191 protein-coding genes, 3 tRNA genes and 4 pseudogenes (2 of these 198 only partly in view) are annotated in these 230,686 nt (G+C 43.7%); 110 read left to right on the top strand and 88 right to left on the bottom strand.

Annotated elements, in window-relative coordinates; translation table 11 throughout:
• Together nagZ and ycfP are read left to right on the top strand one after the other, a co-directional pair.
• Positions 1 to 170: the 3' portion of a beta-N-acetylhexosaminidase gene (gene nagZ, locus JEZ96_RS10560; RefSeq protein WP_025007833.1), read on the top strand. It extends 859 nt beyond the left edge of the window; 170 of the gene's 1,029 nt are visible here — the last part of the coding sequence; its start codon lies off the left edge, out of view; the stop codon is at positions 168 to 170.
• Between the two features lie 75 nt (positions 171 to 245).
• A complete protein-coding gene (gene ycfP / locus JEZ96_RS10555; RefSeq protein ID WP_014610477.1) occupies positions 246 to 785 on the top strand; it encodes an alpha/beta hydrolase YcfP in 540 nt (179 codons plus the stop codon).
• 646 nt (positions 786 to 1,431) lie between these two features.
• Here ycfP and JEZ96_RS10550 read toward each other — a convergent pair.
• Positions 1,432 to 1,980: a CbrC family protein gene (locus JEZ96_RS10550; protein ID WP_011789172.1), complete on the bottom strand. Its 549-nt coding sequence runs from the start codon at positions 1,978 to 1,980 to the stop codon at positions 1,432 to 1,434.
• 672 nt (positions 1,981 to 2,652) lie between these two features.
• Here JEZ96_RS10550 and ltrA point away from each other — a divergent pair.
• Positions 2,653 to 4,002 carry a group II intron reverse transcriptase/maturase gene (gene ltrA, locus JEZ96_RS10540; protein ID WP_059453123.1) on the top strand — a complete coding sequence of 450 codons (1,350 nt, stop codon included), beginning with the start codon at positions 2,653 to 2,655 and terminating at the stop codon, positions 4,000 to 4,002.
• An 81-nt stretch (positions 4,003 to 4,083) separates the two neighbouring features.
• On the opposite strand, the gene JEZ96_RS10535 is transcribed toward ltrA, so the two are convergent.
• From JEZ96_RS10535 to JEZ96_RS10525, 3 genes and pseudogenes are all read right to left on the bottom strand, one after another.
• Positions 4,084 to 4,983, bottom strand: a complete 900-nt coding sequence (locus JEZ96_RS10535) for a hypothetical protein (protein WP_025007834.1) — start codon at positions 4,981 to 4,983, stop codon at positions 4,084 to 4,086.
• A 364-nt stretch (positions 4,984 to 5,347) separates the two neighbouring features.
• Positions 5,348 to 6,464 (bottom strand): annotated as a pseudogene (locus tag JEZ96_RS10530) (IS91 family transposase).
• Complete coding sequence (locus tag JEZ96_RS10525; RefSeq protein WP_061783305.1) at positions 6,443 to 7,306, bottom strand: tyrosine-type recombinase/integrase; 864 nt, start codon at positions 7,304 to 7,306, stop codon at positions 6,443 to 6,445. The pseudogene JEZ96_RS10530 and the gene JEZ96_RS10525 overlap by 22 nt, the downstream one beginning before the upstream one ends.
• 952 nt (positions 7,307 to 8,258) lie before the next feature.
• On the opposite strand from JEZ96_RS10525, the gene JEZ96_RS10520 reads away from it, so the two are divergent.
• From JEZ96_RS10520 to JEZ96_RS10510, 3 genes are all read left to right on the top strand, one after another.
• Positions 8,259 to 10,499: a hypothetical protein gene (locus JEZ96_RS10520; protein WP_082785986.1), complete on the top strand. Its 2,241-nt coding sequence runs from the start codon at positions 8,259 to 8,261 to the stop codon at positions 10,497 to 10,499.
• 9 nt (positions 10,500 to 10,508) lie between these two features.
• Complete coding sequence (locus JEZ96_RS10515; RefSeq protein ID WP_061783303.1) at positions 10,509 to 12,209, top strand: toxin-antitoxin system YwqK family antitoxin; 1,701 nt, start codon at positions 10,509 to 10,511, stop codon at positions 12,207 to 12,209.
• A 635-nt stretch (positions 12,210 to 12,844) separates the two neighbouring features.
• The gene (locus tag JEZ96_RS10510; protein ID WP_025007717.1) at positions 12,845 to 13,120 is read left to right on the top strand and encodes an acylphosphatase; all 276 of its coding nucleotides are present in this window, start codon (positions 12,845 to 12,847) and stop codon (positions 13,118 to 13,120) included.
• Between the two features lie 85 nt (positions 13,121 to 13,205).
• Here JEZ96_RS10510 and JEZ96_RS10505 read toward each other — a convergent pair whose 3' ends face one another.
• From JEZ96_RS10505 to JEZ96_RS10495, 3 genes and pseudogenes are all read right to left on the bottom strand, one after another.
• Positions 13,206 to 14,216 carry a peptidoglycan binding protein CsiV gene (locus JEZ96_RS10505; RefSeq protein ID WP_011789180.1) on the bottom strand — a complete coding sequence of 337 codons (1,011 nt, stop codon included), beginning with the start codon at positions 14,214 to 14,216 and terminating at the stop codon, positions 13,206 to 13,208.
• Positions 14,216 to 17,704, bottom strand: a pseudogene (gene mfd, locus JEZ96_RS10500) (transcription-repair coupling factor). Before mfd ends, JEZ96_RS10505 begins: the two are co-directional and overlap by 1 nt.
• 87 nt (positions 17,705 to 17,791) lie before the next feature.
• Positions 17,792 to 18,397 (bottom strand): hypothetical protein, encoded by a 606-nt coding sequence (locus JEZ96_RS10495; RefSeq protein ID WP_128090075.1) that lies wholly within the window; start codon positions 18,395 to 18,397, stop codon positions 17,792 to 17,794.
• Between the two features lie 94 nt (positions 18,398 to 18,491).
• Between JEZ96_RS10495 and JEZ96_RS10490 the strand changes: the two genes are divergently transcribed.
• From JEZ96_RS10490 to lolE, 3 genes are all read left to right on the top strand, one after another.
• Positions 18,492 to 19,724: a lipoprotein-releasing ABC transporter permease subunit gene (locus JEZ96_RS10490; RefSeq protein ID WP_061783301.1), complete on the top strand. Its 1,233-nt coding sequence runs from the start codon at positions 18,492 to 18,494 to the stop codon at positions 19,722 to 19,724.
• A gap of 81 nt (positions 19,725 to 19,805) precedes the next feature.
• Entirely contained in the window at positions 19,806 to 20,501 is a 696-nt protein-coding gene (lolD, locus tag JEZ96_RS10485) for a lipoprotein-releasing ABC transporter ATP-binding protein LolD (protein ID WP_011919392.1), read from the top strand.
• A complete protein-coding gene (gene lolE, locus JEZ96_RS10480; RefSeq protein WP_061783300.1) occupies positions 20,498 to 21,748 on the top strand; it encodes a lipoprotein-releasing ABC transporter permease subunit LolE in 1,251 nt (416 codons plus the stop codon). The genes lolD and lolE overlap by 4 nt, the downstream gene beginning before the upstream one ends.
• Positions 21,749 to 21,851: 103 nt before the next feature.
• On the opposite strand, the gene suhB is transcribed toward lolE, so the two are convergent.
• A complete protein-coding gene (gene suhB, locus JEZ96_RS10475; protein WP_011789186.1) occupies positions 21,852 to 22,655 on the bottom strand; it encodes an inositol-1-monophosphatase in 804 nt (267 codons plus the stop codon).
• A gap of 153 nt (positions 22,656 to 22,808) precedes the next feature.
• Between suhB and trmJ the strand changes: the two genes are divergently transcribed.
• The 14 genes from trmJ (at position 22,809) to JEZ96_RS10405 (ending at position 33,117) form a co-directional block, all read left to right on the top strand.
• Positions 22,809 to 23,534, top strand: coding sequence for a tRNA (cytosine(32)/uridine(32)-2'-O)-methyltransferase TrmJ (gene trmJ, locus JEZ96_RS10470; protein ID WP_011789187.1), 726 nt, complete (start codon positions 22,809 to 22,811; stop codon positions 23,532 to 23,534).
• 41 nt (positions 23,535 to 23,575) lie between these two features.
• Positions 23,576 to 24,397, top strand: a complete 822-nt coding sequence (gene cysE / locus JEZ96_RS10465) for a serine O-acetyltransferase (RefSeq protein ID WP_011789188.1) — start codon at positions 23,576 to 23,578, stop codon at positions 24,395 to 24,397.
• A gap of 349 nt (positions 24,398 to 24,746) precedes the next feature.
• Positions 24,747 to 25,208, top strand: a complete 462-nt coding sequence (gene iscR / locus JEZ96_RS10460; protein ID WP_011072275.1) for a Fe-S cluster assembly transcriptional regulator IscR — start codon at positions 24,747 to 24,749, stop codon at positions 25,206 to 25,208.
• A gap of 76 nt (positions 25,209 to 25,284) precedes the next feature.
• Entirely contained in the window at positions 25,285 to 26,499 is a 1,215-nt protein-coding gene (locus JEZ96_RS10455) for an IscS subfamily cysteine desulfurase (RefSeq protein WP_011789189.1), read from the top strand.
• A 38-nt stretch (positions 26,500 to 26,537) separates the two neighbouring features.
• Positions 26,538 to 26,921 (top strand): Fe-S cluster assembly scaffold IscU, encoded by a 384-nt coding sequence (gene iscU / locus JEZ96_RS10450; protein WP_011789190.1) that lies wholly within the window; start codon positions 26,538 to 26,540, stop codon positions 26,919 to 26,921.
• A gap of 14 nt (positions 26,922 to 26,935) precedes the next feature.
• Positions 26,936 to 27,259: an iron-sulfur cluster assembly protein IscA gene (gene iscA / locus JEZ96_RS10445; protein WP_011789191.1), complete on the top strand. Its 324-nt coding sequence runs from the start codon at positions 26,936 to 26,938 to the stop codon at positions 27,257 to 27,259.
• Positions 27,260 to 27,275: 16 nt separating this feature from the next.
• Positions 27,276 to 27,800: a co-chaperone HscB gene (hscB, locus tag JEZ96_RS10440; protein ID WP_025007715.1), complete on the top strand. Its 525-nt coding sequence runs from the start codon at positions 27,276 to 27,278 to the stop codon at positions 27,798 to 27,800.
• A gap of 67 nt (positions 27,801 to 27,867) precedes the next feature.
• Positions 27,868 to 29,730 (top strand): Fe-S protein assembly chaperone HscA, encoded by a 1,863-nt coding sequence (gene hscA, locus JEZ96_RS10435; protein ID WP_061783299.1) that lies wholly within the window; start codon positions 27,868 to 27,870, stop codon positions 29,728 to 29,730.
• 8 nt (positions 29,731 to 29,738) lie between these two features.
• Positions 29,739 to 30,077 (top strand): ISC system 2Fe-2S type ferredoxin, encoded by a 339-nt coding sequence (gene fdx / locus JEZ96_RS10430; protein ID WP_011789194.1) that lies wholly within the window; start codon positions 29,739 to 29,741, stop codon positions 30,075 to 30,077.
• Between the two features lie 158 nt (positions 30,078 to 30,235).
• Positions 30,236 to 31,141 (top strand): 30S ribosomal protein S6--L-glutamate ligase, encoded by a 906-nt coding sequence (gene rimK / locus JEZ96_RS10425; protein ID WP_011789195.1) that lies wholly within the window; start codon positions 30,236 to 30,238, stop codon positions 31,139 to 31,141.
• 70 nt (positions 31,142 to 31,211) lie between these two features.
• A complete protein-coding gene (gene iscX / locus JEZ96_RS10420) occupies positions 31,212 to 31,409 on the top strand; it encodes a Fe-S cluster assembly protein IscX (RefSeq protein WP_011789196.1) in 198 nt (65 codons plus the stop codon).
• 230 nt (positions 31,410 to 31,639) lie between these two features.
• Complete coding sequence (locus JEZ96_RS10415; protein WP_014610490.1) at positions 31,640 to 31,807, top strand: hypothetical protein; 168 nt, start codon at positions 31,640 to 31,642, stop codon at positions 31,805 to 31,807.
• Positions 31,808 to 32,004: 197 nt separating this feature from the next.
• On the top strand, positions 32,005 to 32,436 hold the full coding sequence (ndk, locus tag JEZ96_RS10410) for a nucleoside-diphosphate kinase (RefSeq protein ID WP_011789197.1): 432 nt from the start codon (positions 32,005 to 32,007) through the stop codon (positions 32,434 to 32,436).
• Between the two features lie 237 nt (positions 32,437 to 32,673).
• A complete protein-coding gene (locus JEZ96_RS10405) occupies positions 32,674 to 33,117 on the top strand; it encodes an Hsp20 family protein (protein WP_011789198.1) in 444 nt (147 codons plus the stop codon).
• A gap of 70 nt (positions 33,118 to 33,187) precedes the next feature.
• On the opposite strand, the gene ilvN is transcribed toward JEZ96_RS10405, so the two are convergent.
• The 3 genes from ilvN to JEZ96_RS10390 form a co-directional block, all read right to left on the bottom strand.
• A complete protein-coding gene (gene ilvN, locus JEZ96_RS10400) occupies positions 33,188 to 33,682 on the bottom strand; it encodes an acetolactate synthase small subunit (protein WP_011789199.1) in 495 nt (164 codons plus the stop codon).
• On the bottom strand, positions 33,682 to 35,400 hold the full coding sequence (locus tag JEZ96_RS10395; RefSeq protein WP_011919388.1) for an acetolactate synthase 3 large subunit: 1,719 nt from the start codon (positions 35,398 to 35,400) through the stop codon (positions 33,682 to 33,684). Before JEZ96_RS10395 ends, ilvN begins: the two co-directional genes overlap by 1 nt.
• 414 nt (positions 35,401 to 35,814) lie before the next feature.
• The gene (locus JEZ96_RS10390; protein WP_128090077.1) at positions 35,815 to 37,035 is read right to left on the bottom strand and encodes a multidrug effflux MFS transporter; all 1,221 of its coding nucleotides are present in this window, start codon (positions 37,033 to 37,035) and stop codon (positions 35,815 to 35,817) included.
• 471 nt (positions 37,036 to 37,506) lie between these two features.
• Here JEZ96_RS10390 and JEZ96_RS10385 point away from each other — a divergent pair, with 471 nt between their 5' ends.
• On the top strand, positions 37,507 to 39,381 hold the full coding sequence (locus JEZ96_RS10385; RefSeq protein ID WP_025007714.1) for a choice-of-anchor I family protein: 1,875 nt from the start codon (positions 37,507 to 37,509) through the stop codon (positions 39,379 to 39,381).
• Between the two features lie 126 nt (positions 39,382 to 39,507).
• On the opposite strand, the gene JEZ96_RS10380 is transcribed toward JEZ96_RS10385, so the two are convergent.
• The gene (locus JEZ96_RS10380; RefSeq protein ID WP_025007713.1) at positions 39,508 to 40,872 is read right to left on the bottom strand and encodes an aminotransferase-like domain-containing protein; all 1,365 of its coding nucleotides are present in this window, start codon (positions 40,870 to 40,872) and stop codon (positions 39,508 to 39,510) included.
• A gap of 92 nt (positions 40,873 to 40,964) precedes the next feature.
• Here JEZ96_RS10380 and JEZ96_RS10375 point away from each other — a divergent pair, with 92 nt between their 5' ends.
• Together JEZ96_RS10375 and JEZ96_RS10370 are read left to right on the top strand one after the other, a co-directional pair.
• Positions 40,965 to 41,591 (top strand): LysE family translocator, encoded by a 627-nt coding sequence (locus JEZ96_RS10375; protein WP_011789205.1) that lies wholly within the window; start codon positions 40,965 to 40,967, stop codon positions 41,589 to 41,591.
• A 195-nt stretch (positions 41,592 to 41,786) separates the two neighbouring features.
• On the top strand, positions 41,787 to 43,544 hold the full coding sequence (locus JEZ96_RS10370; protein ID WP_041412333.1) for a SulP family inorganic anion transporter: 1,758 nt from the start codon (positions 41,787 to 41,789) through the stop codon (positions 43,542 to 43,544).
• Positions 43,545 to 43,609: 65 nt separating this feature from the next.
• Here JEZ96_RS10370 and JEZ96_RS10365 read toward each other — a convergent pair whose 3' ends face one another.
• Complete coding sequence (locus tag JEZ96_RS10365) at positions 43,610 to 43,807, bottom strand: hypothetical protein (RefSeq protein WP_041408380.1); 198 nt, start codon at positions 43,805 to 43,807, stop codon at positions 43,610 to 43,612.
• A 412-nt stretch (positions 43,808 to 44,219) separates the two neighbouring features.
• On the opposite strand from JEZ96_RS10365, the gene trhO reads away from it, so the two are divergent.
• Entirely contained in the window at positions 44,220 to 45,224 is a 1,005-nt protein-coding gene (gene trhO, locus JEZ96_RS10360) for an oxygen-dependent tRNA uridine(34) hydroxylase TrhO (protein WP_025007712.1), read from the top strand.
• A 199-nt stretch (positions 45,225 to 45,423) separates the two neighbouring features.
• Positions 45,424 to 45,894, top strand: coding sequence for a hypothetical protein (locus JEZ96_RS10355; protein WP_011919384.1), 471 nt, complete (start codon positions 45,424 to 45,426; stop codon positions 45,892 to 45,894).
• A 113-nt stretch (positions 45,895 to 46,007) separates the two neighbouring features.
• On the opposite strand, the gene JEZ96_RS10350 is transcribed toward JEZ96_RS10355, so the two are convergent.
• The 13 genes from JEZ96_RS10350 to JEZ96_RS10290 all read right to left on the bottom strand — a co-directional run bounded on the left by JEZ96_RS10350 (position 46,008) and on the right by JEZ96_RS10290 (position 58,178).
• On the bottom strand, positions 46,008 to 46,271 hold the full coding sequence (locus JEZ96_RS10350; protein ID WP_011789210.1) for a DUF2897 family protein: 264 nt from the start codon (positions 46,269 to 46,271) through the stop codon (positions 46,008 to 46,010).
• A gap of 35 nt (positions 46,272 to 46,306) precedes the next feature.
• Positions 46,307 to 47,044, bottom strand: a complete 738-nt coding sequence (gene kdsB / locus JEZ96_RS10345) for an 8-amino-3,8-dideoxy-manno-octulosonate cytidylyltransferase KdsB (protein ID WP_011789211.1) — start codon at positions 47,042 to 47,044, stop codon at positions 46,307 to 46,309.
• 232 nt (positions 47,045 to 47,276) lie between these two features.
• On the bottom strand, positions 47,277 to 47,894 hold the full coding sequence (can, locus tag JEZ96_RS10340) for a carbonate dehydratase (RefSeq protein ID WP_011789212.1): 618 nt from the start codon (positions 47,892 to 47,894) through the stop codon (positions 47,277 to 47,279).
• Between the two features lie 119 nt (positions 47,895 to 48,013).
• Positions 48,014 to 48,856, bottom strand: coding sequence for an alpha/beta fold hydrolase (locus JEZ96_RS10335; protein ID WP_025007711.1), 843 nt, complete (start codon positions 48,854 to 48,856; stop codon positions 48,014 to 48,016).
• Between the two features lie 54 nt (positions 48,857 to 48,910).
• On the bottom strand, positions 48,911 to 49,627 hold the full coding sequence (locus JEZ96_RS10330; RefSeq protein WP_061783297.1) for a M15 family metallopeptidase: 717 nt from the start codon (positions 49,625 to 49,627) through the stop codon (positions 48,911 to 48,913).
• Positions 49,621 to 50,760 carry a succinyl-diaminopimelate desuccinylase gene (gene dapE, locus JEZ96_RS10325; protein ID WP_011919380.1) on the bottom strand — a complete coding sequence of 380 codons (1,140 nt, stop codon included), beginning with the start codon at positions 50,758 to 50,760 and terminating at the stop codon, positions 49,621 to 49,623. The genes JEZ96_RS10330 and dapE overlap by 7 nt, the downstream gene beginning before the upstream one ends.
• Positions 50,760 to 51,167 (bottom strand): arsenate reductase, encoded by a 408-nt coding sequence (locus tag JEZ96_RS10320; RefSeq protein WP_011789216.1) that lies wholly within the window; start codon positions 51,165 to 51,167, stop codon positions 50,760 to 50,762. Before JEZ96_RS10320 ends, dapE begins: the two co-directional genes overlap by 1 nt.
• Before the next feature lie 50 nt (positions 51,168 to 51,217).
• A complete protein-coding gene (locus tag JEZ96_RS10315; RefSeq protein WP_011919378.1) occupies positions 51,218 to 53,086 on the bottom strand; it encodes a methyl-accepting chemotaxis protein in 1,869 nt (622 codons plus the stop codon).
• Between the two features lie 316 nt (positions 53,087 to 53,402).
• Positions 53,403 to 53,912, bottom strand: coding sequence for a PTS glucose transporter subunit IIA (crr, locus tag JEZ96_RS10310; protein ID WP_011789218.1), 510 nt, complete (start codon positions 53,910 to 53,912; stop codon positions 53,403 to 53,405).
• A 73-nt stretch (positions 53,913 to 53,985) separates the two neighbouring features.
• Positions 53,986 to 55,689 carry a phosphoenolpyruvate--protein phosphotransferase gene (ptsP, locus tag JEZ96_RS10305; protein ID WP_198779800.1) on the bottom strand — a complete coding sequence of 568 codons (1,704 nt, stop codon included), beginning with the start codon at positions 55,687 to 55,689 and terminating at the stop codon, positions 53,986 to 53,988.
• A 43-nt stretch (positions 55,690 to 55,732) separates the two neighbouring features.
• The gene (locus JEZ96_RS10300) at positions 55,733 to 55,990 is read right to left on the bottom strand and encodes an HPr family phosphocarrier protein (RefSeq protein WP_011789220.1); all 258 of its coding nucleotides are present in this window, start codon (positions 55,988 to 55,990) and stop codon (positions 55,733 to 55,735) included.
• Between the two features lie 22 nt (positions 55,991 to 56,012).
• Complete coding sequence (locus JEZ96_RS10295; RefSeq protein WP_011789221.1) at positions 56,013 to 56,408, bottom strand: ACT domain-containing protein; 396 nt, start codon at positions 56,406 to 56,408, stop codon at positions 56,013 to 56,015.
• A 132-nt stretch (positions 56,409 to 56,540) separates the two neighbouring features.
• Positions 56,541 to 58,178, bottom strand: coding sequence for a methyl-accepting chemotaxis protein (locus JEZ96_RS10290; RefSeq protein WP_014610503.1), 1,638 nt, complete (start codon positions 58,176 to 58,178; stop codon positions 56,541 to 56,543).
• A gap of 359 nt (positions 58,179 to 58,537) precedes the next feature.
• Between JEZ96_RS10290 and JEZ96_RS10285 the strand changes: the two genes are divergently transcribed.
• Positions 58,538 to 59,260 (top strand): DUF3334 family protein, encoded by a 723-nt coding sequence (locus JEZ96_RS10285; protein WP_011789223.1) that lies wholly within the window; start codon positions 58,538 to 58,540, stop codon positions 59,258 to 59,260.
• Positions 59,261 to 59,332: 72 nt separating this feature from the next.
• On the opposite strand, the gene JEZ96_RS10280 is transcribed toward JEZ96_RS10285, so the two are convergent.
• From JEZ96_RS10280 to rmuC, 11 genes are all read right to left on the bottom strand, one after another.
• Positions 59,333 to 59,971 carry a 3'-5' exonuclease gene (locus JEZ96_RS10280; protein ID WP_025007710.1) on the bottom strand — a complete coding sequence of 213 codons (639 nt, stop codon included), beginning with the start codon at positions 59,969 to 59,971 and terminating at the stop codon, positions 59,333 to 59,335.
• Positions 59,972 to 60,051: 80 nt separating this feature from the next.
• A complete protein-coding gene (locus JEZ96_RS10275; protein ID WP_025007709.1) occupies positions 60,052 to 60,444 on the bottom strand; it encodes a hypothetical protein in 393 nt (130 codons plus the stop codon).
• Positions 60,445 to 60,456: 12 nt separating this feature from the next.
• Complete coding sequence (gene recD / locus JEZ96_RS10270; protein WP_025007708.1) at positions 60,457 to 62,517, bottom strand: exodeoxyribonuclease V subunit alpha; 2,061 nt, start codon at positions 62,515 to 62,517, stop codon at positions 60,457 to 60,459.
• Positions 62,514 to 66,269, bottom strand: coding sequence for an exodeoxyribonuclease V subunit beta (gene recB, locus JEZ96_RS10265; protein ID WP_061783343.1), 3,756 nt, complete (start codon positions 66,267 to 66,269; stop codon positions 62,514 to 62,516). The genes recD and recB overlap by 4 nt, the downstream gene beginning before the upstream one ends.
• Before the next feature lie 17 nt (positions 66,270 to 66,286).
• On the bottom strand, positions 66,287 to 69,973 hold the full coding sequence (gene recC, locus JEZ96_RS10260) for an exodeoxyribonuclease V subunit gamma (RefSeq protein WP_188960011.1): 3,687 nt from the start codon (positions 69,971 to 69,973) through the stop codon (positions 66,287 to 66,289).
• A 151-nt stretch (positions 69,974 to 70,124) separates the two neighbouring features.
• On the bottom strand, positions 70,125 to 72,254 hold the full coding sequence (locus JEZ96_RS10255; protein ID WP_025007707.1) for a transglutaminase TgpA family protein: 2,130 nt from the start codon (positions 72,252 to 72,254) through the stop codon (positions 70,125 to 70,127).
• Positions 72,251 to 73,315 carry a DUF58 domain-containing protein gene (locus JEZ96_RS10250; RefSeq protein WP_128090313.1) on the bottom strand — a complete coding sequence of 355 codons (1,065 nt, stop codon included), beginning with the start codon at positions 73,313 to 73,315 and terminating at the stop codon, positions 72,251 to 72,253. Before JEZ96_RS10250 ends, JEZ96_RS10255 begins: the two co-directional genes overlap by 4 nt.
• 71 nt (positions 73,316 to 73,386) lie before the next feature.
• Positions 73,387 to 74,298: an AAA family ATPase gene (locus JEZ96_RS10245; RefSeq protein ID WP_025007705.1), complete on the bottom strand. Its 912-nt coding sequence runs from the start codon at positions 74,296 to 74,298 to the stop codon at positions 73,387 to 73,389.
• Between the two features lie 146 nt (positions 74,299 to 74,444).
• Positions 74,445 to 75,149: an EAL domain-containing protein gene (locus JEZ96_RS10240; protein ID WP_025007704.1), complete on the bottom strand. Its 705-nt coding sequence runs from the start codon at positions 75,147 to 75,149 to the stop codon at positions 74,445 to 74,447.
• 215 nt (positions 75,150 to 75,364) lie between these two features.
• On the bottom strand, positions 75,365 to 77,290 hold the full coding sequence (locus tag JEZ96_RS10235; RefSeq protein WP_061783340.1) for a transglycosylase SLT domain-containing protein: 1,926 nt from the start codon (positions 77,288 to 77,290) through the stop codon (positions 75,365 to 75,367).
• A gap of 77 nt (positions 77,291 to 77,367) precedes the next feature.
• Positions 77,368 to 78,924 (bottom strand): DNA recombination protein RmuC, encoded by a 1,557-nt coding sequence (gene rmuC / locus JEZ96_RS10230; RefSeq protein ID WP_011789234.1) that lies wholly within the window; start codon positions 78,922 to 78,924, stop codon positions 77,368 to 77,370.
• A gap of 242 nt (positions 78,925 to 79,166) precedes the next feature.
• On the opposite strand from rmuC, the gene msrP reads away from it, so the two are divergent.
• Together msrP and msrQ are read left to right on the top strand one after the other, a co-directional pair.
• Positions 79,167 to 80,201 (top strand): protein-methionine-sulfoxide reductase catalytic subunit MsrP, encoded by a 1,035-nt coding sequence (msrP, locus tag JEZ96_RS10225; protein WP_011789235.1) that lies wholly within the window; start codon positions 79,167 to 79,169, stop codon positions 80,199 to 80,201.
• Positions 80,202 to 80,223: 22 nt separating this feature from the next.
• The gene (gene msrQ, locus JEZ96_RS10220; protein WP_014610516.1) at positions 80,224 to 80,856 is read left to right on the top strand and encodes a protein-methionine-sulfoxide reductase heme-binding subunit MsrQ; all 633 of its coding nucleotides are present in this window, start codon (positions 80,224 to 80,226) and stop codon (positions 80,854 to 80,856) included.
• Positions 80,857 to 80,929: 73 nt separating this feature from the next.
• On the opposite strand, the gene gloA is transcribed toward msrQ, so the two are convergent.
• Complete coding sequence (gloA, locus tag JEZ96_RS10215) at positions 80,930 to 81,340, bottom strand: lactoylglutathione lyase (RefSeq protein WP_014610517.1); 411 nt, start codon at positions 81,338 to 81,340, stop codon at positions 80,930 to 80,932.
• 621 nt (positions 81,341 to 81,961) lie between these two features.
• On the opposite strand from gloA, the gene JEZ96_RS10210 reads away from it, so the two are divergent.
• The 5 genes from JEZ96_RS10210 (at position 81,962) to JEZ96_RS10190 (ending at position 88,974) form a co-directional block, all read left to right on the top strand.
• Positions 81,962 to 83,119 (top strand): cation diffusion facilitator family transporter, encoded by a 1,158-nt coding sequence (locus JEZ96_RS10210; RefSeq protein WP_025007702.1) that lies wholly within the window; start codon positions 81,962 to 81,964, stop codon positions 83,117 to 83,119.
• Positions 83,119 to 83,568 carry a MarR family winged helix-turn-helix transcriptional regulator gene (locus tag JEZ96_RS10205; protein ID WP_011789239.1) on the top strand — a complete coding sequence of 150 codons (450 nt, stop codon included), beginning with the start codon at positions 83,119 to 83,121 and terminating at the stop codon, positions 83,566 to 83,568. Before JEZ96_RS10210 ends, JEZ96_RS10205 begins: the two co-directional genes overlap by 1 nt.
• Positions 83,569 to 83,780: 212 nt before the next feature.
• The gene (locus JEZ96_RS10200; protein WP_025007701.1) at positions 83,781 to 85,886 is read left to right on the top strand and encodes a prolyl oligopeptidase family serine peptidase; all 2,106 of its coding nucleotides are present in this window, start codon (positions 83,781 to 83,783) and stop codon (positions 85,884 to 85,886) included.
• Between the two features lie 288 nt (positions 85,887 to 86,174).
• Positions 86,175 to 87,800, top strand: coding sequence for a phosphoethanolamine transferase (locus tag JEZ96_RS10195; protein WP_061783339.1), 1,626 nt, complete (start codon positions 86,175 to 86,177; stop codon positions 87,798 to 87,800).
• Positions 87,801 to 87,948: 148 nt separating this feature from the next.
• Positions 87,949 to 88,974, top strand: coding sequence for a GGDEF domain-containing protein (locus JEZ96_RS10190; protein WP_025007700.1), 1,026 nt, complete (start codon positions 87,949 to 87,951; stop codon positions 88,972 to 88,974).
• A 68-nt stretch (positions 88,975 to 89,042) separates the two neighbouring features.
• Here JEZ96_RS10190 and JEZ96_RS10185 read toward each other — a convergent pair whose 3' ends face one another.
• From JEZ96_RS10185 to hyaA, 8 genes are all read right to left on the bottom strand, one after another.
• Positions 89,043 to 90,005: a universal stress protein gene (locus JEZ96_RS10185; protein ID WP_061783338.1), complete on the bottom strand. Its 963-nt coding sequence runs from the start codon at positions 90,003 to 90,005 to the stop codon at positions 89,043 to 89,045.
• Positions 90,006 to 90,035: 30 nt separating this feature from the next.
• Positions 90,036 to 91,628 (bottom strand): cation:proton antiporter, encoded by a 1,593-nt coding sequence (locus JEZ96_RS10180; RefSeq protein ID WP_233058872.1) that lies wholly within the window; start codon positions 91,626 to 91,628, stop codon positions 90,036 to 90,038.
• 255 nt (positions 91,629 to 91,883) lie between these two features.
• Positions 91,884 to 94,289, bottom strand: a complete 2,406-nt coding sequence (gene hypF, locus JEZ96_RS10175) for a carbamoyltransferase HypF (RefSeq protein ID WP_025007698.1) — start codon at positions 94,287 to 94,289, stop codon at positions 91,884 to 91,886.
• Positions 94,290 to 94,319: 30 nt separating this feature from the next.
• On the bottom strand, positions 94,320 to 96,173 hold the full coding sequence (locus JEZ96_RS10170; RefSeq protein ID WP_014610524.1) for a hypothetical protein: 1,854 nt from the start codon (positions 96,171 to 96,173) through the stop codon (positions 94,320 to 94,322).
• Positions 96,154 to 96,717 (bottom strand): HyaD/HybD family hydrogenase maturation endopeptidase, encoded by a 564-nt coding sequence (locus tag JEZ96_RS10165; RefSeq protein ID WP_011789247.1) that lies wholly within the window; start codon positions 96,715 to 96,717, stop codon positions 96,154 to 96,156. The genes JEZ96_RS10170 and JEZ96_RS10165 overlap by 20 nt, the downstream gene beginning before the upstream one ends.
• Positions 96,718 to 96,724: 7 nt before the next feature.
• Positions 96,725 to 97,399: a Ni/Fe-hydrogenase, b-type cytochrome subunit gene (cybH, locus tag JEZ96_RS10160; protein ID WP_011789248.1), complete on the bottom strand. Its 675-nt coding sequence runs from the start codon at positions 97,397 to 97,399 to the stop codon at positions 96,725 to 96,727.
• 19 nt (positions 97,400 to 97,418) lie between these two features.
• Positions 97,419 to 99,122, bottom strand: coding sequence for a nickel-dependent hydrogenase large subunit (gene hyaB, locus JEZ96_RS10155; protein ID WP_011789249.1), 1,704 nt, complete (start codon positions 99,120 to 99,122; stop codon positions 97,419 to 97,421).
• A gap of 3 nt (positions 99,123 to 99,125) precedes the next feature.
• On the bottom strand, positions 99,126 to 100,262 hold the full coding sequence (gene hyaA, locus JEZ96_RS10150; protein ID WP_011789250.1) for a nickel-dependent hydrogenase small subunit: 1,137 nt from the start codon (positions 100,260 to 100,262) through the stop codon (positions 99,126 to 99,128).
• Between the two features lie 364 nt (positions 100,263 to 100,626).
• Here hyaA and JEZ96_RS10145 point away from each other — a divergent pair, with 364 nt between their 5' ends.
• The 8 genes and pseudogenes from JEZ96_RS10145 (at position 100,627) to mdoH (ending at position 110,207) form a co-directional block, all read left to right on the top strand.
• Entirely contained in the window at positions 100,627 to 101,094 is a 468-nt protein-coding gene (locus tag JEZ96_RS10145; protein WP_011789251.1) for a TlpA family protein disulfide reductase, read from the top strand.
• Between the two features lie 3 nt (positions 101,095 to 101,097).
• The gene (locus JEZ96_RS10140) at positions 101,098 to 101,316 is read left to right on the top strand and encodes a DUF4266 domain-containing protein (protein WP_011789252.1); all 219 of its coding nucleotides are present in this window, start codon (positions 101,098 to 101,100) and stop codon (positions 101,314 to 101,316) included.
• Positions 101,317 to 101,394: 78 nt separating this feature from the next.
• On the top strand, positions 101,395 to 102,714 hold the full coding sequence (locus JEZ96_RS10135) for a DUF3570 domain-containing protein (RefSeq protein ID WP_025007697.1): 1,320 nt from the start codon (positions 101,395 to 101,397) through the stop codon (positions 102,712 to 102,714).
• 238 nt (positions 102,715 to 102,952) lie between these two features.
• A pseudogene (locus JEZ96_RS10130) lies at positions 102,953 to 103,781 on the top strand (FAD:protein FMN transferase).
• Between the two features lie 10 nt (positions 103,782 to 103,791).
• A complete protein-coding gene (locus JEZ96_RS10125; RefSeq protein WP_011789255.1) occupies positions 103,792 to 104,451 on the top strand; it encodes a response regulator transcription factor in 660 nt (219 codons plus the stop codon).
• 71 nt (positions 104,452 to 104,522) lie between these two features.
• The gene (locus JEZ96_RS10120; RefSeq protein WP_025007695.1) at positions 104,523 to 105,917 is read left to right on the top strand and encodes an ATP-binding protein; all 1,395 of its coding nucleotides are present in this window, start codon (positions 104,523 to 104,525) and stop codon (positions 105,915 to 105,917) included.
• A 448-nt stretch (positions 105,918 to 106,365) separates the two neighbouring features.
• On the top strand, positions 106,366 to 108,000 hold the full coding sequence (locus JEZ96_RS10115) for a glucan biosynthesis protein G (RefSeq protein WP_011789257.1): 1,635 nt from the start codon (positions 106,366 to 106,368) through the stop codon (positions 107,998 to 108,000).
• 23 nt (positions 108,001 to 108,023) lie between these two features.
• Positions 108,024 to 110,207 (top strand): glucans biosynthesis glucosyltransferase MdoH, encoded by a 2,184-nt coding sequence (mdoH, locus tag JEZ96_RS10110; protein ID WP_011789258.1) that lies wholly within the window; start codon positions 108,024 to 108,026, stop codon positions 110,205 to 110,207.
• A 173-nt stretch (positions 110,208 to 110,380) separates the two neighbouring features.
• On the opposite strand, the gene ansA is transcribed toward mdoH, so the two are convergent.
• Together ansA and sppA are read right to left on the bottom strand one after the other, a co-directional pair.
• The gene (ansA, locus tag JEZ96_RS10105) at positions 110,381 to 111,394 is read right to left on the bottom strand and encodes an asparaginase (RefSeq protein WP_041412335.1); all 1,014 of its coding nucleotides are present in this window, start codon (positions 111,392 to 111,394) and stop codon (positions 110,381 to 110,383) included.
• A 139-nt stretch (positions 111,395 to 111,533) separates the two neighbouring features.
• The gene (sppA, locus tag JEZ96_RS10100) at positions 111,534 to 113,381 is read right to left on the bottom strand and encodes a signal peptide peptidase SppA (protein ID WP_011789260.1); all 1,848 of its coding nucleotides are present in this window, start codon (positions 113,379 to 113,381) and stop codon (positions 111,534 to 111,536) included.
• A gap of 165 nt (positions 113,382 to 113,546) precedes the next feature.
• Here sppA and JEZ96_RS10095 point away from each other — a divergent pair, with 165 nt between their 5' ends.
• Both JEZ96_RS10095 and JEZ96_RS10090 read left to right on the top strand, forming a co-directional pair.
• Complete coding sequence (locus JEZ96_RS10095; RefSeq protein WP_025007693.1) at positions 113,547 to 115,565, top strand: oxidoreductase; 2,019 nt, start codon at positions 113,547 to 113,549, stop codon at positions 115,563 to 115,565.
• Positions 115,566 to 115,719: 154 nt separating this feature from the next.
• Complete coding sequence (locus tag JEZ96_RS10090) at positions 115,720 to 116,202, top strand: YciI family protein (RefSeq protein WP_011919359.1); 483 nt, start codon at positions 115,720 to 115,722, stop codon at positions 116,200 to 116,202.
• Between the two features lie 31 nt (positions 116,203 to 116,233).
• Here JEZ96_RS10090 and yfaE read toward each other — a convergent pair whose 3' ends face one another.
• The 5 genes from yfaE to ubiG form a co-directional block, all read right to left on the bottom strand.
• Complete coding sequence (gene yfaE / locus JEZ96_RS10085; protein ID WP_025007692.1) at positions 116,234 to 116,689, bottom strand: class I ribonucleotide reductase maintenance protein YfaE; 456 nt, start codon at positions 116,687 to 116,689, stop codon at positions 116,234 to 116,236.
• Between the two features lie 11 nt (positions 116,690 to 116,700).
• Complete coding sequence (nrdB, locus tag JEZ96_RS10080) at positions 116,701 to 117,831, bottom strand: class Ia ribonucleoside-diphosphate reductase subunit beta (protein WP_011789264.1); 1,131 nt, start codon at positions 117,829 to 117,831, stop codon at positions 116,701 to 116,703.
• Positions 117,832 to 117,895: 64 nt separating this feature from the next.
• On the bottom strand, positions 117,896 to 120,184 hold the full coding sequence (nrdA, locus tag JEZ96_RS10075; RefSeq protein WP_011919357.1) for a class 1a ribonucleoside-diphosphate reductase subunit alpha: 2,289 nt from the start codon (positions 120,182 to 120,184) through the stop codon (positions 117,896 to 117,898).
• Positions 120,185 to 120,577: 393 nt separating this feature from the next.
• Positions 120,578 to 121,246, bottom strand: a complete 669-nt coding sequence (locus JEZ96_RS10070) for an HAD family hydrolase (protein ID WP_025007691.1) — start codon at positions 121,244 to 121,246, stop codon at positions 120,578 to 120,580.
• 1 nt (position 121,247) lies between these two features.
• Positions 121,248 to 121,958: a bifunctional 2-polyprenyl-6-hydroxyphenol methylase/3-demethylubiquinol 3-O-methyltransferase UbiG gene (gene ubiG, locus JEZ96_RS10065; protein WP_011919356.1), complete on the bottom strand. Its 711-nt coding sequence runs from the start codon at positions 121,956 to 121,958 to the stop codon at positions 121,248 to 121,250.
• A 384-nt stretch (positions 121,959 to 122,342) separates the two neighbouring features.
• Here ubiG and gyrA point away from each other — a divergent pair, with 384 nt between their 5' ends.
• The 7 genes from gyrA (at position 122,343) to JEZ96_RS10030 (ending at position 132,180) form a co-directional block, all read left to right on the top strand.
• Positions 122,343 to 125,096, top strand: a complete 2,754-nt coding sequence (gene gyrA / locus JEZ96_RS10060; RefSeq protein WP_198779799.1) for a DNA gyrase subunit A — start codon at positions 122,343 to 122,345, stop codon at positions 125,094 to 125,096.
• Between the two features lie 102 nt (positions 125,097 to 125,198).
• The gene (serC, locus tag JEZ96_RS10055; RefSeq protein WP_025007690.1) at positions 125,199 to 126,290 is read left to right on the top strand and encodes a 3-phosphoserine/phosphohydroxythreonine transaminase; all 1,092 of its coding nucleotides are present in this window, start codon (positions 125,199 to 125,201) and stop codon (positions 126,288 to 126,290) included.
• Between the two features lie 338 nt (positions 126,291 to 126,628).
• Entirely contained in the window at positions 126,629 to 128,302 is a 1,674-nt protein-coding gene (locus JEZ96_RS10050) for a ribulokinase (RefSeq protein ID WP_025007689.1), read from the top strand.
• Position 128,303: 1 nt separating this feature from the next.
• Positions 128,304 to 128,999, top strand: coding sequence for an L-ribulose-5-phosphate 4-epimerase (locus JEZ96_RS10045; RefSeq protein ID WP_011789271.1), 696 nt, complete (start codon positions 128,304 to 128,306; stop codon positions 128,997 to 128,999).
• A gap of 45 nt (positions 129,000 to 129,044) precedes the next feature.
• Positions 129,045 to 130,547, top strand: coding sequence for an L-arabinose isomerase (gene araA / locus JEZ96_RS10040; protein ID WP_198779798.1), 1,503 nt, complete (start codon positions 129,045 to 129,047; stop codon positions 130,545 to 130,547).
• 107 nt (positions 130,548 to 130,654) lie between these two features.
• A complete protein-coding gene (locus JEZ96_RS10035) occupies positions 130,655 to 131,260 on the top strand; it encodes a beta-phosphoglucomutase family hydrolase (protein ID WP_011919352.1) in 606 nt (201 codons plus the stop codon).
• A gap of 203 nt (positions 131,261 to 131,463) precedes the next feature.
• Positions 131,464 to 132,180, top strand: a complete 717-nt coding sequence (locus tag JEZ96_RS10030; protein ID WP_011789274.1) for a FadR/GntR family transcriptional regulator — start codon at positions 131,464 to 131,466, stop codon at positions 132,178 to 132,180.
• A 74-nt stretch (positions 132,181 to 132,254) separates the two neighbouring features.
• Here the strand turns inward: JEZ96_RS10030 and JEZ96_RS10025 are convergent, their stop codons facing one another.
• Positions 132,255 to 133,190, bottom strand: a complete 936-nt coding sequence (locus JEZ96_RS10025; RefSeq protein WP_025007687.1) for a glycoside hydrolase family 43 protein — start codon at positions 133,188 to 133,190, stop codon at positions 132,255 to 132,257.
• Positions 133,191 to 133,394: 204 nt separating this feature from the next.
• Between JEZ96_RS10025 and JEZ96_RS10020 the strand changes: the two genes are divergently transcribed.
• The 9 genes from JEZ96_RS10020 (at position 133,395) to JEZ96_RS09980 (ending at position 144,724) form a co-directional block, all read left to right on the top strand.
• Complete coding sequence (locus JEZ96_RS10020; protein WP_011919350.1) at positions 133,395 to 135,128, top strand: IlvD/Edd family dehydratase; 1,734 nt, start codon at positions 133,395 to 133,397, stop codon at positions 135,126 to 135,128.
• A gap of 59 nt (positions 135,129 to 135,187) precedes the next feature.
• Entirely contained in the window at positions 135,188 to 135,958 is a 771-nt protein-coding gene (locus JEZ96_RS10015) for an SDR family NAD(P)-dependent oxidoreductase (protein WP_011789277.1), read from the top strand.
• 102 nt (positions 135,959 to 136,060) lie between these two features.
• Positions 136,061 to 137,116: an aldose epimerase family protein gene (locus JEZ96_RS10010; RefSeq protein WP_011919349.1), complete on the top strand. Its 1,056-nt coding sequence runs from the start codon at positions 136,061 to 136,063 to the stop codon at positions 137,114 to 137,116.
• Between the two features lie 123 nt (positions 137,117 to 137,239).
• Positions 137,240 to 138,181, top strand: a complete 942-nt coding sequence (locus JEZ96_RS10005; protein WP_025007686.1) for an ABC transporter substrate-binding protein — start codon at positions 137,240 to 137,242, stop codon at positions 138,179 to 138,181.
• A gap of 33 nt (positions 138,182 to 138,214) precedes the next feature.
• A complete protein-coding gene (locus tag JEZ96_RS10000; protein WP_025007685.1) occupies positions 138,215 to 139,714 on the top strand; it encodes a sugar ABC transporter ATP-binding protein in 1,500 nt (499 codons plus the stop codon).
• Complete coding sequence (locus JEZ96_RS09995) at positions 139,715 to 140,833, top strand: ABC transporter permease (protein WP_061783144.1); 1,119 nt, start codon at positions 139,715 to 139,717, stop codon at positions 140,831 to 140,833.
• Complete coding sequence (gene yjfF, locus JEZ96_RS09990) at positions 140,830 to 141,792, top strand: galactofuranose ABC transporter, permease protein YjfF (protein ID WP_025007684.1); 963 nt, start codon at positions 140,830 to 140,832, stop codon at positions 141,790 to 141,792. Before JEZ96_RS09995 ends, yjfF begins: the two co-directional genes overlap by 4 nt.
• On the top strand, positions 141,767 to 142,876 hold the full coding sequence (locus tag JEZ96_RS09985) for a glycoside hydrolase family 43 protein (protein ID WP_025007683.1): 1,110 nt from the start codon (positions 141,767 to 141,769) through the stop codon (positions 142,874 to 142,876). The genes yjfF and JEZ96_RS09985 overlap by 26 nt, the downstream gene beginning before the upstream one ends.
• 228 nt (positions 142,877 to 143,104) lie before the next feature.
• On the top strand, positions 143,105 to 144,724 hold the full coding sequence (locus tag JEZ96_RS09980; RefSeq protein WP_025007682.1) for a methyl-accepting chemotaxis protein: 1,620 nt from the start codon (positions 143,105 to 143,107) through the stop codon (positions 144,722 to 144,724).
• Between the two features lie 58 nt (positions 144,725 to 144,782).
• Here the strand turns inward: JEZ96_RS09980 and JEZ96_RS09975 are convergent.
• Positions 144,783 to 145,731: pseudogene (locus JEZ96_RS09975) on the bottom strand (glycoside hydrolase family 43 protein).
• 27 nt (positions 145,732 to 145,758) lie between these two features.
• Positions 145,759 to 147,174 carry an MFS transporter gene (locus JEZ96_RS09970; RefSeq protein WP_025007681.1) on the bottom strand — a complete coding sequence of 472 codons (1,416 nt, stop codon included), beginning with the start codon at positions 147,172 to 147,174 and terminating at the stop codon, positions 145,759 to 145,761.
• A 213-nt stretch (positions 147,175 to 147,387) separates the two neighbouring features.
• Between JEZ96_RS09970 and JEZ96_RS09965 the strand changes: the two genes are divergently transcribed.
• A complete protein-coding gene (locus JEZ96_RS09965; protein WP_025007680.1) occupies positions 147,388 to 148,461 on the top strand; it encodes an arabinan endo-1,5-alpha-L-arabinosidase in 1,074 nt (357 codons plus the stop codon).
• A 2-nt stretch (positions 148,462 to 148,463) separates the two neighbouring features.
• Entirely contained in the window at positions 148,464 to 150,350 is a 1,887-nt protein-coding gene (locus tag JEZ96_RS09960) for a family 43 glycosylhydrolase (RefSeq protein ID WP_025007679.1), read from the top strand.
• Positions 150,351 to 150,574: 224 nt separating this feature from the next.
• Here the strand turns inward: JEZ96_RS09960 and JEZ96_RS09955 are convergent, their stop codons facing one another.
• Together JEZ96_RS09955 and JEZ96_RS09950 are read right to left on the bottom strand one after the other, a co-directional pair.
• Positions 150,575 to 151,339: a sulfite exporter TauE/SafE family protein gene (locus JEZ96_RS09955; RefSeq protein WP_011789289.1), complete on the bottom strand. Its 765-nt coding sequence runs from the start codon at positions 151,337 to 151,339 to the stop codon at positions 150,575 to 150,577.
• 254 nt (positions 151,340 to 151,593) lie between these two features.
• The gene (locus tag JEZ96_RS09950) at positions 151,594 to 154,428 is read right to left on the bottom strand and encodes a TonB-dependent receptor (protein WP_025007678.1); all 2,835 of its coding nucleotides are present in this window, start codon (positions 154,426 to 154,428) and stop codon (positions 151,594 to 151,596) included.
• A gap of 573 nt (positions 154,429 to 155,001) precedes the next feature.
• Between JEZ96_RS09950 and JEZ96_RS09945 the strand changes: the two genes are divergently transcribed.
• Together JEZ96_RS09945 and JEZ96_RS09940 are read left to right on the top strand one after the other, a co-directional pair.
• On the top strand, positions 155,002 to 158,340 hold the full coding sequence (locus JEZ96_RS09945; RefSeq protein WP_061783141.1) for a LamG-like jellyroll fold domain-containing protein: 3,339 nt from the start codon (positions 155,002 to 155,004) through the stop codon (positions 158,338 to 158,340).
• A gap of 161 nt (positions 158,341 to 158,501) precedes the next feature.
• A complete protein-coding gene (locus JEZ96_RS09940) occupies positions 158,502 to 159,410 on the top strand; it encodes an SMP-30/gluconolactonase/LRE family protein (protein WP_025007677.1) in 909 nt (302 codons plus the stop codon).
• Positions 159,411 to 159,457: 47 nt separating this feature from the next.
• Here JEZ96_RS09940 and JEZ96_RS09935 read toward each other — a convergent pair whose 3' ends face one another.
• Complete coding sequence (locus JEZ96_RS09935; RefSeq protein ID WP_025007676.1) at positions 159,458 to 160,648, bottom strand: amino acid aminotransferase; 1,191 nt, start codon at positions 160,646 to 160,648, stop codon at positions 159,458 to 159,460.
• Between the two features lie 435 nt (positions 160,649 to 161,083).
• Here JEZ96_RS09935 and aroA point away from each other — a divergent pair, with 435 nt between their 5' ends.
• The 10 genes from aroA (at position 161,084) to JEZ96_RS09885 (ending at position 171,135) form a co-directional block, all read left to right on the top strand.
• Entirely contained in the window at positions 161,084 to 162,364 is a 1,281-nt protein-coding gene (gene aroA, locus JEZ96_RS09930) for a 3-phosphoshikimate 1-carboxyvinyltransferase (RefSeq protein ID WP_025007675.1), read from the top strand.
• A gap of 185 nt (positions 162,365 to 162,549) precedes the next feature.
• Entirely contained in the window at positions 162,550 to 163,242 is a 693-nt protein-coding gene (gene cmk, locus JEZ96_RS09925; RefSeq protein ID WP_128090078.1) for a (d)CMP kinase, read from the top strand.
• A 103-nt stretch (positions 163,243 to 163,345) separates the two neighbouring features.
• Positions 163,346 to 165,013 (top strand): 30S ribosomal protein S1, encoded by a 1,668-nt coding sequence (gene rpsA / locus JEZ96_RS09920; RefSeq protein ID WP_011789296.1) that lies wholly within the window; start codon positions 163,346 to 163,348, stop codon positions 165,011 to 165,013.
• Positions 165,014 to 165,088: 75 nt separating this feature from the next.
• On the top strand, positions 165,089 to 165,376 hold the full coding sequence (gene ihfB / locus JEZ96_RS09915) for an integration host factor subunit beta (protein WP_007647758.1): 288 nt from the start codon (positions 165,089 to 165,091) through the stop codon (positions 165,374 to 165,376).
• Between the two features lie 122 nt (positions 165,377 to 165,498).
• Positions 165,499 to 165,774 carry a LapA family protein gene (locus JEZ96_RS09910; protein ID WP_011789297.1) on the top strand — a complete coding sequence of 92 codons (276 nt, stop codon included), beginning with the start codon at positions 165,499 to 165,501 and terminating at the stop codon, positions 165,772 to 165,774.
• A 1-nt stretch (position 165,775) separates the two neighbouring features.
• Entirely contained in the window at positions 165,776 to 166,936 is a 1,161-nt protein-coding gene (gene lapB / locus JEZ96_RS09905) for a lipopolysaccharide assembly protein LapB (protein WP_011789298.1), read from the top strand.
• A gap of 45 nt (positions 166,937 to 166,981) precedes the next feature.
• Positions 166,982 to 167,677: an orotidine-5'-phosphate decarboxylase gene (pyrF, locus tag JEZ96_RS09900; protein ID WP_011789299.1), complete on the top strand. Its 696-nt coding sequence runs from the start codon at positions 166,982 to 166,984 to the stop codon at positions 167,675 to 167,677.
• Positions 167,678 to 167,728: 51 nt separating this feature from the next.
• The gene (locus JEZ96_RS09895) at positions 167,729 to 168,550 is read left to right on the top strand and encodes an SDR family oxidoreductase (RefSeq protein ID WP_061783140.1); all 822 of its coding nucleotides are present in this window, start codon (positions 167,729 to 167,731) and stop codon (positions 168,548 to 168,550) included.
• 70 nt (positions 168,551 to 168,620) lie between these two features.
• Positions 168,621 to 169,163: a DUF2058 domain-containing protein gene (locus JEZ96_RS09890; protein WP_011789301.1), complete on the top strand. Its 543-nt coding sequence runs from the start codon at positions 168,621 to 168,623 to the stop codon at positions 169,161 to 169,163.
• Between the two features lie 214 nt (positions 169,164 to 169,377).
• Positions 169,378 to 171,135, top strand: a complete 1,758-nt coding sequence (locus tag JEZ96_RS09885) for an acyl-CoA dehydrogenase family protein (protein WP_128090079.1) — start codon at positions 169,378 to 169,380, stop codon at positions 171,133 to 171,135.
• Between the two features lie 64 nt (positions 171,136 to 171,199).
• Here the strand turns inward: JEZ96_RS09885 and dacB are convergent, their stop codons facing one another.
• Positions 171,200 to 172,714 carry a D-alanyl-D-alanine carboxypeptidase/D-alanyl-D-alanine endopeptidase gene (dacB, locus tag JEZ96_RS09880; protein ID WP_011789303.1) on the bottom strand — a complete coding sequence of 505 codons (1,515 nt, stop codon included), beginning with the start codon at positions 172,712 to 172,714 and terminating at the stop codon, positions 171,200 to 171,202.
• A gap of 25 nt (positions 172,715 to 172,739) precedes the next feature.
• Positions 172,740 to 172,916 (bottom strand): hypothetical protein, encoded by a 177-nt coding sequence (locus JEZ96_RS09875; RefSeq protein WP_011789304.1) that lies wholly within the window; start codon positions 172,914 to 172,916, stop codon positions 172,740 to 172,742.
• 299 nt (positions 172,917 to 173,215) lie between these two features.
• Between JEZ96_RS09875 and JEZ96_RS09870 the strand changes: the two genes are divergently transcribed.
• Positions 173,216 to 173,548 carry a DUF1904 domain-containing protein gene (locus tag JEZ96_RS09870; protein WP_011789305.1) on the top strand — a complete coding sequence of 111 codons (333 nt, stop codon included), beginning with the start codon at positions 173,216 to 173,218 and terminating at the stop codon, positions 173,546 to 173,548.
• An 11-nt stretch (positions 173,549 to 173,559) separates the two neighbouring features.
• Positions 173,560 to 174,873: a CDP-diacylglycerol--serine O-phosphatidyltransferase gene (gene pssA / locus JEZ96_RS09865; protein WP_011789306.1), complete on the top strand. Its 1,314-nt coding sequence runs from the start codon at positions 173,560 to 173,562 to the stop codon at positions 174,871 to 174,873.
• A 56-nt stretch (positions 174,874 to 174,929) separates the two neighbouring features.
• Here the strand turns inward: pssA and emrD are convergent, their stop codons facing one another.
• Entirely contained in the window at positions 174,930 to 176,159 is a 1,230-nt protein-coding gene (emrD, locus tag JEZ96_RS09860) for a multidrug efflux MFS transporter EmrD (RefSeq protein ID WP_041408382.1), read from the bottom strand.
• A 381-nt stretch (positions 176,160 to 176,540) separates the two neighbouring features.
• Positions 176,541 to 177,725: a class C beta-lactamase gene (gene ampC / locus JEZ96_RS09855; protein ID WP_011789308.1), complete on the bottom strand. Its 1,185-nt coding sequence runs from the start codon at positions 177,723 to 177,725 to the stop codon at positions 176,541 to 176,543.
• A 211-nt stretch (positions 177,726 to 177,936) separates the two neighbouring features.
• Here ampC and JEZ96_RS09850 point away from each other — a divergent pair, with 211 nt between their 5' ends.
• Positions 177,937 to 178,656: a tRNA-uridine aminocarboxypropyltransferase gene (locus JEZ96_RS09850; protein WP_128090080.1), complete on the top strand. Its 720-nt coding sequence runs from the start codon at positions 177,937 to 177,939 to the stop codon at positions 178,654 to 178,656.
• A gap of 94 nt (positions 178,657 to 178,750) precedes the next feature.
• On the opposite strand, the gene JEZ96_RS09845 is transcribed toward JEZ96_RS09850, so the two are convergent.
• Positions 178,751 to 180,808: a PhoX family protein gene (locus tag JEZ96_RS09845; protein WP_025007673.1), complete on the bottom strand. Its 2,058-nt coding sequence runs from the start codon at positions 180,806 to 180,808 to the stop codon at positions 178,751 to 178,753.
• Positions 180,809 to 181,062: 254 nt separating this feature from the next.
• On the opposite strand from JEZ96_RS09845, the gene JEZ96_RS09840 reads away from it, so the two are divergent.
• The 3 genes from JEZ96_RS09840 (at position 181,063) to JEZ96_RS09830 (ending at position 183,871) form a co-directional block, all read left to right on the top strand.
• Positions 181,063 to 181,386 carry a hypothetical protein gene (locus JEZ96_RS09840; RefSeq protein WP_011789311.1) on the top strand — a complete coding sequence of 108 codons (324 nt, stop codon included), beginning with the start codon at positions 181,063 to 181,065 and terminating at the stop codon, positions 181,384 to 181,386.
• 211 nt (positions 181,387 to 181,597) lie between these two features.
• Positions 181,598 to 183,577: a RecQ family ATP-dependent DNA helicase gene (locus JEZ96_RS09835; RefSeq protein WP_025007672.1), complete on the top strand. Its 1,980-nt coding sequence runs from the start codon at positions 181,598 to 181,600 to the stop codon at positions 183,575 to 183,577.
• A gap of 18 nt (positions 183,578 to 183,595) precedes the next feature.
• Complete coding sequence (locus tag JEZ96_RS09830) at positions 183,596 to 183,871, top strand: hypothetical protein (RefSeq protein ID WP_011789313.1); 276 nt, start codon at positions 183,596 to 183,598, stop codon at positions 183,869 to 183,871.
• Positions 183,872 to 183,951: 80 nt separating this feature from the next.
• Here the strand turns inward: JEZ96_RS09830 and eco are convergent, their stop codons facing one another.
• From eco to JEZ96_RS09810, 4 genes are all read right to left on the bottom strand, one after another.
• Positions 183,952 to 184,503 carry a serine protease inhibitor ecotin gene (gene eco / locus JEZ96_RS09825; protein WP_011789314.1) on the bottom strand — a complete coding sequence of 184 codons (552 nt, stop codon included), beginning with the start codon at positions 184,501 to 184,503 and terminating at the stop codon, positions 183,952 to 183,954.
• A 408-nt stretch (positions 184,504 to 184,911) separates the two neighbouring features.
• Positions 184,912 to 184,988: transfer RNA gene (locus JEZ96_RS09820), tRNA-Val, on the bottom strand.
• Between the two features lie 52 nt (positions 184,989 to 185,040).
• A tRNA-Val gene (locus tag JEZ96_RS09815) sits at positions 185,041 to 185,117 on the bottom strand.
• Positions 185,118 to 185,493: 376 nt separating this feature from the next.
• A complete protein-coding gene (locus JEZ96_RS09810; protein ID WP_011789315.1) occupies positions 185,494 to 186,873 on the bottom strand; it encodes an MATE family efflux transporter in 1,380 nt (459 codons plus the stop codon).
• Between the two features lie 34 nt (positions 186,874 to 186,907).
• Between JEZ96_RS09810 and JEZ96_RS09805 the strand changes: the two genes are divergently transcribed.
• Positions 186,908 to 187,537, top strand: coding sequence for a riboflavin synthase (locus JEZ96_RS09805; protein WP_014610563.1), 630 nt, complete (start codon positions 186,908 to 186,910; stop codon positions 187,535 to 187,537).
• Here JEZ96_RS09805 and JEZ96_RS09800 read toward each other — a convergent pair.
• Positions 187,534 to 187,734 carry a CPXCG motif-containing cysteine-rich protein gene (locus JEZ96_RS09800; RefSeq protein ID WP_011789317.1) on the bottom strand — a complete coding sequence of 67 codons (201 nt, stop codon included), beginning with the start codon at positions 187,732 to 187,734 and terminating at the stop codon, positions 187,534 to 187,536. The two genes, JEZ96_RS09805 and JEZ96_RS09800, sit on opposite strands and share 4 nt — an antisense overlap.
• A 400-nt stretch (positions 187,735 to 188,134) precedes the next feature.
• Between JEZ96_RS09800 and thrS the strand changes: the two genes are divergently transcribed.
• The 4 genes from thrS (at position 188,135) to rplT (ending at position 191,260) form a co-directional block, all read left to right on the top strand.
• Positions 188,135 to 190,063, top strand: a complete 1,929-nt coding sequence (gene thrS / locus JEZ96_RS09795; protein ID WP_128090082.1) for a threonine--tRNA ligase — start codon at positions 188,135 to 188,137, stop codon at positions 190,061 to 190,063.
• A gap of 3 nt (positions 190,064 to 190,066) precedes the next feature.
• On the top strand, positions 190,067 to 190,609 hold the full coding sequence (gene infC / locus JEZ96_RS09790; protein WP_082785965.1) for a translation initiation factor IF-3: 543 nt from the start codon (positions 190,067 to 190,069) through the stop codon (positions 190,607 to 190,609).
• Positions 190,610 to 190,692: 83 nt separating this feature from the next.
• Positions 190,693 to 190,887: a 50S ribosomal protein L35 gene (rpmI, locus tag JEZ96_RS09785; RefSeq protein WP_011919318.1), complete on the top strand. Its 195-nt coding sequence runs from the start codon at positions 190,693 to 190,695 to the stop codon at positions 190,885 to 190,887.
• 16 nt (positions 190,888 to 190,903) lie between these two features.
• Positions 190,904 to 191,260, top strand: coding sequence for a 50S ribosomal protein L20 (rplT, locus tag JEZ96_RS09780; protein WP_006081652.1), 357 nt, complete (start codon positions 190,904 to 190,906; stop codon positions 191,258 to 191,260).
• A 249-nt stretch (positions 191,261 to 191,509) separates the two neighbouring features.
• Here the strand turns inward: rplT and trxB are convergent, their stop codons facing one another.
• Together trxB and ald are read right to left on the bottom strand one after the other, a co-directional pair.
• The gene (gene trxB / locus JEZ96_RS09775) at positions 191,510 to 192,463 is read right to left on the bottom strand and encodes a thioredoxin-disulfide reductase (RefSeq protein ID WP_025007668.1); all 954 of its coding nucleotides are present in this window, start codon (positions 192,461 to 192,463) and stop codon (positions 191,510 to 191,512) included.
• Positions 192,464 to 192,716: 253 nt separating this feature from the next.
• On the bottom strand, positions 192,717 to 193,832 hold the full coding sequence (ald, locus tag JEZ96_RS09770) for an alanine dehydrogenase (RefSeq protein ID WP_128090083.1): 1,116 nt from the start codon (positions 193,830 to 193,832) through the stop codon (positions 192,717 to 192,719).
• A 179-nt stretch (positions 193,833 to 194,011) separates the two neighbouring features.
• Here ald and lrp point away from each other — a divergent pair, with 179 nt between their 5' ends.
• From lrp to JEZ96_RS19580, 7 genes are all read left to right on the top strand, one after another.
• The gene (gene lrp, locus JEZ96_RS09765) at positions 194,012 to 194,518 is read left to right on the top strand and encodes a leucine-responsive transcriptional regulator Lrp (RefSeq protein WP_007647640.1); all 507 of its coding nucleotides are present in this window, start codon (positions 194,012 to 194,014) and stop codon (positions 194,516 to 194,518) included.
• 329 nt (positions 194,519 to 194,847) lie between these two features.
• Positions 194,848 to 197,538 (top strand): DNA translocase FtsK, encoded by a 2,691-nt coding sequence (locus JEZ96_RS09760; RefSeq protein WP_025007667.1) that lies wholly within the window; start codon positions 194,848 to 194,850, stop codon positions 197,536 to 197,538.
• Between the two features lie 76 nt (positions 197,539 to 197,614).
• Complete coding sequence (lolA, locus tag JEZ96_RS09755; protein WP_025007666.1) at positions 197,615 to 198,241, top strand: outer membrane lipoprotein chaperone LolA; 627 nt, start codon at positions 197,615 to 197,617, stop codon at positions 198,239 to 198,241.
• Positions 198,242 to 198,249: 8 nt separating this feature from the next.
• Entirely contained in the window at positions 198,250 to 199,581 is a 1,332-nt protein-coding gene (locus JEZ96_RS09750) for a replication-associated recombination protein A (protein ID WP_061783134.1), read from the top strand.
• Positions 199,574 to 199,948 (top strand): fluoride efflux transporter CrcB, encoded by a 375-nt coding sequence (crcB, locus tag JEZ96_RS09745; protein WP_011789326.1) that lies wholly within the window; start codon positions 199,574 to 199,576, stop codon positions 199,946 to 199,948. The genes JEZ96_RS09750 and crcB overlap by 8 nt, the downstream gene beginning before the upstream one ends.
• A gap of 18 nt (positions 199,949 to 199,966) precedes the next feature.
• Positions 199,967 to 201,253 carry a serine--tRNA ligase gene (serS, locus tag JEZ96_RS09740; RefSeq protein WP_011919314.1) on the top strand — a complete coding sequence of 429 codons (1,287 nt, stop codon included), beginning with the start codon at positions 199,967 to 199,969 and terminating at the stop codon, positions 201,251 to 201,253.
• A gap of 17 nt (positions 201,254 to 201,270) precedes the next feature.
• Positions 201,271 to 201,393, top strand: coding sequence for a hypothetical protein (locus JEZ96_RS19580; protein ID WP_011789328.1), 123 nt, complete (start codon positions 201,271 to 201,273; stop codon positions 201,391 to 201,393).
• A 95-nt stretch (positions 201,394 to 201,488) separates the two neighbouring features.
• On the opposite strand, the gene JEZ96_RS09735 is transcribed toward JEZ96_RS19580, so the two are convergent.
• The 6 genes from JEZ96_RS09735 to punR all read right to left on the bottom strand — a co-directional run bounded on the left by JEZ96_RS09735 (position 201,489) and on the right by punR (position 204,717).
• On the bottom strand, positions 201,489 to 201,827 hold the full coding sequence (locus JEZ96_RS09735) for a TusE/DsrC/DsvC family sulfur relay protein (RefSeq protein WP_011789329.1): 339 nt from the start codon (positions 201,825 to 201,827) through the stop codon (positions 201,489 to 201,491).
• Positions 201,821 to 202,102, bottom strand: a complete 282-nt coding sequence (gene tusB / locus JEZ96_RS09730) for a sulfurtransferase complex subunit TusB (protein WP_128090084.1) — start codon at positions 202,100 to 202,102, stop codon at positions 201,821 to 201,823. Before tusB ends, JEZ96_RS09735 begins: the two co-directional genes overlap by 7 nt.
• On the bottom strand, positions 202,102 to 202,458 hold the full coding sequence (gene tusC, locus JEZ96_RS09725; RefSeq protein ID WP_011789331.1) for a sulfurtransferase complex subunit TusC: 357 nt from the start codon (positions 202,456 to 202,458) through the stop codon (positions 202,102 to 202,104). Before tusC ends, tusB begins: the two co-directional genes overlap by 1 nt.
• A gap of 14 nt (positions 202,459 to 202,472) precedes the next feature.
• On the bottom strand, positions 202,473 to 202,862 hold the full coding sequence (tusD, locus tag JEZ96_RS09720; RefSeq protein ID WP_011789332.1) for a sulfurtransferase complex subunit TusD: 390 nt from the start codon (positions 202,860 to 202,862) through the stop codon (positions 202,473 to 202,475).
• Between the two features lie 60 nt (positions 202,863 to 202,922).
• Entirely contained in the window at positions 202,923 to 203,582 is a 660-nt protein-coding gene (locus JEZ96_RS09715; protein WP_011789333.1) for a Bax inhibitor-1/YccA family protein, read from the bottom strand.
• A 232-nt stretch (positions 203,583 to 203,814) separates the two neighbouring features.
• Positions 203,815 to 204,717, bottom strand: coding sequence for a DNA-binding transcriptional activator PunR (gene punR / locus JEZ96_RS09710; protein WP_014610570.1), 903 nt, complete (start codon positions 204,715 to 204,717; stop codon positions 203,815 to 203,817).
• Positions 204,718 to 204,832: 115 nt separating this feature from the next.
• Between punR and punC the strand changes: the two genes are divergently transcribed.
• From punC to JEZ96_RS09695, 3 genes are all read left to right on the top strand, one after another.
• Positions 204,833 to 206,107: a purine nucleoside transporter PunC gene (gene punC / locus JEZ96_RS09705; RefSeq protein ID WP_025007664.1), complete on the top strand. Its 1,275-nt coding sequence runs from the start codon at positions 204,833 to 204,835 to the stop codon at positions 206,105 to 206,107.
• 80 nt (positions 206,108 to 206,187) lie between these two features.
• Positions 206,188 to 206,278, top strand: a tRNA-Ser gene (locus JEZ96_RS09700).
• Positions 206,279 to 206,519: 241 nt separating this feature from the next.
• A complete protein-coding gene (locus JEZ96_RS09695) occupies positions 206,520 to 206,696 on the top strand; it encodes a hypothetical protein (protein WP_233058916.1) in 177 nt (58 codons plus the stop codon).
• A gap of 216 nt (positions 206,697 to 206,912) precedes the next feature.
• Here the strand turns inward: JEZ96_RS09695 and JEZ96_RS19525 are convergent, their stop codons facing one another.
• Entirely contained in the window at positions 206,913 to 207,143 is a 231-nt protein-coding gene (locus JEZ96_RS19525; protein WP_061782859.1) for a hypothetical protein, read from the bottom strand.
• Between the two features lie 172 nt (positions 207,144 to 207,315).
• On the opposite strand from JEZ96_RS19525, the gene JEZ96_RS09690 reads away from it, so the two are divergent.
• On the top strand, positions 207,316 to 208,887 hold the full coding sequence (locus JEZ96_RS09690; RefSeq protein ID WP_025007663.1) for a DUF3369 domain-containing protein: 1,572 nt from the start codon (positions 207,316 to 207,318) through the stop codon (positions 208,885 to 208,887).
• A gap of 28 nt (positions 208,888 to 208,915) precedes the next feature.
• Here JEZ96_RS09690 and JEZ96_RS09685 read toward each other — a convergent pair whose 3' ends face one another.
• Positions 208,916 to 209,365, bottom strand: coding sequence for a hypothetical protein (locus tag JEZ96_RS09685; RefSeq protein ID WP_049766871.1), 450 nt, complete (start codon positions 209,363 to 209,365; stop codon positions 208,916 to 208,918).
• 262 nt (positions 209,366 to 209,627) lie between these two features.
• Here JEZ96_RS09685 and ccoN point away from each other — a divergent pair, with 262 nt between their 5' ends.
• The 11 genes from ccoN to ttcA all read left to right on the top strand — a co-directional run bounded on the left by ccoN (position 209,628) and on the right by ttcA (position 219,783).
• Complete coding sequence (ccoN, locus tag JEZ96_RS09680; RefSeq protein ID WP_011789347.1) at positions 209,628 to 211,064, top strand: cytochrome-c oxidase, cbb3-type subunit I; 1,437 nt, start codon at positions 209,628 to 209,630, stop codon at positions 211,062 to 211,064.
• 12 nt (positions 211,065 to 211,076) lie between these two features.
• On the top strand, positions 211,077 to 211,703 hold the full coding sequence (ccoO, locus tag JEZ96_RS09675; protein WP_011789348.1) for a cytochrome-c oxidase, cbb3-type subunit II: 627 nt from the start codon (positions 211,077 to 211,079) through the stop codon (positions 211,701 to 211,703).
• A gap of 11 nt (positions 211,704 to 211,714) precedes the next feature.
• Positions 211,715 to 211,891, top strand: a complete 177-nt coding sequence (locus JEZ96_RS09670) for a CcoQ/FixQ family Cbb3-type cytochrome c oxidase assembly chaperone (RefSeq protein ID WP_014610585.1) — start codon at positions 211,715 to 211,717, stop codon at positions 211,889 to 211,891.
• Positions 211,891 to 212,859, top strand: a complete 969-nt coding sequence (gene ccoP / locus JEZ96_RS09665; protein WP_011789350.1) for a cytochrome-c oxidase, cbb3-type subunit III — start codon at positions 211,891 to 211,893, stop codon at positions 212,857 to 212,859. Before JEZ96_RS09670 ends, ccoP begins: the two co-directional genes overlap by 1 nt.
• Before the next feature lie 108 nt (positions 212,860 to 212,967).
• The gene (locus tag JEZ96_RS09660) at positions 212,968 to 213,447 is read left to right on the top strand and encodes a FixH family protein (protein ID WP_011789351.1); all 480 of its coding nucleotides are present in this window, start codon (positions 212,968 to 212,970) and stop codon (positions 213,445 to 213,447) included.
• A gap of 22 nt (positions 213,448 to 213,469) precedes the next feature.
• Complete coding sequence (locus tag JEZ96_RS09655) at positions 213,470 to 215,869, top strand: heavy metal translocating P-type ATPase (RefSeq protein ID WP_198779878.1); 2,400 nt, start codon at positions 213,470 to 213,472, stop codon at positions 215,867 to 215,869.
• Between the two features lie 39 nt (positions 215,870 to 215,908).
• Positions 215,909 to 216,157 carry a cbb3-type cytochrome oxidase assembly protein CcoS gene (gene ccoS / locus JEZ96_RS09650; protein WP_011789353.1) on the top strand — a complete coding sequence of 83 codons (249 nt, stop codon included), beginning with the start codon at positions 215,909 to 215,911 and terminating at the stop codon, positions 216,155 to 216,157.
• Positions 216,154 to 216,846: a sulfite exporter TauE/SafE family protein gene (locus tag JEZ96_RS09645; protein ID WP_025007661.1), complete on the top strand. Its 693-nt coding sequence runs from the start codon at positions 216,154 to 216,156 to the stop codon at positions 216,844 to 216,846. Before ccoS ends, JEZ96_RS09645 begins: the two co-directional genes overlap by 4 nt.
• 55 nt (positions 216,847 to 216,901) lie before the next feature.
• Positions 216,902 to 217,654, top strand: a complete 753-nt coding sequence (etrA, locus tag JEZ96_RS09640) for an electron transport transcriptional regulator EtrA (RefSeq protein WP_011789355.1) — start codon at positions 216,902 to 216,904, stop codon at positions 217,652 to 217,654.
• Between the two features lie 175 nt (positions 217,655 to 217,829).
• Positions 217,830 to 218,762, top strand: a complete 933-nt coding sequence (gene uspE, locus JEZ96_RS09635; protein WP_011789356.1) for a universal stress protein UspE — start codon at positions 217,830 to 217,832, stop codon at positions 218,760 to 218,762.
• An 88-nt stretch (positions 218,763 to 218,850) separates the two neighbouring features.
• Entirely contained in the window at positions 218,851 to 219,783 is a 933-nt protein-coding gene (gene ttcA, locus JEZ96_RS09630; protein ID WP_014610589.1) for a tRNA 2-thiocytidine(32) synthetase TtcA, read from the top strand.
• An 86-nt stretch (positions 219,784 to 219,869) separates the two neighbouring features.
• Here ttcA and JEZ96_RS09625 read toward each other — a convergent pair whose 3' ends face one another.
• A complete protein-coding gene (locus JEZ96_RS09625) occupies positions 219,870 to 220,493 on the bottom strand; it encodes a DUF2987 domain-containing protein (protein ID WP_025007660.1) in 624 nt (207 codons plus the stop codon).
• Positions 220,486 to 221,298, bottom strand: coding sequence for a glucosaminidase domain-containing protein (locus JEZ96_RS09620; protein ID WP_025007659.1), 813 nt, complete (start codon positions 221,296 to 221,298; stop codon positions 220,486 to 220,488). Before JEZ96_RS09620 ends, JEZ96_RS09625 begins: the two co-directional genes overlap by 8 nt.
• Positions 221,299 to 221,629: 331 nt before the next feature.
• Here JEZ96_RS09620 and yvcK point away from each other — a divergent pair, with 331 nt between their 5' ends.
• Entirely contained in the window at positions 221,630 to 222,553 is a 924-nt protein-coding gene (gene yvcK / locus JEZ96_RS09615) for a uridine diphosphate-N-acetylglucosamine-binding protein YvcK (RefSeq protein ID WP_025007658.1), read from the top strand.
• Between the two features lie 59 nt (positions 222,554 to 222,612).
• On the opposite strand, the gene JEZ96_RS09610 is transcribed toward yvcK, so the two are convergent.
• The 7 genes from JEZ96_RS09610 to ruvB all read right to left on the bottom strand — a co-directional run.
• Positions 222,613 to 223,806, bottom strand: a complete 1,194-nt coding sequence (locus JEZ96_RS09610) for an amino acid aminotransferase (protein WP_011789361.1) — start codon at positions 223,804 to 223,806, stop codon at positions 222,613 to 222,615.
• Between the two features lie 281 nt (positions 223,807 to 224,087).
• On the bottom strand, positions 224,088 to 224,369 hold the full coding sequence (locus tag JEZ96_RS09605; protein WP_011789362.1) for a YeaC family protein: 282 nt from the start codon (positions 224,367 to 224,369) through the stop codon (positions 224,088 to 224,090).
• A complete protein-coding gene (locus JEZ96_RS09600) occupies positions 224,366 to 224,683 on the bottom strand; it encodes a hypothetical protein (protein WP_014610592.1) in 318 nt (105 codons plus the stop codon). The genes JEZ96_RS09605 and JEZ96_RS09600 overlap by 4 nt, the downstream gene beginning before the upstream one ends.
• An 11-nt stretch (positions 224,684 to 224,694) precedes the next feature.
• Complete coding sequence (locus JEZ96_RS09595; RefSeq protein WP_011789364.1) at positions 224,695 to 225,822, bottom strand: M14 family metallopeptidase; 1,128 nt, start codon at positions 225,820 to 225,822, stop codon at positions 224,695 to 224,697.
• Between the two features lie 195 nt (positions 225,823 to 226,017).
• A complete protein-coding gene (locus JEZ96_RS09590) occupies positions 226,018 to 226,698 on the bottom strand; it encodes a response regulator transcription factor (RefSeq protein ID WP_025007657.1) in 681 nt (226 codons plus the stop codon).
• A 199-nt stretch (positions 226,699 to 226,897) separates the two neighbouring features.
• A complete protein-coding gene (locus tag JEZ96_RS09585) occupies positions 226,898 to 229,414 on the bottom strand; it encodes a TonB-dependent receptor plug domain-containing protein (protein WP_011919286.1) in 2,517 nt (838 codons plus the stop codon).
• A gap of 921 nt (positions 229,415 to 230,335) precedes the next feature.
• Positions 230,336 to 230,686: the 3' end of a Holliday junction branch migration DNA helicase RuvB gene (ruvB, locus tag JEZ96_RS09580; protein ID WP_011919285.1), read on the bottom strand. Its footprint extends 654 nt past the window's final position; only the last 351 of its 1,005 coding nucleotides appear in the window; its start codon lies beyond the right edge, outside the window — the gene reads right to left on this strand; its stop codon occupies positions 230,336 to 230,338.

Raw genomic sequence — 230,686 nt, 5'->3', positions numbered from 1 at the left:
TGTCGTTGCTTGATGGCTTTAGTTGGCCTGAAAATGCACCGTTACATCCTGCAAGTTTGTTAAAACCCAATGTTAATCAAACTTCACTGGCACTAGAAAATCTGGCTCGTTGGGAAAATGCAAAACAATTGGCGGAACAAATTTGTTTGGCACAAAAGGCAAAAGCTTGATGTAGCGCAAAGTATGAGTTCACTCTTTTGCTAGGGTTAGTTAATTCACTGTTAAAAATGGTTAAAGGCCTTGATATGATTTTCTATCTGCATGGATTTGATGCGACTAGCCCAGGTAACCATGAAAAAATGCGGCAGTTACAATTTATTGACCCTGATGTGCGTTTGTTAAGTTATAGCACCTTGCACCCTAAGCATGACATGCAGCATTTGCTCAAGGAAGTCGCTAAGCAAATGCAGCATACCGACGACCCCGCGCCTTTGATGGTTGGCGTTGGGCTAGGCGCTTATTGGGCCGAACGGATTGGATTTTTAAATGGCTTAAAGTCTGTCTTGATTAATCCTAACTTACACCCCGAAAATAATATGCAGGGCAAGATTGACCGCCCAGAAGAATATGCCGATATTGCGAGTAAGTGTGTTTCTGAATTTAGATTGAAAAATACTCACAGAGCGATGTGTATTTTTTCGGTGAATGATGACGTTTTAGATTGTAAGGCAAACGCCCAAGAATTAAGTGAATATTATGCGATTGAATGGGATGACGTTCAGCCCCACAAATTTCCCCAACTCGCCGCACATCTCCCCAAAATAAAAGCCTTTAAGTTGGCTTGATTTATATCGATTATATAAAAGTATCACTCCTCTTTTTATATTGAAGAGGGGAGTGGATTTATCTTATCGGCTATTTAACCTTATGTTTCGGCTTTCATACTTCATGTGGCGCACATTGCGACTCTGAATATGAGTGTGGCTATGGGTATATATTTCAGTAGGGCATATTGAGGGCTCTAGATTATAAAATCGGCTGTATTGGTTTTGGACTCAAATGTGTAGGAAAGTAGTCTCGGATGGCTGTGACTTTTGTTTTTTGTTTTTTGTTTTTGGTTTTAGGGATTTAGTGTTGGCTGGTATCTACGTATATAGGCTTACCATGGCATTGACTCACCGACACGGTGAATAGAAATCTAGGGTTTCTAAGCTTATGAGCGAGAGCCATAGACGGTGAACTGGCAGTTAAACAAGGATGTTGTTCAAGTCCGTCCTGCTCGACCGCCCCATCTGATGTGAAAGGATTCACAAATGCCGCGATGGCATGGACGCCAATGAGCGGCCATGGGGCGGACGGTCGTCTCGCCAATCACCATGGCTCACCTTTTTAGCTTTAGCGTAACCTGTAGATTTAAAAACATACGTAACGCACTTTTGGGCAATTCCGAGTTAGACCATTAGCTCAAATTAGTAAGTTTCAAATTATATTCTAGTCTGGATCTACTTGAAGCATTATTTCGCCACATTTCAAACAAACAAATTTGAAAAAATAGTGAAGTTCCTCTTCAGGATTGCCGTTTTGACATGATCGTAATTCGCCTTCGTCCATCCAGGTGGTTTTATACAGGCGCTCCTCTTCCTCTTTTGAGATCTTCTGTATATCGCCGATAGTGGCGACTCCATGGAACACGCAAAAATCTTCGCAATGATTTGGCCATTCAATTTCTTGATAGCTAGAGAACCCAGGGGTACGATAAAGCAGTTCTTCAAAGGCGCTGTCCGGGCAATTAATAGATATCGGATTTTTAGGATCAATTACCGCTGGCATAATTGACGAAAATTCAATTTCAAACTTTTCCCGAGCTTCGCCGTTAGCAATACACCAAGGGCATATGTACTCGGGTCTATGCCTTGTATACATCGACCCCTTATATATAAACCCTCTTTTCTTGTTGCAGCATTCACAAACTTCTCCACTTTTGACAATGCTGCCTGTATTTATAGGATTTGGATGGTATTTAAACTTTGGAAGCTCCATAGTTCTCCTCGGGAATATCGCCCAATTAAGGTGTGAGGCACGCAACACCAAGGCTTCCGCATACCACCTTAACCACTAACATCAACGCATAGTAAAATGCCACGCGTGCCGAATCACTCTTAAATTGTTTGTGTACGCCCAGCATGGGCATGAACTAATGAGGTGAAAGTCCTCTGTAGGAAGGTCACCGTTCAATAACATACTGTTATTAAACGTTAACTACTAGCGAATGGCAAGGGCTTATCCGTGAGGATTGGTCTGGAGGAAGCCGCTAGCAAATTTGCGAGCTGATGAACAAGAACATCATATGAGGCGTAGGCTAGAGGTGAGTTGGCAGTGCCTCCCCCACGCAGTAAGGGGACAAGACGACGAAACCACGTGATCTAATGTCCACCGTAAATGATGCAGCAGTGCAAAGAAAGTTCATGCTCTTATCTGGGGAGATCTGCTTAACACGCGATCGGTCAATAACCAGTCAGGCTCTGGTTTATAAGTGCCTTGGCTTTTCAGTATCATCGACTGAAAAGAGCGAACCAGATGAAAACCGATAGCGCATGACGGGGCAACTCGGCATGTGATTAAGCAGAAGTCAGCAGACGGCATAGTAGCCCAACGCCCATCGTAATGGTTGGGATATGGTGAAGGCCTGAACATTTAGAAGAAGGAGGGGTCTTGTCAAACTTGTCGATACCCACTACGTCGCCAGACGATTACTATCAGCAGCGTATTGATCTGCAACCGGCCTTCAACAGCGATTTATTTCAACAACTACTCGAACCTGAGAATTTACACCGAGCGTGGCGTCAAGTTAAAGCCAATAAAGGCGCGGCAGGCATCGATGGCATGACCATCGAAGCCTTCCCGCTCTGGATGCAACAAGGCGGCTGGCAACAGTGTAAAACTCAACTTGAGCTAGGTGAGTATCAACCCTCAGCAGTCAGACGCGTAGAGATCGACAAACCCGATGGCGGTAAACGCAAACTAGGGATCCCTAACGTCATTGACCGTGTGATACAGCAAGCCATTGCTCAAATTCTCACGCCGTTGTTTGACCCTTTCTTCTCGGCTAATAGCTTCGGCTTTAGACCGAACAGGAATGCCAAACAAGCGGTACTGCAAGTAAGGGATATCATCAAACAGAAACGCAAATTTGCCGTCGATGTTGATCTATCCAAGTTCTTTGATCGAGTAAATCACGACCTGTTGATGACTCAATTGAGGATTAAGGTACAGGATAAGCGTCTGCTGGCGCTTATTGGTAAATACCTGCGTGCTGGCGTGATGATCAACGACCAATTTGAAGCAAGCTTCGAAGGCGTGCCTCAAGGCGGCCCACTCTCGCCATTACTCTCTAACATTATGCTGGATAGTCTGGATAAAGAGCTGGAAAGCCGAGGGCATAAATTCGCCCGCTACGCGGACGACTTTATCATTTTGGTAAGGTCTATTCGCGCGGGGGAACGGGTACTAAAGAGCATTACTCGCTACCTTGCCACTAAGCTAAAACTGGTTGTTAATGAACGGAAAAGCCAAGTGGTTAAGGTAGGTCAAAGCAAGTTCCTAGGGTTTACATTTAACCGCGGGAAGATCCAGTGGCATGCTAAAACATTGCACATTTTCAAACAAAAGATGAGGCGACTAACGAACCGAAATTGGGGCGTGAGTATGAGTTATCAGCTGTTTAAAATGCGTCAATACATGCAAGGTTGGATCAACTACTTTGGCATAGCCAATGCCTACCAAGGATGTGTCGATTTAGACCATTGGATCCGTCGTCGTGTTCGTATGTGCTACTGGCGTCAGTGGCGAAAACCACGGACTAAGGTACAAAACTTACTTAAACGTGGCGTTAGGATCCAAGCAGCTGTTGCTTGTGGTATTACAAGTAAAGGCCCTTGGCGTAGCTCTAAAACACCCGGGATACAGCAAGCGCTGAATAATGACTATCTTAAGAAAGCAGGTTTATGTTCACTGAGAGATGGATGGATTGCAGTTCATTATCCTAACCAGAAAGTGAGTTAGGCGTTCTAAATGAACCGCCCTGTGCGGAGCCGCATGCAGGGTGGTGTGGGGGCTGGAGGCTAGATACCTCCGGCTACCCGATTATGTGTTTATTATTTTGATACCCATTTCAAGTAAAACCTCTCTACGCACGTGTGAAAGATGCTCCTCATTGATTTGATGAGCAATGTCGGGATTTTTAGCCATTGTGGACAAGCTCATGTTAATTATCTGATCTTTTGAATAGACAAACCTGGGGTTCTTAGGAATACACTTTCTAAGTGCAATGATCTCAGCTAGCGCGAGCTTTTGTACTGGAAAATGAGGATCCAGCTTCTCTTCCTCTTCCATCCAAGAACGTAATTTTTTGAGCGGATGTCCATTCAAATAATTCTTGGTTAGAAAGCCGTCACATATACAGAGCACAAATGTTAACGAACCAATTTTAAGCAATAATGTACTAGGTTCTACTATTGTTACTAGATCGGTTTCAGTGTTCTTGGTTTTGAAAACATAAAGACTTGAAGGGAGTTGAAAACCATAGCCTTGTTTATACGAGCTCTGCACGAGTTTAAAATTATCACTTTGTATAATCGATGAACAAACATCTTTCCATTGAGGGTCTTTCGTAGAGATCAAGTCATAGTAGAAGAGTCCATAATAGATCTTCGATAGCCAAGTTGTAATCAATGCAGATACGGAGCTATCGGGGCTGTACATCATTAAGATACCAGCTTCTTCAAGTAACTGGTTATAAAGTTGTTCCGGATTTTCAAGTAAGCTTAATATTCTGTTTTCATAATCACTGCCAAACTGATTATTGCAGCTTTCATGAGCTGGAACTTTTACTCTGCTATATTGAATAGTGTTAAATTGACCAGTGACCGTTTTTTCTTTTATGCCTAATTTCCCGAGCAAACTATTTGGAATAATGTGCTCTAGTGTCTTTTTGCCATCAATTCTATCTTTACAGAAAAAACACTTCCTTCTTAAATCATCCATTTTGATTCCACGATACCTCTGTAAACACATAACGTCTTAGTATTTATGCGCTGCGCTGTTTGCAGGGCATAAATCGCTTGTTGGACTTGGCCGCTGCCACATCCGTGTAAATGGGTATGAATGATGCTATAGGAATTTGCTTTTTTGCGGTAGCGGTTTTTTATACAGTTTGATGGGTAATCACTTGATATCGTTTTAGCTTTCTCATTCTTGCAAGCTCACTTTCGACTGATTATTGACCTTGGTTGACAGCATTTGGCCTCACATTCAGGCTGACACTCACACCCTATCCCCTCATCGGCTTGCGCCCATAAGGCTGGCTGCTTTTCGCTGTCGGTCATTTCGCTACGTCTTGAGGGAGGGGTTATCCTGACAGGCATATTGGCTGACTTTGGTTGTTAATCATCACTAATCCCTGCTGTCTTATCAGCCCAATAAACTGTAAATGACCTAACTGGCATTGCGGACATGACCACAAACAGTCCTCCTTAACTAAAGGACTCACCAATACCACCTGCGGCTTACGTAATTGCGGCTGGATAAGCGCGAGCTTTTTACGGCGGCAAGCGTTGGCGAGAAAACCAAAATGTCTCACTCGCATCAGCCCTTTGGGCAATACATGCAATAAGTAACGGCGGATAAACTCATCACAACTTAGCCGCATTTGCTTATGCTGCTGACCGTCACGATAGTCCTTGTAGTAAAAACTGACATGCTCTGCGGTGACGTCGGCAATTCTTGATTCATGCAGCATGCCTTTACGGGTATAACGCCCGAGGTATTCCACCACGGTTTCGGCGCGGCTCAGACACGCTTTGCTGTAAACACCACGGTTTTGCCATTAAGGTGTCAGCCGCAGGGATAGCCAGCTCATGTTGTCGCAGCGCCCGTAATAACTTGGCCCGATATACGGTGGACAAGGCTCTAACCGGAAACAGATAATCCGTTTTCACGCCATGCCAATCTCCCGCTGACGTCAGCACCCCACCCGGGATTAAGCAATGCAAGTGAATATGCTGACTCAAGGTTTGCCCCCACGTGTGCAGCACCATAGTGCAACCCAATTGACCCTGAAGGTGTTTTCGCTTCATACCAAACTGCGCAAGCGTCTGCCACACCGACTCAAACAGGGCGCTGTATAGCGGCTTGGCAGCGTAGTGCGCCAAGATGTTCAACTCGTGGGGTAAGGTAAAGACCAAATGGAAATAGCGGCAAGGCAAGACTTGCGCCTGTTGCGCAGCAATCCATGCTTGTGTCTGCCTTCCCTGGCAACGAGGACAATGCCGGTCACCACAGGAGCAAAATACCTGCTGCTCATACTGGCAAGTATCACAACGCCAATGCTGTATGCCTAAGGTTTGCGTGCGACACTGCTGAATATGCTGGCAGACTAAGGCTTGCTGTTCGGTCAGTTTATGCTGCTGTTGGTAGTGGGCTAAGTGCTGATGAAGGATATCGCTTAAATGGTAGGTGGTTGCCATTGCATCCCCCCAAGACTTGCTAGCAAGTCACACCCTTGATGACCCAATTCCGGCGACCAATGCAAGTAGCGCTCGGTGGACTTAATACTGTGATGACCAAGTTGAGCTTGTAATTGATGAAGGGGCATACCCGCTTGTAATTGATGGGTCGCATAAGCATGCCTTAGGCTGTGTGGACTGCATGGCTTAGTGATACTCGCTAAGCGGGCCGCCTTCGCTAAGGCTTTACGAAAGGTCGACTCATGAAGCGGATAAACCACATCATGATAGGTCGAGGCAAACAACCATTCGACTGGATGATACGCTTGCCAATACTGACGCAACAGGGTGAGTAAAGTCGGTGAGAGTATCACCCAGCGGTCGCAGGCCCCCTTGCCTTGACACACTTTGAGCAACTGCCGCTGTCCGTCGATATCAGCGACCTTAATATGGGTTAACTCACTGACGCGTAAACCACAACCATAACACAGCGCCAACATGGCGCGTTGTTTCAGGTTTTGACAGTGGTACAGCAGTGCCGCGATATCTTGGCAACTCAGCAATTGCGGCAGCTTGTGCGGACGTTTCGGTAAACTTAGCTGAATCGTAAAGTCACGTTTTAGGACATGTTCATAGAAAAAATGAATGCCATTAAGCTGTAACTTTAAGGTGGCTCTGGAATGATGCCGCTCAAGATTTAAGTAACGGAAATAAGCCGTAAGCTGCTCATCCGTAATGTTATCGAGCGGTTGGTTGGCATACTGCTGCAGTTGGGTGATGGCATACAAATAAGCGTTACGCGTACGGGCCGAGTAACCACGTAAACTAATCTCATCATGGAATTGTTGCAGAAGTGATGACATGGTAGACCTCCTAGGTGAGGGATTATCCCTAGGAGTAAGTGTGGAACAGTGGATCGTTTTAGGCTCCGCGCAGCGGCTTAGTTCAACATTTTATTAGTGCGCATGCGCGTTTACCTCATTAGACCAGTGAAAACGCGCACAGTTAACTATCTGTATGCAAAGAACTTATCAGCTTTCTATCAAATACACCATCTGGAAAAACGCGCATGCGCGTTTTCCAAACCTATTAACTAATTTTGGAAAAGTATATATAAATGATTTTAAAGAGTTTTGTTAATTTTAGGCTGGAAAAACGCGCAAACTAATGAGTGTAAAAACACTCAAAAACATCTAAATTTAAATATGACTGTATACCCATCCAGTTCCGCTTATTCATGAAGACTCACTAAAAATAAGGTTCATCGATAAGAACTGTTAGGGCAAATAGTTCGTCAATTTTCGATTCACTAAATAAATGCTAGCAAACTTTGGGGCAAAGCTGTTTAGGGCTGATTTGTGTATTAATAACTTAGTTAAGATTGGCTTTGTTACAACAGTGACCGTTGGCGACATGACCGCTCTTTCACATCTGACCCATAGGGATATGGGAAATGTCACTATGATGTCGGGAACATCATTGATCATGTGAACGCGGCATTTACACTTGTGCTGCAGATGTCGCCGTTGAGCCTATAGGGATACTTCTTATTAAATAAAATAATCGGCGAGTTACTGGTAAACAATGACAATTAATGCCGCAGATCTAGCTTTGTGCATTAGTTCTTTATGCGGGAATTCGTCATTAAGAATTTGCCTAAGATTGGCATTGCAGTAGCTGTGACTATCTAAAAAGGATGTTTTAGTAGCGTACTCGTGTGTTGTGCTGAACAGGCATAAATAGCCAAAGCATTTTATTTACTGGGCACGAAAGGGCATAATGCGGCGCTTACTATTTGAGATACAAGGAATAACCATGAAGTACTTGGTTAGCGTAGTTGCATGCTGTTTATTATCGGCCTGTTCTTTTGGGGATGCTGATGTTGAGTTTACACCTGAAAAAGGGGAAGAACGCTCGTATCAGCTTTATAGCACCAGCAAGATCACAGTAGATAATGGTCGGCGTACCGAAACGGTTAACACCAGCTCACATCAATTGTTGCGTTATAAGGTCCTCGAAACAGGCAAAAACAGTCGGTTTCAAGTACATGTCGATTATATGAACATGCGCGATGGTCAAGGAAGCGGTGTCAGCAGTGGCCAACGAGCCGATCGTAATCCAGAAATGCACGCTATTTTCTCGCAAGGATTTGAATTTACGTTAAATCTAGACAATGGCAGCATTAAAGAATTTAGCGCACTAAACAAATCGGTATGGCAAGCTCAGTTGGCTGAGCGCGGTGCAGAGCTTGAGCAGGAACTGAAAAAGCTCTTTAGTTCATCGGCCTTTCTAAGTTCTATACCCGCTAAAACAGGTGCAGTTGTTGCGCTTCCTGCCTATCAAGGCCACGCCAATGCCAAGCTTACCGTACTACAAGTCACAGACTCGCATGTGTTAGCCAAAGTTGAAAGTGACAGTGAGCAAGCCAAAATATACGGTCAGTTGATGTTAGAGCGTGAGCGGGGTTGGTTAGCGCAGTTAGCCTTAGTCGCGGAAGCGCCGTTTGAGCGCTACGGCTATAAAGGCAGAGTGCGCAGCAATGTCATTATGTTGCCGCAACAGCGCCAGCTAGGTGATCTAACGCAGCGTTTAGGTTTTGATTATGATTTCCCTGCCTTTGAGTATCCAAAACAGCCTGACATTGTGCTGGATGACGTTAATAAAGCTTTAACCCAAGATGTCGTATTTGCCTATGATGCGGGTTACTTTTACCAGCAAGATGACTTGTTGAATCTAACTTATCAACATGATTTTTCAGGTTATAAACCCGAAGGTGGGTTTAACTTAACCGATATCACGGCACACAGTGCGGATGGCACAGTGCTACCGCTGCAACTGAGTAAGGTGGGCAGTTACAGTTATCCAGAGCAGGATGGTTTTTATCAATCCGTTCAGCAAAATCTGCTTATCGGCTGGAATGCGCCGAATGAACTCTTAACGCAGGTTACTGAGTTTCGCGCAAAAGCCCATTATCATGGCGCAAAACTGGTAAAACTTAACCTGACACCCGATCCCAGCAAAACCGTGACCTTGCAGTATGAAGACTTACAACTGGAACTCTCGCCGCTCCCCGACAAGCCATTCAGTTATTTATTGAAATCGCGAGGTTCTGACAAATCTTGGTTATATAGGCATTATGATGGTGCCGAAGGCGCTATGGTGCAGTATCTTTCACCGCCGCCCACTGGACCGGATTGGTTAACTTCAGCAGAGCAAAATATGTTGGCGCTGGTGTCATTTGACCAATATGAAACGACCACGCAGTTTACCTTTACCACTGTGCCGCCAACGCTGACACTCTATGTGAATACTGCGGCTGACAGCGGCGAACTGACTAAAAATATTCGTTTTATTCCGACCTTAGATTACGCGCAAAATGTGGCGTATCCACCAGTCCAGCAACAACTGCTTTACCGTGATGATATGTATGCGGCTTATGATAATCAGCCGCAAGCTATCACACCTGTCGATATCGCCTTACTTGAGCCGCAAATCGTGGCTAAGTACGGTGTCAGCTTGTTGTTAACCTCAGAGCAGGCAGCGGTGTGTACGCTCAGTGTTGTGGATGCACCTAAGGTAAACGGGCACACACTGCAATGGACAAATATAAGCTCTAACACTAATTCGGGTTTCGGTGGTGGGCTGGATAAGTCTGTACTGTACCAATTGAGTAGCGCCGATGGGATCCGCCGCAATTTTTACGATATCAATGTCAGCAGCACCTTGGCCTGTAAAGGTACGCCTCAATGGCAAGCGCTAGTGTATCACCCCGAGCAAAGCTGGTTGATTGATATCACGCAATTGCCGAATGTTGATACCCGTCAAACTGTGGCCGATTTTATGCGCCGTTATCGTTTTTTAAATGCGCAGAATGTACCGCTAGCTCCTGCTATTCAAGATGAGAGCGATGATTTTTATCAGCGTCCGTTGCAGCAAGTATTACGTGAGGAGCGCTGGTTTGTACTGGCGGGGCGTGCAGCCGCGATAGAGTATTTGACGATAAGCGGCGAACCCGTCAATAAACAGTGGGTTAACACTTTCCCACCGTTACCTTAAGGAGGTGATATGAGAGTTTTATTAGTATTATCAGTACTCTTGATGTCATTTAATCTGTCAGCGGAGCGGATCTTACTCGACGAACTATGGCGGGTTAGCGATGTGCCGGGCGAAGCTATCTATTATCAGGAGCAAGCGGCAACAGAGCAAAATGGCGTGTTGCCAGTGCAGCTATTTTATCTGGAGACGGATAAGCCGGTTTTTAAGGGTAGCGTTAAAGGACCTAATTTAGCCGAGAGTTATCTTGTCGGTGATTTCGAGTTCTTCTATCCCGACGGTCAACTGTCTCGCAAAGGCAGTGGCGATGCACAAGGGCGTTATCAGGGAGCACATTTGCATTACTGGGAAGATGGAACGCTCTCGGGAGAGTACCACTACCTGAATGGGCAGTTGCATGGTGAGCAGAAAAGTTACCATACCAATGGCCAATTACGAGATCATCAGCATCGCGTGAATGGGGCTGAATTAGGTTTATCGCAAAGTTATTTTGACAATGGCCAGTTGCAAACACGGGTAACCTATGGTGCTAACGGTATGGAAGGGCTTTATGAAAGCTTTCATTCCAATGGTCAGCCAGAACAAACCGTGAATATGGTGGCAGGAAAAAGAGAAGGTGAGCGACTGTATTGGACAAAGGAAGGCTGGTTATTCACCAAAGAGTTTTACATTAAGGGGAAATTACACGGTGAAGTGTTGATTTATCAGGCCGCAGATGTGCTACGAGAAATTAAACACTATCAGCATGATAAGCAGGTGGGAAACCAGCAGCGTTTTGATCAACTAGGGCAGTTAGCAGCGCAACAATTGTACGATAAGGATGGCCGTGAAATTCAAAATATTACCTACGATGATGCTGGTAAAGTAGTAAGCCAGAACGACACGCAATACCTCGCTAAAGGTCGGATGACTACTGAAAAACGCTTCGATGCAACAGGAGTATTAACCTATCAATATCAGTATGATACTGTCAAAGATTGGAGCCTACGTCAGCGTTTTACTGCAACCGGTGAATTGATTGGGCGCGAAGAACAACTCGAGGGGCACTACGAAGGTTTGTATATCGGTGATGGCTGGAATGGCTATATCAGACGAATAAACTACCGCAAAGGTAAAATGCACGGTGCATATCGCGAAGATAATGCCGTAGTTGGTGGATTTGTCACTGGGCAATATCACTTAGGCGTAAAGGTTGGTAAGTGGGTGACCAAAAACGCTGATACGACCCGTAATGAGCAGTTTAACCAACAAGGCCAGCTTAATGGTGAACAGAGCGAAATCGCCACAGACGGCACGGTAATGCATCAAGCGTTTTATAAAAACGAAAAGTTACATGGCGCGTATCTACAGCGTGGCTTTGATAAACAATTGCAGGCCCAAGGTCAATATGTTAATGGTCAGCGCGAAGGCCAATGGCTGCTGCAAGATGAAAGCAGCTACAGCATGGTTAAGCTATGGCATGGCAACTATAAGGCAGGACACGAAGTAGGGAACTGGCAGGCCTTTTCCGCTAACGGCCATTTATTAGGGCAGATGCAATATGATAAGAAAGGTCAATTGCAAGGTAAAAGCTACAGCTTTAACGAAGATGGTAGCCTACTGCAAAGTGATGAGTATCTTGATAATCAACTGCACGGCAGGTTGGTGTACTACGTTAATGGTGAACCGTCATCCGAATATCGCTATCAAAATGGTCAGATGATAAGCGAGTAGCATGTTATCGCTTAATCAGGTGAGTGCGTAATAAAGCAAAAACCGGCGGATGAGCCGGTTTTCTGCTTTTGCCATTTGCATATCCTTTGCTGGAATTACGTTAACTTTTTTGCTATGTACGCCGCTCGTGATTGAAGTGGAATAGCGACATTTCAATTACCAACCCCTTTGTTTCGTCATCATTAGCCTACCAGATAAACACTATCTCACCTTTAATACGATTGGTATAAGCATCAAAATAGTCTGATGCTTACTGTGATCACATGGGTGTTTTCAAATATGAACAATATAGACAGAAGCCTAAGATGATTTTCAACTAAAAGTATTATATTCCCTAAAGGTGGATAGTTTTATTTTTCAAACTCTTGAAAATAATTATTTATTGTGTAGAGTAGCGATTCTCGCTATTCTGTAACAAAATGATACAAAATCGCTGCTTTATTTGTCCATTTATTGGATATCCCTTTGCGTATGTCGCCCGACACAGCTAACTGCAGTTTTGTTAGCTGTTTTTTTGCGTAAATTCAAATATTGTTTGTTTTTTGCTCTATAGATCCATAGGTTAACACTTAGCCTTCGGATAATTGCGGCTATGCTTAATTCAATAACAGGCTTGTGTGCAAAAGGGGCGTGAGATGAAGCGTGTATTAATTAATTTGATGGGTAAAGTACAAGGTGTGGGTTGTCGTCATGCAACGCTGACTAAAGCCAGAGCCTTAGGTGTAACGGGATATGTAACGAATTGTCGTGATGGTAGTGTCGAAGTGTTAGCGCAGGGCAGTGATATTGCGGTGAATAATTTGATTGCTTGGTGCGAGGTGGGTGTACCTTGTACCGAGGGATTAACAGTGACTGTGGGAGAAGACGAGGGCGATGATATTTACCTCGACTTCTCCATTGTACAGTCTTAAATAACAGTGCAGTGTTAAGTCAAAAAATGAAGCATTAATTTTGGCGCACTGATTTGACTTTCGTTTTTGCAATGTACGAGCTTGCTTAATATTGTCCAACCGTTTGTATCGATTCGGCATTTTGGTTTTGTTGTTGGGCACTTGGTTGTGCCATCTTACGTATTTGGATCACCATACCCATTTCGGGATGATCTAAATAATGGATTTCTTCACTTTTGATTCGGCGATTTTGCTCAAGTGGAATTGCCATTAAATAAGGTGTCATTACCTTAGGGGCCGTAAGTGAAGCTGACGTACTGACATTCGCATCGTCCGTCGGCGCGGGTAACATTTTTCTACCTTCTTTACGTAAATTTAATGCCGTTTCAATATACAAATAGTGGTTAAGATAGATATTTAATGTGCCATCAAGTTCCCATACAGGGGAAATTGCCGGTGCTGACACTGTGCTGCCATTGGTATTCGATATGGACTCATTGAGAGCCTGTTGCACTATTTTTCGGCCGTCAAAATGGTAGGTTCCTGAAAAATCTTTGCCCGCAAATAAACGGATAGGCACTGAGCCATTCTTAGTACGCATCGGTTGCTGCCATGTCATATGTAATAGGCTGCGATTTCCCCGCTCCCTTGATAAGCTATTAATAATACTTGAAAACTTACCTTGGCTCGTCGAGAGTAATATAGGTTCTCCCTTTGCAGAGCCATATTGAGTTCCATTGCTACCAATTTGGGCGGGTATCACGGAGGGATAACGGTATTCTACTCTATCTGACATATTGGCTAAGGGATCGATGCTTGAGGTGCCATCTGTGTTGAGGTTTTCAGCACAGTGACTATTGGCCTCAGCATCAAATACTAAAGTACAAGGTGCTGACTCCGTGGCCATTGGTGTCACCGCTTGGCCGACAACGGGTGAGATTAAGTCAATGACTCGATTCGTCTTAGTGGCTATGGGAGTATCTGGCCATTGCTCGGTTGATTGGCTTTTGCGTTCGAAGATATAGACTTCCACTTCAAACCAAGCCTCAGCGCGGGCTAACTGGCTATGCGATAGTGCAATGAGGGTGGCGATAGAGACCGCGAGTTGACGTAACACTATTTATCTCCAAGACGATGTTGCGATAATTGTTCAAGCAAGAGTTTGACTACATCGAGTCTATCTTTGGCTGTTTCAGCAGTAAGACTGAACTTTAACTTATTCGGCCCTTCCATTCGATAGATTTGTGGCTGGCTTTGGAGTAATCCAATAATAAAACCCGGATCTATCACATGATCATGGCTAAATTCGATACTGCCGCCTTTGGCGTGTACTTCAATTTTAGTCGCCCCTAGGCGAGTTGCTTGATGTTTATAGAGCGTCATTTCCATGAGGTTTTTAGTTGCCTCTGGCAGTAAGCCAAAGCGATCAATTAATTCGACTTTTAATTCATCGAGTGCCTCTTGGGTTTCGCAGCCTGCAATGCGTTTATATAAGGATAGGCGAATATTTACGTCGCTCACATAGGCCTCAGGCAATAGCGCTGGGATCCTCAGTTCGATTTCACATTGCTGGTTGAGCATTTGCGCAAGCGATGGCTCTTTGCCTTGTTTAAGCGCTTTTACCGCCGACTCGAGCATTTCCATGTAAAGGCTAAAACCAATTTTGGAAATATGGCCGCTTTGCTCGTCCCCAAGGAGTTCTCCCGCACCGCGGATCTCTAAATCTTGGGTTGCGAGCATAAATCCAGCACCAAGATCTTCTAGTGCATCAATGGCTTCAAGGCGTTTACGGGCATCACTTGTCATGCGTTTGGGGTGTGGTGTCATCAAATAAGCATAGGCTTGATGATGTGAGCGGCCTACACGACCACGCAGTTGGTGTAATTGTGCCAGACCAAAGGTATCAGCGCGCTCGATGATAATGGTATTTGCGCTGGGGACGTCAATCCCAGTTTCGATAATAGTAGTGCAGACTAACACGTTGAATCTTTGATGATAAAAGTCTGACATTACACGCTCAAGATCCCGTTCACGCATTTGACCATGGGCGACGACAACGCGAGCTTCAGGCACTAAGTCGATAATCCCTTGGGCACATTTTTCAATGCTTTCGACATTGTTATGCAGATAATAGACTTGGCCACCACGCAGAATTTCCCGCAGAATGGCTTCGCGCACGGTTGCGGGATCGGATTCGCGTACAAAGGTTTTTACGGCTAAGCGTTTAGCGGGTGGGGTGGCGATAATAGATAAATCACGCATGCCCGACATGGCCATATTTAAGGTTCGCGGAATGGGGGTTGCTGTGAGGGTTAAAATATCCACATTGGCCCGCAGCGCCTTAATTTTTTCTTTTTGGCGTACACCGAATCTGTGTTCTTCATCAATGATCAGTAAGCCGAGATTTTCAAATTTAGCTTCAGATTGCAGTAACTTATGGGTGCCGATAACGATATCGACTTTACCTTCTTCCAGCTGCTTGAGCACTTGGGTTTGTTCTTTTGCCGTTCTAAATCGCGACATCACCTCTGTGACAACGGGTCAATCGGCGAATCTATCCTTAAAGTTTTCATAGTGTTGCTGGGCAAGCAGTGTGGTGGGCACCAGTACAACTACTTGTTTACCTGCGTTGACGGCCACAAAGGCCGCGCGCATTGCGACTTCCGTTTTACCAAAGCCCACGTCACCACATACAAGTCTGTCCATGGCAATTGGGGAACGCATGTCTGCTAATACGGCATGGATAGCACTTTCTTGATCGACGGTTTCTTCAAAGGGGAACCCTTGGGCAAATTGGGCATATTCCTCTTCGTCAATCTGGCAACTTTCGCCGGGACGCGCTTGGCGACGGGCGTAAACATCAAGCAGTTCGGCTGCCACATCGCGGATTTTCTCTATGGCTTTGTTCTTGGCTTTAGCCCACGTCTCGTTGCCAAGTTTATTGAGATGGGCGTCTTCATCTGCACCAACACTGTAACGGCTGATCAGGTGTAAGTTCGATACGGGTACATAGAGTTTATCGCCACCGGCGTATTCTAATTGCAGGTATTCGGCTACTAAACCGCCCGTGTCTAGGGTCACTAAGCCTTGGTATAGTGCCACGCCGTGTTCGAGGTGCACTATGGGTTGACCGACTTTTAGTTCGGCTAAGTTTTTAATCAGTGCATCATTGCTGATCTGGCGCTGTTTTTCCCGGCGCCGCTGCTGGGAGATACGGTGACCAAAAAGTTCTGTCTCACAAATAATGCTCACGGCATCTTTTGGACTGAGCTTAAGTAAACAGCCGCGTGACAGTGGCGAAACGATAAGCCCCAGTTTGGCATCACTTTGAATAAATTCATCAAAATGGCTGAATAATGCGGGTTTAAGTTGGATTTTACTTAAGAGTTCAAGCAGGGCTTCGCGCCGTCCTTCAGACTCGGCGCTAAATAGCATCCGCGGTGCATTTTGGGCGTAATCTTGTAATGCGAGTAATGGCTGCTTTAATTTGTGATTCGCACTGATATCGGGAAGTTGATTAGCATCGATAACTGTGGCTTTACCTGTCTCTGCCGACTCGGTAGTGGGCGAAATAAACTGATAGCGCGGCAGTGGTTTAAATGCCGCAAATAGCTCTTCAATCAGTAAATACAGTTCTTTAGGCGCGAGCAGTGGCCGCAGTGGATCGACACGTCTGTCTTGGTAGCGGGTTTCGACTTCCTGTAAATGGGCTCGGGCGGATTTTTCAATATCCCCAAGGGTGACAAGTTGAGTCTCCTTGGGTAAGTAATCAAATAGGGTGGCGACTTCATCAAAAAACAGTGGCAGGTAATTTTCAATCCCTGCGGGCATTTGATTACGACTCACCAATTGGTAAACCGATTCAGGCTCTTTGACTATCACTTCAAAACGGCGGCGGTATCTTTGTCTAAATCCTTCAATGGCGGCGCTGTCGGTCGGAAACTCCTTTGCCGGTAATAGTCGAATGGACTCAACAGGATGTAACGAACGCTGGGTTTCAGGGTCGAAATGGCGAATGGTCTCAACTTCATCATCGAATAGCTCGATGCGCAGCGGCATATTAACGCCCGTGGGGAAAATATCCAAAATCGAACCACGGATAGCAAACTCGCCATGTTCATACACTTGCTCCACCAAGTGGTAACCTGTATCAGTTAAATGTTGGCGTACATTGTGTAATTGATATCTATCGCCCTTTTTAAGTACAAAAACGTTGGCGCTTAAATAGGCTTTAGGTGGCAGGCGCATCATCAAAGTGGTGACGGGGACGATAACCACACTGTGTTCGGTTTGGGATATTTGTGACAGGGTTTCTAGGCGTTGAGAGATCAGATCCTGATGGGGCGAGAAACTGTCATAGGGCAAGGTCTCACGATCTGGGAATAGCCGAACCTTGATATCACATTTACCGAGTAAATAGGTGAGCTCTAACTCTAAGCTTAAGGCGCTAGGCGTGTCGCTGGTGACAAGCAGTGTTGTCCCTGGATGTTGGCGCACTAAGCTGGCGAGTGTGACCGCTTGGCAAACACCACCGAGTGCGGATAGGGTTTGCATTTGAGTACCATTTTTGACGACTGGTGGCGTTAGGGCTGAAAAGTGAGTCATTGGCGTGGAATATAAACTGATTCATTCACAAAGAGTTGCAGACATTGTAGAGACTTGCAGGCGCAGGTGCCAGTGAAAAGTCAGCCATTATTGGTTTCCATCTCTGGCAAGTTTACGCAGTTTCAGTTGTTTTTGTTGTACGTTAAGGCTGGCTTTTACCAATTGTTCGATATCGGATTCAAGAATTTGGCTAAATTCAAGATCGATAAAATATTGCTCGGCAGTGGGATCGCCATCGTTTTGAACCCTTGTATCAGGGTTACTTGCGACTACCTTCGCGAAACATAAAATGGCGACCAATCCATCGTGGATAAAAAGCGTCGTTTTATACTGGGCGCCAAGGGGGAGTGGGCTGGCGCTTATCAGCCGAATACTGCTACCACCAAATTGACAGCCCTGGAATTTATCGCCTTCTTGGGTTTCTTTTTCTAGTACATGTTGCAGTACTAAATCGACTTTGCGGGATTGTAGTTTGAGAAAGTCGACAACGGCCTTAGCTTCATTATCTATATGCCGCAGTTGCAGTAGGCAGTTTGCCTCGAGTTCTTTGACTTCACTGAGTAGCTGTATCCCCAATGATTGCATTGATCTTAATGCTATTTCACTGGGTACTGGCTGACTCTGCGGCCATGCACTTAGGTAAGCTGTGAAGGGGTGAGGCACACTAAAATACGGATTGGAGTCAGTGAACAAGGCTTGCCTCTTTATTTATAGGACCTAAACCCCTATTATCGTGCCCATCTTCATGATTTAGCAAGTTCAGCACACAGGACGCAGCCCCCTTTCAATGAATTTAGGAATTCCTTTCTACGTTGGTTACCGCTACTGGCGGGCCAGAAAAGCAAACGCGTTTGCCTCGTTTATTACTTTATTTGCAGTGTCGGGCATTTTTTTAGGCGTTGCCGCCTTAATTGTGGTCAGTTCTGTGATGAATGGTCTCGAAGGTCAACTTAAACAACGCATCCTTGGCGCAGTGCCGCAGCTCACGGTTTATACCAGTGCGCCCTTAAACAATTGGACTGAACAGGCTAATGCTCTTAAGGGTTTACCCGGTGTGCAAGGTGTCACACCCAGTGTTTCAACCCAAGCTATGGTGCAATCGGCGGCTAATATTCGCGCCGTGCAAGTGTTTGGGGTATTTCCCGAGCTTGCCGCAAAGCTTTCGGTTATTGCACAGCACACCTATTCAGGTGCATTTGATGAACTAATCAGTGGTCAATATAAGGTCATTTTGGGCTCCGAGTTGGCGCGCCAACTTAAAGTGAATCCAGGTGATACGGTTCGATTATTAAGTGGTGATGGGGTGGTGTATTCGCCCTTTGGACCAGTACCTAGCCAACGTAAGTTTTTGGTTTCGGGCATATTTGAAATGGGCTCTCAAGTCGATGCGGGTGTTGCTTATATTCACTATCAAGATGCCAAGCGGTTAATGCGCCAGCCTAGCGAAGCAATCGATCAACTTAGGCTTTATCTTGATGATCCCTTCAGCGCACCCGCGTTAGCGCCTAAGGTGCAAGATATCTTACTCAAACAAAATATCGAGGCAACAACCAGCGATTGGCGCGATACCTACGGGCACTTATTTGGCGCAGTGAAAATGGAAAAAAACATGATGTCACTGATGCTCAGTCTGATTGTTGCCGTGGCAGCCTTTAACATTGTTTCTGCATTAGTGATGATGGTGGTGGATAAAACCACGGATGTGGCGGTGCTGAAAACCCAAGGTCTAACTACACCCGCTGTTATGGGCATATTTGTTGTGCAAGGTTCGCTCAACGCCATATTAGGTTTAGTGCTGGGGTTAGGGGTTGGCATTCTCCTCACGCTTAATTTGAATGGGATTATGTCTACCCTTGGCATTTCTATTTTAGGTGCTGGACAAGTGCTACCCGTCAAACTTGAGTTGACGCAACTGTTCGTTATTGTGGTGGGTACTTTACTCGTGACGTTACTCGCGACCTTATATCCCGCATTGCGTGCAGCCAGAGTGCAACCTGCTACTGCACTAAGATATGAATAATCGGAAGTTGATACGAATAATCAAGTGTTGGCTTAGGTAAATGGCCAAACCTATAACAAGTATTTTATAGAGAGAACCTCAATGCAAGACGTGTTACTGCAAGTGCAGAATGTCAGTAAGAGTTACCATGATGGTGCGGTGACTACGCAAGTATTGTCCAATGTGGATCTGCAGGTCTTTAAAGGCGAACAGTTAGCCATTGTCGGTAGCTCTGGTTCGGGTAAGAGTACCTTATTGCATATTATGGGCACTTTGGATGAGCCAACGGCGGGTAAAGTTTTGCTGTTAGGCGAAGATTTATATCAAGTATCCAGTGCTCGCCAAGCGCAGATCCGCAATCAAGATTTAGGCTTTATTTATCAATTTCACCATTTATTGCCTGAATTTACTGCGCTAGAAAATGTGGCAATGCCCGCATTTATTCAAGGGAAAGATCGTAAGCAAGCGATTGCCGATGCAAAACTGCTACTTGAGCGGGTGGGGCTGGGTCACCGCATAACGCATATTCCCGCCGAATTATCGGGCGGCGAACGTCAACGAGTAGCCATTGCGCGGGCGTTAATCAATCAACCTAAATTGGTGCTCGCCGATGAACCAACGGGCAATCTTGATGCAAATAGTGGTGATGCCGTATATGAGCTTATTCGCGAGTTAGCAAATCAACTCGGTACAGCCTTTGTGGTGGTAACCCATGATCATAAATTAGCCGCGCGTATGGATAGGCAATTGATGATGAAAAACGGTTACTTGCAAGTCGCGGCGGAAACCCAAGTATGAAAGGACCGTTAGCGTTATCTATCGGCTGGCGTTTTTACCGCGCTCGCCAATCAAACAGTTTTATTAGCTTTATCTCTTTTGCATCCACCGCCGGCATTGCCTTGGGCGTTGCGGTATTGATCGTGGTGTTGTCGGCCATGAATGGTTTTGAACGTGAGCTTGAGCAACGACTCCTTGGCGTTATCCCTCAAGCCGATATTGTTGGGGTTAACGAGCCCATTGTCGATTGGCAGAGCGTTGCAGAGGGCGCCCTGCAAATTGAGGGGATTCGTGGTGCGGCGCCCTTTATTCGCATGCAAGGATTAGTGCAAAAGCCTGGCGGATTTCAAGGATTATCCGTGGTTGGAATTGCGCCTGAAGAAGAGACTAAAGTGTCCACACTAGCCCAGTTTATGAATGATGAAAGCTGGCAGAGCCTCGCGCAGGATGAGAATCATATTGTCCTTGGTAAAAGTTTACTGAAAAAGTTAGGACTTGAGATTGGCGATACGCTAGCGTTATATGTGCAGGATATGGACCCCGAAAATGCGGGCAGTCTACGTGCAGCGAAGAGTCATCGTTTTGTGGTCTCGGGCGTTTATGCCTTGGGGGGAGAGCTTGAACTGACGACGGCTTATATTCCAATGCGTTATGCTGCGCAGATCCTTAATATGCAGAATGGCGTGACAGGGGTGCGGATCAGTGTCGAGCAAGTATTTGATGCACCAGCCAAAGTCCGTGAACTTGGCTATGCGCAAAAACAATCGGTTTATATTAGTGATTGGACTCGAACCCAAGGGCATTTATATCAAGATATTCAACTGGTTCGCACCGTGATGTACTTGGTATTAGTGTTAGTGATTGGTGTTGCCTGTTTTAATATTGTCTCAACCCTCGTGATGGCGGTACGGGATAAAGCCTCTGAAATTGCGATTTTAATGACCATGGGGCTGAGCCGCTTAAGCATAATGGGCATTTTTATGGTGCAGGGCGCTCTAAATGGCCTATTAGGCTGCAGTTTAGGGGGAATTATTGGTATTAGTGTTGCACTTAATTTAAGTGAGATAGCCAGTGCTATTGAACAGTTATTGGGTATTGAGCTTTTATCGGCTGATGTGTATTTCGTTGACTTTTTGCCTTCAGAATTACATACCTCAGATGCCATCTTAGTGATTGCTATGGCATTTGTGATGAGTCTGATTGCAACGCTGTATCCAGCATGGAAGGCCAGTCAAATTGGACCTGCGCAAGCATTAGCGGGTAGGTAGTTGGCAGATATTGGCTTGATGAGAAACTAAACAAAAGCCCGTGATATTTTTAAATATCACGGGCTTTTTAATATGGGTTCTTGGGTGAATTATTGTGAATAAATTAACGCTTTAAGCCTTCATTCAATAAAGGACGCATGATTTTCACTAATTCTGTCGTCACTTTAGGTGAGCCAGCGACGATATTACCCGAAACCAAATAGTTATGGTTTCCCGTAAAATCAGTCACAGTACCGCCAGCTTCGCGGCAAATCAGATCGCCAGCAGCAATATCCCAAGGCTTTAAGCCTATTTCGAAGAAACCGTCCAAACGCCCCGCGGCAACATAGGCTAAATCTAATGCGGCGGAACCCGCGCGACGTAAGTCTGAACATTGACTGAAAACCTCACCGAAAATAGCCATATAAGTTTCGGTGTGTTGACGAGATTTGAATGGAAAACCAGTGCCAATCATGGTTGGCGCTAATTCATTCACATTAGTAACACGGATACGGAAATCGTTAAGTTTGGCGCCTTTACCACGGATAGCGGTAAAGAGTTCTTCGCGAACAGGATCATAAACGACGGCAACTTCAGTTTTACCTTTATGTTGCAGTGCAATAGAAACAGCGAAGTGGGGAATGCCTCGAATAAAGTTGTTAGTGCCATCCAGAGGATCAACTATCCAAATATAGTCTTTGTTACTACCACGGTTTTCGCCGTTCTCTTCACCCACAATCGTATGATCTGGGTAAGATTTACGAATTTGATACGTAATAGCCGCTTCTGCTTCCTTGTCTACACTGGTAACAAAATCATTGATACCTTTAGCACTGACTTCAACACGGTCAAGTTCAGTATAGGCGCGCATAATAGTTTGGCCGGCCGCGCGGGCAGCGCGTACAGCAATCGTCAGCATCGGATGCATTGCAATCCCCTGGATGTTAAAGAACGTTAAAATAGCGGGCGGCATTATACTCGATTTGATTGTTATATCAAATACCGATTTTCATATAAGCATTCGCCCGCGCCTGTGATAATATTCGCCCCCAGTGTTTTATGAATTAAATTAAGTTGTTTCATGCTAAGTAATATTCGTGTGGTTTTAGTGGGGACATCGCACCCCGGCAATATAGGTTCCACCGCCAGAGCGATGAAAACAATGGGTCTGTCTACGCTATATCTTGCCGAACCTCGCGTAGAACCCGATGGTCAATCTATTGCGCTTGCCGCGGGTGCTTCTGATATTTTGAAACACCTCGTTAAAGTCGACTCACTCGCCGAAGCCATTGCCGATTGTAGTCTGGTCATTGCCACCAGTGCGCGCAGCAGAACCTTAGATTGGCCTATGCTTGAACCACGCGAAGCAGGGCAGAAACTGGTTACAGAAAGCGTAACTGGCCCTGTTGCCATTGTTTTTGGCCGTGAAAATCATGGGCTCAGCAATGAAGAGTTGCAACAATGTACTTATCATGTGGCGATCCCTGCAAATCCTGAGTACAGCTCACTTAACCTCGCTCAAGCGGTACAAATTATTTGTTATGAAACCCGCGTTGCACACTTAGCTGGAATTGAATCTGCACAAGAGCCGACAGAATATCCATTGGCAGCCGATCAAGAGCGTTTTTTTGTACACCTTGAAAATACGTTATTTTCTACGGGCTTTATTATTAAAAACCACCCTGGACAAGTGATGACTAAATTGCGCCGTTTGTTCAGTCGTGCACGGATTGAAAGCCAGGAAATGAATATTCTTAGAGGGATCCTGACTTCCATCGATAAAGTGGTTAGCAATAAACAAAAATAGTTAACCCTACAATAGTCAAAAATAATCGCGAAGGATAAACAATGGGCGTGATAGCTAGGCTAAAAGAAGATATTGAATCTATTTATCACCGTGATCCAGCGGCGCGCAGTGCCTTTGAGATCTTGGTTAACTATCCAGGAATGCATGCTATTTGGTTGCACAGGATAAGCCATAAATTATGGAAGGCAGATTGGCGCTTGACAGCACGTTGTTTATCGACGTTTTCCCGTTGGCTGACGGGGGTTGAAATTCATCCCGGCGCAACCATAGGCCATCGGTTTTTTATCGATCATGGTATGGGGGTTGTGATCGGTGAAACCGCAGAGATTGGTGATGATTGTACTTTATACCATGGGGTAACCTTAGGGGGAACGACTTGGCAGGCAGGGAAACGTCATCCAACCTTAGCCAATAACGTAGTGGTCGGTGCAGGGGCTAAGATCCTTGGTCCTATTACTATGCATGATGGCGCACGCGTAGGCTCTAATTCAGTTGTTGTTAAAGATGTACCTAAGGATACCACAGTAGTCGGTATTCCTGGGCGCGTTGTCGCAACCCCTTCACCTCAATCGAAGGAAAAATCTGAACGCCGTAGTGCTATGGCAAAGAAATACGGTTTTGATGCCTATGCAGTTTCACCTGATAATCCTGATCCTGTCGCTAATGCCATAGGTCAAATGCTAGATCATATGCATTTAATGGATTCAAAAGTGCAAGAATTGTGTCAGGCAATACAACGTTTAGGTGGGGATGTTTGCACTGAAAAACTGCCAGAGCTTGATATGGGTGAGTTTAATGAGGCAGAAAAAGCAGCAGCGGATAAACGTCAAAGTTCATTAGAAGAGTTTGATCCTAGCATTTAAGCTTCGCTACAGATCGTGTTTGCCCAGAAGAAGTGCCAGTGCTGTTAATAAATCCACAGATTAGGGAATAGGTTTATATTTCACTCTCTTTGTGGTGTTTTGGAATAAGCAATCAGGTTTATCGCTAATGATAGTGCTTTAGATCGCGATCTAGGTCTCTTAAGGCTTATTTATTGCGGTTTTGGCATTGAATCTTCAGAGAGAAAAAGGTTAAATACCCCACCAAGATGACAGGGTATTGGTTTACAATATGACCTATTACCTGAGTGTTTTAGTAGGACTTATACTTGACTAATTTACTCAGGTATGTTGAAATGCTTTCCATACCTGTTCGGGAGCTATGGTAGCTATGAAACTTACATCTAAAGGTCGTTATGCAGTAACCGCTATGCTGGATGTGGCCATCCACTCAGCATCGGGGCCGGTTCCCTTAGCGGATATCTCTGAAAGACAAGGGATTTCGCTTTCTTATTTGGAACAACTCTTCGCAAAGTTACGTAAACATGGCTTAGTGGCCAGTGTCCGTGGTCCTGGTGGTGGTTACCGTTTAGGGCTAGAAGCCAACGATATTTCAGTGGGTATGGTTGTTCATGCCGTAGATGAGTCCGTTGATGCGACTCGTTGTCAAGGATTAGGCAATTGTCAGAGTGGAACTCGCTGCTTAACGCACTCGCTTTGGGGTGATCTAAGCAAACAAATTTCAGATTTTTTAGATGGTATCAGTCTTGCCGGCTTGATGCAGAAGCGCGATGTGCAATTTATCTCGCTTAAGCAAGACACTATGCAAAAGGAACAAAGAGTCATTTTATAGGCTCCTTGTTATACATAAAAATTATATTGTACGTTGTATGTAGCCTCGGCAGAGACTGCTAAGTACGGAGTGTGTTATGAAGCTTCCTATCTATTTAGATTATGCCGCCACCACGCCTGTCGATCCGAGAGTCGCGGAAAAGATGTTCCAATATATGACGATGGATGGCATCTTTGGCAACCCAGCCTCTCGTTCACATCGCTACGGCTGGCAAGCTGAAGAAGCGGTGGATATTGCTCGCAATCAAGTGGCTGATTTGATCAATGCCGATCACCGTGAAATTGTGTTTACCTCTGGCGCGACTGAGTCAAATAACTTAGCCATCAAAGGTGTTGCTCATTTCTATAACAAGAAAGGCAAGCATATCATTACCAGCAAGACTGAACACAAAGCTGTACTCGATACCTGCCGTCAACTAGAACGTGAAGGCTTTGAAGTCACCTATTTAGAGCCCGCATCTAACGGCATTATTCCGATGGAACGTTTAGAAGCTGCGATGCGTGACGACACTATTCTTGTTAGCATCATGCACGTCAACAATGAAATCGGTGTGATCCACGATATCGATGCAATCGGTGAGTTATGCCGCTCAAAAGGCATCATTTTCCATATGGATGCGGCACAAAGTGCAGGCAAATTGCCAATTGATGTGCAAGCCACAAAGGTCGATCTTATTTCAATCTCTGGTCATAAAATGTATGGCCCTAAAGGCATTGGTGCCCTTTATGTTCGCCGTAAACCTCGTATTCGCTTAGAAGCGCAAATGCATGGTGGTGGACACGAACGTGGTATGCGCAGTGGTACATTACCGACTCACCAAATAGTCGGTTTAGGTGAAGCTGCCGCGATCGCTAAAGCGGAAATGGCAACAGATAACGAACGTATTGGTCGTTTGCGCGATAAATTATGGAATGGCATCAAACATATTGAAGAGACGTATATTAACGGTGATCTAACTCAACGTTTTTGCGGTAGCCTCAATGTCAGCTTCAACTATGTTGAAGGTGAGTCTTTGATGATGGCCTTAAAAGATTTAGCTGTTTCATCGGGTTCGGCTTGTACTTCAGCCAGCCTTGAACCGAGCTACGTATTACGTGCACTGGGTTTAAATGATGAAATGGCACATAGCTCAATTCGTTTCTCCATTGGCCGTTTCACAACGGAAGAAGAAATCGACCATGCTATCGAAACTATTACACAATCTATTGATAAATTAAGAGAAATGTCCCCGTTATGGGAAATGTTTAAAGATGGTATCGACCTGAACCAAGTTCAGTGGGCACATCATTAGTTCTGACACTTAACAATAGATAATTTTGGAGTAATACCATGGCTTACAGTGAAAAAGTGATAGATCATTATGAGAACCCACGTAATGTAGGTTCCTTTGATAAAAACGATCCTTCGGTCGTGACCGGTATGGTAGGCGCGCCTGCTTGCGGTGACGTGATGAAACTTCAGTTGAAAATTGGTGCTGATGGCATCATTCAAGACGCTAAGTTCAAAACCTACGGTTGTGGTAGTGCCATTGCCTCTAGTTCACTGGTAACTGAGTGGGTCAAGGGTAAAACGATTGAACAAGCCGCAGCGATTAAAAATACTGATATCGCTGAGGAACTTGCGTTACCTCCAGTGAAAATTCACTGCTCAATTTTGGCAGAAGATGCCATTAAAGCCGCTATTGATGAGTATAAATCGAAGCAAGCTCAGTAGCTTCTGGAGTTAAGATGGCGATTACAATGACCCCAGCGGCAACAGAGCGAGTCAGATCTTTCTTAGCAAATAGAGGCAAAGGTATTGGCCTTCGCCTTGGCTTAAGAACTTCTGGTTGTTCTGGCATGGCTTATGTGCTTGAGTTTGTTGATACTTTGAATGATGACGATGAAGTGTTTGATATCGAAGATGTGAAAATCATTATAGATGCCAAAAGTCTTATCTATCTTCAAGGGATCGAGCTGGATTTTGTTAAAGAAGGGCTCAATGAAGGCTTCCAATTTAACAATCCTAACGCAAAAGGTGAGTGTGGTTGTGGTGAGAGTTTCACTGTTTAACCGCTAAAGTTGACGCATGAATTATTTCGAGCTGTTTAAATTTTCTCCTGCCTTCGATATAGACACCGCTGTGCTTGCAGAACGCTATCGCGAATTGCAGCGGGCGGTGCATCCCGATAAGTTTGCCCATGATACTGAGCAGCAGAAGTTGTTGTCTGTGCAGCGTACAGCACAAGTGAATGATGGTTATCAAACCTTAAAAGACCCCATTCGTCGTGCTGAGCATCTGTTGTCACTGCGCGGTATTGATCTAAGCCATGAAACGACCACAGTCAAAGATACTGTTTTTTTGATGCAGCAAATGGAGTGGCGTGAGGCTTTAGAAGATATCCGTCACAGCACTGATCCTCAAGAGAGTATTGATGAGTTATATCAATCCTTTGCCGAGTATCGTGCCAAACTTACTCATATGTTGACTGCACAACTTAACAGTAGCAAAGATGAAGATGCTTTGTTAGCGGCAGATCAAGTTCGCAAGCTCAAGTTTATGGCAAAATTGCATGATGAGCTGACAAGAATTGAAGATGCTCTGTTAGATTAATTTTCCGTGTTTATGTGATTCAGCCAACTTCATTTTTTTGGGGTTGGCGTTACTAAGTTGGATATATATGGCCCTTTTGCAGATAGCTGAGCCCGGTCAAAGTGCCGCGCCACACCAACATAGACTTGCCGTTGGTATCGATTTAGGTACGACCAATTCGTTGGTTGCAGCAGTTCGAAGTGGAGAAACGGCAACCTTGCCGGACGAAGATGGACAACATTCTTTACCCTCCATTGTCCGTTATACCCAAGACACTGTTGAAGTTGGTGCGCTTGCGGCATTAAGCTCAGCCCAAGATCCAAAGAACACGATAGTATCGGTAAAGCGTTTTATGGGGCGTAGTCTGACCGATATTCAAACGGGTGAACAGTCCTTTCCCTATGAGTTTGCCGAAAGTGAAAATGGGTTACCTTTATTTGTCACTCCCCAAGGCCTAGTCAATCCAGTGCAAGTCTCTGCTGAGATTTTGCGACCACTTATTGCCCGAGCAGAAAAAACCTTAGGCGGCGAACTCCAAGGTGTGGTAATCACAGTTCCCGCCTATTTCGATGATGCCCAACGTCAAGGCACTAAAGATGCTGCGGCATTGTTGGGTGTTAAAGTCTTGCGTTTGCTCAATGAGCCAACCGCAGCCGCGATTGCCTATGGTTTAGACTCTAAGCAAGAGGGTGTGATTGCCATTTTCGATTTAGGTGGTGGTACCTTTGATATTTCAGTTTTACGTTTAAATCGTGGCGTATTTGAAGTATTGGCAACAGGGGGAGATTCGGCTCTTGGTGGTGATGATTTCGATCATTTGCTACAGGAACATATGCAGCAAGTTTGGCAGCTTGGTGATATCGACTCACAATTAAGCCGTCAGTTGTTGATTGAATCGCGTCGAGTTAAAGAAGCCTTAACGGATGCTGCAGAAACTGAAGCGAAAGTGATCCTTGCCGATGGGACTGAACTGACGCAAATCGTTACTAAAGCTGAATTTGATGCCATGATTGCGGCATTAGTGAAAAAGACGATTGCCAGCTGTCGCCGTACACTACGTGATGCTGGCGTCACAGCAGAAGAAGTGCTTGCAACTGTCATGGTTGGCGGTTCAACGCGCGTGCCATTAGTGCGTGAACAGGTCGAAGCTTTTTTTGGCAAACCACCGTTGACATCTATCGATCCCGATCGTGTTGTCGCCATTGGCGCCGCAATTCAAGCCGACATTTTAGTGGGTAACAAACCCGAATCGGATTTGTTATTGCTCGATGTGATCCCTTTGTCGTTAGGCATAGAGACCATGGGCGGCTTAGTGGAAAAAGTGGTGTCGCGTAATACCACGATTCCGGTTGCACGGGCGCAGGAATTTACCACGTTTAAAGATGGTCAAACGGCCATGGCGTTCCATGTGGTGCAGGGGGAGCGTGAGCTGGTCGCTGATTGCCGTTCACTCGCGCGTTTTACCTTGAAAGGTATTCCGCCTTTAGCCGCAGGTGCTGCGCACATTCGGGTGACCTTCCAAGTGGATGCCGATGGTTTACTCAGTGTGACCGCGATGGAAAAATCCACAGGGGTGCAATCGAGCATTCAAGTAAAACCATCTTTTGGTTTATCAGATACTGAAATTGCGACTATGTTGAAAGATTCGATGAAGTACGCAAAAGATGATATAAGCCGCCGTATGCTTGCCGAGCAGCAAGTCGAAGCTGCAAGGGTGCTCGAATCTTTACATGCTGCGTTAGCGAAGGATGGCGATTTGCTAAATGATGATGAGCGTGGGCAGATCGATGCCACTATGGCCAATGTGGCGCAATTGGCCACGGGCGATGATGCCGAGGCAATTAAACAAGCGATTGAACGACTGGATGAGCAAACCCAAGATTTTGCCGCTAGACGTATGGACAACTCTATTCGAGTGGCATTTAAGGGCCAATCGATCGATAACATATAGGTGATGTGATGCCACAATTAGTTTTTCTTCCCCACGCAGAGCTGTGCCCTGATGGTGCTGTGCTTGAGGCAAATGTCGGTGAAACTATTCTTGATGTTGCGTTGCGTAACGGCATCAATATTGAGCATGCTTGCGAAAAGTCCTGTGCTTGCACAACATGTCACTGTATTGTGCGTGAAGGCTTTGATGAACTAGAGCCAAGTGATGAACTTGAAGATGATATGTTAGACAAAGCTTGGGGACTTGAGCCTGAGAGTCGCTTATCCTGTCAGGCTAAAGTGGTCGATAGTGATATGGTGATTGAGATCCCTAAGTACACGGTCAATATGGTGAGTGAAGGTAATTAGCCATCAAGCTGCGCCGCTTAAATAGTCAAAAACCAGTCCAAGCGACTGGTTTTTGACTTATGATGCTGAGCATTTGCTCAAGCAATAATAGCGATGATTGATTTATCCTTTAGCAGGCGTATTATGCGCTCAAAATTAAATGGTTGCCGGAGACCAGAATGAGAATCGCGATCCTATCGCAAGGGCCTGAGCTATATTCAACTAAGCGACTCGTTGAAGCGGCTCAACTACGTGGTCATGAAGTACACGTAATTAATCCCCTTGAATGTTATATGAATATCAACATGCGGCAATCGAGTATTCATATTGGTGGGAGAGAACTTCCTACGTTTGATGCAGTGATCCCCCGTATTGGCGCATCGATCACCTTTTATGGTTCGGCGGTGCTGCGTCAGTTTGAGATGATGGGGGTCTATGCTTTGAATGATTCCGTTGGCATCTCCCGTTCACGTGACAAATTACGTTCAATGCAGTTGATGTCACGTCGTGGAATTGGGTTACCAATTACAGGGTTTGCTAATAAACCCAGTGATATTCCTGACTTAATTGATATGGTGGGTGGTGCGCCTCTTGTTATCAAATTACTTGAAGGCACACAAGGAATTGGCGTGGTCTTAGCAGAAACCCGTAAAGCTGCCGAGAGTGTCATCGAAGCCTTTATGGGCCTTAAAGCCAATATCATGGTGCAAGAATATATTAAAGAAGCAAATGGCGCGGATATTCGTTGTTTTGTGCTTGGTGATAAAGTGATTGCCGCCATGAAGCGTCAAGCTATGCCAGGTGAGTTCCGCTCTAACTTGCACCGTGGTGGTACCGCAAGTTTAGTTAAACTTACGCCTGAAGAGCGCTCCGTTGCTATTCGTGCAGCTAAGACTATGGGACTGAATGTGGCAGGTGTTGATTTGCTACGCTCGAATCATGGCCCCGTCATAATGGAAGTGAATTCCTCCCCTGGGCTTGAAGGGATTGAAGGTGCCACCACTAAAGATGTGGCAGGTGCGATTATTGAATTTGTTGAAAAAAATGTGACTAAAGTGAAAAAGGTGACTCAGGCGCAAGGTTAAATAGTGTAGGTTGCGTCGCATTAAGGCTATCAGTTTTTTCGCTTCCCTATAAATGAATAAGGAGAAAGAGATGAGCTTAAAATGGACAGATTCCTTAGATATTGCATTAGAGTTACTCGAAAAACACTCAGATGTTGACCCTCACAAATTACATTTTACTGAGTTGTATGAATGGATCTTAGCCTTAGATGACTTTGATGATGAGCCTAAACATTGTAATGAACGTATTCTTGAAGCCATTCAGCAATGTTGGATTGAAGAGAAATAACTGATTTTTGGGTAGTTAAAAGCACAGATAACACCATTAATGTGAGTCATACTGTCTTTATTAATATTGGCTAAGGTGATTTGTCTCACGTTTTAGTGGTGGCATAGAGAATATTTTGTGGGAGTTTGATCGCAATCAAGTTCATTCTGGATGAATACCGTATCTTGTTATACATTGGTTAAGACATTTTGCTGGCTTAACTTTGGTATCGCAACTGCAAGGATGTTCACATGAAACTTTTGCTTGTTTTGTTATCTATACTCGTTCCTTCAATGGCTTGGGCTCATCCAGGGCATGGCGGTGTTGGTCTATTCCATCACCTATTAGATCTTGCCCCTGCAATTATCCTTGTGGCTTTGATTGCATGGGCGGGGATTTGGGCTAAAAATCGAAAATAATCCCATATTCATAATTGATTGGCCCCACTCGGATTTTTGATCCTAGTGGGGCATTTTGTATGGTCAAACTGTTTACGAATAAAGCTACTGTGCGCAATATCTCAGGCTAATTGGCTATAAAGATAGGATTTGGCTTTTAAATTTCGTATAATCCGCGCGAATTTTTTCAAACTTGCTGACAAAGGAAGCTCGTTATTATGGCGATCGAACGCACATTTTCTATTATCAAACCAGATGCTGTTGCAAAAAACCACATCGGTGCTATCTACAATCGTTTTGAAACTGCAGGTCTTAAGATCGTTGCAGCTAAAATGTTACACCTGACTAAAGAACAAGCTGAAGGTTTCTATGCAGAGCATAGCGAACGCGGTTTCTTTGGTGCTCTGGTTGCATTTATGACTTCTGGCCCAATTATGGTCCAAGTATTAGAAGGCGAAAACGCTGTTTTAGCTCACCGTGAAATTTTAGGTGCAACTAACCCAGCTCAAGCTGCTCCTGGTACTATCCGTGCTGATTTCGCTGAAAGCATCGACGAAAACGCTGCACACGGTTCAGACGCTGTTGAATCTGCTGCTCGTGAAATTGCTTACTTCTTCAGTGCTGAAGAACTGTGTCCACGTACTCGTTAATCTGAGTGCAAGACCGAAGAAGGGAGCCTGATGGCTCCTTTTTTATTGGAAAATTTTTTTAAATTTTTCCCTTGAAATCGGCTTTCCTATCCTTATATCTATTGCAGGATCGCTCGATGAGGATCCGTGATTGTTTCTGTGCCGCAAGGACAGAAGTTAAGTTCGGCGAGACATATCACGTTTGTTTGTGAAGGTTGTCCGCTAATTTCCCATATTGCTTAAGACAAGGATATGAATATGCGTACTTATGATTTAACTCCACTTTACCGTAGTGCCATTGGTTTTGATCGTTTAGCACAACTGGCCGAACATGCCGCAGCTAATAATGGTAACTCAGGTTATCCTCCATATAACATTGAATTATTAGGTGAAAACCGTTACCGCATCACTATGGCTGTCGCGGGATTCTCAATGGAAGAGCTTGAGATCAGTAGCGAAGGTGAAAAGTTACTGGTAAAAGGCAATAAGGCTGAAAGCCAAACCGAGCGTAAATATCTGTACCAAGGTATTGCTGAACGCGGATTTGAGCGTACTTTCCAATTGGCCGATTATGTCACTGTACTGGGTGCCAGTTTAGAAAATGGGTTATTGAATATCGACTTAGTGCGTGAAATCCCTGAAGCATTAAAACCACGCAAAATTGAAATCACATCATCGCGTTTATTAGATAACCAGCAATAATGGTCTTTGCGATGCTAGCCTAAAAGAGAAGGGGAGCAAATGCTCCCCTTTGTTTTATATTTTCTGAGCCTTAGGCTTTCATGGCTTTTTCACCACGGGAAAGGCCGACAACGCCTGAGCGCGAGACTTCAACCACTTTTGTAACTTCGCCCATCGCATGGATAAAAGCATCGAGTTTGTCAGTCGTACCCACTAGCTGGATGGTATAAAGGTTCGCGGTGACATCGACAATCTGGCCACGAAAAATATCGGCAGTCCGCTTGATTTCTTCCCTGAACTCACCCTGAGCTCGCACTTTCACTAAGGCAAGTTCACGCTCAATATAGGCTGACTCCGTGATATTCGATACTTTAAGTACATCAATCAACTTATGCAGTTGTTTTTCGATTTGCTCAAGGATCTTTTCATCGGCAACGACGGTGACAGTTAAACGCGACAGTGTAATATCATCGGTGGGTGCCACGGTTAAACTTTCAATGTTATAGCCGCGTTGTGAAAATAAGCCCACTACTCGAGACAGGGCACCGGATTGGTTTTCTAATAAAACAGATATAATTCGACGCATTAGCATTTCTCCGTTTTGCTTAGCCACATCTCATTCATTGCCCCGCCGCGGATAAGCATAGGGTAAACATGCTCAGTTTCATCCACCATGATATCAATAAAGACTAATCTGTCTTTCATCGCTAAGGCCTCTGCCATTTTTGATTCAAGCTCGGCAGGATCGCTGATAGTCATACCCACATGTCCATAAGCTTCGGCAATTTTGGCAAAATTAGGCACTGAATCCATATAAGAATGAGAATGACGACCAGAGTAAATCATGTCCTGCCATTGTTTAACCATCCCAAGAAAGCGATTGTTTAAATTGATAATTTTGACAGGAGTATCGTATTGCAATGCGGTTGATAACTCTTGAATATTCATCTGGATTGAGCCATCACCCGTGACACAGACTACGGTTTCATCTGGCATAGCTAACTTAACTCCCATCGCAGCCGGCAAACCAAATCCCATAGTGCCCAAGCCACCAGAGTTGATCCAGCGGCGGGGTTTATCGAAGGGGTAGTATAGTGCTGCAAACATTTGATGCTGACCCACATCAGAGGCGACATAGGCATCCCCATGAGTCAATTTATATAAAGTTTCAATGACTTGCTGCGGCTTAATACGATCAGTATTTTTGTCATAGGCGAGACTATTACGGCTACGCCATTGCTCGATATCATTCCACCATGTTGCGATAGCATCGTTATCATTGCGTTCATTCGATTCGTCTAACAGCGTTAACATACTGTCAAGCACGCTATCGGCAGAGCCTACAATGGGAATATCCACGCGCACGGTTTTGGATATGGATGAAGGGTCGATATCTATATGCAGAATGGTCGCATTTGGGCAATATTTTTCAACATTGTTAGTGGTTCTATCGTCGAAACGGACACCTATGCCGAAGATTAAGTCGCAATGATGCATGGTCATATTAGCTTCGTAACGGCCATGCATACCTAGCATACCTAAGCTATTTTTATGGGTGCTAGGAAAGGCGCCAAGTCCCATAAGTGTACTAATCACTGGGATATTCAGTTTTTCAGCAAGTTGCAAAATTTGCTTGTCGCAACCAGAGATAATGGCACCACCACCCACATATAGCACTGGCTTTTTAGCCGTCAGTAGCGCTTGTAGGCCTCGGCGTATTTGACCTTTATGGCCTGAAGTCGTTGGATTATAGGATCGCATTTTTACGCTTTCGGGATAGAGGTATTCGTGCAGCAACGCAGGGTTTAAACAATCTTTTGGTAAATCGACAACGACAGGGCCAGGGCGTCCTGTTGAAGCAATATAAAACGCTTTCTTAATAATTTCAGGGATTTGTTTTGGATCTTGGACTAAAAAGCTGTGTTTTACTACCGGGCGCGAAATACCGATCATATCGCATTCTTGGAAGGCATCATTGCCAATCAGGTTACTCGGTACTTGGCCGGACAATACCACCAGCGGAATTGAATCCATATAGGCAGTAGCAATACCAGTAATTGCATTCGTGGCGCCAGGACCTGAGGTGACAAGTACCACGCCCACTTTACCCGTTGCACGTGCATAACCATCGGCCATATGCACGGCGGCTTGTTCGTGACGAACCAGAATGTGTTCTATACCGGGGATAACGTGTAGGGCATCGTAGATATCTAAAACTGAACCGCCAGGATAACCAAATACGTGCTTTACACCTTCGTCTATTAAGGATCGCACTATCATGCTGGCGCCGGATAACATCTCCATGTGGAACTCCTATTGCATAGTACCGTTACGGTAAACAGTATTTTGTTACAGCGACGGTAATCGCTCTAAAGTTAAGCCTGAAGGGTAATTCAGACTCCAAACTGCTGAACTTGCTCTAGTAGGGCAAGTGACTCATCCTCTTGGATGCAGCAACTGTTGCAATGAACAGAATTTCATCATATTCAAAAAAAATGACATTTCAAGCGTTTTATCTAAAAAATAACCAACTTGAAACATTTTCAACTTTCTAAGCGCAGTAAATAAGTCTGTGAGGCTAGGTTTTTGTGATGATATTTTTATAAAAACGCTAAATATCAATGAAGTAAACGATGTAAAATAAAAAAACGATGTCAGGACATCGTTTTTCATCAAAGATAAGCAATATTAATGAAAGCTGATATTGCGTTTTGATTGCTAGCCTGCTTTATGCTTAGGTCCATTCCACTGACAAATCCCCACGAGTACCACTGCTGCTAACATTAATGCCGAGAAGGGGACGGCAGTACCATTATAAAATACAGCAAGCAGAGGGCCTGCAAGAGCACCACAACCAAACCTTAAGGTACCAATAACTGCAGTAGCAGTTCCGGTCTCTTGTTTAAATTTCATGAGCACTATGGCATCGGCATTCACCGACATTATCCCTAAGCACCCCATGAGAGGAATGAGCATCATCACAGTAAAGTGGTAACTAAGTTCTAGTAGGTTTACTGCTAATAGTCCGACACCGGCCAAGGCACCAAAGAAAGTTGAAACGTGTAACATTCTTAAGGAGCCATAACGACCTACTACTCGGGTATTAAGGATATTGGCCAGCATCAAAGCGCCAACATTAATACTAAATAAAATAGCAAAAAAAGATTTATCTAAATCAAATACTTCCATATAAATAAAGGGAGATGCTGTGAGGTAACAGAAGAAGGCAAAGGAGGTTAATACACCACTGGCAATATTCAGTTTAACGCCAGCACGGGAAAATACAGTGGCATATGCACCTAAGAAGGATTTTTGACTACGGGTATCTTGATCTTTATCGCTTGGCATTTTCAGCAGTATTATCACCATCAATAGCAACAGCGCTGCATAGGCAGATTGAATGAAGAAAATTAAATGCCATTCGCCTAACTCTAAAATTAAGCTACCGATACTGGGGGCTAATAAGGGGGCTAGCATCATAATTAAGCTGACGTAGGACATGCCTTTTGCCGTATTGTCCCCATACACTTCTTTAATGTACCCAGGAACAACGACTGTTGCCGCAGCACCAATAAAAGCTTGCAAGAAACGCAGCCCTAAAAATATTTCGACTTGTGCTGCAAAGCCAATCAGAAAACTTGTCAGCATAAATCCGCTCAGCCCCATAATGACCATAGGTCTTCGACCGATGCGATCGGCTAATGGGCCAAAACACAACATGCCGAGTGCATAACCTGCTAAATAGATGCTCAGTGATTGTTGCACTGTAGTGATGTCGGTATGGAAACTCAGTGCCAAGGTCGACATTGCGGGTAAATACATGTCGATAGCCAGAGGGGTAATTGCCACTATGGCGGCTAGCATGGGAATAAGCAGGCCTAAATTGGGTATGCGTCTGATATTAGTGGCTGTGCTACTAGGTTGTAATTGTGGATCCACTGTAACCTCGGGTGGCGAAAGAAATAAAAACTCACTTCTGTGATTAACACTTGCTGTTAAATGGTAAGAAGCCTATTCCTTGGTCAACCATATCTATCATCAATATTTAGCTCAATACAATATTGATTGTTATGTATATGGGGATTAACGCGAATGGCTTGTCTCGTTCACTGGCACACAAGGCTCGAAGAAGCTAAGCAATAACATAGTAAAGCGGTCAGGCAAATAAACCAATCATTGGCGTCGCTTCTTTCTCTTCTTTTTCGTATTAAAGTGTAACGAAAGGAGAACTGAATAAATGATATGCCTTGAACGGTGAATATACTTTTTCAATTTTTAACCAACTGTTGTATCTAGGTTTTATCTTGTCACCTAAGTGTCACCATATTGTCATTCCTGCGACTTTTTCCTTCTTTAGTTTAATGGGCTTTAGTTTCTCTTTACCCCATTCTGACAGGAAATAATATAACGATGAAAATAAGAACATTCCCTCTTACAGCGGCTGTTATGGGTAGCTTATTGCTTTGTGCTTGCAGTGGTGATGACGGTGCTACGGGTGATAAAGGCGACAATGGACTGAGTTCACTTGTTAACGTGACTGCATTGAATGTTGGGGATGCTAATTGTCCCGCGGGAGGTCAGCGTATAGAGACCGGATTAGATGTTAATCGCAATGGGGTATTAGATGAAAGTGAAGTAGACCCCACACAAATACAGTTTGTGTGTCAGCCTCAAGTAGTAGGATTAACTGCAGAGTTGATTGGTCGGCATCAGACGGGCATTTATGGATTAAGTGCCGCCGAGATTGTTGAATACCATGGTGCTTCAAATCGTATTTTTGTCGTTAATGCGATCAGCGGTAAAGTCGATATTATTGATGGTAGTTTATTAGCGACCTCATCAGCAGCCACTGAACCCTTGGCATTGAATAATCTCGATAAACTAGCAGAACTCGATGTTGCTAAAGATGTGGGGCAAACCTTTATGGGGAGCGTCAATAGCGTTAGCATTTCGGGTAACTTGCTTGCTGCGGCAATTGAACGTGGGGATGCTGCGGGTAATAAAACGCAAGCTAATGGTTTTGTAGCCTTTTATCAGCTTAACGGTGCAGATACTCCACAGTTTATCAGTGCCGTTGAAGTTGGTGCCTTGCCGGATAATGTGGTATTTACCCATGATGGCAAAATGGTAGTAGTCGCCAATGAAGGCGAACCCAATTCATCCTATACCTTAGATCCTGAAGGCAGCATTGCGCTTATTGCTATTACAGAGGGTAAACCTGCAGCAACGGCTACCATCATAGGCTTTAGTGATTTTAATCAAGGTGGTACACGTCATAGTGAGATCACTGCGGACATCAAAATTAATGGCCCAATGGCCAGTGTGGCACAGGATTTAGAACCTGAATATATCGCCATAAGCCAAGATAACCGTCGTGCATTTGTCAGCTTACAAGAGAACAATGCCATTGCTGTCATTGATATCGTCAATGCCAAAGTTGCAAAAATTTTACCCTTAGGTCTGAAGGATTATGGGCTTGAAGTGAATAAAATTGATGCGAGTGATAAAGATGACCGAGTGAACTTGCAAAGCTACACCGGCGTTTACGGCATGTATCAACCCGACACTCTTGCGACGTACCGCTGGAATAACACAGACTTTATTGTCACAGCTAATGAAGGTGACTCCCGTGACTACAGTGCTTTTTCGGAAGAAGCCCGAGCAGGGGATTTAATACTCGATGCCAATCATCCCCAATTTGCAGCCGCTAAGGATAAAACCCAATTAGCACGTCTTAAGGTAACGACAAGCATGGGGGATGATGATAAAGATGGCGATTACGATAGGATTGTTAGTTTTGGTGCTCGTTCATTCTCGATTTGGACTGCCGATGGTCAACAAGTGTTTGACAGTGGCAGTGATTTTGAACGTATTACCGCAGCACTATTAGGTAATAAATTCAATAATAACAACGAAGAAAATAAAGGTGATAGCCGCAGTGATGATAAAGGCCCGGAGCCAGAAGCCTTGGCCTTAGGTCAAATTGGCCAGCGTCTTTATGCCTTTATTGGTTTGGAGCGAACTTCGGGTTTTATGATTTATGACGTGACGAATCCTTTCGATGTGCATTTTATTGATTATGTCGTCAATCGTGATTTTGACGCTGACTTTACGATTAATACTGAAACTGGAGTGGTTAAAGGTGATGCGACTCTGGCGGGGGATTTAGGCCCAGAAGGGATGAAGTTTGTGAGTGCTGATAAGAGTCCTAACAGCAAACCTTTGTTGATTATTGGCAACGAGGTTAGCGGCAGCACCAGTGTTTATCAGTTGAATGTAAAATAACGGTTTAGTATACCCATCCAGATTAACGCCAACAGCAGTAATGCTGCTGGCGTTATTTTTAACAGATTAGCGCGATTTTCAGTTTATCTTGCATTTTGCGTGAACAAAATTCATGGCTGTTTTGAGTCAAACCACAGAGTAGGCATTTTGCACCAAGGAATGTATGGTCGCTTCTATGCATTCAACGGCGAGATTGAATTGCGCATCATTGTCCGCGCCACCAAGACTTAAGCGGATAAAATTATCGTGGCAATTAAAATCATCACCGTTACGAATGAGTACGCCTTTGGCTGCTAAAGCCGTGACTAAGTGATGTGCTTTAATATCCTCGGGTAATTGCAACCAGCCATTTAAGCCGCGCCAGCGCTGTTTTAAACCTAAGCGTTCACCCATAGCAATACATTGGCTTTGGCGTTGGCGTACTATGGCATCCCGGGCTGCTGTGATGTTTCCTTTTTTGATGATTTGGCAGGCTATTTCCACATTGAGCGGTGATACCATCCAGCATTGGCTGTGAATAGCCAAGCGAACTGGGGCGATGAGTGCTTCCGGTACTAAGATAAAACCTTGCCTTAAACCGCCAGAAAAAAGTTTCGAAAGGCTGGAAATATAGATCACTCGAGGAACGGCTTTTTGCTGTGCTAATTGCCATAGCGGTATATGCCATTCCTCTGGCAAACAATAATTGACATCATCCTCAATAATATAAAATTCATATAATTCAGAAAGTTCAAGTAATTTTAACCTTTGCTCATGACTGTATTGGATACAGGTTGGATTTTGGTTATTCAAGGTCAAATAAACCAGTTTAGGATTATGCAACTGCACTAATGCTTCAAATCGAGCGAGATCAACCCCTTCATCCGTCAGTGGGACTCCGATGCTGGTAATACCCAATTGTTTAGCGCAAATGCGTACACCGGGATAACTGTATTGTTCGTGCAGTAGCACATCACCCTTAGATAAAAATGCACTCAGGCAGGCAAAAATGGCCTGTTGCCCCCCGTGACTAAAGATCAATTGTTCAGGCTTTTGTTCTATGCCTCGTTGGGATAACCATTGATGGAACACTTGTTGGTGTTGATCTAACGGGCTTGCTCTATAACCCATCAATTGACTCAATTTTCTGGGATCTTTCGCGAGTTGGCTAAGGCAGTCGCTTAATGTACTCGTTTGATCGGTGAGAGGTTGTTGGCAGGTTGCCATATTGAGTGGCACATTCGTTAATTCTGCTACTGGAGATGGGGAACCGCTGACATAGGTGCCATCGCCAATGCGGGCTTCAACATATCCCCGCTGCTCAGCAAGGGCATAGGCACGCGTAACTGTCCCTATCGTGACACCTAGTGCATCGGCTAAACGCCTCTGTGGTGGGAGTTTACGGCCATGGGGCAGTTGCTCATTTAAAATATCTTGTTCAATTGCACTGACTAAGCGTTGGTATTTTGGACCTGAAAAAGCACTTAGGTCTGGCATCCAAATTGTACCCATAACAATAAATCCATTGATCTCTAATATTCACCGTATATTATTTGTTGAATATTTTTATGTCAAACAATGTATGCATACAATTATGGGTAATTATGAATATTGCATTTTTTTACGACACACAATTATGGAGTTTAATGACTTCGGCGGCGCTATTTTGTGCCACGATGACAATGACACCCGGCCCGAATAATATTCTATTGGCTAGCTCAGGTGCGCATTTTGGCGTATTACGGACTGTGCCACATATTGCGGGGATCCGCTTAGGCTCGACCTCTTTGCATCTATCGGTATTGCTTGGTCTTGGTGCTTTGTTTGCAACAGTCCCCCTATTGCATCAAGTGCTGAAATACTTCGCTTTAGCTTACTTGTTGTATTTAGCTTACAGATTAGTGACTTTACCAGTGCAAGAAACTTATCTAGATGATGGGCGAAAACCAATGACGCTAATAGAAGCTGCATTGTTTCAATGGATTAACCCTAAATCTTGGATGTCGACAATTACCCTTTGTAGTGCTTTTACATTAAGTGGGGAGGGCTTTTGGTTAAGTGCTTTTCTCGGCGTATTAGTGTTTAACTTAGTGGGATTTCCAGCATCATTTACTTGGGTATTGATGGGCGCAGCGATCAGTAAAAAACTCAATACCGCTAAACGTAAGCGACACTTCAATTGGTTTATGGGTAGTTTACTTCTGGTGTCTTTACCGATGATTTTACGTTAGCTTAAATTTCAGAACCCTTAAATCCATAAATATTCTGGAAAACAAACTCGCGTAACGATTGGCTTTATGTCATAACCAACCTAATATTGATGAATTTTTTGTGACATAGGCCTTTCGCTAACAATTTAGGCATGTCTTGATATTCTTGCCTCCAAGGATGTGCGTATCTTGGGGGTGTATATGGAGGTTAACCACGTGAAGTTTCCCAGTTTAGTATCCTTTATGCCCGGGTTAGCGCAGTTATTGCAATATGAGAAGCAGTGGCTTAGGGATGATGTACGCGCTGGATTATCCGTTGCAGCAGTGGCGTTGCCAGTGGCGATTGCCTATGCCCAACTTACAGGGGTAAATGCCGCTGTCGGTTTATATTCCTGTGTTTTACCTATGCTAGTGTATGCATTGTTTGGCACGTCAAGGCAATTAATTGTCGGTCCTGATGCTGCTACCTGTGCGGTGATTGCCGCGGTTGTCACCCCACTTGCTGCTGGTGATAGCATGAAGCATTGGCAGCTAGTCATGACGATGACCGCGATGACCGGCTTTTGGTGTCTTATCGCGAGTCGGTTTAGACTCGGTGTATTAGCAGACTTCCTTTCTAAACCCATCTTGATGGGACTCCTTAACGGGGTAGCCATTACTATTATTGTGGGGCAGTTCTCCAAAATATTTGGATTTACCTTCGATGAGCGTTACTTGATTGAGCGGCTTACTGGGGCGCCCTCCTACTTATCTAAAACCCATTGGCCGACCCTACTGATGGGGATTGTGACATTGGCGACCTATGCGCTGATCAAGCGTTTTCGCCCCCTTTGGCCTGCCTCAATGTGCGCAATGGCTATGGCCGCATTTTTAGTTTGGGTATTTAATCTGACCTCCTTTGATATCAATGTAGTGGGAGAGGTGGCCGCAGGATTACCCTCGTTTTATGCCCCAGTGTTTAATCTTGGCATTGCCCGTGAATTGGTAGTACCAGCACTTAACTTAGCCATGGTGAGCTTTGTCAGTATGATGCTCACAGCGCGAAGTTTTGCTGCAAAAAATGGTTATGATATTGATGCAGATAAAGAATTTAGAGCACTTGGCATTGCCAATATTGCGTCAGCATTATCCCAAGGTTTTGCCGTGAGCGGCGCAGATTCTCGCACTGCAGTCAATGATGCCAATGGCGGAAAGAGTCAGCTTGTCTCGATTATTGCTGCGGTATTAATCGCCTTAGTAGCATTGTTTTTTACCGCACCGCTGAAATATATTCCAAGTTCCGCCCTTGGGGTTGTTTTAGTCATTGCCTCAATTTCACTTATCGATTTAAAAGCATTATGGAATTTACGGGTCAGAGATCGCTCAGCTTTTTTACTTGCTTGTATTACGCTATTTTCAGTCTTATTTATTGGTGTTATTCCTGGGATTACTTTGGCGGTATTACTGGGACTATTCCAGTTTTTAGCAACCGTGATGCGTCCGACAGATCAAGTGCTTGGATTAGATGAAAAAGGGGTCATTCGGAGTATTGATGACTCGGGAAAAGCGAAACCAGTGCCTGGCGTATTTATTTACCGTTTTAACTCACCACTGACTTACTTTAACGCGACTTATTTTAAGCGCCGTTTACTCGAGAAGTTTGTTCGTGAACCCGAGCCCGTAGATTGCATCATTATTGATGCAGTGCCTTGTTTTACACACCTTGATCTGAGTGTCATGGCCATGCTGGCGGATTTACATCAGTTACTGAAAAAACGAGGTGTGCGCTTAGTATTGGCCGGGCGTAAACGTCAGATGCTTGGGTGGTTTGAACTGACGGGCATGCAAACAGGTGAAGGCGGGATTTTAGTTCGACCAGATTTATACTTAGCGCTTAAGATGAATCAAAGTTATAAACAGGCATTGGCTGAAGGGCAAGCACCTGTTATACAAAAGCTTCCTGATGACTCAGTGTTATTACATAGTCACTTGTAAGCTGAGCATTACCTTGTGGTGCAGCAAAGATGAATAGCGTAGTCATGTACTGCGCTATTTTTTACTTACTCTTTGAGAATGGCATCTAAGGGGATAAAACCATGGTAGCTATAGTAGCCTAAAGGGCCAAATAGCAGGCTTAATAAACACCAAAAACATTTTTTATTAGTACTGATATGAACCTGACTTTTAAAGGCTTTAAACGCAAATAAAAAATGTAATACGAGCAGACCCACTAGCATAACCATAATATTAATATCCATATCTTCCAACTGACTTATCCTTGTAACTCGTACCTGTAAAAGGGATTAAGATGTCTTACCACGTGTTAATGACTTGAATAGGTATCGTTGCTTAAGTGTGCTTTACCTTACTTGAATATTTTACCGATTGCTACAAGGTAAAATAAAAAATTTCTTAAAAGTTATTGAGTTACATTCATTCCTAACAAGATTGTTTGTTTTTAGCTAGCATTCTAGATCACATTTTTTATATTGACGTATAAATCATTTTCCCAGCCTAACGCCGCCCTATTTAATGACCTTTGTTTTTGTCTGTGTTTATTTGATTGTGACTCAGGTAAAATTTCGCGCTATTTTGCGATCTGTCGCAAATTCATCGTTTATTTTAAGTTCATGCACTGGAAATTAAGTTCCAGCCAGCAAAGAGGGTGTTATGACTAAAGTTGTTGTGTGTGCGTTATATAAGTTTGTGTCGTTGCCGCATTTTGAATCTATCCGAGCACCTTTGCTCGCCATGATGGAACAGTCTGAGGTCAAAGGTACGCTGCTACTCGCAAGTGAAGGGATCAATGGCACGGTTGCTGGCAACCAAGAGGCTATCGAAGCCTTATTAGCGTGGCTCAATAATCAAAATGGTCTAGACAATATTGTTTACAAGTTATCATTCGACGATGAAATGCCGTTTTACCGCACTAAAGTTAAACTGAAAAACGAAATTGTGACTATGGGTGTGGAAGGGATTGATCCACTAAAAGTGGTTGGCACTTACGTTAAACCTAAGGATTGGAATGCGCTGATTTCTGATCCTGATGTGATTTTAGTCGATACTCGTAATGATTATGAGGTACAGATCGGAACCTTCAAAAATGCCATTAACCCTGTCACTGAAACCTTTAGAGAATTCCCAGAATACGTAAAGCAGAACCTTGATCCTGTCAAACATAAAAAGGTGGCGATGTTTTGTACAGGTGGCATTCGTTGCGAAAAGTCAACGGCCTATTTGAAGGAGCAAGGTTTTGAGGAGGTGTATCATCTTGAAGGCGGTATTCTTAAATACTTGGAGGAAGTCAAACAAGAAGAAAGCCTATGGGAAGGCGAGTGCTTTGTGTTTGATAATCGTGTTGCCGTTAACCATGAGTTGAAGAAAGGCCAGTACGATCAATGCAATGCTTGCCGTATGCCGATCACTGAAGCCGAAAAACGCAGTCCTGCCTATGTGCAGGGTGTCAGTTGTCCTCATTGTGTCGATAAAATTTCTGATGAGCAGCGCAAGCGTTTTGTCGAGCGTGAACGTCAAGTTAATCTCGCCAAGGCAAGAAACGAAGCGCATATCGGTAGCGACGTAAATCAAGTGATTGAAGCGCGTCGAGAGAAGAAAGAAGCGCTACGTAAACTCGCCGCACAAAAAAATAAACTAAAGCAAACTGGCACAGTTTAATGAGTGTACGACTATTAAGGTGAAAACCAATTGAGAGATGGCCCGACTTGTTCGGGCTATTTTTTACTTCAGATTTGTATTTTTAGCGTAAATTATTTTTTGAAATAGATTTATGCAGAAACGCTTAAATTTATGATAACTTTCAGCGGCTAGTGATTTAAACAACAGGGATCCATTTCGTGCAAGGTAGGCAAAGCGCATGACTATTTGGAAAGAGCTATACGATATTTTCGATAAAGAACGCAGCCGTTGGCAACAATCGAGTGCCAATAAACAAGCGATAGCCTTCGAGCTAAAAGCGAATTTAGGTTTTCTTGCCGATGCCTTGAGTAGTGGTTTGTCGCAAAACGCGATTGCCAATGGTTTGGAGTACAGTGTCTTCGAGGCCAAACTCAAAGAGGGCACTGCACTGACGGGGCTAAATCGCCGTAAAGTGACGCAGCAATTTATTGGTGAATTTACTGGTTTTGCCACGTATATCGGGAAAGAAAACGACTATTTAGTTGAAAATGCCTATTCTAGAATTAAATCCTTAAAGAAGTTAGTCGCGGCACAGCCCGATAAAAATCATAATCTTAGAATAAAATTTCTGTTTAATTTTTTAGTCTTTTTAGTGGCGCATCTCGAGGAGCGGCCATTGAGCCGGACTTCGGCAAGAAAGAGCATTTAAGTTCGTTGTTTTGTCGAAATAGGTTTATTGGGTTGGTCTTTGGCCGTTTATTTGACAAAAAGGCGCATTTAGCGCCTTTGAATTCCCATAAAGTAACCTAACTTGAGCCTAGGTTACTCTTTGTTGTCTGTTTTGCTGGGTTCTGAGACAGTCTCTTTCAGCGATGTTTGCTGTAATGGTTTTTCATTATCTGCTTCGGTAGGCGCTTTGTTAGGATCCGCAGCAGAAGCGCTTGTACCCGTCTTTAGCTGCTTATCTTTATCATGCTGACCAAATTGCGGTAGCTTAAACTTAGCACTGTATTTTAGTGCTGCCAGATTGCTGGCGATAACACCGATGACCAAAATAATAATGATCCAGACTTCTAAGGTCGACATATACAGCTCCTCGTTTGGTATATCTGTTTTCGGGATTAACCTGCCGCTAAACGCTGCTCACATTTGTGGATATCTTCTGGTCTATCGACTTCAAGAGAATTAGAGGCGCTGATGGCAATTTTGATCTTATGACCATGTTCTAAAGCGCGTAATTGCTCGAGTTTCTCTAGATCTTCAAGGCGGCCTAATGGCAGCGCGGCGAAGGTTTGTACAAATTTGCTTGTATAAGCGTAAATCCCTAAATGCTTAAAAACAGGATAATCTTGGGTATCGCGGCCAAAGGGAATACGCGAGCGGGAGAAATACAAGGCATAGTAGTTGTTATCAAAGACCATCTTTACTTGCATTGGGTCATCAATGTCGGCTTTGTTGACGATTTCATAGCCTAGGGTTGCCATTTCAAACTCACCCGGTTGACGTTCGAATAGGTTGATCAGTTGCTCGATAGCCGTGGGATCAATCAGGGGTTGATCGCCCTGTACGTTGATCACTAAATCATCATCTTTCAATCCCAGCAGTTTGATCGCTTCATTGATACGATCAGTTCCCGATGCGGCATCTGGGCTGGTCATCACCACTTTGCCACCAAATCCTTCAACGGTCGCTTTGATACGTTCGTCATCGGTAGCAACATAAATATTCGTGAGACCTTTTGCTAACGATGCACGTTCATACACGTGCTGGATCATTGGCTTACCGTTAATCGGTGCCAATGGCTTGCCTGGGAAGCGGCTAGAGCCGTAACGCGCTGGGATTAACAGAATCACGTTCATCAAAATATCCTACTTATCAAGGTTATGTGCTGTAGACAGATAAAAGGGCTCGCGGCAGAGACCTTAAGTATGGGCTAGAGTTTAAATGCGGTGGAATAGGGCGGTCAACATACTGCCGAAGACTTTTCTCTTTAAGCTATCGCTTCTGGCTATGTTGTAACTGCTTGCCTTACTTGGAACTTTAATCCTAAATAAGGCAAGCTGTACGTTAATATCGACCACTTTTATTTGCTTAGCGAGGATTGGCTAAACCTTGAGTTCGATCGACAGTGACATCTAAATCTGTGAGTAAGCCGTTATCTATGCCATAAATCCAACCGTGAACGGCGACTTCTTGGCCACGGTCCCATGCCTCTTGCACTATGGTTGAACTGGTAACATTGGCGACTTGCTCAATCACGTTGAGTTCGCACAGACGATCGAAGCGTTTGGCCTCATCCATTTGCAGTAATTCTTCTTGGTAGATACGGTAAATATCCCGTAGATGCCCGAGCCAGTTATCGATAAGGCCGAGTCGCTGTTGACTCATCGCTGCGCGTACACCACCGCAACCATAGTGGCCTACTACCATAATATGCTTTACCTTCAGTACATCGACGGCGTATTGCAGCACAGATAAACAGTTGAGATCCGTGTGGATGACCATGTTGGCAATATTACGGTGCACAAACACTTCGCCGGGCATTAAATCGATGATTTGATTAGAAGGTACACGGCTATCTGAGCAGCCAATCCACAGGTATTCAGGATTTTGCTGTTTTGCCAATTGTTCAAAGAAATCGGGATTTTCTTGGCGTATGCGTCCTGCCCAACGGCGGTTATTATCAAATAAAGGTTTGAGTAGTTTCATTTTAACCTATTGTTTTATTAACGCATTAACTTATCTTTAATGCTCTAAATCACGCATAAGCGAATTTTCTGCAAGAGTATACCAGTAATTTTATGACGGCTGGTCTATCCAATGTGTTGTTATGAGGCATCTTTGGTAAGACGTTTGAGAAATTGGTTAAGCTGTTGGTTAATAAAATCGGCTTGCTCTAGAGTTGAGATATGGCCAGCATGAGGGATATGTACCAGTTCACTGCCATCAATGGCATCGTGCATCAGGTAGCTTTCTAATACACTGCGGGCTTTATCTTCAACACCGACCATGATCAAACAAGGCAGTGTAAATTGTTCCGCAAAATCCATAGTATCTCGGCGGCCAAAAATCATACGCCCAAGCTGTACTATTGCCGGAATATTTTCTGGGGGTATTGAGGCTAAATATTGTTCAAAACCCGTCACCAGCTCTGGATGATTGTTTATGGCATTGTTTGCAAAAAAGAGGGGGGAAATGGCGCTGATAAGGGCAGGGGGAATGACACCGGCATTTTCTATCAAATCCAACATATTATCGTATTTTGCACGGGTAATTTCTGGTTCAAACCCAATAAAACTGTCGAGCATGACTAAGCTGTTAACTCGAGTTGGCGCTTTTAGGACAAGCTCTGCGCCCCACATTGCGCCAACTGAAAGCCCTATAACACTAAAATTATCAATGGCAAGGGTATCCATCAGCATAAGCATGTGATCGGCAATATCAAGTAAGTTGTTGCAGTTGTCTGGCAGTGTGTCAGATTGTCCATGTCCCCACAGGTCTGGTGCTATGCAGCGGTAATGGGAACTTAATGCCATAATTTGCGGCGCCCACATAGCGCTATCCCAGAGATAACTGTGTCCTAGGAGCAAGACTGGCCCAGTACCGATATCGAGATAACTCAGTTGACGACCTGAAATCATCTTAGTTTGACGGTATAAAGATAAATCCATAAAAACCTACTTAATATCAATTAATACACCAGCAATAGGATAAAGCTGACACCGTTATTCAGGTTTTGCGATACGTCGTACATATTCATCCACTAAGGTGTTTAAGCGGGTGAGTACGGCATCTTTTAATAACATATCACTGTTTTTTAACAATATTGCCAGTTCATGGGTATCAAATTGGGGTAATAATAGCTGTGAAACGGGAAAATAACTGATGTGCCAAGGTTCGGCACTGACCGCACTTTGTCCGCGCTGAAAGGGAAAATAAAAACCAAAATCACGGGCATTCTCTTTTAGCCAACTATGCAGTTTGGCGCAGGGGCCTCCCTCAATATACTCAGCCTCAATAAGCCTAAGTGCTTTAACATCAATTTGATTGGCATCGAATACATCAATATCTGTCCCCCAATGATGACGCGATGCACCGGGGAGTGCTGACCAGAGTAAAATCAAGTCGATCAATTGATCATCACTCAATCCTTCAATATCAATGGGTTGCTCACAAGCATCTAAAACAACTCGTTTACCACTGGCTTTGGTATTCCATATGGCCAATTGGCGATCAAAGGGACGATAGGCAGAGCAGATAGCTAAGTGAATGCCCTCGAGTGCCGCTTTGGCTGCCATAGCTTCGAAGGCAAGGGCGGTCTTGGCTTCCAACTTAAACCGTGTTTCTTGCTTATGGTATGGGCTGGTTATTTCAACGAGCGCATTAGGCTCTAAGCCATAAAGCCGCGCAGTTGCAGGAGATATTGTCGATGTGTTTAACACAGTAGCTGTTCCAAAATCACTTCATAACACAGCGCGAGTTGTTCAAGATCATCCACTTTTACACATTCATTCACTTTATGAATGGTCGCATTTACTGGACCTAACTCTAAAACTTTAGCGCCCGTAGGGGCAATAAAACGACCATCGGACGTGCCACCAGTGGTTTGTGGTGAGGTGTCATAACCCGTCACTTGGTGAATAGCGTACCGCGTGGCATCGAGTAGGGGACCCTCGCCAGTCAAAAATGGTAATCCATTGAATATCCAGCTTATATCATAATCAAGTTCATGGGCTTTTAATAAGGCTTCTACCCGCTCGATAAGGATCTCGGCAGTCACTTCTGTCGAGTAACGGAAGTTAAACATCACCTCTAAGGCGCCGGGGATCACGTTCGATGCGCCTGTACCACCGTGAATATTGGCGATTTGCATGCTGGTGGGGGGGAAGAATTCGTTGCCGTTATCCCAATGCATTTGGCTTAGCTCCGCTAAGAAAGGGGCCGCTTTATGGATAGGATTATCAGCAAGATGAGGGTAAGCCACATGGCCTTGAATCCCTTTGATGGTTAAATTGCCGGTGAGACTGCCACGACGACCATTTTTGACGACATCGCCTAACTTGAGGGTTGATGAAGGTTCGCCCACCAGTGCCCAAGTGATTTTTTCATTGCGCGCTTCTAGGGTGTCTATCACCCGAGTGGTGCCATTAATAAATGGACCTTCTTCGTCACTGGTAATTAAAAAGGCGATAGAGCCTTGATGATCAGGATGTTTTGTCACAAAACGTTCGGTCGCCACGATCATGGCAGCGAGGGAACCTTTCATATCCGCGGCGCCACGGCCATACAGATAACCATCGATAATGGTGGGTTCAAATGGTGGTGTATGCCAGCGGCTTATATCCCCAGTGGGTACCACATCGGTGTGACCTGCAAAACAAAAAACTGGGCCTTGGTTGCCACGGCGTGCCCACATATTGGTGGTGTCTTCAAATATCATGGGTTCGATATTAAAACCGATAGCGCTCAGTCTTTCTGCCATTAATGTTTGACAGCCTTCATCGAGTGGAGTGACTGAAGGGCGTGAAATCAGGTCTTTAGCAAGTTCGGTGACCGGAAAATGTTCGGCTGTCATCATAGGGAAAAGGCCTTCTTATAGTTTGCTTCATTAAAGCCAACCAGTACTTGCTCGCCAATAACTAATATGGGACGTTTGATAAGCGTAGGGTGGATTAACATTAATTGAATGGCTTTGTCTCTATCGATATCGGCTTTATCGGTTTCATTTAGCGCACGAAAGCTAGTACTGCGTTTGTTAAATACCGTTTCCCATCCAGCGGTATCGCACCAGAACGTCAGATCTTCTTGGGTTAAACCATCTTCTCTAAAATCATGAAAGCAAACAGTAAGCTGATGATTTTCAATCCATTTACGTGCTTTTCGCACAGTGTCACAATTTTTAATACCAAAGAGAGTCAAAATCTTGCTCCAGTGTAGGGCACGCAATGCGTGCAAACTTTGATTTTGCACGCATTGTGGCATTGTGCGCTGGATGTCACAAGTAGGATATCCCCTTTCCTAAAGGGGATGACTTAGACGATAAATTTATTCAGGATTGCGTCTTGTTCTTTGATATGTTGCGTTTGTGTATACATCGCCGAGTTAGCACGAATGGCCGTGTCTGAAACTTGGACAGATAAATCTTTGATCCTAATTGTATTACTGTTTATTTCTTCGGCAACGAGACTTTGTTCTTCAGCCGCAGAAGCAATTTGTAGGTTCATGTCTGTGATTTGTAATATGGCTTCACGGATCTTATCGAGTGCAGTGTTAGCATCTTGGGCGCGGGTAACGGCATCTTTTGCGGTTTCCTTACTTTGGTGCATCACTTCTGCCACGGCTCGGGCTCCTTGCTGAAGTTGTTCTATCATATTGCGGATTTGTGTTGTCGATTGCTGTGTTTTTTGCGCGAGAGTTCTGACTTCATCGGCTACAACGGCAAAGCCACGCCCTGAATCTCCCGCCCTTGCAGCTTCAATTGCCGCATTTAAGGCCAACAAATTGGTTTGATCTGCGATATCGTTAATGACTTTTAAGATAGTCGCAATATTATCTGTCGCAGATCCTAAGATTTTGACTTCAGATACTGCCATATCGATTTCGGAGGATAAGGCATTAATCGCCTTCGTTGTATCGCTAACGACGCGAGTTCCTGCACTGGTGGCGTCGTCTGCTTCTTTGGCTGCAGAGGCTGCACCCTGAGCATTGCGTGCGACATCTGTTGAGGTCGTTGCCATTTCATGCATTGCGGTGGCAAGTTGTTCGAGTTCATGTAGCTGCGAGTTCATTGCATCAGTTGATTGTTGTAACTCTACCGATGTCATTTCTGAACTCTGATGGATGAGTCGACCAATCGATTTAGATTCAATAATGAGTTGTTGAAGATTAGCAGTGAAGGTATTGAAACTAATGGCTAAAGATGAAAACTCAGTATCGGTTTTTGTATTCAAACGTTGGGTTAAATCACCTTCTCCAGAAGCGACATCTTGAATCGCATCATTCAAGGTTTGCAATGGGCGCATCAAAGTTGTGATGAGTAGGAGAAGTACAGTAATACTGATAAGCAAAGCGATAACTGTATAGAGAATAGAGCTATTGCGTAAATCGGTTACGGCGGCATAGGCAATATCTTCATCTAAGATAACGCCGACATACCAGTTTTCTCCTGCCACTTTAGAGAAATCTAAGGTGAAGTTTTTACCATCAATACTCACTTTTTGAGGTTGTTCCATCACTTTGATGTTAGGCAGATAGTCAGCCATTGGAGTACCATTTCGCTTTTCTTCTGGGTGGGCGATTGTCGTTCCATCCTGTGCAACAATAAACACATATCCAGCGTTGAATAGTTTCACCTCATTGACTAATGTTGCTAATCCAACAAGGCTAACATCATAAAAAATTGCCCCAATAAATTGACCGCTCTCTTTTACGGGGGTTGCGATAGAGACAAGAATTTCACCGGAGGCAGAGTCAGGATAGGGTGCTGTGATGATCAATTTATCGGCTTGTTTTGCATCTTTATACCAAGGTCTCGCCCTTGGATCCCATCCAGCGCCGGGATCCCAACTCGGATTATTATTAATATTAGTGCCATCCTTTTCGTATCCGAAACCGATAAGCAAAAATGCATTTTTGACCGTGGGACGCGTAATAACGCTACTGATGTGGGCTGGGGTGAGATCTTGCTCTATCAAGCTAGTGGTATAAGCTGCCAGTTGTTTACGTGCTTCTATTTCCGATGAAACAGTGTTTCTTACACCATCAACGATTTCAGTGACACTGGCTTCGACTTGTGCCTGCATTTCCTTCTGGATGGAGTAGTATTGTTTTATTGTGAGTAGCGTTACTGTCACTAAAAGTAACGCAGAGGATGCGGCGACAATCTTATGACTGAACTTCATTGTTATTCCTCTTTATTAAAAAAGCACTACTAGATATATAGTCATTCTTTTACACGAGAGCCAGCGTAGACGTTGATTTTTTTGGGTTTTGCGTGAGGTAATGTGGGTTATTTGGGAATGAGAATTGATGAGTATTATCGTTGATCAGAGAAGCCTTTTTGGCCAGTCTAGGTTAACTTACTTAATGGCACATTGCAGGTGTATATCTTAGGCTAGATCCTATGAGCTAGCCTAGATGTTGTGACAGACAGTGTGATCTATAGGTACGCAGTGCGGCGGCATAGAATGGATAAGCGGTTTTAATTTATATTCATCATTAAAGTTGGACAGTAAAGATCACATCTTTACCTGCGGTCACACTTCCCTGAGCTTTATCAAGATATTTAACGTCTTCCATATTGGCGAGGACTACAGGGGTAAGCAAACTCTCGACTTGATCCCTAAGATACTCAATGTCAAACGCTAAAATCGGATCGCCAGCTTTTACAGTTTGGCCTTCTTCCGCAAGTCGCTTAAAACCTTTGCCACGAAGTTCAACGGTACCCACTCCAAAATGCACAAATAGCTCTAAACCTTGTGGTGACTCTATGCTAAAGGCGTGGTTGGTTTCGAAAATTTTACCAATAGTTCCATCAATTGGGGCAAGCATTTGATCACCTTTAGGCGCAATTGCAATGCCGTCTCCAACAATTTTTTCTGCAAAAACAACATCTGGGACTTTTTCAATGGCGACAATATCACCACTCACAGGTGCATATACCATGATACCGCCGGCTAAATGGGGTTGCCCCGATACCAATCGTCTTATGCGGCTTAGAAATCCCATAATGTTGAGCCCCTTGTATTGATTTTTGTCATTATTTTTTCGATCCGTGATGCAGCATAACGAATAAATTCTACTATTTATAGCTTGTTATACATTGCTGTAAGGTTGCAATTCTATCTTGTTGTAATGCAGTGTGCGCTAGCGCAGAAAATCGTTCAAAATCCCCTTGGCAGATGGCAGCTTTAACTTCTAGCAGGGAATTTAAATTCACGCTCAGTTCATCAAGACCCATACCAACCAATAAGGGCACCATAAGAGGTGAACTGGCAAGTTCACCGCAAAGTGATACTTTAACGCCTGCTGATTTCGCCTGTGATATGGTCATTTTTATCAGGGCAAGTATCGCAGGGGAGAGTGAGGGATAGTCCCGTGTAAGCTGCGGATTTGTGCGATCGGCTGCCATGGCATATTGGGTTAAGTCATTGGTGCCAATACTTACAAAGTCCAGTTTAGGCAGCATGGCACTGAGGTTGAGTACTGCGGCAGGTGTTTCTACCACAATGCCGTAACTCAATTCGCCATAACCTTTTTCTTCTTCCTCTAACGCAGCTTGACATTCGGCAATCAGCTTAAAAATTTGTTCGAGTTCCTCGACTTGATTGACCATCGGAAACATTAATCGAATTGGGCCATGATTAGCGGCCCGGAGCGTGGCTCGCAATTGGGTTTTAAACAGTTCAGGGTGCGCCAAAGTGTAGCGTATTCCCCGTAACCCGAGTGCAGGATTCTCCTCCACTTCCTGATATAGACAAGGCAATTCTTTATCGGCCCCTATATCTAAGGTCCTAATAGTGAAAGTTTTTCCTCCAAGAACATGTAATGCCTCGCAATATAGGCTGTACTGTGCTTTTTCATCGGGTAAGGTTCTGGCATTCATTAGCATAAATTCGGTACGAAATAACCCAATACCGTCGGCACCAACATCACTTACATGGGTGATATCGTTCAAGTTGCCCACGTTTGCTAATAGGCTAATCTGGTGCCCATCTTGAGTTTGTGCAGGGACGTTTTTATAGTCATCGAGTGCTGCACGTCGAGCCTGTTCATGGTGCAATGTGACCGTCAGCCGAGCTTGCTCCTCTGGCGTAGGCTTTACCCACAATTCGCCATTAAGGGCGTCGAGAATTAAGGGCGTACCATTGGGAATACATTCGGCATCAAACTGGCAACTTAAAATAGCGGGAATTCCCGCGGCTTTGGCTAAGATGGCGGTATGGCTGGTTAACCCGCCAGTTTTCAGAACGATACCGCTAATATGTTCCTTTGGCAGCAAAGCAAACTCAGCCGGGGTAAGATCTTGAGCGAGCAAAATCGTGGGAGAATGTAGTTTCTCTAAGCCTTGATCTAAGTGGCCATGGATGGCAGAAACGAGACGTTGCCCAAGGCTGCGCACATCCTGCGCCCGATTGGCTAAATAGGGGCCGTCAAGGGATGCTAATTCATTAGCTTGGTGAGCGAATATCCGCTCAACTGCGACGCTGGCAGATAATTGCAGAGTCCTAATGGCATCTTTGACTTGCTCAATAAGTTCTTCATCTTGTAACAGCAATAAATCGGCTTCAATAAGCTGATAATTTTCACATTCGGCAGAAAGTTTAGCTTGGCTATGGCTAAGTTGTTGTTGTAGTTCCTGTAATGCTTTGAAAAACTTTGCTTGCTGTTGTGGGATCCTCGCGAGGGGAATGGGCCGATAATCGAGGTAGTTTTTGGTGTAGTTAAGGTGTAATGCCTGTCCAAAGGCAATACCCGATGACACTATGATCCCTGTTATCGACATATTGATTCCTACAATTTACGCGTAATTAAATGCGAAATAGAGTTTAACTTAAGGTAATTAAGAGTGTGGAGACTTTTTCAACTGCATCCTGTGCATCTTCCCCATCGGCAAACACTCTAACAGTAACACCATGATATAAACCTAATGTTTGTAATTTAAATAAACTTTTAGCACTGGCTTGTTTACCATTGCACTCCACTAAAACATCACAGTTAAAGGTTTTAGCCTCTTTGACGAGTAATGCTGCTGGGCGAGTGTGAATACCATGTTTGGCGGTAATAGTGACAAATTTTTCATACATAGCGGATCCACTCTTTTACGTTCTACTGTGTTTCTTGTGATTCGATAACTTGATAACCCTGTTTTCTTAGAGCATCAATGGCACTGGTGAGACGACTTTGTTTCACCAAAATATAGTCGGTATCGAAAGTTGAAAGAGCAAAAATACTGATTTGTACGTCGGCTAATGTACTAGAGACTTTCGATAAAATGCCCGTCATTGAAAAACCGAGAGGCCCAAGCACTTCTATACAGCACCAATGGCCTTCTTGTTCAAGACTGTCTAGTTCAACATCACTGCCGATAACGACCGTAAAACCTTCTGCAGTTTTACTGATAAAATACACATCTTCGGCAAAGATGTTGCTCGGTAGTTGGGCATTGGGGCTAAAACTATGTATGGTGTATTGCCGAGTGTGAACGGCTAAAGTCATGCGCATCGGCTGTTCCTCTGTTGATATTTGTGACAGGATACCCTAATCCTATTGGCTTAGGCGTGAGGTTTTTTGTTTTGAAACATTTTAATTAAAAAAGGCGCCGATTGGCGCCTTTTTACATGTACCTTGGGCCAATTAGATTTTAAATTGACCTAGTGTATGGGACATATCTTGGCTAATGTCCTGCAACGATTGTGCTGCATGGCTGTTACTTTCATTTGCTTTGACCGAAACTTCGGTTAAATCTGAGATATTACAGATATTTCGGTTAATTTCTTCTGTCACTAATGACTGTTCTTCCGTTGCGCTGGCAAGCTGAGTATTCATATCACTAATATGGGCAATCAATTGCAAAATAGCCGCCATTGATTTACCTGCTTCGTGAGCTTGAGCTTGCAGTTCATCGGATTGATGTTGGGTTTGGCTATTACTTTTCATCACTGAGCTAACACCGGATTGGATCTCAGTGATGATCTTCTGAATCTCATTCGTCGAATCTTGAGTACGGTTAGCTAACGCTCTGACTTCATCGGCAACGACAGCAAAACCACGACCATGACTACCCGCCCTTGCGGCTTCAATCGCTGCATTGAGTGCCAGTAAATTGGTTTGTTCAGCAATACCGCGGATCACATCAAGAATACTGCCAATTTGCCCTGAGGCAACGCCAAGTTTTTGGGTTATGGTTTCAGAGGCTTTAAGCTCTTGAACGAGTTTCTCAGTGTTGCGGACGGTATTGTCTATTACTATTTGGCTTTGCTGAGCTTGTTCTTTAACACTATTTGCTGCATCTGCGGCTTGTTGGGTATTGTTCGCCATTTCATGGGTAGTTGAGAGCATTTGATTCACCGCGGTAGCAACACTGCCTGTTTCACGATGAATATGCTCAGCACTTTGATTGGACTCTTCAACGGCTTGCATTAATTGTTTTGCATCGTTATCTAATGAATGGCCAAGAGGTTGTAAGTGGCCAATCATATCGCCAATTTTTTGTGCAAAAAGATTAAAAGCTTGGGCAAGGTGGGCTATTTCATCTTTACCTTTAGTGCTTAAACGTTGGCTTAAATCCCCTTCACCTTGGGCAATGTCTTCCAATGCTTCAATGGCATCGTTAAGTGGTGAGGTGATGGAGTGATTTAATACGAGGAAAAAGGCAAAAATGGGGACAGAGATTAAAAACATGATAATCAGATAATCAACGATGACCGATTTAAGGTTTTTTTCTACATCGCTAAGATATGCGCCAGTAACAATCGTCCAGCCCCATTGAGGATAATAACGGGCTTCGGCAAGTTTATCTTCAATCACATTAGTGACAGGATTCGTAAATGGATATTCTAAGGTGGTTTTTGCATTTTTGCGCGCTAACGGCAACATAGTTGCTAATGGGGTTGAACCATCTGTCAGCTTAACATTCATGGCAGAAGTGCCAATTAAAGCCTTATTTTCACCGTGTGCAACGATTTGATTTGTATCATCTATCACAACAAAATAACCCGCGCCAGCATAACGAATTTGGGTCATTAATGCCGCTGCAGCTTTTTTTGCCTCTTCTTCGGTGGATTTCCCATTAAGGGCATCTTGGCGATGGGCATCGAGTATGCTCAAAACACTGCCAAGTTGCCCGTCGATCTGTTGCCATTTCTGCTCTATCAAATTGTTGTACTGTAATTTTATTGAAAAGCTAGCAAAACAAACAGTACCTATTGCCGCCATGATGAGCATTATCATCAGTCGTTGCAATATTGTCAGTTGACGTAAAAATGTGATCATTTGGGTTCCTTAAAGGCACAATACACACAAAAATAGTGTAACTCAATATACATGCGAATCATTGTTAATTGAATCACTTACTACTAAATTTAGTAACAGGTTAATAAGAATCGAAGGTTTCTTTGATCTTAAGCAGGATATCTTATTCAACGGTTTTGAAAAGTGAGTGTTAACGAGCCTATTCTTTATTCGCCCTGTTTTTGAATTGCCATATCATCTGGAAGACTAACCTAATATCAATAGGTTACAGATTTTTCACGGTTTTATTCTTGATAAAAGAGGCTAATCAATTGTTTTAGTTTTGATTTTTTTGGGTTTTACGCGCAAGATTAATTCATCGTTCAGTTTGAGAATTGATTATGACTACAGATACAATTGTTACTTCGGATGATATTTTACTTAAGCTATGTCATTCGGTGGCCCACGTGTTATCGAGCACGAGTGCTAGCCATGTTAGCCATGCGGGTATGGTGCAGAGTATTGCTCGGACTCGCCTTAAGCCAGATCTTGGCTGTTTTTCTATTTTTGATGGTGGTTTTTCTGGACTTGTCGTGATCAACTTTTCAGCTTCCGCCGCCATTGAGATCTATCGTCGGTATATGTTGAATATGGGAATGCCGGAGTCCGAGTTGGCGTTTTCCCACACTTCTGATGAAGTGGGAAATGTGATGGGGGAGTTAATGAATCAAATTCTTGGTGATTTTATTAATAAAATCTCTAAAGAGTTGCAAACATCCATTAGCCAAAGCCAACCTAAGATGTTGACTATTAATAAAGAGTTAACTATTTCTATTGATGCAAATTTAGATGATGCTGTCGCAAGAAGGGTGTCCTTTAAAACAGAAAATAACCATATTTTTTACCTTGAGTTTGCAATGGATAAGACTGAATTTATTAAGTTGGACGAGTTTGAATACGATGAGGAATTCGATCCAGATAGTTTGCTTGAGCAACATGGTAATAACGGTGCGAGTAACGATAGCGATGTATCACCTTGGTCCAAAATGAAAGATAAACCCGCGATAGCCTCACTTACAACAGATGCTAATGCCGATGATTTACTTGACCAATTAGGCCTTTAATTAATAAGACTCTTAATCTGCGCAATAGACGAATGTGCACAGCATTCGTCTATTTTAGTGGGGTTAAGGGTTCTATTTCGCGCTGTATTGGCGGATAAATTTAGCCACATCGGCTTTTGTTTTTTGAGTTATTTTTTGCATTAGGCTAAAAGGCGGTGATGTGATCGCAAAATCACGCTGTAAATCCGCCAGCATGGCTAACCATAAGTGGCCAGTCATTTCTGCATCGGCTAAAGCTCGGTGAAAGGTGCCGTTATTAGGCAATTGTTTATAACGTACTAGAGTCGCCAGTTGATGATTGCTCGCTAAGGGGTATAAACGTCTTGCCAGTAGTAAAGAACAGGCAAATTGGCCTTGATACTGGTGGTGGATATGGGCAAATTCAGCATCAAGAAAGCGTTGATCGAAGCCTGCATTGTGTGCCACTAAATGGTTATCGCCAATAAAATCGGCAAAACGTGCCATCACTTCGTGGCAGGGGGCGGCATTTCTCAGCATTTGGTTGCTGATCCCTGTGTAGTCTTCAATAAAAGTGCTGATCCTAAAGCCAGGATCCATTAGCTCTGAAAATCGTTGGGTTATCACGCCATTTTCAATCAATACTGCACCAATTTCGATGGCTCTAGCTCCTTGATTGGGTGATAAACCCGATGTTTCAAAATCAAGTACGACGAGGGTATTTGCTGGACTAAACGTTGGTCTTTTAGGCATAAATGAGTCGATTTATCTATTGTAGATTGACCTTCAATTGGATCTCGGTCACTGTTAAATTACGTGTGGTTATCATAGGGTTAAATTGCATAATCGAGATCGAAACTTATCTTTAAACCTAAGTTATAGGCGTGATTTTGGTTCAAATACTCCATTAATTCACTATCCATGATCTGTGCCAAGGTCATCGGCCTTGCCTCCCAGCGCGGTGCATGGCCTGCATCATTGCAGTGGGCAAGATACACACGATGTTTACTTTGCATTATCCCAAAATAGTGCATATTGCAGCGCTGAGCGATGGAAAGATAAGGCTCAAAATCGAGTGCATAAACCTGCATATTCTGAAATACGGACCATGGAATATAGCGGGTCTTTTCATAGCATATAGCGGGCAGATTTGCTTCCGGCGCTATGTTATCAAATAGCGCGGTAACCTCTTGTATGTTATTTAATTTAATGATGTTTTCAGCCATCAATCTTACTCCTTAACCCCAAAGTCTATCGGCAAGACCCGATGCCCTTTGGGTGACTTGGCTGCTGGCTCGCTCAAAAACTTGCTGGGTGCCTAAGCAAGTAAAATGTGCTTTCGCGCGGGTAATTGCCGTATAAATTAATTCTTTAGTTAATAGTTGCCACTGAGCTAGGCTTGGACTCGGTGGTAGCACCAAAGCCACGCGATTAAATTCACTCCCTTGGCTTTTATGCACTGTCATCGCGTAGCAGGTTTCATGCTTTGGTAAACGTGCGGGTAAGACTTTAAGCAGACCACCGTCGGCCTTAATAAAGTGTGCCATTAGGCGTTCGGGTTTATCTTCATCCTGTAGAATTAGTCCGATATCCCCGTTAAACAAGCCTAAGTTATAGTCATTACTTTGGATAATAATCGGGCGGCCTAAATAAAACTCCTGTTGTGGTTTGATAAGTTTGGCATGGGTGAGCGCTTGGGTGACATAGCTGTTAATACCTTCTACCCCATAATCACCCGAGCGCATGGCGCATAAAATCCGGTAGTGGTTAAAACGCTCGATAATTTCTGCGGTGCTAGGACGATTCCCTATATCCTGATTTAATAAACCGAGGTAATCGCCATATTGTGCGCATGCTTGTTCAAGCAGTAAGTTAAGCCCAGTGTTGTGTGCAGGTTCACTGATTTTAGCTTGGGTTTGGCTTAGATGAGTACTGTGTTCTAACCAGTTAAGCTCCGCAAATCCTTGGCGCCACACCTGTAGAATCCCTTGAAGATCAGCGCGATTAACTGCACTTGCAAGGAGTCCTATGCCCGCATCCCCTTTGAACCTATGGCTATGCATTAACATACATAAACTATCCCCTATTTTGGGGGACTGGCTGATAAATGGTGTTAAGTCATAGCCTGTCAATATACTGAGTTGTGTGGCCTGTTCGAGCGAATAGCGCATTTGCCAAAGTGATTCTTGTGTACCTCCTTGCGGCATAGGCAGTTTTAAACCTGCACAAATATCGGCAAGTACAGCACCCGCTTCAACGGAAGCCAACTGATCTTGATCCCCCAGTAAAATCAAACTGGCATGCTCTGGTAGGGCATTTAACAACTTATACATCATAGGTAAATCTACCATCGAGGCTTCATCCACGATCAATAAGTCGAGCCTTAACGGATTACCTTGATGATGGCGAAACTGAGGTGAATTAGGAATGACCCCAAGTAGTCGGTGTAAAGTCGAGGCCTCTTCTGGTATTCGGCTGAGTGCGGTTAAAAATATTGCTTGGCTATTGTCACTTTGATTAAGGCTCAGTTCTTTCGCAAGGCGGGCTTTTGAGGCCTTAATGGATTCACTTAAGCGCGCCGCGGCTTTTCCCGTAGGAGCGACTAAGCGGATCGTTTGGTTTGATTCCAATTGCAACAATAATAATAGCTTAGTCACCGTTGTGGTTTTACCTGTGCCAGGCCCACCGGTGATAATCGCCAGCTTTTTGCCAAGTGCGGTGGCCGTTGCCACTTTTTGCCAATCAATTATTTCGGCATTGTTGGCAGGGAATAACTGATCTAAGTGACTTTTGAGATCCTCAACTTTTACAGTATTGGTTTGTGCGGATAATTGAATTAACGAGGTGGCAACAGCAGTTTCAAACTGATGATAACGCTGTAAGTAGAGTCTGCCATTTTCGATAATCAGGGGTTTATTGCTGCCAGCTTGGCCCACGGCATCAAAGGTTTGCAGAATGCTAGTTAATTCATCAAGGCTTAATGTGATTTTACAATGACTGACTTGCTCTGCCATGGGGTTGAGAGGCACGATATGGGCAAGTACTAAGCAACTATGCTGTGAAGATAACTGTTGGCTCAACAGCGCACAGAGTAAGATAAACAGGGGATTTTGGCTATCACCTTGATGTAACTGACTCATTTGTAGTGCAAAATGCCGATCGAGCGATGTTATCAATCGCTCTTGCTCCCATTGTTTGAGTAAATCTGCTAGTGGCGCCGTAAGTTGGATGGCGCCATAGTCAACCCAATGTTCCGCTGAATGAGCGTGCGCATTTAAGCCGAATGTTGAGCGCATCATACCGTAACTCCAGTGTCGATAAATGGGTTATCAAATAAAGCATCCAGCGCATAGATCAGTGCCTTAGACGGTTTATCATAATAAATACCATAGCCAGGATATTGAGCAGACATTCCCCTTAAAAACAAATAATAACAACCCCCTATATGGGTGTCATAATCATATGCGGGCAGGCGCAATCGTAAGTATCTGTGCAGGGCGAGGGAATAAAGAATGTACTGTAAATCATAGTGATGTTCTTTAATTGCTCCCTGAAGAGCCGCCTGATGGTAGGCATATATATCATCACCGAGATGGTTGGATTTATAGTCAGCAATGTAAAATTTACCTTCATATTCAAAGGTTAAGTCAATAAAACCTTTCAGCATACCTTGAAGATCATCAAATTTAAGGGTTGACCTATAACCAAACTGATTCAATAACGCATTAAGCTGTGTATCTTTTAGCGCGTTAAGGGGTAAATAAAACTCCATTTCAACTAAGGTATCTTGTTTTGATAATGTGGCCAAATACAGCTTTGGATTGATAAGTGGAGTCGTCGCTTCGGCTTCAGCGGGCATCAGTGCAAGGGGTGCCTTGAGGATATCAAGATACCAAGCATGCAAGACGTCTACCCATTCGGCTGCGATACCATATTGCAGCATGGCTTTAGGAAGTTGCTCAGGTAAATCGAACTCTGCCTTTGTAAAATCAATTAGCTCGAGCACTAAGTGCATAAAACTCCCCGCGTTTGCACCGCGCTCAAAGTTAAAGCGATTAAGCCCAAATGGCTTAGGATCTAAGCTGTTATCGGTTTTAAGTTGGTCGCGTGATGCAATACCTTGTTCTAAGACACTAAGAGCTTCATCATCGGCACCGGGCGCGGCTTTACCGTGGCTGGTATTTTTCACTAAACCAGAATAACTGCCGACTCGCCAAGGTGTACTGTACTGGCGATGGATTGTTTTGGGGGCGAGTGTTTGCGTTGCATCATGGCTTGATGGCAATGTTTGCAGGCTAGTTTCTTCTGGTATTTTATCAATGCTAATCGCATCAATACCTTGAGCAAGATTTTGTGCTGCTTGGCTGATACGGTTAAAATCACAATCGGCATCGGTGATCCCCAGAAGATAGCCAATAGCGGTTTCATGGAGCTGACTTTTTAGGCCATTTTTGAGTTGACGGCTGTGGTTAGCGATATACAAGTAACACAGATACACAGGCCGAGTGAGTGCCACATACAATAGCCGGAGATCTTCGGCCAAGGTTTCTTGCCTAAACTGCTCCCAGCCTTCCTCTGTTCCTTCAATATCCCACACTAACGCTTGCCCATGAGTCTGGTTTATTTTGTGGTAAAGCATAGGTGTTGGGCGACGGCGATTGTCCCGCGCCAGACTGACAAAGGGCACGAAACAAACGGGGTATTCGAGTCCCTTACTTTTATGGATAGTGACGATTTGCACTAAATTCTGCTCGCTTTCTAGGCGAAGCTGTTGTTCATCTGTTCCTGTATTATCAATAAGTTGTTGTTCATACCAATTGAGTAGGGCACTTATCCCGTCGAGTTCCGTGGCCTTTTGCTGTAATAGTTCAGCTAAATGACGAAAGTCGGTCAAGCGCCGTTCACCGTATGTTATTTCTTGTTCTTGATTGCTATCCAACTTGGGCTGAGGTGCGTGCAGCAAACGTTCGATAAGCGACGTACTATTGGCAAGACTGAGCAGTGCCGGCATGATGCCGCGTTTTTGCCAGATAGTGTGTAAATCAAAAAACTGTTCTAACAGTTGTTGTCTCTGCTCTTCATTTTGGTTAAATGCATGAATTTGTTCTGCGTTATAACCAAGTAATGCCGTGGCGAGGGCGCTTCGCAGTGCGCGCTCATCTTTGGGGTTTGCCAGTGAGCGTAGGATCAACGCCATTTCTCGCGCTTCAAGGGTATCGAATACACTGTCGCGACTTAAAAACACGGCACCGATTTGGCGCTGACTGAGTGCCGCTTTCATTACTGCGGCTTCGTTACGATCACGCACTAATATGGCAATGTCTTTAGCCATTAATGGCCCTTTAGGGGTATAGCATTCACCATGGGCGGCACTCGTTAACAAACGGGTGATTTCTGCCGCAGCATCGTTAGCGAGTCGATGCCTTGCCGTGGTTTTATTTAGGCCATTTTCGGTTTCACTTAACAGTCTTACTCTGAGCGCAGCGGGATTTTCACTTGGCTCGGTTAAGATTTTATGCTTCGCGCTGCTGGGGGTTTTGACGCTGTCAAAGGGAATCGATTGACTGATAAAAGGATCGGGATGTCGGCTAAATAAATGGTTAACGCCAGCGACCATATTGGTGCTTGAGCGGTAGTTTGTATCTAAGTGGTAGTGGGCTTCAGTGGCTTTGCGAGCCTCGATATAGGTATAGATATCGGCGCCACGAAAAGCATAAATCGCCTGTTTAGGATCGCCAATCATCAATAGACTGAGGTTTTTTTCAGCATGATTAAGGTGATTATCAGTTGGTAAATTGAATGCGTGATGGGTTTGATAAATGCTTGAGAAAATAGCAAATTGCAGGGGGTCTGTATCCTGAAACTCATCAATCAATGCCACAGGGAAACGACTTGCTACCGCTTTGGGTAAGGTCTGACGGTTGGCATTTAATGCTTCGGCTAAGGTGGTGAGTAGGTCATCTGGCGTCAATACATTTTGTTGTTGTTTTTGTTTTGCAAAACGCGCGCTAATGCCCTGTTTAGCACTATACAAAAACGCGGGTTTAACGGCTTTTATGAGTGCCGCCAATTGCTCCATATGATCAAGCAGTGGAGCTTCGCTTACACTTGGGATCACGCCGCCTTTATTGAGCTTAAGTTCCGATAGGGATAAATCCTCCAATACTTTTATGGGCGGTAGACCATTTCCATAGGCAAGCCAATTATCTAAGGCATCGAACATCGCGGCAAGCTTGGGATAATGATCACTTGGCTTGCCAAATCGCGTGCCATTAAGTGGCAAGTTATGCAATAACTCGAGTAATCCATCACGGCCACGGGGCCAAGCTAACTTGAAGCGTTCTAAACTCTGGCTGAGGGATTGCGCTAAGGTGGTAAAGTTTGCTGTTGGGCTAAGCGGTTGCGCTTGGCTCGCCCCCAGTAATGGCCGCAGTTGTTTGATTAAACCGTCGGGCTCGCCAAACTCTTTTGCGATAACTTGGGCTAAGTAGTCTGGTAAGGGATAACAAGCCTCACGCCAAAAATCCCGCACAGCATGGTGCAGGAATTCGCTATCATCTAAGGTAAAGTCTGACTCGAAAAGCAGGGATGATTCAAAGGCAAGATCCGACAAAATTCGCTGGCAAAAACCGTGAATAGTAAAAATCGCGGCTTCGTCGAGGGATTTTAGTGCTAAATCGAAACGCCTAAGGGCAATTGAGCGTTCATCAACAGGCGTGTTGTCGTAAAGTGCTTGTACAAAGGGATCCTCAATCGGCAAGCCTAAAAAACACTTAAAGGCGACTTGAATGCGGCGACGAATACGATCCCTTAATTCTTCAGTTGCGGCATTGGTAAAGGTGACCACTAAAATTTGTTCACAGGTTAAAGGGGGATCGATGCCATCACCTAGGAGTAAACGCAGATAAAGACCTGAAATAGTATAGGTTTTACCCGTTCCTGCGCTGGCTTCTATCAGCCGACTGCCGCCAAAGGGCAATGTCAGTGGGTTAAGTGCCTCAGCCTGATGTTGTACTGTTGGCGTTTGGGTTGTCGTGTGTGTACTCAACATCCTATCTTCACCCATCTTTATTCTCCCCGTGAGATATGCTGTTGTGTGCTAACGCTATTGATGTCGGCCGTTGGATCTAAGTTAACACTACCGAGGTTCATGCCATGATTGATGGCAAAGTCCTCAAGCTGAGCCAGCGTGTCTTTCACGTATAAACTGACCATGGGGCGATAAATACGGTCGGCGAGTACGCCAAAGGTGTTTTCAGTAAAATCCTGTGGGAATTGGAATAGCCGTTGATAATGTGGCTCTGTACCTTCACCTATTTCTCCTTGTTCATCTAGCCATTCAGCCTGTGCCTCATTGAGTCTTTCAGCATGTTCGCCTTCACTGCTCGCGTAAGCAAGGGCGGTGCGTGGCATAAAACACAGGGGATGCTGTTGACCTTGATAAAAGAGTTGCAGTAAATCAGTCAATAGCTGGTGGGCGTGCTCTGGCGTGATGGGCGAAAGCGCATGAAAATGTCCCATATCCAATAGATAGCTAGCATGGTCATACCCCATCGCCATAAGGCACAGGTGGCGTAAATACAGCCTCAATATATCGCGGCCATGGGCACTGCCGGGTCGGTAATTGATGAGTCCCTTAGGGCTAATATCATCAATGCGACCTTCAAGCCATACTCTGCGCGTTTGACTGGGCTGAGTTGTGGGTGAAATCGCTAAATCGAAGCTGAGCCTAATGTCTGCATGATGGCTCTGCTGCTCGCCTTTAAGGAATAAGGTCCTGCCAATAAGCGGTTTAATGTCCTGCTGATATTGGCGTAGCAGTAGATCGTCAAAGGGATGCATGGGCAAGTTACCACTGGCTTTTAGGCGTTTTAAAAGCTCAATGTCCGGCTCTAACACACCTTGGCTTATGCTATTGTCGAGTAGTTGTGCTTGTAACATATAGCGTTCAAGGGCATTTAAGCTAAAGGGTTCGTCATTGTCATCAGCTTGAATATTAAGGCTTAAATCAACCTTGAGTGTACGGTTAAAGAAGTATTGTGCCGGATTACGAAAGAAGCGGATCAAGGCTGAAATATCCAGATGTTCTTCTTCAATAATAGCGGCCTGTGTGATTTCATTCTCGACCACTATCCGAGTGAATTCATCGATAAAACGACCATTATCCGTTCGAGTATTGGGTGGACACCATTGTTGGCTGTAACTTTGCTTGATCCCTTTTGTGCCCGCCGTTTCGGCTTGGTACAACTTAGGATCAAAGGGTTGCAATGGCTGTTGACTGACAATCTCATTGAGCAGGGCTTTTTCTACCTCTTCACTGTTACTGATAGTGGCAAGCTGCGGCGATAGATCTTCAGGCAGATAACAAAGCTGACAATATTCAATCAGTTCAGAAACAAGCATCGAGGCGATACGCTCCGAGTTGTCCCTTTCACTGCGACCAATGTAGCTGATATATAACTGCTCGCGCGCTGAGAGTAGGGCTTCTAAAAACAGATATCTATCATCAAGACGGCGGGAGCGATCACCTTTGCGCGGCCCAAAGTGGGCCATAAGGTCAAAACCGACTGGGTGTTGCACCCTTGGATATACCCCGTCATTCATCCCGAGCAAACAGACAAGCTTAAAGGGAATGGAACGCATGGGCATAAGGGTACAAAAGTTGACACTGCCTGCGAGATAGCGTTGACCAACGCGGGATTCCGTTAAACGCTGATTAAACCATTGCTGTAATACTTCGATGCTTAAGGTTAGCGATGTGGCGATATCGGCTTGGGCTGTTGATAGTGCCTCAATCGGTTTTCCTGCGGATAATAGCTCTTGTTCTAGGGTGGCAATGGCATCGCGGATATCTTGTAACTGCTCGCGCTCGTCTTCATCTGTGTCGTAAAAGGCGTCTAATAATGTCGTTAATTCCATTAAACGCACGGCGCCCGTTTGGGGCTTTTCGAGTATTTGTTGGGTTTCATCGAGTGTTTCGATAAAGTTGAGCAGTTTACCGAGTGCTTGTGCCGATTGTCCTTCTATGCCGGTAACCACTAAATGATCTTGATAGAGCGGCGCATCGTCACTTAAGGCATAACCTAAGATCAGCCGTTTTATGCCAAAGGCCCAAGAGTTTTGCTCAAATGCGGGGACACCTTGCTTTAGGCGACTTTGTTGATCTCGGCCCCAGCGGACACCAGCCTCATCAAGCCAACGGCGGATCAGCTGTAATTCATCGTCATCAAGCTGAAAACGGCGCAAAATGGCGGGTACTTCGAGGATGCTAAGGATATCGGTCAAGCCGAAACGACTTTGATTAATCCCAAGTAAATTCAAAAAACTATTAATAAGAGGTGATTCTTGTGCCGCGCCGCGATCCGCGATGGCATAGGGAATATAATGCAGGCCCTGTTTGGCAGCGAACACGGCATCGATATAAGGCGCATAGGCGGCGACATCGGGCATCATCACGACAATATCTTTGGGGGACAATTGGGGATGGCGACTTAACATATCGAGAAGGTGATCGTGTAGGGTCTCGACTTCTCGCAGTGGGCTATGGCAGCTCTTAACGAGTATTGACTCGTCATCTTTTTTAAGTATGCGGCGTGCTGCGATATTTTGGTAAAGCGCAGCATCAGGCCCAAGTACGCTATCTAAGGTCTGCATCTCTAAAATATCGTATTGCACCCCGTGGAGCATACTGGCGTGACTGGCAGGATCGTTAGGGTCATCGCAAGGTTCACAGTAAACATCATCACCAAAATCACAATGCTCGGCGGGAAGCTCAAGCAACATATCGAGTAACTCACGCCCCATCTTGCCATTGTTTGCTAACAGAGGATTACCAACCTCGAGTTTATCCTCCCATTGCTCTGCTAATTGGCGCTTGCCTGCGTATTGCACCGCCATGCGTGCACGGTGCCGTGGATCGATAATATCACCCCAATAATGCTGGCATGGACTCAAACTCAAGATAATCACATCAATACGGCTTGCTAAATGATAAAGCACTTCAAGGGTTTGAGGCGCCATTGATGAAATACCAAATACAAAGAGCCGTTGAGGCAACGGGGTTAGTGAGGTATTGGGATCATTGAGCACTTCAATCAATGCGCTGTGCAGGTTTGCCCTGTGATAATGGCTTTGATTGAGTTCATCTCGATTAAAGGCAACTAAGGCGCGCCATAAAATAGGCTGCCAGCGTTGGTCTTCATTGAGCGGTTTGTTGAGCGTTATAGGGTGCTGGTTTTGCTCCCAAGCTAACATCCAGTCGGGGCGATAGACTAAATATTGATCGAAAATATCGGCAATACGACCGCACAACTGATACAGCTTAATATCATCGGCAGGACGCTGATGCGCCAATTCATCCAATCCATTTATGTGAATGTCACTTAACGCATGTAAACTTATGTCACCTAAATAGTGCCTAAGTGGCCCAAAGGCATCATCCGCTAACAGACGGGGCAATAACTGCATGAGTTTCCAGGTCATTGCGGCCTTAGTGAAGGCGTTTTCCTTCGGGACATTAGGTAATAAATGGTGGCACAACTGCCATGTAAAACTGGAGGGCAGTGGAAATTCGAGTGCTGCTGCAATACCATTTTGCTTTGCAATTTCAAGACGTAACCAAGTCGACATACCGGGGCTTTGTACCAGAATATGCTCACTGCGTAATAGGCGTGTATTGGGGACACTCTGGCGAAGGTAAGCGGCTAAATGGGCACAGAGTACTTCCATTTGATTAGACTGGATTAACTTTAGCATGGGCAACTCGTGGTGTTGTGAGTGACTATTGTTTAACAAACAATGGTTTGTTTAAGTAGCAACAAGGTAAATGACAATAGTGTCAGTAAAAGCAATTCTATGTGTTTGATTTATAAGATTCAACTCTTTACTTTTTCAGTTGATTTAGTGCCTATTTTAATGGGTTATTCGGCCGTATTAATCGCCAATATACTGCCTTTGCCGTGTTGTTAAATTGCCTTAACTGTTGTTGATATACTTTGGGGGATAAATTTTGATATTTAAGCGCGACATAGCTTTGGGTTAATGCATTAAATAGGGTGCAAAAGTTAGGTGCTTTATGTTGATAAACTTTCATCACTTGCGCGGCAAAATCATTCGGGCCTTGACCTTCTTGACGCGTTATCCCATGTGCTGCAAGGCGTAAACAAATTTTTTGATAGCGTGAACTTATCGGATCATTTGTCTGCTTACGGTGAAATAATCCCACGCTGTAGGCGATATAAAGTCCAATCAAACTTAGGCACAACCCCATAAATACCGCTACTTTGGTTTTAGTGACATCCCCTAAAATATGACTGAGCACCTGATTTTGTCTTTCTTGATTAAAGCCTAATACCCACATACTCCAGTAGTAATCTATGCTGGCAAAGCGTTGTCTTAGCTCATTGAGCCATGGTGTGGATTTAAAGCGTAAGCTACTAAAAGGGCTTTCTTTTAGGTAACTGTCCTCTGGTGTAAATTCGGCATCAAAACCGAGTTCAATACGATTAGGCGCCACCATAGCTGTGGGGTCGAAACGTACCCAACCTTCGTTCTCAAGCCAAACTTCGGCCCACGCGTGTGCCATATATTGATATACGCTCAGATACCCCGCTTTGGGATTATATTCACCGCCTTGATAGCCCGTGACCATACGCGCGGGGAGACCCGTCGCCCGCGCCATAAAAATCAATGCAGTTGCATAATGCACGCAAAAACCCGCTTTATTTTCAAACAGAAAATCATCCACTTGCTGTGGCCCTAGCGTAGGTGGTGTAAGCGTGTAGAAAAAGGGCTCAGTGCTGAAATATTGCATTATGGCCCCGAGGCGTTGTTTGGCATCGGGGTAGGTTTGCTTAAATTGCTGCGCAAGTTGCAGGGTACGTGGATTACTTTTATCTGGTAGCGCCAGATTGATATCCCTTTGCCGAGAAGAGAGTACAAGATCCATTTTGGCATGGGGCCAAGAATCAAGCTGATAGCTCATTCGCTGATCGAGATTACGTAGGGCTACAATGCGATAATCGGGTAGATTGACTACCGCTTTATCTTCGCTGTAGGCCACATCAAGACCAAAAAGCCATGGCTGATGACTTGGCTCGGCAATGATCTGATATCGATAAACCTGCACCTGTTGACGGCGAACCTTTGCTTGATTGTCCTTCATGTTTAACGTGGAGATCTGTAGGGCAGGGCTTGGTCTAGAGGGTGGAAAAATCAAGGCATCCTGTTGCAGTTTTTTGATCCCTTTCTCTTGTCGCCATGTCACTCCGTCGTAATCTTCCATCACCAATGCCCGCCAATAAAGGTCAGCATGATGTGGCGTGTGTTCTGTAAAACTTGCTCTAAAGGCAAGCTCGGTGGAGCGGGTTAGTTTATTGATATCACCAATGGCAAGGATATCGGATAAGCCTGTTTTGGCCTCTTTCATATTGGGGACGAGCCAGAGCGGTGTAAAGCGGGGCAAGACTAAAAAGAGCAATAACGCGAGCGGTACACTCTGTAACAGCAACTTGCCCCCAAACCACAATGTATGTTGCCATCTGTATTGACTTTGATATAACGTCACAAGTACGCAGGTATTCACCACTGTCACTGTGAGCAAATGCACAGTGCTTAGCATAGATTGGTGATCTATAAAGGTCAGCGCAATCAGAAAATAGCCAACTACCACTACAGCTCGAACATCCCTTTGATTACGCATCTCAATGTATTTTAAGGCATAACCTAAAATAAGCAGATTGATTAAGGCATTGAGTACCCCCATTTGACCTGAGACCAGTGCTAAGGTGATGGCAGCACCAATAGCCAAACTTGTCACTAAAAAGCGCGGCGGTTTCGCCACTTTGCCTATATAAATGCCTATGCGCCAAAGTAGACAAATTGCGCAGATCCCAAGTGTCCAAGGGGTTGCTTTATCAAATAAGGGGCTTAATACGGCAAGGTTAGTCAGTAGCAGCCAAAAGAGAGTTTGACGGCTGATATTGTCACCGATTTGTGGGACTGTGATAACTTCATCCGTAGGCTTTGATAGGCTCATTTTGAGCGGCTCGGCGTGAATGTGCGCAGTTTCTCAATGTTTTCCTTGGCGTTAAAAAGTGAATCAGCGCTAGCACTATGGGGGAGATCACCCGCTTGTGGCGTGTGTGGATTGAGCCGATAGAGTGCCAGAGCTTTCAGGCAAGCCATGCGATGACGATTGCCGACAGCGGGCGGCAGAATAATATCCTTGCCAGAAGGGATGTGTAACCAGAGGCCAAAATGCTGCTCACCTTGACTCAGTTTATTCACTTGCCAACTTAATTGGCTTAATTGGCGCTCAAGCGATTTAGGTTCGGGCCTCAGTATTAACCATAGAGGCTTACCTTGAGGTTGCTCGAATTCTTTACTTAGCATGCCGCGTCCCTGCGCCCATTGTTTCCAGGCTACTTGCTTAAGGGATTCGCCCAGTACATGGGGTTTGAGCCCTTTAAACTCATCAATACCCGCTACATGTTGGCCTGTGAATGTGCTGGGTGGCTCAGTGTGTTCAAGCCTTGCTAAAAGTTGGAGTGGGGTTTCTATTGGTTTTGGATAGACGATATGAGTGATAGCCAAATCAACATAGGACCAGGTACGACAAAGCCCCAGTGGATAGCAAGATTCAATGGTCAGTCGTCCCGGTCTCACAATACCGCGTTTTCCATGTTCAAAGGGAACGAGGGCTTGGACTTCATCTATGCCGACTAGCATAAGCGTGTAACTGTGATTGTTTGGGTATTTTAGGTGGATATGATAACGGTTATGGTGGGATTTAAGCTGAATGGGGAAGGTGAGAGTTTGCCCCGCATAAACTTCAGGCGGTATATCTGCCCGTAAATGTAGCCCAGCAAGGTTGTTATAGCTGTAGAGAATACAAGTGTGAAAAAGACTTAAGAGTAAAATACTTAACCCGATCACCAAATTGTTTTGGTAGTTGGTTCCAAATATAAATAACAGTAAAACAAGACTGAGCCAGATAAGCCCAAACCCACTGGGCAGAATAAAAATACTGCGATGGCTGAGGGTGATTTCGGAATTGGGAGGGAGGCGTCTTTCAAGCCATTGCTGCCAAATGCGCATGATTAATCGTTTCACTCTGTCCTCATCATTGATGCTGGTTTTTGTCTATATCACGACATTCATCTTACCCATTACATAATGGGATTCACGCTGGCGAGGATACGCTCTGAAATCGCTTCGCCTTGTAATTGGCTACTGGTTCTGAGTCTGTGCTCCGCGACACAGCCAAATACGGCTTGTACGTCTTCTGGGACAAGGTAATGCCGTCCTGCTAAAAATGCCCATGCCTTTGCTGCTTGCAGTAAGGCTTTGGTGGCGCGGGGAGATAACCCAAGGCTTTCAGTGTGAGTGCGAGAAAAGCTCACTAAAGCCAAGATGTAATTGAGTAGGGCATCGGATGCACTGACCTTGTCACATTGTTCTTGTAACTGCATTAAGGTCATCGGGGTTAAACATTGGGGCAATTGATCCAGTATTTGCGGTGTATGGCGAGTTTTAAGCATGGCAAGTTCAGCTTCGTGGCTTGGATAACCAATGGAAAGCCGCATCATAAAACGGTCTAGCTGGGATTCAGGTAGCGGAAACGTACCCGATTGATCCGTTGGATTTTGTGTTGCGATAACAAAAAAGGGATGTGGGAGTTTGTGGGTGATGCCATCAACGGAGATTTGCTGTTCCGCCATGGCCTCAAGCAGGGCACTTTGAGTTTTGGGGCTTGCGCGATTAATCTCATCGGCTAAGACCATTTGTTTGAAAATGGGGCCAGGGTGGAAAATAAATTGCCCTTGGTGCTTATCAAAAATGGAGACTCCTAAAATATCGGCGGGAAGCATGTCGCTAGTGAATTGCACTCTTTGGTAACTGAGGCCTAAGCTTTGGGCGATAGCATGGGAAAGACTGGTTTTGCCCATGCCGGGGAGATCTTCAATCAGTAAGTGGCCGCGGGCGAGTATGCAGGCGAGTGCGAGGCGAATTTGCCGTGGTTTACCCAGTAGCACTTGCTCAAGTTGTGCTAATAGGTCGTTAATCCCTGATGGTGCCACACTAGACTCCTTATGCCATGCTAGAGGAGAGTCGATAATCGACTCGTCCTATCACTATGGTGGATAATTCCCTTGATATCCAGTTGGGAGTAATGAGTCAAAGGTGCATTACATATTTTTCAATAAAACCGAGCTTAGTGATGAGGTTAGGTAAAATGTAAGGTTTCTGTACTTATCGGGCGAATAAACCATGACTTGAATAAAAACCCTTGCACTAAATGTACGCCAATATCTTTTGCAAAGGCTAGGTGTGCTTCAGTTTCTATTCCTTCCAGAATACAGCGCTTTCCTGAGCGTTTTGCAAAGTCGATAAGTGCAGTTAACAATTGGATCCCCTGAGGTTGTGTAATCAAGGTTAACCAATGGCGATCAAATTTGAGGTAATCCACATTCATCATTAATTCCACAGATAACATGGAATGGGGCGCACCAATATCATCGAGTGCGACGTTAATGTTGGCCTCCTTAAACTTTGTAAAAAGTTGGTTGGCAAGATCTGCATCGCTCACACAGGTATTCTCAATGATTTCGACCGTGATCTGCTGATAGTCTGATAACAAGGCTAGCAGCTTTGCTGTATGCGGTCCGTCAACGGCATGTGGGTCAACATTAATAAAAATGGGTTGGTTTCGCGGAGCATGAGCGAGCTGAAATGCTTTTGCTTGATATTCAACAGCCGCTAACATTTCTGAGGATTCATGTAATTGCTCGAATACAAGATTAGGCGCAATGGCCTTACCATCGGGAAAATAAAAGCGGGCGAGGGCTTCATAACCGTCAATGGTTAAGGTTTGTGGATCGACAAAGGGCTGGTATTCACTGCTTAGACTGAGCGTTTTAAGGTTAATCATTGGCCAAATACGAGAGCTAAATCATTCAATTGCTTATTATTTGCATTTAACCTCTGGGAGTGCAAATAAGTTTTGACTAATTTGGTTTGATCGCGGATTTTGTATGCATTTTTACTCTCATATAAAACGCCCGATAAGGAATATCGGGCGTTTTAGGAGACAATCAGTGCCAATCAATTTTGATACGAGGCAAGCCGTATAACGAAGATTTGCAATTAATAGCTAAATTTTAGCTCAGCATCACTGAACAAGGGTTGTGGATTTTTCTTTTGCGCTTCGTAAATCAAGCGGTAACTCAGCACTGCTTGGACATATTCACGGGTTTCAGTGAAGGGAATGGACTCAATAAATCCCATGGTATCCAATCGTCCATTGGACTCTGCTAACCAGCGGCGTACCCTTGAGGGGCCAGCATTATAGGCTGCGGTGGCGAGTACACGGTTTTGATTAAACTCTTTTAAAAGCTGGGCGTAATAGGCGCTACCCAAATTAAGATTAAGCTCCGCACTGTAAAGATCCTTAGGATCGCTATATTTTGCGCCGTGTTTTTTAGCGGTGGCTTTGGCGGTTGCAGGCATAATTTGCATTAAGCCGCGGGCGCCAACACCAGAGGTCGCATAGCGATAAAAAGCACTTTCGCGGCGGCTAATTGCACGGATTTCATCGATATTAACCCGATGCTTTTTGCTGGCATGTTCAAATCCGGGTTGATGTGCCATGGGAAAGCGTAGGGGAATATCGTCCCATAATTTGCCTTGGATACTCGCCTCGACACCAAAATCATACCAACCTTGAGCATGGGCATAACGGCCGTAGCGGGCCCGCATTGGGTTGTCGCTGCGCTTGAGTAACGTAACCCATTCATAACGGGCATCGAAATATCGATCCAGCGCCATCAGTTCTTTTACGCGTACAAAACCTAAGTCATCCTCTAGTTTTGGACTGCTTGCATCCACAACAGGCTCAGGGCTTTGGTTGAGCGATACCGGTTTATTTAACAGTTGTGAGGCGGCAAAACCATAGAAATTACGCTCGTTACTGATGGCTCCGAGTGCTTTTGTTGCGCTATCAGGGGCATTTTTTGCATTGGTGCGGTATAACCAGTATTGCCAACGCTCTTTGGCGAGGGTTTCTGGTTCGAGTAAGTTTAGGTAACGGGCAATATGGGTTGTATCTTGTTTGCGAATGGCCCACCTTAAACGACGCTCAACTAAATCATCGCTTTTCATTTCGGGTAAGAGTGTATCCACGAAATCTTTATGATTGTCATCCTGCTCAATTAATACTCGACGGACTAAGAACTTTTGCAGTTGTTGTGCTTGAGCGGGAGTAAAGCGCTTAGACTTTTGATATCGGGTATATAAATGGATGGCTTGGTCGAGATCCTTGCGGGCCAGTCGCTTTAACCCAAGGGCGACAATATCGCCCACAATGGGATTTTTATCGTTGAATTTTTCGGTATGTCGTAGGCTATTCGGATCCTTAAACACCGCCACTAAACGCTTAGCTTCGTTATTATGGGTGGTGATTTTTTGGGATAAATAACTCAATAAACTGGTTTCGCCCTCATCAAAACTTAGCAGCATTCGCGCCCAAATCAGATCTTGAGTACGCTTGCCCGCTTTTATCCACGCGTTAAAGAGGGGATCACATTCTTTAGGACGAGAACCGCCATAAACCCACAGTGATTGTGCGGCGGCATAGGCGGTTTGCGTTTCACCCTTGGCAAGTTTGGCCTCAAAAAAAAGACACTGCAGGCGAATATCCGAGGGTGGATCTTTCGCTATCACAAGAAAGTCATTCCAGCGTTTTTGACTACCTGCATTGGTTAAATACTTCGCGCGCAAGCGGTTATACATAGGGGTGGTTTGGTATTTATCAATAAGCGCCTTGGCTTGAGTGCCCGGTAGCGCATTGAGGTTACCTATATCGATATCATGGTCTAAATAAATCGCCAGTGGATAGTCACCCAATTTTGCGCGAAGGGGTTTATAGTTTGCATAATCTTGTTTTTTTAGCGCTTTTTCTGCTTCTAAAAATGTTTTTTGAACTGGGGTCAAGGCGAAAGCAGCAGAGGCATTGAATGCACCAGCTATGATAATTGCGCTCGATAAAACCATATTCATTAATGGCTTGCACATGCAGAACTTGCCTCCTGTAATGTCATTATCGATATTTTAGTATCGATTCAAGGTGAAAATGATTATTGTGTTTTTGCTTAATAGGGTTCCAGTTCGGCAATTCCCTGTGGCCCATGGGCGAGTGTTTGAGTTGGCTCATCGTCCTCTGTGTCACTGTCGTCTTGCGCTTCATTCAATGCTTTTTGCAGCAACATTTTGTCCAATTGTTTACTGGTATCTACACCGAGTTGCTGCATTAAATGGGCTTGGCGAACTAAGTTACCTTTGCCCGATGATAGCTTGTTCATTGCACTATGGTAGGTTTTTTCCGCGTTATCTAAGGCACGACCAAGCTTTTCCATGTCTTCTATATAGCCACATAATTTATCGTAAATGCGGCCAGCCTGCTTGGCGATAGTTTGAGCATGTTGGTTTTGATATTCATAACGCCAAATATTGTTGATTGTACGCAGTGCCACTAAAAGATTGGTCGGGCTGACCAGCATAATATTTTGCTCTAGTGCAAAATTCACTAAACTTGGGTCGTGCTCCAAGGCGAGCAAGAATGCAGGTTCAATGGGGATAAACATCAGCACATAGTCTAAACTTTTAAGCCCATGTAAATGTTGATAATCCTTCTGGCTCAATCCCTTAATATGGTTACGAATCGAGATTACATGCTCGTTGATAGCCTGTTGGCGTAGGGCGGGATCTTCACTGTTAAAATAGCGCTCGTAACTCACCAGTGACATTTTGGCATCGATTACGACATCTTTGTTTTCGGGAAGATGGACGATGACGTCGGGCTTAAATCGTTTGCCATTATCATCTTTTAAATCCTGCTGAGTATGGTATTCATGCCCTTCACGTAGACCACTTTCTTGTAGCACGCGATCGAGTATCACCTCTCCCCAGTTGCCCTGTTGTTTGTTATCTCCTTTGAGCGCTTTCGTGAGATTGATGGCATCTTGGCTCATCTTTAAATTGAGTTCTCGTAGATGTTCGAGTTGATGTTTAAGGGCACTGCGCTCGGATTGTTCGTGGGTGTAGGATTCTCGGATTTGTTGTCTAAACCCTTCAAGCTGTTGTTTTAGTGGGCCTAAGACACCCTCTAGCTGGCTGGCATTTTGGTGCTTAAAGTTTTCGCTTCGCTCTTCAAAAATACGATTCGCCAGGTTTTCAAACTGGGTTTTAAGACGCACCTCGGCGGTTTCTAAGGTGGCAATTTTTTCCTGAAGGGACTCCTGCTGGGCATCGGCCTTCGCTTGAATGGTCTGCTGCATGGCATTGGATTTTGATAATGCTAACTGCAATTCTAATTGGCGACGCTGGCTATCGTTAAGCTGCAGCTCTAAACTCGGTACACGCTCGGCTAAGGCTTCGGCTTTACCTAATTGCTCAATTTTTTGCTCTAATCTTTGCTGGTATTGACGTAATTGTGCTTCTTTGTCATCGACCAGTATTTGTTGTTGTGCCAATGAGAGTTCAGCATCTTCATTGACTTGACGCATTTCTTGTTCGAGTTCGTCTTTAAACTGCTGCCAACGCTGGCGGGTTAAACGTTGATTGAGAAGGGCACCAATCAAAAGACCCAAGAACGCGATGGCGATAAAACCGATGATGTCGGCAACGGAAAAAGATTGAGAAAATGGCATGGTCAATTGCACTCCTTTAGCATTGGCGCTTAGGTTCGCATGCTCCCCAAAAGGCTTCAAGTGCTTTAATGAACAATCTCTGTGAGTCTGGCTTGAATGAGCAAGTCTTATACGTTTAAGCTGAAATATCCGTGAAGTGAAAGTTTTTTAAGGATTTCGCTGTCTATATCTGTATCTACCGCAGCTTGGCTCTACTGGGCGCTGCGTGACCATAAAATGGCAAAACAAAGTTGAGGTGTCAATTGGCTCATTCTTCCCGTTTCACCCAAGGTATTCTTAAAAAAGCGCAGTGGCATATTCAAGATAATCAAGTCACGCCTGAATCTGTTTTTCGTTCACGCAGGCATATTGTTAAAGCATTAGGACTTGGCGCGATCGGGGCGAGTATTCCAGGTTATGTGCAGGCGGGTTTGTTTGATCTTTTTGGCGACCAACCTAAAACATCGTTTATCACGACACCACTGACCTTCAAAACGAATTCGTTATATGGCGGGAGTGACGGTTTAACGCCCTTTGATAAAGTCACCTCCCATAATAATTTCTATGAATTTGGCACCAGCAAGCAAGATCCAATGGACAATGCCCAAGGTTTTAAGGTTGATCCTTGGCAACTTCGGATTGAAGGTGAGGTTGAGCGACCCATGACATTGGACTTTGACCAACTCACGAAAATGTTTCCCTTAGAAGAGCGAACCTATCGTTTGCGATGCGTCGAAGCGTGGTCAATGGTGATCCCTTGGGTGGGATTTCCCTTAGCTGCATTACTTAAAAAAGTGGGGGTGACCAGTAAAGGCAAGTATGTTGCCTTTGAAACGGCTTTCGATCCTGAACAAATGCCCGGCCAAAAAAGTCGATTGATGGGCGGGGGAATACATTACCCCTATGTTGAGGGTTTAACCTTAGCCGAAGCCATGAATGATCTGACTTTGCTGTCGGTGGGGTTATATGGCAAAACCTTACCCCCACAAAATGGCGCCCCCATTCGATTAGTGGTGCCGTGGAAATATGGTTTTAAAAGCATTAAATCCATAGTGCGTATTCGAGTCATGGACAAACAACCGCCTACGAGTTGGAATCAGTTAGCGTCCCATGAATATGGTTTTTATGCCAACGTCAATCCCGCAGTAGATCATCCCCGTTGGTCACAGGCGACTGAACGTCGGATCGGTGAAGGTGGATTATTTTCCGCGACGCGAATCGATACTCAGTTGTTTAATGGGTATGGTGAGTTTGTCGCATCGCTCTATGATGGCATGGATCTTCGCCAATTTTATTGATCATCATTTATATGGGAGTGGGATGTTGAGATTAACGGCGAAGCATGTCATTTGGCTTAAGAGTGTGTTCCACTTAATCGGTGTTATACCTATTGCCTATTTAGTTATCCTAGTCACAACGGGTCGCGCGGGTGGCGATCCGGTCCAGTACATCATTCACTTTACTGGAATGGGCGCACTCAATGCATTAGTGGCGACCTTACTTATCTCACCCATTGCTAAGCTCACTAAACAAGGTGTATTAATGCAAACCCGCCGTTTAGTCGGCTTATATGTATTCGCCTATGCTACCTTGCATATTCTGGCTTTTTTTAGCTTGGATTTGCTGTTTGCTTGGGGCCTTTTGTTGAGTGAAGTAGTGAAGCGCCCTTATATCCTAGTGGGTGCCTTTGCTTATCTTATCTTAGCAACATTAGCTGTGACCTCGTTTAAGGCATTAATGCGTCGAATGGGGCGTCGCTGGCAAATAATCCACAATGGCGTGTATTTGGTTGCCATACTCGCACCTATTCATTTTTATTGGTCGGTTAAATCGGAAATTATTGAACCGAGTTTATATCTTGTGGGGTTTTGTTTGTTATTGCTATGGCGGTTACCATTGAGATACAAAAAGCGTGTTGGACGGGATATTACAGACGGGAAAATGGCAAAATAATTTGTCAGAAGCTTAAACGCTGCGTTAAGCCTTACTGGCAAACGCAGCGTTTAATGATCGCTTAGTCTATCGATTAACCTAAACCTTGAGTGGCTGATTTCATTTGAATAAATTCAATCTTATAACCATCTGGATCTTCGACAAAGGCGATTTCTGTTGTGCCACCAGCGACAGGACCTGGTGCGCGTGTGACTTTACCACCTGCTGCGGCAATGGCCTCACAGCGGGCATAAATATCTTCATCACCAATAGCAAGGTGACCAAAACCTGTGCCTAAATCGTATTTATCTGTGCCCCAGTTATAGGTCAGCTCAACGACGGCTTGGCCTGTGGATTCCTCGCCATAACCAACGAATGCCAAAGAATACTTATACTCTGGATTTTCAGAGGTACGTAGTAATTTCATGCCTAATATTTGGGTATAAAAAGCGATACTGCGTTCTAAGTTACCGACGCGGATCATAGTGTGTAACAGTTGAGACATAGGTTTCTCTCGGTCAATGAATTGCGCGGTCGAGTATAACAAAAATGTGCTTTTATATGATGCTAAAAATTGCGTTAACGAGATCATTAATACTGATTGACCTGAATGTGGTGTTAGGCTAGGGAACGCTGTTTTTTACCTGTGTGCGTGCTTTTTTGAGACCAATAGTAGATAAAATGCCCGATAAATTGGTTGTTGCTCACAAAACAGGGAATCAAACATGGTTTTTATCATTAGGTTGATAATAATGTAGCCATACCAACTAGGAGAGTGAATGATGAACACCGAACTTAAAATGGCCTTAGGTACAACTGTTGTTATTGCTTTGTTTTTCAGTGCGTTCTTTGTTTCAATGTTTTGATTTAGCTCGTGTTAACCTGCCGTAATTTCGTTGGACGACAAAACCGAGATTTTCAATCTTAGATTGTATATAAGGTTATTGTTCGTTTCTTATGTAAACAAAAAGCCGCAATAGCGGCTTTTTGTTTACCTCAAATTTGGTTTAGCAAAATAGTTTGAAAAATAACTAATTTGATATTCATATATTTTGATTTTCAAACTATAATCCCGAGCCAGTGAGTATCACTTATCAAGCCTTATGTGGCGTAGGGAATTTATATAATGAAATCAGAACATTCAGAACAACCAGCCAGTGGTCTAGATGCCGCAAACACCACTACAGGGCACGCAATCACAAAGTGGCAGCATTCCCATGGCTTTTCGAGCCAAAATATCGCTGGCGAGAAAAATACACGCTATGTTCTCTATTTAACGCTGATCACTATGGTGGCAGAGATTGTCGCTGGTACGATTTACGGCTCAATGGCACTGTTAGCCGATGGTTGGCATATGGGCACCCATGCTGCGGCTTTTATGATCACCTTGTTTGCCTATTCCTATGCCCGTAAACATGCCAATGATCCTACTTTTGCGTTTGGTACAGGAAAGGTGAGTGTGCTCGGTGGTTACACTAGCGCGATCGCCCTAGGTTTAGTGGCATTAATCATGCTGGTTGAATCTGGGATACGACTTATCAATCCTGAGCAAATTCATTTTAATGAAGCGATTTTTGTGGCTGTGATAGGGTTAAGTGTAAATGTGCTGAGTGTCTTTTTGCTCAAAGATCATCATAGCCATGATCATGGTCATCATCACGGTCATGACCACTCCCATATGCATTCTGAACATGAGCATGTTCATCACGATGATGAACACCATGACCATACACATTGCCACCATAATGCTGAGCATGAGCATGAGCATGAGCATGAGCATGAGCATGAGCATGAGCATGAGCATGAGCACAAGAGTCAGAAGGCACATGGTGGCCATGACCACAACCTACGCGCCGCCTATTTTCATGTGTTAGCCGATGCGTTAACCTCAGTGCTCGCTATTGTGGCATTGCTATTTGGTAAATATATGGGCTTAACTTGGCTCGATCCTATTATGGGAATTGTCGGCGCCGTCATTATTAGCCGCTGGTCTTGGGGGCTTATTCAGCAAACCAGCCCCATTTTACTCGATGGCGGTGTGAAGGAATCATTGCAGCGTAGGGTTAAACAAACAATCGAAGCTGTGCCGGATCATCAAGTGGCCGATTTACATATTTGGCGTCTGAGTGCAGATCATCATGCTATGATGGTGTCCATTGTGTCTCACTCACCGAAAGAAGCCAGTTATTTTAATCAGTTACTGAGTCAATTTCCTGAGTTATCACATATCACTATTGAATTACACACTTGTCGCCAAAGCGAGTGTTTGGCTAAGGAAGTTTAATGACAGCGGGGCATCCCAATACCACTCAACATCATTCGACTGATCACAGCTTGAACCATGTGATTATTGAGTTTTACGAAAAGCTGTCGTCTTGGGAACATGCTATCGTGCGTGACAAAGGCTTCAGCTTGTCACAGGTGCATACCATTGAGTTACTCGGCGTGCATGGCGCCATGAGGATGAAGGAACTGGCCGATAAAATCGGTGTCACTACGGGTACCCTTACCGTACAAATCGATAAAATGGTGGAAGCTGAGTGGGTTGTACGTCGTCCCCATGAAACCGATCGTCGTTCGATTCTGGTGGAGTTAACCGAAAAGGGCCAAACTTTGTTCCTCGAACATGATGCTCTGCATCTACAGCTCACCACAGATCTCACCGCTAAAATGAGCAGTGAAGAACGTATCGTGCTGCTCAATTTATTGTCTCGTATGAATAACGAGTTTTAATTTACTCTATTTCAGCCACTAAAAAGCGTCCCTCGTGGACGTTTTTTTTATAGCACGACATCCTTAAAAACGCGACTCATTCTAGATTAATCATCAGCTATTACAGCACCTTACCTTTTGTTACATTCTTGTTGGATTAATAGTTGAACTGGAGATTAATTAAGGTAATGTAAGGGCAGATCTCAAGATGGACTTTGTTTAAAAGGAATAGAATGAATAATAAATTACTGCCTTGGTGCATTGCAGGAGTGCTCGGTATGAGCGGTCAACTTCACGCAGAAGAAGATAAATACATTTGGTTAGAAGATGTTGAAGGCGCAAAGCCGATGGAATGGGTGAAAACCCAAAATGCTGCATCTGCCGCCGAAATTAAAGCGTTTAAAGGTTTTGATACCTTAGTGGCGAACAGTCTTGCCATCCTGAACGATAAAGAACGCATTCCCTACGCGACCCACATTGGCGACAAGTTATACAACTTTTGGAAGGATGACACCCATGTGCGCGGTATTTATCGCCGTACTACCATGGAAGAATATGCTAAACCCGATCCCAAATGGGAGACTGTGCTTGATATCGATGCCCTAGGCAAAGCTGAATCCGTCAATTGGGTATTTAAGGATATTAGCTGTCAGTATCCCGAAAATGAGCGCTGTTTTGTCTCACTTTCCCGCGGCGGTGCCGATGCGGTGGAAGTGCGAGAATTTAATTTAAATACTAAATCCTTTGTTGCCACCAAAGATAAGCCATTCTTTTTGAAAGAAGCCAAATCAAGTCTGAGCTGGATAGATAAAGACCATGCCTTTGTTGGTACTGATTTTGGTGATGGTCAAAGCATGACTGACTCAGGTTATCCACGGGAGGTGAAACTCTGGCAACGGGGTACACCACTCGAGCAAGCGAAACCGATTTTCACAGGCGACAAAACCTCAGTCGCAGTATCAGGTTGGGTACTCTTCGATGATAAAACGCCCCTTAGCTTAGTCACCGAAGCACATACTTTTTATACCGCAACCCAATATGTTTACCAATATGGCAAACTTATTAAACTACCAGTGCCAGAAGATGCTGAAATTAAAGGCTATTTTAAAGGTAAGTTATTTATTGAGTTAAAGAGCGATTTAACTAATGATTTAACTAATAAGGACGGTAATTTTAAGCAAGGCGCGGTCGTGTATGCCGATGTGGCGGATCTTATCGCCCAAAAAGCCAAATTCAGTTTATTTGTGAGCCCGACTCAGACCGCATCGATTGCGCAGCTCAGTTTTAGTAAGAGTGCGATTTTCGTGAATTGGCTCGATAACGTGAAAAGCAAATTAGTGCGGTATGAGCAAGACGAAAAGGGCGCTTGGCAAAGCACCCAAGTTCCATTCGAAGCGAATGGCGCCTTGACGGTAATGGACGTTGAGCAAGACAGTGATGATTTTTTCGTGAATTACACCAGTTTTCTTGAGCCTTCAAGCCTCTATACGGTTAACGCAAAAACCTTAAATCCGAAGAAAATTAAAGGTATGCCGCAACAGTTTGCTGCGGATAAGTTTAAAACTGAGCAATACTTTGCGACGTCTAAAGATGGCACTAAAGTACCGTACTTTGTGGTAATGGCTAAGGATCTTAAGTTAGATGGCACTAATCCTACGCTACTTTATGGCTATGGTGGGTTTGAAGTCTCACTGCGTCCATCCTATTCGGCCACCATTGGTAAGAATTGGTTAGAGCAGGGCGGCGTATATGTATTATCTAACATTCGTGGCGGTGGCGAATATGGCCCAGCTTGGCATCAAGCGGCGTTAAAGCAAAATCGACATAAAGCCTATGAGGATTTCGAGGCAATAGCGGAAGATTTGATTGCCCGTAAAATCACGTCAAGCAAACATTTAGGCATCCAAGGTGGCAGCAACGGTGGCCTGTTAATGGGGGCAGCATTTACCCGCAGGCCGGATCTTTACAACGCTGTTGTATGCCAAGTGCCTCTGCTTGATATGTTGAGATTCAACAAGTTGCTAGCGGGTGCCAGTTGGATGGGTGAATACGGTAATCCTGATATTCCTGAGGAATGGGCTTACATTAAAACTTACTCTCCGTACCATAATCTGCATAAAGACGTGCATTATCCCAAGGTCTTTTTCACCACATCGACCCGTGATGACAGGGTTCACCCAGGCCACGCTCGTAAGATGGTGGCTAAGATGAAAGACATGGGAATTGGTGTCTTGTACTACGAAAATATTGAAGGTGGCCACGCTGGCGCTGCGGATAATAATCAAGCTGCGGAACTTAATGCGATGACGTTTGCCTACTTATTACAGCGTTTACGATAATTGTCATACGAGAAACACATAGACGTAATAACTCAGTCGTAAAAGATTGGGTTATAAAAGACAGAGTTGTAAAAACAGAGTAGTAAAAACCGAGCAAGTCCCTATAGGTTGGGGAGTAAAACGGCCGAGTTTATTGATATTCGGCCGTTTTTTTATGGATAACAGGGAGTTAATAAGGTTTGAGCTAGGGGCGTCGCTTGCTACTATGGCGCGAAAATTAAGTCGTAAGATTACCTTAAGAAAATTAAGTTAGCTTCGGCCAACGGCCAATTTGAGAGAGCGTTATCGGTGCTAACAAGATTTAAGACCTTATCAGTGAATCAATTTACGCTGATCACTGCATTGTTCTATGTGTGTATTTTTAATATCCCACTCTTTACTTTTATTCACGAAGGTATTGAAAAACAGCCTGAGGTAGAACCGCTTTTTATCGCCAGTATGCCACTGTTTTTTACCTTTGCCCTTGGCTTGGTATTTTCGTTTTTTTCGGTGAAGTATCTACTAAAACCCTTGTTTATCGTGCTCACCTTAATGTCGTCGACGGTATTTTTTGCCACGATGAAATACCAGGTTGTATTTGATTACGGCATGATTGAAAACATTTTTCAGACGAATCAGGCGGAAGCCTGGATGTATATTAATGTTGCTTCAGTGGCTAATTTACTGTTAACAGGGATATTGCCAGCATACCTTATCTATAAAGCCGATATTCAATACAAACCGTTCTTTAAGGAGTTGGCACATAAAGTATTTTTTATGCTAATAATGCTTGCTGGTATCGGGGTGATTGGTTTTTTCTATTTTCAGGATTACGCCACGTTTGGTCGAAATAACGATGGCCTGAGACGTTATATTGTGCCAACTTATTTTGTGGGTTCGGTCTCTAAGTACATGTATTCACATTATTTACAAACACCAATCCAATATGAAACACTTGGATTGGATGCAAAAGATGTCAGTGCTACCCCTAACCATAAACCCAACTTATTGGTGCTGGTGGTCGGGGAAACTGCACGTTCGATGAACTACCAATATTATGGCTATAAAAAGCCAACCAATGCCTATACCCAAGATCTTGGCTTGATAGTGTTTAAGGATACCCATTCCTGTGGTACCGCAACGGCGGTGTCCTTGCCCTGTATGTTTTCAAGAATGGGGCGCAAAGATTACGATTCACGCCGCGCTTATGCTCAAGATACGGTTATGGATGTGCTGAAACATGCTGATATTGAGGTGAAGTGGTTTGATAATGACTCTGGGTGTAAAGGCGTTTGCGATCGCATAGAGAATATCACTGTTGATCTCAATAGTGATCTTAAACTCTGCTCTGGGCAATATTGTTTTGATCAGGTGTTATTAGAGAAATTAGATGAGGCGCTTAATAGCGCAAAAGCGAAAGACACTGTGCTTGCCTTGCATATCATTGGCAGTCACGGTCCAACTTATTTTCTACGTTATCCCCCGCAATACCGTCGATTTATACCCGATTGCCAACGCAGTGATATCCAAAATTGCACCAACGAAGAGTTGGTAAATACCTATGACAACACGCTGCTGTATACGGACTATATAGTGAGCGAAGTCGTTAAAAAACTTCAAAAACAGCAAGATAAATTTAATACCGCGATGTTATATCTCAGTGATCATGGTGAATCATTGGGGGAAAAGGGGATGTATTTACATGGTGCGCCTTACAGTATTGCGCCGATAGAACAAACCAGTATCCCCATGTTAGCTTGGGTCTCTGATCATTTCAGTCAAGATAATCATTTAAATATGGCGTGCTTGGCCGAACATGCTGACAAGGGAGGATACTCCCATGACAATTTATTCGATAGCCTCTTAGGGTTAATGAATGTGAAGACTGAGGTGTACCAAAGCCATCTTGATATTTTTGCCTCTTGTCGTAGCTAATGGACGGTATTAGATAAGATAAACCTATGCGAATGTCAGGTATAGGTTTAAAACCGTCACAATAATTATGCTTCCCCATATCCAAATTCGATCAGTTGAGCTAACTTATGTTATACAAAAAATTAACAATAATATGGTTTCAATATTTATGTTTTCTGTTGAAAATAAAGAACTTGATTCCGCGGCGCAAATTTTGCGGCTAGCCGTGCCACAAATGTCGGCCCTTGATATCCCCGTTACCCCGGAAAACTATACGGTTTGGTATGAATATTTTGCGGGGACTAATCTTGACTTAAACCGTGCGATTGATGGTTTTATCGCAAACGGTGTTGTGTTTACAAAAGAGGTTAATACAAGCTTATATAAAAATTTTATCCAAGAACAATCCCCCGAGGTGATTGAGAATGTGCAAATAGAGACTCAGATTTTAATCAATTCATTACTGTGCAAAATTGTACAATTGAACCAAGGGACCGCGGATTTTTCGGGCACTTTAGCGGAATTTGGCATCAAGCTTCAATCCAATTCTGACATTAATACCTTAAATCAACTTGTTGATGGTGTGATGGATGAAATGCAAAGTTTACTGATCAACAACCAAAACATGGAACAAAGCCTAAATGCCATGGGGCAAGAGGTACAACATCTTAAGTCGGAAATGGAAAATTTAAGTCTGGCGGCCATGACGGATCAATTAACCTCTTTATATAATCGCCGCGCCTATGAAATTGCCATTCAAGACCATATTCACCGCGCCCAAGAACAGCATTCCCGTTGTAGCTTACTGATTGTTGATATAGATAGGTTTAAACAATTTAATGATACCTATGGTCATCAAATTGGCGATAAAGTATTAGCTTATGTCGCACTCGCCTTAAAGCAATGTGTTCGAGGTGATGACTTTGTTGCTCGCTATGGTGGCGAAGAGTTTGTAGTGCTTTTGCCAAATACCCATTTTCACGATGCTTTACAAGTTGCGGAAACCTTAAGAGAACGTATTTCAGAGCGGCACTTAACCATAGGTAAAGATAAAAAATTATCCCTCGGCGCAATTACAGTATCGATCGGTCTTGCCTCATTACAAGAGGGTGATGATGCCGAAACGCTCTTTAGCCGAGCGGATAAAGCCTTATATGAAGCTAAATCCGATGGGCGTAACTGTGTTAGGGGATAGAGATACCCAAACCTGCTCACAATACACAACGCCACATCTTCAGATTGTTTGAGTATCCAGTTCGCGAACTATTTTACTGGGGAAATAAATCCCTTAGGTTTAATCGCTAGTACTGAACAATTCAGTTGGGTAAGGATCGCTTCTGCCGTATTTCCGATGATAAGCCCTGGAATACCTGTACGGGCAACGGTGCCCATAACGACAATATCGACCTGTAGCTTTTTGGCTAATTGGGGAAGTTCTTGAGCGGCAGCGCCTTGTACCAAATGGGACTGGGGGGAAAGATAATCGTAGGATTGCTTACCCAGTTTATTTTTTAAATTATCAAAGAGCGTTGCCATTTTACTGCGTTTTTGAAGATATTCGTCTTCTAATAACTGGCGCTCTAATTTTTCGGGTTGCTCTGCCCATAAACCAATAAATCCAGCTTCAGGCGTATCGTATGCATTTACTATATGTAGTGATGCAAAATCAGACAGTGCGAGTGCACTGGCTATATTTACTATCTCTTGATTTAAATCACTATTTTCTTCTTCGGTAATATCAGTATTGAAATCCACCGCGGCCATAATTTGGCGGTAATTGGGATTTTCATTGGGTTGCATTAACCAAATTGGACAGGGACATTTGCGCAGTAGGTGCATATCGTTACTGCCAAAAAGGCGATCGAGCCAGCTATTTGATTCAGTTTCTTTGATGACTAAATCAATATTTTCCATCTGCACTGTGTGAATGATATCGATGTAACTTTTACCCATTTTTAGTTCAGCTTTCGCGGTGCAGTGGGGCGTAAAAAACGCCAGTAATTCTCGCAATTTAGCTTCTTCATGGTTCTGTATTTTTTGTGCTATGTCTTCATCATTAATGCCTAGTTGTTTGGTATAAGCACTCAATGAAGGCTTAGGGATAATACGTAATAGTGTTAATTCAGCCTGATTATTGTTGGTAAGTGATATGACTCTGGCTAATGATTGGGGATTTTCATCTCCATGAGGATGCAGTACATATAAGATGTTTTTGAATTGATTCATGGAATATCTCCTTATTTATAGTGGGTAGATTTATACATCCACACCATCAAGTAACAACTCTATTGCCCTATCTGCAGCATCTTGAAAGGGTTCTAATACGAGGTCGATACCCAGCATTGTTAATTCTTCCGTTTCTTTTTTACTCTGAGAAACCGTGGCTAATTTACCGCTAAAACCGCTTGTGCGAGTGAGTTGTATAATGGTTTTTCTTGTATCTTCTAAGGTCAGGCCCGTATGGTGCTGTGGCATAGTAGATACAATCCAATGGGCGTGTCTAAGAGGAAGTTCGGCGATAAACTCGGCGTCTGTCACATCGCCGTATTCTGTATCAATACCGAGTAAGCGACACTTTTTTATGGCTGATGGATTGAAGTCTAAACCGAGTACTTTCACGCCTTTTTCTTTTAGACGCGCAGCAATTGCCGTCCCTAAACGTCCTAATCCAAAGATGACCACTTGATAATGATCTTGGGTTGAATGTTTAGAAGGTTGTTCACGTGGAGTGCCTGTTCGTTCAAATATTCCCAATATCGGTTCGCATATTGCGTAAAGTTTATGGGAGTAGGTGATCATATAGGTTGATGCCGTGATAGTGACAATGCCGACTAAGGTCACTAACCCCAAAATGTCTTGTTGAATATGGCCTAGGCTTATCCCCATCGCAATAAAAATGAGCGAGAATTCACTGATTTGTGCAACGGTTAGGCCAGCTAAAAAACTGGTTCTTTTTTTGTAGCCCATTAATCCCATGATAATCAACACAATCAGAGGGTTGCCTATTAACACGAAGACCGAAAATAGGATGGCTGCGTAGATATGTGATCCAAGTTGAGACAAATCTAAGGTCGCACCAAGGGCGATAAAAAAGAATAACAATAGAAAATCGCGCAGGGGGCCAAGTCTGGCGGCAATACTTTCGCGGTAAGGGGTTGAAGCAAGCGCAATCCCTGCGAGTAAGCCTCCCACTTCCATCCCTAAACCTAATAAATCACAGACGGCGGCAAATAGCGTCGCTTGTGCTATTGAGTATATCAGCAGTAATTCCGGTACTTTTGCCAATTGCTCTGTGAGAGGGGTGGCTAAATATCGAACAAAAACAATGACAAATAGCACTAATCCGATGCCTGATGCTGTCACTTGCAGTATCGATGTATTTTGAGTTCCGCTATGCCCCGCATCAGAACCTATGCCGATGGCAGCTAAGACTATCATGGCGACCACGACGACAAGATCTTGAACGATCAAGAAACCTAATGCTATTTGTCCATGCAGAGAGTCAATTTCTCGTTTATCGGACAAAAGCTTGACGATGATAATGGTCGATGAAAAGGTCAGGGCGACGGCAATATAACTACTGGTGATATGATCTAACCCAAGAGCTAATCCGATAAAATAGCCAACAATGGAGGTAAAAATTACCTGTCCAAGCCCCGTGAGTATTGAAACCCCACCAATAGATTTGATGAGTTTTACATCCAGCTTGATACCCACGAGGAAAAGTAAAACAGCAATGCCTAATTCTGAAAGTAAATTAATTTGCTCTTTTGAATGCACTATATCTAAAACGGAAGGACCAGAGAGTAGACCGACAACAATAAAACTGACTATAAGAGGCTGACGCAAAATATACCAATAAAGCCGATAATAGCGGCCATAACCAGCAGTGCGGCAATTTCAGTAAATGAGGATTGCGTAATGATGTCAATCAAGGTTCCACCCTCAGCTAAGCACCGTATTTACGTATAAGGATAGAACAAAAAGGCTAATGTATGTCCAGCGTTTTTACTAAAAACTGTCAATAGTATAAGGACATAGAGCATACTTACATTTTAACAAAGCCTCTTCTATCGCACGCCTGGTGCATCAAATAACGCATTTTCAATCGGTTTGATGAATCCCATACCACAGTTGGCCAAGGGCTATCCCTCCATCATTGATGGGGATGTGTTGACTAGATAATACCTGATTACCTTGGACACTGAGTTGACTCAGGCAGTATTCCAACAGGTATTTATTTTGAAAAACACCACCACAAAGTACGGTTGGAAGATGTTTGTATTTAGCGGCATAAACACAGATTGCTTCACCTAGGGTATGTAAAAAGGCGCGGGCTATCGTGTCGCGTCTGTGAGCGGTTAAGGGGTGCGCTGTGATTAACTGAATAATTTGTTTGAACATGGCACTGCTGTTCCATTGTCCCTCGCTGAAGGGAAGAACGAGGATTAACGGATCGAGTGCCAGCATATCGGCACGATTTGCTGCAGCTTCAATAGCCATCCCTGCTTGGCCTTCGAATAGCGTGGTTTCAATAAGCCCTAATGCACAGGCGAGGGCATCAAACAGACGTCCAACGGATGAGCTTTCTATTGCGCTGCCGTTTTGCCAGATTTTATGTAAATTCGTCAGTGTGTTTGGACTAAGGCATCTTAGTATAGGTAATGGCAGAGCCAGTACCTCGCTTAGACTCATTTGTTCAAATAGGAGTGCTAATAAGAGTCTTACTGGCTGTTTAATCGCTTGCTCGCCACCCAGTAAGGCGATGGGCTCAAAGTGAGCCAACCGTTCTGCTTTATCGAGCGTGGTTAATAGCACTTCGCCGCCCCATAAACGGCCATCTTCCCCAAGTCCTGTCCCATCGAAGCTAAAGCCGAGAACAGGATCGCAATATTGATTAATTGCCATCACACTCAATACATGGGCATGGTGATGCTGCACCGAGAAACATTTGCGTTGTTGGCTTGTATCTATGGCGTTATTAGCATCTAAGACACTATTAGCCTGCGCCCAACGAGAAGGCGCGTAGTCTGGATGTTTATCACAAATAATCCATTTAGGTTCAAAGTGATATAGGCGAGAGAAGGTGGTTAATGTACGTTCAAAATACTGCTCAGCACTGACACTAAAGAGATCGCCAATATGTGGGCTTAAAAAAACATTCGAGCCAAAACCGAAGGCAATCGCATTTTTTTGTTGTGCACCAACGGCAAGAATCGATTGAGTCAAAGGTGTTGTTAGGGAAAAACTGGCTGGAGCAAATCCCCGAGCGAGGCGCAGTACTTGTACACTTGGCGGTATAAGATAAGGGGCCGTGTCATGTGTTCGAGGTTGGATGACTTGTACAACACTGTCATCGCAGCCGTTAATAATAGGGCGATTATGATCGACTATGGCATCTACAACATGACTCAGGTGACTCACTAACTCATCACAGTGGGTGATGATAGGTTCACCCGATACATTGGCACTTGTGGCGACCAAGGGGCCATTGAAGAGAGCTAACAGCAAATGATGCAGTGGGGTATAAGGTAAGAATACCCCGAGTTTGTCCAGATTAGGGGCGACTTCAATGCTAAGATCGTTTGCGGGTACGCTATTCATCAGTACGATGGGGCGTTCCTGTGAACTGAGCACTTGCCATTCAGCATCTGTCCCGGTGACATATCGCTGCGCCATCGCAATATTGGCCACCATGACAGCTAAGGGCTTTGCTTGACGCTGTTTACGTTGGCGAAGCGCTGTGACAGCCCCAGTATGGCGTGCATCGCATACTAAATGAAATCCACCTAATCCTTTAATCGCCAGAATTTGCCCTTGGGCTAATCTATTGGCCGCCAGTTGTAACACAGTCTGCTGTGTGACGTTAACTGGCGTAATATCTTCTCCCTGTGGTGTTTTTAAATAGAGTTGAGGACCACAGTTAGGGCAGCTTACGGGTTGGGCATGATAACGGCGATCGAGCGGATCGTAGTACGATTTTGCACAATCTGGACACATGACAAAATCAGCCATAGCCGTATTGTGTCTATCATAGGGTAACGCATTGATAATAGTATATCTTGGGCCACAATTAGTGCAGTTGGTAAAGGCATAACCGAAGTGGCGATCCTTGGGGTTATGCATATCGTTTAGGCAATCTTGACAGGTACTTTTGTCGGCAGATACAGCGACAGCACTGCCTGATCCCTCAATATCTTCATCACAACTTTCGATGATGGCAAATAGGGTTTCGCCTTCAATAACGGGTAGTAATGTTTGAGTTATCTGATCGATTCGTGCCAGTGGTGGTGGATTGGATTTGAGTGCGGTGATAAAAAGTTCGAGACCAGTCTCATTACCCTGCAACTCAATGGTTACACCTTGGGCATTATTGAGTACAGTGCCCGTTAGTTGGTTATCAAGGGCGTAACGATATACAAAGGGGCGAAACCCCACCCCTTGTACTATGCCTGTAATATGCAATTTATATCGCTTGAGCGCTTGGTTCTCTAGGACAACATGTTCCAATACGTATTCTCTTGGCTTTTTTGTTAAACGTTACTCATTCAGTTTACGCTGCTTAGCGTAGAGCGCGCCGACGGCTAAATTATCTCCGTCTAAATCAAGACTGCGATTAATCACAAGAGGAAAGTTCTTTCCTATGCGTAAACTTATCCGTTTGCAGAGGGTTTCATTGGTTAACTCATCTCCAGCGAGAGCAATCTGTTGTAATCCGATATTCAGATCGATATGTTCTAACCAGTTTGCGAAATAGTCAGCAAGGGAATCCTGCATCGCAAAGGCGAGTTGGCTGGGATCGCCATTGCCTGCAATACGAAAACTCAGCACAGTGCCTAAGGTTTTGCACCAATTAAGGCTGCGATGTGCTTCACCTTTAGTCAAGGGGTAATCGATACGCGGCGCATTGGCACCTTGGTAACGCATGGCCGCCGCCATTAGGGCATCACTCAAGGTTTCTGGACGTTGAGTTTCTTCACTGTGGTTAAGTCCCATTAAGATAGCGGCAATTGCCCACAGGCTCTGTAAGTTATCACGTCTTCCTGACAGTTTTAGGCTCAGTAATTTTAAATAGTCATCCGGAAACAAGCTTTTAAATTTTTGTGCTACGGCTTTTTGTGGGCTGCTATCCAATTGATGGAAGATTTCATAGCCGTTATCGGGTAACTCAGGTAATGCGAAGAAGAGTTCAGTATCACCCTTTTTATCGCAGGTAACGATTTGGCTGGGCCTAGTGTGGCTAAGGTAGATGATAGCGGCATTTTTTGCCTGTTTATGGCTGGCTAACTTGCCGTTTAGCAATGCGCTGAATAGCGCACAATCGGTGAAAGTATGATCTTCTGAATGGGTGTTCTCAATAGCTGAGTGTTCGTTTGATTGTGGGTCGTATAACGCCGTGACAGTCAATTCTCCTTGGTGCGAACGCGAGCGCTTAATGGCTTGCCATTGTGCTTGATAGCCCTCAAAGCTGATTTTTTCGCGTAGCGGTTCAGGTGCGATAAATTGTTTAACAGCCACAATGTGTTGGCTTGATAGCTGAGCCCAAGCGCCATCGACCCACGCAAGCTTTGGTCTTTGGTGATCGCCTTGAATATAGACCCAATCTACGCCTTTTTGCCTGAGCACTTCAGCCAGCACTAAGATAACGCGACTATAAGCAAAACATATATCGTAAAGTGGGGCGGTAAGTTTACTGTGCTCTTGGGTGGGTCTGGCACAGATCAGCGGTTTTTCTATACTGGAAAGCGCTAATACTTGATGATCTTTGAGGCAAAAATGGGCATTGAGTGTATTGGGATTGCAGATCAATAATTGGGGACGTTCGCCTAAGGCATCACTGGTAAAAGGCGTCAAGCTAAGGCTGATACTGTCTGGTGCATTAAGTGTTAATGTGCCTTGTGTCAGTAAATGCTGTGCCATAGCTTTTATGTCTGACAAGGTTAAAGCTTTTTGTTCGGTGGTTAACAGGTTTTCGCCTTTGCAACAAGGGCAAGCCAGATCAATGATGCCAAATTGAGCTGACTGATTATCACCGAGCAGTGGGTAGCATTGCTGACAAAAAGGTGCGATCGCTCGGGTAGTATTGGTTGACGAAGGTGTGGCATATAAACAAGGAAGGAGTGTTTTGTGACCGGTGGATTCATTGATGACCTTGATGCCTGAGTCAATGAGCCAAGCAGAAATTAAAAAATCCGCGGCGATTGCATCGGCAAGTTGTTCCAGTTGTGTTTGCTCACCTTGGGCTTCAATGAAATAGGTTTGTGAACCAAAGTGGTTTTGATTGTCACAGCCAATAGTAATGTTCAGTGCATCATAATTTAGATATTGATTACATAAATGCGCGTACAAAGGCACCTGACGTGAGCAGGTAAAATCAAATCTGATGTTTTTCATCTATAAGGACACCACGTTTATAAGAGTCTGGGATCAGCGAATCAATGCTATGTTCAGCGATGCGCGTCACAGTAAAGCCAAGGGAGGCTAAGTGGGTTAACAAGGTTTTTTCCATTAAAGGCACGGCTGCTGCGACCTTAGGAGTTAGCCCTAGGATCATAGGTTCAAGCACTGTAGGTGTGACACCTAGCACAAAGGTTTTAGGCCGATCGCCCACCATTTCCATCATATTGAGGGTTTGCAGCATTTCCACTTCATGTGCGCTGCCTTGCCAATCAATTTCCTTGGGTGCTTTGTCAAAATCGAAGAAATAGACTTCGCCAGTATCGACACCGTTGGCATTAACGGTATCAACCACAATTAAATAATCATATTGGCAGATAATAGGAATGAGTCCCTGAGCCAGCGTACCGCCGTCGAGCAGTTCTAGCTGGTGGGACTCATGGGTAAACTGATAATTATCAGCAATGTAATTGACAAAATGTACGCCGATGCCTTCATCGGCGTACAGGACATTGCCAATACCAAGTAGCAATATCTTCATTGGACTCCTAGTGATGTGAGTCTGGCTTATGGTAGTCATAGCCAGAGACAATTGAGTCAACAGAGTTATGTTTGAAGCGTATCCCTGACCAAACCGCCATATAGACGTGGATAACCACAAAGATAACAAATGCCCAAGTGAGGTAGTGGTGCCAAATCCTGACCTGTGCGAGTCCACCCATTTGTGCTGTAATCCAGGCTGCGCTTCCCCAAAGCATGCCACCTAAACCTTCGTGGTATACATTGGCATATAAAACGAGGCCTGTAATACAAATCACCAGTGCAACTAAGGATATTGCTACATAAGTCACAAATTGCAGTGGTCCATAGACTCCCGCTTTATGCAAATGTCCCATCCAAATATAGGATTTCAGTTGGGTTATCCAACTTTGGATACTCATTACATCCCGGAATGAACGTCGCTCAATATCGCTTCGGCTGAAAAAATACAGGTAGAAGCGAACTAAAGTAATTGCGGTCAGTAAAAAACCACAAACCAAGTGAGCAAAACGGATCCAACCTTGAACGAGTACATCGCTACTTTCTGGTGCCACAAGAAACGGCCAAGCAATATAGAATCCTGTGATCACCAGCACCAATATTGACAGTGCCCTGAGCCAGTGAAAAATTCGTATTGCAGGACTAAATACTAGTGTACGAATGCGGGTTGCAGAATGGTTCATTATGCGCTCCCTCCCTCGATTATTGTCCATTGGGGCTGACACGGAACTCGCTCAATGCCTGACCTTTAAAATCCATTACGTGTACAGAACACGCCATGCAAGGGTCAAATGAGTGAATAATACGTATCACCTCAAGGGGTTTAGTTGGATCTTCCAGTTTTAAGCCAATGAGCGAAGCTTCATAGGGACCCATTTTACCGTTGGCATCGACAGGACCTGCGTTCCACGTGGTTGGTACGACAGCTTGATAGTTTTCAACAACCCCATTTTTGATGCGGATCCAGTGACTTAACATTCCGCGCGGTGCCTCAATCATGGCATGACCTACATATTCTTTGTTGGGGTCAATATTGGGCTTAACGAAGGTTGTTTCATCGGATTGGATGTTGACAAGCAAAGCCTCGAAGGTTTTTAACCCTTCTTGAGCCACAATCACGGTTTGTAACATACGGGCAGCAGTGCGGCCTAATGTGGTAAATAAGGCTTCAACGGGTAAACCTGTGCGAGCTAATAAACCATTAACGGCATCCACTACGACTTTATTACCACGAGCATAACTCACCAGTAGACAAGACAGTGGACCTACTTCTACAGGTTCGCCTTGATAACGGGGTGATTTTACCCAAGAGTATTTTCCATCACCATCCAGTGTTGGCAGCTTGCCATACACAGTGTCGCGTTCGATAAAACCCGTATAGTTAGGAATCGTCGTACCGTCATAGGGATGTTGCGGCGCATCGGCGGTATACCAAGCGTGGCTTACATCTTCGGCGATAAGATCTGGGTTGATATCACTAACGCCAGCAAGATCGCCATTCATGATCACACCTTGATCAAACATGAATTCGCCATTAGCTAAGACAAAGTCATTAGTCGCCATGAAATTTTTCACATTCACGCCGCCAAGAACGCTTGGCTCTGTCCCAAAGGCTTCTGCAGCCATCACGATATCGGCTTGATAGGCACGTAGGATAAAGTCAGTTACGATGGCGTGTTTTTGTTTCCATTCCTGCAAACGCGCAGGGCTTAACATATCGCGAACCGAGGTGACACCGCCGACAACCAGTGATTGTGGGTGAGGTGATTTACCGCCAAATATTGCTAGCATTTCTGCGGCAACACGCTGCACTTCAAGTGCTTTTAGGTAGTGAGATAAGGCAATAAGGTTTTGTTCAGGGGTAAATTTATAGGTGCCATTGCCCCAATAAGCGTTAGCGAATGGGCCAAGTTTGCCTGTTTCGACAAAACCTTTCACTCTTTCTTGCACCGCCCGCAGATCGCCTTCACCTGCTGCAATCGGATTATCTGCATACTTCAAGGCAACCTGTGCTGCTTTCGCAGGATCGGCGCTCAATGCAGAAACAATATCCACCCAATCTAAACCATGTAAATGGTAGAAGTGCACTATATGATCGTGCATATAGAGCGAGGTTTGCATCAAGGAGCGTAAGTATTTTGCGTTCAGTGGAATTTGGAGCCCCAGTGCATTTTCAACGGCTTCTGTACCACAACGGTAATGGGAATAAGTACACACACCACAAATCCGCTGAACGATAAGGCCAACATCCATAGGTGTACGGCCCTTGAGGATGACTTCAATACCACGCCAAAGGGTAGAGGATGACCAAGCCTTGTTGATGACATTATTCTCATCAACTTCAACTTCGATACGTAAGTGACCCTCAATACGGGTAATAGGGTCGATAACAACGCGCTTGCTCATGGGTTATTCCTCCAGCGGTTTGGCAAAAATACTGGCAACAGCATGGGCTCCAATGCCCACCACAGTCGCGCCTAAAATTACCGCACCAATAGTATCTGCGGTCGCATCCAATCCATGGAGGAGTTGACGGCCAAGGGGTTTTTCAAAGTCAGCCATATCATCCCAGAAGTTAGGTTCTGAGCAGCCCATACAACCGTGTCCAGCGAGTACTGGCCAGCTAGTGTGATGGTTAAAGCGTTCGGTTGGGCAGTTGTTGTATGTGTAAGGACCTTTACAACCCACCTTATAAAGGCAATAACCTTCTTTCGCACCGTGATCGCCAAATTCTTCAACGAATTCACCTGCATCGAAACGGCCACGACGTTCGCAGTTATCATGTACTCGAGCACCATAAGCCCACTTTGGACGATTAAACATATCCAGTGCGGGTAATCTTCCAAACATAATGAAGTACATCAATGTACCCACAATATTTTTTTCACTCGGTGGACAACCGCCTAAATTAATAACAGGTTTACTCACGACCTCATGGACACCTTTGGCGCCAGTGGGGTTAGGATATGCGGCTTGAACGCCACCAAATGCGGCGCAAGTGCCGACCGAAATAATGGCTGCAGCACCTTCAGCAGCATGCTTGATAATCTCTAAACCTGTGTGGCCTTTACAACCCACAGTTAAGAAACTGCCATTATTGGCGGTAGGAATGGCACCCTCAACAGCCAGCAAGTAGCGACCCTTGTAGGCTTCTAGCGCATGTTCGAGATTTTCTTCTGCTTGCCAACCAGAGGCCGCCATTAAGGTCTCGTGGTATTCCAGCGAAATATGGTCGAAGATCAGTGAATCTAAGTTCGGTGTATCGGCACGAACAAGAGATTCAGAACAACCAGTACACTCGGCCATATGTAACCAAATTAAGGGAACTCGGTCAGCTAATTCGGCCGCTTCGGCTACTAAGTTACTAAACGGAAGTGGTAATGCGAGCATGCCCGTCACCATCGCACTCCATTTCATAAAATCACGGCGACTAATGCCATGTTGTTGCATTTTTTCGACAAGGGATTGCTGTTGACGGGGAGCGAGCTGGCGAAGTGCCTCTAAGCGCGCTTTTCCCTGTTCATATAGGGCTGCATGTGTGTCCATGGATCAACCTTTTTTGTTATTTGAATGTAAATTGTAAATGTTTTACATAATTGACGTTATCAGTTTAGGCTTTAGGTTTGTAAAGATTATTGATGTATATCAAGAATTTTTAAGAGATGTGACAGAACTGATTTTGACATTTGATTAACATGACGCAGATCTAATTTCAGTTTTTCTAATGGGACAAAATGTCTCAATCTAAGGGTTTTGATATAAATTGCTTGTTTTTTCATCGCGTTTGTTCGGGATGATTAATTAACCCTTTGACGGCTCCATCCTTGAATGGATTTATTATTTGATTGTTTAAGAAAACCTTAAGATAGGGTTAATAGATTCAAGCTTAATTGTTAGTAATGGATATGTTATGAAAAAATTATTGTCGCTATTGGTTTTAATGGCTGTGGGTGCCCAAGCCGCACCGTCTTTGGATCACACAGTATTTGATGCCCGAAATGAAACGACTTCGCTTGCTGAATTTAGGGGGCAGGTGGTGTATGTCGATTTTTGGGCATCTTGGTGTGTGCCTTGCCGTAAGTCATTTCCTTGGATGAACGAAATGCATCAAAAGTATCAAGCACAAGGTTTAGCCGTTGTGGCCATCAATCTTGATACCGATCCTTTGCTTGCTCAGGCTTTTCTTGCCGAAGTTCCCGCCCATTTTACTGTGCGCTTTAATCCTGAAGGCGATGTTGCACGTAGCTTTGATTTATTAGGTATGCCAAGCAGCTTTATCTTTAATCGTCAAGGTCAATTAGTGCAGAGCCACGTGGGGTTTTATACCAATAAGGCCGCAGATTACGAGCAAGAGCTCGTCAGCTTACTCAAGGAGTAATTTATGCTTAAACCTATATCTGTCGCTGTAACTCTTGTGATTGGTTTGAGTGGTTGTTCAAACTTAGGTGTCCAACCCTGGGAAAAGGGCCACTTAGCTCGGAGTGATATGGCGCTTGACAGTGAAAAACTCGATTTAGCGCTTGATGATCATATTTATTTTAGTAAAGAAGGTAGTAGCGGTGGCCGAGCCTTTGCAGGTGGTGGGTGTGGCTGTAATTAGTGCGTTATGTGACTAATGTTCTCTGCTATATCGCGGCGATCAACATTAAAATCAAGTAGCCTACAGGTGTTGTCAGTTATGACAAATAAACAAAATACCATTCCAAATAGACAAACAAAGCAGATTGCAGGCGCCTTAGCACTCGCCAGTTGTGGCCTGTTTACCACCAGTGCCCATGCCACTGAATTAGCTAAAAAAAACGATGAGTGGAAAATTGATGCCGCGCTAATGTATTACGGCGAGCAAGATAGAGTACAGGCGATTGAGGCGATTGGAACCGCACAAAAGGCCTTTGGTGATGAGAGTGTGTTGGATCTCAAATTGGTTGTTGATAGTTTAACAGGTGCATCAGCATCGGGAGCCGTCGCTCAAAACAGCAGTCAAACCTTTACTCGTCCCTCTGGTAATGGTCAGTATCATGTATCCGCGGGGGAAACGCCGTTAGATGACACCTTCCATGATACGCGTGTGCAAGCCAATGCGGCTTGGAGCGAAGTACTGGATCCGGATTGGAAGCTCAATGTTGGTGTCTATGGTTCTAAAGAGTTTGATTATATGTCTATCGGAACCAATGTTGGCATTGAGCGGGGCTTTAATAAGGATAATACGACGTTATTTTTAGGGACCGCCTACAGTTTTGATGTGGTCGATCCGGTCGGAGGGCGGCCTGTCGATTTATCTTCTATGGCGATTCGCGATAACTTCACGACGCAGGAGGCCTATCGCAGTGCATTTGATGCGACACGTCAAGGAGGTAGCGATAATAAACAAACGGCCGAGGTTATGTTCGGTGTTACCCAAGTACTCAATCAGCGTTGGTTATTACAAGCAAACTATGGTTTATCGAGTGTTAATGGCTACTTGACCGATCCCTATAAAGTACTCAGTGTGGTCGATAAGAATGGTATCACTCAGGATATATTGTATGAAAGTCGGCCTGACTCCCGCTTAAAACACAGTTTTTATGTGATGACAAAAGGGGCATTAGATTCTGGTGTGGTCGATTTTTCCTACCGCTACAATACCGATGATTGGGATCTCACCTCGCATACCCTAGAGACCCATTACCGTTATTATTTTAGCGGCAGTTTCTATGGTCAATTGCATTTACGTTACTACCAACAAAGTGCGGTCGATTTTTATCAGCCCTTTTTAATGGCTGATATTCCTTTACCTGAATTTGCCAGTGCCGATTACCGAATTGGGGAGATGACGGCGTACACCATTGGGATTAAATTTGGTCATAAACTATCGGGTGGACACGAAATGTCTTATCGATTGGAATACTATCAACAAGATCCTAAAAATAACGGTACAAGTATTCCTGGAGAGCTACAAAATTTCGATCTTTTCCCGACTCAAAAGGCGATTGCAGCACAGTTTAGTTATTCTTTTTAAGCGATTTGTTGAGTCAGTGGAATAAAAAGATGTTGGCGCTAATAAGTATGGGAAGCTTTGCAACCCATACTTATTCATTTATTCCCCGCCATGCTTAATATGATCTATGGTGCAATGCAATCGTGATGAGTGATTTAATCTTTATGAGAGATTTATAGTGCAGCCAACTTTTCCCCTTAAGAAAATACCATACACTTTGTCGCGTCGGGATTGGGGTTATATCGGTGAGTTTCGCGCCATGGCAAGCCCCAGTGAGCTGCTGATTGCCTGTGACCAGATCGATATTGCTGATCATATGCTCAGTATGGCGGTGGCAGAGGTTCAACGAATAGAGCAAAAGTATAGCCGTTTTATTGCACACAATATGCTCTGGAATGTGAATCATGCCCAAGGCCAAAAACAATCAATTGATGAAGAAACTTGGCAATTATTGCAATTTGCTCAGCAGTGTTTTCAGTTAAGTGAGGGATTATTTGATATTTCGGCAGGGCCTTTAATGGCACTTTGGCGATTCGAACCTAACACACCATTGCCTGCCCATATTGATATTCTGAGAATGAAAGCGTTTGTGGGATTTGAGCGTATAGACTTCACCTCACAATATTTAGTTATGCCAGCAGGAATGCAGTTAGATTTTGGAGGGGTTGCAAAAGAATACGCGGTCGACAGCGTCGCCTATCAGCTCGCGGAGTCTTATCCCACTATTGCAGTATTAGTCAATTTTGGGGGGGGATATTGCCTGCCCAATTGCAAAAGCGACACCGTGGCAAGTGGGCATTGAAGATCCACAACATCTTGATCATGCTGCTAAAGTACTTTCAATAAGGCATGGCGCACTCGCAACCAGTGGTGATACCCGCCGATTTATTGAAGTAGCAGGAAAGCGTTACGGACATATTATCGATCCGCGAACGGGATATCCTGTGGTGTGCGCGCCACGTTCAGTGACTGTGCTGGGACCTAATTGTGTTACGGCTGGAATGCTTGCAACAATGGCGATGTTGCAAGGCGCTGATGCTGAATATTTTTTATCACAACAATCTGTTAAATATAGTATTTTTAGATAGGATAAAGCGAATGCGCATTATGTTAGTTGAAGATAATGAATTACTTGCACAGGGTATTTGCCTTAGTTTGGCAAAGCTGGGTATGCAAGTTGATCATCTCAACAGTTATCAACAAGCCTTACAAGGCGTTAAAAATGAGACCTTTAGCGCAATCGTTCTCGATCTTGGGTTACCCGATGGCAATGGAAAAGATCTTCTAAAAGCTTGGCGTCAACAGGGGATCTCAATCCCAACGATAGTGCTTACCGCTAATACCAATTTCGACACTAAACTTGAGTGTCTGGATATGGGAGCCGATGATTATCTAGGCAAACCTTTTGATGTCAGAGAGTTGGCAGCACGTATTCGAGCGATAGTAAGACGTCAGTATGGATTAGATCATAACAGTTTGATAGTGGGGGCTTTATGTATTGATTTAAACACCCGTGATGTGACTTTTAGAGAGCAAAACATTCAGCTTTCAAGGCGAGAGTTTCAACTTTTGTTGGAACTAGCACAATCGGCAGGGCGAGTATTGACTCGTGGTCAGTTGGAACAATTGACCTATGGTTGGGATGAGGTTGGCAGTAATTCAATTGAAGTGCATATTCACCATTTACGTAAAAAACTCGCTAATGAACTGATAAAAACGGTCCGTGGTATTGGTTATACCCTGATTGAAATGCATTAACTAGAGTAATAGCTTGATATACCTCGGTTTATAATATGTAGTTGGTAATTTGAGAGAATGAGAATTTCACCGTGAACCGATTAAAGAAGCTGAACACGTATTCACTACGTTTATTGCTGACACTGTTGATGCTTTCGGGAATTTCCGTTTCAGTGGGGATTTCTAGCTGGTTCAGTATTCTAGATGCAAAATATCAAATTGAAGAATTATTTGATGCGCAAATGTTGCAAACCGCTAAAATACTAGAGCTTTTCTATCATGATGAGGTCGATGCTCACCAGCCAAATCCTACACCTCAAGTCCTCCATATTCCCGATAGTCAAGTGAGTACCTTTACTGAAAAATCGGACGCTTTAGAGCTTGCTTATGAACATAAACTGGCATTTCAGATCTGGAATGAGGCAAAGCAAATACTAGTCCTATCGGACAATATTGGTCGCCAGCCTATCACTGAGTTTGAGCAGGGATACCACAAAACCTTATTAGGCGGTGAGCTTTGGCACGTTTTTAGTTTTTTTTCTACAAAATATCGAGTGTGGATTATCACTGCTCAGCAGGATGAGGTACGTGAGGAGCTTGTCTCACAGATTATGCACAATACGGTCATTGTGCCTTTAATTGTTGTGCCATTAACATTATTGATCGTGAGTTTATTGTTTTATATTGCATTTAAGCCATTAAAAATATTTGAGAAAGAGTTAATCCAGCGTGCGCCTAACGATCTGACCCCCTTGACGATGTCATTACCCAAAGAGCTTATTCCTGTACGCAATGCACTTAACCTGTACATTAGAAGCATTGCGCGTTTTATTGCGAGGGAACGCCGCTTTAGTGCCGATGCCGCCCATGAGCTTAAAACCCCGTTATCTGTGATCAAATTACATCAACATGGCTTAGAGAGTCTTATCGGAGATGATCCGCAGCAGCGGTTTCATTTAGCGGCGATTGATGCTGGTGTTGTACATATGAGCCATACGGTAGAACAACTACTAGTGCTTGCACGGGTTGACTCGATCGATGAATTGAATGTGCAATCCCATGCCATTTTATCCATAGTGGAAGATGCATTAAATCAGTTAATGCCGCAAATAACAGATTATGAGTGGAATATTCAAATCGACCCCAAATTAACCTTAAAATGTGATCGATTTTATTTACTGCTAGTCCTGAAAAATATCATTGAAAATGCGTGTAAATACAGCCCGATAGAAACTGAGATTTCAATTTTTGCAGATTCAGTACCGTCAGGCATTGAGATCCGTGTCGCTGATCGTGGACAGGGGATGACAATAGAACAAATTGCCAGTGCAACAGAGCGTTTTTATCGTGTGAATGAAAATGAAGGCATAGGTGCAGGGCTTGGGTTATCCATCTGCCACCACATTGTAGAGTTGCATCAAGGACGGCTTGAGATAAGACCTCGGGAGCAGGGAGGGTTAGTGGTTATCCTTTTTTTACCTCAATAGGGCATGTTTTGCGGCTTCCATTGTTATCACTCTCTCTTGCGTCGCCCTGTGCAGAGATTATGGCGGAACTCAGCTAGAATATTCTCAACTATAGCAATCAATTAGCTCGCTAATTTGATTATATAACCTAAAATGGTGGTTGGCATATAATGCTTTTTCCTGTGTTATAAATAGAGATAGCGCTCTATACATGGGATCTTGATTAGTTTTTAAATGAGAAGGATAGGTTAACAGTCACTTGTTATGCCTTTATAATATAAGTATATTGCTAAATAGTATTGTTTAGGTGAGGTTAACTGCATCTTTATTTATGCGTTTTTTTCTCGTTCTGATATCTTTCGCGATATGTAACAGTATGTTCTTTTTCAGCTTAAAATAGAGATGAAAAAAATTCACTGTATACAGAAAAAACATTGATTTCTTAGTTTATTTTTAGGTCACCAATTCTATGGTTAGCTTGTTGCGTTGCCAATCGTCAAAACCTTATTCGTCTCTTATTTGTTCACTGGCACTAGGCGTAGCGTTTGCTTTGTCTGGTACCGCGTACGCGGAAGAGACTAAACCGACTGAAACAGTCCCCGCGCCAGTGGTGACGCCACCCAAAGTGACTCCTCCACCTGCGACTAAAAATCAAGTGAGATTCACTAAGACTGGCGCTTTTGATAGTGATTATGTGGTGAAACTTGCCAGAAAGCTGGCTGCCAAACCCTATTCCGTATTAAAGGATCCACTTCCAGTGGGTCTGGCAAAACTGACCTATGATGAATATCGTGATATTCGTTTTAACCCGACGGCGTCTATTTGGCGTGATCAAGGGTTACCGTTTCAAATGCAGATGTTCCACCGTGGATTTTATTTCCAAGATCTGATTGAAATCGCCATTGTTGAAGGCAATAAAGCCACTCACTTAGCCTATGAGCCTAAATATTTCACCGCGGGTGAGGTGATTACACAGGCATTACCGAATGATGACATTGGTTACTCTGGTTTTCGCATTCATAACCAGTTGAATAACAATGGTGTATTTGATGAGTTAATGGTTTTCCAAGGTGCGAGTTATTTTCGAGCATTAGGTAAAGGTAATGCTTATGGGTTATCAGCCCGAGGTCTTGCACTCAAAACCGCAGATCCTGAAGGCGAAGAATTTCCTATTTTCCGAGCTTTTTGGGTTGAACGTCCTCACTATGATAGCAATTTGATCGTGGTGCACGCACTGCTCGATAGTCCGAGTGTTGCGGGTGCATATCGTTTCTCAGTTCGTCCAGGGGATAACACTCAAATCGATGTTGAAGCGACGCTTTTCCCGCGAGTCGAGTTAAGTAAAGTCGGTCTTGCCCCCAGTACGAGTATGTTTTTGCATTCACTCAATGGTCGCCATGATACTGATGACTTTAGACCAGAGGTGCATGATTCTGACGGTTTATTGATGTTCAATGGTCGTGGTGAACACCTATGGCGTCCGTTAGCTAACCCACGTCAATTACAGGTCAGTGCTTTTTCTGATAATTCACCACAAGGTTTTGGTTTAATTCAACGTGAACGCAGTTATGCGGCCTATCAAGATCTTGAAGCCCAATACGAACGTCGTCCAAGTTTGTGGATTGAACCTGTGGGTAACTGGGGACAAGGAGCGGTTGTTCTTACTGAAATTCCAACAGAATCAGAAATTCATGATAATATCGTGAGCTTCTGGAAGCCGCGTCAACCGATTCCTGCTGGAAGCGAATACCACTTTGCTTACCGCATGAGTTGGGGAGAAGAGCCTGCAGTAAAACATAATTATGTCGTAGTTAGCCGTACAGCAAGTGGTCGTGCCGACATTGCCAAACCGACACCTAGACGTTTATTTGTCGTGGATTATCAAGTCAATGGCGCTATGCCAGAGGAGTTACCGCTGGCGAAAGTGGAAGCTTCAGGCGGTATCATTTCTAACGTAGTGATCGCCCCTAATGCTGCTAATAACGGCTATCGCCTCGCGTTTGAGTTAGAGCCAGAAGGTAAAGAATTGATTGAACTACGGGCTGAACTCAAATTTCCAACACCTCGTCAGGTTGAAACCTGGCTCTATCGCTGGACGCTTTAAGGTCCATGACGGAGCAAAATAATATGACTGTATCCGAGAATTCGGTACTCGAGACTGAAGTGCTCGTGGGCGGTAGTGCCATGCCAAATGAAAGACCTGGTGCTATGGAGCCACAAAGTTTAACTGAAATGCCAGAGGGTTTTCCTCGCCGCAGTACTGTGGCTAATGGTGTTCGTTCACGTTCTTCTAGGCGTTTCTTTGTTGTTGGTGGTGCGCTGTTACTTTCCTCATTTGCAATTTATGAAATGGGTGCAGTATTCAGTATCGGGGGGATCACGCCTCTGGAATACTTGGTGCTGTTGCTTTTTGCGATCAACTTCTGTTGGATTGCGCTGGCATTTTGCAGTGGTATTGCTGGTTTTTTAATTTTATTGAGAAAACCCAAAGCAAAAGATTTGGAAGTGACCGAGTTACATACTCGCACTGCGATTCTAATGCCCACCTATAATGAATCCCCTGATCGGGTGTTTTCTGCCGTGTCTGTGATGGCTGAAGCCTTATCACAGACAGGGCATGGTCATGCCTTCGATTGGTTTATTTTAAGTGATACAACCGATCCAGAAATTGCACTGTTAGAAGAACAGGCATTTTTGGTGTTGCGCCAAGAGACTCATAAACATTCCCGTGTATATTACCGTCGCCGTCGTAAAAACGTGGCTCGTAAAGCGGGTAATGTCGCGGACTTTTGTCGCCGCTGGGGCTCGCGTTATGATCACTTATTAGTGCTCGATGCGGATAGCTTAATGGAGTCTTCGACCATCACAGGTCTTGCCCAGCGAATGCAGGCGGATCCTGATGCTGGGCTTATCCAAACCATACCTTCGCTTATCAATGGTACGACCTTGATGGCTCGTTTGCAGCAATTTGCGGCGCGTATTTATGGTCCTGTAATTGGTACTGGTTTAGGTTGGTGGGTACAAAAAGAAGGGAACTTCTGGGGTCACAATGCGATTATTCGCACCGAAGCATTTATGGGGGCAGCGGGCTTACCAAATCTGAAAGGTAAGCCGCCTTTTGGTGGTCACATACTAAGCCATGACTTTGTTGAAGCTGCACTTATCCGCCGCGCGGGTTGGAGTGTGGTGATAGCCTATGATTTGCCTGGTTCATATGAGGAATGTCCACCATCAATCGTTGATTTAGCGGTACGGGATCGTCGTTGGTGTCAGGGTAATTTACAGCATTCGCGTATCTTGCCGACCAAAGGATTGCACTGGGTCAGCCGTTTACATTTGTTGACGGGAATTATGGCGTATTTATCATCGCCATTTTGGTTATTGTTGATCTTAACGGGCTTAATGCTTGCCTTGCAGGCGCACTTTATCAGACCTGAATATTTCACCGATCAGTTTTCTTTGTTCCCTACATGGCCAATCATGGACTCCGATAGGGCATTGAGATTATTTTACATCACTATGGGTGTACTGTTTGGGCCCAAAATATTTGGGGTATTACTGCTACTCAAAGATGGTCAGTTTGCGCGCAGTGTGGGCGGCCGTATCAAAGCCATTTTCAGTGTGTTGTTTGAAGTTGTGCTTTCCGCATTAATCGCACCTATTATGATGTTTATTCACTGTGGCGCAGTGATGTCCATTCTGATGGGGCGTGATAGCGGCTGGTCGCCTCAGCGACGCGATGATGGCAGTATGCCTTGGTTAACGCTTATTTATCGTCACCGTTGGCATATGCTCGCGGGGGTGATGTTAGGTTATGCCGCCATTTTGGATTCATTAACTTTGCTTGCGTGGATGAGCCCAGCCCTGATTGGTTTATGGTTTGCGGTGCCTATCTCGGCTTGGACAGGGTCAGTCAAAATTGGTGAAGTGTTTAAGCGAGCGGGTATTTTAGCTACGCCAGAAGAACGTAGTCCTGCGGCAATTTGTTTGCAGGCTCAGGATGCGCGTGCAGCCTATCAAGCACATATCTCTAAACCTTGGACATTAGCACAGTTATTGAAAGATCCAGCGTTAATGGAGTTGCATTTAGCAATGGTGGATAAACAACCACTGCGTGCAGCGGGAACGCCTATTGAGCCAGTTGAAGCTATTGTGCATGTTAAGGTGCATGAAGCGCAGTGCCAAGAAAGTGCGATGGCATTATTTAACCGTCAAGAAATGGCATTAGTCTTAGCCAATCCATTGATGCTTCGCAGCTTACAAAAGTTACCTGAGCAGTTTGTGGCAGAGGATTTAGTGTCTTTTTGCTAGCAGTTCACGGTAACTCAATTTTAGGTCTCGAATAATTTTAGACTTCGAATGAGTTTAGCGAGTTAGAAGATAGGCTAAAAATAAAATGCCACTGATTTATCAGTGGCATTTTTGTCTCTATGGCGTATCAGAAAATTTAATTTATACGGCGCGGTCTAAATAATATTTAGGCATTAATCAACGCTGAGTTCACCCACTAAATTCTGTAGCATAGCCGCTTTTATTTCATGCGGTTGTAAGTTTTTGGAGAGTAAATAGTGCAGTTTTGCGAGGGCGGCTTCAATGGTCATATCCGCACCACTAATAACGCCAGCTTTAGCGAGGGCATTACCCGTTGCATATCCCCCCATATTCACTTTGCCTTGGAAACATTGAGTCAGATTAACCAGTACAATTCCACGCTCATCTGCTTGTTTTAAGGTTTTGAGTAGCGCTGGATCCTGTGGTGCATTACCGACACCGAAAGTCAGTAATATGAGTGCTTTTACTGGTTGTTGGAGGATGTTTTCAAATATCTGTGTTGAAATACCCGGATATAAGGTCACGACTCCGATAGGTTGCGGGCTAATATTCGCGACTTCTAATTGCCTATCACTTGCCACTGCAATTTTACCCGCTCGAAGATTAATTTTGATCCCTGCCTCCAATAGAAGTGGAAAATTGGGGGACGCGAAGGCATCAAATCCATCGGCGTGGGCTTTTGTCGAGCGGTTACCTCGGAAGAGTTTGTTATTAAAGAATAAACACACTTCTGCGACTGGATAATTAGCTGCGATATAGAGTGAGTTCAATAAATTAGTTTGCCCATCTGAGCGCAGTTGGGCGAGAGGAATTTGCGAACCTGTCACTATTACAGGTTTTGATAAACCTTGTAGCATAAATGACAAAGCAGAAGCCGTGTACGCCATGGTATCTGTGCCATGGAGGATAACAAAGCCATCATATTCTTGATAATTATCTTTAATATCATCGGCAATCATCTGCCAATCGGTCGGTGCCATATTTGATGAATCAATCAATGGGCAATATTCGTGGATCACGAAATCTGGCATTTCATCATGGTAAAACTCAGGCATCGATTGCACGCACTGAGTGAGGAATCCCGCTACGGGAACGAAGCCGTTATCGGTTTTTTGCATACCGATAGTGCCACCTGTGTAGGCTACATAAATGGAGCGTTTAGTCATTCTTGTCATTATCTTAGCTGCAAGTGGGGCGATTATACGATTTTGCGGAGTTAAACCCAATAAAAAAGCCGATTTAACATCGGCTTTTAAATCGAACATTTAATGCGTTGTGACGATAGGTTAACCCTATTATTGCGCGTTAATTGAGTAACTCACAGTTGTCACAGTAAATATAAACATGATTAGGATCATTGAAAGAGGTAATCGTCTTTAGGCTACCAGTCCATTGTTGTAGCATTTGCTCAAGCACAGAAGAATGGCTGAGTGACGCAGGTAAATAACTCGATACTGAAGCAAACATTTGCTGAATAAAGAGTTGTTCAGGGGTTAATTCCTGTTCAATCACACGGGTATCAAATAGATTCAAATTGGCTAATTTTGCGGCTTTGGCGATAGCTTCATCGATGTCGCCTAGCTCATCGACTAAACCTAACTCAAGGGCTTTTTTACCGCTCCACACCCGCCCTTGGGCGATGCTATCGACCTGTTCTAAGGTCATGTTACGCTCTTTGGCAACGAGGGAAATAAAATTGAGATAACCTCGCTCAATATGGCGCTGGATAACCGCTTCAACCGATGATGAAAGGGTACGAGTCACCGATAAACCAGCCCATTCAGATGTAGATACGCCATCCGTATGTATCCCAATGCTATCAAGGGAATCTTCAAAAGTGGTAATCATACCAAAAATACCGATTGAGCCTGTAAGCGTAGTGGGCGTTGCAAAAATATAATCTGCACTGGCCGAAATCCAATAGCCACCGGATGCAGCAAGGCTTCCCATACTGACAACCACAGGTTTACCCGCCGCTTTTAAGGCGAGTAGTTCTTGGCGAATTTGCTCTGATGCGAAAGCACTTCCGCCAGGGCTATCCACTCTAAGCACTAAGGCTTTAATGTGTTTATCAAAGCGGGCTTTACGTAACAATTCTGCCGTGCTATCGCCACCAATTTGTCCAGCAGGTTGCTTGCCATTGAGGATAGTGCCACTGGCAACGATAATTCCAACGCTATCTTGCTCAATAAAGCTAGGTTTAGGGGCGACAAGGGTTAAATAGTCATAAAAACTGATTTGCTTAAAACTATCGCCACTTTTCGCTTTGCCTACCGTATCGAGCATGGTTTTGCGGAAATCTTCAGCAGTGGCGAGTGAATCAACCCACTTCATATTGATAGCCATCGTCGCAGAGTCGCCTTGGGCTTTATCTAACTCGGCTAAGTAGGTTGATGCGTCGAGAACGAGGGCTGAGGCGTCTATATTGCGATTGTTGGCAACAGTTTGGGTATAACTTTGCCATACATCGGCGAGCAGTGCGCTGTTAGCTTCTTTTGCAGCATCAGACATATCATCGCGCATATAGGGTTCAACAGCAGATTTGAAGGTACCGACCCGAAAAATATGGGCTTTTATTTTGAGTTTCTCTAAAGCCGATTTGAAGTATAAGTTGTACATGCTGAGGCCATCGAGTGAAATACCCCCCTGAGGATTGAGATATATCGTATCGGCAAAGCTGGCGAGAAAATATTGATTCTGTTCGTAATAATTACCAATGGCAACCACTTGTTTACCGCTTTCTTTAAAGCGGTTAATGGCGTTACCTATAGATTGTAGTTTACTGATCCCGGCACGTTTAAGATCGGCTAAATCTAAAACTAGGGTTGTTATCCTTGTATCTTGTGCTGCGTTATCAATCACATATAACACATCTGCGAGCAGGATTTCACCATCGGCATTTGCCTTATTCCCTTGTTTGAGCGCCGCTTCTATAGGATCAATCTGTTGTTTTTGATCGACGATAGAACCGGCTAGGTTAAGCACCAGTGCCGAGTTATCTTCGACTTGGATATCTTCGCCAGCAGTTATGGAAATCATGATGACTGCCAAGATACCAAAAAAGATCAGATTGAGGATGAGTTTACGGGTTCCGTTGAGGATATTCCAAATAAACAAACATATTCTCTTGAAAAACGATGGGTTAGCGGACATCTGCCACTCCTTTATAAGTCCAATCTGCCCATGCTAACCGAAAATCTCGTTTCAGGCTAAACACAATTGTAAAGGTTTTTAACTTAAGGCATCTAAGCAACGGTTGAGCTTATATTTGAGTCAAGGTATGCTGATTTAAATCACTTGTTTTAAAAGGATGTTTGAATGTCGTTTCCCCATTTATTAGAACCCTTAGATCTGGGATTTACCCGGCTCAAAAACCGCGTGCTTATGGGCTCAATGCACACAGGTTTAGAAGAAGAAAAGGGCGGATTTGAGAAACTGGCAGCGTTTTACAAAGAACGCGCTCTGGGCGGTGTAGGTTTGATTGTGACGGGCGGTATTTCCCCCAATCTTCGTGGCCGCCTTACGCCCCATGCTTGTCAGTTGAGTTTTCCATGGCAAGTGGGTAAGCATCGCGTGGTTACGCAGGCGGTGCATGAGGCTGGCGGTAAGATTTGTATGCAAATTTTGCATGCGGGTCGTTATGGTTATCATCCTTTTTCCCAAGCACCAAGTAAGATTAAGTCACCCATTACACCCTTTACGCCGTCGGCAATGTCGAGCCGCCAAGTACGTTCGACCATTAAGGATTACGCCAGCTCTGCCGCCCTTGCTAAAAAAGCGGGTTACGATGGTGTTGAGGTGATGGGCTCTGAAGGGTATTTAATTAATCAGTTTATCAGTGCGCGTACCAATACTCGCAGCGATGAATGGGGCGGTGCGTTTGAAAAACGAGCGCAATTTCCTATTGAGATTGTTAACGCGATACGGGCAAAAGTCGGTAAAGAATTCATCATTATCTTCCGGTTATCCATGCTCGATCTGGTCGATAACGGCTCGACTTGGGATGAAGTGGTGCAACTCGCCCAGTGGCTTGAGCAAGCGGGGGTGTCCATTATCAATACGGGGATTGGTTGGCATGAAGCGCGTATACCAACAATCGCAACCAGTGTGCCGCGGGGCGCCTTTGCATGGGTGACTGAAAAACTCAAACAATCCGTTTCTGTCCCCTTAATTGCAACTAACCGTATTAATACGCCGGAGATTGGCGAACAAATCATCGCCTCAGGGCAAGCGGATATGGTGTCGATGGCAAGACCTTTCCTTGCCGATCCCGAGTTTGTCAATAAAGCCGCGGCGAACACGCCAGAGCTGATTAACACTTGTATTGGCTGTAACCAAGCATGTCTTGACCATACTTTCTCCCTCAAGCGCGCAACCTGCTTAGTGAATCCTCGTGCCTGTTATGAAACGGAAATCAACTTCTTACCAACGGCACACAAGAAACGTATTGCGGTGATGGGCGCAGGCCCAGCTGGGATGGCATTTTCGGTTTATGCGGCGATGCGCGGCCATGAAGTTGTCTTGTTTGAAGCGAAATCTGAAGTCGGCGGTCAATTTAATCTGGCACGTAAAATCCCAGGAAAAGAAGAGTTTAACGAGACTATTCGTTATTTCCTCAATCAAATCAAACTGTATAAAATCGATTTGCGGTTAAATACTCGGTTAGATGCCAAGGTGTTAGAAACGGAGACGTTTGATGAAATCGTTATCGCATCAGGCGTGGTACCCAGAGCATTAAACTTCCCCGGATTTGACAGCCATAAAGTGGTGGATTATCAACAAGTGCTCACAGGCCAAGTCAGTATTGGCGATAAAGTCGCCTTAATTGGTGCCGGCGGTATTGGTTTTGATATGGCGCATTACCTATGTGAATCCGAATCGAGCACATTACATCCTGACAAATGGTTAAAACAGTGGGGCATTGATAAGCAATATCAACATGCGGGCGGTTTAAGTGAGCCTGAGACCGATAATCCAGAACACAGACAAGTCTATTTATTGCAACGCAAAACCTCAAAAATGGGCCAAGGCTTAGGTAAAACGACTGGCTGGATCCACCGCTTAGTGTTAAAGCAACATGATGTGAAGATGAAAACGGGTGTGAGCTACAACAAGTTTGATGATGAAGGATTGCATATTCGCGTTGGCGAGCAAGCAGAAGTGTTGCCCGTCGATAATGTTATCCTCTGCGCTGGCCAAGAATCTAATCGCACGTTAGTGGATGAGATGAAAGCAACAGGCATTCCTGTGCATTTAATCGGCGGTGTAGATGTTGCTGCAGAACTTGATGCGAAACGGGCGATTCGCCAAGGTGCCGAACTGGCGATGCGGTTATAGAGCCATTTTGAAGAACCCATATAAAATTAAAGCCTGAATCTTAATCAGGCTTTTTTTATTGTATTTTCAACATTGTTGCCGCAAATACGCTAAGGTTTAAATGTTTAAATTAAGCAACATAACTCACCCATAACTCATGCAGAGGGAATTCGCTATGCAGCTTAACACTGTCTTTAACGCTAAGGTCACCATCAGCCTTATCACTTGTCTATTATGTGGATTAGTGGTGAGTTTTTCAGCGCATAGTACTCCACAGTTTGACGAGCAGCGTGCTAAAAATGCCGGTGCCGATGAATACGGTATGAAGCACTATGTCATGGCCTTTTTAAAGCGGGGCCCTAATAGGGATAGAACACAGGCACAGGCCGAGCAATTACAACGGGCGCATTTGAACAATATCACTCGCCTTGCCAATGAGGGTAAATTAGTGCTGGCAGGGCCCTTTTTACACGATGGCGAATTACGTGGCATTTATGTTTTTGACGTTACTACGGTTGAAGAGGCAAAAGCCTTAACGGAAACCGATCCTGCAATTCAAGCGGGCAGCCTAGTATTGGAGTTATTACCTTGGTATGGCAGCGCCGCACTGACAGAGGTGAATGAACTGCATAGGGTGATGGCGAAAAAAGATATTTAACAGCCAAGTCGCTAGACTCAATTAGCAGAGGTTATTCTTCGCACACTTCGGCGATTTTTGGTGAGATCTGCGGCTTTGCACTATGGGATATGGTGCTCTGTGTTGGTGAATGGGTGTGGCCCATTTGCTGTGGCTTTCTGGCCACATTGGCTGCGTAGGTGACAACAGTCGCCCCTTCGGGGGATAAATCGAGTTCTAAATCCTCCGAAGGTATACAGCAGCAGGGTAGGCATTCGTCGTTATTCAGCTCGGCTAAGGGCTCGCTCAAATAGCTGACTTTACCGCTGATAATCCTCGTCTTGCAGGCACCACAGAAACCGCTGCGGCATTCAGAGAACATCTTGATGTTCTTCGCTTCGAGTGCTTGCAACAAAGACCCCTGTTGCTCGGTAAAGAGCAGCACAGGTTGGCCCTGAAGGCGCACTATGGGCGCCTTCGCAAAGGGGCTTTTGGCTAAATTGGGGCTGAAGTGCCTTGGTTTTGCCACTGTAGGTCTACCTAGAGATCGAAGTCGAGGAATTCATCACCATCCACCGCCGAGTCAATTTGCCCGACAAGATAAGAAGACACTTCTACTTCTTGGGGGGCAACTTGTACTGCATCACTTTCTAGCCAATTTTTCATCCAAGGCAATGGGTTGGTACTTTCTGGATAAGGTTGTGGCAGATTGACGGACTTCATGCGTTGATTGGTGATAAATTCAACATATTGACAAAGAATTTGCTCATTCAAGCCAATCATAGAGCCATCTTTGAACAGGTATTTTGCCCATTCTTTTTCTTGCTCGGCGGCTTTTAAGAACAGATCGTAGGCTTCCTGTTGGCACTGCGCCGCAATTTCGCCCATTTCAGGATCGTCTTTACCGCCCTGCATAATGTTTAAAATATGCTGAGTACTGTTTAAGTGTAAGGCTTCATCACGGGCAATTAAGCGAATGATTTTTGCGTTACCTTCCATTAGCTTACGTTCAGCAAAGGCAAAGGAACAGGCAAAACTCACGTAGAAACGAATGGCTTCGAGGGCGTTCACAGACATCATGCACAAATAGAGTGCTTTTTTCAGAGTACGGGTATTTACGACTAATTCTTCGCCATCAATAAGATGGGTGCCAGCACCAAATAGGTTGAATACTTGCGTCAGTTTAATCAAGTGGTCGTAGTATTCGGCAATGTCCGTTGCGCGGCGTAAAATTTCTTTATTCACAACAATATCGTCAAAAATCACCGAAGGATCGTTGACGATATTGCGGATAATATGGGTATAAGAGCGTGAGTGAATTGTTTCAGAGAAAGACCAAGTCTCGATCCAGGTTTCCAACTCAGGCAATGATACTAAGGGTAAAAATGCGACATTAGGTGAACGCCCTTGAATAGAATCGAGCAGCGTCTGGTATTTCAAGTTTGAAATAAAAATATGCTTTTCATGATCGGGCAGATCGTTGTAATCGATTTTATCGCGACTGACATCAACTTCTTCGGGGCGCCAAAAGAAAGATAACTGCTTTTCTATCAGTTTTTCGAACACTTCATATTTTTGTTGATCATAGCGTGCCACATTGACCGATTGACCTAAAAACATAGGTTCGCGGGTAGCATCGTTAGGTGTTTGACAGAAGGTAGAGTAGGCCATGTTGCTATTTTTCCAATGGGCAGGGATCCCAAAGGGACCCCTGCAAAACCGTTAACGTATAAGACTAGATTTTACAGGCACCGCCTGCACATCCATCATCTTCTTTCTCTAGGTTGGTGATGTCATCGTGTTGATCCGATGCACCATCGCGAGTGTTATGGTAGTACAAGGTTTTTACACCCAACTTATAGGCATTGAGCAAATCTTTCAGTAGCGTCTGCATTGGCACTTTACGGCCTTCGAAACGGGAAGGATCGTAGTTAGTGTTGGCCGAAATCGCTTGGTCAACGAACTTCTGCATAATGCCCACTAGCTGTAAGTAACCGTCGTTGCTTGGCATTTTCCATAGCAATTCATAGTTATCTTTTAGGGTGTCAAAATCAGGCACTACTTGCTTGAGTTGACCGTCCTTACTGGCTTTTACGCTGATAAGTCCACGTGGTGGCTCGATACCGTTCGTCGCATTTGAAATTTGTGATGATGTTTCAGACGGCATCAAGGCAGACAATGTTGAGTTACGTAAACCGTACTGCTTAATATCGCTGCGCAGTGATTCCCAGTCTAAATGTAACGGCTCATTACAAATCTTATCTAAGTCACGTTTGTAAGTATCAATTGGCAAAATACCTTGGGAGTAGGTGGTTTCGTTAAATAACGGACAAGCACCTTGCTCTTTCGCCAAGTTCATAGAGGCTTTCAGTAAGTAGAACTGAATGGCTTCAAAGGTTCGATGAGTCAGATTGTTTGCACTGCCATCGGAATACTTCATGCCATTTTTGGCTAAGTAGTTCGCGAAGTTAATTACACCTATACCGAGTGTGCGGCGGTTCATTGATGCAATTTGTGCCGCTTTTATTGGATAATCTTGATAATCCAATAGATTATCCAGTGCACGTACTGCTAAGTCGGCCAAGGGCTCAAGTTCTGAAAGTTCCTTAATCGCTCCGAGGTTTAAGGCTGACAAAGTGCAAAGGGCGATTTCGCCATTAGGATCATCAATGTTATTTAATGGCTTAGTTGGCAGTGCGATTTCAAGACAGAGGTTAGATTGTCTGATCGGCGCAACTTTTGAATCGAATGGGCTGTGAGTGTTACAGTGATCCACGTTTTGGATATAGATACGACCTGTCGAAGCGCGTTCTTGCATCATCAGTGAAAACAGTTCGACGGCTTTAATGGTCTTCTTACGAATGCTGCTGTCTTGCTCATATTGCAGATATAAACGCTCAAATTCGGCTTGATCCTCAAAGAAGGCATCGTACAAACCGGGTACATCCGATGGGCTGAATAAACTAATATTCTCGCCTTTGATCAGACGTTGATACATGACTTTGTTCAGCTGCACACCGTAATCAAGATGACGGATACGGTTGTCTTCTACGCCACGGTTATTTTTCAATACCAGCAGAGATTCGACTTCTAAATGCCAAATAGGATAGAACAGGGTTGCAGCACCGCCACGTACACCACCTTGAGAGCAAGACTTGACCGCCGTTTGGAAATACTTATAGAAAGGTAAACAACCTGTGTGGAAGGCTTCGCCGCCACGGATTGGGCTACCTAATGCACGAATACGACCGGCGTTAATACCGATACCCGCACGTTGGCTAACGTACTTCACGATTGACGATGCTGTCGCGTTGATTGAGTCTAAGCTATCGCCACATTCAATTAATACGCATGAACTGAATTGACGCGTTGGCGTACGAACACCCGCCATGATAGGCGTGGGTAAGGATATCTTAAAAGTTGATACCGCATCATAGAAATCTTTCACGTATTTCAGACGTGTTTCTTTTGGATAACGGGCAAACAAACAGGCCGCCACCAGAATATAGAGGAACTGGGCGCTCTCATAAATCTCGTGGGTCACGCGGTTTTGAACTAAATACTTGCCTTCAAGCTGTTTAACCGCTGCGTAGGAGAAATTCATATCGCGCCAGTGGTCGATATAGGTATCCATAAGGTCAAGTTCTTCGCGGGTATAATCCTGCAGAATGTGCATATCATACTTGCCAAGTTCAACGAGTTTAGTCACATGATCGTATAAGGCTGGCGGTTCGAATTGACCAAAGGCCTTCTTACGCAAATGAAACACCGCTAAACGGGCAGCAAGGAACTGGTAGTCCGGTGATTCAGGTGAAATTAAATCCGCTGCCGCTTTGATAATGGTTTCGTGGATAGTTTCGGTGGGAATACCATCGTAAAACTGCAAATGCGAGCGAAGTTCAACTTCAGAAACAGAAACGTTTTTTAATCCCTTGGCTGCCCAAGTAATTACGCGGTGTATTTTTTCGAGATCGATATTCTCACGTTCACCACAGCGTTTTGTGACTGTTATAGTGCTATTCATTGAAGAGAGGCCTTGGTTCTGATATCTATTCAGGTGAGCTAAGTCACCGTACGTTTCCTTGTAAAACAATCAACAAACATCCCTTAAATACTGCTGACCTCCTAAAATGGCGTCAATTGAGTGGGGAGTTTTTAGTGTGTCTGATTGTTACCGATACACAAGATATGGTGTTTTAAATAATCTGAGATACAAGATAGTGAGGTTTGACGCTATTTGCAAGTTAGAATTTCGGGGGTATCTTGTGGATATCTTGAGGATAAGCAGTTGTGTTAGTAATGGCTAACCCTGAAGTGCTATTTCAGAGTAGCGTACATGATCCATGTCGACTTTTTGCGCGATCTCACTTGAGATCGCGATCGCTAAAATAAGCAGCAGTTCGATCAAACCACTCAACTAACGAGTTGCAACTAAAGCCTGATGGACAGCCAAAGGTGAACTAAATTGTGCCAATGCTGGCCAATTTTGTGGTTTATCTTCTTCCCCTAGATAACCCCATAATGCCACACCGCCTACCATACCTGCCGCTTTGGCGGCGAGTAAATCTCGTTCAGCATCTCCTAAGTACAGTATATGTTCAGGGGCGCAGTTAAGCTGCTGCGCACCCAGTAACATAGGTGCCGTATGGGGTTTAGCATAGCGGGTTGAATCGCCGCTGATAACAACTTGCATCCGCTGGTGCAAATTCAGTTTTCGAACCAGCGGGCGAGTAAAGCGCGCTGGTTTATTGGTAATAACGCCAAATGGCAGTTGCTGTAGCTCAAGCCAGTCGAGCAATACATCCATACCGGTAAATAATCGACAATGGTCGCCATTAATACGTTGATAGTGGGCGAGTAGCCCTTGCTGGATCTGAATACGCAGGGACTCATCAGCATTGGGGAGCGCGGCATCAACTAAGGCAAAACTGCCATGGGAAGCGGCGCTGCGTAATAGCTCGAAGGGTTTTGCTTCAATCCCCGCGTCACAGAGACTTAAGTTCAGTGCCTGCACAAGATCTGGCGCGGTATCGGCAAGCGTACCATCAAGATCAAACAGTACCGCTTTAACCTGTGACAAACTCATGTTAATCAACCTTCTGGGTTGCAATCATATAATTGACATCAACCCTTGGGGTGTACTTAAAAATGCCTGTTAGTGGGTTATAGGTTATTCCAACAGCGTCTTTGCAGATAAGATCTGTATTATCTACCAGCTCGATCAGCTCTGAGGGTTTGATAAATTTATTATGATCATGGGTGCCAACTGGTAGCATTTTTAGCAGGTATTCGGCACCTAAAATCGTTTCAACATAAGATCTTAGATTGCGGTTAATGGTTGAGAAAAATACGAAGCCACCGGGTTTTACCATATCGCAGCAAGCCTTGATGACCGATTGCGGATTAGGCACATGCTCGAGCATTTCCATGCAAGTTACCACATCGTAATAGCCTTGATGATCTTGGCTATGGGCTTCGGCCGTATTTTTTACATAAGTGATGTTTACACCGGTTTCCAGCGCGTGAAGACGCGCGACTTCTAAGGGTTCTTCACCCATATCCAGACCATCAACCTCGGCACCGATACGCGCCATGCTTTCAGATAAAATGCCTCCACCACAACCTACATCGAGCACTTTTTTACCGAAAATACCGCCAGCGGTTTGATCGATATAGTTTAAGCGCAGCGGGTTTAGTAGATGCAGCGGCTTAAATTCGCCGTTAAGATCCCACCAAGTCTCGGCCATACGTTCAAACTTTGCGATTTCCTGTGGGTCTACATTGGTATTATGTTGCATGGGATTACCTGAAGCGGCTGTATTGTGCGGCTATTATAACGACTATGATTGATAAACAAAGTGTTCGCTGGCTCTAAGTCCTTGTGGTTGAGTGAAATTTAGACAATTTTCATCTCTGTAGCAACTCACTGTGCCCTAAGTCGCCTTTTCTGTTTACAGATTAACCAAGGTTTGAGCTCAAATTGGCATAAAACCTTGTCTTTTTCCAAGTTCACAAGTCTAAATTGATAGTGTTTTCATCTATTAAGTTGCTTCCTTCTCAATTCGATAATGATAGGTCTGGCGACATTAAATAACTGTGTTAGAATGCCAAATCACGTTTTTGGGCTAGGCAATGATACGGATTATACGTTGTCGGCTATTTTTCAGGGGAACGAGCAGTTTATGACTGATCTGGCATCATCTATTTCGCCAATTAATATCGAAGACGAACTAAAGAATTCGTACCTTGATTACGCCATGAGCGTTATCGTGGGACGTGCATTACCAGACGTGCGCGACGGCTTAAAGCCGGTTCATCGCCGCGTTCTGTTTGCCATGAGTGAATTGAAGAACGATTGGAACAAGCCTTACAAAAAATCTGCCCGTGTGGTTGGTGACGTCATCGGTAAATATCACCCCCATGGTGATTCTGCTGTTTATGACACTATCGTCCGTATGGCCCAGCCATTCTCACTGCGTTATACCTTAGTAGACGGCCAAGGTAACTTCGGTTCGGTCGACGGTGACTCAGCGGCGGCAATGCGTTATACCGAAATCCGTATGGATAAGTTAGCGCACCAATTACTGGCCGATCTTGAAAAAGAGACAGTGGATTTCGTCCCTAACTACGACGGCACCGAACAAATTCCAGCCGTATTACCTACACGCGTACCTAACCTGTTAATTAACGGTTCATCAGGTATTGCGGTCGGTATGGCAACCAACATCCCACCCCACAACCTAACCGAAGTGGTCAAGGGCTGTTTGGCATTGATTGAAGAACCTTCACTGTCGATTGAACAGTTGATGGAATATATCCCAGGTCCAGATTTTCCCACTGCGGCGATTATCAATGGCCGTAAAGGAATTATTGATGCCTATAAAACGGGCCGTGGCCGCGCGATCATGCGTGCTCTGGCGGATATTGAAACAGAAGATAATGGCCGCGAGCGCATTATCGTCACTGAAATTCCTTATCAAGTGAACAAAGCCCGGTTAATCGAGAAGATTGCCGAGCTGGTGAAAGATAAAAAGCTTGAAGGGATAAGCGGTCTACGCGACGAGTCTGACAAAGACGGTATGCGTATTGTTATCGAAATTAAGCGCGGTGAAGTGGGCGAGGTCGTATTAAACAACCTGTATGCTCAAACGCAAATGCAATGCTCTTTCGGGATTAACATGGTGGCCCTGACCAATGGTCAGCCTAAACTGTTTAACCTTAAAGAAATGCTTGAATGCTTTATTTTGCATCGCCGTGAAGTAGTGACGCGTCGTACCGTTTTTGAATTACGTAAAGCCCGTGAGCGCGCCCATATTTTGGAAGCCTTAGCGGTAGCGCTCGCCAATATCGACCCAATTATTGCGCTGATCAAAGCCTCGCCAACGCCTGCTGATGCCAAAGTGAAATTGGTTGAGCAAGGTTGGGAATTAGGCCATGTTCAAGGCATGCTGGAAAAAGCGGGCGATGACGCCGCGCGTCCAGAGTGGTTAGAGCCACAATACGGTATTCGTGATGGTCAATACTTCCTGACTGAGCAACAAGCTCAGGCGATTCTGGAACTGCGTTTACACCGTTTGACCGGTCTTGAACACGATAAGATTATCGCTGAATACGAAGAATTACTCGAATTTATCGCGGGTCTGCTGTTTATTTTGCGCAGTCCTGAGCGTTTGATGGAAGTGATCAAAGAAGAGCTTGAGGAAATCCTAACGGAATACGGTGATGCTCGCCGCACAGTGATCAATGCCAACGAAATTGATATGAGTCTTGAAGATCTTATCAATGAAGAAGACGTTGTAGTGACCTTGTCTCACTTAGGTTATGCCAAATATCAACCATTGAGCGATTATCAAGCCCAGCGCCGTGGTGGTAAAGGTAAAGCGGCGACTAAAGTCAAAGACGAAGATTTCGTTGAAAAACTGCTGGTTGCCAATACCCATGACACCATTTTGTGCTTCTCTGACTTTGGTAAGATGTACTGGCTGAAAGTCTATCAATTACCACTGGCGAGCCGTACGGCCCGCGGTCGTCCAATTGTTAACTTGTTGCCGTTATCCGATGGCGAGCGCATCACTGCGATTCTGCCTGTGCGTGAATACGCGGCTGACAAGTACATCATCATGGCGACGTCAAACGGTACTGTGAAGAAAACCGCACTGACTGCTTATAGCAACCCACGTGCAAACGGCATTATCGCCGTTAATCTCAAAGACGGTGACCAACTGATCGGTGTCGATATCACTAACGGTGATGACGAAATCATGTTGTTCTCAAACGAAGGTAAAGTGGTTCGTTTTGGTGAGAAAGTTCGTGATTCTGAAACAGGCGAAGTGAAAACCGATCCTGAAACCGGTGAAGAAGTGTTGTCACTGCGTCCTATGGGCCGCACTGCAACAGGCGTTCGTGGTATCCGTTTAGAAGAAGGCCAGAAAGTCGTGTCGCTTATCGTACCGAAAGGCGATGGTGCGATTTTGACTGTGACTGAAAACGGTTACGGTAAACGGACTCAACTGTCTGAATACCCAGCGAAGAGCCGTGCGACTAAAGGTGTGGTATCAATCAAGGTGAGTGAGCGTAATGGCGCGGTCGTTGGCGCAGTACAAGTTGGCTCTAATGATGAAATCATGCTGATCAGTGATAAAGGAACGTTAGTCCGTACTCCGGCTAAGGGGGTTTCTATTATCGGTCGTAATACCCAAGGCGTGACTATTATTCGTACCGCAAGCGACGAGAAAGTGGTTGGTCTACAGCGTATTGATGAAATCCAAACTGATGAAGATGATGAAATCGAACTGGATGAAAATGGTTTGCCGATCGTTCCTGCGATCATTGAAGGTGAATTAGCCAATAATGAACCTCTTGACGATGATATCGACGAGGATGAACTGGACGACGATGAAGACGACGAACTTGCCGATGAGCAAGACGAAGACTAATTAAGTGCCTTTAAATCGAGCGTCCAATTGGACGCTCGTTTTTTTAAGGGCACAGTCATGTTATGAATACAAAAATCATGGTTGGAAATAAGGAGAGTGTCAGTGAGCGCGATTTATAATTTCTGTGCTGGACCTGCAATGTTACCTACTGCGGTAATGAAAAAAGCACAACAGGAATTACTTGATTGGAATGGCCAAGGCGTTTCCGTGATGGAGATAAGCCACAGAAGTAAAGAGTTTATCGCGCTGACTAAGCAAGCCGAGGCTGATTTACGTGAGTTGATGCATATTCCGGCCAATTACCATGTGCTATTTATGCACGGCGGTGGTCGTGGACAGTTCTCCGCTGTCGTGAATAATTTTTTAGGTAATAATGGTAGAGCACTGTATTTAGTCAGCGGCCAATGGTCATCTTCCGCCTTAGCTGAAGCTCAAAAACTGGCGGGTGATGCCCAAATTGATAGTCTAAATATTGTTGAAAAACACAATGGACTCAATGCTGTAGTATTGCCAGATCTCCATAAAATTGATGCCGATTATCGTTATGTTCACTACTGCCCAAATGAGACAGTAGATGGTATCGAAATTTTTGATGAGTTAGATAGTCCATGGCCAATCGTTGCCGATTTATCGTCAACCATTATGTCGCGCGAAATCGATGTTAGTCGTTATGGCTTGATTTACGCAGGTGCACAAAAAAACATTGGTCCATCGGGATTATCAATTGTTATCGTGCATGATGACATGCTCAAACTGCCGAGTTTAGTGCAATCGTCCATCATGGATTACCGTTTAGCCGTAGAACATGATTCTATGTTCAACACACCGCCAACCTTTGCTTGGTATCTCGCCGCTGAAGTCTTTGCTTGGCTTAAGTCCATTGGTGGCATTGTGAGTATTGCAAAAATTAATCAACAAAAAGCACAAATGCTGTACCAATGCATCGACAGTAATACCTTTTATCGTAATGGTGTTGTTGCTTCTAACCGTTCACAAATGAATGTGACCTTTCAGCTCGCTGATGAAACACTTGATGGTGAGTTCTTAAAGCAAGCACAAGTCGCAGGGCTCGTGGCCTTAAAAGGCCACCGAATTGTCGGCGGTATGCGCGCTAGCCTTTACAATGCTATGCCACTTGAGGGCGTTATCGCGTTAGTGAAGTTTATGAATGAGTTTGCCGCAAAGTACCGCTAACACAGGCTTATTTAAATATTAGCGATAAAGTCATGTTGATTTGACCGCGAAATATCCCAAAATATTTTTTCACTTTTTTGGGGTACCACCAAAAGATGTCAAGCAGTAAACAGCGAATGCCACAGTGCATTCGCTTTTTTTTATCCTCAAATCCTGAATAACTCCTCTTTTTCATCATCAAAAACCTCCCTTGCTGTTTGGTGATGTTAAAAAATTTATCATTCCCAATTAAAATAATATTGTAATACCATTAAGCTATAGTAGTATTGTAGTACTAAATGTTTTGATGTCATCTGCACTCACTTGGTTAGGGCAGAGTTCAATGTACGGGGATGCTAATGGCTAATGTTTTAGGGTCTTACGCGTTAGGGCTAGATTACGGCTCTGACTCAGTTCGCGCGTTATTGGTTGATACGCAGACAGGTGTAGAGGTTGCCACTAATGTGGTTTATTACCCACGTTGGAAAAAGGGGTTATTTTGCGATCCTGCTAAAAATCAATTTAGGCAGCATCCACTCGATTATATTGAAAGTTTAATTGACGTTGTTCAGGGACTCTGGACTAAAGCGCCACCGGGAGCCGCTGAAAAAGTGTGTGGTTTGAGTGTCGATACCACAGGTTCTACTCCGATTGCTGTCGATGAGTCAGGTATGGCATTGGCACTTAAAGACGAATTTGCTAATAACCCTAATGCAATGTTTTTACTCTGGAAAGACCATAGCGCTATTCTAGAGGCACAGCAAATTACTGCTGCGGCAAAGGTGGCTAAAGAAAATTATCTTAAATATGAGGGTGGGATCTACTCATCTGAGTGGTTCTGGGCCAAGGCTTTATATGTTCTGCGCCATGATACCGAAGTAAGACAAGCGGCATACAGTTGGGTTGAGCACTGTGATTGGATCACCGCGCTAATGACAGGCACAACTCACCCTAAGGTCTATAAGGCAGGGCGCTGTGCATCAGGGCATAAAGTCATGTGGCACGCGTCATGGAATGGGTATCCACCGAATGAATTTTTTGTTGGTATTGATCCATTGCTCGATGGTTTGCGTGATCGCTTACCCGTGGAAACCTGCACTTCAGATAAAGTCTGCGGTACTTTAATCCCTGAGTGGGCAGCCAATCTAGGATTATCGACCGATGTTATCGTGTCGTTCGGTGCGTTTGACTGCCATGCCGGTGCGGTTGGTGCCAATGTTAAAGCGGGCGTACTGACTAAGGTGATGGGGACATCGACCTGCGATATTACCGTTGCCAGTTATGAAGACATTGGTGAGCGGTGTATTAAAGGCATTTGTGGCCAAGTTGATGGTTCAGTGTTACCGGGGATGATTGGTCTTGAAGCAGGGCAGTCGGCCTTTGGCGATTTGTATGCTTGGTTTAAGGATCTCACCCTTTGGCCCATTAAACAGATCAATACCTCTGCACTATTTGACGATGAGGTGAAAGCTAAACTTATTGCACAACTTGAAGATGAAACCTTAGCAAAACTCGGTGAGGCCGCGGCTAATCTTCCCGTCAGTGAAACAGGCATTGTCGCGCTAGATTGGATTAACGGACGCCGTACCCCCGATGCCGATCAATCCGTTTCTATGGCGATCAGCGGCTTAACCATGGGTAGCCATGCACCGCACGTCTTTAAAGCCTTAGTCGAGGCCAGTGCCTACGGAGCAAGGGCGATTATTGAACGCTTTAAGGAGGAGGGGGTGCGGATAGATCATGTCGTGACCATTGGCGGCATCTCTAAAAAGTCTGATTTTATTATGCAAACCTGCGCGGATGTGTGGAATTGTAATATTGACGTGCTGGAAAGTGAACAAAGCTGTGCCTTAGGCGCCGCTATTTATGCCGCAACGGCGGCGGGTATTTATCCCGATGTATTAAGCGCTCAAGCTGTGATGGCTTCAAATGTAGCTAAAACCTATCAGTCTAATCCCATCAATGCAGAAAAATACCAAATGCTTTATCAAGCGTATCTAGCCCTAGGCCATTATGTTGATGGAGCGAAATAATATGTCATTTATAGAACTTAAACGCGAAGTTTATGAAGCCAATATGGAGCTCGAAAAGCGTCATTTAGTGACCTATACCTTTGGCAATGTGTCACAAATTGATCGCAAGCGTGGTGTCATCGGTATTAAGCCCAGCGGCGTACCCTACGAAGATCTTAAGGTTGAAGATATCGTTATTGTCGATCTTGAAAACCACATCGTCGAGGGACGTTTACGTCCATCATCTGACACTAAAACCCACACTTACTTGTATCGCCAGTGGGAAAGTATTGGGGGCATTACCCATACGCATTCCACCTATGCCACCGCATGGGCACAGGCGCAAATTGCAATCCCTTGTTTGGGTACCACTCAAGCCGATTATGTTTACGGCGAGATCCCCTGTACAGCTGTGATGCGTGATGACCAAATTAGTCGCGACTACGAAGAAGAAACTGGTGTACAGATTCTCGATTGTTTTGCTGATAGAAACCCGAGTGAGTCACCTATGGTCATTGTGGCAGGGCATGCACCATTTACGTGGGGAGACAGTGCCGCCAAATCTGTTTACCACGCCGTTCTGCTTGAAGAAATTGCCAGAATGGCATACCTCACTAAGACATTGTCACCGAATATAACATCATTAAAACAAGAGCTTATAGATAAGCACTATCTGCGTAAGCACGGCAAAGATGCTTACTATGGTCAAGACAAATAAGTTTCCTGTTCTGAATAACTGAATTTAAAGATGAGAGAGAGCGATATGAAAGCATTCAAACAAAAACAAGTGTGGTTTGTCACGGGGTCGCAGGAATTGTACGGGCCCAAAGTGTTAGAGCAAGTCGCAAAAAACAGTGAACAAATTGTCAACGGATTTAATCAGTCTGATGCAATTTCAATGGAAGTTGTCTATAAACCCACGGTTAAATCTCCCCGCGAAATTTACGCGGTGTGCCAAGCTGCTAACAGCGACGAAAACTGTGTCGGGATTATCCTGTGGATGCACACTTTCTCGCCAGCCAAAATGTGGATAGCGGGACTGAATGAACTCAGCAAACCTTTTATGCATTTGCATACTCAATTTAATGCCGAACTGCCTTGGGCCGACATTAATATGAATTATATGAACACTCACCAAAGTGCCCACGGTTGCCGCGAGTTTGGTTATATCGGCACTCGGATGCGTAAAGAGCGCAAAGTGGTTGTAGGGCATTGGCAAACAAACGATGTACAAGCCCAAGTGGATGATTGGTGCCGCGCGGCAGCAGGCTGGAACGAAAGTCAAAATCTTCGTATTGCTCGCTTTGGTGACAATATGCGCCAAGTGGCAGTGACCGAAGGTGATAAAGTTGCGGCACAAATTCAATTCGGTTACGAAGTGCATGCCTACAGTTTAGGCGAACTCAATGATGCCATTAATGCCATTAGCGAAAATGATATCACGGCTCAAATTGACCGCTATGCGAGCGAATATATTATTAGCAACGAATTGTTTAATGATGAATACCAACTCGATCGTTTAAGAAAAGAAGCCAAAATCGAACTCGGGTTAGCGCAGTTCTTAAAGGATGGCGAGTTTGGTGCTTTTACGAACTGCTTTGAAAACTTAACGGGAATGACGGGATTACCAGGGTTAGCGACACAGCGTTTGATGGCCAATGGTATTGGCTATGGCGGCGAAGGTGATTGGAAAACCGCTGCGATGGTACGCATCATGAAAGTGATGGGACAAGGCCGTGTTGGAGGTACTTCCTTTATGGAGGATTACACCTATAACTTCGGCGCGACGGATCAAGTGCTCGGCGCACATATGCTCGAAGTGTGTCCATCTATTGCTGCTAGCAAACCACGTTTAGAAGTGCATCGCCACACTATAGGTGTGCGCTGTGATGTGCCACGCTTACTGTTTACGGGGAGAGCGGGGCCTGCCATTAACGTATCGACAATCGATCTTGGTAATCGTTTCCGTATTATCCTCAACGAATTAGACACAGTGACACCGCCACAGGATTTACCAAACTTACCTGTTGCTTCTGCACTTTGGGAACCGCGTCCAAATTTGTCAATTGCAGCAGCGGCGTGGATCCATGCGGGCGGCGCGCATCACTCGGCCTATAGCCAAGCGATATCGACTGAAAACATTGTCGATTTTGCTGAAATGGCGGGGGCTGAATTAGTGATTATTGATGCCGACACTCAAATTCGTCAGTTCAAAAATGAATTACGTCAAAATTCCGTTTATTACGGCCTAGCAAGAGGGCTATAATTTATCTTCTTAAGTTAAGAGCCGCCCTAGGGCGGCTTTGTATTTTATGTCCGAAGCTGAGTTCTTTATTTGCTAATGGTTCCCCGTCCAAGAGGTTGAAACACAACATGTATACAAATTTTGATGGCATTATTTTTGATATGGATGGCACTTTGGTGGACAGCGGTCAGCTACATGAACAGGCATGGCGACAAACACTAAGTCACTTTGGGATCCCGATTGATGCAGCGTTAATGCGCTCTCTTGCTGGCGTACCGACCATTGGAACACTTGAAATACTTATCGCCCATTTTGGCGTCACGCCAACCGCAAGCTATGAAGCGATGAATGAGTATAAAGAAGCCTTGGTACGAGAAACCATGCATTTATATGTTAAGCCGACTCGTTTAATCGAGTTTGCTAAGCAAAATAAGGGGAAGCGTCCTATGGCGGTGGGAACGGGGGCCTATACTGGCGAAGCGGTTGAGATATTAACCTTGTGTGGTTTGCTTGAACTGGTCGATCATGTGGTAGGCGCAGATCAGGTCAGTGAACCCAAACCTGCTCCAGATACCTTTTTACGCTGCGCCGAATTGATGGGGATCGCGCCAGCGCGCTGCATCGTATTTGAAGATGCAAAAGCAGGTATTCAAGCGGCTAAGTCAGCAGGAATGTTTGTCGTCGATGTCCTTGTCGATTTTGATATCCAAAATGATTACTTTCTGACGGCATAGGCTTGGTTCAATTATTGGCTTATCCCTAAAAACCTAAACCAATGTTTTTCTTTGGTTGAAATCCCCATAAATTCTTGGCTTTATGAAAATTACCTGTTACGTTTTTAGGGAAAGGTAGTATTATAACATTAGATAAATCTTAGGTTTATCACCTATTCATCTAGATTGAGTTCGGCATATTTTCTAAGACAAAAGAGGGCGCAATGGCAAATCAGGCAAACAACCGACCGCAAAATATCCACAACTGGGTGGCTAGCGAACTGGGTTCTCGTATTGTTGGCGGTTTTTATGCACCAGGTGAATATATTCCTAATGAAAATACCATCTGTGAAGAACTTGAGGTCTCCCGTACATCGTTAAGGGAGGCATTTAAGGTGCTGACGGCTAAGGGGCTAATCGAATCTCGGCCGAAACTGGGTACCCGCATTCGTGAGCGTCGTCATTGGAACATGTTTGATCCTGTGATCTTAAACTGGTTTTCCCAATCTAAACCGTCGCCAGAGTTTTACACTTCGTTGTATGAAATTCGTGAGGTGTTTGAGCCAGCCGCCGCAGAATTGGCCGCTAAAAAACGTACGCCAGAGCAGCTTGAAATCATTGAAGCTGCCTATGCCAAAATGGAAGCCGCACAGCTGGGTACGGATGAGGTATATACCTCAGATATCGAGTTTCATATGGCGATTCTGGATGCCACCAATAACGAATTTATGGTGTCTTTGGGTGTCTCCATTCAATCGGCATTGCTGGAATTGTTTAGATTAAGCAGTACGATTCAAGATGATTTTCTACAATCACTTCCGGGTCATAAGGCCATTTATACCGCGATAGCGGCAGGAGACAGCGTGCGTGCCAAAGCCGAAATGAATAAGCTGCTGTCGACTTCCCAAGAAACATTAAAGAAAAATATTGAGCGAGACTAATCTGTTTGTTACATAAGGTGATCTTTGCCATTAGATCACCTTTTTGTTTTTCGCTGACATGAGGACTTAAACTGCTATTGTGCCGCTGAAATACCTTCTGTGGTCATATGAATACGTTTAATGGTGCCATCTTCATTGTAGTAGAGCGGGTCAATTGCCACAGAACGTCTAAACTCTCCACCATTATCCTGCGAAGCACCTGTGTGATAGATAAAGTAGGATTTGCCTTTAAATTCGATAATGGCTTGATGATTTGTCGGTGAATTACCGGCAACTTCATTAAGAATTCCTTGGTATTTCCAAGGGCCATTAATACTGTGACTGGTTGCATAGGCAATTTTTTCAGGAAAACCAGACGCATAGGAAAGATAATAAGTGTGATCTTTTTTATGGACCCAGAGTGCTTCAGTAAAGTTAGGCACATCAATAGAATGAATCGGCCCATCGAGTTCAATCATATTGGCTTTAAGTTTGGCATAACGAGGTTTAGTGTTCCCCCAAAATAAATAAGCTTGTTTGTCGTCATCGATAAACACGGCAGGGTCTATATCATCCCAATCGATATCAGTATCGGTTGTCATATCGTTAGTGATTAACGCAGTGCCTCTGGCGTCCTTGAAGGGGCCTAATGGACTATCTGCAACAGCTACACCAATGGCAAAACCATTAATTTTTGCGTGCCTTGCTGTGACAAACCAATAGAACTTACCTTCTTTTTCAATGACATGGCTAGCCCATGCATCACCTTTGGCCCAACTAAAATCTTTGACTGACAGTTTACTGCCATGCGCAGTCCAATTAACCATGTCCTTGGAGCTAAAGACTAACCAATCATGCATTTCAAAAAAGGTTTTGTTGTCTTTGGCCACATCATGTCCCGTATACAAGTACACAGTATCTTGATGAACGATTGCGGCGGGATCGGCAGTAAACACATCTGAAAACAACGGATTTGCCGCAAATGTCGCTGAGCTAAAGGCTAAGCAAATACTCAAAAGCGTTTTTTTCATAATTCCTCTATTGTTTTTTGACATTTTAGTATTATAGTAATACCAATACTTTTACTCGCTAGCAATCTTTAAAGTACGAATTGTTAACGACAGTCTTTTAATCGCCATTATTTGCCTTAGCTTCGCGGTAAATACCGCACGTACTGAAAATAGGTGTGAATAGGCGAGTCGGGCACTAAGCAGAGGTAAAACGAAGGTGTAACAATGCAGAATAAAAAAACAAAAGCACTTCGTTCCGCAAGCTGGTTTGGTAGCGATGATAAAAATGGTTTTATGTATCGTAGTTGGATGAAAAACCAAGGCATTCCAGAGCATCACTTTCACAACCGGCCTGTTATTGGTATTTGCAATACTTGGTCGGAGTTAACGCCCTGCAACGGTCATCTGCGGGAATTGGCTGAAAGAGTTAAAAATGGGATCCGTGAAGCAGGGGGGATCCCAGTGGAATTTCCAGTATTTTCTAATGGCGAATCTAATTTACGCCCCAGTGCCATGTTAACGCGTAATTTGGCCGCGATGGATACCGAAGAAGCTATTCGAGGCAATCCGATTGATGGTGTGGTGCTCTTAGTGGGTTGTGATAAAACAACGCCGGCTTTACTCATGGGGGCGGCCAGTTGCAATTTACCCACCATAGTCGTGACGGGTGGGCCTATGCTAAATGGTAAACATAAAGGGAAAGATGTAGGGTCTGGCACTTTAGTCTGGGAACTGCATCAAGAATATAAAGCAGGAAATATTAGCTTGGCTGAGTTTATGAATGCCGAAGCCGATATGTCACGTTCAACGGGTACTTGTAATACCATGGGAACGGCATCGACTATGGCCTGCATGGCAGAAAGTTTAGGCACCAGTTTGCCACAAAATGCGGCTATTCCTGCTGTTGATTCAAGACGTTATGTCTTAGCCCATATGTCTGGAATGCGTATTGTCGATATGGTCCATGAGGATTTAACGCTTTCAAAAGTGCTCACGCGTGAAGCATTTATCAATGCGATAAAAACCAATGCGGCGATTGGCGGCTCGACCAATGCGGTTATCCACTTAAAAGCCATAGCGGGGCGAATAGGGGTTGATTTGTCACTGGATGATTGGTCGTATGGCTATGATGTACCGACGATAGTCAATCTTAAGCCCTCGGGTCAGTATTTGATGGAGGATTTTTACTATGCAGGAGGTTTACCCGCAGTGCTAAAAGAACTCTTTAACCATCATTTATTGAGTAAAAATACCTTAACAGTGAATGGGAAAACGCTCTGGGAAAATGTGGCAAATGCACCTTGTTACAACCGAGACGTGATCATGAGTATTGATACACCCTTAGTTGAAAATGGTGGGATCAGAGTATTAAAGGGAAACTTGGCCCCTCGAGGTGCAGTGATTAAACCTTCTGCAGCCAGTCCGCATTTAATGAAACATCGTGGTAAAGCGGTCGTGTTTGAGAGCTTTGATGATTACAACGCCCGCATAAATGATCCCGAACTTGCGATTGATGAAACGAGCATCATGGTGCTCAAAAATTGCGGCCCGAAGGGATATCCTGGAATGGCTGAGGTCGGCAATATGGGATTGCCACCTAAGCTGTTAAAAAAAGGGATTAAAGATATGGTTAGGATTTCGGATGCGCGAATGAGTGGTACTGCATTTGGAACAGTCGTATTGCATGTTGTCCCCGAGTCACAGGACTTAGGCCCACTAGCTGCGGTACAAAATGGTGATGTGATCGCACTCGATACTTTTGCTGGCGTACTGCAACTAGAGATTAGTGACGAAGAATTAGCGGATCGGTTAGCAAAAATCGCCTTGGTTAAGCAACTTCCTGTCAGCAGTGGTTATTTATCCCTTTTTAGGGAAAGAGTGTTGCAGGCCGATGAAGGGTGTGATTTTGATTTTCTAGTGGGATGTCGGGGTGCTGATATTCCGGCACATTCCCATTAAACATGGACACTTTTTCTTTTATAATAAAACCAAATAATTATTTTAATAAAGGTTGAGTTATGAAGTTAAGTAATCAATACCCGAGCTTGAAAGGAAAAACCATTTTTATCAGTGGTGGCGGTACGGGTATTGGCGCCTGTTTAGTGAGATCATTCTTAGAGCAGGGCGCAAAAGTTGCATTTGCCGACATACTTATAACGGAATCAAATCAACTTGTTAGTACCTTATTAGCCAGTATGCCCGATGCAATAGTGAAATTTTATCCCTGTGATCTCGTGGATATTGCAGCACTAAAAAACGTCGTTACGCAGATAGAGCAGGAAATTGGAACCATTGCGGTATTGATTAATAACGCCGCCTGCGATGAGCGCCATAGCATAGATGAAGTGACTCCTGAGTATTGGGATCACTGTTTAAACACCAATTTACGGCATTATTTTTTTGCAGTGCAAGCGGTAAGGCCGCAAATGCAACGTCTGGGTGGCGGTTCAGTGATCAATTTAGGCTCAATGAGTTGGCATAATCGCCAGCCGGGTATGGCAGGCTATACCGCCTCTAAAGCTGGTGCTATGGGATTGACTCGCGGATTAGCTGCGGATTTAGGTAAAGATAGAATTCGAATTAATACCTTGACCCCAGGTTGGGTGATGACGAAGCGTCAATTAACGCACTGGGTTGATAAGGATACGGCAAAACATATTGAAGATAATCAATGTATTAAAGAATATGTGATGCCTGAAGATATTGCCGCTATGGCGTTATTTTTGGCGGCCGATGATAGCAAACTCTGCACTGCACAAAATTTTATTGTAGATGGTGGTTGGATTTAATCATTAACAATAAAGTCTTTGTTGATTAAGTCGTCATTATCTTACATAGATAGCTGAGGATGAGTGCTGAGAAAACTTATTATAAAAGGTGAAAGCACTCATATGTCACTCTCAATCTCTACACAAAAATTAACACATAGTGCCTTTCCTGCACCATTAGAGTTAATAACATTAACGAATAGTCATGGTTTGGAAGTAGTGTTATCGAGTTATGGTGCAAGTATTTGGTCTGTCAAACTCTATGGAAAAGAAGATAAAACCATTGATCTCAGTTTGAGTTATCAGAATATTCAAGATTGGGCAATAAATCCTTATTATTTTGGTATTACTGCAGGCCGCGTTGCAAATCGAATTGGTGGAGCGGCATTTTCTTTAAAGGGTCAAACCATTGTATTAACCCCGAATGAAGGTAATAACCAACTTCACGGTGGTCCGCAAGGCTTAAGTCACTGTGTTTGGCAATGTGAAACTAAGCAATATTCCGATGCTGTTGGTGCCATCTTTAGAATACAGAGTCCTGATGGTGATCAAGGTTATCCTGGGGATTTATCCGTAACAGTCGAATATCGCCTTAGCGAAAGCAATGAGTTGACCCTAATTTACGATGCACTCTCTGACCAAACCACTCCGGTTTGTCTCACAAATCATGCCTATTGGAATCTCGCATCTGACAAGCAACATGGCATCTTAGGCCATAACTTACAACTCAATGCGAGTCATATTTTAGCCTTAGATTCTGAGCAAATTCCTACGGGTGAATTGGTTTTAGTCGATGATACCCCCTTCGATTTTCGTCAAATAAAATCCATATCTGAAGATATTCATAAATTAAGTAATGGTTATGACCACTATTTTGTGATGTCGAAGGATATAGACAATACCTCATGCTTAAAAACCATCGCCACATTAATCGAACCTATTTCAGGACGTGAATTGGAAATCAGTACCACAGAATTAGGCGTGCAATTTTATAGTGGTAATTTTTTGGATGGTACGCGGCTTGATAATCATGGAAAACCGTTAAATCAATATCAAGGTTTATGTTTAGAAACCCATGGTTATCCTAATGCCGTCAATATTGCTCATTTTCCGAGTGTTATGTTAGAGGCAAATAAACCCTATAAACAAATAACGGTGCATAGATTTAAAAATATTTAATTTAAACCGTGTGTGACACTTTAGTCATATAACGAATTAGTCATATTAGTTTAATTGAGTTTGATCTTCTGCATTAAGAAGGTCTGGGGATTGCTGTTATTAAAATTTAATAAGGGAATAAAAATGACAAAATATACATTAGTTTCAGTATTCAGTTTATGGGCGATAGGAGCCAGTTGCGCCTTTGCGACCACGGTAGGTTTTTCGCAGGTGGGCTCAGAAAGTGGCTGGCGAACCAGTTTTAGTGAGGCGGTAAAAGCGGAAGCCAAACAACGGGGAATAGACTTAAAGTTTGCCGATGCTCAGCAAAAACAAGAGAACCAAATCAAGGCTGTACGTAGCTTTATTGCTCAAGGCGTCGATGCGATTATTATCGCGCCCGTCGTTGAAACGGGTTGGAAGCCTGTCCTTAAGGAAGCCAAGCGAGCAAATATCCCCGTTGTGATTGTTGACCGTAATATTAAGGTCGATGATGACTCACTGTTTCTCACCCGTATTGCTTCTGACTTTACCGAAGAAGGCCGCAAAATAGCGCAGTGGTTAATGGATAAAACCCAAGGTAACTGTGCGATTGCCGAGTTACAGGGCACAGTCGGTGCGACTGCCGCTATCGATCGCGCTGCAGGTTTTAATGCCGTCATTGCTAATTACCCGAATGCCAACATTGTGCGTAGTCAAACTGGGGAATTTACCCGCGCTAAGGGTAAAGAAGTGATGGAGGGTTTTCTAAAAGCACAGAATGGTCAAGCACTGTGCGCCGTTTGGTCACATAACGATGAAATGGCATTAGGTGCTGTGCAAGCCATTAAAGAAGCCGGATTTAAGCCGGGTAAAGATATCTTAATTGTCTCTGTTGATGGGGTGCCTGATTACTTCAAAGCAATGGCGGATGGTGACGTTAATGCAACGGTCGAATTGAGTCCATATTTGGGTGGTCCCGCCTTTGATGCGATTGATGCGTTTCTTAAGGGAAATAAAGATCTACCTAAGCTTATCAGTACAACAGGTGATGTATTCACTCAAGAAACCGCAGCAGCCGAATATGAAAAACGTCGTCTGCAATAATCCGCGATAGACAGTTTCTTGGGGAGATGCGCTATGAGCCTTATCTTAGAACTTAAGAATATCAGTAAACATTATCCGGGCGTAAAAGCGCTCGAAGCGGTGAATTTACGGTTATTTTCTGGGGAAGTTCATGCCTTATTAGGTGAAAATGGTGCGGGGAAATCTACCTTAGTCAAAGTGATGACGGGCGCACAATCGAAAGACGGTGGTGAAATCATTTTTCTAAATGAAAAACAGCATTTTAATACGCCTATTGAGGCCCAAAAGATTGGCATAAGCACTGTGTATCAGGAAGTTAATCTGGTCCCTAACCTTACCGTGGCGCAAAATTTATTTTTGGGCCACGAGCCAAAACGCTTTGGTTTGATCCATTTTCAAAAAATGTATGCCGATGCACGCACTGTACTGGCACAATTTAAGCTCGATATCGATGTGAGTGCACCGTTATCGAGTTATTCCATTGCTGTTCAGCAATTGATTGCCATTGCCCGCGGCGTCGCTATGTCGGCTAAAGTCCTCGTGTTAGATGAGCCAACGGCGAGTTTGGATGCCGATGAAGTACAAGTACTGTTTAGTATTTTGAACCAGCTCAAGCAAAAGGGTGTCGCAATTGTATTTATTACGCACTTTCTCGATCAGGTTTATCAAATTAGCGACCGTATCACAGTCTTACGAAACGGGCGTTTTATCGGTGAGTATCTGACCTCTGAACTGCCACAACCTCAGCTTATCGAAGCCATGCTCGGGCGCTCATTGCAGCAGCATTTAGTCGAGAAAAGTGCGGCGGAGCAAACAACAAACGGCACATCAGCCATACTTTTGTCCCTTGAGGGCGTGTCGGTTAAAGGGTCAATTCAATCGATGAATTTAACAGTTCCTAAAGGTCAAGCCGTTGGGCTTGCTGGACTTTTGGGTTCAGGGCGTAGTGAGGTGTGTAATGCGGTATTTGGGCTCGATTTACTCGAGAGTGGCAGTATTCACCTTGCGGGTAAAAAGCTCCATCTTTCACACCCTGTAGATGCAATTAATGCGGGCATTGCTCTATGTCCAGAGGATCGTAAGGTCGATGGCATTATCGGCCCGCTGTCGATCCGCGAGAATATCATTCTGGCATTGCAGGCGAGGGTAGGATGGTGGCGCTGTTTGTCAAAGACAAGGCAGCAGGAAATCGCCCAATTTTTTATCGATAAGTTACAGATAGCGACCCCAGATGCAGATAAACCCATTGAGCAACTCAGTGGCGGTAATCAACAAAAAGTCATTTTAGCTCGCTGGCTCGCCATTGAACCCATTCTCCTTGTATTAGATGAACCGACTCGCGGTATCGATATTGGTGCTCACGCCGAAATTATCAAGCTGATTAGAACCTTATGTGATGACGGTATGTCGTTACTGGTTGCTTCATCTGAGCTTGATGAACTGGTCGCCTTTTCCAACAAAGTGGTGGTATTGCGCGACCGATATGCAGTGCGTGAATTATCGGGTGCTGAACTTACCTCACAACACGTTATGCAAGCCATTGCGGAGGGATAGATGAAAACCTCAGTAGAAATGATGTCATCCGAGGCTTTGATTGAGATGCCAAACAGTCAACAAACCAGCAGTAAAACACCCAATGATCGCTATCAAGCGGGTAAGTCTACGTCCTTTGGTCGGTATCTTTGGCCACTGTTAGCACTGGCCTTACTGTTACTGGCAAACCTCTTTATTGATAGCAGTTTTTTCCAAATTGCCTATCAAGATGATCGGCTTTACGGATCCTTAATTGATATTTTAAACCGCAGCGCACCTGTTGCACTGCTCGCCATTGGCATGAGTCTAGTGATTGCCACTGGTGGGATTGACCTTTCCGTTGGCGCTGTGATGGCAATCGCCGGGGCTGTGTGCGCAAACCTCTTACTATTACCGGATATTGGTCTTGGTACGGTTGTATTGGCAGGTCTTGTCGTAGGATTGCTGGCGGGCTGCATTAATGGCTCACTAGTCAGTTTTTTAGGGATCCAGCCGATTGTTGCCACATTACTCTTGATGGTTGCGGGACGTGGTGTTGCTCAGCTTATTAACCAAGGACAGATAGTCACGTTCCAACATCAAGGCTTTGCAGCCATTGGTGTCGGGCAGTTTTTAGGATTACCTATGCCGATTTGGATTGTGATTGGCATGCTGGTATTGACCCAATTGTTATTGCGTAAAACCGCACTTGGTCTCTTTATTGAAGCCGTTGGTTGTAATGCTAAGGCGAGCCGCTATCTTGGGATAAACGACAAATCCATCAAACTATTCGCCTATGCAATTGCAGGTCTATGTGCGGCTTTGGCGGGTATGATAAGTACCGCCGATATCCAAGGTTCAGATGCTAATAACGCCGGATTGTGGCTCGAGCTCGATGCTATTTTAGCCGTGGTGATTGGTGGTGCGGCATTAACGGGCGGGCGCTTCTCTTTGTTTTTATCAATCATTGGTGCTCTTATTATTCAAACCTTAGCCACAACGATTATTGTTAGTGGTTTACCCGCCAAATTTAATCTGTTGACCAAAGCCATAGTGATTTTAACCGTACTTTTATTGCAGTCGGAAAAATTCAGACATCAGTTGTCTGGCTTATTTAAATTACGTGTGTTCAAGGGCACAACGGCTGGAGACAAGAAATGATGTCTAAGCGTTTTATTCCATTGTGGATCACGGCCTCCTTGCTGTTGGTCATGTTCCTGATAGGGGCGTTACATTTTGAGGGGTTTGCCAGCGTTCGAGTGGTGACTAACCTATTCCGTGATAATGCTTTTCTATTGATCACTGCACTTGGGATGACCCTAGTGATTATCTCGGGGGGGATTGATCTCTCCGTCGGCGCTGTGATTGCTTTAAGTGGTGTACTCAGTAGTGTATTAATTACGCAATATCAGTGGCATCCTTTGCTCGCTTTTGCACTTATCTTACCCTTAGGCACGCTCTTTGGCGCACTGATGGGCACGATCATTCATGTCTATAAGTTGCAGCCTTTTATTGTAACCCTTGCGGGGATGTTTCTTGCCCGTGGTATTGCGACAACAGTAAGTGAAGAGTCGATAGCGATTGATCATCCATTTTATGATGCGATTGCCGACCTGAGCATCGCTTTACCAGGTAATGGTTCACTCGATATCAGTTCGCTGATTTTTATTGTTTTTTTTGCCATTATCGCCACCATGATGCACTACAGTCGTTTTGGTACAAATGTGTATGCCCTCGGTGGTAATGCGCAGTCTGCCGAGTTAATGGGGGTTTCGATTGCAAAAACCACCATTAGCATTTACGCCCTTAGCAGTTTTCTCGCCACTTTGGCGGGGATTATTTTCACCTTCTATACCTTTTCTGGTTATTCCCTTGGGGCGGTTGGCGTAGAACTTGACGCTATTGCTGCCGTGGTGATTGGGGGGACATTACTTACTGGCGGGAGTGGTTTTATATTAGGTACTGTACTTGGGGTGTTTTTGATGGGAGTTATACAAACCTACATCACCTTTGACGGTACACTCAGTAGTTGGTGGACCAAGATAGTAATTGGCTTATTGCTATTTTTCTTCATCGTGTTACAGAAACTCTTGAATGGACGCAAAGCTAACCATGGATAATATACTCTCGAAAACTAACGCAAAATTCGGTCTGTTATCAGCCTTTATTACCTCGATGCTGTTGCCTGTGTGTGCAGCGAGTTCCTCGCCCGTTCTAGCGCTTCCTGCTTCTCAAACTAGCGTGACGTCAAGTGCAGTTCAAGATGCCCCTTTTATTGAGCGCCGCGCGGATCCTTGGGTTATAAAAGATGATGATGGGAGCTATTACTTTATTGCATCTGTACCCGAGTTTGATCGGATAGAGCTTCGTCATGCCGCAAATATTAAAGAATTAAGTCAAGCTATCCCCAAAATTATTTGGCGTAAGCATACATCAGGGCCAATGAGTATCGACATTTGGGCGCCAGAACTGCATAAAATTGATGGTCGCTGGTATATCTATTATGCCGCCAGTGATAAAGACAGACGCTTTCATAACCGCATGTTTGTATTGGGGCTTGAAGGTGACAACCCCATGAAGGGCGATTGGCAAGAGCTTGGCCGTTTAAAAACCGCAAGGGATGGATTTTCCTTAGATGCCACCCACTTTAGTGTTGGCGGGCAGGGCTATTTTATTTGGGCGCAGCAGGACGATGCCAAAAGCTACAATACGGGACTGGTGATTGCCAAAATGCTGTCACCTACAGCGGCATCACCACAAGAAGCAATCATCAGTGAGCCTTTGCTGGATTGGGAAAGGCAAGGCTTTAAAGTTAATGAAGGCGCTGCGGTATTGGTGAAAAATGGGAAGGTATTTGTCACTTATTCTGCCAGTGCAACAGATGATCGTTATGCGATGGGACTCCTTTGGGCGGAGCAAGATGCAGATCTGCTCGACCCCAAAAATTGGCATAAAGTTTCTGAGCCTGTTTTTAGCACAGAGCCTACACTTAATCGCTTTGGTCCTGGACATAACAGCTTTGTGCTTGCCGAAGATGGTCAAACCGAGTTGATGTTTTACCATGCTCGCAATTACCTTGAACTTCAAGGCACGCCATTAACCGATGGTAATCGCCATACTTACTACCGCGCTATTTCATGGACAGAGAATGGATTCCCTGTATTTCACAATGAGCTGGCAGATAATGTGGTCGATATAAAATAACAGAGTAATAGTGTGGCAGTTATCAAAGCAGAAAAGCGATTAACAGGTGCTTACATCATGCTTGTTAATCTTTTGTGATAAATACCGGCTTTGATGTTTGATGACTGTTTATTGATCCTAAAAATAAATTCCTATCTATAATTTAGAGCGCAGATGATTATCTAATCGCTATATTCCTATATTCGATTGGATGACATCATTATTTCAATATAGATAAGGTAATTAACTATGTTAAGGACGATAAAAATCCAAACCCGCCTATTAATCGCTTTTTTGCTCATGGTATTGCTGCTGATCGGCTTAAGTGGATTATCAATTTCATCGATGAAAACTATCCGCGCAAATGCCAATACCGTTGAAACCAATTTATTACCTTCAATCATGAGTCTTGGTGAGCTTAATTCAAATATGATGCGAATTAGGGTGCTCACACTCAGGTTATTAGTCAGCGAGACTCAAGAAAGCCGCGAACAAGTTGCTAACGTTATCCGCGATCTTAAATTGGAGATTGAAAAAAATCAGGCTCAGTATGAACAACTGATCTCGATGGATAATGAGCGGGCGGTATACCGTGCATTTGAACAAGTCCAAAAGACCTATTATGTTGAACAAGATAAATTAATTAGTTTTGCAACATCGGGAAAATTAGATGAAGCTAAATTGGTACTGCCGCAGCTTTATACATTGGCTGATGAGATAGTTAAAGATCTTAGAGATCTGGTTGCCATAAACAAAGCATCCTCCGATGACACTCGTATTGTCTCAATTACGGAATATGATAGTAATTTTTGGTTAGTCATTGTGACAGTGATCGTTGCCAGTATCATTGCCATCGTTATTGCTTTTATGTTGTCGAATAGTATTAATCAGCCCCTACAAGCTGCAGTCAAAACCGCAGAAATTATTGCCCATGGTGATTTAACTCAGTCGATAAGTGTCAGTGGTGACGATGAGTTAACTCGTCTTGTTACTGCGTTACAAATTATGCAGCGCAATTTAAGGGACGCCATTGTGCATATCGGCAGTTCCTCTAGCCAACTAGCCTCCGCCGCAGAAGAACTCAACTCCGTCACAGAAGACTCATCCCGTGGTTTACAGCTACAAAATGATGAGATCCAACAAGCCGCTACAGCAATAACTGAAATGAGCACTGCTGTGGATGAAGTCGCTCGTACTGCTCAACAAGCGTCAGATGCATCTTCTGAATCGGCCAAGCTTGCGGTAGAAGGTAAAAATCGAGTCGAGGATACAACTGCCGTTATCACCGAAATTAACGATGAGATGACCAAAAGTACGACGGTCATTAATCAGTTGGCTGCTCAGGTTGTTTCAATTAGCAAGTTGCTGGATGTGATCCGCTCAGTATCAGAGCAAACTAACTTATTAGCACTCAATGCTGCCATTGAGGCGGCTCGCGCGGGTGAGGCGGGACGTGGGTTCGCGGTTGTCGCCGACGAGGTAAGAAGCCTTGCCCATAGAACACAAGTATCTGCAGGTGAAATCGAGACTATGGTACGGCAAGTACAAGTTTCTGCTGAGGCTGCAGTCACCTCCATGGTCACTACAAGTGAAAAAACCAATCAAGCCCGTATTGTTGCCGACGAAGCGACTAAAGCACTCGATCAGATCACCACGCGTATTGTTGCAATCAGTGACAGTAATCATGTGATCGCGAGCGCTGCTGAAGAACAATCAACCGTAGCAAGGGAAATTGATAATAATATTATAACCATTAGAGATTTAGCGGCTCAAACGGCTGCAGGCGCTCACCAGACAAGTGCGAGTTCTGCAGAACTAACCCGTTTAGCGGTAGATTTAAATACGTTAGTGGTTAAATTTAAAGTCTAGGTTTGGGTTATTGATGGTTAAAAAGCCCCTAATGCAGGGGCTAAAAATCACAGTTAACTTACTCTTGGATAGATGGCTTACCAAATACCGGCATACCTGAATCATCCCAACGAAGCGCCTTGACATAGGTGTGACGGTTTGGATCCCACAATGGATCGCCTTCAATTTCAGTATAAGTACGTGCGTGATACACCAATAAAACCGTTTCACCATCTTCTGCAAGGGTGAAACTATTGTGTCCAGCCCCATAAACACCGTACTCATAGCAACTTGTCATCACAGGGTTTGATGATTTATGCCATTGATTTACATCGAGTAAATCAGCATTTTCATCAATATGCAGTAAGCCAATGCAATAATTTTCATCGGTCGCGCTGGCAGAATAAGTGATAAAGATTTTACCGTTGCGTTTTAGCACTGATGGGCCTTCATTCACCCAAAACCCTTTAATTTCCCATGGGTACTCAGGCTTTGTCAGCATCACGGGGGGTTGAGCTTATTTTGTCTGGGGTATCCATCTTCGCGATATAAAGATTGCTGTTCCCTTGAATATCAGGGGCTTTTTGCGCCCAAACATAATACAGCTGCCCACTGTGTTCGAATGTTGTCGCATCGAGACAAAAGGTGTCTATGCCAGTATCAAGTTGGCCAAGGAACTGCCATTCCCCCGTTAGCGGGTTGGCATCATTGCAGCGCAGCACATACATACGATGTTGAAACAGAGCATCTTTAATTTCGCGGCTTGGGGCTATGGCGACATACAAGTACCAAGCCCCTTGGTTAAAGTGGAGTTCTGGTGCCCACACTAGATCGGAATAGGGGCCTGTATCGGGTTTATGCCAGACATCCACTGGGACTGCATCGGCAAGACCTGCAATAGTCGTTGCTCGGCGTAATTCAATACGGTCGTACTGAGGTACTGAGGCGGTGAAATAATAAAAACCATCCGTATGTTTATAAATAAACGGGTCGGCACGTTGTTCGATTAAAGGGGTGAGTTTTAACATCTATGACTCCAAAAACATCATCAAAAACTATATAGAAACTTGGGTTTGGGTACTATCCTTGTGGACATTAGGCTGTGTCACTGGCGTACTTTTCCCATCAATTACTTCCATATCGGGCAGTGACAGCTTAATGTCCTCATAGACACGGTCCGATATCTTGTATTTGAACATCAATAAGCCCATCAAGGTATGGAACGCGCCAGGTATGATGGTTAGCATCAGTGAAATGCCTATGAGCGTCGTAGACGTTTGTTCTTGTCCCGGTTGATAATTAAAGTAGGTCAATAACATGCCAACTACAAAACCTGCCGCTCCCATTCCCGCTTTTTGTGCAAAGGATATCCCCCCAAATGCAAGGCCAGATACCCTATGACCGGTTTTGACGGTTCCGTAATCGACGGATTCTGAAATCACTGACCAGAAAACTGGAGCGTGCAAATCAACCACAAAAGAAATCGCAAAATAGAGCACAAAGGCTAACACTATGTCTCCGGGTTGAACGGCAAAAAACATCACCACACTCAAAATGCCTACAGCAATTTGGCTGTAACGGAATAATTTGAGTTTACAAAAGCGCTTAGTGATCCAAGTTGAGGCGACCATCGCAAGGATTGCCGCACCCACTCCTGTTGATAAAAAGGCCGAAAGCATTTTGGCATCACCACCAAGGAAGTAGGTGGCGTAATAGGCGGCAACCGAACCGCGGATCACATAACCAATAGTGCCAATGACACAAATAGCGGTCAAAATGAGCCACTGATCATTTTTTAACAATAGACGTATTTGCATTGAAATAGGTTTAGTTTCAACCTTATAGGCTACACGTTCAGTTGTAGTGAAAAAACAGAATAAAAACAGCAGTGTTGCCATTAACGCCATCACTCCCATGGCCTTTTGATAACCTGCAGCAATATCATCTCCCCCCCAAGAGGAAGCTAATATAGGGACAATAATAGTCACTAAAAAGGCGGCAATTTTGGCGAAGAATAACCGATAACCGTTAGCGGATAAGCGCTCCTTTGGATTATCCGTCAGTACACTAATAATGGAAATATAGGGAATAGTGACCGTGGTAAAAATGATGGTCACAAGAATATAAGTCGAATAAGCCCAAATGAGTTTGGCGTTATAGTCCCAATCCGGCGTGCTGAAGGTTAAAAATACCGAAAGCCCGAAGGGGATTGCCATAAATAAGAAGTAGGGACGGTAACGCCCCCAGCGCGTGGTGACTTTATCATTAATGATGCCCATTAAGGGATCCGTGATGGCATCGATTAATCGAACGAGTAGAAATAAAATGCCCACATCGGCGGGCTTTAGGCCAAAAATATCCGTATAAAAGAAGGTAATAATTAACATCATTGAAGATATCACGACGTTGACGGCCATATCCCCTGAGCCGTAACCGATCTTTTCAATGACCGACATTTTATGAGAACTCATCAGAAATCCTTATTATATTTTTTATAAACAGTGAGTTAATGTGTCAGCACAGCGTATTATCGCATTCCCCAGATGTTAACACATTTTCTTGCTGTTAATTTTCCGCAGTTGATTGTTACTTATTTGTCTTGATAGTATGATAACCTTAATCATCATACAATAGCATAATAGCTATTTTGTTAGAATGGGATCTCGTTTCATTAAGGAGAAATGATGCTACGTATTTCTATTACCGCGAGAAAGCACCTTAAGCGACATATGAATAAGCTCCATTGTGCCTTGTTGATCGGGCTTATGGGTTCGATAGGCAGCGTTAATGCAAAACAGGTCAGTATTCATGATCCTGTTATGGCGAAAGAAGCTGGCAATTATTATCTTTTCAGCACGGGACCTGGCATCACCTATTATGCTTCAACGGATAAGGTGCATTGGACATTAGCCGGACGGGTATTTGATACTGAGCCTACATGGGCACGCGGTGTGGCTCCGGATTTTAATGGGCATTTATGGGCACCGGATATTATTGAGCACGACGGTTATTTTTATCTTTATTACTCTATTTCCGCTTTTGGTAAAAACACTTCCGCGATCGGCGTAGCCGTTAACAAGACGTTAGATAAAAACTCAAAAGATTATCAGTGGGTTGATAAGGGAATGGTACTTGAGTCTATTCCCCATCGAGATGCATGGAATGCAATTGACCCTAATATTACTGTCGATGAAAAGGGCACGCCTTGGATGAGTTTTGGTTCATTCTGGCAAGGGCTAAAGCTGGTGAAGCTCAATCAAGATTTTATCTCCCTTGCTAAACCAGAAGAGTGGCACACTTTAGCCAAACTTGAGCGTCCAGCTTTACTAAATGATGCCGAACCCGGCCCTGCACAAATCGAAGCGCCGTTTATCTACAAAAAAGATGATTATTACTATCTATTTGTTTCCTACGGTCTTTGCTGCCGCGCCGATGATAGCACTTACCATTTAGCGATTGGGCGTTCAACCTCTGTCACTGGCCCTTATCTTGATAAAGAGGGTAAAGATATGGCACAGGGTGGCGGTTCCGTGCTGCTTCGCGGTACAAAAGCTTGGCCTGGCCTTGGGCACAATAGCGTTTACCAGTTTGAGGGCAAGGACTATTTGGTTTTCCACGCCTATGAGTCTGCGGATAAGGGCTTACAAAAGCTCAAAATAGCTGAATTAACATGGAATACCCAAGGTTGGCCTGTCGTTGATCCAAATGCGCTGACTCAATATAAAAGTGTATTAGTTGACCCAATCGGAAATAAATAATAATGACGCATTCTCTGACAACATTGATGGCCGCGATGGCGCTCACATTTGGCTTTAGCACTGGAGTGGTTGAAGCGTCACCTGTGCCTGCTGATAATCATATTACCAGTGAAACCTTTGCCAACCCATTGTTTCGTAATGGTGCAGATCCTTGGCTTGCATACAATAATGGAAACTATTATTTGACGACGACCACTTGGACCTCTGAATTGGTGATGCGTAAATCGCCTACGATAGCAGGGCTTGCCGATGCCCCTGCGCACAATATTTGGTCAGACGATGATAAGTCCCGTTGCTGTAATTTTTGGGCGTTTGAATTCCACCCCATGCAAACCGCAGAAGGTTTGCGTTGGTATGTGATTTATACCTCGGGTGTAGCAGAAAATTTTGATGGTCAGCGCAATCATATCCTTGAGAGTGAAGGCAGCGACCCTATGGGGCCCTATAAATTTAAGGGCACTCCCATGCCAGAACACTGGAATATTGATGGCAGTTACTTAGAGCACAAGGGGCAGTTGTACTTTTTGTGGTCAGAATGGCACGGTAAAGATCAAGTGAACCTCATCGCTAAAATGACCAATCCTTGGACGGTAACGGGCGATCATAAAGTGATCACTCAGCCCATTTATGACTGGGAAAAGTCAGGCTTAAATGTCAATGAAGGGCCTGAGATTATTCAGCGTGATGGACGCACTTTCCTCGTTCATTCGGCCAGTTTTTGTAATACAGAGGATTATTCTCTCGGTGTTGTTGAGCTGACAGGGGAGGATCCTATGGATCCTGCTGCTTGGACAAAATTCGACAAACCCTTCTTCAGTAAAGCCAATGGCGTATATGGCCCAGGCCATCACGGATTTTTTACCTCCCCCGATGGCAGCGAAGATTGGTTAGTGTATCACGGTAACTCATCACCCACAGATGGTTGTAGTGGCACCCGCGCCGCCAGAGCACAACCTTTTAAGTGGGATGATAAAGGCTTACCGCAGTTTGGTGAGCCATTAGCCGACAAGCAACAGTTACCTGTTCCAAGCGGCGAGTTTGGGCCATTAAAAGCCCAAGTTGAAGGGGTGAAATACCGCATCGTCAATCGTGATATTAATCAATGTTTAGTGACCAATGCGAAAGGAGAAGTCAGTGTTGGTCAGTGTGATGATAAAGCCAGTGCTTGGATTATCGACCCTGCTAACGATGGTTTATATCGGTTTGCTAATGTGGCCGAAGGGACCTTTTTAACGCAAGCTGACTGCCAAGATGAAAAGGCCTCGGACATGAATGCAGCGCCTTGGGTTGCGTCCCGTTGTCAGCGTTGGTCGGTTGATGCGAGTCGTGATGGCTGGTTCCGTTTTGCCAATGAGCGCTCGATTAAAAATCTACAAGCGGCCAATTGCAGCAGCAAAAAGAATACGGCTGTGGTTGCTGGTGAAAATCGTGTTAGTGAATGTACAGACTGGCGTATCGAACCCGTATCCCATTTTGCAATTGTAAATGCCCACAGTGGCCGTGTAGTCTCAGCGCAGCAATGTGACACAAAGGCGAATGCTAATGTCGCCCAATATGAATACACAGGTAACGCCTGCCAGCAATGGCACGCAACATCCACCAGTGAAGGCTATTATCGTCTGCAATCAAATCAACTGACGGCGAATAAACAAGCCCAGTGCTTAGTCAGTGTTGAGGGTAATTTGCAACTTGGCGCCTGTGATAAAGATGACAGCGAATGGCGCACTGAGTTTATGCCAAATGGTTCCCTTCGAGTGGTATCGCGCAAAGGGGGATCGTCGATGAAAGTCGCGGGCGAGTCCTATACCAATGGCGACAATATTGTTGAGGATGTGTGGAAGAATACCATTTCGCAGCAGTTCTATTTCAGGGAGGTGAAAACCAAATAGCCCAAACTATTTTAGGGAGGGTGATGTTTCGAGATTCATTTTTGTTTGTTCTGGTCCAGATTTACCAAAATCTAGGGCAGGTAGCGACAAAAAATAACCCTGAAACATCAACGTACCCTAGACATGCCGTTGTAAGTTGAGGTCGCTTAGCGGCATATTGGTTGAGCGTTAATTGCTCGGCGTGCTGGCAGTAACTGTTTGTCTGTTACTGCTTTTTTTTTATCTTAAATTGACCACTGGTTAAGTGCTTGCCAAATTAACCGCAAGGCGAGCAGCGAAAGTACAAGACTAAATATCATCTGAAAATATTTATCGGCTACCCGTTTTAGCATGTTAAAGCCAATCCAAGTGCCTAATGCACCGCTCAATATCATCCAGCACAACAATGGCCACCAATCAGCGATGGATATGCCCATTCCTTCAAATACCGCTACTTTAACCCCATGTTGCAATGACATGGCCATTGCAAAGGTTGCGACAGTACGAAAACGATCGACTTCAAGCTGTTTAATAAAGGCCGCCACTAGCGGTCCTGTCGCTCCAGCAAAAAGAGAAATAAATGTGGTGATAGCCCCTGCGATGAATGTCCCCAACGTTCCTAAAACAAGTTTCGGTAGCTTGGGCCCCCAGCAGGAATAGAGAATAAAAGCCGCAATCGTGAGATACATAATAGAAGGTGGTAGGGCAACTAACACTAGGCTGCCGAGTAAAGCTCCTAGCAGTGCTCCGGGTAGAAAAGTGTAAATAAATCGCCATTGAATATCCTGCCAACCGACAATAGCTCGTCCCGCATTGGCACCCAATTGCACGACACCGTGGAGTGGGATAATCAGTTGTGGGGGGAGCACTTGCGCCATAACGCCGAGCAACATTACCCCACCGCCAATACCAAAACAGGCGGTAAAAAAAGATGTAAAACCTGCACTCAAGATTAAGAGTACAAAAATATCCGTAGGGATAGTGTCAACGAAAAACCACGATGAGAGCATAAATGTCTATTCGGTCACTGTGAGGGTGTTAACAGTAACAAATCACCTATGGCTTTCAAAGCAGAGGATGTTATTGCACGAAAGGAATCCAACGCTATCAGCTATCTTGATTGAAAGCCTGTGCCACTAAACGACCTGTAGCCGTTAAAGTGATGTAGAGCAAAAGGTAAATGCTTGTACTTACACTCATCTCAAAAAGAAAAGCTAATCAGATGATTAGCTTTTTAAAACGAACGAGATACTAAATCTTTAGCTTAGAACGAGTAGCGAACGCCTAATGCAAATGTGCGGGTATAGATACTATTTGTACGGTTAAAGAGCACTGAGTCCTCATAGTATTCTTGGTACACATCATCAAGAATATTGGTTGCATCGAAGGTCAACACCAAATCATCCATTAAGTTGTAGCTAAACTGGAAGTCTAAACTTTGCTCTGGCTTACGATAGATACCCCGTGGCATAGCAAAACTTCCCGCATCGTATGCATTTAAGAATTTATCACGCCAAGTGTAAGACAAGCGGGCACTGTACACTTCTTTGTCATAAATCAATATTGCACTCCAAGATGTGTCGGAAACGCCGAACAATTCTCTGGTAGTCGATCCTGTTTTTTCACCAGTCTTGCTATCGTATTCCGGAATGTCTTGGCTAGAATCCAAAAAGGTTGCACTCATCTGAGTACCAATGCCATCAAGATAACTAGGCAGATTTTCAGGGAAATATACTGTGCCAAGTTCAAAGCCAGTTAGCTCGCCGTTAGAAGAGTTATCTGGTCGGCTTAATAGGTAAGTTTTGATTTCACCATCAACTTCGCGTGTCGTTGTGGTTGTTGAGTTATACACAAACCCTTCGATATCACGGCGGAAATAAGTACCGTAGATGGATGAACCTTCTCCAAAGTAATATTCCAATGAAAAATCATAGTTTTTTGACGTCGTAGGCTTAAGTTTTGAGTTACCACTGGATGCTTGGCCAAAGCCAAGATTTGTCAAATCTTCTACATATGAAATAGCGGTACTCAAATCACCAAAAGCAGGTCTACGAATGGTTTCTGAATAGGAAAAACGGGCAACTAATTCATCGGTTAGCCAGAAACGAACCATCAGGTTTGGTAGAATTTCTGAACTACCATTAGTATCGGATGAATGCTCAAGATAGTACTTTTCAGTGACAGTGTCTTGTTTCCTCTCCCAAAAATCCATATCGGCATCGGCTTTTTCATAGCGAATACCTATTTGACCATCGACTTGCTTACCCCATAGCTCGGTTTCAAAATCACTTTGGATATAAGCCGCATAGGACGTTTCATCGATATCGTAGTTTGTATACATTGCCAATGCATCTGCATCAGCACCATATAAAGCCTCAATGGCTGCGCGGTTAGCATATAGATAGTTGCCATCTACCAGCGCCCAGTTTGTGGGAACATTACCGCGACCATCAAAGAAGCCAGAGGCAACAGTAAACATGTTGGGGTCAAGATCAGTAAACTTAATATTTTTATCTAATGCACCAGCATCATAGAGGCCGTGTTTGGCTCCCCGTTTTTCGACACGAGTACCAAATTTCATTTTGGTGAAGATGCTGTAATCGAGATAGTAATCACCATTTAAGGTCCAAGCTACCGAGTCGCCTTCATCCTTGGTTCCGCTGTCATACATATTAGAGGTTTGCCACAACGCTAATTGGGATAAATCAGATTCATTAATCGCAGTACTTGGATCATCTAAATAAGCCCAGCTTGGTACACCGCCACTTTTATTATTGTAATCAACATCCACTCCGTAGAACTTTTTGTTACTGTTAGCACTGATCCCTCGCATCGCGATGAACGATGATTCATAGGTACTGGTTTGATAGACAACCTCAGATTTTAAGGTCACATCATCCAGATCCCATTTACCACCTAAGGCAAATACATAGCTATCGGTGCTGTTGTGGCTGTGATCTGAACTACTAAAGCCTCCCACGTTATAGGCCGTTCTCGATTTAACCACATTGGTGCCATCATATATTTCAATTCCATTATCAATAACTTGACTCCAATTATCAGCCGAATCTACGTTACTAAAAAGCATGGCGTTGGCACTATTGTTACGATAGCCATTATAAAATGCTTCAAATAAGTATTCTGAATTATCAGTCGGCGCCCACTGTAAAGACAGATTAAGCGCAGGGCGTTCGCGCTCACCAACATTCATATTTTGGAAAATAGCATCTCGCATTAACAGGTATTCTTCACCGTTAATGAGTGCGCCTTTTGTGGTATCTAGGCCGTGAGCGAGACCTCGTGTCCAATAGGCATCATTAACTAACAGACCCGTTTCTGCAGAGTAGGGTAATGAGGCACCAGGGGAGACAACTTGGTCATTATAATTAGTTCGAATATAAGATACGTTTAACAGCGCTCCGACATCACCGATTGCGGTATCCCAGCGGTCACTGACCAGAGCACTCAATGCTGGATCGACTTTATCGGGTTGATCTGAATATATGCCTTTAGCCGCGACACTGACTTTACTATCACTAAAATCAAAAGGTCGATGGGTGCGAATATCAATTTGACCCGCAATACCACTGCCGACTTGCGAGGATGAACGCGTTTTAAATACTTCTACACTGCCCAGTAATGCCGCTGGAATATCGGCAATAGCGACTTCACGGCCTGCGGCGGTGAAAATTTGACGACCATTAACGGTTGTTGTGACATCGGTTAAACCCCGAATACTCACGGTGTTAACTTCACCTGAGGCACGATCAGTGACTTGTACCCCAGTCACTCGTTGCAGTGCTTCAACCACGTTATTGTCGGGAAATTTACCAATATCTTCAGCGATAATCGCTTCAACTACCTGAACATTTTGACGTTTAAGTTCTACAGCTTTATTTAAACTGCCACGAATACCTTGGATTTGAATGATTTCCATGGCTTCTTCATTCGGTCGTGGGTTATCGGCTTGTGTTTCTTCTTGAGTCGTAGACTCAACTTCTACCTGATCCTGTGGTGCAATATCATTATTTGCCGCAAACGTAGCTTGGCTTGTGAGTGCGAGAATGATCGCACTTGCCAAATAAGTCTGTTTAAACATCTAGTTAATCTCCGGTAGTTTATTATTTGACCCGGTAAGCCTAAGACACCCACTGACGTCCCGGTCTTTTTATCCCACTTCAAAGTCACCGACTTCCCCAACTGTGCCCCTGAAAAGTTAAGAGTTTGATAACACACCTTGCACCGTAAAGGGGATTGAACTGCCGATGAGTGCAAAGTTAACAATGTATGACAACTGTTAAAATCATATTGTATGACTATTGATGTGTCAACTTGTTGATTTATGCAATTGCTAATTAATGTCACATTTATCATCCGTAATTTATTTAATGGATAAATAACTTATCATTATGTATTTGCTGGTTATTATTTGTTTTGTGATGTATAGAGATCATCTTATTAGACTAAAGTCGTAAACCCGCTGTAATCGCCAAGGTCAGGTTAATCCAGACATCAAATACAGGAAATTCCTGTCACAACATATTTACTTCTATTTTAAGAATGCTACTTTTAACTTTGGTGTTACAGTAGTATTGTATTACATAATGTAGTGATGAAATTGATTAACAACTAACCTTAATATTCAAACACAACAATAAAAGGATCGACGCTCATGGTGCTTCAACGCTCATTCGTGTCTGTAGGATTGATTTTAGCGCTTGCTTCCTGTGGTGGGGACGACAGTAGCAACAGTGCTAACGACACAAATACCTTTACACTTCCGCCTCCAATAACCTTTGCCAACCCAACCCTTTCTGGTGATGTGAATTACACTGATGTGGTTGTCCATGATCCTTCGATCATCAAAGATACCGATGGCACCTACTATGTGTTTGGTTCTCACCTTGCTGTTGCAAGTTCAAAGGATCTTATCAGTTGGACTCAAATTGCGCTTGATGGGGTAGAGACCAGCAGTTTGTTTAATACGTATGCAACTGAAATCGCAGAAGGTACAGCATGGACGGGAGGCTTTATTGGGTCGTGGGCGCCTGATATTAAAAAGTTAGCCAATGGTAAATACCATTTTTACTATAACTTTTGTGCAGGGCCTGTTGAATCGGATTGTGTTTCCCGCTCCTACCTCGGGGTGGCGACGTCTGACAAGATTATGGGGCCTTATGTTAACCAAGGTTTATTCCTAAAATCTGGGCATGAGGGTGCCGAGAACCCAGGAGTTAATGGTAAAGACTACAGTGGATATACCGATCCTAATGCTATCGATCCTGCCATTTTCTACGATAAAGATGGTGGACTTTGGATGACCTATGGTTCGTATTCGGGTGGTATTTGGGTATTGCAGCTCGATCCGACAACAGGTAAACCCCTTGATGGCCAAGGGTATGGCACTAAGATCATGGGCGGTGATTATAGTCCGATTGAAGGCTCTTACGTTATCTATAGCCCTAAATCTGAATATTATTATATGTTTACCTCATTTGGTGGCTATGAGCAAAATGATGGTTATAACATTCGTATTGCGCGCGCTAAAACACCAAATGGCCCTTATGTCGATGCTTCTGGCAAGGATATGATTGATGTGACGGGCAACGCAGAGATGATAGCGCCCTATGGTGCGAAATTAATGGGCAGTTTTCTATTTGATGCCCATCCAGGAGATGTAGGAACTGATATCGGCTATATGTCACCAGGGCATAATTCTGCTTTTTATGATGCAAATACGGGAAAATATTTCTTAGTATTCCACACTCGCTTCCCTGAAACAGGTGAAGGACATAGTGTTCGAGTGCATGAAATGTTTATGAATAGTGATGGCTGGTTAGTTGCATCTCCACAACGTTATGCCGCTATAAATGGGGAAAACATTGTCGATGAATTGGATATTCAAGGCGCTTATAAATTTATTAACCATGCAAAAGACATTAATACTAAACCACATAAATCTGTTCATATTCAGTTAAAAAGAACTTGGACCAATAAAGGTGCGATTACTGGCGATGTCACAGGAACTTATGTACAAACAGATGATAGCCACATCACGTTAACCCTTGATGACTTAGGCACATTTGAAGGGGTATTAGCATGGCAATGGGATCCAAACCAAGCGAAGTTAATGCCCACATTTAGTGCGATGTCCAGTGACGGTGTCAGTATTTGGGGCACAAAATTAGCAGATAAAACCACAGATCAAATATTAACGGATACCGTTAATGGGATTAGTGTTGTTTCGGAAGCGACAACAGATTCAATTCTTTTACCCACTGAAGGTACGCATGGTGCAACCATTAATTGGGTTTCAAGTGATGAGGGCGTGATCCGTACCGATGGAACCATTATTAGGCCCAATGCAGGGGAAGGCGATAAGGTCATCACCTTAACAGCGACTGTGATGGTAAACGGTAAAAAAGTGACTAAAACTTTCCAAGTGACTGTCTACGCGAGAAAAGCCTATAACCGTATTGCATATTATCGCTTTGAAAATAATCTAAATGATACTTTGGGGTTATTTGCTGCAGGTCAACCTACGGGTGATCGGATATTTAAACCTGCAGAGTCAGTTGGTTATAGCATTGGTCTTGAGGGGCAAGCGCTTTCCCTCGATGGTGCACACGGTGTATTGCTCCCGAGCGGTATTATCTCAAGCTATGAGTACACTGTATCGTTTTGGGCAAATCCTAGTGTAATAACACAATTTACTACCGCATTTTTTGGTGCTGTAAATGAACAAGCTGCTGAAGATGGCAGTAAGTTTTCCAATTCGTGGATCAGTATGTTACCCCAAGGTTGGGACGGCAATGCCATGTTCTGGAGCAATGGTTCCGCTTGGTTTAATGGCGTAACGGGTGAACGTATTGCTGAAAATACGTGGTCTCACTTAGCTTTTTCGGTGAAAAATGGTTTAGTGAATGTCTATATCAATGGCATTGAGAAATTTAGCCAAGGTAATCTCGCTGATTTCTTTACAGGTAATGAAGGGGTATTTGCCCTAGGGGTTAACTATTGGGATATTCCCTATAACGGTTTACTTGATGAACTTAAGGTATATGAAGCGGCATTAACGGCTGAAGAAGTCAAAGCACTAGACATCGATAAGTTGCCAGATAGCGAACTACTGGCTTCTGCGGTTGATATTCTTGACCTAGGTGATTTAACTGCAGTGCGTAAAGACTTAATTTTACCTGTGACTGGCCCTTATGCTGCAGCAATAACTTGGGCATCATCGGATCCAACCACGATTGATCATAAAGGTGGAGTTAATCAGCCGAGTCGAGATGAAACCGATAAAGTGGTCACTCTCACGGCAACACTTAAACTTGGTCAAGCGACACAAACTAAAGTCTTTACTGCTACCGTAAAATCAAAAGCACCACCAACACCTATCGCAGTTTATAGTTTTGAAGATAATCTTATCGACAGCACTGCAAACTTTGGTGCAGGTAATGTAGTAGGTAAGTTGATTGGTACGACCGGAGGGACGATTAGTTATGCCGCAGGTGCTGTGGGTAAGGCCGCGGTGTTTGATGGGGCTTCAGGTATTGAATTACCGAATAACCTGATTAAAGACAATACTTATTCCGTATCACTCTGGCTCAATCCCAAAGTACTCAATAAATACACCACAGCACTGTTTGCTTATGCGAGTACCTCGAGTTGGACCAGTATATTACCTGGTGGTCAAAACGATTATGAGCGTTTGGTACTCTGGTCGGGTGAAGCTTGGTATGATGGCAGAACAGGTTATGTGATGCCTAAAGATCAGTGGTCGCATATGGTTTACACTGTCAATGCGGGTGATGTTAAGGTATACGTTAATGGTAACCTGATGTTTACTGGTGCTAATTTCCCTAATGTGTTCTCGGCACCAACCACGAAATTTGCTGTTGGCGTTAACTTCTGGGATGTTCCATTTAGCGGATCTATTGATGAGATTAAATTCTACGATGAAGTTGTCACCGAGCAAGACGTAAAAGAATTATTTGATGAATCTAAGTAATCCTTATTGTTAACAAATTGATGTCAAGTTGAAAGCACTCGAAAGAGTGCTTTTTTGTTTACAGTCACAATATAACGTCTCAATTTCATTATGTGCTGCAACATTGATTAATATCAGCATATGTTGAAAGATAACGGCACTTCAAACGACCTAAGTTGGTTATGGCTAAGTTAAGTGTTGGTAAATTATTAATGACTATCCCTGTGGCAAATACCCTTGGGGAAGGTGTGATATGGGATGATAAAACTCAATCCATTTGGTGGACCGATATCGAATCTGCTTTGATTTACAACTATCAAATTGAGTCTCAAACACTGTGCAAAATACCGATGCCCTATCGTGTAGGTTCATTTAGTCTTACCGACAATCCAGATCAGCTTATCGTGGCGTTTGATCGGGGCATTGCTTTATTTCATCTTCACACATCAGAGGTTCAATGGCTTGCAACACCAGAGCTGAATATTATTGGCAACCGATTTAACGATGGACGAGTCGATAGGCAAGGGCGATTTTGGGCGGGTACTATGATAGAGGCTCCCCATTCAGTAGGTCAGAAGGCTGCACTTTATTGCATTGATAACCAAAGGCAATGTGTAAAAGTGTTAGATGAACTTTGTATTTCAAATGGACTTTGTTGGAGCCCAGATGGTTTGACTATGTATCATGCTGATTCACCAAAACATGAAATATATCAGTACGATTTTGATCCTATCGCTGGCACAGTGAGTAACAAGCGATCATTTATTAACACCAATCAGCATTTTTTCCCTGACGGTTCTGAAGTTGATGCCGCAGGATTTATTTGGAATGCACAATGGGGTGGCGGCCAAGTGGTTCGCTATCACCCAGAGGGATATATAGACTTAATCCTGCCACTGCCCGTTACTAATCCAACCAGTATTGCTTTTGGTGGGCCAAAGCTTGATTGGCTGATTATTACCAGCGCAAAACATTCACTCAGTGATGAGCAATTGATCAAAGAGCCCCATGCAGGTGATGTTTTTATTTATCAATTACAGAGTATCAGTGGCGTAAAATCACAACCTTTGTATCGCGTTGCTAAATGGTAGGTTGCTGCATTCCTTTTACAGAGAGGAATGCAGCTTTGGATATAGATTTAAATAACCTTTGCAATCGATTGTGCTAAATAGTCGACATTATCTTCGCTTATCCCAGCAATACTGATGCGGCTTGAACCTACCATATAGATGCTGAATTCTTTTTGTAGGCGTGCCACTTGCTCTGGATCCACCCCAAGGAAAGAGAACATGCCTTTTTGGCGGGCGATAAAGCTAAAGTCACGGTTTACGCCATTGGCTTTAAGTTTATCCACTAAAATGGCACGGTTGCCATTGATGCGATCGCGCATCACTTTCAGCTCATCAAGCCATTCTTGGGTTAATTCTTTTGATCCTAAAATCGTCTCAACAATCGCCGCGCCGTGAGCTGGTGGCATAGAGTAGAGGCAGCGAACCACATAAAGCAGTACCGATTGCGCTATATTGGCGGTATTGGCATCTTTAGCAATCACAGAACAGGAACCGATACGCTCACGGTATAAACCGAAGTTTTTCGAGCATGAGCTACACAGGATCATATTATCGACCGCTGCCGCCATTTGGCGTACGCCGTAGGCATCAATATCCACACCATCACCAAAGCCTTGGTAGGCCATGTCAATCAGTGGTGTAAAGCCTTGATCTTTTGTCAGGGCAACCACTTTATCCCATTGTTCTGTGGTGAAATCCATTCCGCTAGGGTTATGGCAACAGGCGTGGAATAACACCACATCATCAGGACTCACTTGCGATAATGCAGCGAGCATCTCATCAAATTTCAATGATTTGCTATCGTAGTCATAATACGGATACGTTTTAACGGTAATGCCAGCGGCTTCGAACAAACCGATATGGTTTGCCCAAGTCGGGTCACTCACCCATAACACCGCATTCGGGTTGCAGCGTTTGATAAAGTCACCTGCAACGCGTAGCGCGCCTGTACCACCGGGTGTAGAAACGGTGCGGATGCGATTAGCGATAATGGCACTGTGGCCTGCACCAAAGGCTAATTCCGTCACCAAGGTGTTGAATTGTGGTGAGCCTGTTGGGCCGATATACACTTTAGTGGTTTCGGTATCGAGACGGAATTTTTCCGCTTTTTTCACGCAGCTTAGAATAGGGGTAACGCCGGTAGGATCTTTATAAACGCCCACCCCTAAATCCACTTTTTGTGGGTGAGAGTCTTCGCGGTACTGAGTTAACAAGCCAAGGATGGGGTCCGCTGGCATTGCGATGAGTGAGTTAAACATAGCTCCATCTACCTTTCTGGTTATAGTGCAAACGTGATTGTTCGTATCAGATATGCGTTATTTATCGTTTGGAGGGTAGAATAGCGCGGAAAGGTAAAGTAATTAAAGTGAAAACTGTGATTACACGCCAGTTATCTTGGCAAAAAAGCCTGCCAAAAATACGGTTAAATCATAAATTAACCGCTTAAATTTTGCGTTTTTGTTATTTTTACACTGTTCTCAGCAAATAATCGGACCAAAATGCCATTTTTCTCGAAAAAACGGTTGAATCCTTAGCGACAATCGGTAATTTTATAACGACGAAGCACCAACAAGGCCCCAATCTCCTTTTATTTGTAATCTTAACTTGACGCGCTGTAGCGTGAAGTTGCCATTTTGCGTATTCAGTCCGCGTGATCGTGATGATGACGCCCTAGAGAGAAAGAAGATTTATTCATGAAGCAATTACGTCTTGAACCTGTTGTGCAAGTCCGCGGTGAAATCAATATTCCGGGCTCAAAAAGTATTTCAAATCGAGCCTTATTATTGGCCACCTTAGCCCAAGGTACGACCACGCTCACCAATCTGCTCGACTCAGATGATATCCGCCACATGTTGGCCTCCCTCAAGCAGTTAGGGGTGAACTACCGTTTATCGCAAAACAATACCGTGTGTGAACTCGATGGTTTAGGTGGTGTGATTTCCTCTGCATCCGCACAGGAATTGTTTTTAGGCAATGCGGGTACCGCAATGCGCCCCTTATGCGCCGCCTTAACCTTAGGCCAAGGTGAATTTACCCTCACGGGCGAACCACGTATGGAAGAGCGTCCGATTGGCGATTTAGTCGATGCCTTAAGGCAACTCGGTGCCAATGTCGTTTACCTTAAAAATGACGGTTTCCCGCCACTGACGATTAATGCCACTGGCCTTAATGGCGGCGATGTCGAAATCGCAGGCGATTTATCGAGCCAGTTTTTAACGGCTTTGTTGATGGTAGCGCCGCTTGCCAAGGGCAGCGTCAATATCCATGTCAAAGGCGAGTTAGTCTCTAAGCCTTATATCGATATCACTATTGCCTTGATGGCGCAGTTTGGCGTTAACGTCATTAACCATGATTATGCCCGTTTTGAGATTGTTGCAGGCCAGCGTTATATATCACCGGGTAAAGTACTGGTAGAAGGCGATGCGTCATCGGCATCGTATTTCCTCGCGGCAGGGGCGATTAAGGGCGGCGAAGTCAAAGTCACTGGTGTGGGCCGTTTGAGTATCCAAGGCGATGTGAAATTTGCCGATGTGCTCGAAAAAATGGGCGCCGATATCGAGTGGGGCGATGACTATATTATCGCCCGCGGCTCACCATTAACGGCCGTCGACTTAGACATGAACCATATTCCCGATGCGGCCATGACCATTGCAACTGCTGCGTTATTTGCTAAAGGCACGACGGTTATTCGCAATATCTACAACTGGCGCATTAAAGAAACCGACCGGTTAGCGGCCATGGCGACCGAATTACGCAAAGTGGGCGCCGAAGTTGAAGAGGGCAATGATTACATTAAAATCACTCCACCGGCGGCGATTAACACCGCTGAAATCGATACCTACAACGATCATCGCATGGCCATGTGCTTTTCTATGTTGGCATTTGCCGATTGCGGTATCACCATCAATGATCCTGACTGTACTTCCAAAACATTCCCTGACTACTTTAAGCAGTTTGCGAGCTTGCAAGGTTAAGTTTTTGGGTTTCGCCATGGTTACAATAATCGATGTCAAGAATAGCAAGCCGTGTTTGCGCGGCTTCTAATCTTCACAAAAAATCAACGGATTTTGTTTGTCTTTTATTGTACAATGCGGCGCGCTCATTTTCGGGGCTCACATGATGAACTCACGGATGATGATTATTTTTTGCGGAGGAATGTATGTCTGAACGGGCTCCTGTAGTCACAATCGACGGCCCAAGTGGTGCTGGTAAAGGTACAATTAGTCAGTTATTGGCTCAGCATCTAGGCTGGCAACTGCTTGATAGTGGTGCTATTTATCGAGTTCTTGCGCTTGCTGCCATTCATCACGACGTTGAACTGGAAAATGAAGAATCGATCACGCTGTTAGCTGCACATCTTGATGTGAAATTTTTAACAGGCAATGATAAAGATCCCGTTCAAGTGATATTAGAAGGTGAAGATGTCACCACGGATATTCGTACTCAAGAGTGCTCAAATGCGGCATCTAAAGTCGCGGCATTTCCTAGAGTAAGGGAAGCTTTATTACGTCGCCAACGCGCCTTTAGAACTGCCCCAGGATTAATTGCCGATGGTCGTGATATGGGAACGGTTGTTTTCCCTACGGCACCGGCAAAATTATATTTAACAGCCTCAACCGAGGAGCGTGCTCAAAGACGCTATAATCAGTTGCAGGACAAGGGCTTCGATGTTAATATCGAGCGCCTTTTAAGTGAAATTATCGAACGTGATGAACGTGATATGAATCGTCCGGTGGCTCCTTTAGTCCCCGCTGAGGATGCGTTTGTTATCGATACTAGCGGAAAAGGTATAGATGAAGTACTTGAGCTTGCGCTCAAGCACATCAACGAAAAGTTATCCAGCGCTAACTAAGTTAGCCCACTGGATAGGTATTCGTATTAAGGATGATACGGATAATTAGACTGACTCCACGTCTAGGACTGACAGTGGTTTATTAAATAAAGTAACCTAAAACATGACTGAATCTTTTGCTGATCTATTTGAACAATCCCTTCAAACTCTGGAATTCCGTCCAGGTTCTATCGTTCGTGGTACTGTTGTTGCTATCGAAAACGGTATGGTCCTTGTTGACGCAGGTCTGAAGTCTGAAAGCCCAATCCCAGCTGAGCAATTCAAAAACGCCCAAGGCGTTTTAGAAATTCAAGTTGGTGATGAAGTTGACGTAGCTCTTGACTCTGTTGAAGACGGCTTCGGTGAGACTCAATTGTCTCGCGAAAAAGCGAAACGTCATGAAGCTTGGATCGTTCTGGAAAAAGCTTACGAAGATGCTGAAACTGTAATCGGTATCATCAATGGTAAAGTGAAAGGCGGTTTCACTGTTGAATTAAACGGTATCCGTGCCTTCTTACCAGGTTCTCTAGTTGACGTGCGCCCAGTTCGCGACACCGCTCACTTAGAGTACAAAGAATTAGAATTCAAAGTTATCAAACTAGACCAGAAGCGTAACAACGTTGTTGTTTCTCGTCGTGCAGTTATCGAATCAGAAAGCAGCGCTGAGCGTGATGCACTGTTAGAAAACCTGCAAGAAGGTCAAGCAGTTAAAGGTATCGTTAAGAACCTGACTGACTACGGTGCATTCGTAGATTTAGGTGGCGTTGACGGTCTATTACATATCACTGATATGGCGTGGAAACGTGTTAAACATCCATCTGAAATCGTCAATGTTGGCGATGAAATCAACGTTAAAGTACTGAAGTACGATCGTGAGCGCACTCGTGTGTCTCTAGGTCTGAAACAACTTGGCGAAGATCCATGGTTAGAAATCAGCAAACGCTACCCAGAAAACACACGTTTAACTGGTCGCGTAACTAACCTAACTGACTACGGTTGCTTCGTCGAAATCGAAGAAGGCGTTGAAGGTCTGGTTCACGTTTCTGAAATGGATTGGACTAACAAGAACATTCACCCATCTAAAGTGGTTAACTTAGGTGATGAAGTTGAAGTTCTGGTTCTGGACATCGATGAAGAGCGTCGTCGTATCTCTCTTGGTCTGAAACAATGTAAGACCAACCCATGGGATGACTTCGCAACTCGTTACAACAAAGGCGACAAGGTTTCTGGTAAGATCAAGTCAATCACTGACTTCGGTATCTTTATCGGTCTTGACGGCGGTATCGATGGCCTAGTTCACTTGTCTGACATTTCTTGGAACGGTACTGGCGAAGACGCAGTTTCTGAATACAAGAAAGGCGACGAAATCCACGCAGTGGTTCTGTCTGTTGACCCAGAGCGTGAGCGCATCAGCTTAGGTGTTAAACAAACTGAAGACGATCCATTCAACGCTTACTTAGCTGATAAGAAGAAAGGTACTATCGTACACGGTACTGTTTCTGCTGTTGATGCTAAAGGTGTCACTGTTGAACTGGCTGACACTGTTGAAGGTTACATCCGTGTAGCTGACATCAGCCGTGAGCGCATCGAAGATGCATCTACTGTCTACAATGTAGGTGATGCAATCGAAGCTAAGTTCATGGGTGTTGACCGTAAGAACCGCTCTATCAGCCTGTCAATCAAAGCGAAAGACGAAGCTGAAGAGAAAGAAGTAATGGCGACCTTGAATAAACAAGAAGACGCTGTTATTAGTAATGCTATGGCTGAAGCGTTTAAAGCAGCTCGCAAATAATCGCCTGTTGTTAGAGGGTGGTTCGCCACCCTTTATAGGTGACTGTGTTTGGCTTGATAATAGGGGATAGCTAGGATGACAAAATCCGAACTGATCGAAAAACTCGCCACCAGGCAGTCGCAGCTGTCGGCGAAGGAAGTTGAAAGTGCAATCAAAGAAATGTTGGAGCAAATGGCGACAACATTAGAAAGCGGAGATCGTATCGAGATCCGTGGCTTTGGTAGTTTCTCGCTTCATTATCGTGCGCCGCGTACTGGCCGCAATCCAAAAACTGGTTCATCAGTTGAATTGGAAGGCAAATACGTCCCGCACTTTAAGCCAGGCAAAGAACTGCGCGAGCGTGTTGACGCCGTTAATGTGTGATTGACCGCATAGTAAAAGGCCTCCTTATGGAGGCTTTTTTGTATCTAATGTAAGGCAATGCTGGTCAGCTTAGTGAATTTCTTGGATAATCATAAAATTGAAACGCGTTTAGGGAGTACAGCGTGAAATCATTTCTAGTGACTGTCCTAGTGGCATTATTATTTATTTTGGCGCTGATCTTCGGCGCGCGTAATGAACAAGTGGTGACAATAAGCTACTTTGTGGCTCAAGGTGAGTATCGTTTACCTGTGGTATTGGCAATCGTTTTCTTTGCTGGCTTTATGCTGAGTTGGTTATTTGCTTGCTATTATATTGTCAGACTTAAACTTGCTTTAGCTATGACCCAAAAGAAACTAAATGCCCAACTTGCCAAAACCCCTCAGGATGTAGACGCCTAATATGCTTGAGATCCTCTTTCTGTTGCTTCCCATTGCTGCCGGTTACGGTTGGTATATGGGTCGGCGGAGCATAAGGCAGAATCAAAGTAATCAGCGCAAGCAATTAAGTCGTGATTATTTCACGGGCCTTAATTTTTTATTGTCCAATGAGTCGGATAAAGCGGTTGATTTATTTATCAGTATGTTAGATGTAGACGATGAGACTATCGACACTCATTTGTCCTTAGGTTCACTTTTCCGTAAACGTGGCGAAGTTGATCGCTCCATTCGTATTCACCAAAATTTGATTGCTAGGCCTACACTCACCAATGAGCAGCGCGACATTGCTATGATGGAGCTGGGTAAAGATTATCTGGCGGCAGGATTTTATGATAGGGCTGAAGAAATCTTTATTAATCTTGTAAGCCAAGATGATCACAGTGAAGAATCTGAAACACAATTAATTGATATTTATCAAGTAATTAAAGAGTGGCAAAAAGCTATTGATATCACAAAACGTTTAAGCCGCAAGCGCCAGCAAGTGCTTAAACCTATCATTGCTCACTTCTATTGTCAGTTGGCTGATGAAACCAATGATGACGACAAAAAAATTAAGCTATTACAACAGGCACTTAAACAGGATCCTAAGTGTGGCCGGGCCTTACTCACACTTGCAAAAAAATTCCTCGATATTCAAGATTACCCACAATGTAAAGCCATGCTAGCGGCGCTCAAAAAAGCGGATATTGAACTCTTTGCTGATGCATTGCCGACAGCGAAGCAAGTTTACCGTGATACCCAAGATAAAGAGGGCTATCAGGAATTACTTGCAGGGGCTATGGCAGAAGGCGCTGGAGCCTCTGTGGTTGTCGCTCTCGCACAGCATTTGATCAGCCTTGATGAAATTAAAGCGGCTGAAAATATAGTGCTTGATTCGCTATATCGCCATCCCACCATGAAAGGCTTTCAACACCTAATGCAGATGCACCTACGTCAAGCTGAAGACGGACAAGCTAAGCAAAGTTTAGCTATGTTAGAGCAACTTGTTGAACAACAAATAAAATTTCGCCCTAGTTACCGTTGTAAGGAGTGTGGTTTTCCATCACATGCGCTTTACTGGCATTGCCCATCTTGTAAAAATTGGGGCAGTATAAAACGGATCAGAGGGCTTGACGGCGAATAATCTAGTAGAGAAATACACAGTTTGTGTAACCCCGTTGGAGAGATGATGACCACTAAACCTATCCTCGTAGCACTTGATTACGATAATAAAAGCCACGCGTTGCAACTCATAGATCAACTCGATCCCAACATGTGCCGCCTTAAAATTGGCAAAGAAATGTTTACCCTATTTGGGCCTCAGCTCGTTAAGGATATCCATGATCGTGGCTTCGATTTATTCCTAGATTTAAAATTCCACGACATTCCAAATACAGTCGCTAAAGCAGTGGCCGCTGCCGCTGATTTAGGGGTATGGATGACGAACGTGCATGCCAGTGGTGGTTTAGCCATGATGGAAGCGGCAAAAAAAGCGTTGTTGCCATACGGTGACAAGGCGCCAATGCTGATTGCTGTGACGGTATTAACCTCCATGAGTGATGATGATCTTAAATTAATCGGCATCAATGTGCCTGCCTTTGAGCATGTTCAGCGTTTAGCTAAATTGACGAAACAGGCTGGTCTTGATGGTGTTGTTTGTTCAGCGCAAGAAGCAAAGGCACTTAAAACGTTATTAGGTCAAGACTTTAAACTCATTACACCAGGCATTCGTCCTGTGGGTAGCGAGGTTGGCGACCAACATCGGGTGATGACACCGGCTGCGGCGATAGCCGCCGGGTCAGATTATTTGGTGGTTGGCCGCCCCATTACTAAAGCCGTCGATCCATTAGCGGCCTTGCAAGCGATTTATCAATCATTGGCATAGAATAATAAATCACACCTGAGTGTTTATTCTCACTGTTCACGGAGAACGCCCATGTTTAATGCTACGATGTTTAACTATCAAGGTAAGAATGTTGTCGTTGTCGGAGGAACCAGTGGAATAAATCTCGCGATTGCCATTGCGTTCGCACAAGCTGGTGCCAATGTGGCCGTCGCGAGCCGCAGCCAAGATAAAATCGATACCGCAGTATTGCAGCTACAGCAAGTCAATCCTGAGGGGATTCATTTAGGAGTGAGTTTTGATGTGCGCGATCTTAGCGCCCTTGAAATTGGTTTTGATAAAATCGCTTCTGAATTTGGTTTTATCGATGTGCTTGTCAGCGGCGCGGCGGGTAATTTTCCTGCAACAGCGGCTAAGCTTTCAGCTAATGGCTTTAAGTCGGTGATGGACATCGATTTGCTGGGCAGTTTTCAAGTGCTAAAACAGGCTTATCCTTTGCTACGTCGTCCTAATGGCAATATTATTCAAATCTCTGCGCCACAGGCTTTTATTGCAATGCCAATGCAAGTACATGTTTGTGCAGCAAAAGCTGGCGTGGATATGTTAACGCGAACCTTAGCGATTGAGTGGGGTTGTGAAGATTTACGAATAAACTCTATCGTACCAGGTCCGATTGCTGAGACCGAAGGTTTTAATCGTCTTGCACCGAGTGCTGCATTGCAGCAAAGCGTTGCTCAATCTGTACCCTTAAAGCGTAATGGCACGGGACAGGATATTGCTAATGCGGCCTTATTTTTAGGCTCTGAATTAGCCTCCTATATCACAGGCGTTGTTCTGCCAGTTGATGGTGGTTGGTCACTCGGTGGAGCGAGTATTGCGATGACAGAGTTGAGTGAACGGGCTGCAAAAATGTAGTTTGGTGTTAGATTCTAGATATTCAAAATCGAGAACGTTGATTTTATATAGATTAAGTAGGTAATGATCCATGGCTAACGCATTACAAGAGCAGCTACTGAAAGCAGGGCTGGCCAGTAAACAAAAAGTTCGAGACGTTAAGACCCAAAAACGTCGTGATAAAAAAGCACGAGTAGATGACGGTTCAGCGGCATTAAAGCAAGAAGTAGCTGAGCAAAAACGGCTGCAGGCGGAAAAAGATCGAGCGCTAAATGAACAGCGTTTTGCAGAAGCATCTGAGCGTGGACAGGTGCGTGGTTTAATCACTGAGTTCACTAAGTCTGCGATTAAAATCCCTGCTTATGCAGAAGTGAAATTTAACTATACTCTCGATAATAAAATCTATTCTTTATATATAGATGAAAAGATCCAAGCGGAGTTACTCAAAGGGCAATTGGGTATTATTAGATATGAAGAAAAGAGTTATCTTGTGCCACATAAGTTAGCTGAACGGGTTAACTTGCTCGTGCCTCAATGGTGTGGCTATTTGTGGAAGCATGATGAATCTAAAGAGGTTGTTGTTGAAGATGATCCTTATGCTGATTATGCTATTCCAGATGATTTAATGTGGTAAATCATCATCTAATCGTGAGCTAACGCGAAGACACTCTGGGTGGTAACCCGATAGAATAATGACCCTTAAGGAAACTTAAGGGTTTTTTATACGTTAAATTTATGCCTATACAGAATAGTGTGGCAACTTTTAGTCGTGGTATCACGATTGTTTTCTGTAGTGAACTGGTATAAATTAAAACAACTGTTTTAATCCTACGTTTAAGAGTCTACCAATGAATCCTTACCAAGCCCCGTTGACGGATATGCGTTTCCTACTGGAACAGGTATTTGATGCCCCAAACACTTGGGCACAATTGCCTGAGATTGCTGAAATGGTCGATATTGGCACTGCTAATGCCATCCTTGAAGAAGCCGCTAAGATCAGCAGTCAGTTAATCCATCCGCTTAATCGGACGGGCGATGAGCAGGGCGTGTTGCATCAAGACAATCAAGTGATTACCCCTGATGGCTATAAATCCGTTTATGAGCAGTATTCCCAGGGCGGTTGGATTGGTTTGTGTGGCGATCCTGAATTTGGTGGCATGGGCATGCCGAAAATGTTGGGGATCTTAGTTGACGAAATGGCTTACAGTGCCTGTAATGCGTTTACGCTTTATGGCTCGTTAACTGCGGGGGCGGCTTTATGTATCAATGCTCACGGAAGCGAAGAATTGAAACAGGCTTATTTGCCTAAGTTATATTCCGGGGAATGGGCGGGTGCTATGGATATGACTGAGCCGCAGGCGGGTTCTGATCTGCGTAATATTCGTACTCGTGCAGTGCCATTGGATGATGGCAGTTATGCTATTACTGGCAGCAAGATTTTTATCACGGGTGGCGACCATGATTTAACCGAAAACGTTATCCACTTAGTGCTAGCAAAGCTGCCCGAAAGTAAAGGTATTTCACTTTTTCTTGTGCCTAAAATTTCAGTGAATACTGACGGTAGTTTAGGCAGTACAAATGGGGTGAGTGTCGGTTCAATTGAGCACAAAATGGGGCTAAAAGGTTCAGCAACCTGTGTGATGAACTATGATAATGCTCAAGGTTTCTTGATTGGCGAGCCTAATCGCGGCTTAGTATGCATGTTCACTATGATGAACTACGAGCGTTTAGCTATCGGTATCCAAGGCTTAGGCAGCGCACAAGCAGCTTATCAAATGGCGGCCGATTATGCGAAAGAACGTCATCAAGGCATCGCCGCTGGCGGCTCACCCACTGGAAGTGAATCTGATCCTATCATTGTTCACGGTGATGTGCGTCGTATGTTGTTGACTATTCGTGCGATGACTGAAGCGGGTCGCGCTTTGTCTGTGTTTACTGGACAACAATTGGATTTAGCCAAATATGGCCAAGATGAAGTGAAGGCCAAAGCGGCTCGCTATGTTGGTCTATTAACCCCAGTGGCTAAGGCATTTTTAACCGATCGCGGTTTAGATGCAACGATCATGGCGCAGCAAGTCTTTGGTGGTCATGGTTATATTCGTGAGACAGGTATTGAACAATTAGTACGAGATACTCGTATTGCACAGATTTATGAAGGCACCAACGGTATTCAAGCGATTGACTTTCTTGGTCGTAAAGTGACTGGAGACAACTTAGCCGCGTTAAATGAGTTTGTCGCCGATCTCAAAGCACAAATGCGCGCATTTTCCCATGTAGATGCTGTGAAAGTGGCTGCCGTGTGTGCTCGTTTAGATGCGCTTGCCATTGTTGCCGAAACCATTAATGGACAAAAAGTGGCCCAGCCAGCCCTGATCAACGCGAGTGCTGTCGACTTTTTAGATGCCTTTGGTTATACACTCTATGGTTTTTATTGGTTAGCAATGGTCGATAAAGTTGCTAACCATGAAGATACTGCTTTTGCACAGCAGAAAACCTATCTGGCTAAATTCTATTTTGATAAGTTATTGCCGAAAGCAGATTATCATTTAGCACAGGTTCGTGCAGGTGATACCAGCACAATGGTAATGCCTGCGGATTTCTTTTAGCGCTAATTATACTTACGCTTATTAATTAAAAAGCACTGAATATTCAGTGCTTTTTAATTAATAATTACTCAGGGGTAATCTTGGAATGAGCTTGAATCGTATCAGTCTCCGTTAGAGATGCTTTGACTTCTAGCTTTGTCATCAATTGAGTTAAAAAGTCTGCGCTAAAAGGGGGCTTATTTTGCTTTTTAAGCGCTGGGCTGATGCCATTTTCGAGTACAACAAACAATATATCCTTATGCTGTGGTAATCGCATAAATCCTGCTAGGTTTGCGATACCTTGCATCGAGCCTGTTTTGGCAAAAATCAGGTTTTTCAATGGTGGTTTAGTGAAACCTGTTCGGTATTTTAGTGTACCACTGACCCCAGATTGGGGCAGACTGTTCATTAATTCTCTAAAGCGATCATCTTCATAAATTAACTTCAATACTGATGCTAACTGATTAACACTCAATAGGTTATATCGTGAAAGTCCAGAACCATCGACAATACTTGCATTCGTTAAATCAATCCCTAAATCGGTGAGAATACGGCGCATTGCAGCCGCACCATGGGTGAAACTTCCCTGTGTACGGTAATAGCTCTTTCCTATTTGCTTGAACAAGCTATCAGCAATTAAGTTATCCGATTTAAGTAACATTGTTTTGAGTAGTTCAGGTAATGGCTGTGAGCTATGGCTCGCAATCAGTTTGGCTTTTTTAGGGATGCTATTGCCTATGCGTACTTTACCCGAAAGTGGTGTTTCGGCTTTGAGTATGGCTGTTAGGGTGTCTTGCGCAAACTGAGCTGGATCAGTTACTGCAATTGCGAGAGGTATGGCTTCAGATCCTGGATAACATCCTCGTAAGTGGTAGTTGTTTTGCCCTAAACGGACGAGATCAAGCTGACAGAAATCGCGATTGGCTTGTCGATCGAATACGGCGTCACTATTGACCTTTACCCCATAACTGGTGGCGCGTAACACAACCTTTGAGGGCTCTTTTTCATTGCTTGGGATGAACTGACCGAAAACACAATTTTGGTTGATGATGTAGCTCGACACAGGGGCTGCATAGCAGATGCCTAAATCATCCCAAACCCAACCCGGTGCTTGCAATTGTTCTTGTTTATCCCCAATAAGATACAAATGACCATCAATGCCATTAATGCCTTGTTTCACTAAACTGGCAAAGAGGGCTTTTAAATCCAATTGTGTCAGGGTTGGATCACCACTAAAACGTAAATAAACACTCCCTGCAATGTGGCCATTACGGAGTGGTGCATCGGTCCATAATTCAGTGACATAACGAAACTCAGTCCCAAGTTCTGCCATGGCGGTGACTGCTGTGAGAATTTTTTGTGTGCTGGCAGGAACCAACAGGGTATCCGCCTGTTGACTATAGAGAATCTGATTGTTCGCTAAATCCAATGCTAATAATGCGGTTTGTGAATGTCGTGGGTTAATATCGGCGATACTTTGGCTGAGTGTTGTAGTTCTAAGCTCAATGCTGGGGATATTTGCTTGTGTAGCCTTAGTGCTTATTGAGAAAAAACTCAATATTAACCCTATGTAACACGTTGTTTTAGATAACATATCCATGTTAATACTCAATCATGTTGCTCGGTTAGCGTTCATTACTGCCATCATCTTTCTCCATTAGACGATAAAGCCTTAAGGTGACAAAAAGCACTAATCCAATAAATAATGGCAGGATTAATAATCCAAGTTGAGTCTTAAAATGGAAAATTCCCCAAGCGAAGAGTAATGTCAGCGCAAGGGTTAGCAAAATTTTTTTGTTCATAGTCTTTATTTACTTAGTGCAAAGAGGTTTTAGTTTACGCTAAAACCATGCTTTCGGGGACACGAAAATCCAGTTGGCGATTTTTTTGTGATTTGGACGCCGTTTCTCATTCTAATATCGTTTTAGACAATATGGGTTCTAAATGAGGTTTATCATCAGCATCAGCGCGTTTCAGGTCAAATTACCAGCAAAACAATTGGTTTTAAGCGTGCTTTTGGGAGAAAAGCCTTGCCGAGACGCAGTGAAGTCGGTAATTTCTACCCCTTGTGATTTTAGGTTCTCAGGTAAAAAACTAAACCATGCCTCATATTAGTATGCGCGGCTTACCACAGGCAGTCGTTGCAGAGTTTAGCCAAGCATTACTGCAGTCTTTGGCGGCTATATGTAAAGGTAATGCAGAGAGTTTCACATTAGATTGGATCCCAAGTATCAGTTATCGAAACGGTAAGATTGATCAACGCTTTGTCCAAGTGGAGTTACTTTGGTTTCCTAAAGATCCTGATATTCATCTTAAAGTAGAACAAATGATCAGGCTGACAGTGACCGAAGCCTATCCAGAATTAACACATATTGCTGTGATGTTTTTGTCACTGAACCCTAGTGCTTCCTATCAGGGTGGTCAGCATGTTTAAAGGAGGATACCTTGCTAGATAAGCTTGGTGGTATAGCCGTTCAACCCGAGGCTTTAACGTGGTTGCTTACGCCATGCCGATTTAAGGCAGAATTACTCAATCGTATTGAAGGCGCGAAACACAGTATTTATATTGCTGCGTTGTATTTAGAAGATGACGAAGCGGGCCGTGAGATTTTACAAGCTTTGATGTCCGCAAAGGCCAATAATCCAGCATTAGATATCAAGATCCTCGTTGACTTTCACCGTGCCAGACGCGGCTTGATTGGCCATAAAGGTGATAGCGGTAACTATTTGATGTACCGTAAAGTTATGGCTGCGGCCGAATATCCTATCGATATTTTAGGTGTACCCGTCAAATCCCGTGAGTTTATGGGGGTACTTCATCTTAAGGGCTTTATTATTGATGATGCAGTCATTTATAGTGGGGCAAGTCTAAATAATATCTATCTGCAACAGAATGATAAGTATCGCTTTGATCGTTACCATGTGATTGAGTCTGTAGAATTAGCACGTAGTATGCGGTCGATGATCCAGCGTTATATTATTGCCGATCCTGCGGTATCGTCACTCGCTCAAGATGCGGCTCAAGAAGTCCTACCACATAAAAATGATATCCGTAGTTTTAAACTGCGATTGTCCGAAGCCGAATATCAATTTAACAGTACCAATACGGGTAATCGGATTACGCCCTTATTGGGGTTAGGTCGTAAAAAAAATCTCCTCAATAAAGTGGTAGTGGCTTTGGTTGAGGAGTCGAAGGATGCTTTGTTTATTTGCACGCCTTACTTCAACCCGCCATACATATTAGTGCGAGCCTTGGCGAAGCATTTAAGAAAAGGCAAACGTGTTGATATCGTAGTAGGTGATAAGACTGCTAATGACTTTTATATTCCACCAGAGCAGGATTTCTCGACCATAGGTGCCTTGCCCTATATGTATGAGCAATCTTTGCGTAAGTTTGCCAAACGTCAACAGTGGGCGATTGATAATGGGCAGTTGAATATCCATTTGTGGAAACACGGTATCAATAGTTACCATCTAAAAGGGATCAGTGCTGATGGTTGTAAGCACTTGATCACTGGTTCCAATCTTAATCCAAGAGCTTGGGCATTAGATCTTGAAAATGGTCTTTTGATCCATGATGAAACCGCTTGTTGGAAAAATCAGTTTGAAGCTGAACAGACCCATATTCTTGAGCATACAGAGCGGTTATATCATTATAGTCAAGTCGATACACTGCAAAGCTATCCAGCGCCAGTGAAGAAGATCATGAATCGTATTCGACGATTAAAAGCCGACTTTCTGTTAAGACGTATTCTGTAGCCTTAGACGATTAAAGGAAAAGCCCACATCATATAGTGGGCTTTTTAGTTTCTAACTTACTGATTTTGTAGCATTAGATTTTGATGGGTATCATTTTGGTCTTTAGCATAATGAAGTGATGCTATCACAAGGATAACCATCATAGTACTCAGTAATCCAATACTTAATTGTCCTCCCATGGGCATGACTGACATGCTAAGAGCCGCAAGACCTGCACCAAAATTCTGTAACCCACCAAGTAATGCCCCCGCAATACCCGCTTGACGCGGAAACGGTTCCAGTGCCGCAGAGGTGAGAGTAGGAAAGAGCATACCTGCACCACTAAAAAATAATACAGAACCTACAAGTAAACTCCATGTGCTGACGAGCAAGAATATCCCAGGGATAAGCATAAATAAAGCCCCAGTCCCTAATAGTGCAACCCCTTGATAAACAGTACGTTGTGTTTTAGTTTGCTTGCCAGCAATCAAGGCTCCTAACAAGTAACCAGGAATAGGAGCCACAAAGTAACAACTCACAATAAAAGGGGGAAGCCCTAAATATTGACCGTAGAGTACACCTGCAATTGCTTCAAAAGCAGCAATACCTGCGAATGTGGCAATTAATGAAGACAGATAGGCTCTAAATCCTCTATGCCGTAGTACATGTCGATAGGACGCGATGATGGGGTTATGCTCACGTTTATACGACGGGAGGGACTCTTTAAACCCGACTAATAATAGTAACCACACAAATACGCCAAATCCTGCTAGTACCCAATAGACAGCTTGCCATCCAAAATAGGCGGTCATTATGCTACCTAAAAAGGGGGCTATAAGTGGGAGAAAGACCACGGCCATAGAGACATAACTGTTAAATTTTACTAAATTGTCACCAAAATAGTGATCCCGAGGAATACTACGACATAAGGCGCCTGCACTTGCGGTTCCTAAACCTTGGATTAAGCTCGCAAAGATAAGTTGATTGAAATGTTGAGCCCGTGCGGCCATAAATGCCCCTAAGATAAAAATACCAATACCGATGAGTAAAGGTGTTTTACGCCCAATACGGTCAGACAAAGGTCCATATACAAATTGGAATAATCCATATGCAATAAGGTAACAGGCCATCACAGCCTGTAATTGACTGGCATCTACATTTAAGCTGAGGGCAATTTGCGGCAATGCGGGCACAAAAATGGTTTGTGCCATTTGGCCACAAGCCACCATAAATACCAGCATAAATATCAGGCTTACAGAAGGAGATACTGAGTTTGACACGAAAGAGTGTTGAGCTTTGCCAGACATGAAATAGCCATAAAAAGAACATAAGTTAATGGCGCGCATCTTACGCGCTAAAAGAGGAACTTCAAGTGTGAATCATGCTGATTTAGCAAAATAATATTTTATGTTTTGCATAAGTTTTTCTCTTCATTTTGGGTTGTAAAGTTAAACTTACGCTGAGTTATTTGCTTGTTAATTGTGTAGGGTAATTGCAAATACATTAATGTTTGGCTCAACTCTGATGCCCCTATTTCCTTACAAGCGGATTTGTTTAAAACATTTGGTATCAGCGACAAACCAGTGGATAAAATACTTGATATAAGGAAGTAACGCTAAAAATATGGGTAAGGTACAAATAAAATAGGAGATCGCAAATAGGCCTATCTCCTTTAATGCTACGTGATGCTATTTTTGCAATTTTTCTATGCCAGTTAAAATCTGGTAGCCCACAGTCACCCGTGGTGGAACGGGATAATTTTTATTGCTTAGTAAGACGATCCCAAGCTTTTGCGCGGGGATAAAGGCGACATAGGCGGCAAAACCACCGGTTGAGCCTGTTTTATTGATCCACACATTTTGCTGCGGTTCAAGGGGTGGCAATATGGGGTTAACGGGCGTGCTACCAAACACCACTTCCTGAGTGTGGCCCATAAGTAGCTTATCGAGCTCAATCGGATAGGAATAATGTTCCCAAATCATATCTTGGGTCATTACGCCCACATCAAAGTATCCCCTGTGAGTCTCATCGATTGCCGTTTGCAGAGGTTTGGCAAGTGGGTGCATTTGCATATTGGCTTCCACAAATTGCAGCAGATCTGTGGCTGTAGTTTTAACGCCATAGGCTTCATCGGCTAATACGCCGGGATTGACCCGAACCGGCATATCTTGCTTATTGTAGCCTTGGGCATAATCGGCCATTTTGTCGCTGGGAACCTTGACATAGCTGCTGGTCATACCCAATTGCGGAAAGATTGTTTGTTCAAGTGCTTGCTGAAATGTTTGATTCAAACTCTGCGCGGCAATCATCCCGAGCAGGCCAATGCTTGGATTGGCGTAATTTCTGTGGGTCCCTGGGGCAAATGACGGTTGCCACTGTTTAAGATAAGCCATTAATTCTGCGTTGTTAGTGACTTTATCGGGTACTTGCATTGGCAGATCTCCCGCGGTGTGAGTCGCTAAGTTAATGAGACTAATCCCATCAAAATGACTGCCTTTTAATGCTGGTACATAGTCACTGGCCATATCCGTGAGAGTTAATTTGCCTTTAAGCTGTGCGTAGTTTGCCAGTGTCGCGGTAAAGGTTTTACTGATAGAGCCAATCTCGAACAGGGTATGTTCAGTCACACTTTGCCATGAGGTTTTAGAACTGACGCCATATCGATAAAAATACTGTTTACCATCAATAGTTAAGCCTATTACGGCACCGGGGATATGGTACTCAGTCATCAAAGGTTTAACCACAGAATCTACCAGCGATTGCATTTCCTTAGCATTTAAAGCTTGGGCTGCACTCACATTAGAAAATAGCGTTACACTGAGCAGTACGCTGCTTAATAATGGCATTGAAGCGAGTAGGGGATGTTGTTGCATAATTTACCTGTAATCAAAAATTGGATGTGCCTTTTATGGCGATAATGTATGGGGTGGATTGCGCCATTGATGGTCAAGGGATAAACTGCGTCGCCGCAATAGGGAAGATTAAAAGCCCTCCATTGCAGCTTATCATAAGTTTGAAAGAGAATTGGTTTTATGGCTCTAGCCCCCCCATGCCGTCCACCGTCTATATGAGTACCGTAAGTCTATTTCGACTAAGCCTTTTGGTGCCCGTGGCAAAAAATTGATCCGCTGCCCATTATGCCTTTTAGGTGAGCAGTTTTGTACCTGTGCGCTGCGCCGTCAGTTACAGACTCAAGCCAGTTTTTTGCTGATCATGTATAACGATGAAGTGTTAAAACCGACGAATAGTGGCCGACTCATTGCGGATCTTATTCCTGATACTCATGCCTATATTTGGTCACGTACAGAACCTGAAGCTGAGTTGCTTGGCTTGCTTGAGTCGCCGCAATATCAACCTTATTTAGTGTTTCCAGCCCAATATGCAGAGCAAGGGCAGATTGTACTAAATCAAGTACCTATGTCGACATTAGCTGAAGGTAAACGGCCGCTGCTGATCATGCTTGATGGCAGTTGGCGTGAAGCGATAAAAATGTTCCGTAAGAGTCCTTATTTGCACTCGTTGCCCTTATTATCATTCGATCCCGATACGCTTGCGACATATGCGCTACGAAAGGGGAGTCACGACTTTCAACTGGGTACCGCTGAGGTCGCTTCTTTAGCGTTAGCCGCGATAGGTGAGGAGGCAAATAGCAAAGCCCTTAGCACTTGGTTTGATTTGTTTGTTGAATCATCATTACTTGGTCGTAATCGGCGTTGTAGAGAAGATCTTTTACCCATTTCATCCTTTACAGATGCTGTTGAAGCGGCTTATGAAAAGGCAAATGCCATTTTGCCCAGCGTTTAATTTATTTCAGTGGAAGAACGAAACTTCACAAATAAAACTCCCCTAACAAGTAGGGGAGTTTTGCTTTAATTGCGTTTATTTTTAACTGCTATGGTTAAACCCCAACTTGTTTACCATCTTGCTTACGGATAAGCACTGTTGCAGAACGAGGGCGAAGAGTGGTTCCCGCTGGAGTTTGCTCAGCAGCATTGGTAGAGTAGGGCCAATTACCCGGATGTTGGATATTAATAAACATTGACGTGTAATCAGGGCTAACTGCAAATCCTGTCACTTCGCAATCATTAGGGCCAACAAAGAAGCGTTTTAATTCCATTTGGTTATTTGCTGTGACTGTCAGTTGTTTATCTTGGCTATCAACCAAGGTAGAAGGCACAATTGCTAACATCTGATCGTTAGTTTCTTCCGCGACTTCCTTAGCACCGTTGTCGGTCTGCACCCACAGAATACCCCGTTGGTCAAAAGCTAAACCATCGGGACTCGCAAATTGATTCAAATCCGTTAAACCTGATAAGTTTGTCTCGGCATTACCATCACTTGGTGAACCAAATACAAAAATATCCCATGTGAACTCTGTGACTTTATCACCTTCGTCCCAACGAATAATATGACCAAAGTTATTTTTAAGTCTTGGGTTTGCAGGATGTGCTTCGGTTCTTTTCGAGTTGTTGGTCAAGGTTAAATAGACTGAACCTGTAAAGGGATCAACAGCACACCATTCAGGACGATCCATCGGTGTTGCGCCAACAAGATCGGCGGCTCCTGCAGTATTGAGAATAATATCAGCCAAGCTGGCGAAAGTATCACCGAGTGTTTTACCGTCTGAGGTTTGGCTATCTAAGGTTAACGGTAACCAAACACCACCGCCATTTTCGTTGAATTTAGCAACATATAAAGTCCCTTCATCCATGTACTTATTACCCGTTTGTATACGATTGCTACTATTGGCATCTTTTGCATCCCAAGCAGCCGCTGAAACAAATTTATAGAGGTATTCAAAACGAGCATCATGACCCGAATAAAACACCACAGGTTTACCTTCAGTTAATTTTCCAAAAGTACAACCTTCATGGCGAAAACGTCCTAATGCGGTACGTTTTACTGCGCGTGATGCAGGATTGAACGGATCTATTTCTACAATATAACCATGACCGTTTGCTTCGTTGCGGTAATCATCTTGAGCATTTGCACCCTTGGGAGTGATATCAAAACGTGCAAATTCATCGAGGCGTTCTTCATCATGGCCAGCAAGATGGTCCCAACCATAACGTGTACTGGTTTTGCTGATACCAATGCGGCTTTGATCGGGTTTCAAAGTACCGCGGTTTGCAAAATACTCAGGCCAGTTTTCTTCACAAGTGAGATAAGTTCCCCATGGAGTATAACCATTGCCGCAGTTATTTAAGGTACCGCGGGCTTGACTGCCATCGGGTGAATAACGAGTTTCGAGCAGAGAGGTATAAGCCAGAGGGCCTGCCATATCCATTACTGTTGCGCCCGTGAAACGACGATTATGGCTGTCATTTAGAACGACTTCCCACTGATTATTAACCAGTTTGATCCGCACGACAGTGACACCATGGGCATTAATTTCTTTGCGAATTTCATCGACAATGGTGCGTAAACCTGTGGTGGCATCTACGGTCGGTCCGGCTGGGTGCAATGCATCTTCATCAATATATTCATGGTTTATACAGAGTAAGCCATCATTACCGGCATCATTTAATGGGAAAAAATGCATACCATCGTGATGCATCCCAACTGAATTGGCTTGATCGTCTGCAGTGTTACTGCCATCACTTTTCCATGGTGCGGCTTTTGAGTTTAACGGTGTTCCCCAAGGAGCGAGTACCTGTGCGGTGTAACCTTCCGGTATCACAACTGCATCCAGTCGAGCACCTGCCACAGATGTAAAGTTTAATTTGGCGCTGCTTTTTGTGGGAGGTAATGTGGGAACTGGATCAACTGGCGTCGGTGCTGGTGAGCTATCCGAACCACAACCTGTTAGTCCTATTCCTGCAAAAGCGGTCATGGCACCAAGGCCCAATCCGCTTTTGACAAAATTTCGGCGAGATAAATGCTTATCCAACACTTGGTTAAACGGCTCATTATTACTTTTATTATAAAGTGTAGGATCAAAGGTGGCCTTGCTCATATTTCACTCCAATATGTGATATGAATTAAATTTCGAGGCCCAGCCTAATGACTCTATGTGACAATAAAGTTGAATTTAGATGACAAAAATACTGCAATATCCTGAAATATTTTTATATTCACGGTCGAGTAAGTCATAAATCACGCTAAAATCAATTGATACAAAGCACGTGACATATACATACACTCACGTAAAATCAGTCATTCTGATATGTATCGTATGAGTTTCGTTGTAATCATTTTAGGGATATAAAAATGGCTGAGGACAGAAAAATTGCCGTGTTGTGCCGTATCGAGCCAGGTTGTCTTGGTCCTGATGGAAAAGATCATATTGAAGCTTTCTGTGCTTTAGCACAAAAGGCGATGCAACATTTTGATGTGGATGTTGGAACTTGGTTACTTACACCAAGGTACGATAAAACACTCGATGAAATGCAATATAGTGTGGCAAATAAACTGCTTTCACGGACACAGGCGAGTAAATACTTTCATCTGATTGGGCGTGATATTGAGGTTTTTGAAGAACGGTTTGAAAATAAATTAGCGTCACTGATTAATCTTTATCTAGCGCGAAAGTGATAACGTATTGATGTAATAAATTTTTATCGCTGTCTAAAAAGATTCCCATAACTTATGTAGCCTACCTAGCTTGCTACGCTAAACACGAAATGAACTAAGTCGATTCAGTCGGATCTCCTTATCGCAGTAATTAACCCCATAAAGTCGGACAAAATTTGTTAAACTGTACATCGGTTTCACATTTCAGCTTGTTCACTCCTAAGGTTAGGCAATGTTTCACTCAACCCCAGAAAAGCCTCTTGCAGATAAGGCTGACAGTTATAGCACTTTATTGCAGCAACAATTTGGTTTTTCAGCCTTTAGGAATGGTCAATACCAAACGATTTCGCAGCTATTAGCAGGACAATCTAGCCTCGCCATTTTTCCGACTGGATCAGGTAAGTCCTTGTGTTATCAATTTACTGCCTTACAGTTGCCCCATTTGACCTTAGTTGTATCCCCCTTGCTAGCATTAATGAAGGATCAACTTGAGTTTTTGCAAGCCAAGGGAATTGCAGCGGCAAGCATAGACTCAACTCTCAATGCTGAGCAGACTAAGCAAGTTATGATGGACGCGCGGTCGGGCAAGCTAAATATTTTGATGGTATCGGTTGAGCGTTTTAAAAATGAACGCTTTAGGCAGTTTATCCAGTCGGTTGCCATTTCAATGCTGGTTATTGATGAGGCGCACTGTATTTCAGAATGGGGACATAATTTCCGACCGGATTACTTAAAGTTACCCGATTATCGACGGGAGCTTGGGATCCCACTAGTGCTACTTTTAACGGCAACCGCAACCCGTAAGGTGAAGTTGGATATGGCGGCGCGGTTTGATATCGCTCCTAAACACATAGTTCAAACAGGATTCTATCGCCCCAATTTAGATTTATGTGTTATCCCTGTATTAAGCCAAGAAAAAAATGCATTACTGTATAGGCAAGTCCGCCAATATGCAGGAGCGGGTATTGTCTATGTCACTCTTCAACATACGGCAGAACAAGTTGCGGATTTGCTCACACAAGAAGGGATCCTTGCTCGTGCTTATCATGCAGGCTTTGACGATGTAAAACGCCAGCAAGTTCAACATGATTTTATGCAGGATAAAGTGCAAGTGGTGGTCGCGACGATTGCTTTTGGTATGGGGATAGATAAAAGCAATATTCGTTTTGTTATCCATTATGACTTACCTAAATCCATTGAGAATTACAGTCAAGAAATTGGGCGAGCGGGTCGAGACGGTCAACACTCGCACTGCGTGACCTTGGCTAATCTTGATGGAATGAATACAGTCGAAAATTTTGTTTATGGTGACACGCCAGAACGAAGCGGTATTGAGCTCATTATTGAAAATATCAAGCAAGAACAACATCAAGGACGTTGGGAACATCAGTTAAATACGTTATCTAGCATCAGTAATATCCGTCAGTTACCATTAAAAACACTGTTAGTTCAGTTAGAAATACAAGGCGTAATTAAACCGCTTTATGCTTACTATGCTGATGTAACCTATCGCTTCATCAAAGATAAATCAGAAATTTTAAGTGCATTTAATCCAGAGCGGCAGGCATTCTTATCGCAAATTTTTACTCACACACACATGAAGCGGGTTTGGGGTGTTTTAGATGTTGATGCACTTTACAGTGCAACGGGAGCTGAACGCAGTAAAGTATTAACAGCACTGGAATATCTGGCAGATAAACAATGGATTGAACTAGAAACTAAAAAAATTACCGATGTTTATCAAGTGAATAATACAATATTGGCTCAGATCTCCCTTGTAGACAATCTTCACCAATACTTTGTGGAAAAAGAACATAAAGAAATTTTACGTATTGGACAATTAGTGCGTTTTTTCGAATTAGATACGTGTCTGAGCTACAATTTATCTCGTTACTTTGATGACCAAAACACACCACAATATTGCGGCCATTGCAGTGTTTGCCGCGGAAATGTGGCTAAGTTAACGTATTCTGCAGATCCTGTTTGGCCTGATGAGTCACAAATCCGTGCCGATTTATTCGAACTACAAACCCACGTAAAAATGAAAGGTATACTTTCGCTGTCACTCGATACTCAATGCCGATTTCTAGCTGGCATGATGGTTCCTCTTTTTAGTCGACTACAGATCCGTAAACTCAAGGGATTTGGTCGTTGTGAAAAATTAAGATATGCAGAAATAAAACAGAAAGTTACGTCACTACTGGCGGGCTAGATGATAAAAGGATCGAACATGAATAAGGCTGTTAAAAAGATGCTCGCCAACCATGAGAGATTAATTCATTCAGGCGAAGTGACTGTGTTATCCCATACTCAAAGAGAAAAGGGCGAATGGGTGCAACATACAGTGATGCTCGAAAACTGTGATGTGCCATTTAAATTTCGTCGTGTAAAAAAATACAAAAATTTACAAGGGCAAAAAGTGAGTGTTGTCTATTATCCTGAAACAGAAATGGTGGCAGGTTTTGAAATCGAGATTATGCAAGTAGTTAGAATTAAAAGATTTTAGTAATGCCCATCGGATCTTGACTCTATCATGTCAGTCCAGATCCGAAGGGCATTTGCTTCAAACAGGATATTCAGAATATTTTATTTAGCATACTGAAAGGCAGAATCTACTTTCCACGTTCTAAAACGTAATTCAGTGCCTTCTGGTAGGTAAAATATTTTAGGTAAACGGCTATCGTAACGCATTGTTAACTCACCAGGAATGCGTACAAAAGCTTCTTTTTTAGCAAGTTCAAAGCAAGCCATCATGGTGCTTGGACCTTCTGAGACCTCATCCACTTGATAATAGTTGTAACCCCATCCCTGTACTGAATGTTCTTTCAGCTCGCCGTTTAAACTGTGTTTGTTACAGTCGATGAGTTGAGTCTGGCCTATTTGGACTTCAAGCATATAGTCTTCTTCATTCTCTAACTTAGGTAGTGTAAGAATATGTTGCACCATGCCTACATTAGGTACAGGGAACATTTTAGTGGCTTCTTGCTGCGTGTAATTTTTTGATGTGAAACTCATCACGCTGATCATAGGTGCATTTAATCCTGTTTGATTGGGTGGACTCACCGCAGCAGCGTTAAAAGATAACAATGCAAAAGTAAGAGGCACCATCGCAGCATTAAGTAGATGAGTCAATTTCATTGTGTTCTCCCTAATGGTTCAAATAAGTCGTCGTATAAACAAAAAGTTCCGCTCTTTGTCGAGCTTCTGCCCCTACAAACGAAACAGAATTTAAAAAGGGTTAAAAGTATTGGAAAATTTCACCCAATGAATTTGTTGTACCTCTTCAAGTTTAATTCATCTTCAACCGAGATGTGTACCCTAAGTGATATTGATGTAAGTGGTTTAAAAAATGAAGATAGCGATATGGTACTGAATGACCACTTAAGAAGTTTTAAAAGGCTCTTTTTGAAAATGCAGTGCTATAGGATTTTTTATTATCAACCAGATCATAGATGATGCAAAGCTAAGGAATATAAATATAGAAAAGGTAATAGAGCTGGGGCAATTGGATAAGATTGTTGAAGCATATGAATTTAAAGTGAGAATTGGTACACCCGAGTGGACTCGAACCACCGACCCCTACCATGTCAAGGTAGTGCTCTAACCAACTGAGCTACGGGTGCACTGTTTACTTTTTAATAAGAAGAAGTCACTTTTTATACTCTGTGAAAAGAGTGGTACACCCGAGTGGACTCGAACCACCGACCCCTACCATGTCAAGGTAGTGCTCTAACCAACTGAGCTACGGGTGCATTGTCTATTTTTTGGTAGTCTTAACCACCAATTTTCATCGCTTGTTCTCAAATGAGTAAGTAGTGATACTTTTATCAAACTGAGCTACAAGCCGTTTTAACAGCTATTGCGCTTTGGAGCGAGCGCTATATTAGGGTGATAGCGAAAGGCTGGCAAGCAAAAAAAACAATTTTATCGTCAAATGGTGAATTGCTGTGCAACTTGTCCAGAGTTTCAACATTGATATGCATAACCTTCTTATTGCGAGTGGTCTTGTTCCAATCGTTTCCATCAAAATCAAAACGATAAAAAATGGCGAGCCAAGAGGCTCGCCATTTTTATCGTTAATATCATAACTACGATTGCCGCTCATACTTCTTGCAATCTAAGTGAGCATTAATGGTGTGCGCTATCACCTTCAATAAGGCTTAAATGTACTCCATGCTTTTGGATATAGCGTAAGCGTATAAAAAACAGCAGCGCTGCCGAGGTCAGTCCTGCGATAAGTCCAGTCCAAAATCCGTGGGCGCCCATAGCTGGCACAATATAATCCGTATAAGCCAAGGTATAGCCTAGTGTCATGCCAATCCCCCAGTAGGAGAAGAGCGTGATATAAAAAGCACTACGAGTATCTTTATAGCCCCGTAGGGCGCCCGCCGCAACAACTTGGACTGAATCCGATAATTGATATAACGCGGCCATCAACATCAAACTACCAGCTAACACAACGACATCCGGGTCATTGTTATAGAGTTCGGCAATCTGGAATCTAAATAGTACCGTTAACACCGCAGTGGAAAGAGCGAGAGACAGCGCTAGCCATAACCCCACTTTGGCCACAACGGCAGAAATATCGCTACGATCTCGGCCTAAGTAATAACCAATTCTGATCGAAACTGCGATACCAATAGATAAAGGCAGCATAAAAACAATTGCGGAGAAGTTGAGGGCAATTTGGTGACTAGCTACAACAGTGGCACCTAAAGGCGCCAGAAGCAATGCAATGATTGCAAATAAACTCACTTCAAAAAACAGCGCCATAGCTATTGGCATGCCGAGCTTCGTCATTTTTTTCATCGTTTTAAACTCTGGTCGATGAAATTTACTGAAAGGAGCAAGTGCGGCAAATTTGCGGTGAAATTGCATATAAATAGTCATTGCAATCAGCATTGCCCAAAAAACCAAGGCCGTTGCAACCCCGCAACCCGCACCGCCCATTGCAGGAACGCCAAAGTGACCATAAATAAAAATGTAATTGGCAGGGATATTGACGGCTAATCCGACAAACCCAATAACCATTGTCGGTAAAGTGTATGAGATCCCTTCGCTACAGCCTCTTAATACTTGATATAACACAAATGCCGGTGCACCCCATAAAATACCGTCGATATAACCTATGGTTAAGCGGTACAATTCAGGTTCTAAGTCCATATGGCCAAGTACAAAAGGTGCCGATGCGAGGAAAATCATCACCCCAATGCCGCCAATGATGGCAAGATAGGCCCCTTGAAAGGCTAAAGGTTGAATCGCTTTTTGATTATTTGCACCATTAAAATGGGCAAATAAGGGGGTAAAAGCCATCAGTAAACCTTGAACAAATAAAATAGCGGGCAGCCAAAGGCTGGTTCCTACGGCCACAGCCGCCATATCAACGGCACTGACTCGTCCCGCCATAACAGTATCGATAAATCCCATCATTGTCTGGGTGACTTGGGCGATGAACACTGGCAGTGCAAGTTGGATTAAGCGTTTGGCTTGGAAGCCTGAATGTTTCATAAAATACAGCCTTTAACGAATAAGCGAGTAATAAATGTTTACAGGTATAGTTCAAGCCACCTGCGAGGTGGTTGCAATACATAAGAAAGATGGCCTAAATACCCTTGAGGTAGCGTTTAAACCTGATTTGCATGAGGGACTTGCGATTGGTGCAAGTGTGGCAAATAACGGGGTATGTCTTACAGTGACTCAGGTGGTTGATGATAGGGTATTTTTCGACGTAGTGGAAGAGACATTACGACTGACGAATCTCGCTAATTTGTCTGTAGGTCAATACGTTAATGTTGAACGCTCGTTAACTTTTGGTAGTGAAATTGGAGGGCATATTCTTTCTGGCCATATCCATACAAAGGCTAAAGTTACCAATATTAGCCACACAGAACAGCATTACGATTTGACATTGAGTATTGAACCTAAATGGATGGACTATATATTTTATAAAGGATTTGTAGGTGTAAATGGTTGCAGCCTAACGGTGGGTGAGGTGACAGAGACAAGTTTTATGTTGCACTTAATTCCAGAAACACTCAAGCTCACCAATTTAGGTCAGTGCAAGGTAGGTGATGAATTGAATATTGAAATCGACAGTCAAACGCAAGTCATCGTCGACACTGTCGAGCGTGTACTGGCCAAACGCTTGAGCGAGTATTCATTAAATAATTAATAAATTTGCTCATCATCTGAGTCTACGTATAACTCAATCGTGCGCCGCAACTCATCTATATGTAAGCGTAAATGGATTGGATTACAGCAAATTCGACAATCATCGTAATAATCTTGATCACCACTGCTGGCATCGATACTGATATGTTGATGATGCCCGCAGTGTGGACAGGCGATAACCTTATTCATGATCCTCATAATGTTACTCCTTCTTTCAAGTGGGATGAAAGAATATCCCCCATACGATACATGGCTGTTCCCATAGGGCTTACTAAGTATAGCTGCAATTGTAGTGAACCAAGTGAACGGATGAATTGCTCATACGGATCAAACATGACTCTTTTACCGTAATTAGCCTCTCAATTTCATCACTAGCAAGTTGCCAACACACTGCAAAATCATGAATTTGCCTTTATTGCGCAATGCCACGCAATTTAGCCAATTTACTTGCACCCCTTGACGCCAATCCCGTAGAATAAACGCCCTGCTACGCAAGGCGGCTAAGACTCCTGTACTGTCTTAACCTAGCGAGCATTTCTCTTACATTAACTAAAACCAAGTGGCCCTACGTGTGGGTCACCACTGGAAAGGACATTTCATGCCTGTAATTACACTTCCCGATGGTAGCAAACGCGAGTTTGCTCATGCTGTATCGACTCTCGATGTCGCCGCTGATATAGGCCCTGGTCTTGCTAAAGCTTGTATCGCTGGCCGCGTTAATGGCGAATTAAAAGATGCTTGCGATCTCATTGAAACCGATGCTGAGCTATCAATCATTACCGCCAAAGACGAAGAAGGTGTTGAAATTCTTCGCCATTCTTGCGCGCATTTATTAGGTCACGCGATTAAGCAAATGTGGCCAGAAACCAAGATGGCGATAGGTCCTGCTATCGATAATGGCTTTTATTACGATATCGACCTTGAGCACAAGCTGACTCAAGATGACATCGAAGCCTTAGAAAAGCGCATGCTTCAACTGGCAAAAACCAACTATGACGTTGTAAAACGTGTCGTTAGCTGGCAAGAAGCCCGTGATACATTCGCGGCGCGCGGTGAAGAGTATAAGATTGCCATTCTGGATGAAAATATCAGCAAAGACGCGACACCTGCGCTATATCATCACGAAGAATACACAGACATGTGTCGTGGACCGCACGTACCTAATATGCGTTTCTGCCAACATTTCAAATTAATGAGCATTGCCGGCGCTTATTGGCGTGGCAACTCAGAAAATAAGATGTTGCAACGTATCTATGGTACCGCTTGGGCCGACAAAAAAGCCCTGAGTACACACTTAACCCGTCTTGAAGAAGCGGCTAAGCGTGACCACCGTAAAATCGGTAAGCAGCTCGACTTGTATCATATGCAAGAAGAAGCGCCTGGTATGGTGTTTTGGCATAACGACGGTTGGAGCATCTTCCTCGAATTAGAAAGATTCATTCGCCGTAAGCTAAACCAATACACTTACCAAGAGGTGAAAGGCCCATTAATGATGGACCGCGTGTTGTGGGAGCGTTCTGGTCACTGGGACAAATACTCAGAAGCCATGTTCACGACCAGCAGTGAAAACCGCGAATATGCTATCAAGCCGATGAACTGCCCAGGCCACGTGCAGATCTTCAACCAAGGCTTGAAATCTTACCGCGACTTGCCACTGCGTATGGCGGAATTTGGTTGCTGCCACCGTAATGAACCTTCAGGCTCATTGCATGGATTAATGCGTGTACGTGGTTTTACCCAAGATGATGCCCATATTTTCTGTACTGAGGATCAAGTTCAAGAAGAAGTGAGTGCCTGTATCCAAATGGTATACGACACATATTCTACTTTCGGTTTTGAAAACATCGTCGTAAAACTGTCGACGCGCCCAGAAAAACGTATCGGTGACGATGCCATGTGGGACAGAGCAGAAGAAGCATTAAAACAGGCTTTACGTGCAAACAACATTGAGTTCACCCTTTTACCAGGTGAAGGTGCGTTCTACGGCCCCAAAATCGAATTTACTTTACACGATTGTTTGGACCGTGCATGGCAATGTGGTACTGTGCAGCTCGATTATGCTTTACCAAACCGTCTTGGTGCAACTTATGTTGCCGAAGATAACAGCCGTCAGACCCCTGTCATGATCCATCGTGCTATTTTAGGCTCTTTGGAACGATTCTTGGGTATCTTGATAGAAGAATATGCAGGACGTTTCCCAACGTGGTTGGCCCCAATGCAAGTTGTTGTGATGAATATCACCGACAAACAGGCTGATTATGTTCAAGAAATCGTCAAATTCTTCAAAGAACAAGGTATTCGAGCGTCTTTTGACTTGAGGAATGAGAAAATAGGCTTTAAAATACGCGAGCACACCTTAAGGCGTGTCCCTTATTTGTTGGTCGTTGGCGATCAAGAAATGGAAAATAAGGAAGTAGCGGTGCGTACCCGTGATGGTATCGATTTAGGTAAGATGCGACTTGAAGATTTCGCCACTAAAATCCATCAACAGATTTCGCTCCGTAGTCTCAAATTGTTGGAGGAATAGGTCATAAAGATCAAAAAAACAGCAGGGCGTCAGCCGGCCCCTAATAGAATCAATGAAGAAATCACAGGCGTACCTGAAGTACGTTTAACAGGCATTGATGGTGAAGCTATTGGTGTGGTAAGCATCAGAGATGCTCAGAATTTGGCCGATGACGCAGGTGTAGACCTAGTAGAAATCAGCCCAAATGCTGAACCTCCAGTATGTCGCATTATGGACTACGGTAAGTTCCTCTTTGATAAAGCGAAAGCGCAAAAGGAACAAAAGAAGAAGCAAAAGCAGGTTCAGGTTAAGGAAATTAAATTCCGTCCTGGAACTGACGAAAACGACTATCAGGTAAAACTACGCAACCTGATACGTTTTCTGGAAGACGGGGACAAAGCGAAGATTACGCTGCGTTTCCGAGGTCGCGAAATGGCCCACCAAAACCTAGGTATGGATCTTCTGAACCGTATCAAGGCTGATTTGGACGAGTATGCGGTTGTTGAATCTTTCCCTAAAATGGAAGGTCGACAAGCAATTATGGTGCTAGCGCCTAAAAAGAAATAAGTAGGGCAACCCTAAAGTAGCAAAGGTCTATGGCCTTTGCTCGCCTTGCTTTTTATATAACATCCCAATGCGGAGTTTTAGTAATGCCTAAAATGAAAACCGACAGAGGTGTAGCGAAACGTTTTAAGAAAACCGCCAATGGTTTCAAGCGTAAGCAAGCACATTTACGTCACATTTTGACCAAGAAAAGTACTAAACGTAAGCGCCACTTACGTGCTAAATGTTTAGTATCAAAAGCTGACGTTCCAGCAATCGCGCGTCAATTACCTTACGCTTAATTTAGGAGATTAGAAAATGCCAAGAGTTAAGCGTGGTGTAACCGCTCGTGCTCGTCACAAGAAAGTTTTAAAACTAGCTAAAGGTTATTATGGCGCTCGTAGCCGTACTTACCGTGTTGCTGTACAAGCAGTCACTAAAGCTGGCCAATATGCTTACCGTGACCGTCGTCAGAAAAAACGTCAATTCCGTCAACTGTGGATTGCACGTATTAATGCTGCGGCTCGTCAAAATGGTCTGTCTTACAGCCGTTTCATCAACGGTCTGAAAAAGGCGTCTATCGAAATCGATCGTAAGATTTTGGCTGACATCGCTGTATTCGATAAAGTTGTATTTGCAACGTTAGTCGAAAAAGCAAAAGAAGCATTAAACTAAGAAATTAGTTTGTTGCTGTAGAGAAGGGACCATTTGGTCCCTTTTTTTGTGCGCTATTTTTGATTACCGAATAATGTTATTTACCTAAGCACTCATAACTGATTCGTTATTGAGAATAGTGAAGCAAAGGCTCTGAGCGCGTGAATCCTATTGATTTACTTTGCCCGTAAAAAGTTTGTGATCAGTTAACAATGTTGAGCACAAAAAATAGCAGGCAAAGCCTGCTATCTGTTCAAAAAGTGAGTCGTATTATTTTTTAGCGTCTAAATAACGCTCGGCATCGAGTGCTGCCATACAACCAGTGCCTGCAGAAGTAATAGCTTGGCGATAATGTTGGTCCATCACGTCGCCGCAAGCAAAGACACCTTCAATACTGGTTTGGGTCGCATTACCTTGAAGACCACTTTGTACTTTTAAGTAGCCATGGTTCATCTCTAATTGGCCTTCGAAGATACTGGTGTTGGGGCTGTGGCCAATCGCGACAAATACGCCAGCAACGGCTAAGTCAGTAATAGAGTCATCTTTAGTGCTCTTCATCTTAAGGCCGGTAACGCCCATGGCATCACCAACCACTTCATCCATAGTTTGATTTAAGTGGAGGATAATATTGCCGTTGGCGACTTTATCCATCAGACGGTCAATCAGAATTTTTTCTGAGCGGAAAGTGTCACGACGATGAATAAGATGCACTTCAGCCGCTATGTTGCTTAAATACAAGGCTTCTTCAACCGCAGTGTTACCACCACCAATCACAGCAACTTTTTGATTACGATAGAAAAAACCATCACAGGTCGCACAGGCTGATACGCCACGGCCCTTGAATGCTTCTTCCGACTCAAGCCCTAAGTAACGGGCAGAAGCGCCTGTTGCAATGATCAACGCATCACAACTGTACTCGCCGTTGTCGCCTTTCAAACGGAAAGGGCGCTCGGTAAGGGTTACTTCGTTGATATGATCGAACAAAATTTCAGTATTGAACTTTTCAGCATGCTTCTGCATACGTTCCATCAAGGCTGGACCGGTTAAGTCATCTGCATCCCCCGGCCAATTTTCAACTTCAGTCGTCGTGGTTAGTTGGCCACCTTGCTGCATACCTGTGATCATCACGGGTTTTAAATTAGCACGCGCAGCATAAACGGCTGCGGTATATCCTGCTGGGCCTGAACCCAAAATCAATAAGTTACAATGTCTGATCTGGCTCATTATTATCTCCGTGCCTTTAGCAAATTAGGGCGATTGTAGGGAATTTACCTGTAGGGGTAAAGCGCAGTTTGGCGATTATTTTAGATTATGCTCATCGATTAATGATGACGTGTTGAGCATGTGGATTTACGCTGTCAACTTTTTAGGATTTATTTAGTTTGCTATTTTGTCATCATAATAAAAAAACGGCCTCAAAATATTGAGGCCGGTAGAACATTTGTTACATCAAGATAAGAGGTTATCAGAAAACAAATTAGGCAAATAAGGTTGTTGGCGCAGTGTATTCAAGGTTAAGTGCATGGGCAACTTCTTTACAGACGACTTTACCATGCATGACGCTCAGACCGTTGAGCAGGTGTTTATCCTGTAACAATGCTTCTTTATAACCTAAATTCGCTAACTTAAGAATGTACGGTAGCGTTGCATTGTTCAGTGCGAAAGTGGAAGTGCGAGCAACGGCACCTGGCATGTTCGCTACACAATAATGTACAACATCATCAACAATATAAGTTGGATCTTGATGCGTGGTTGCGTGTGACGTTTCAACACAACCGCCTTGATCGATTGCCACATCAACGATAGCGCTACCAGGTTTCATGCGGGAAATCATGCTACGAGTCACCAATTTAGGGGCTGCAGCCCCCGGGATCAGCACGCCACCAATCACAAGATCAGCCTCAATAACATGACGTTCAATAGCATCAGCGGTGGAGTAAATCGCTTTTACAGCAGAACCAAATTGTACATTTAAACGGCGCAGTGCTTCAATGCTGCGATCAAGTACAACAACATCAGCACCCATTCCAACTGCCATTTGAGCGGCGTTAGTACCGACCATTCCGCCGCCAATAATGACGACTTTGGCGGGCTCAACACCAGGTACGCCGCCGAGTAACATACCTCTACCACCAGAAGATTTTTCTAATGCCATCGCACCAGCTTGGATCGACATACGACCCGCGACTTCTGACATAGGGGCTAGCAAGGGAAGGCCGCCACGATCGTCGGTCACCGTTTCGTAAGCGATACATACGGCACCACTTTTAATTAAATCTTCCGTTTGGGGTAAGTCAGGCGCTAAATGTAGATAAGTGAATAAGATTTGATCGTGACGCAACATTGCGCGTTCAACAGCTTGAGGCTCTTTTACCTTTACAATCATCTCTGCTTTAGCATAAACGTCTGATGCGGTCGCTAAAATTGTGGCGCCAGCATCAACATAATCCTGATTTGAAAAACCTATTCCCGTGCCGGCATTTGTTTCAACAAATACTTCGTGGCCTTTTATGGTTAATTCACGAACACTTGAAGGGACCATGCCGACACGATACTCGTGGTTTTTAATTTCCTTTGGAACACCAATAATCATCTTTGAGCCTCAATTGCCTGAAAACCCACTTTTAATGGGCATAATTGTTATTTTATCGTGACCTGAACGTGATTAATTCAGGGATATCTAGTATAGTAGCGGCGATGCAGTTTATGCTGCTGAACTTTGGACATACGTAGAATAAAATGTTGTTTTAGTGATAAAGCAAGGTTAAATAAATGGCATATAATAAAAAGAGTCCTGTAAAAGACTTGGATCGCATCGATCGCAACATTCTGAATGAATTACAGATTGATGGCCGCATTTCAAATGTGGAGCTATCAAAAAGAGTAGGGCTAAGTCCTACTCCGTGTTTAGAAAGAGTGAAACGACTCGAAAAGCAGGGATATATCAACGGTTATACTGCGCTGGTTAATCCTCATTTCCTGGGTGCATCCCTACTGGTATTCGTGGAAATCACATTAAGCCGTGATACTCCCGAAGTGTTTGATAAGTTTAATCGTGCAGTGCAACTACTCGATGATATTCAAGAATGTCATTTAGTTTCTGGCGATTTTGATTACTTATTAAAAACGCGAGTTTCTGATATGTCGGCATACCGCCGTCTACTTGGGGAAACATTGCTCAAATTACCTTCTGTTTCTGATACTCGCACTTATGTTGTAATGGAAGAAGTTAAACACACCAGTCGCGTAGCAATAAATCATCTACTCTCAGATATCTAAATTACCCTGATTGTTTGGTTTTACCATAAGGGGCCAAGGCCCCTTATTTATTAATCTGTGTACCGTTTTTACCTTATCGTTAACCTTGCACAGCCCTTAAGCTTAGCAGTTTAGGGGCTTATTTTTGTGTCAGTTTTGTATAAATCACATTTGGGAAGTCGTTGTGTCATAAACGATTGTTGCCCAAAAAACACCCATTGCGCAATGTTAGGTTAATTTTTACTAATTATGCCCACATCTTAGGAGAAAATCCGGCTAATATGCTCCACATTTAGTAGGATTCTGGTATCGTTAGCTCACCTGTTTTCACTTTTTATGGATTATGTCGTTTGTCTCAAGGAAATAGTGTACGCACGCTCACTGGGCTGCAACGTCTGCTAGAAGGCGGACTCATCATTTGTTGTGTTCTTGCCACTTATATTTTACTTGCCTTAACCAGCTTTAGTCCGTCCGATCCTGGTTGGAGTCAATCGCATTTTCAAGGCGATATAAAAAACTGGACTGGTGCAGTGGGGGCGTGGATAGCCGATATTCTATTGTACTTTTTCGGGGTAACGGCTTATATCATGCCGATCATCGTGGCCTCTACCGGATGGCTACTTTTTAAGCGCGCCCATGATTTACTTGAAATTGATTACTTTTCGGTTGCACTACGGATTATTGGTTTTTTATTGCTTATTCTGGGTGTCTCGGCCTTAGCGAGCATGAATGCAAATAATATCTATGAGTTTTCTGCAGGGGGCGTTGCGGGTGATGTGATAGGGCAAGCAATGTTGCCGTATTTCAATAAGCTTGGTACTACCTTGTTATTACTCTGTTTTTTAGGGTCTGGCTTCACATTGTTGACGGGAATAAGTTGGCTGACGGTGGTAGAAAAGGTCGGTTTTGCTTCCATTTGGCTCTATAAAAGACTTAAAAGTTTGCCTCAAGTTTTTAAGCGAGAAGATGAAACTGAAGATACTCGTGGCTTTATGTCTGTCGTGGATAAATTTAAGCAACGCCGTGACTCCCAACATGTACTTGAACAACCTCGTATGCGGGAACCCGCGATGGCGATAGCTGCAGCTAACCATGATGACACTATCATGGATGAAGTCCCGAGCAAAAAAGCTAAGTTGTCCTCACTTGCAAAAATTCTGAGTTTAAATGGAGCTAGAAATAAATCTAATCAAAGAGTTGAACCCCAAATAGATCATCAGGCGATTGCTGAACATGGTCATTTTGAGACTCCGCCTTGGGTAGCGAAGCAAAATACAGTACATGATGAGGTTGCTGATCTTGATACTCATGTATTTGATATTGATGAACATGAACCCATATTCAGTCATGACGCGTTGACTGATGATGCTGAGGATGAGGAATTAGGCTTTAGTGATGATGATGTGATTGATTTTGATACTAAAGTGTCAACAGGTGCTGTGAATCAAGCGCAGCGTAAGCTGCAAGATCAAAAAGCTAAAATTGTCGATGGTATTGTGGTGTTGCCAGGACAAGAAGACAAACCCGCACCGAAAAAACCGATGGATCCTTTGCCCAGCATCAGCTTATTGGATATACCCGATCGTAAGAAGAATCCAATAAGTCCTGAAGAACTTGACCAAGTTGCCCGTTTGGTTGAAGTTAAATTAGCAGATTTCAATATTATCGCTAATGTCGTTGGGGTTTATCCTGGTCCTGTTATCACCCGTTTTGAATTAGAACTGGCTCCAGGTGTTAAAGCATCAAAGATATCTAATCTATCTAAGGATTTAGCGCGCTCTTTATTGGCTGAAAGTGTGCGAGTTGTTGAAGTTATTCCTGGCAAGGCTTATGTCGGACTCGAATTACCCAATAAATTCCGCGAAACCGTGTTTATGCGCGATGTGCTAGATTGTGCCGCCTTTACTGAGAGTAAATCCAACTTAACTATGGTATTAGGCCAAGATATTGCCGGTGATCCAGTTGTTGTTGATCTTGGTAAAATGCCACATTTATTAGTAGCCGGTACGACGGGCTCTGGTAAGTCAGTGGGCGTAAACGTGATGATCACCAGTTTACTGTACAAGTCAGGCCCTGAAGATGTGCGCTTTATTATGATAGATCCCAAAATGTTGGAGCTTTCTGTCTATGAAGGCATCCCACATTTGTTGTGTGAAGTCGTCACCGATATGAAAGAAGCCGCAAATGCACTACGTTGGTGTGTGGGCGAGATGGAGCGCCGCTACAAACTGATGTCAATGATGGGCGTACGTAATATCAAAGGATATAACGCTAAGATTGCTGAAGCAAAAGCGAACGGTGAAGTGATTTTAGATCCAATGTGGAAGTCGTCGGACAGCATGGAACCCGAAGCGCCCGCGTTAGATAAGTTGCCTTCGATTGTCGTCGTGGTCGACGAATTTGCTGACATGATGATGATTGTCGGTAAAAAAGTAGAAGAATTGATAGCTCGTATCGCTCAAAAAGCGCGTGCTGCCGGGATCCATTTAATCCTTGCAACTCAAAGACCGTCGGTGGATGTGATCACCGGTTTAATTAAAGCCAACATCCCTACACGTATGGCGTTCCAAGTCTCATCGCGGATCGATTCGCGCACGATTTTGGACCAACAGGGCGCAGAAACCTTGCTAGGTATGGGGGATATGCTGTTTTTACCACCAGGAACTGCAGTACCCAATCGGGTTCATGGCGCCTTTATTGACGATCATGAAGTTCACCGTGTAGTGGCTGATTGGTGTGCCCGCGGTAAACCACAGTATATTGATGAAATTCTCAATGGTGTCAGTGATGGTGAGCAGGTATTGCTGCCAGGAGAAACCGCGGAGTCTGATGAGGAGTATGATCCGCTTTATGATGAAGCCGTCGCTTTTGTGACTGAAACTCGTCGGGGATCCATTTCCAGCGTGCAACGTAAGTTTAAGATTGGTTATAACCGCGCTGCACGTATTATTGAACAGATGGAAATGCAAGGAATAGTATCGGCGCAGGGGCATAATGGTAACCGCGAAGTGCTGGCGCCTCCGCCCCCAAAACATTATTAATTGTGGGCTCAATGCCGACGATTAGGCCAGATGAAAGTCTGGCCATGTTAACGACTTTTAAGCAGTAAGGATTAAGATGAAAAACCTTTTATGCGCAGTGATGTTAACGTCACCTTTATTATATAGCACTGCTGTTTTTGCTGATGATGCGCAGCAACTTAGGAACACACTGGTTAACACGGCCTCACTCAAGGCGGATTTTAAGCAAACCGTGACCGATGTGAACAAAAAAGTTATCCAAACTGGCTCTGGTATCTTAGCTCTAGCACATCCAAACCAATTTTATTGGCACTTAACCTCACCCGATGAATCACAAATCGTCGCTGATGGAAAAGATTTGTGGATTTACAATCCTTTTGCCGAGGAAGTGGTGATTATGGATTTTGCAGAGGCAATCAATGCCTCACCTATTGCATTATTAGTTCACCGAGATGACACCACTTGGTCACAATATTCGGTGACCAAGAAGCAAGATTGTTATGACATTCGACCTAAAGCTATTGATTCGGGCATTGTGACTGTGAGTGTGTGTTTTAAAAATTCACAACTGACTAAGTTCAATGTACTTGATGACAAAGGAAATCTCAGCCAGTTTGATTTAAGCAATCAAAAAGTCATCACAACTGAAGACAAGGCGTTGTTTAAGTTTGTTTTACCTGAGAATGTCGATATCGATGATCAGCGTCTTAAAACGCTTAACTAGGTCAGAGTGTGAGTAGTCTATCATTTAATTTTGCCCCTGATTTTCGACCTCTCGCCGCTCGCATGCGGCCAAGGTCAATAGCCGAATATATTGGTCAAGCTCATTTGTTAGGTGAAGGTCAACCCCTGCGTAAAGCATTGGAAGCCGGGCGTGCTCATTCCATGATGTTGTGGGGGCCACCAGGGACAGGCAAAACAACGCTCGCTGAATTAATTGCCCAGTATTCTAATGCACATGTTGAGCGTATTTCAGCGGTCACCTCTGGCGTAAAAGAGATTCGGGCGGCCATTGAACAGGCAAAAGCTATCGCGGAATCCCGTGGACAACGTACCTTATTGTTTGTCGATGAAGTCCATCGCTTTAATAAAAGTCAGCAGGATGCTTTTTTGCCCTTTATTGAAGATGGCACAGTGATTTTTATCGGCGCCACTACCGAAAATCCCTCGTTTGAAATCAACAATGCCTTACTTTCGCGGGCGAGAGTTTATCTTATCAAGCGCTTAAGTAATGATGAGATAGCGCATATCGTGACCCAAGCCTTGGCCGATACTGAGCGTGGCCTTGGTCTGCGGCAACTCGAAATGCCTGAGAGTGTGCTCATCAAACTTGCTCAACTTTGTGATGGTGATGCGCGTAAGGCGCTCAACTTACTTGAGTTAATGAGTGATATGGTAAGTGATAACGACACTTTTACCCTTGAAATGCTCGTGCAAGTGGCGGGACACCAAGTTGCCGGATTCGATAAAAATGGCGATCAATTTTACGATTTGATTTCTGCGGTACATAAATCCATTCGTGGCTCTGCACCCGATGCCGCACTTTACTGGTATTGCAGGATTTTAGAAGGTGGTGGCGATCCACTCTATGTTGCAAGGCGACTACTTGCGATCGCTTCTGAAGATGTGGGCAATGCCGATCCTGCTGCAATGACAATTGCGCTCAATGCTTGGGATTGTTTCCATCGCGTTGGACCTGCAGAAGGTGAGAGGGCGATTGCACAGGCCATAGTGTATCTGGCGAGCGCTCCTAAAAGTAATGCTGTATATACTGCATTTAAAGCGGCTAGGGCACTGGCTCGTGAAACTGGTCAAGAGAGTGTTCCACACCATTTACGTAATGCACCAACACAGTTAATGAAAGAAATAGGTATGGGGGAAGGGTACCGATATGCTCACGATGAACCTAATGCCTATGCCAGTGGTGAAAATTATTTCCCTGAGTCCCTAAAAACGTCCCAGTTTTACTTTCCCACTGAGCGTGGATTTGAAAAGCGGATTAAGGATAAATTGATACAATTAACCCAATTAGACCAAGTCAGTGAGAACAAACGTTATGACTAACGTATTATTAGTTGCATTAGGTGGTTCAATTGGGGCGGTTTTTCGTTATCTTATTTCAATATTCATGATCCAAGTATTTGGCAGCAGTTTTCCTTTTGGTACACTGGTGGTCAATGTTATTGGTTCATTTTTTATGGGCGTGATATACGCTCTGGGGCAAATGAGTCATATCAGCCCAGAACTGAAAGCGCTAATAGGTGTTGGCCTATTAGGCGCGTTAACAACGTTTTCGACTTTCTCTAATGAGACCTTATTGCTGTTGCAAGAAGGAGATTGGCTGAAGGCGATTTTGAATGTGGTGTTGAACCTAAGTTTATGTTTATTTATGGTTTATTTAGGTCAGCAACTGGTTTTTTCACGCATTTAACTATTAAGAATATATCACATGTTAGATCCTAAATTTTTACGCAACGAATTAGCTGTTACCGCGGAGCGATTGGCCACTCGAGGCTTTATTTTAGATGTCGCTCATCTTACTCAATTAGAAGAAAAACGTAAGTCGCTGCAAGTGGCTACCGAAGAATTGCAAGCGGCGCGTAATGCCATCTCTAAATCCATCGGACAAGCCAAAGCCCGCGGTGAAGATGTTGACGCGATCATGGCACAAGTGGGGGATTTAGGCTCTCAACTCGATGCTAAAAAATTAGAGCTGGCAGCTGTATTGGAAGAAGTGAATGCGATTGCGATGTCCATGCCTAACCTGCCAGATGAATCTGCGCCAATTGGTGCCGATGAAACACAGAATGTCGAAGTACGCCGTTGGGGCACACCACGTAGTTTTGATTTCCCGATCAAAGATCATATTGACTTGGGCGAAGGCTTAAACGGTTTAGATTTTAAAAGCGCGGTTAAGATCACCGGCTCTCGTTTTATCGTAATGAAAGGCCAAATCGCCCGATTAAATCGCGCCTTAGGTCAGTTTATGTTGGATCTGCATACGACTGAGCACGGTTATACCGAAGCCTATGTGCCATTGCTGGTTAATGAAGCGAGTTTACTTGGCACAGGCCAATTGCCGAAGTTTGGTGAAGACTTATTCCATACCAAACCCGCCACCGAAGAAGGTCAAGGGTTAAGTTTGATCCCTACAGCAGAAGTGCCACTCACTAACTTAGTGCGTGACAGTATAGTCGATGAAGACGAGTTACCGATTAAGCTAACAGCACATACCGCATGTTTCCGAAGCGAAGCAGGATCATACGGCAAAGATACCCGTGGTCTTATTCGTCAGCATCAATTCGATAAAGTTGAACTCGTTCAATTAGTCAAACCAGAAGACTCAATGGCTGCACTTGAAACGCTGACAAATCATGCCGAAACCGTACTGCAACGCTTAGGACTACCATATCGTACAGTTGTGTTATGTACGGGTGATATGGGTTTTGGCTCAAGCAAGACTTATGACATCGAAGTCTGGTTACCTGGACAAAATACCTACCGTGAAATTTCTTCTTGCTCAAACATGAAGGATTTCCAAGCCCGCCGTATGCAAGCACGTTACCGTGTTAAAGCGGATAATAAACCCGCTTTGTTACACACATTAAATGGCTCTGGTTTGGCTGTTGGCCGTACCTTAGTAGCGATATTAGAAAACTATCAGAATGCTGATGGCAGTGTGACTATACCAGAAGCATTGCGTTCTTATATGGGTGGATTAACTCAAATCGGTTAAGGTATTCGCGCGACGCTATGGATAAAAGTCAACGTTATCTTCGTTGGCTTTCCTATACAGCAATTATCGCTGTATTTTGTGCAGTGATGCTGGCAACTGTAGGTAAGGCCATCTGGGTTGTGTTAGAAAACGTCAAATAACCCTATCAATTTTTTTCAGGTAAAAAGAAAGGCATGTTTCCAAGGGAACATGCCTTTTTGTTTCATTTGTGCGCTCTAGTCTCAGATGCCCAATATTAGATACATTTTGCCGGTTTGGGCAACCCTGCGATCTTAGTTGCTTGCTTGGCTGGTCCTATTGGAAACAGGGTATACAAATACTTTGAATTACCTTTATCTGGCCCCAGAGCTTGGCCTATGGCTTTGACTAACACTCGAATGGCTGGGCTCGTTTTATATTCTATATAAAAATCTCGAACGAAATGAATGACCTCCCAGTGTGCTGGCGTCAGTTCAATTTGCTCTTCCTCAGCGAGCAACAAAGCCAGCTCCGGTTGCCAATCGTTGAGATCTTTTAAATAACCCTGATGGTCACGGATGATTTCTGTGCCATTAAATTGCAATGGATTTACCACGTTATCACCTTGTCATGGAGTAATGATTGAGCCACAAACTCATTGTAATCGATAAGCATCACGTTCTTTAAACGTTCGGATAGGCCGCGTGCGACAACATCGTCTCTTAAGACCATCAACTTGAAGGGCGATAATGCCATCGCCCATTGTCGTAATAGCAAAGCATTCACGCCATCACTCGACAGTAAGATAGCATCTTCTTTGCAGGCATAACGTAGGCAAAGTTTAAGTGCATTATCTTGGTTAGGAGATGTTTGAATATGATGTAAAATCATTAGAATACTAAGACCTCATCTACCGATTTTAAGTGATTCGAAATGGCTTCATCGTTGACCACTGTGACCGGGATCGACAGTAATCCATGACTTAAGCCGTAATCGGCTAAGGATTGCTTACACACAAAAACCGATTCAATATCGTAGAGCGGCAATGCCTTAAAGGTCGAAATATAATCTTTACCACCAATGAGCTCTGGTTGCATTTCTTTTAACAGATGCAATACGCCCTCATCGACAAAAACTAAGCTGACATCTTGTTCAAAACTGGCACTGAGCAGCGCAAGATCTAATCCTTCGCGGCCTTTAACGGTTCCCAAAGGGGCACTTCGGAACAGGATACACAATTTTTTCATAACATTTCCGAAGATTAAAAGCGAATCAAGCGATCGGCAGACTCAATACCAGTTATGAGTTCACCTAAACCGCCCATGATAAAGGATTTATTGCTATTCCAGTGGGTTAGTCCATTTTCACTGGCATCTTGTTCACTCACAATACCGCGACGAAGTGCGGCGGAGACACAATTAACTAAAGGTAACTGATGTTGTGCCGCCAAGTCTTGCCAATGCGTTACAACATTATACTCATCAGAGGCGGGTAAACTAAGATCGGTTGCGTTATAAACTCCGTCTTGATAAAAAAATACACATAACACTTGATGGCCGCTAAGTAATGCAGCTTGAGTAAAGCGTAGGGCATTTACACTTGCCGATGTGCCATAGGCCGGCCCGTTCACTTGGATAATAAATTTGCTCATCAATAATAAAAATGGCCCTTAAAGTAGGGCCATTCTAACGTAAGTTAATCCAAAAGGGGATCAGTCATCGTTGCCGATGCCCATCAGGTGCAAAATAGCAATAAATAGGTTTAAAAAATCTAAGTATAAGGAGATAGTTGCACGAATATAATTGGTTTCACCACCATTAACGATACGGCTAGTATCAAACAGGATAAACCCCGTCATTAACAGCGCAAGCCCTGCGTTAATGGCCATAAAGGCGACACTGTTGCCCACAAAAATATTAATCACCGCAGCAGCAATGACAACAATCAAACCTGCAAACAGAAAACCTCGTAAAAATGAAAAATCTTTCTTAGTGGTTAACGCATAAGCTGATAAGGCAACAAAAATGACTGAGGTTAAACCTAGTGCTTGCATGATCAGCTGTGGACCACTTGCCATACCTGCATAGTGATTTAGCATATAGCCCAGTGATGCACCTTCCATACCTGTAAAAGCAAAAATCCAGAAAATACCCGCAGCAGATTCAGCTTTACGTAATGTCACAAACAGTAGCACTAGACCACCAATTGACAAGCCAATTGACATTAATGGGCTGATATTGAGCATCATTGCCAACCCTGCACATAGTGCAGAAAAAGCGAGCGTCATCGATAACAGCATATAAGTGTTTTTAAGAAGTTTGTTCACTTCCAATGTTGACGTACTCGTCGAGTACAGTGTTTCTTGAGTCATATTCTTCTCCGTTGACACATTGCTAAGCTGATCATTTTGATTTTTGACGGAAGGTTTAGTTCCCGTAATACACCTACACTGATGTGGAGCCGATTTAATAATACCTTACTTAGGGTATAGGTAAAAGTACACAGTTCGACACAACAAGTTGTTAGTATTGATTTTATTAAAATATAAGGTGATCTAGCTAAAGAACAGCAGATCATGAGTATGGTTAATTTAGACACATATATTAGGCTAACCACTCTCGATGAAGCTTGTCTGTATCACCTAAATAATCAAGTACCCAACTGAGGGCAGGTGACATTTTATCGGCATTCCATGCAAGACAACAGGGACTAGTCAGTTTGGGATTTTCTAACTGTTTCTCGACTAAGGCTCCTGCTTTAATAAACACACTTGCTAAATGCACTGGCATATAACCTACGCCTAAACCTTCACGGAAACAATTGATTGCTCTAATCCAATCAGGCACAACAAGCCTGCGCTGATTATCAAGGAGCCAAGTCATGCGTTTTGGAATTTCCCGTGAAGTATCTTCTAGGCAAATCGAAGGGAAAGGGCGTAGCTCATCGTCACTTAATGGCCGATCGATATTGGCGAGAGGATGATTCTTGCTGACTAAAAAGGCCCATTTAATATCCCCCATATCTTTATACTGATAAACGCCACCAACAGGAATTGCGGTTGTCGCACCAATAGCAATATCACTGCGGCCTGTGGCGAGCGCTTCCCAAACACCGTTAAAGACCTCAATACGAATAATCAATTCAATATCATGGAAGTGTCGATAAAAGTCAGCAATTAATACGCTGATCCTGTCGGCGCGGACGATATTATCAAGGGCTATGGACAAAGTAGGTTGCCAACCGTTCGCGACGCGTTGAGTGCCACGTTTCATCTCATCCATCTGTGTGAGCAAAGCTCTGGCCTGCTTAACAAAATGTTCACCAGCAAGGGTTAAGGTCACGCTGCGATGATGGCGCTCAAAAAGAATGACGCCAAGTTCTTCTTCTATTTGCTTGACCGCATAGCTCACGGCAGAGGGCACTTTATGTAGCCGATTCGCCGCCGCGGTGAAACTACCTACACGAGCCACAATATCAATGAGTTCTAGCGCTTGTTCTGAGAGCATACCTGATGTCCGTTCCGATGAAAATAATTGATAACACAAGTCAAAAATAAACGTTTCCAATAGATTTAACAAGTCATTAGACTGCACACTTTAGTCAATCCGACCCGATTATTTTATGAAAACGTCTAGTAACACCTTTGTAAACATAAAGTTCTTTATGTTTTTATTCTATTTGGCCATGTTGAGCATGCTCGGTTTTATTGCCACAGACATGTATTTGCCTGCTTTCAAAGCAATTGAAGGCTCATTGGGCAGCACACCATCGCAGGTGGCAATGTCGTTAACCTGTTTCCTAGCAGGTCTAGCACTGGGTCAACTGCTTTACGGGCCCTTAGTCAATAAAATTGGCAAGCGTTGGGCACTGATCTTTGGCCTTGTTTTATTTGCCATTGCTAGCGTGTTTATTGCCAACAGTGATTCTATCCTAATGCTCAATATCGCGCGCTTCTTCCAAGCCATTGGAGCCTGTAGTGCAGGGGTTATATGGCAAGCCATTGTCGTTGAACAATATGATGCCGATAAAGCCCAAGGTATTTTTAGTAACATTATGCCACTGGTTGCATTATCGCCGGCATTAGCACCGATCCTTGGCGCTTATATTCTGAACGAATTAGGCTGGCGTGCAATCTTTATCTCCTTGTGTGTTATCGCTTTTATGCTTGTGTTAATGACTTTGTACTTTGTACCTAGCAACAAGCATCAGCATAAACATAGTGAGCATGCCGCTGTATCTTATGGGCAAATTTTGAAAAATACCCGCTATTTAGGCAACGTAGTGATCTTCGGCGCTTGTTCTGGTGCTTTCTTTGCCTATTTAACTGTGTGGCCGATTGTGATGGAAATGCATGGTTATCAAGCGACTGAAATAGGACTAAGCTTCATTCCACAAACTATCATGTTTATTTTCGGTGGTTATGCAAGTAAGTTACTGATAAAACGTATTGGCGCAACTCAAACACTGAACATTCTATTATCGATTTTTGCGGTCTGTGTTATTTCCATTATCATGTTTACGCTGATTTATCCCGCAGGCACCATTTTCCCACTGTTGATTTCTTTCTCTATTTTAGCGGCCGCTAATGGTGCAATTTATCCAATAGTCGTTAATAGTGCGCTACAGCAGTTTAGTCAGAATGCAGCAAAGGCCGCAGGATTACAGAATTTCTTACAGATCAGTATTGCCTTTGGTGCATCAAGCTTAGTCGCTATGTGGGCGAGCCTTGGTGAAGTAGCAATTGGTTGGGGGATCCTATGTTGCGCCATCTTAGTTGTAGTCGGCTATATACTTAAGAGTCAGAAAGAGTGGGGCGATGTTGCTAAACATTTTACTAAGCCAGATCCTGCTCGTGTAGGTATTATGTCTGATGTGAAGCAAAATCCAGCGGATTGAGTGGAATAACAACAATTGGCACATAATTAAGAGTTAGCGCTTTACAGCCAATAGACTTACTTATATTATGCGCGTCGTTCGGAGGGGTGGCAGAGTGGTTTAATGCACCGGTCTTGAAAACCGGCGTGGGTTTATAGCCCACCCAGGGTTCAAATCCCTGCTCCTCCGCCATATTTAGTCAAAAGGCCGCTAAGCAATTAGCGGCCTTTTGCATTTCTAGTGCCTATTTCTTAGTTATTGATTTGAAGTGCAGGCATAAGAAGATCCAAAGCAGGCTTTGTTTCAGTTACTTTCAGAGAATTTAAGTGCCCAGCTTATTGCACATCAAAATGCGCTTTATGGTTCACTTGCTGCATATGATGCCAGTCAATTGCACTTGGTGAAGGAAACTGCCTGATGCAAATAATTCCTTATGATGGATGATGGTGGTACCAGCATCGTCGACCGCAACGACAAGCCAGAACTACAGTGCAACAACTGTAATAAAGCATTTTGGTATGATGAGTTTCCATCTATTTTTATCCTGTGCCCACATTACCAAGGCGAACTGCGACGAGTTACAGCAGAAGAACCCTTTAGACACCGTTAGCTGCTAACCAATGCCGATAATTGACGTTATCGGCATCCCCAAGCCCTCCCATACAAAACTGCGCACAATGTATATTATGTTAAATTGATAAATGATAGTATTATTACCTATCAACGCATTGGCATTGTTATGAAAGAAATTACCAAGCTAAGTTACATTGACCTACTACCATCAAAGATGATTTATGACTAAAGCAATGTAGTCAAATGTTTACCACTATAAAATATCTCCCGATTTAGTGCTAATCCGAAGCTCTATTTGGGGACAATCTTGATTTGCACATTGATCGCAAAAAATCCTCTTCTTACAACAGATAAGGCAAAGTTGCCATACTTTCTGCTTGGATTGAGAATCTAGGCATGAGAAGTCAGCCGCACACAAGTATCCATCATGGATTAACTGAGCGAGTTTTCTTTCAGTAATTGATAAGTTTATGCGTTCAGTCATTGTTCTTGTCCATTCAGTAATTTGCTTATTTATAATAATATTAAATGATAATTATTATCAACAAGTAGGCTATGCTTATTTAATTCACTTTATTCATTATTTTTATCTCGTCTTTAAAGGTATCTACTACACTCTTACTGTGCGCAATATTTTTATATGGTAGAGGTGTTGGATGCTTATTGATATTGCAAAGAAAAATCCTCTTTTTTCGGGTAAAAAATCGGCAGACATCACAGACTGTGGTCCTCCTTGGAAGGTGCTTGTCGTCGATGATGAACCTGATGTTCATACTGTAACTAAACTTGCGCTATCTCGTTTTAGACTAGATGGCCGTGCACTCTCTTTTATCAATGCCTACAGCGGAGAGCAAGCGAAGGCATTACTCAGGCAAGAACAAGATATTGCAATAGCTTTTATTGATGTTGTCATGGAAAGTGATCATGCGGGATTAGAACTAATCAGATGGATCCGTGAGGAATTGCATAATAAGACAATTCGCTTAATCTTACGAACTGGGCAACCTGGACAAGCTCCAGAAGAAGATGTGATAGTCAATTATGATATCAATGATTATAAAGCAAAATCTGAGTTGGACTCCCGTAAGTTGATGACCAGTGTCTACTCTGCCCTGCGTTCTTATCGCGATATTATGGAAATTGAACAAGCAAGACGCGCTCAATTAAGTCATCGTATGGGATTAGAGCGTGTACTTGAAGCGACTGCAGGGTTATTTGAGTTAAGAACATTGCATAAGTTTGCTGATGGCCTGTTGACTCAAGTCGCTACACTCCTCAACTTAGATAATGAAACACTCCTACTAAGTTGTAACGCTATGGATGCAATTAGTGGTCATGTGGATTGTGCTGGCATTGAAATTCTGGCGGGAACAGGACAGTTTGCGAATAGTTCGGCTAAAACGATACTGCCAGAGCGTATAGATAAACTCCTACGTAGTGCTTTAGCACTGAAGCGTTGTCTGTATGAAGATAACTATTTTGTGGGTTATTTCCCAACCAAAAGTGGTCTTATTAATCTCTTATATATGGATGGTATTAATAAGATTGATGATCTTGATAAGAAGCTGATTGATATTTTTGCTATTAATGTCGGGATCGCATTTGAAAACTTGCTACTTAATCAGGAGGTAGAAGATACTCAATCGGAGCTGATCCTCCGTTTAGGGGATGTAGTAGAAAGTCGTTCTAAAGAAGCGGCAAATCATGTTAAACGTATGGCTGAATATTGTGCACAACTGGCTTTGCTGGCGGGATTAAATGAATACGATGCAGATCTACTACGTAGAGCATCACCTATGCACGATATTGGTAAAATCGCGATTCCTGATGCTGTGTTACTTAAACCTGGTAAGTTAAATGATGATGAATGGCAAATCATGCGTCAGCACCCTAATATTGGTCATCAAATTTTAGCCAACTCTGAGCGCCCTATTCTTAAAGCTGCTTCCATTATTGCACTTCAACACCATGAAAAATATGATGGTTCAGGCTATCCATCTAACCTAAAGCAAGATGAGATCCATATTTTTGCGCGTATAGTCGCTATTGCTGATGTGTTTGATGCGCTCTCCCATACACGTTGTTATAAATCTGCATGGCCATTAGAAGATGTATTAACTGAAATGCAAAAAGGTGCAGGTAAACATTTTGACCCCAATTTACTCGAGCTTTTTATCCAGAATATTGAGGTGTTTGTTCAAGTGAAAGAAAACTGGAAAGATCTCTAAATGCAGAGATCATCCTTTTTATGGTCGCTTAGTTAATATCGCTATCTGCAAGAAAATCAAAGATCGCCGTTTGCGGTTTTCCGTTGACAGTGAAATTAACAAAACCACGCCAGACCATATACCCACTACTGCAAGAACCATAAACCATTTGGCCTATATAGTTCATTTCATCAACTTGGCGCACATTGACCGGAATAATCCCCATAAACATATCTCTCCCTTCTAAGCGAATGTGTACATCACTTATAGGAGCCGAAGATAATATATTTAATGTTAAAGGTTTTTCACTCGGGGCATGACTTGGGTTGATAGTGAAACTCAGTTTAATCCCTGCAATGGTTTTTACACATTCACCTTGAGAAAAAACACATAATGATGGATCGGAGTTTTCCTTATCTCTAATGTGCTCGACCTTTTCTTTACAAGCAGTGAGATTAAGCAAGAATACCATGGTTAAAAATACGAGGAATTGCCGCATAAGCACAAAAATTAACCTTATTATGCAATGTGTTAACATTCTATAGCGTAGGTTGATCTAGATCAACTTTCGACAGCCCTTCTTTGGTATCTTTTTTGACATTGCTCAAGTATCATTGCGAAACCTTGTATTTGAGCACAAATATGAAGGATAACGCATTGACATAACTTGATTACCCTAATAGGGAAGCAATGTTGTGTCATTTTATAACAGGTAAAGCTTGTCTTTACTAAAAGTAAAAGTAATAAGCAGTGGAAGCATTATGATGAACCATTCCCAGCCAACAGGCGCTGATTACAATTACACCATTGTTCGCCAATTTGCCTTAACCACGGTTTTGTGGGGTATTGTTGGTATGACAGTCGGTGTATTAATTGCGGCCCAGTTAATCTGGCCTCAGCTGAACTTTGACACACCTTGGTTAACGTACAGTCGCTTGCGACCATTACATACCAATGCGGTGATCTTCGCGTTCGGTACATCAGCCCTCTTTGCAACATCCTATTATGTCGTACAACGCACCTGTCAAACCCGACTATTTGCACCTAAATTAGCTGCATTTACGTTTTGGGGATGGCAAGCCATCATTCTGTCAGCAGCTATCTCTTTACCTATGGGCTTTACCCAAGGCAAAGAATATGCTGAATTGGAATGGCCAATTGATATCGCTATCACTATTGTATGGGTTTCCTATGCCATAGTGTTTTTTGGCACTATCGTCAAACGTACTACCTCGCATATCTATGTTGCGAACTGGTTCTTTGGCGCCTTTATCATTACCGTCGCGGTGCTCCATATTGTTAACTCTATGGCAGTACCAGTGAGTCTATTCAAGTCATATTCCATGTATAGCGGTGCTGTCGACGCTATGGTGCAATGGTGGTATGGTCATAATGCTGTAGGCTTCTTACTGACGGCTGGTTTTTTAGGAATGATGTACTATTTCGTCCCTAAGCAAGCAGGTCGTCCGGTATATTCCTATCGTCTGTCGATTGTGCACTTCTGGGCACTGATCGCACTGTACATTTGGGCGGGTCCTCACCATTTACATTACACAGCATTACCTGATTGGACTCAGTCTTTGGGTATGGTGATGTCGCTTATCCTATTTGCTCCCTCTTGGGGCGGTATGATCAACGGTATTATGACCCTATCAGGTGCTTGGCATAAGCTGCGTACTGACCCAATATTGCGTTTCCTCGTTGTTTCTCTGTCTTTCTATGGTATGTCTACCTTTGAAGGACCGATGATGGCGATTAAAACCGTTAACGCCTTATCTCACTATACTGACTGGACAGTAGGACACGTTCACTCCGGCGCGCTAGGCTGGGTTGCAATGGTCTCTATTGGTTCGTTATATCATTTGGTTCCTGTGTTATTTGGCCATGGCCGTATGTACAGTACCAAACTGATTAATGTCCATTTCTGGTTAGCAACCATTGGTACAGTGCTTTACATTGTGTCTATGTGGATTTCTGGTGTGATGCAAGGTCTGATGTGGCGTGCAGTAAACGCTGATGGAACATTGACTTATAGCTTTGTTGAAAGTCTTGAAGCTTCATATCCTTTCTACTTCGTACGTTTCATCGGTGGATGTTTCTTCCTAACCGGTATGCTTATCATGGCATATAACGTTGTTCGTACTGTGAAAGCCTCAAAAGATTCATTGCCAGCACTGGCTGAACCAACGGCGGCTTAAGGAGCAAACTCGATGAAATTTAATCATGAGATAGTTGAAAAAAACATCGGTTTGTTAGCGATCTTTACCGTTATCGCTATCAGTTTCGGTAGCCTTGTCGAAATCACTCCGCTGATTTTCCAAAAGGATACGACTGAACCTGTTGAAGGCTTAAAACCCTACACAGCCCTGCAAATTGAAGGCCGTGACATTTATGTTCGTGAAGGTTGCTACAACTGTCACAGCCAAATGATCCGTCCTTTACGTGCAGAGACTGAGCGTTATGGTCACTACTCTGTTGCCGGTGAGTCAGTATGGGATCATCCCTTCCAATGGGGTTCTAAGAGAACAGGTCCTGATCTTGCTCGTGTCGGTGGGCGTTATAGTGATAAATGGCATGAAGTTCACTTAATCGATCCACGCGCTGTCGTTCCTCAATCGAATATGCCTGCCTTTCCTTGGTTAGCCGAAAATAAGTTAGACGGCAAACTGACAGGCGACAAGATGACTATTCTGCGTAACATGCATAAAGGCGGTTACAAGGGTAATGATCTTTATACCGATGAAGAAATTGCAGGCGCACAAAAGGCTGTAGAAGGTAAGACAGAAATGGAAGCCTTGATCGCATATCTTCAGTCTTTGGGTCATGCACTCAAATAAGGAGGCAAAATATGGATTACGGCACATTGCAAGGCATTTTAACGATCATTGTGATGCTGACCTTCGTCGGTATATTTGCTTGGGCATATAGCTCGCGTCGTCAAAAATCCTTTGATGAAGCAGCTAACCTTGTGTTTTCTGACGAAGAAATAAACAAGGAATCGAAGGACTCAGGAGAGCATAAGTGATGAGTAGCTTCTGGAGTATTTGGATTACCGTACTCTCGTTAGTGGTGATCGCAGGTTGTTTTATTTTACTTAAAGTGTGTTCTAAGAACACCACTGACGTAAAAGAAGGCGAATCTATGGGTCATAGCTTCGACGGTATTGAAGAGATGAACAATCCACTACCAAAATGGTGGAGTTACATGTTCTATATCACGATTGTCTTTGGTTTAATTTACCTTGCCTTATATCCTGGTTTAGGTAATTACCAAGGCCTCTTAGGTTGGAGCAGTGCAAACCAAAGTATTGGTACTGATAAAGGTATAAAAGCCGACTCAGCCGCAGCGGTGGAACTCGCGAACAAAGAAGGCCGTTGGGTACAGTACGATCAAGAAGTAAAGCAAGCGGATGATAAATATGGTCCTATTTTTGCTGCTTATTTGGCAACACCACTAGAAGAACTAGTTAAAAACCAAGAAGCATTAAAAGTGGGCGGCCGTTTGTTTTTACAAAACTGTGCACAATGCCATGGTAGTGATGCGCGTGGTAGCAAAGGTTTCCCTAACCTTACTGATGGCGATTGGTTGTACGGTGGTGATTTAGCGACAATCAAAACCACTATTATGAGTGGCCGTCATGGCATGATGCCGCCAAAAGGTGGTTTGCCAATCGAGGATAGTGAAATTGCAGGCTTAGCAGAATACGTTGTTAAACTGTCTGGCCGCGAGCACGATGCGACACTGGCTGCTCAAGGGCAAGGTTCATTCATGAAAGGTTGCTTTGCCTGTCATGGAATGGACGCAAAAGGCAATAAATTCATGGGCGCCCCCGATTTAACCGACGATATTTGGTTATATGGTGGTAGCCGCGGCGTGATTGAAGAAAGTATCAAACATGGTCGTTCAGGCGTTATGCCTGCGTGGAAAGATGTTCTCGGTGAAGAAAAAGTTCATGTGATCACTGCTTATGTTTATAGCTTATCAAACAAGTAATTAGATATAAGTAATACTAAGGCCTCGAGAGTATCGAGGCCTTTTTTTTAAAGTGCTAAACCTGCCTTTTAACGGTAAAATGGCACAAATTTTCAAATGGGTATTAATATGACTGAACAACAAGCTTGGTATAAACAATTCTGGCCTTGGTTTTTAATTATTCTTCCTTTATGCGCAGTCGTTGCAAGTTTTACCACGCTAAAAATTGCCCTTTCCAACTCAGATTCACTTGTCGCTGAAGATTATTATAAAGATGGTAAAGCCATTAACATGGATTTGAGTAAAGTGAAATACGCCAAACAAATAGGCATGAACTTTTCACTTGAACAAGCTAATAATGAGATTTTGTTGACACAACAAGGTGGCCCATCTTACCAAGCAGCCTTGAAAGTCGAGTTTTATCATCCAACTATTGCCGAAAGAGATATAAAACTGACCGCAACGGCCGATGCCAGTAATGTGTATCGCATTACTATCCCCACCACATTAACCGGCCCTTGGGAAGTGCGTCTCGAGGGCTACGATGGCAAATGGCGAATTCACCAACGTGTTGAATTAAAAGATAGTATCCAGTTGTGGTTGAATTAGTTGTAGTTGAATAAGAATTGTTATGACACATCCAAGTTGTTTCCATTGTAATGAGCCCGTACTCACGGGCCAGCAGTTTATTACCCGTATAAATGATCGCGATGAGCTAATGTGCTGTCCCGGTTGTCAAGCGGTGTCACAGGCGATTGTTAATGCAGGATTGCTCAGTTATTACAAGTTTCGAACTGAACCTGGAAATAAGCAAACAGCCCTTGTTCCTGATGTATTAAACCAATTTAGTGCTTACGATTTACCTGAAGTACAGCAAGATTTTGTGCATTCTGAAGAGAATATTGAATCAGTATCGCTGTCAATTGATGGTATTACCTGTGCGGCTTGTGCCTGGTTAATAGAACACAAAGTCAAACAACTGTCTGGTATAACACAAGTACTTGTCAATTCGACAACTCAAAGAGCCATGATCAGTTGGGATAAACATAAAATAAAACTCAGCGATATCCTTGCCCAAATTAGTCGCATTGGCTATCAAGCAGCTCCTTATCAAGTTGATGAACAAGAACGCAGCAGCCAACAAAATAGCCGTAAATTTTTACTGCGCTTAGGGTTAGCCGGTTTTGCTACAATGCAAGTCATGATGTTTGCTCTTGCATTGTATACGGGCTATTTCACTGACTTAGATGTGCAATATCGCGATTATTTCCGCTGGGTTAGTATGATTTTTGCGACCCCAGTTGTGCTCTATTCTGCTCAACCTTTTTATTTTAGCGCCATTCGTACCCTACTTAGTGGCAAGCTCAATATGGATGTATCTGTCTCCATCGCCATTGGTGGTGCCTATACTGCAAGCTGTTTTGCCACAGTGAATGGCACCGGCGAAGTGTATTTTGAATCCGTATCTATGTTTACCTTCTTCTTATTGTTGGGCCGTTATTTTGAGCAGAAAGCTAGACAAAAGGCTTCAGTTAGTTCCAGTAACTTACACAAACTAGTCCCACTGACAGCACATCTTGTTACAGAGCAAGGCCAAGAAGAAATCCCCGCCAAAAAGTTACGCCTCAATGATGTGATCCTTGTGAAACCGGGGGAAATGGTCGCTGCCGATGGTGTGGTGGTTGGCGGCCACACGAGTATCAATGAGGCCATGCTTACTGGTGAGCAAATGCCAATTGAAAAAAATATTGATAATCAAGTCTATGCGGGAACGATTAATATCGACCAACCCATCACAGTGAAGGTGTCCGCACTTGGACAAGATCAATTGGTCGCTGAGATTATTCGCCTACAAGAGCTTGCTTCTAATACTAAGCCGGCGGTTGCATTACTTGCTGATAAGTTATCACGTTACTTTTCAGGCACCATTCTTTCTATCGCCACTATTACCTACTTAGTGTGGCATCAGATCTCCCCTGATGATGCCTTTTGGGTCACGCTGTCTGTGCTCGTTGCGACTTGTCCGTGCGCTTTGGCCCTGGCAACCCCTACAGCCGTTACCTGTGCTACCGCTATTTTTACCCGTCTTGGGATCATTACCCGCAAAGCCGGAGTATTCGAAAAACTCCCACTGATTAAGCATGTTGTTTTCGATAAAACAGGCACCCTCACCTGTGGCACGTTATCTATTGGTCAAGTTGAATGTCTTGCAGATAGTGATAAGAACCGCGTTCTTGCTATCGCCGCAGCATTAGAAGCCGGCTCTCGTCACCCAATTGCTGCCGCGTTTGCCGTATTTGCTGAGCCTACTCTCACAGCAGAACAAGTACACCATACTGTGGGGTTTGGTATACAAGGTTCGATTGATGGTATTGAGTATCGTATTGGCAACGCATTGTTTACCGATGCTCATATCAGCAGCACTAACCCGATACAACAAATTTGGTTAGCGCGATTGAACGATGGAAAATATGACTTAATTGCCAGTTTTGAAATTAAAGACAATATCCGCGTTGACAGTAAAACAACGGTTGAACAGTTAAAGAGACAGGGTTGCAGTGTTAGCATTGCCAGTGGTGATCATTCTGGTCACGTATATCAACTGGCAAAAGAGTTAGGGATTGAAGACGTTCATAGTGGTTTAACACCAGCAGATAAGCTTGCTTTAGTAACTGAACTCCAAAAAACCTCAACAGTTGCCATGTTTGGGGATGGTATTAACGATGCTCCAGTACTTGCTGGTGCTGATCTATCTGTTGCTATGGGCAGTGGCAGTGCGATTGCTAAAAACAGTGCAGATTTGATCCTACTTGGGGATCACCTTTCTCGCTTCACCCAAGCTGTCGCGGTCGCCAAACTGACCACGCAAATCATTAAACAAAATCTCGCTTGGGCTTTAGGATATAACGCACTTATTTTGCCGTTAGCTGTTACAGGCCATGTGGCACCTTATATTGCCGCAATAGGCATGTCAGCAAGTTCTTTAATTGTTGTTGGTAATAGTTTGAGATTATTACGCGTAAAAGTGTGATCATCATAGACAGTTTAATCGGAATAGTAAGAGGTCATTATGGAAATTATTTATGTGCTTATCCCCATTGCCATGATCTTTGTCGCCATCGCTGTAATGGTCTTTTTTTGGGCGGTTAAATCTGAGCAATTTGACGATCTTGACCGTCAAAGTGTTTCTATACTGTTTGATGAAAATACTGACAAACCAAATAATACAGAAACGGCAGTTACTCAATCATCGGCAGAACTTGATGATATCGCAGCACTGCAAGCAATCAAAAAACAACAAAAAGGCATGCCTTTGTGATCGAGTACAATGTCACCGGTGCCTTTCTGGTTGGATTAATGGGCGCAGCACATTGCTTTGGTATGTGTGGTGGTCTTGTGGGGGCTTTCTCAGCCCAAATCCCCCATCCAAAGACGGGGAATTTACTGACGCATCAACTCAAGTATTTACTAAGTTACAATGTAGGTCGTATTTTGAGTTATACCTTAGCAGGTTGCTTGGTTGGTGCATCGTCGGCAGGTCTTGGTTATTTATTCGAACTCGATACTTATCTCATTGTTTTGCGGGTCATTGCAGGACTAATGATGATAGCAACAGGGTTGTATATCGCTAAAATTTGGGTCGGAATAGTGCAAATTGAGCGTGTCGGGCAATGGTTGTGGCAGTATCTAAAACCCATAGCTCAGCGCCTTGTCCCCATCAAAAATCCGAGCCAAGCGATAATGGCCGGATTTATTTGGGGCTGGCTCCCCTGCGGTCTTGTCTATAGCACTTTAACGTGGTCGGTTGCTTCAGGCTCTGCAAGCCAAGGTGCCTTAATCATGTTAGCCTTTGGCTTAGGCACCTTACCTTCATTGTTAAGTGCTGGCGTGGCTGCTAAACACCTTGCTGTTTGGGTACAAAAGAAAACGGTTAGACTATTGAGTGGTTTACTATTAGTTGCCTTTGGTGGCCAAACTTTATATATCGCACTGTCGCAGCTAAACTAGCCCAAGTGAGTGAATTGGTTTAACATGGCTTCAGTGGATAAACTTGAGAACCGACATGACAATAGAACAAAATAAAAATCGTCGTCCTGCAGCCAGCGGGTGCGCAATCCATTGTCACGATTGCAGTATGGGAACCCTTTGTATTCCTTTTACCCTCAACGCAGATGAGCTTGATCAACTTGATGATATTATTGAGCGTAAAAAACCCATTCAAAAAGGCGAGCAAATATTTAAGTCGGGAGATCCGTTAAAATCTCTCTTTGCCATTCGCTCCGGTACTATTAAGAGTTATACCATTACCGAACAAGGGGATGAGCAAATCACAGGCTTTCACTTAGCTGGTGATGTGATTGGTTTTGACGGTATTCACGCCCAACTGCACCAAAGTTTTGCACAAGCACTCGAGACATCTATGGTTTGTGAAATCCCATTTAATATTCTTGATGAGCTTTCTGGTACTATGCCTAAGTTGCGTCAACAAATTATGCGTCTAATGAGTAATGAGATCATGAGCGATCAAGAAATGATCCTCCTACTCAGCAAAAAGAATGCCGAAGAACGCCTTGCCGCTTTTATCAGTAATTTAGCCAATCGCTTTGGTAATCGTGGCTTTTCACCGAAAGAATTCCGTCTCACTATGACACGAGGTGATATTGGTAACTATCTTGGTTTAACTGTTGAAACGATTAGCCGCCTGTTAGGACGTTTTCAAAAATCAGGATTAATTGAAGTGAAAGGAAAGTACATCACTATTGTTGATCATCAAGAACTTAACCTACTCGCTGGGAATTCCCGAATTGCAAGATAAGTAAATTGCTCGTTGCAGATTAAGTGAAAGAGAAAATGATCATTTATAGTGATGTCAATAAAGTAGGATATTGGATGCTTAGACGCTGTTTTTTAAATGAGTTTTGATCTAGAACAATACAGCTAACTGCCAAAGGCTCATGATGAATCTGAGCCTATGACTAAAGGAACATGTTATGAAGGATTATCAAAAAATACTGGTTGTAGTAGACCCTACTACCGAAAATCAAGTTGCACTCGCCCGTGCGGTAACCTTGGCCAGTAAAAGTAACGCCCATGTGACTGTGTTTCTCTCTATTTTTGATTTCTCCTATGAAATGACATCGATTTTATCGAGCCAAGAACGTGAAGCTATGCGTCAAGGCGTTATCGATCAACGCTTGGCTTGGATTCAAGATCTGCTTGCCGCATACAGTCATTTACAGCTCAGTATTGATACCCAGGTAATCTGGCACAATCGTCCTTTTGAAAGCATTATTAACCACGCCATCGCTGGCCACTATGATTTGATTGTTAAGGGCACTCATGCCCATGACAAACTCAAAGCGGTCATTTTTACACCAACTGATTGGCATTTAATGCGTAAAGCACCTGTTCCAGTGCTCATGGTTAAAGAACGTGACTGGCCGGCTGCAGGCAAAATTCTGTGTGCCGTCAATGTGGCTACCGAAGATACCGATCATCAAATGCTCAATGGTAAAATTATTGAACATGCAAAAGATCTTGCGCTTAAGTTTGCCGCTGAGGTGCATTTAGTTAATGGCTACCCTGGCACACCCGTTAATTTAGCCATTGAATTACCAGACTTTGATGCACAGACCTATAACAATACTATCCGTATCCAACATGAAGATCGTGTTAGTTATCTCGCGAATGCCTATGGTATCGATAGCAATCACTGTCATGTGAAAGAGGGGTTACCTGAAGATGTTATACCTGATCTTGCTGCTCAGTTAGATGCTGAATTAGTCATCCTAGGAACCGTAGGGCGAACAGGATTTTCAGCCGCACTTATCGGTAATACGGCTGAGCATGTTATCGATAGCATCAATTGCGACTTACTGGCTATCAAACCCGATGGTTATAAATCCCCCTTAGAAGAAACCTAAACCACACGGCTCTTTACCCCGCATGAGATAGCTGGAATAATACGCGCCCTGAAACTCAGTTACTGGGCGCTTTTTTATGTTGGAAGCTATGTCTGAAGAATTATCGAAAAAACACACCACCCGTCTTAATAAATTACAAAAGCGTTTGCGTCGTGAGGTGGGGAGTGCCATCGCAGATTACAATATGATTGAGGATGGCGACCGTGTTATGTGTTGCTTAAGTGGTGGCAAAGACAGTTATGCTATGCTCGATATTCTAATGAATTTACAGCAACGCGCGCCTATTCAATTTGAAATTATTGCCGTCAATTTAGATCAAAAGCAGCCAGGCTTCCCAGAGGATATTCTTCCCGCTTATCTCGATAAACTCAAGGTGCCTTATCATATCCTCGAAAAAGACACATATTCTATCGTGAAGGATAAGATCCCTGAGGGCAAAACAACATGTTCACTGTGCTCTCGTCTTCGCCGTGGTACGCTGTATGGCTTTGCACAACGTATTGGTGCAACTAAAATTGCTCTTGGTCACCATAGAGATGACATCATTGAAACCCTGTTTCTAAATATGTTTTTTGGCGGAAAAATGAAAGCAATGCCCCCTAAATTACTTTCTGATGATGGCGCCAACATTGTGATACGGCCCCTAGCCTATTGTCGTGAGAAAGATTTAGAGGAATATGCACAGCTTAAACAGTTTCCAATCATCCCTTGTAATCTCTGTGGTTCACAGGAAAATTTAAAACGTGCCGCGGTTAAAGATATGCTTAATCAATGGGATCGACAATATCCTGGCCGTATTGAAACCATTTTTACTGCCATGCAGAACACGGCTCCATCACAGGGTGTCGATCGTGAACAGTTTGATTTTATTTCTTTAAAGCGCGATCCCAATGTACCAATGACTGGTGACGTTGCCGAGGCTGATTTACCCGCCTTCGATTTTGTAGATATTGCTAACAGCGGTCATATCGATTTAGATGCTGCGCAGCGTATCGATGTTGTCAGCTTTTATGAAGCTTAAACAATATCCACTAAAGCAAACCATGCTTTAAGCTAAAAAGCCCACATAATGTGGGCTTTTTAGTCATAATTTTAGGTGAAATAATGTTATTTTACCCAAGGACTGACAACATTTGGCGGCTGACTAAATTTTAACATACTGAGATTTTCTAGCTCGGATGTGGTTAATCTAAAATTCCCTTTTATCGTTTGTTCTCTGCCATCAAGTACGGCATAAACGTCTTGTTCTGGTGTAAATTCAAAATTCAACCCGGCTATTGGAGCCTTAAAATAACGCATAGGAAAGCCTTGCATTGTTCCAAGTAGACGGTCCATTTCAGTGGTAATTTGTTGTAAACGTGCTTTATCGTATTCAGCTAAGGCCTGTTTTGCCCTAACCTGCATTGTAATACCACACTCTTTAGCTGCACCTTCAAAGACTAAGTTAACCAAAGCGCGTTGATCTTTTAAATCATCATCTAAAGGAATAAATAAGCGCTGTTGTTTGGTATAAGTTAATGGCGTTGAGTTTTTTTCACTGGAAATTGTACCACTCTGAATGACACAATTTTGTTGTATAGGCACACTAAATGCTATTTCAACCAATTGAAAATTACCTTTAGCGACTTGTTTTAACCTATCATAAAAGCCTTTATATTCAAGAGATATTGTCTCTGCATTTACTGCACCAACCAAAAAGTATAACCCAATAAATAAGTATTTCTTAAACATCAGCATTTACCAAATATTTTTCATTATGACGTAACATATCGAGTAATTCATCGATATAAGCTTCTTGTCTTTCAGAATAATTCACTAACCCATAGATGAGTTGATTGGCTGTTGGTTCTACTTCTTGTGAACGTAAATCAGCGCGGATTGAACGAAATAAAGCATAAGCAGGGTTTGAATTTAAATTACGCATATAAGATGACACTGAGGCATCAACGGATGAAAATACTTTTACCTCATGCATTTTTCCTGAGCCACGTGATGAAGGAACTATGCCGCAACCTGTTGAAAAACACCATTCCCCAAAAAAGTTAAATCCTTCGCGTGCAAAACGTGAACTCCCCCATCCTGATTCATTTGCGGCTTGAATAAGTACCATCGACTCAGGAACAATATCTACTCGTTTTAGCAAACTATTCAAAGATTTAATATCGATATTACGTGCTGCATATTGGTACTTATCACACAGCATATTTAATTGTGTTAACTGTGACGATGAAAGAGTACCGCCATTCTCCAGCTCAGTCAGTGCATCACTAATTAAATTACGTTCCTCTTCAATGATGGCATTTTGCTGTTGAATAATCGGGCGTAAAAAGTCAAAAAAAGCTTTCTTTTTTTCCGTTATATCATTTATTCCCGAAAAGTCAGGGATTTGAGTGACAGGAGTAACTGCGCGTTCCAATTGACTGGTAATGGACTCTGGCTGACTCACCTCAGGAATGAGCAAAACCCTTAACGAAAAAATCGCTAATATCACTATGGCTAACGCCAATGTAAATGAACCAACTCTACCTGTTTTCAATAAGTCACCTTAGGAATAGCTACCTGTAATGGTAAAATAAACGCCAGATTATATGTCATATATTGAATTAAATGAAATTTGTACTGTTAACCTCTTTTTTTAACACGACCAAAAATATTGATAGCTAATGTAACCCATTGAGTATTTTTGTATTGAAACTAATTTTTAGTGCATGCTTTTGACTGAGCTTTTATACTAAGGTTCCCCATTGGGCTCAAGTTGTGACTTGAGTAATAACATACCTCCAACCTTAGCATTGACCATCTATGGCATGGAAATAACCCAGTGACAAAGCAGGATTTTTTAGGGTATTCAGGAAGGAACAACCCATATGCAATATCAAATGTTAAATCAATTTAATCATGTCGTTGCCATAGGTGGAGGCCATGGTTTAGGAAGAGTGCTCTCTTCGCTTGATTTTCTAGGTAAACGCCTTACGGGAATTGTGGCCACCACTGATAATGGAGGATCAACAGGTCGCCTTAGAGCACAACAAAATTGCATTGCATGGGGTGATCTTCGCAACTGCCTTTCTCACCTAGCTAACCGCCCTTCCATTGGCTCTGAACTATTTGAATATCGCTTTCAAGGTGAAACTGAACTGAGTGGCCATAATTTAGGCAACCTTATTTTGCTAGCACTCGATCAGCTTTGTGTTCGACCGCTTGAAGCCGTTAATCTTATTCGTAGCTTATTGAATATTGAAACTCAACTTATCCCTATGTCAGAGCAGCCGACTCATTTAGTCGCAATCCAAGCCTGTGGGAGTAAGGTTTTTGGTGAAACGAATGTAGATAGTATGGCGGATGTACCTATCGCATTGTGTCTTGAACCACAGGTAGATGCGACTTTTGAAGCCTGTCAGGCCGTACTTAATGCGGATTTAATTATCATAGGACCAGGTAGCTTTTTAACCAGTATCATGCCACCGCTACTGTTACCACGTTTCGCTAAAAGTTTAGCCGCAACTAAAGCACAGATAATCTTTATCGATAATTTGTATCCAGAGTTATCTCCTGCGGGTCAATTTAGCCTAGAACAGCGGATCTCTTGGTGCCACCAGGTTATTGGTCGTCCTGTTATAAGCCAAGTGCTACGCCATGGTGATCAAATTCGCTTAGGTTCATTTATTAATGACTTCCCTTTAAAGAATCATCATAACCCCAATCTGCACGATCACGCAGGTCTTCGGGAAGCATTAAGTGCATTGCTAAGTCTAAAATTGGATCTGACAATGCATCCTCTCGCCTCTTAACCCATACTAATGTAGAAGGACAGCATTTGCTGTCCTTCTACTATGTGCTGTCTTGCCGCTTAAATCACTTGAGCGATAGCTTTACAAATCACTGGCATATTTGTTTTCGTCATTCCAGCAACACTGATGCGTCCTGAGCCAACAATATAGACACCAAACTCATCTTTGAGGCGTGCAACTTGTGCTTTATTTAAACCTGAAAAACTAAACATACCACTTTGTCGAGAAATAAAACTAAAGTCTTGCGTCACACCTTCGGCCTTTAAACTATCAACAAACAGCGTGCGCATTTTCGCAATACGTTCACGCATTTCAGTGACTTCTTGTACCCACTGCGCTTTTAAGGATGCATCGCCTAAAATCGTGCTTACAATTAAGGCTCCATGTGCAGGAGGGTTAGAGTAATTTGCACGGATAGTACGTTTCACTTGACTGAAAGCACGTTCAGCCGCATCTGCATTTTCGGCTACCACTGTTACAGCGCCAATACGTTCATTGTACAAACCAAAGTTTTTAGAAAAAGAATTAGCAATAAGCAGTTCAGGTACCTTAGATGCCACTAAACGTAAACCTGCCGCATCTTCTTCTATCCCTACTCCAAAACCTTGATAGGCAAAATCGAACAAGGGAACCAGTTTCTTATCTGCACATAATTGTGCAACTAAGTCCCACTGAGCCAAGGTTAAATCAATCCCCGTCGGATTATGGCAGCAACCATGTAGTAGAATGATATCGCCTGCATTTGCAGCCGAGATATCTGTCATCATGGCATCGAAATCAATATCGTGAGCATTTGCGTTGTAGTAACCGTATTCTCTAACGGTCAAACCCGCCGTTTCGAAAATATTTTGATGATTAGCCCAAGTAGGATTACTGACCCACACGGTACGAGAGGGTGTATTACGCAATAAGAACTCAGCGGCAATACGCAATGCACCAGTACCTCCAGGGGCCTGTGCGGTAACGGCGCGGCCAGAAGCAACTAGCTCACTCGATTCTCCAAACAATAATTCTTGTACAACGCGGTTATAGGCAATAACGCCTTCAATACCTAAATAGTTTTTTGTCTTTTCTTGCTCAAGAAGCAATGCCTCGGCCTTTTTAACAGACGCTAATACGGGGGTCTGTCCTGCTTCATCTTTATAAATGCCAACCCCAAGGTTCACTTTATCTTGGCGAGGATCTGCCTTAAAGGTATCTGTTAAACCAAGGATTGGATCTGCAGGAGCGAGTACTACTTGAGAGAAAATCATGACTATTGTCCTAAATGTTCGCGTGTAGGGAAATTTGGGCTTATTTATACCACTGTCTTAAGGAGGGTAATAGCACCTTAGATAGCATCTTTGAGAAATTGTTGTACTCGATAGTGATTAATGAAAAAAAGTACGATTGGATTCACCATTTCTAATCACTACTGATAAATGACGCTGAAAATCAACTTTATCACGGTTAGCGCACACGACTTATGTGCAGAATCTTTCTGTAATCAAATCTATGCTACAAGCCACCATTTACAGTGGCTGTAGCGACAAGATTAGAGATCTTGAACTTTGAACTCGGCAATCGATTCGCCACGAAACTGTTTTTTCAATTCCGCTTTAGACAATTCGTTAATTTTGCCATTGGCTGAGATTGTAAAATGTTCTGTCTGATCAAGCTTACGAGCTTGATAAAGCATGACCACTTGCAATGTTGATTCACGTTGTGCTTCACTCAATACAGTGCCATCCTCCCACTTGCCTAACTCTGCTGCGCTACGCAATCTTTCATAGACTTCGAGGGGCATTTGGTCAATCACTTGATTTATGTCAGTCATACACTTTTCCGTTTATGTAACACAATTCTTATTCGAGTCACGAGGTAACCTACAAAACCGAATACAAAACAGATACCGGCGATATTTGCACGCATCCCTTCGGCAGGCTCACCTCCCCAAAACCAGATCACAACGCCAGCAATAAACAGTGTCATCGCAATAAAACTCTGGTTCATTAAACTGCTGGATTTTTGAATATGGCTAATCCTCGATAAGGACTCATTGTCTCCATTCGTTTTTGCCTGACAATGTGGACAAGCACTCGATTTACTGGACATACGCTTACGACATACAGGACATTCAATTAATGCCATATCCGCCTCATTTATCTCAATTTATCCACAACAGCCAGCATGGCGATTAACGAGGCTTCACCCAGATAAATGCTACGCTCTGGCGACCAGCCAACAAAAGGATCGGGTAAGTTATTATTGTCTTTAAATGGCATTTCAAGTGTATTGGATAAACATTCAAAGGTTTGTGCTACCCAATTTGATGCCACGGTTAAGTTAGCCTGACCCGGTTCGTCTTTAGCATAACCAAATTGAGTTTGAAAATCAGCACTGGCTAAAGTTAATGCTTGACTAAAATCGGCCTGTAACTGTGCCAATCTGTCGCTATATGTCGGTACGCCTTCACAGCCAGCAAGAAATACATAGGGTAAACCTTCATCACCATGCACATCGTAAAATAAATCGACGCCAATTTGTTTCATCTTATTTACAACATGATAAACCTCAGGACTCTTTTCTAAACTTGGGCTTTGCCACTCGCGATTAAGATTAACACCTACCGCATTGGTACGAAGATGCCCTCTAACACTACCATCGGGGTTCATATTGGGCACAATGTAAAAGTTTGCTTTATCGAGCAGAGATTTTGCTGTTGGGCAGTCATTATCAAGCAAACGGTTAATTAAGCCTTCAACTAGCCATTCAGCCATAGTTTCGCCAGGATGCTGCCTGGCTGTGATCCATATATTACGCTTGGAAGGATGGGCATTACCCACTTTCACAAGCGTGATATCTCGACCATCTAAGGTTAAGCCTAAATGCTCTAAATTAACATCAGGATGCAATTGAGCACTGCTGAGTAAGTCTAAGTGGCGTTCGTAACTGTAAGGTGCAAAATAGGCTAGTTGGATTGCATCACAATCTAACTCAAGTTGAATAGTTAATGTGCCATCTTGATATTGTGTCGGCACACGAAACCAGTGCTGGCGATCATAACTGGCAACAGCTTGATAATTCTCCCAACCTTTTGGATAAGAAGCGGTACCTGCATTAATGATATTTAACGTGTATTGATGACCAACGCTACCTTCAAATCGAAAATTAAACCATTGATAAAACTCGCCACCGGCATCGGGGCGGATCGCAAGTTGAATATCATCTTTATTATCAAGATTGACTACTTGGATATTTCCACCATCAAAATTGGCACTGATCCGCATAATGATTCCTACTCGTTTATTCATGTGAGGGCTATTGATGACACATGCTACACCCATAATTTATGCCCGATAGAATAAACCAAAACCGCGTGAGGTGAAAATGAAAGCCAGTATTTTCAGCTAATGTGAAATCAGTCGGCTTTTTATTAACCGATGACAGCGAGCAGTCAATCCCGCCTTATGTCGGACAAAAGCCTAAACCGTAAAACTGTAACCTTGCCCACGCACGGTATTAATCAAATTACGCGGTAAACTGGTTTTCGCGAGTTTACGTCTTGTATTACTGATATGCATATCCAAGTTACGATCAAAGCGTCCAAGATCTTTTTGTAAAACTGAACGTTGAAGCTCCTGTTTCGTAATCACCTGCCCCTTGCGTTCGAATAAATACTTAAAGAGTCGAAACTCAGTTTGGGTAAGATCGACCCCGCGATTACCAATCGTAATGCGATAGCTAGTTTCATCAAAATTAACCGATTTAACTTGGGAGTGTTCGGTTTTATGCTGCATGATCCGATGTGAATGTAGGCGGCGCTCCAGTGCACCCAGTCTAACGATCAACTCCTTAATACTAAATGGTTTACTTAAAAAGTCATCAGCCCCCAACTCATAACCCATAATGCGATCATCTTCGCTATCTCGGGCTGAAAGCATCATAACAGGCGTTGAACACTCACGGGCTTTTAATACCTCAAATCCATTCATCTGTGGCATCACTAAATCAAGCATGATCACGTCTGCAAAACCAGCACGAATACGATTTAGCCCGTCTAAACCATTAGTAGCACACTCTACTTCATGCCCATGAGCAATAAGGGCATCAGCTAACCAAGTTCTGAACAAGGGATCATCATCGACCAAAAGTATTTTACTCATCCTTAATATCCAAACGAGAATCGATATCATTTATATTACCATAGCTATACAGGTGTCTCTAGTCCTAAAACACGCGTAAAGATAAGTTACAGTTAAAATGTGATCCGAGTAATGATGTCAAGTTCGATAACAAATACTTCGTTCCCTTTCGGCAATAAAAAAGCGCCCTAAGGCGCTTTTTAAAATTAAAGGTTTAAATTTAGAACTTAACTGTTACACCACCATAAATGGTGCGACCGATAGTATCGTAAACTTCTGGAACTGTACCACCATCGCTACCGTTAGAAACAGTAACAGGTTTTTCATCAGTAAAGTTTTTAACGCCTAAACTAACGGTTGTCATATCATTGATATGATATGTACCTGAGATGTTGTGGTAAATAATATCACCTACTTTATTACCTTCTGCGAGGTCACGCATATCACCAATATAACGGTTAAAATACATTACACTCCAATCGTCTTGGCCTGCAGAGATGCTAAAGTTGTTACGAACACGCGCATAAGCACCGAAGTTACCATCGATTGTACCCGTATATTCCTCACCATCTTGCTCAAACTTAACTAGATAAGTGGTGTCATTACTAACTTTCCAGTCTAAACCAATCAATCCAAAGCTGTAAGCTAAATTGAAATCAATACCGCTAGTGTCTTGTGAACCAACATTAGTCAGTGCGTTAGTTAAATTATCTAAATTACCACCTGCACCGATATTGAAAGTTTCACAAGCTGACGCATCACCTGCATGACAAGCATTCAAACCAACTTGAGTATCCATACGTGCAATAGCGTTATCTAACTTAAATCGCCAGTAATCTAATGTAACAGACATACCATCGATGTAGCTCGGTGAATATACTAAACCGGCCGTGTAAGATTCAGACTCTTCAGGTTGCAGATCTGGATCTGATGTGCGATTTACTAAGATTTGAGCATCTTTAATATTGCCCCATGGATCTTTCAAATAATCAAATGAACCAGAGTTACCACCATATAATTCGGCTACACTTGGTGCTCGGAATCCAGTCGCTGCCACAGTACGAACCATCAGGTCATCGGTAGCGGTATAAGTTAAACCAATTTTCCACGTGGTTGCTTTACCGAAAGTAGAGTAATCATCTAAACGCAGTGCAAATTCACCTGTTAATTTCTCAGTAAATGGTACACTGACCTCTTGGAAAATAGAGACAACATTATAGTTGCCATCCGTTGGATCTTGCTGTGCTGCAGTACTTTCACCTGCAACTACAATTGGGTCGGGATTATAAAAACCACTTTCACGGCGATATTCAGCACCGATAGCAAAGCCAACAGCACCTGCTTTTAGATCAAATAACTCACCATTTAATCCCGCTGACAATGTTTGCTGTTCATTGCCGCCATTTGCTTTCTCAGAATAACCGATAGCATTAATAGTTTGTTGTGTTAGTGGTGCACCACTAAACCACGCATCTGGGTTAGCATAGATAGAAGTGGCCATATCTGTAGCGTTGATAGAGTTTTCTACTGCGGTTTCAGCTTTGTTTTTACCATAGGTATAGGTGACATCCCAATTCATACCCGTATGTACATCTAAAGTACCCGCTAAACCACCAGATAAGCGCCAAGTATCGGTATCCTGAGTGTAGATACGAGGGCCGACTTCATTGGTACGACGGCGGTAGTTAACTAAACCTTTATCATTTGCTTTTATACCTGCGGCTGTCATAGCACTGTCTAGTGTTATGCATGGAGCACCAGCTGGAACATTAGCATTACCACAAACATTTAGACCAATATTTGCAGGCTGAGCGGCCATTTGCTGATGGGAACGACGATTTGTATAGATTGCATCTGCAGTTAATACCACATCATTACCCAGCTCTTGGGTCATATTTGCAAATAAGCTGCGACGTTCGCTCGGAGTTTGATAATAGCTGTCTTGTGTATAATCGTATACTTCTTCTTGGTCTACCCAATTACCATTTGCATCTTTAACCATGTAATCCAATGCACCTGTCGGAATACTCCAGCTTTCTCCTGTTGCTGTCCAATCACGATCCGCTTGAATTACATCGCGACGGTCCGAAAACGCCGCACCAAATGTGTAGTTACCACCATCGGTATTAAAGCCGTATAATGCACTAACATCGCCATTGCGACCATCACCTTTATCCGTACCGCTACCATTAAAATCTAATTGGAAGCCTTCAAAGTCTTTCTTGGTGATGATGTTGACTACACCCGCAATTGCATCAGAACCGTAAACCGCTGAAGCACCATCTTTCAGAATTTCAACGCGGGCAATCATAGCTACAGGGATAGAATTCAAATCCACAGAGCTATCCGCTCCAGAACCTGAGTTCACCATACGGCGGCCATTTAATAGTACTAATGTACGTTGTGATCCCATACCGCGTAAATCAACCTGCGCAACACCATCAGCACCATTATTTGTACTTGACCCTACAGCAGCACCTGCCATAGAGGTTTGAACTTGTAGCATTTGGTCCACAGAGGTAAAACCTTCCGCTTTAATCGCTGCAGCATCAATTACGGTCACAGGAGAAGCTGTTTCCATATCTTGACGTTGAATACGTGAACCAGTTACTTCAATACGCTCTACTTTCGCCGTTTCTTCAGCCGCGAATGAGTTTGACGCAACAAATGTACCCGCAGAGATGGAAGTAACGATTGCGACATTAATAGCCGCCGCGACTTTGGTTCTTTTGATCATGTTTGAATGCTCCCTAGATCTTACTATTATTTTTATGCTTACAGCTTGTACAACTATTGCTGTACTACTGTTGCGCTTGATACTGATGATTCACTTTGCTTCAGTCAATGCGCAAAAATTTAACCAAAAAAACATTATTGTTTTTATAAATAATCTTATTTGTTGCGTTATTGTTTCTTTAAAATTATAAATTCATACTTCCTAATTAAAAAAGTTTTTTACGCCAGTTAAATAGTAATAATTAGCAATAAACTCTGTTAATAAAATAACATTTAACATACAATGTAATTATCGATTTATGTGATGTAAATCACACTATTCGTTTGATAACAGATGAAAAACACAACACTGTATATCGATTAATTATCGTCTATTTGTGCATAACTAAAATTTATAAACATAGGAAAGCAAGACAATACAAAGCAAAGACTCTATATAGAGAAGATACATAATGAATAAAATGTAATTTTTATGCACAAGATTTTCACTGCAAACAAATAATTAACAAAGATGCATCAATTTGATTGGCATAAGTGATTTAATCAAATATGGTGTTCTAGAATAGTGCTAACGATTTAATTCTCTTGTGTGTTTTGGCATGAATTCGAATTAGAGCCCACTGCCCATTTTTGCTTATTATTTTATATAGACATGTAAAATACTGTTTTTAGGTTCTGATATTGATACAGATGTAAATATTTGTGGAGTGCCATTAAACTATATGATGTCTTGGGTTGAAATAATGGCGTAAAGCTAAAAACAAGCTGATTTTAATACTCGGATATAATGATGTTTCGAAATGGGATGTTGTTCGCTTTGACAAACTCTAAATGGCGAAACATGGAATGAAGTGTAATATGAAGCGCTTCTATACAAAATTGATATGACGAAAGGCGACCAGCGGTCGCCATTTAAGGGTCATTACTCAGGTTTGATCAACTGAAAATGCTGATACGCACGTGCCGTAGCAATGCGTCCTCTGGGAGTTCTTTGGATAAACCCTTGTTGGATCAAAAAAGGCTCTAGCACATCTTCGATAGTTTCGCGTTCTTCACCTATTGCAGCGGCTAAGTTATCTAAGCCAACAGGCCCACCCATAAACTTATCGATAATGGCTAACATCAACTTTCGATCCATATAGTCGAACCCTTCATTATCGACATCGAGTAGATCCAGCGCATGATCGGCAACAAATTGAGTGATCGCACCATCATGTTTAACCTCGGCATAGTCGCGCACACGGCGAAGTAAGCGATTAGCTATCCTTGGTGT

The sequence above is a fragment of the Shewanella putrefaciens genome, assembly GCF_016406325.1.
Lineage (GTDB): Bacteria > Pseudomonadota > Gammaproteobacteria > Enterobacterales > Shewanellaceae > Shewanella > Shewanella putrefaciens.
Note: the sequence above shows the minus strand (reverse complement) of the source record. Positions and strands in the feature narration are given on the sequence as shown.

Excerpts from the sequence above, each read along its gene's own strand:
- nrdA (WP_011919357.1), bottom strand. The coding sequence starts at position 120,184 with ATGAATAGCACTATAACAGTCACAAAACGCTGTGGTGAACGTGAGAAT.
- hscA (WP_061783299.1), top strand. The coding sequence starts at position 27,868 with ATGGCCCTTTTGCAGATAGCTGAGCCCGGTCAAAGTGCCGCGCCACAC.
- recD (WP_025007708.1), bottom strand. The coding sequence starts at position 62,517 with ATGATGCGCTCAACATTCGGCTTAAATGCGCACGCTCATTCAGCGGAA.
- JEZ96_RS09625 (WP_025007660.1), bottom strand. The coding sequence starts at position 220,493 with ATGTTTAAGAAATACTTATTTATTGGGTTATACTTTTTGGTTGGTGCA.
- serS (WP_011919314.1), top strand. The coding sequence starts at position 199,967 with ATGTTAGATCCTAAATTTTTACGCAACGAATTAGCTGTTACCGCGGAG.
- cybH (WP_011789248.1), bottom strand. The coding sequence starts at position 97,399 with ATGAACCATTCTGCAACCCGCATTCGTACACTAGTATTTAGTCCTGCA.
- JEZ96_RS10535 (WP_025007834.1), bottom strand. The coding sequence starts at position 4,983 with ATGGATGATTTAAGAAGGAAGTGTTTTTTCTGTAAAGATAGAATTGAT.
- JEZ96_RS10000 (WP_025007685.1), top strand. The coding sequence starts at position 138,215 with ATGAGCCTTATCTTAGAACTTAAGAATATCAGTAAACATTATCCGGGC.
- JEZ96_RS09810 (WP_011789315.1), bottom strand. The coding sequence starts at position 186,873 with ATGAAACATTCAGGCTTCCAAGCCAAACGCTTAATCCAACTTGCACTG.
- ptsP (WP_198779800.1), bottom strand. The coding sequence starts at position 55,689 with ATGTCGATAACAGGGATCATAGTGTCATCGGGTATTGCCTTTGGACAG.
- JEZ96_RS10135 (WP_025007697.1), top strand. The coding sequence starts at position 101,395 with ATGACAAATAAACAAAATACCATTCCAAATAGACAAACAAAGCAGATT.
- JEZ96_RS09830 (WP_011789313.1), top strand. The coding sequence starts at position 183,596 with ATGAATAAGGCTGTTAAAAAGATGCTCGCCAACCATGAGAGATTAATT.
- JEZ96_RS09845 (WP_025007673.1), bottom strand. The coding sequence starts at position 180,808 with ATGAGCAAGGCCACCTTTGATCCTACACTTTATAATAAAAGTAATAAT.
- ccoO (WP_011789348.1), top strand. The coding sequence starts at position 211,077 with ATGAAATTTAATCATGAGATAGTTGAAAAAAACATCGGTTTGTTAGCG.
- JEZ96_RS09955 (WP_011789289.1), bottom strand. The coding sequence starts at position 151,339 with ATGCTCTCATCGTGGTTTTTCGTTGACACTATCCCTACGGATATTTTT.
- JEZ96_RS10280 (WP_025007710.1), bottom strand. The coding sequence starts at position 59,971 with ATGCCTAAAAGACCAACGTTTAGTCCAGCAAATACCCTCGTCGTACTT.
- JEZ96_RS10190 (WP_025007700.1), top strand. The coding sequence starts at position 87,949 with ATGTTTTCTGTTGAAAATAAAGAACTTGATTCCGCGGCGCAAATTTTG.
- JEZ96_RS10025 (WP_025007687.1), bottom strand. The coding sequence starts at position 133,190 with ATGAAAAAAACGCTTTTGAGTATTTGCTTAGCCTTTAGCTCAGCGACA.
- JEZ96_RS09660 (WP_011789351.1), top strand. The coding sequence starts at position 212,968 with ATGACTGAACAACAAGCTTGGTATAAACAATTCTGGCCTTGGTTTTTA.
- lolE (WP_061783300.1), top strand. The coding sequence starts at position 20,498 with ATGAAAGGACCGTTAGCGTTATCTATCGGCTGGCGTTTTTACCGCGCT.
- JEZ96_RS10355 (WP_011919384.1), top strand. The coding sequence starts at position 45,424 with ATGACTATTTGGAAAGAGCTATACGATATTTTCGATAAAGAACGCAGC.
- JEZ96_RS09980 (WP_025007682.1), top strand. The coding sequence starts at position 143,105 with ATGTTAAGGACGATAAAAATCCAAACCCGCCTATTAATCGCTTTTTTG.
- trhO (WP_025007712.1), top strand. The coding sequence starts at position 44,220 with ATGACTAAAGTTGTTGTGTGTGCGTTATATAAGTTTGTGTCGTTGCCG.
- JEZ96_RS09655 (WP_198779878.1), top strand. The coding sequence starts at position 213,470 with ATGACACATCCAAGTTGTTTCCATTGTAATGAGCCCGTACTCACGGGC.
- rplT (WP_006081652.1), top strand. The coding sequence starts at position 190,904 with ATGCCAAGAGTTAAGCGTGGTGTAACCGCTCGTGCTCGTCACAAGAAA.
- JEZ96_RS10300 (WP_011789220.1), bottom strand. The coding sequence starts at position 55,990 with ATGTATGAAAAATTTGTCACTATTACCGCCAAACATGGTATTCACACT.
- nrdB (WP_011789264.1), bottom strand. The coding sequence starts at position 117,831 with ATGGCCTACTCTACCTTCTGTCAAACACCTAACGATGCTACCCGCGAA.
- JEZ96_RS10255 (WP_025007707.1), bottom strand. The coding sequence starts at position 72,254 with ATGAGCCTATCAAAGCCTACGGATGAAGTTATCACAGTCCCACAAATC.
- crcB (WP_011789326.1), top strand. The coding sequence starts at position 199,574 with ATGACTAACGTATTATTAGTTGCATTAGGTGGTTCAATTGGGGCGGTT.
- JEZ96_RS09885 (WP_128090079.1), top strand. The coding sequence starts at position 169,378 with ATGAATCCTTACCAAGCCCCGTTGACGGATATGCGTTTCCTACTGGAA.
- JEZ96_RS10525 (WP_061783305.1), bottom strand. The coding sequence starts at position 7,306 with ATGTCATCACTTCTGCAACAATTCCATGATGAGATTAGTTTACGTGGT.
- kdsB (WP_011789211.1), bottom strand. The coding sequence starts at position 47,044 with ATGAACGTGATTCTGTTAATCCCAGCGCGTTACGGCTCTAGCCGCTTC.
- JEZ96_RS10315 (WP_011919378.1), bottom strand. The coding sequence starts at position 53,086 with ATGAAGTTCAGTCATAAGATTGTCGCCGCATCCTCTGCGTTACTTTTA.
- can (WP_011789212.1), bottom strand. The coding sequence starts at position 47,894 with ATGAAACTACTCAAACCTTTATTTGATAATAACCGCCGTTGGGCAGGA.
- JEZ96_RS09995 (WP_061783144.1), top strand. The coding sequence starts at position 139,715 with ATGAAAACCTCAGTAGAAATGATGTCATCCGAGGCTTTGATTGAGATG.
- JEZ96_RS10090 (WP_011919359.1), top strand. The coding sequence starts at position 115,720 with ATGCAGCTTAACACTGTCTTTAACGCTAAGGTCACCATCAGCCTTATC.
- JEZ96_RS10375 (WP_011789205.1), top strand. The coding sequence starts at position 40,965 with ATGAATATTGCATTTTTTTACGACACACAATTATGGAGTTTAATGACT.
- JEZ96_RS10145 (WP_011789251.1), top strand. The coding sequence starts at position 100,627 with ATGAAAAAATTATTGTCGCTATTGGTTTTAATGGCTGTGGGTGCCCAA.
- yvcK (WP_025007658.1), top strand. The coding sequence starts at position 221,630 with ATGCAATATCAAATGTTAAATCAATTTAATCATGTCGTTGCCATAGGT.
- JEZ96_RS10350 (WP_011789210.1), bottom strand. The coding sequence starts at position 46,271 with ATGTCGACCTTAGAAGTCTGGATCATTATTATTTTGGTCATCGGTGTT.
- rimK (WP_011789195.1), top strand. The coding sequence starts at position 30,236 with ATGAGAATCGCGATCCTATCGCAAGGGCCTGAGCTATATTCAACTAAG.
- hyaB (WP_011789249.1), bottom strand. The coding sequence starts at position 99,122 with ATGAGCAAGCGCGTTGTTATCGACCCTATTACCCGTATTGAGGGTCAC.
- JEZ96_RS10070 (WP_025007691.1), bottom strand. The coding sequence starts at position 121,246 with ATGAGTTTGTCACAGGTTAAAGCGGTACTGTTTGATCTTGATGGTACG.
- JEZ96_RS09870 (WP_011789305.1), top strand. The coding sequence starts at position 173,216 with ATGCCTCATATTAGTATGCGCGGCTTACCACAGGCAGTCGTTGCAGAG.
- rpsA (WP_011789296.1), top strand. The coding sequence starts at position 163,346 with ATGACTGAATCTTTTGCTGATCTATTTGAACAATCCCTTCAAACTCTG.
- JEZ96_RS10095 (WP_025007693.1), top strand. The coding sequence starts at position 113,547 with ATGTCGTTTCCCCATTTATTAGAACCCTTAGATCTGGGATTTACCCGG.
- JEZ96_RS10405 (WP_011789198.1), top strand. The coding sequence starts at position 32,674 with ATGCGTACTTATGATTTAACTCCACTTTACCGTAGTGCCATTGGTTTT.
- JEZ96_RS10115 (WP_011789257.1), top strand. The coding sequence starts at position 106,366 with ATGGTTAGCTTGTTGCGTTGCCAATCGTCAAAACCTTATTCGTCTCTT.
- JEZ96_RS10510 (WP_025007717.1), top strand. The coding sequence starts at position 12,845 with ATGAAGCGTGTATTAATTAATTTGATGGGTAAAGTACAAGGTGTGGGT.
- recC (WP_188960011.1), bottom strand. The coding sequence starts at position 69,973 with ATGCTAAAGTTAATCCAGTCTAATCAAATGGAAGTACTCTGTGCCCAT.
- emrD (WP_041408382.1), bottom strand. The coding sequence starts at position 176,159 with ATGTCTGGCAAAGCTCAACACTCTTTCGTGTCAAACTCAGTATCTCCT.
- trmJ (WP_011789187.1), top strand. The coding sequence starts at position 22,809 with ATGCTAAGTAATATTCGTGTGGTTTTAGTGGGGACATCGCACCCCGGC.
- cmk (WP_128090078.1), top strand. The coding sequence starts at position 162,550 with ATGTCTGAACGGGCTCCTGTAGTCACAATCGACGGCCCAAGTGGTGCT.
- ccoN (WP_011789347.1), top strand. The coding sequence starts at position 209,628 with ATGATGAACCATTCCCAGCCAACAGGCGCTGATTACAATTACACCATT.
- JEZ96_RS09835 (WP_025007672.1), top strand. The coding sequence starts at position 181,598 with ATGTTTCACTCAACCCCAGAAAAGCCTCTTGCAGATAAGGCTGACAGT.
- JEZ96_RS10290 (WP_014610503.1), bottom strand. The coding sequence starts at position 58,178 with ATGATCACATTTTTACGTCAACTGACAATATTGCAACGACTGATGATA.
- JEZ96_RS09985 (WP_025007683.1), top strand. The coding sequence starts at position 141,767 with ATGGACGCAAAGCTAACCATGGATAATATACTCTCGAAAACTAACGCA.
- sppA (WP_011789260.1), bottom strand. The coding sequence starts at position 113,381 with ATGTCCGCTAACCCATCGTTTTTCAAGAGAATATGTTTGTTTATTTGG.
- JEZ96_RS10365 (WP_041408380.1), bottom strand. The coding sequence starts at position 43,807 with ATGGATATTAATATTATGGTTATGCTAGTGGGTCTGCTCGTATTACAT.
- JEZ96_RS09670 (WP_014610585.1), top strand. The coding sequence starts at position 211,715 with ATGGATTACGGCACATTGCAAGGCATTTTAACGATCATTGTGATGCTG.
- iscR (WP_011072275.1), top strand. The coding sequence starts at position 24,747 with ATGAAACTTACATCTAAAGGTCGTTATGCAGTAACCGCTATGCTGGAT.
- JEZ96_RS09805 (WP_014610563.1), top strand. The coding sequence starts at position 186,908 with ATGTTTACAGGTATAGTTCAAGCCACCTGCGAGGTGGTTGCAATACAT.
- JEZ96_RS09840 (WP_011789311.1), top strand. The coding sequence starts at position 181,063 with ATGGCTGAGGACAGAAAAATTGCCGTGTTGTGCCGTATCGAGCCAGGT.
- JEZ96_RS10030 (WP_011789274.1), top strand. The coding sequence starts at position 131,464 with ATGGCAAATCAGGCAAACAACCGACCGCAAAATATCCACAACTGGGTG.
- JEZ96_RS10335 (WP_025007711.1), bottom strand. The coding sequence starts at position 48,856 with ATGGATTTATCTTTATACCGTCAAACTAAGATGATTTCAGGTCGTCAA.
- tusD (WP_011789332.1), bottom strand. The coding sequence starts at position 202,862 with ATGAGCAAATTTATTATCCAAGTGAACGGGCCGGCCTATGGCACATCG.
- mdoH (WP_011789258.1), top strand. The coding sequence starts at position 108,024 with ATGACTGTATCCGAGAATTCGGTACTCGAGACTGAAGTGCTCGTGGGC.
- ilvN (WP_011789199.1), bottom strand. The coding sequence starts at position 33,682 with ATGCGTCGAATTATATCTGTTTTATTAGAAAACCAATCCGGTGCCCTG.
- ansA (WP_041412335.1), bottom strand. The coding sequence starts at position 111,394 with ATGACTAAACGCTCCATTTATGTAGCCTACACAGGTGGCACTATCGGT.
- JEZ96_RS10210 (WP_025007702.1), top strand. The coding sequence starts at position 81,962 with ATGAAATCAGAACATTCAGAACAACCAGCCAGTGGTCTAGATGCCGCA.
- JEZ96_RS09800 (WP_011789317.1), bottom strand. The coding sequence starts at position 187,734 with ATGAGGATCATGAATAAGGTTATCGCCTGTCCACACTGCGGGCATCAT.
- JEZ96_RS10515 (WP_061783303.1), top strand. The coding sequence starts at position 10,509 with ATGAGAGTTTTATTAGTATTATCAGTACTCTTGATGTCATTTAATCTG.
- JEZ96_RS10275 (WP_025007709.1), bottom strand. The coding sequence starts at position 60,444 with ATGGCTGAAAACATCATTAAATTAAATAACATACAAGAGGTTACCGCG.
- uspE (WP_011789356.1), top strand. The coding sequence starts at position 217,830 with ATGAAGGATTATCAAAAAATACTGGTTGTAGTAGACCCTACTACCGAA.
- JEZ96_RS09940 (WP_025007677.1), top strand. The coding sequence starts at position 158,502 with ATGGCTAAGTTAAGTGTTGGTAAATTATTAATGACTATCCCTGTGGCA.
- iscU (WP_011789190.1), top strand. The coding sequence starts at position 26,538 with ATGGCTTACAGTGAAAAAGTGATAGATCATTATGAGAACCCACGTAAT.
- lapB (WP_011789298.1), top strand. The coding sequence starts at position 165,776 with ATGCTTGAGATCCTCTTTCTGTTGCTTCCCATTGCTGCCGGTTACGGT.
- JEZ96_RS10415 (WP_014610490.1), top strand. The coding sequence starts at position 31,640 with ATGAAACTTTTGCTTGTTTTGTTATCTATACTCGTTCCTTCAATGGCT.
- JEZ96_RS10285 (WP_011789223.1), top strand. The coding sequence starts at position 58,538 with ATGACTACAGATACAATTGTTACTTCGGATGATATTTTACTTAAGCTA.
- JEZ96_RS09875 (WP_011789304.1), bottom strand. The coding sequence starts at position 172,916 with ATGAACAAAAAAATTTTGCTAACCCTTGCGCTGACATTACTCTTCGCT.
- JEZ96_RS10205 (WP_011789239.1), top strand. The coding sequence starts at position 83,119 with ATGACAGCGGGGCATCCCAATACCACTCAACATCATTCGACTGATCAC.
- JEZ96_RS10035 (WP_011919352.1), top strand. The coding sequence starts at position 130,655 with ATGTATACAAATTTTGATGGCATTATTTTTGATATGGATGGCACTTTG.
- yjfF (WP_025007684.1), top strand. The coding sequence starts at position 140,830 with ATGATGTCTAAGCGTTTTATTCCATTGTGGATCACGGCCTCCTTGCTG.
- JEZ96_RS19580 (WP_011789328.1), top strand. The coding sequence starts at position 201,271 with ATGGATAAAAGTCAACGTTATCTTCGTTGGCTTTCCTATACAGCAATT.
- JEZ96_RS09595 (WP_011789364.1), bottom strand. The coding sequence starts at position 225,822 with ATGCGGATCAGTGCCAATTTTGATGGTGGAAATATCCAAGTAGTCAAT.
- aroA (WP_025007675.1), top strand. The coding sequence starts at position 161,084 with ATGAAGCAATTACGTCTTGAACCTGTTGTGCAAGTCCGCGGTGAAATC.
- cysE (WP_011789188.1), top strand. The coding sequence starts at position 23,576 with ATGGGCGTGATAGCTAGGCTAAAAGAAGATATTGAATCTATTTATCAC.
- JEZ96_RS10050 (WP_025007689.1), top strand. The coding sequence starts at position 126,629 with ATGGCTAATGTTTTAGGGTCTTACGCGTTAGGGCTAGATTACGGCTCT.
- punR (WP_014610570.1), bottom strand. The coding sequence starts at position 204,717 with ATGCTCTCAGAACAAGCGCTAGAACTCATTGATATTGTGGCTCGTGTA.
- JEZ96_RS10005 (WP_025007686.1), top strand. The coding sequence starts at position 137,240 with ATGACAAAATATACATTAGTTTCAGTATTCAGTTTATGGGCGATAGGA.
- JEZ96_RS10490 (WP_061783301.1), top strand. The coding sequence starts at position 18,492 with ATGAATTTAGGAATTCCTTTCTACGTTGGTTACCGCTACTGGCGGGCC.
- JEZ96_RS09605 (WP_011789362.1), bottom strand. The coding sequence starts at position 224,369 with ATGACTGACATAAATCAAGTGATTGACCAAATGCCCCTCGAAGTCTAT.
- JEZ96_RS09935 (WP_025007676.1), bottom strand. The coding sequence starts at position 160,648 with ATGTTTAACTCACTCATCGCAATGCCAGCGGACCCCATCCTTGGCTTG.
- gloA (WP_014610517.1), bottom strand. The coding sequence starts at position 81,340 with ATGTCTCAACTGTTACACACTATGATCCGCGTCGGTAACTTAGAACGC.
- JEZ96_RS10200 (WP_025007701.1), top strand. The coding sequence starts at position 83,781 with ATGAATAATAAATTACTGCCTTGGTGCATTGCAGGAGTGCTCGGTATG.
- JEZ96_RS10125 (WP_011789255.1), top strand. The coding sequence starts at position 103,792 with ATGCGCATTATGTTAGTTGAAGATAATGAATTACTTGCACAGGGTATT.
- ald (WP_128090083.1), bottom strand. The coding sequence starts at position 193,832 with ATGATTATTGGTGTTCCAAAGGAAATTAAAAACCACGAGTATCGTGTC.
- JEZ96_RS09965 (WP_025007680.1), top strand. The coding sequence starts at position 147,388 with ATGCTACGTATTTCTATTACCGCGAGAAAGCACCTTAAGCGACATATG.
- JEZ96_RS09610 (WP_011789361.1), bottom strand. The coding sequence starts at position 223,806 with ATGATTTTCTCTCAAGTAGTACTCGCTCCTGCAGATCCAATCCTTGGT.
- iscA (WP_011789191.1), top strand. The coding sequence starts at position 26,936 with ATGGCGATTACAATGACCCCAGCGGCAACAGAGCGAGTCAGATCTTTC.
- JEZ96_RS09600 (WP_014610592.1), bottom strand. The coding sequence starts at position 224,683 with ATGGCATTAATTGAATGTCCTGTATGTCGTAAGCGTATGTCCAGTAAA.
- ccoP (WP_011789350.1), top strand. The coding sequence starts at position 211,891 with ATGAGTAGCTTCTGGAGTATTTGGATTACCGTACTCTCGTTAGTGGTG.
- JEZ96_RS09970 (WP_025007681.1), bottom strand. The coding sequence starts at position 147,174 with ATGAGTTCTCATAAAATGTCGGTCATTGAAAAGATCGGTTACGGCTCA.
- JEZ96_RS09585 (WP_011919286.1), bottom strand. The coding sequence starts at position 229,414 with ATGATCAAAAGAACCAAAGTCGCGGCGGCTATTAATGTCGCAATCGTT.
- iscX (WP_011789196.1), top strand. The coding sequence starts at position 31,212 with ATGAGCTTAAAATGGACAGATTCCTTAGATATTGCATTAGAGTTACTC.
- ubiG (WP_011919356.1), bottom strand. The coding sequence starts at position 121,958 with ATGCAACATAATACCAATGTAGACCCACAGGAAATCGCAAAGTTTGAA.
- JEZ96_RS10045 (WP_011789271.1), top strand. The coding sequence starts at position 128,304 with ATGTCATTTATAGAACTTAAACGCGAAGTTTATGAAGCCAATATGGAG.
- JEZ96_RS10385 (WP_025007714.1), top strand. The coding sequence starts at position 37,507 with ATGAAAATAAGAACATTCCCTCTTACAGCGGCTGTTATGGGTAGCTTA.
- lolA (WP_025007666.1), top strand. The coding sequence starts at position 197,615 with ATGAAAAACCTTTTATGCGCAGTGATGTTAACGTCACCTTTATTATAT.
- JEZ96_RS09890 (WP_011789301.1), top strand. The coding sequence starts at position 168,621 with ATGGCTAACGCATTACAAGAGCAGCTACTGAAAGCAGGGCTGGCCAGT.
- JEZ96_RS09960 (WP_025007679.1), top strand. The coding sequence starts at position 148,464 with ATGACGCATTCTCTGACAACATTGATGGCCGCGATGGCGCTCACATTT.
- ycfP (WP_014610477.1), top strand. The coding sequence starts at position 246 with ATGATTTTCTATCTGCATGGATTTGATGCGACTAGCCCAGGTAACCAT.
- JEZ96_RS10020 (WP_011919350.1), top strand. The coding sequence starts at position 133,395 with ATGCAGAATAAAAAAACAAAAGCACTTCGTTCCGCAAGCTGGTTTGGT.
- ndk (WP_011789197.1), top strand. The coding sequence starts at position 32,005 with ATGGCGATCGAACGCACATTTTCTATTATCAAACCAGATGCTGTTGCA.
- JEZ96_RS10295 (WP_011789221.1), bottom strand. The coding sequence starts at position 56,408 with ATGCGCATGACTTTAGCCGTTCACACTCGGCAATACACCATACATAGT.
- JEZ96_RS10250 (WP_128090313.1), bottom strand. The coding sequence starts at position 73,315 with ATGCGCATTTGGCAGCAATGGCTTGAAAGACGCCTCCCTCCCAATTCC.
- lrp (WP_007647640.1), top strand. The coding sequence starts at position 194,012 with ATGGCATATAATAAAAAGAGTCCTGTAAAAGACTTGGATCGCATCGAT.
- tusC (WP_011789331.1), bottom strand. The coding sequence starts at position 202,458 with ATGAAAAAATTGTGTATCCTGTTCCGAAGTGCCCCTTTGGGAACCGTT.
- JEZ96_RS10395 (WP_011919388.1), bottom strand. The coding sequence starts at position 35,400 with ATGGAGATGTTATCCGGCGCCAGCATGATAGTGCGATCCTTAATAGAC.
- lolD (WP_011919392.1), top strand. The coding sequence starts at position 19,806 with ATGCAAGACGTGTTACTGCAAGTGCAGAATGTCAGTAAGAGTTACCAT.
- ttcA (WP_014610589.1), top strand. The coding sequence starts at position 218,851 with ATGTCTGAAGAATTATCGAAAAAACACACCACCCGTCTTAATAAATTA.
- JEZ96_RS09695 (WP_233058916.1), top strand. The coding sequence starts at position 206,520 with ATGATGGATGATGGTGGTACCAGCATCGTCGACCGCAACGACAAGCCA.
- JEZ96_RS10320 (WP_011789216.1), bottom strand. The coding sequence starts at position 51,167 with ATGCCACAATGCGTGCAAAATCAAAGTTTGCACGCATTGCGTGCCCTA.
- punC (WP_025007664.1), top strand. The coding sequence starts at position 204,833 with ATGAAAACGTCTAGTAACACCTTTGTAAACATAAAGTTCTTTATGTTT.
- JEZ96_RS10170 (WP_014610524.1), bottom strand. The coding sequence starts at position 96,173 with ATGAAAAACATCAGATTTGATTTTACCTGCTCACGTCAGGTGCCTTTG.
- JEZ96_RS09895 (WP_061783140.1), top strand. The coding sequence starts at position 167,729 with ATGTTTAATGCTACGATGTTTAACTATCAAGGTAAGAATGTTGTCGTT.
- trxB (WP_025007668.1), bottom strand. The coding sequence starts at position 192,463 with ATGAGCCAGATCAGACATTGTAACTTATTGATTTTGGGTTCAGGCCCA.
- gyrA (WP_198779799.1), top strand. The coding sequence starts at position 122,343 with ATGACTGATCTGGCATCATCTATTTCGCCAATTAATATCGAAGACGAA.
- JEZ96_RS09945 (WP_061783141.1), top strand. The coding sequence starts at position 155,002 with ATGGTGCTTCAACGCTCATTCGTGTCTGTAGGATTGATTTTAGCGCTT.
- JEZ96_RS10185 (WP_061783338.1), bottom strand. The coding sequence starts at position 90,005 with ATGAATCAATTCAAAAACATCTTATATGTACTGCATCCTCATGGAGAT.
- thrS (WP_128090082.1), top strand. The coding sequence starts at position 188,135 with ATGCCTGTAATTACACTTCCCGATGGTAGCAAACGCGAGTTTGCTCAT.
- araA (WP_198779798.1), top strand. The coding sequence starts at position 129,045 with ATGAAAGCATTCAAACAAAAACAAGTGTGGTTTGTCACGGGGTCGCAG.
- ampC (WP_011789308.1), bottom strand. The coding sequence starts at position 177,725 with ATGCAACAACATCCCCTACTCGCTTCAATGCCATTATTAAGCAGCGTA.
- rpmI (WP_011919318.1), top strand. The coding sequence starts at position 190,693 with ATGCCTAAAATGAAAACCGACAGAGGTGTAGCGAAACGTTTTAAGAAA.
- pyrF (WP_011789299.1), top strand. The coding sequence starts at position 166,982 with ATGACCACTAAACCTATCCTCGTAGCACTTGATTACGATAATAAAAGC.
- JEZ96_RS09685 (WP_049766871.1), bottom strand. The coding sequence starts at position 209,365 with ATGCGGCAATTCCTCGTATTTTTAACCATGGTATTCTTGCTTAATCTC.
- msrQ (WP_014610516.1), top strand. The coding sequence starts at position 80,224 with ATGTTGAGATTAACGGCGAAGCATGTCATTTGGCTTAAGAGTGTGTTC.
- hyaA (WP_011789250.1), bottom strand. The coding sequence starts at position 100,262 with ATGGACACACATGCAGCCCTATATGAACAGGGAAAAGCGCGCTTAGAG.
- hscB (WP_025007715.1), top strand. The coding sequence starts at position 27,276 with ATGAATTATTTCGAGCTGTTTAAATTTTCTCCTGCCTTCGATATAGAC.
- eco (WP_011789314.1), bottom strand. The coding sequence starts at position 184,503 with ATGAAATTGACTCATCTACTTAATGCTGCGATGGTGCCTCTTACTTTT.
- recB (WP_061783343.1), bottom strand. The coding sequence starts at position 66,269 with ATGTTGAGTACACACACGACAACCCAAACGCCAACAGTACAACATCAG.
- ihfB (WP_007647758.1), top strand. The coding sequence starts at position 165,089 with ATGACAAAATCCGAACTGATCGAAAAACTCGCCACCAGGCAGTCGCAG.
- JEZ96_RS10240 (WP_025007704.1), bottom strand. The coding sequence starts at position 75,149 with ATGATTAACCTTAAAACGCTCAGTCTAAGCAGTGAATACCAGCCCTTT.
- ccoS (WP_011789353.1), top strand. The coding sequence starts at position 215,909 with ATGGAAATTATTTATGTGCTTATCCCCATTGCCATGATCTTTGTCGCC.
- JEZ96_RS10140 (WP_011789252.1), top strand. The coding sequence starts at position 101,098 with ATGCTTAAACCTATATCTGTCGCTGTAACTCTTGTGATTGGTTTGAGT.
- JEZ96_RS10550 (WP_011789172.1), bottom strand. The coding sequence starts at position 1,980 with ATGGAGCTTCCAAAGTTTAAATACCATCCAAATCCTATAAATACAGGC.
- JEZ96_RS09690 (WP_025007663.1), top strand. The coding sequence starts at position 207,316 with ATGCTTATTGATATTGCAAAGAAAAATCCTCTTTTTTCGGGTAAAAAA.
- JEZ96_RS10380 (WP_025007713.1), bottom strand. The coding sequence starts at position 40,872 with ATGGGTACAATTTGGATGCCAGACCTAAGTGCTTTTTCAGGTCCAAAA.
- suhB (WP_011789186.1), bottom strand. The coding sequence starts at position 22,655 with ATGCATCCGATGCTGACGATTGCTGTACGCGCTGCCCGCGCGGCCGGC.
- rmuC (WP_011789234.1), bottom strand. The coding sequence starts at position 78,924 with ATGCCATTTTCTCAATCTTTTTCCGTTGCCGACATCATCGGTTTTATC.
- JEZ96_RS10235 (WP_061783340.1), bottom strand. The coding sequence starts at position 77,290 with ATGTGCAAGCCATTAATGAATATGGTTTTATCGAGCGCAATTATCATA.
- fdx (WP_011789194.1), top strand. The coding sequence starts at position 29,739 with ATGCCACAATTAGTTTTTCTTCCCCACGCAGAGCTGTGCCCTGATGGT.
- JEZ96_RS09590 (WP_025007657.1), bottom strand. The coding sequence starts at position 226,698 with ATGAGTAAAATACTTTTGGTCGATGATGATCCCTTGTTCAGAACTTGG.
- JEZ96_RS10455 (WP_011789189.1), top strand. The coding sequence starts at position 25,285 with ATGAAGCTTCCTATCTATTTAGATTATGCCGCCACCACGCCTGTCGAT.
- JEZ96_RS09715 (WP_011789333.1), bottom strand. The coding sequence starts at position 203,582 with ATGACTCAAGAAACACTGTACTCGACGAGTACGTCAACATTGGAAGTG.
- JEZ96_RS10010 (WP_011919349.1), top strand. The coding sequence starts at position 136,061 with ATGTCACTCTCAATCTCTACACAAAAATTAACACATAGTGCCTTTCCT.
- dacB (WP_011789303.1), bottom strand. The coding sequence starts at position 172,714 with ATGGATATGTTATCTAAAACAACGTGTTACATAGGGTTAATATTGAGT.
- crr (WP_011789218.1), bottom strand. The coding sequence starts at position 53,912 with ATGGGATTTCTAAGCCGCATAAGACGATTGGTATCGGGGCAACCCCAT.
- JEZ96_RS09950 (WP_025007678.1), bottom strand. The coding sequence starts at position 154,428 with ATGTTTAAACAGACTTATTTGGCAAGTGCGATCATTCTCGCACTCACA.
- JEZ96_RS10165 (WP_011789247.1), bottom strand. The coding sequence starts at position 96,717 with ATGAAGATATTGCTACTTGGTATTGGCAATGTCCTGTACGCCGATGAA.
- JEZ96_RS10520 (WP_082785986.1), top strand. The coding sequence starts at position 8,259 with ATGAAGTACTTGGTTAGCGTAGTTGCATGCTGTTTATTATCGGCCTGT.
- JEZ96_RS19525 (WP_061782859.1), bottom strand. The coding sequence starts at position 207,143 with ATGACTGAACGCATAAACTTATCAATTACTGAAAGAAAACTCGCTCAG.
- tusB (WP_128090084.1), bottom strand. The coding sequence starts at position 202,102 with ATGATTTTACATCATATTCAAACATCTCCTAACCAAGATAATGCACTT.
- etrA (WP_011789355.1), top strand. The coding sequence starts at position 216,902 with ATGACAATAGAACAAAATAAAAATCGTCGTCCTGCAGCCAGCGGGTGC.
- JEZ96_RS10015 (WP_011789277.1), top strand. The coding sequence starts at position 135,188 with ATGAAGTTAAGTAATCAATACCCGAGCTTGAAAGGAAAAACCATTTTT.
- dapE (WP_011919380.1), bottom strand. The coding sequence starts at position 50,760 with ATGACAGCCGAACATTTTCCGGTCACCGAACTTGCTAAAGACCTGATT.